The organism is Mesorhizobium sp. P2_C4, from assembly GCF_056404575.1.
In genome coordinates this window covers 1120823-1288588 of sequence record NZ_JBFUDT010000002.1, presented here as the reverse complement: position 1 = coordinate 1288588, position 167766 = coordinate 1120823, and the positions used below count along the sequence as shown (strand labels likewise).

155 protein-coding genes, 3 tRNA genes and 2 pseudogenes (1 of these 160 running past the window's edge) are annotated in these 167766 nt (G+C 63.0%); 72 read left to right on the top strand and 88 right to left on the bottom strand.

What is annotated here, in order from left to right; genetic code table 11:
• A partial coding sequence (locus AC1DX6_RS12520) for an Ig-like domain-containing protein (protein WP_477313607.1) occupies window positions 1-2095 on the bottom strand: 2095 nt, incomplete at its 3' end.
• Between the two features lie 414 nt (window positions 2096-2509).
• Between AC1DX6_RS12520 and AC1DX6_RS12515 the strand changes: the two genes are divergently transcribed.
• Entirely contained in the window at window positions 2510-3454 is a 945-nt protein-coding gene (locus AC1DX6_RS12515) for a transglutaminase-like cysteine peptidase (RefSeq protein WP_477313606.1), read from the top strand.
• A gap of 22 nt (window positions 3455-3476) precedes the next feature.
• On the opposite strand, the gene AC1DX6_RS12510 is transcribed toward AC1DX6_RS12515, so the two are convergent.
• The 6 genes from AC1DX6_RS12510 to rocF form a co-directional block, all read right to left on the bottom strand.
• Window positions 3477-4118 carry a ribbon-helix-helix domain-containing protein gene (locus AC1DX6_RS12510; RefSeq protein ID WP_477313605.1) on the bottom strand — a complete coding sequence of 214 codons (642 nt, stop codon included), beginning with the start codon at window positions 4116-4118 and terminating at the stop codon, window positions 3477-3479.
• Entirely contained in the window at window positions 4108-5397 is a 1290-nt protein-coding gene (locus tag AC1DX6_RS12505; protein WP_477313603.1) for an HlyD family type I secretion periplasmic adaptor subunit, read from the bottom strand. Before AC1DX6_RS12505 ends, AC1DX6_RS12510 begins: the two co-directional genes overlap by 11 nt.
• A gap of 44 nt (window positions 5398-5441) precedes the next feature.
• Window positions 5442-7574, bottom strand: a complete 2133-nt coding sequence (locus AC1DX6_RS12500) for a type I secretion system permease/ATPase (protein ID WP_477313601.1) — start codon at window positions 7572-7574, stop codon at window positions 5442-5444.
• Window positions 7575-7612: 38 nt separating this feature from the next.
• Window positions 7613-9061: a TolC family outer membrane protein gene (locus AC1DX6_RS12495; RefSeq protein WP_477313600.1), complete on the bottom strand. Its 1449-nt coding sequence runs from the start codon at window positions 9059-9061 to the stop codon at window positions 7613-7615.
• Window positions 9062-9831: 770 nt separating this feature from the next.
• On the bottom strand, window positions 9832-10887 hold the full coding sequence (locus AC1DX6_RS12490) for an ornithine cyclodeaminase (protein ID WP_477313598.1): 1056 nt from the start codon (window positions 10885-10887) through the stop codon (window positions 9832-9834).
• 2 nt (window positions 10888-10889) lie between these two features.
• Window positions 10890-11822 carry an arginase gene (rocF, locus tag AC1DX6_RS12485; protein WP_477313596.1) on the bottom strand — a complete coding sequence of 311 codons (933 nt, stop codon included), beginning with the start codon at window positions 11820-11822 and terminating at the stop codon, window positions 10890-10892.
• Window positions 11823-11956: 134 nt separating this feature from the next.
• Between rocF and AC1DX6_RS12480 the strand changes: the two genes are divergently transcribed.
• Together AC1DX6_RS12480 and AC1DX6_RS12475 are read left to right on the top strand one after the other, a co-directional pair.
• A complete protein-coding gene (locus AC1DX6_RS12480; RefSeq protein WP_095771477.1) occupies window positions 11957-12397 on the top strand; it encodes an Lrp/AsnC family transcriptional regulator in 441 nt (146 codons plus the stop codon).
• A gap of 163 nt (window positions 12398-12560) precedes the next feature.
• Window positions 12561-12911 (top strand): hypothetical protein, encoded by a 351-nt coding sequence (locus tag AC1DX6_RS12475; protein ID WP_477313594.1) that lies wholly within the window; start codon window positions 12561-12563, stop codon window positions 12909-12911.
• A gap of 117 nt (window positions 12912-13028) precedes the next feature.
• Here AC1DX6_RS12475 and AC1DX6_RS12470 read toward each other — a convergent pair whose 3' ends face one another.
• On the bottom strand, window positions 13029-13280 hold the full coding sequence (locus AC1DX6_RS12470; RefSeq protein ID WP_477313593.1) for a hypothetical protein: 252 nt from the start codon (window positions 13278-13280) through the stop codon (window positions 13029-13031).
• Window positions 13281-13375: 95 nt separating this feature from the next.
• Between AC1DX6_RS12470 and AC1DX6_RS12465 the strand changes: the two genes are divergently transcribed.
• The 4 genes from AC1DX6_RS12465 (at window position 13376) to AC1DX6_RS12450 (ending at window position 18302) form a co-directional block, all read left to right on the top strand.
• Entirely contained in the window at window positions 13376-13504 is a 129-nt protein-coding gene (locus tag AC1DX6_RS12465) for a hypothetical protein (protein WP_477313591.1), read from the top strand.
• Between the two features lie 228 nt (window positions 13505-13732).
• Entirely contained in the window at window positions 13733-15769 is a 2037-nt protein-coding gene (locus AC1DX6_RS12460; protein ID WP_477313717.1) for a caspase family protein, read from the top strand.
• A 9-nt stretch (window positions 15770-15778) separates the two neighbouring features.
• On the top strand, window positions 15779-17287 hold the full coding sequence (locus AC1DX6_RS12455; RefSeq protein WP_477313589.1) for a radical SAM/SPASM domain-containing protein: 1509 nt from the start codon (window positions 15779-15781) through the stop codon (window positions 17285-17287).
• 655 nt (window positions 17288-17942) lie between these two features.
• Window positions 17943-18302: a hypothetical protein gene (locus AC1DX6_RS12450; RefSeq protein WP_477313587.1), complete on the top strand. Its 360-nt coding sequence runs from the start codon at window positions 17943-17945 to the stop codon at window positions 18300-18302.
• Between the two features lie 125 nt (window positions 18303-18427).
• Here the strand turns inward: AC1DX6_RS12450 and AC1DX6_RS12445 are convergent.
• Window positions 18428-18517, bottom strand: a tRNA-Ser gene (locus tag AC1DX6_RS12445).
• 370 nt (window positions 18518-18887) lie between these two features.
• Between AC1DX6_RS12445 and AC1DX6_RS12440 the strand changes: the two genes are divergently transcribed.
• From AC1DX6_RS12440 to AC1DX6_RS12425, 4 genes are all read left to right on the top strand, one after another.
• Window positions 18888-19583, top strand: coding sequence for a hypothetical protein (locus tag AC1DX6_RS12440; RefSeq protein WP_477313585.1), 696 nt, complete (start codon window positions 18888-18890; stop codon window positions 19581-19583).
• A 97-nt stretch (window positions 19584-19680) separates the two neighbouring features.
• The gene (locus AC1DX6_RS12435; RefSeq protein WP_477313583.1) at window positions 19681-20004 is read left to right on the top strand and encodes a hypothetical protein; all 324 of its coding nucleotides are present in this window, start codon (window positions 19681-19683) and stop codon (window positions 20002-20004) included.
• A gap of 53 nt (window positions 20005-20057) precedes the next feature.
• Window positions 20058-20723 (top strand): peptide-methionine (S)-S-oxide reductase MsrA, encoded by a 666-nt coding sequence (gene msrA, locus AC1DX6_RS12430; protein WP_477313581.1) that lies wholly within the window; start codon window positions 20058-20060, stop codon window positions 20721-20723.
• A 211-nt stretch (window positions 20724-20934) separates the two neighbouring features.
• On the top strand, window positions 20935-21924 hold the full coding sequence (locus AC1DX6_RS12425) for a BMP family lipoprotein (RefSeq protein WP_477313579.1): 990 nt from the start codon (window positions 20935-20937) through the stop codon (window positions 21922-21924).
• Between the two features lie 98 nt (window positions 21925-22022).
• Here AC1DX6_RS12425 and AC1DX6_RS12420 read toward each other — a convergent pair whose 3' ends face one another.
• Window positions 22023-22427 (bottom strand): hypothetical protein, encoded by a 405-nt coding sequence (locus AC1DX6_RS12420; protein ID WP_477313577.1) that lies wholly within the window; start codon window positions 22425-22427, stop codon window positions 22023-22025.
• Between the two features lie 21 nt (window positions 22428-22448).
• A complete protein-coding gene (locus tag AC1DX6_RS12415; protein WP_477313715.1) occupies window positions 22449-22655 on the bottom strand; it encodes a SlyX family protein in 207 nt (68 codons plus the stop codon).
• A gap of 217 nt (window positions 22656-22872) precedes the next feature.
• Between AC1DX6_RS12415 and AC1DX6_RS12410 the strand changes: the two genes are divergently transcribed.
• The 6 genes from AC1DX6_RS12410 to deoA are packed head-to-tail and all read left to right on the top strand — an operon-like array spanning window position 22873 to window position 29080.
• Window positions 22873-24405, top strand: a complete 1533-nt coding sequence (locus AC1DX6_RS12410) for an ABC transporter ATP-binding protein (protein ID WP_477313575.1) — start codon at window positions 22873-22875, stop codon at window positions 24403-24405.
• The gene (locus tag AC1DX6_RS12405) at window positions 24402-25541 is read left to right on the top strand and encodes an ABC transporter permease (protein ID WP_477313573.1); all 1140 of its coding nucleotides are present in this window, start codon (window positions 24402-24404) and stop codon (window positions 25539-25541) included. Before AC1DX6_RS12410 ends, AC1DX6_RS12405 begins: the two co-directional genes overlap by 4 nt.
• A gap of 1 nt (window position 25542) precedes the next feature.
• Window positions 25543-26514: an ABC transporter permease gene (locus AC1DX6_RS12400; RefSeq protein WP_477313571.1), complete on the top strand. Its 972-nt coding sequence runs from the start codon at window positions 25543-25545 to the stop codon at window positions 26512-26514.
• Between the two features lie 5 nt (window positions 26515-26519).
• Complete coding sequence (gene cdd, locus AC1DX6_RS12395) at window positions 26520-26912, top strand: cytidine deaminase (RefSeq protein ID WP_477313569.1); 393 nt, start codon at window positions 26520-26522, stop codon at window positions 26910-26912.
• 30 nt (window positions 26913-26942) lie between these two features.
• Window positions 26943-27761: a purine-nucleoside phosphorylase gene (locus tag AC1DX6_RS12390; protein WP_477313713.1), complete on the top strand. Its 819-nt coding sequence runs from the start codon at window positions 26943-26945 to the stop codon at window positions 27759-27761.
• Entirely contained in the window at window positions 27761-29080 is a 1320-nt protein-coding gene (gene deoA, locus AC1DX6_RS12385; protein ID WP_477313567.1) for a thymidine phosphorylase, read from the top strand. The genes AC1DX6_RS12390 and deoA overlap by 1 nt, the downstream gene beginning before the upstream one ends.
• A gap of 22 nt (window positions 29081-29102) precedes the next feature.
• On the opposite strand, the gene AC1DX6_RS12380 is transcribed toward deoA, so the two are convergent.
• The 3 genes from AC1DX6_RS12380 to AC1DX6_RS12370 all read right to left on the bottom strand — a co-directional run bounded on the left by AC1DX6_RS12380 (window position 29103) and on the right by AC1DX6_RS12370 (window position 31520).
• On the bottom strand, window positions 29103-29660 hold the full coding sequence (locus AC1DX6_RS12380) for a TIGR02281 family clan AA aspartic protease (RefSeq protein WP_477313565.1): 558 nt from the start codon (window positions 29658-29660) through the stop codon (window positions 29103-29105).
• Window positions 29661-29767: 107 nt separating this feature from the next.
• Window positions 29768-30397, bottom strand: a complete 630-nt coding sequence (upp, locus tag AC1DX6_RS12375) for a uracil phosphoribosyltransferase (protein WP_095084682.1) — start codon at window positions 30395-30397, stop codon at window positions 29768-29770.
• A 148-nt stretch (window positions 30398-30545) separates the two neighbouring features.
• Window positions 30546-31520, bottom strand: coding sequence for an adenosine deaminase (locus AC1DX6_RS12370; protein WP_477313563.1), 975 nt, complete (start codon window positions 31518-31520; stop codon window positions 30546-30548).
• 147 nt (window positions 31521-31667) lie between these two features.
• Here AC1DX6_RS12370 and ubiE point away from each other — a divergent pair, with 147 nt between their 5' ends.
• The 3 genes from ubiE to coaBC all read left to right on the top strand — a co-directional run bounded on the left by ubiE (window position 31668) and on the right by coaBC (window position 35623).
• Window positions 31668-32444: a bifunctional demethylmenaquinone methyltransferase/2-methoxy-6-polyprenyl-1,4-benzoquinol methylase UbiE gene (ubiE, locus tag AC1DX6_RS12365; protein WP_477313561.1), complete on the top strand. Its 777-nt coding sequence runs from the start codon at window positions 31668-31670 to the stop codon at window positions 32442-32444.
• Between the two features lie 70 nt (window positions 32445-32514).
• Complete coding sequence (ubiB, locus tag AC1DX6_RS12360) at window positions 32515-34089, top strand: 2-polyprenylphenol 6-hydroxylase (RefSeq protein ID WP_477313559.1); 1575 nt, start codon at window positions 32515-32517, stop codon at window positions 34087-34089.
• Between the two features lie 61 nt (window positions 34090-34150).
• The gene (gene coaBC / locus AC1DX6_RS12355) at window positions 34151-35623 is read left to right on the top strand and encodes a bifunctional phosphopantothenoylcysteine decarboxylase/phosphopantothenate--cysteine ligase CoaBC (RefSeq protein WP_477313557.1); all 1473 of its coding nucleotides are present in this window, start codon (window positions 34151-34153) and stop codon (window positions 35621-35623) included.
• Window positions 35624-35647: 24 nt separating this feature from the next.
• Here the strand turns inward: coaBC and AC1DX6_RS12350 are convergent, their stop codons facing one another.
• Window positions 35648-36973 carry an aspartate aminotransferase family protein gene (locus AC1DX6_RS12350; protein WP_477313553.1) on the bottom strand — a complete coding sequence of 442 codons (1326 nt, stop codon included), beginning with the start codon at window positions 36971-36973 and terminating at the stop codon, window positions 35648-35650.
• 98 nt (window positions 36974-37071) lie between these two features.
• Between AC1DX6_RS12350 and AC1DX6_RS12345 the strand changes: the two genes are divergently transcribed.
• On the top strand, window positions 37072-37923 hold the full coding sequence (locus tag AC1DX6_RS12345) for a LysR family transcriptional regulator (RefSeq protein ID WP_477313551.1): 852 nt from the start codon (window positions 37072-37074) through the stop codon (window positions 37921-37923).
• Window positions 37924-37968: 45 nt separating this feature from the next.
• Here AC1DX6_RS12345 and AC1DX6_RS12340 read toward each other — a convergent pair whose 3' ends face one another.
• The 12 genes from AC1DX6_RS12340 to AC1DX6_RS12285 form a co-directional block, all read right to left on the bottom strand.
• Complete coding sequence (locus AC1DX6_RS12340) at window positions 37969-39405, bottom strand: MFS transporter (RefSeq protein ID WP_477313549.1); 1437 nt, start codon at window positions 39403-39405, stop codon at window positions 37969-37971.
• A 244-nt stretch (window positions 39406-39649) separates the two neighbouring features.
• The gene (locus tag AC1DX6_RS12335; RefSeq protein WP_477313711.1) at window positions 39650-40105 is read right to left on the bottom strand and encodes a DUF992 domain-containing protein; all 456 of its coding nucleotides are present in this window, start codon (window positions 40103-40105) and stop codon (window positions 39650-39652) included.
• Window positions 40106-40169: 64 nt separating this feature from the next.
• A complete protein-coding gene (locus AC1DX6_RS12330) occupies window positions 40170-40313 on the bottom strand; it encodes an LPXTG cell wall anchor domain-containing protein (RefSeq protein WP_477313547.1) in 144 nt (47 codons plus the stop codon).
• Window positions 40314-40346: 33 nt separating this feature from the next.
• The gene (locus AC1DX6_RS12325; RefSeq protein WP_477313545.1) at window positions 40347-41615 is read right to left on the bottom strand and encodes a hypothetical protein; all 1269 of its coding nucleotides are present in this window, start codon (window positions 41613-41615) and stop codon (window positions 40347-40349) included.
• Between the two features lie 9 nt (window positions 41616-41624).
• Entirely contained in the window at window positions 41625-42719 is a 1095-nt protein-coding gene (locus AC1DX6_RS12320) for a hypothetical protein (RefSeq protein WP_477313543.1), read from the bottom strand.
• 12 nt (window positions 42720-42731) lie between these two features.
• The gene (locus AC1DX6_RS12315; protein ID WP_477313541.1) at window positions 42732-43244 is read right to left on the bottom strand and encodes a hypothetical protein; all 513 of its coding nucleotides are present in this window, start codon (window positions 43242-43244) and stop codon (window positions 42732-42734) included.
• A gap of 227 nt (window positions 43245-43471) precedes the next feature.
• A complete protein-coding gene (locus tag AC1DX6_RS12310) occupies window positions 43472-43945 on the bottom strand; it encodes a DUF992 domain-containing protein (protein ID WP_477313539.1) in 474 nt (157 codons plus the stop codon).
• A 321-nt stretch (window positions 43946-44266) separates the two neighbouring features.
• Window positions 44267-45121: a tetratricopeptide repeat protein gene (locus AC1DX6_RS12305; RefSeq protein WP_477313537.1), complete on the bottom strand. Its 855-nt coding sequence runs from the start codon at window positions 45119-45121 to the stop codon at window positions 44267-44269.
• 140 nt (window positions 45122-45261) lie between these two features.
• Complete coding sequence (rpsU, locus tag AC1DX6_RS12300) at window positions 45262-45540, bottom strand: 30S ribosomal protein S21 (RefSeq protein ID WP_023671138.1); 279 nt, start codon at window positions 45538-45540, stop codon at window positions 45262-45264.
• Window positions 45541-45774: 234 nt separating this feature from the next.
• Window positions 45775-46161 carry an SET domain-containing protein gene (locus AC1DX6_RS12295; protein ID WP_477313535.1) on the bottom strand — a complete coding sequence of 129 codons (387 nt, stop codon included), beginning with the start codon at window positions 46159-46161 and terminating at the stop codon, window positions 45775-45777.
• A gap of 124 nt (window positions 46162-46285) precedes the next feature.
• Window positions 46286-47056, bottom strand: coding sequence for an SDR family oxidoreductase (locus AC1DX6_RS12290; RefSeq protein WP_477313533.1), 771 nt, complete (start codon window positions 47054-47056; stop codon window positions 46286-46288).
• 107 nt (window positions 47057-47163) lie between these two features.
• Window positions 47164-47532, bottom strand: coding sequence for a YrdB family protein (locus AC1DX6_RS12285; RefSeq protein WP_477313531.1), 369 nt, complete (start codon window positions 47530-47532; stop codon window positions 47164-47166).
• A 216-nt stretch (window positions 47533-47748) separates the two neighbouring features.
• Between AC1DX6_RS12285 and AC1DX6_RS12280 the strand changes: the two genes are divergently transcribed.
• The 5 genes from AC1DX6_RS12280 (at window position 47749) to AC1DX6_RS12260 (ending at window position 53233) form a co-directional block, all read left to right on the top strand.
• Window positions 47749-49002 (top strand): sarcosine oxidase subunit beta, encoded by a 1254-nt coding sequence (locus AC1DX6_RS12280; RefSeq protein WP_477313529.1) that lies wholly within the window; start codon window positions 47749-47751, stop codon window positions 49000-49002.
• Window positions 49003-49063: 61 nt separating this feature from the next.
• Window positions 49064-49360: a sarcosine oxidase subunit delta gene (locus AC1DX6_RS12275; RefSeq protein WP_477313527.1), complete on the top strand. Its 297-nt coding sequence runs from the start codon at window positions 49064-49066 to the stop codon at window positions 49358-49360.
• Window positions 49357-52350 carry a sarcosine oxidase subunit alpha gene (locus AC1DX6_RS12270; RefSeq protein ID WP_477313525.1) on the top strand — a complete coding sequence of 998 codons (2994 nt, stop codon included), beginning with the start codon at window positions 49357-49359 and terminating at the stop codon, window positions 52348-52350. The genes AC1DX6_RS12275 and AC1DX6_RS12270 overlap by 4 nt, the downstream gene beginning before the upstream one ends.
• A complete protein-coding gene (locus AC1DX6_RS12265; protein ID WP_477313523.1) occupies window positions 52343-52924 on the top strand; it encodes a sarcosine oxidase subunit gamma in 582 nt (193 codons plus the stop codon). Before AC1DX6_RS12270 ends, AC1DX6_RS12265 begins: the two co-directional genes overlap by 8 nt.
• Before the next feature lie 78 nt (window positions 52925-53002).
• Entirely contained in the window at window positions 53003-53233 is a 231-nt protein-coding gene (locus tag AC1DX6_RS12260; protein ID WP_477313521.1) for a hypothetical protein, read from the top strand.
• A 112-nt stretch (window positions 53234-53345) separates the two neighbouring features.
• On the opposite strand, the gene AC1DX6_RS12255 is transcribed toward AC1DX6_RS12260, so the two are convergent.
• The 6 genes from AC1DX6_RS12255 to AC1DX6_RS12230 all read right to left on the bottom strand — a co-directional run bounded on the left by AC1DX6_RS12255 (window position 53346) and on the right by AC1DX6_RS12230 (window position 57672).
• A complete protein-coding gene (locus AC1DX6_RS12255) occupies window positions 53346-53582 on the bottom strand; it encodes a DUF680 domain-containing protein (protein WP_477313519.1) in 237 nt (78 codons plus the stop codon).
• Window positions 53583-53767: 185 nt separating this feature from the next.
• A complete protein-coding gene (locus AC1DX6_RS12250) occupies window positions 53768-54412 on the bottom strand; it encodes a TetR/AcrR family transcriptional regulator (protein ID WP_477313517.1) in 645 nt (214 codons plus the stop codon).
• A gap of 92 nt (window positions 54413-54504) precedes the next feature.
• Window positions 54505-55281 carry an SDR family NAD(P)-dependent oxidoreductase gene (locus AC1DX6_RS12245; protein ID WP_477313515.1) on the bottom strand — a complete coding sequence of 259 codons (777 nt, stop codon included), beginning with the start codon at window positions 55279-55281 and terminating at the stop codon, window positions 54505-54507.
• Entirely contained in the window at window positions 55281-56336 is a 1056-nt protein-coding gene (locus AC1DX6_RS12240; RefSeq protein WP_477313513.1) for a phosphotransferase family protein, read from the bottom strand. Before AC1DX6_RS12240 ends, AC1DX6_RS12245 begins: the two co-directional genes overlap by 1 nt.
• On the bottom strand, window positions 56333-56860 hold the full coding sequence (locus AC1DX6_RS12235; RefSeq protein WP_477313511.1) for a MaoC family dehydratase: 528 nt from the start codon (window positions 56858-56860) through the stop codon (window positions 56333-56335). The genes AC1DX6_RS12240 and AC1DX6_RS12235 overlap by 4 nt, the downstream gene beginning before the upstream one ends.
• Window positions 56857-57672 carry an SDR family oxidoreductase gene (locus tag AC1DX6_RS12230; RefSeq protein ID WP_477313509.1) on the bottom strand — a complete coding sequence of 272 codons (816 nt, stop codon included), beginning with the start codon at window positions 57670-57672 and terminating at the stop codon, window positions 56857-56859. Before AC1DX6_RS12230 ends, AC1DX6_RS12235 begins: the two co-directional genes overlap by 4 nt.
• Window positions 57673-57799: 127 nt before the next feature.
• On the opposite strand from AC1DX6_RS12230, the gene AC1DX6_RS12225 reads away from it, so the two are divergent.
• Both AC1DX6_RS12225 and AC1DX6_RS12220 read left to right on the top strand, forming a co-directional pair.
• Window positions 57800-59041, top strand: coding sequence for an acyl-CoA dehydrogenase family protein (locus tag AC1DX6_RS12225; protein ID WP_477313507.1), 1242 nt, complete (start codon window positions 57800-57802; stop codon window positions 59039-59041).
• Window positions 59042-59097: 56 nt separating this feature from the next.
• Window positions 59098-60135, top strand: a complete 1038-nt coding sequence (locus tag AC1DX6_RS12220; RefSeq protein ID WP_477313505.1) for a zinc-binding dehydrogenase — start codon at window positions 59098-59100, stop codon at window positions 60133-60135.
• Window positions 60136-60151: 16 nt separating this feature from the next.
• On the opposite strand, the gene AC1DX6_RS12215 is transcribed toward AC1DX6_RS12220, so the two are convergent.
• Window positions 60152-60976: a MurR/RpiR family transcriptional regulator gene (locus AC1DX6_RS12215; RefSeq protein ID WP_477313503.1), complete on the bottom strand. Its 825-nt coding sequence runs from the start codon at window positions 60974-60976 to the stop codon at window positions 60152-60154.
• A gap of 146 nt (window positions 60977-61122) precedes the next feature.
• Between AC1DX6_RS12215 and AC1DX6_RS12210 the strand changes: the two genes are divergently transcribed.
• The 10 genes from AC1DX6_RS12210 (at window position 61123) to AC1DX6_RS12165 (ending at window position 73539) form a co-directional block, all read left to right on the top strand.
• Window positions 61123-61941 carry an N-formylglutamate amidohydrolase gene (locus AC1DX6_RS12210; protein WP_477313501.1) on the top strand — a complete coding sequence of 273 codons (819 nt, stop codon included), beginning with the start codon at window positions 61123-61125 and terminating at the stop codon, window positions 61939-61941.
• A 19-nt stretch (window positions 61942-61960) separates the two neighbouring features.
• Window positions 61961-63502 (top strand): amino acid permease, encoded by a 1542-nt coding sequence (locus tag AC1DX6_RS12205; protein WP_477313499.1) that lies wholly within the window; start codon window positions 61961-61963, stop codon window positions 63500-63502.
• A 69-nt stretch (window positions 63503-63571) separates the two neighbouring features.
• Window positions 63572-65128: an amino acid permease gene (locus AC1DX6_RS12200; RefSeq protein WP_477313497.1), complete on the top strand. Its 1557-nt coding sequence runs from the start codon at window positions 63572-63574 to the stop codon at window positions 65126-65128.
• An 85-nt stretch (window positions 65129-65213) separates the two neighbouring features.
• Window positions 65214-66584: a glutamine synthetase family protein gene (locus tag AC1DX6_RS12195; RefSeq protein ID WP_477313495.1), complete on the top strand. Its 1371-nt coding sequence runs from the start codon at window positions 65214-65216 to the stop codon at window positions 66582-66584.
• Window positions 66585-66751: 167 nt separating this feature from the next.
• Entirely contained in the window at window positions 66752-68140 is a 1389-nt protein-coding gene (locus AC1DX6_RS12190; protein WP_477313493.1) for an aldehyde dehydrogenase family protein, read from the top strand.
• 17 nt (window positions 68141-68157) lie between these two features.
• Window positions 68158-69330 (top strand): iron-containing alcohol dehydrogenase, encoded by a 1173-nt coding sequence (locus tag AC1DX6_RS12185; RefSeq protein WP_477313491.1) that lies wholly within the window; start codon window positions 68158-68160, stop codon window positions 69328-69330.
• Window positions 69331-69571: 241 nt separating this feature from the next.
• Entirely contained in the window at window positions 69572-70678 is a 1107-nt protein-coding gene (locus tag AC1DX6_RS12180) for an ABC transporter substrate-binding protein (protein ID WP_477313489.1), read from the top strand.
• A gap of 63 nt (window positions 70679-70741) precedes the next feature.
• Entirely contained in the window at window positions 70742-71656 is a 915-nt protein-coding gene (locus tag AC1DX6_RS12175) for an ABC transporter permease (protein ID WP_477273299.1), read from the top strand.
• A complete protein-coding gene (locus tag AC1DX6_RS12170; RefSeq protein ID WP_477313487.1) occupies window positions 71653-72444 on the top strand; it encodes an ABC transporter permease in 792 nt (263 codons plus the stop codon). Before AC1DX6_RS12175 ends, AC1DX6_RS12170 begins: the two co-directional genes overlap by 4 nt.
• A 30-nt stretch (window positions 72445-72474) precedes the next feature.
• Window positions 72475-73539 carry an ABC transporter ATP-binding protein gene (locus tag AC1DX6_RS12165; protein WP_477313485.1) on the top strand — a complete coding sequence of 355 codons (1065 nt, stop codon included), beginning with the start codon at window positions 72475-72477 and terminating at the stop codon, window positions 73537-73539.
• 29 nt (window positions 73540-73568) lie between these two features.
• Here AC1DX6_RS12165 and AC1DX6_RS12160 read toward each other — a convergent pair whose 3' ends face one another.
• A complete protein-coding gene (locus AC1DX6_RS12160) occupies window positions 73569-74195 on the bottom strand; it encodes a glutathione S-transferase family protein (protein WP_477313481.1) in 627 nt (208 codons plus the stop codon).
• Window positions 74196-74314: 119 nt separating this feature from the next.
• Here AC1DX6_RS12160 and AC1DX6_RS12155 point away from each other — a divergent pair, with 119 nt between their 5' ends.
• The 3 genes from AC1DX6_RS12155 (at window position 74315) to AC1DX6_RS12145 (ending at window position 77720) form a co-directional block, all read left to right on the top strand.
• A complete protein-coding gene (locus tag AC1DX6_RS12155) occupies window positions 74315-75868 on the top strand; it encodes a cation:proton antiporter (protein ID WP_477313479.1) in 1554 nt (517 codons plus the stop codon).
• Window positions 75869-75955: 87 nt separating this feature from the next.
• Window positions 75956-76867 carry an endonuclease/exonuclease/phosphatase family protein gene (locus AC1DX6_RS12150; RefSeq protein WP_477313477.1) on the top strand — a complete coding sequence of 304 codons (912 nt, stop codon included), beginning with the start codon at window positions 75956-75958 and terminating at the stop codon, window positions 76865-76867.
• 7 nt (window positions 76868-76874) lie between these two features.
• Complete coding sequence (locus AC1DX6_RS12145) at window positions 76875-77720, top strand: EamA family transporter (RefSeq protein WP_477313475.1); 846 nt, start codon at window positions 76875-76877, stop codon at window positions 77718-77720.
• Here the strand turns inward: AC1DX6_RS12145 and AC1DX6_RS12140 are convergent.
• The 13 genes from AC1DX6_RS12140 to AC1DX6_RS12080 form a co-directional block, all read right to left on the bottom strand.
• Window positions 77707-78024, bottom strand: a complete 318-nt coding sequence (locus AC1DX6_RS12140; RefSeq protein ID WP_477313473.1) for a Dabb family protein — start codon at window positions 78022-78024, stop codon at window positions 77707-77709. The genes AC1DX6_RS12145 and AC1DX6_RS12140 overlap by 14 nt on opposite strands.
• A gap of 17 nt (window positions 78025-78041) precedes the next feature.
• Window positions 78042-79670, bottom strand: a complete 1629-nt coding sequence (locus AC1DX6_RS12135) for a GMC family oxidoreductase (RefSeq protein WP_477313471.1) — start codon at window positions 79668-79670, stop codon at window positions 78042-78044.
• Between the two features lie 12 nt (window positions 79671-79682).
• Complete coding sequence (locus tag AC1DX6_RS12130; protein ID WP_477313469.1) at window positions 79683-80444, bottom strand: 3-ketoacyl-ACP reductase; 762 nt, start codon at window positions 80442-80444, stop codon at window positions 79683-79685.
• Window positions 80445-80652: 208 nt separating this feature from the next.
• Entirely contained in the window at window positions 80653-82155 is a 1503-nt protein-coding gene (locus AC1DX6_RS12125; protein WP_477313467.1) for a GMC oxidoreductase, read from the bottom strand.
• 5 nt (window positions 82156-82160) lie between these two features.
• Window positions 82161-83276, bottom strand: a complete 1116-nt coding sequence (locus tag AC1DX6_RS12120) for an ABC transporter ATP-binding protein (RefSeq protein ID WP_477313465.1) — start codon at window positions 83274-83276, stop codon at window positions 82161-82163.
• Window positions 83277-83280: 4 nt separating this feature from the next.
• Window positions 83281-84225, bottom strand: coding sequence for a carbohydrate ABC transporter permease (locus tag AC1DX6_RS12115; RefSeq protein WP_477313463.1), 945 nt, complete (start codon window positions 84223-84225; stop codon window positions 83281-83283).
• Window positions 84222-85178, bottom strand: a complete 957-nt coding sequence (locus AC1DX6_RS12110; protein ID WP_477313461.1) for a carbohydrate ABC transporter permease — start codon at window positions 85176-85178, stop codon at window positions 84222-84224. The genes AC1DX6_RS12115 and AC1DX6_RS12110 overlap by 4 nt, the downstream gene beginning before the upstream one ends.
• A 137-nt stretch (window positions 85179-85315) precedes the next feature.
• Entirely contained in the window at window positions 85316-86569 is a 1254-nt protein-coding gene (locus AC1DX6_RS12105) for an ABC transporter substrate-binding protein (protein ID WP_477313459.1), read from the bottom strand.
• A 58-nt stretch (window positions 86570-86627) separates the two neighbouring features.
• The gene (locus AC1DX6_RS12100) at window positions 86628-88139 is read right to left on the bottom strand and encodes an aldehyde dehydrogenase family protein (protein ID WP_477313457.1); all 1512 of its coding nucleotides are present in this window, start codon (window positions 88137-88139) and stop codon (window positions 86628-86630) included.
• Window positions 88140-88154: 15 nt separating this feature from the next.
• Complete coding sequence (locus tag AC1DX6_RS12095; protein WP_477313455.1) at window positions 88155-88931, bottom strand: enoyl-CoA hydratase/isomerase family protein; 777 nt, start codon at window positions 88929-88931, stop codon at window positions 88155-88157.
• Entirely contained in the window at window positions 88924-90525 is a 1602-nt protein-coding gene (locus AC1DX6_RS12090; protein WP_477313453.1) for an acyl CoA:acetate/3-ketoacid CoA transferase, read from the bottom strand. The genes AC1DX6_RS12095 and AC1DX6_RS12090 overlap by 8 nt, the downstream gene beginning before the upstream one ends.
• Window positions 90522-91538: a Gfo/Idh/MocA family protein gene (locus AC1DX6_RS12085; protein WP_477313451.1), complete on the bottom strand. Its 1017-nt coding sequence runs from the start codon at window positions 91536-91538 to the stop codon at window positions 90522-90524. The genes AC1DX6_RS12090 and AC1DX6_RS12085 overlap by 4 nt, the downstream gene beginning before the upstream one ends.
• Entirely contained in the window at window positions 91535-92578 is a 1044-nt protein-coding gene (locus AC1DX6_RS12080; RefSeq protein WP_477313449.1) for a LacI family DNA-binding transcriptional regulator, read from the bottom strand. Before AC1DX6_RS12080 ends, AC1DX6_RS12085 begins: the two co-directional genes overlap by 4 nt.
• Before the next feature lie 240 nt (window positions 92579-92818).
• Between AC1DX6_RS12080 and AC1DX6_RS12075 the strand changes: the two genes are divergently transcribed.
• The 4 genes from AC1DX6_RS12075 to AC1DX6_RS12060 all read left to right on the top strand — a co-directional run bounded on the left by AC1DX6_RS12075 (window position 92819) and on the right by AC1DX6_RS12060 (window position 97553).
• Window positions 92819-93973 carry a dihydrodipicolinate synthase family protein gene (locus AC1DX6_RS12075; RefSeq protein ID WP_477313447.1) on the top strand — a complete coding sequence of 385 codons (1155 nt, stop codon included), beginning with the start codon at window positions 92819-92821 and terminating at the stop codon, window positions 93971-93973.
• Window positions 93974-94072: 99 nt separating this feature from the next.
• Window positions 94073-95143 carry a GDP-mannose 4,6-dehydratase gene (gene gmd, locus AC1DX6_RS12070; protein ID WP_477313445.1) on the top strand — a complete coding sequence of 357 codons (1071 nt, stop codon included), beginning with the start codon at window positions 94073-94075 and terminating at the stop codon, window positions 95141-95143.
• An 18-nt stretch (window positions 95144-95161) separates the two neighbouring features.
• A complete protein-coding gene (gene fcl, locus AC1DX6_RS12065; protein ID WP_477313709.1) occupies window positions 95162-96121 on the top strand; it encodes a GDP-L-fucose synthase in 960 nt (319 codons plus the stop codon).
• Window positions 96066-97553, top strand: a complete 1488-nt coding sequence (locus AC1DX6_RS12060; protein ID WP_477313443.1) for a hypothetical protein — start codon at window positions 96066-96068, stop codon at window positions 97551-97553. Before fcl ends, AC1DX6_RS12060 begins: the two co-directional genes overlap by 56 nt.
• A 4-nt stretch (window positions 97554-97557) precedes the next feature.
• On the opposite strand, the gene AC1DX6_RS12055 is transcribed toward AC1DX6_RS12060, so the two are convergent.
• Window positions 97558-99894 carry an alginate lyase family protein gene (locus tag AC1DX6_RS12055; RefSeq protein ID WP_477313441.1) on the bottom strand — a complete coding sequence of 779 codons (2337 nt, stop codon included), beginning with the start codon at window positions 99892-99894 and terminating at the stop codon, window positions 97558-97560.
• 233 nt (window positions 99895-100127) lie between these two features.
• Between AC1DX6_RS12055 and AC1DX6_RS12050 the strand changes: the two genes are divergently transcribed.
• The gene (locus tag AC1DX6_RS12050) at window positions 100128-100334 is read left to right on the top strand and encodes a hypothetical protein (RefSeq protein ID WP_477313440.1); all 207 of its coding nucleotides are present in this window, start codon (window positions 100128-100130) and stop codon (window positions 100332-100334) included.
• A 195-nt stretch (window positions 100335-100529) separates the two neighbouring features.
• Here the strand turns inward: AC1DX6_RS12050 and AC1DX6_RS12045 are convergent.
• Together AC1DX6_RS12045 and cpdR are read right to left on the bottom strand one after the other, a co-directional pair.
• A tRNA-Val gene (locus AC1DX6_RS12045) sits at window positions 100530-100604 on the bottom strand.
• A 105-nt stretch (window positions 100605-100709) separates the two neighbouring features.
• Entirely contained in the window at window positions 100710-101072 is a 363-nt protein-coding gene (gene cpdR / locus AC1DX6_RS12040; RefSeq protein WP_010911372.1) for a cell cycle two-component system response regulator CpdR, read from the bottom strand.
• Between the two features lie 163 nt (window positions 101073-101235).
• Between cpdR and AC1DX6_RS12035 the strand changes: the two genes are divergently transcribed.
• The 3 genes from AC1DX6_RS12035 (at window position 101236) to hisN (ending at window position 103280) form a co-directional block, all read left to right on the top strand.
• Complete coding sequence (locus AC1DX6_RS12035) at window positions 101236-102177, top strand: N-formylglutamate amidohydrolase (RefSeq protein WP_477313438.1); 942 nt, start codon at window positions 101236-101238, stop codon at window positions 102175-102177.
• 104 nt (window positions 102178-102281) lie between these two features.
• The gene (locus tag AC1DX6_RS12030; RefSeq protein WP_477313436.1) at window positions 102282-102473 is read left to right on the top strand and encodes a hypothetical protein; all 192 of its coding nucleotides are present in this window, start codon (window positions 102282-102284) and stop codon (window positions 102471-102473) included.
• A gap of 33 nt (window positions 102474-102506) precedes the next feature.
• A complete protein-coding gene (gene hisN / locus AC1DX6_RS12025; RefSeq protein ID WP_477313434.1) occupies window positions 102507-103280 on the top strand; it encodes a histidinol-phosphatase in 774 nt (257 codons plus the stop codon).
• A 9-nt stretch (window positions 103281-103289) separates the two neighbouring features.
• Here hisN and AC1DX6_RS12020 read toward each other — a convergent pair whose 3' ends face one another.
• The 3 genes from AC1DX6_RS12020 to AC1DX6_RS12010 all read right to left on the bottom strand — a co-directional run bounded on the left by AC1DX6_RS12020 (window position 103290) and on the right by AC1DX6_RS12010 (window position 104609).
• Complete coding sequence (locus tag AC1DX6_RS12020; protein WP_477313432.1) at window positions 103290-104120, bottom strand: helix-turn-helix transcriptional regulator; 831 nt, start codon at window positions 104118-104120, stop codon at window positions 103290-103292.
• Between the two features lie 102 nt (window positions 104121-104222).
• Window positions 104223-104456, bottom strand: a complete 234-nt coding sequence (locus AC1DX6_RS12015) for a DUF1127 domain-containing protein (protein ID WP_477313430.1) — start codon at window positions 104454-104456, stop codon at window positions 104223-104225.
• A gap of 3 nt (window positions 104457-104459) precedes the next feature.
• Window positions 104460-104609 (bottom strand): hypothetical protein, encoded by a 150-nt coding sequence (locus AC1DX6_RS12010; RefSeq protein WP_477313428.1) that lies wholly within the window; start codon window positions 104607-104609, stop codon window positions 104460-104462.
• Between the two features lie 215 nt (window positions 104610-104824).
• Here AC1DX6_RS12010 and AC1DX6_RS12005 point away from each other — a divergent pair, with 215 nt between their 5' ends.
• Window positions 104825-105337 (top strand): DUF1579 domain-containing protein, encoded by a 513-nt coding sequence (locus AC1DX6_RS12005; RefSeq protein WP_477313426.1) that lies wholly within the window; start codon window positions 104825-104827, stop codon window positions 105335-105337.
• Between the two features lie 21 nt (window positions 105338-105358).
• Here the strand turns inward: AC1DX6_RS12005 and AC1DX6_RS12000 are convergent, their stop codons facing one another.
• On the bottom strand, window positions 105359-106315 hold the full coding sequence (locus AC1DX6_RS12000) for an alpha/beta fold hydrolase (protein ID WP_477313424.1): 957 nt from the start codon (window positions 106313-106315) through the stop codon (window positions 105359-105361).
• Between the two features lie 463 nt (window positions 106316-106778).
• Between AC1DX6_RS12000 and AC1DX6_RS11995 the strand changes: the two genes are divergently transcribed.
• Both AC1DX6_RS11995 and AC1DX6_RS11990 read left to right on the top strand, forming a co-directional pair.
• On the top strand, window positions 106779-107246 hold the full coding sequence (locus tag AC1DX6_RS11995) for an Hsp20 family protein (RefSeq protein ID WP_477313422.1): 468 nt from the start codon (window positions 106779-106781) through the stop codon (window positions 107244-107246).
• A gap of 142 nt (window positions 107247-107388) precedes the next feature.
• Complete coding sequence (locus tag AC1DX6_RS11990; protein ID WP_477313420.1) at window positions 107389-108141, top strand: sulfite exporter TauE/SafE family protein; 753 nt, start codon at window positions 107389-107391, stop codon at window positions 108139-108141.
• Here the strand turns inward: AC1DX6_RS11990 and AC1DX6_RS11985 are convergent.
• Window positions 108138-109046: an MBL fold metallo-hydrolase gene (locus AC1DX6_RS11985; protein ID WP_477313418.1), complete on the bottom strand. Its 909-nt coding sequence runs from the start codon at window positions 109044-109046 to the stop codon at window positions 108138-108140. The two genes, AC1DX6_RS11990 and AC1DX6_RS11985, sit on opposite strands and share 4 nt — an antisense overlap.
• Window positions 109047-109055: 9 nt before the next feature.
• On the bottom strand, window positions 109056-110105 hold the full coding sequence (locus AC1DX6_RS11980; RefSeq protein ID WP_477313416.1) for a threonine aldolase family protein: 1050 nt from the start codon (window positions 110103-110105) through the stop codon (window positions 109056-109058).
• Window positions 110106-110603: 498 nt separating this feature from the next.
• On the opposite strand from AC1DX6_RS11980, the gene gltB reads away from it, so the two are divergent.
• Window positions 110604-115340: a glutamate synthase large subunit gene (gltB, locus tag AC1DX6_RS11975; protein WP_477313414.1), complete on the top strand. Its 4737-nt coding sequence runs from the start codon at window positions 110604-110606 to the stop codon at window positions 115338-115340.
• A 144-nt stretch (window positions 115341-115484) separates the two neighbouring features.
• The gene (locus tag AC1DX6_RS11970; RefSeq protein WP_477313412.1) at window positions 115485-116939 is read left to right on the top strand and encodes a glutamate synthase subunit beta; all 1455 of its coding nucleotides are present in this window, start codon (window positions 115485-115487) and stop codon (window positions 116937-116939) included.
• Here AC1DX6_RS11970 and AC1DX6_RS11965 read toward each other — a convergent pair.
• Window positions 116936-118153 carry an SGNH/GDSL hydrolase family protein gene (locus AC1DX6_RS11965; RefSeq protein WP_477313410.1) on the bottom strand — a complete coding sequence of 406 codons (1218 nt, stop codon included), beginning with the start codon at window positions 118151-118153 and terminating at the stop codon, window positions 116936-116938. The genes AC1DX6_RS11970 and AC1DX6_RS11965 overlap by 4 nt on opposite strands.
• 53 nt (window positions 118154-118206) lie before the next feature.
• Window positions 118207-119430, bottom strand: a complete 1224-nt coding sequence (locus AC1DX6_RS11960) for a lytic murein transglycosylase (RefSeq protein ID WP_477313408.1) — start codon at window positions 119428-119430, stop codon at window positions 118207-118209.
• 209 nt (window positions 119431-119639) lie between these two features.
• Here AC1DX6_RS11960 and galU point away from each other — a divergent pair, with 209 nt between their 5' ends.
• Window positions 119640-120542, top strand: a complete 903-nt coding sequence (gene galU, locus AC1DX6_RS11955) for a UTP--glucose-1-phosphate uridylyltransferase GalU (protein WP_477313406.1) — start codon at window positions 119640-119642, stop codon at window positions 120540-120542.
• Window positions 120543-120600: 58 nt separating this feature from the next.
• On the opposite strand, the gene AC1DX6_RS11950 is transcribed toward galU, so the two are convergent.
• Entirely contained in the window at window positions 120601-122379 is a 1779-nt protein-coding gene (locus AC1DX6_RS11950) for an outer membrane beta-barrel protein (RefSeq protein ID WP_477313404.1), read from the bottom strand.
• A 279-nt stretch (window positions 122380-122658) separates the two neighbouring features.
• Between AC1DX6_RS11950 and AC1DX6_RS11945 the strand changes: the two genes are divergently transcribed.
• The gene (locus tag AC1DX6_RS11945) at window positions 122659-123660 is read left to right on the top strand and encodes a KpsF/GutQ family sugar-phosphate isomerase (protein ID WP_477313402.1); all 1002 of its coding nucleotides are present in this window, start codon (window positions 122659-122661) and stop codon (window positions 123658-123660) included.
• 164 nt (window positions 123661-123824) lie between these two features.
• Here AC1DX6_RS11945 and AC1DX6_RS11940 read toward each other — a convergent pair whose 3' ends face one another.
• From AC1DX6_RS11940 to AC1DX6_RS11880, 13 genes are all read right to left on the bottom strand, one after another.
• Window positions 123825-124289 carry an NfeD family protein gene (locus tag AC1DX6_RS11940; RefSeq protein ID WP_477313400.1) on the bottom strand — a complete coding sequence of 155 codons (465 nt, stop codon included), beginning with the start codon at window positions 124287-124289 and terminating at the stop codon, window positions 123825-123827.
• 20 nt (window positions 124290-124309) lie between these two features.
• On the bottom strand, window positions 124310-125257 hold the full coding sequence (locus AC1DX6_RS11935; RefSeq protein WP_477313398.1) for an SPFH domain-containing protein: 948 nt from the start codon (window positions 125255-125257) through the stop codon (window positions 124310-124312).
• A gap of 138 nt (window positions 125258-125395) precedes the next feature.
• Window positions 125396-126460: a ferrochelatase gene (hemH, locus tag AC1DX6_RS11930; protein ID WP_477313396.1), complete on the bottom strand. Its 1065-nt coding sequence runs from the start codon at window positions 126458-126460 to the stop codon at window positions 125396-125398.
• Window positions 126461-126618: 158 nt separating this feature from the next.
• Window positions 126619-128700 (bottom strand): 5'-nucleotidase C-terminal domain-containing protein, encoded by a 2082-nt coding sequence (locus AC1DX6_RS11925; RefSeq protein WP_477313394.1) that lies wholly within the window; start codon window positions 128698-128700, stop codon window positions 126619-126621.
• A 203-nt stretch (window positions 128701-128903) separates the two neighbouring features.
• Window positions 128904-129281 carry an outer membrane lipoprotein Omp10 gene (omp10, locus tag AC1DX6_RS11920; RefSeq protein ID WP_477313392.1) on the bottom strand — a complete coding sequence of 126 codons (378 nt, stop codon included), beginning with the start codon at window positions 129279-129281 and terminating at the stop codon, window positions 128904-128906.
• Between the two features lie 85 nt (window positions 129282-129366).
• Window positions 129367-130812, bottom strand: a complete 1446-nt coding sequence (locus tag AC1DX6_RS11915; RefSeq protein WP_477313390.1) for a homospermidine synthase — start codon at window positions 130810-130812, stop codon at window positions 129367-129369.
• A 125-nt stretch (window positions 130813-130937) separates the two neighbouring features.
• A complete protein-coding gene (locus AC1DX6_RS11910) occupies window positions 130938-132206 on the bottom strand; it encodes a hypothetical protein (RefSeq protein WP_477313388.1) in 1269 nt (422 codons plus the stop codon).
• Window positions 132190-133143 (bottom strand): heme-dependent oxidative N-demethylase family protein, encoded by a 954-nt coding sequence (locus tag AC1DX6_RS11905; protein ID WP_477313386.1) that lies wholly within the window; start codon window positions 133141-133143, stop codon window positions 132190-132192. Before AC1DX6_RS11905 ends, AC1DX6_RS11910 begins: the two co-directional genes overlap by 17 nt.
• Complete coding sequence (locus AC1DX6_RS11900) at window positions 133140-133427, bottom strand: YciI family protein (protein WP_477313384.1); 288 nt, start codon at window positions 133425-133427, stop codon at window positions 133140-133142. The genes AC1DX6_RS11905 and AC1DX6_RS11900 overlap by 4 nt, the downstream gene beginning before the upstream one ends.
• Before the next feature lie 75 nt (window positions 133428-133502).
• Window positions 133503-134168 (bottom strand): aminotransferase class IV family protein, encoded by a 666-nt coding sequence (locus AC1DX6_RS11895; protein WP_477313382.1) that lies wholly within the window; start codon window positions 134166-134168, stop codon window positions 133503-133505.
• Window positions 134117-135262 (bottom strand): aminodeoxychorismate synthase component I, encoded by a 1146-nt coding sequence (locus AC1DX6_RS11890; protein WP_477313380.1) that lies wholly within the window; start codon window positions 135260-135262, stop codon window positions 134117-134119. The genes AC1DX6_RS11895 and AC1DX6_RS11890 overlap by 52 nt, the downstream gene beginning before the upstream one ends.
• A 175-nt stretch (window positions 135263-135437) precedes the next feature.
• Window positions 135438-136163, bottom strand: a complete 726-nt coding sequence (locus tag AC1DX6_RS11885) for a proton-conducting membrane transporter (RefSeq protein WP_477313378.1) — start codon at window positions 136161-136163, stop codon at window positions 135438-135440.
• A gap of 376 nt (window positions 136164-136539) precedes the next feature.
• Window positions 136540-138378, bottom strand: coding sequence for a M3 family oligoendopeptidase (locus AC1DX6_RS11880; protein WP_477313376.1), 1839 nt, complete (start codon window positions 138376-138378; stop codon window positions 136540-136542).
• Between the two features lie 149 nt (window positions 138379-138527).
• Between AC1DX6_RS11880 and AC1DX6_RS11875 the strand changes: the two genes are divergently transcribed.
• From AC1DX6_RS11875 to AC1DX6_RS11865, 3 genes are all read left to right on the top strand, one after another.
• Entirely contained in the window at window positions 138528-140054 is a 1527-nt protein-coding gene (locus AC1DX6_RS11875) for a sigma-54-dependent transcriptional regulator (protein ID WP_477313374.1), read from the top strand.
• 380 nt (window positions 140055-140434) lie between these two features.
• Window positions 140435-142228, top strand: coding sequence for a peptidoglycan L,D-endopeptidase MepK (gene mepK / locus AC1DX6_RS11870; protein WP_477313372.1), 1794 nt, complete (start codon window positions 140435-140437; stop codon window positions 142226-142228).
• Window positions 142229-142382: 154 nt separating this feature from the next.
• A tRNA-Gln gene (locus AC1DX6_RS11865) sits at window positions 142383-142456 on the top strand.
• 118 nt (window positions 142457-142574) lie between these two features.
• Here the strand turns inward: AC1DX6_RS11865 and AC1DX6_RS11860 are convergent.
• Complete coding sequence (locus tag AC1DX6_RS11860; RefSeq protein ID WP_477313370.1) at window positions 142575-143213, bottom strand: 2-dehydro-3-deoxy-phosphogluconate aldolase; 639 nt, start codon at window positions 143211-143213, stop codon at window positions 142575-142577.
• A 193-nt stretch (window positions 143214-143406) separates the two neighbouring features.
• Here AC1DX6_RS11860 and trhO point away from each other — a divergent pair, with 193 nt between their 5' ends.
• A complete protein-coding gene (gene trhO / locus AC1DX6_RS11855) occupies window positions 143407-144330 on the top strand; it encodes an oxygen-dependent tRNA uridine(34) hydroxylase TrhO (RefSeq protein ID WP_477313368.1) in 924 nt (307 codons plus the stop codon).
• Between the two features lie 23 nt (window positions 144331-144353).
• Here the strand turns inward: trhO and AC1DX6_RS11850 are convergent, their stop codons facing one another.
• Entirely contained in the window at window positions 144354-144716 is a 363-nt protein-coding gene (locus tag AC1DX6_RS11850) for a YybH family protein (RefSeq protein WP_477313366.1), read from the bottom strand.
• Between the two features lie 182 nt (window positions 144717-144898).
• On the opposite strand from AC1DX6_RS11850, the gene AC1DX6_RS11845 reads away from it, so the two are divergent.
• Together AC1DX6_RS11845 and AC1DX6_RS11840 are read left to right on the top strand one after the other, a co-directional pair.
• The gene (locus AC1DX6_RS11845; RefSeq protein WP_477313364.1) at window positions 144899-145636 is read left to right on the top strand and encodes a tellurite resistance TerB family protein; all 738 of its coding nucleotides are present in this window, start codon (window positions 144899-144901) and stop codon (window positions 145634-145636) included.
• A gap of 211 nt (window positions 145637-145847) precedes the next feature.
• A complete protein-coding gene (locus AC1DX6_RS11840) occupies window positions 145848-146603 on the top strand; it encodes an SDR family oxidoreductase (protein ID WP_477313362.1) in 756 nt (251 codons plus the stop codon).
• 15 nt (window positions 146604-146618) lie between these two features.
• Here the strand turns inward: AC1DX6_RS11840 and AC1DX6_RS11835 are convergent, their stop codons facing one another.
• Window positions 146619-147812, bottom strand: a complete 1194-nt coding sequence (locus AC1DX6_RS11835) for a pyridoxal phosphate-dependent aminotransferase (RefSeq protein WP_477313360.1) — start codon at window positions 147810-147812, stop codon at window positions 146619-146621.
• Between the two features lie 83 nt (window positions 147813-147895).
• On the opposite strand from AC1DX6_RS11835, the gene AC1DX6_RS11830 reads away from it, so the two are divergent.
• From AC1DX6_RS11830 to denD, 4 genes are read left to right on the top strand one after another with little or no spacing between them, the layout of a single operon-like run.
• Window positions 147896-148582: a GNAT family N-acetyltransferase gene (locus AC1DX6_RS11830; RefSeq protein ID WP_477313358.1), complete on the top strand. Its 687-nt coding sequence runs from the start codon at window positions 147896-147898 to the stop codon at window positions 148580-148582.
• Between the two features lie 13 nt (window positions 148583-148595).
• Window positions 148596-149576 carry a cation diffusion facilitator family transporter gene (locus AC1DX6_RS11825; RefSeq protein WP_477313356.1) on the top strand — a complete coding sequence of 327 codons (981 nt, stop codon included), beginning with the start codon at window positions 148596-148598 and terminating at the stop codon, window positions 149574-149576.
• Between the two features lie 58 nt (window positions 149577-149634).
• The gene (locus AC1DX6_RS11820) at window positions 149635-149841 is read left to right on the top strand and encodes a hypothetical protein (RefSeq protein ID WP_477248387.1); all 207 of its coding nucleotides are present in this window, start codon (window positions 149635-149637) and stop codon (window positions 149839-149841) included.
• A gap of 2 nt (window positions 149842-149843) precedes the next feature.
• Complete coding sequence (denD, locus tag AC1DX6_RS11815) at window positions 149844-150818, top strand: D-erythronate dehydrogenase (protein ID WP_477313354.1); 975 nt, start codon at window positions 149844-149846, stop codon at window positions 150816-150818.
• On the opposite strand, the gene AC1DX6_RS11810 is transcribed toward denD, so the two are convergent.
• The 4 genes from AC1DX6_RS11810 to AC1DX6_RS11795 all read right to left on the bottom strand — a co-directional run bounded on the left by AC1DX6_RS11810 (window position 150815) and on the right by AC1DX6_RS11795 (window position 154881).
• Complete coding sequence (locus AC1DX6_RS11810) at window positions 150815-152005, bottom strand: nickel/cobalt transporter (RefSeq protein WP_477313352.1); 1191 nt, start codon at window positions 152003-152005, stop codon at window positions 150815-150817. The genes denD and AC1DX6_RS11810 overlap by 4 nt on opposite strands.
• Before the next feature lie 4 nt (window positions 152006-152009).
• On the bottom strand, window positions 152010-152678 hold the full coding sequence (locus tag AC1DX6_RS11805) for a DUF1007 family protein (protein ID WP_477313350.1): 669 nt from the start codon (window positions 152676-152678) through the stop codon (window positions 152010-152012).
• A gap of 100 nt (window positions 152679-152778) precedes the next feature.
• A complete protein-coding gene (locus AC1DX6_RS11800; protein ID WP_477313348.1) occupies window positions 152779-153678 on the bottom strand; it encodes a LysR family transcriptional regulator in 900 nt (299 codons plus the stop codon).
• A gap of 3 nt (window positions 153679-153681) precedes the next feature.
• Window positions 153682-154881, bottom strand: coding sequence for an amidase (locus AC1DX6_RS11795; protein ID WP_477313346.1), 1200 nt, complete (start codon window positions 154879-154881; stop codon window positions 153682-153684).
• Between the two features lie 540 nt (window positions 154882-155421).
• Between AC1DX6_RS11795 and odc2 the strand changes: the two genes are divergently transcribed.
• Window positions 155422-156555, top strand: coding sequence for an ornithine/lysine decarboxylase (gene odc2 / locus AC1DX6_RS11790; RefSeq protein ID WP_477313344.1), 1134 nt, complete (start codon window positions 155422-155424; stop codon window positions 156553-156555).
• Between the two features lie 97 nt (window positions 156556-156652).
• Window positions 156653-157222 carry a GNAT family N-acetyltransferase gene (locus tag AC1DX6_RS11785; RefSeq protein ID WP_477313342.1) on the top strand — a complete coding sequence of 190 codons (570 nt, stop codon included), beginning with the start codon at window positions 156653-156655 and terminating at the stop codon, window positions 157220-157222.
• Window positions 157223-157286: 64 nt separating this feature from the next.
• Here the strand turns inward: AC1DX6_RS11785 and AC1DX6_RS11780 are convergent, their stop codons facing one another.
• The 4 genes from AC1DX6_RS11780 to AC1DX6_RS11765 form a co-directional block, all read right to left on the bottom strand.
• On the bottom strand, window positions 157287-157571 hold the full coding sequence (locus AC1DX6_RS11780) for an SCP2 sterol-binding domain-containing protein (protein ID WP_477313340.1): 285 nt from the start codon (window positions 157569-157571) through the stop codon (window positions 157287-157289).
• A 206-nt stretch (window positions 157572-157777) separates the two neighbouring features.
• On the bottom strand, window positions 157778-158299 hold the full coding sequence (locus AC1DX6_RS11775) for a hypothetical protein (RefSeq protein WP_477313338.1): 522 nt from the start codon (window positions 158297-158299) through the stop codon (window positions 157778-157780).
• A gap of 55 nt (window positions 158300-158354) precedes the next feature.
• On the bottom strand, window positions 158355-158774 hold the full coding sequence (locus tag AC1DX6_RS11770; RefSeq protein ID WP_477313336.1) for a hypothetical protein: 420 nt from the start codon (window positions 158772-158774) through the stop codon (window positions 158355-158357).
• Between the two features lie 12 nt (window positions 158775-158786).
• Window positions 158787-159329 (bottom strand): rod-binding protein, encoded by a 543-nt coding sequence (locus tag AC1DX6_RS11765; RefSeq protein WP_477313707.1) that lies wholly within the window; start codon window positions 159327-159329, stop codon window positions 158787-158789.
• Between the two features lie 213 nt (window positions 159330-159542).
• Here AC1DX6_RS11765 and AC1DX6_RS11760 point away from each other — a divergent pair, with 213 nt between their 5' ends.
• The 3 genes and pseudogenes from AC1DX6_RS11760 (at window position 159543) to AC1DX6_RS11750 (ending at window position 163863) form a co-directional block, all read left to right on the top strand.
• The gene (locus AC1DX6_RS11760) at window positions 159543-159971 is read left to right on the top strand and encodes a DOPA 4,5-dioxygenase family protein (protein WP_477313334.1); all 429 of its coding nucleotides are present in this window, start codon (window positions 159543-159545) and stop codon (window positions 159969-159971) included.
• 642 nt (window positions 159972-160613) lie between these two features.
• Window positions 160614-161017 (top strand): annotated as a pseudogene (locus AC1DX6_RS11755) (DOPA 4,5-dioxygenase family protein).
• 620 nt (window positions 161018-161637) lie between these two features.
• On the top strand, window positions 161638-163863 hold the full coding sequence (locus AC1DX6_RS11750) for an adenylate/guanylate cyclase domain-containing protein (protein ID WP_477313332.1): 2226 nt from the start codon (window positions 161638-161640) through the stop codon (window positions 163861-163863).
• Between the two features lie 333 nt (window positions 163864-164196).
• On the opposite strand, the pseudogene AC1DX6_RS11745 reads toward AC1DX6_RS11750, so the two are convergent.
• A pseudogene (locus AC1DX6_RS11745) lies at window positions 164197-164306 on the bottom strand (MoaD/ThiS family protein); the annotation flags it as partial.
• A gap of 245 nt (window positions 164307-164551) precedes the next feature.
• Here AC1DX6_RS11745 and AC1DX6_RS11740 point away from each other — a divergent pair.
• A complete protein-coding gene (locus AC1DX6_RS11740; protein ID WP_477313330.1) occupies window positions 164552-165142 on the top strand; it encodes a YajG family lipoprotein in 591 nt (196 codons plus the stop codon).
• A 69-nt stretch (window positions 165143-165211) separates the two neighbouring features.
• On the opposite strand, the gene AC1DX6_RS11735 is transcribed toward AC1DX6_RS11740, so the two are convergent.
• The 3 genes in view from AC1DX6_RS11735 to AC1DX6_RS11725 are tightly spaced (at most 14 nt apart) and all read right to left on the bottom strand, a layout consistent with a single transcriptional unit that may run on beyond the window.
• A complete protein-coding gene (locus tag AC1DX6_RS11735) occupies window positions 165212-165457 on the bottom strand; it encodes a MoaD/ThiS family protein (RefSeq protein ID WP_477313328.1) in 246 nt (81 codons plus the stop codon).
• A gap of 14 nt (window positions 165458-165471) precedes the next feature.
• Window positions 165472-167736: a xanthine dehydrogenase family protein molybdopterin-binding subunit gene (locus tag AC1DX6_RS11730; RefSeq protein WP_477313326.1), complete on the bottom strand. Its 2265-nt coding sequence runs from the start codon at window positions 167734-167736 to the stop codon at window positions 165472-165474.
• 1 nt (window position 167737) lies between these two features.
• Window positions 167738-167766 carry the 3' end of a (2Fe-2S)-binding protein gene (locus AC1DX6_RS11725; protein WP_477313324.1) on the bottom strand. 448 nt of this gene lie beyond the right edge of the window, so the window shows 29 of its 477 coding nt (coding positions 449-477); its start codon lies beyond the right edge, outside the window — the gene reads right to left on this strand; the stop codon is at window positions 167738-167740.

Here is a 167766-nt window from a genome sequence, read left to right as displayed (position 1 = left end):
TCAGCGTGGTGTGCGAGGTGTCGCCGTCGCCGTCCTTGATGGTGTAGGTGAAGACGTCGTCATGGCCACCGGCCGAGCCGGCATCGCGGGTATAGGTGTAGGTGCCGTCGGCGGCCAGCGTCAGCTTGCCGTAGAGGCCCTGGATCTGCACGCCGAGCGTGGCTGCATTGTCGACGTCGGCATTGGTGTTGCCGGCGGCGACGCCGACCACGGCAGCGCCGTCGGCGCCCTTGGGGTCGGCAACCCCGTCGGTCGTGTTGCCGTCGAGGGCATCGGTTCCGCCGGTCAGCACATTGCCGGTGGCCGGGCCGAACAGGCCGGCCCCGATGCTGTCGATGTCGGCAACCGCCGTCGGAACGTCGTCGACGATGTTGATGACCAGATTGCCGGCCGGCGCCGGATCGCCGTCGGCGTCGGTCACCACCACCGCGAAGCTGGTGCTTGACGGATCGGTCAGCGTGTTGTCGATGAGCGTATAGGAGTAGCTGATCGTGCCGAGGCCAGTCGCCGGATTGTAGACATAGCTTGCCGTCAGCGTGCCTGTCGTCCCGTCGGCGAACGCGGTCGGGACACCGGTCAGTACATGGCCGCCCAGCGACACTGTCGTCAGGCCGTCCGGCGACGTGAATCCGATCGTACCCGAGGTCGTTTCCGAGGTCGCAGGCTCGTTCGAGCCGGAAGGCTCGCCGGCGCGCGCCGGCAGGCCAGCCTCATAGACCGTCGTGTCGTCGCCGCCCGCTACCGGGATCGATACGGTCGGCGTTCCATCGCCGATCGAAATCGTCAGCGTGGTGTGCGAGGTGTCGCCGTCGCCATCCTTGATGGTGTAGGTGAAGACGTCGTCATGGCCACCGGGCGTGCCGGCATCGCGCACATAGGAGTAGGTGCCGTCGGCAGCGAGCGTCAGCTTGCCGTAGGTGCCCTGGATTTCGACGCCGAGCGTGGCTGCATTGTCGACAGCGGCATTGGTGTTGCCGGCCGCGACGCCGACCACGGTAGCGCCGTCGGCGCCCTTGGTGTCGGCATTGCCGTCCGTGGTGTTCGCGTCGACCGCGTCCGTACCGCCGACAAGCACATTGCCCGTCGCGGGGCCGAACTGGCCCGCGGCGATGCTGTCCGTGTCGGCCACTGCCGTCGGAACGTCGTCGACGATGGCGACGGCAAAGGTGGTGCTGGCCGAATCGCCGTCGACATCCGTAACCGTGATGCTGAAATTGTCCGGAACCGTGTCGTTGGGATTGAACCCGTCCCCCTGAAGGGGATGAGTGACTGATTCAGTCACCGTGTAATTGTATTCGATAGCACCCGTGCTCGGATTGTAGGAGACGATCGTCAGGTAGCCGAAATCGCCCGGAATCTGCTGGCCGACGGCGGTAACGGTGACGCCGTTGATGACGATCGACCCGATACCATCCGGTGCGTCGATGCTGATCGTTCCGACGCCAGAGGTTTCAGCGTTACTCGGCGCATCGCTGCCGGGTGATTGTGACGGGCCGCCGTCGATACCGGTTTCGCTGGCCGCCTGGTCCGGGGTGAGCAAGGACGTGGCCACCACGGAAACCGGCCTGTCGACGACAGACGGAAACAGCTCGCGCCGATCCAGAAGCCCAAATTGCAGAGCCGTCGGGGGCAACAGTGCCGACAGGTCAAACCCGTCGCCTATGCCACCGGGGGGAACCGAGAAATCTGCGCCTGCACTTGGGTTCGAACCACCCGGGCCGGCCGATATCGAACCATCGGCACCGAAGGCGACATCGACATGACTAGCTTCAAGCGCTGCCAGCAAGGCAACGCGAGGAACCTCGACGTCACCGATGATGAAGGTCGGCACGTTGAGCGCGCCATCCTTGATAACGATCACCGAGCCGTCAGCCTGTTCGAGCACGAGGTTGTGGCCGTCGACCTTGATGTTGTCGATCGAGACGTTGGCCGGAAGCTTTACCACGTTGCTGGCGTCGGCCACGTATTCGTGGGGCGCAGCTGCAGCCGGGGCCTTCGCCTCCGCAGGTGCATCCTGCTTGACGGGCGCACCGCTGCCGACGTCAACCGGTACGGGCTCGGCAGGTGCCGGCTGCGCGGCCTGCGCTACCTGCATCCCTGCCTGCGCCGGGGAGCCGCCATGTTCATGGGGAGCAGAGTGCTCATCCCAAGAATTCGAGACGGTGTCCAATTCGTTACTGTTCGTCATAGCAAACCCCTCCAGCATTTCCCGGAAAGAGACAGTGACGGCCCCGGCTTTGCAACTATCCCACAATCACTTTCATATATTCCGATATACGTATCTCATCATTTTTTACGCATGGTAAACCCCGAACGCATAACCAGATATGCATTGACTGAGCCGTGGCCCATTTGATGCCCGGCAGTCGATTTGAGTTGATAGGCATAAGTATAAATTTGAATAAAATTTTATGCAAGATAGATGATCCTGTTTGCGAAAAATTTATCCACCTTCCTTTCCAGTAATTTGAGACAAGGTTGGTAGCGTCCACAGTCAAAGGTGGGCGCTATGAAAAAAGAAAAATCCGCCCCGGGGATAACCGGGCTCAAGCTGCTTCTGCTGGCGATGAGCATCGCAAGCCTGCCGCAGCCATCATCCGCGAGCGCCATCGCAGCTGACGTCGGCCGTACCGATGCACTGCTGGCGGCGGTCGAAACCCCGTCTAGCCTCGGCGGCATTTCGCTAGCTCGACCGCAACCTTGGCAGCCTGTTTCAGCCTACAGGATCGGCATGGTCTTCGGCAGCTATGGTCCTGTTGCTGCTTATGAAAAGCGTGGTCCCTCGATCGCGCAGGACGACGCCGGGATCGACCCGATCCAAACGGCGGCGATCATTCCCGGCGTGTTCGGTTCGGTTGCCCTGTCGATGCGCAATTTCCCGGTTTCAGCGCGCTGGGCGCCCGTCTACAAGGCAATTGTCGAGTGCACCGCGGCCAGCGCATGCGAGCGCAAGAACAGCACCTTTGCCGGGATCGTCGAGGCCGCCCGGGACAAGCGTTTCATCGACAAGCTGTCGTTCGTCAACTCAAGTATAAACCGCGCGATCGCCTACAAGAAGGACAGCGTGGTTTACGGCAAGCTCGACTACTGGGCCAAACCCTCGGAAATCCTCGAGCGGCGGGCAGGGGACTGCGAGGATTTCGCCATCCTCAAGATGGCCGCGCTGCTGCATGCAGGCATCCCGGCGCAGAGCATGTCGCTGGTTGTCTTGCAGGATCGCAAGCGCGGTTTCTTTCATGCCGTGCTGTCGGTCAGCACCGGCAGCGGCGTCTTCATTCTCGACAGCCTGAGCAATGTCGTTTCGCGCGACAGCGAACTGCCGAGCTACGTGCCGCTGTATTCGTTCAGCACCGACCGGGCGTGGATCCATGGCGCAAAGACCGGCTCCGCGCAAATCGCCGATATCAAGGGCGGCCTTTCGACGGTCGCGCCGGGCGAAGGTCTGCAGCAGTAAGTATGCCTTCAGGCTGTCTTCTCTAACCGCCGAAGACGAACGCCATCAGCAGTTCCGGCTCGACCACCGGCGCCCGCACCGCGTTCAGTTGACCTCGGTAGCGGCGATCGCCGGCGCCGATGACGAAACCGGTGGCGACCGGGGTCTCGCCATTGGCATCGAGCCTTGCGAATATGTCGGCGACATTGAGGTCCAGCGCAAGCTTGAGGTCGTGGCGCGCGTCCTCGTTCGGTGCCACCGGCAATTGACGACGTACTAGTTGCTGGAACGGCGCATTGAACGTCAGGATCTTCTTTGACGATGACAGGGCAAAGGCCGGTGAGGGACAGGCGACCAGAATGGCGTTGATGGTCTTGATCGACGCCAGCCTCTGCAGAGTGAGATTCTCGTCGGCCAGTCCACGCATGCAGGCCACGCGGATTGCCGATGTCAGGTTTCCGGTGTTGGCGTGGCTCTCGGCGATCTCTTCGATCAGCATGCCGATCGTGCATTTGCGGTTTTCGGCCATTTGCTTCAGCGAGGTCCAGAACGCCCGCTCCAGACGAATGCCGCGGCGCGTGCCGCCGCGCGCCACAACCCGGAACTCCAGCCCGAAATCCTCTGCCGCCAGCGGTGGCAGCAGCCGGTCGCGATCGGCAGGAGGGGAGATCGCGCTACCGCTCACTCATCGCCTCCTCACGCGCCTTGTTGATCGGCTTCATCAGGTAGGTGAGGATCGTCTTGCGCCCGGTCTTGATGTCGACCGAACAGATCATGCCGGGGATGATCGAATAGGTCTTGCCGTCGCGTGTCAGCGTCGATTTGTCGGTGGCGACGCGAACCTGATAGTAGGGTTCGCCGGTCTTCTGGTCGACCAGGCTGTCGGCGGTGATGTTCGAGACCTTGCCTTCGATGCCGCCGAAGATCGAGAAGTCATAGGCGGTCACCTTGATCAGCGCGTCCTGGCCCGGCCGGATGAAAGCGACGTCTCGCGGTGAAACCCGCGCTTCGACCAGCAGGGTCTCGGAGGTCGGCACGATACCAGCGACGACTGCGCCGGGCTGGACGAAGGCGCCGACCGTGTTGATGTCGAGCGTGTTGACGATACCGTCGACAGGCGAACGGATGTCGGTGCGCGCCACCTTGTCGGTGGCGCCGCGTATGGTCTCATCCACCACCGAGAGGTCGGCGAGCGCTTCTGTCAGATCGCTAAGCGCTTCCTGTTGCAGCTGCAAGCCGAGTTCATCGACCTGAAGCTGGGCTTCCGTGATGGCCGACTTGGCTTTCTTGATGGTTTCTCCGGCGAGTGCCAGCTGGCCATTGAGCTCGGTCTGCTCGCGCTCGACGCGGAGCTGCTCGGTTCGCGCCATCAGGCCTTTCTTGACCATCGCTTCGACCAGCTTCGCCTCCTGGTCGCTGACGGCCAGATTCTTCGTCAGGCGATCGGCATTGGCGTTGGCCTCGTCCAGTTCCTTCTCGCGCTGATCGAGGCGCGACTTGAGAACCGAAAGCTTGACTTCGAAGTTGTCGCGGCGCGCGATGAGCAGCTTCTGCTCGTTGTCGCAGATTTCCGGCGCCACCTTCTGGATCTCGGACGGGCAGGGAAACGCGCCCTCGAGAGCGCCGGTCTGTTCGAACTTGAGCCGTGCAATGCGCGTCTGCAGCGCCCGAGCCTTGGCCTGCTGCTCGCCGAGGCTTGAGGTGTTGAAGGTGTTGTCGAGGCGAATGATGAGGTCGTTCTTCTTGACGATCTGCCCGATCGTCACAGCGATTTCCTGAACAACGCCGGGCTCGCTGGCCTGGATGATCTGGGTCTTCGACGCCGGTATGATCTTGCCGTCGCCGCGCGCGATTTCATCGACCTCGGCAAAGGACGCCCAAGCGACCGAACTCGCAAAAAGCGCTCCGATGATGAATATCGACGCCGACGCGAAAAGCGGCGGGCGGTCTTCCCTGCTAAGCATTCCTACGCCCCAACGTATTGAATGTATTCAATAAGTCTGTTCTGTCAGGCGCTTGTTTTCTGCAGCGCCTGTATCACTTGGTCTTTCGGTCCATCGGCGACGATCTTGCCCTGCTCGATGACAATCAGGCGGTCGGCCAATTCTAGCATGCTGAAGCGGTGCGTCGAAACGATCAGTGTCGTGCTGCGATCGAAGGCCACTTTGAGCTGCTTGATCAGCTGGCGCTCGGAAGCCAGATCCATCGAGCCGGACGGTTCGTCCAGGAAGACGATTTTCGGTTTGGTCAGCAACAGGCGGGCAATTGCCATTGTCTGCCGCTGGCCGCCCGAGAGATTGGTGCCGCGCTCGCCGACATTCATGTCATAGCCGCGCGGATGGCGGGAGACGAAATCGTCGACGCCGGCAGACTTGGCCGCTTCGACGATCTGTTCATCAGTTGCCTCCGGGCACGCCATCAGGAGATTTTCCTTGATGGTGCCGGAAAACAGATCGTTGGCCTGCGCGACGATACCGACCGCCGCACGAACCTCCGATGGGTGGTATTGGCGGATGTCGATCCCGTCCAGCAGCAGCTCGCCGGAGGTCGGCAGAAAGAGCCTGCCGATCAGCCGCCCCATCGTCGTCTTTCCCGAGCCTATGCGACCGATGATGCCGATCCGCTCACCTGGTTTCACCGAGAAGTTCACGCCGGTCAGAACTTCGTTTTCCGAACCCGGATAGACAAAACCGACATTCCTGAACGCCATCGCTCCATTGCGAATGGGGCGGTTGACGAAACCAACCGTGTCCGGCCGATCCTCCGGCTGCGCCATGATCGAATTGACAATTCGCAAGGAGAGCATTGCCTGACGAAGTCTGGACAAGGTGATCGCGATCTGCCCGAGCGGAGCCACCGCCCGGCCCGCCAGCATGACGGTGCCGATGATGGCGCCGGTGGAGACATGGCCTTCCGAAAAGGCATAGGCGCCGGCCACGATCAGGGCGACGGTGACCAGCTGCTGGATGGCCTGCGTTATGTTGCCGGCGGCAGCCGAAAGCTGCTTTATCTTTTCGGACGTGTTGGATGCGTTCTTGGAATGCTCGGCCCACTTTCGCAGAAGGTACGCCTCTGCCCGCAGCGACTTGATCGTCTCCAGCGTGGAGATGGACTCCACCAGCAGGGCCTGGCGTTGCGAAGCTTCGTTCATGGACGCGGCAACGCGTTTGCCGATACGCCGTTGCGTGATCAGCCCGACGATCACGGAGGCGACAAAGGCAAGGGCAGGTATGATGACCAGCCAGCCGCCTATCGCATAGATGACAAGAAGAAAGACGAACACGAATGCCGTGTCGATGAAGACGCTGATGGTGTTCGACGTGAAGAACTCGCGTACGAACTCGTACTGCGTCACCCGATTTGCATATTCGCCGGTTGAGCCGGGGCGTGCCGACAGAGACGAGTTCAGCACTTTCTCAAACAGCATGTAGGAGATGCGAAGATCAGCCTTGCGCCCGGCATAGTCGATAAGCGATGCCCTGGCTGTCTTCAAAAGCAGGTCGAACAGAATGACCGCGCCGATCCCGATCGACAGCACCCAGAGCGTCGAAATCGCCTTGTTGGGCAAGATCCTGTCGTAGACATTCATGGTGAAGATCGGCGAGGCGAGGGCCAACACATTGATGAAGACCGCCGACAGGACGACCTTCGAATAGGTGCGCCAGAACGGCGCCATCGTTCCCGTCAGCCAATGTCGCCGTTCGATCTTGGCCGCCGAACCGACGTTCATCCCCTCGACCGCGTTGGCGTAGGTTATCGAGAAGGAAACGCCGCCGCTTATATAGCTTCCGGCAAGCTCGGATTTGCTGATGGATGTGCGGCCGTCTTCCTGGGGAGCGGTCGTAAATCCACCGTCCGCTGTCTCGGCAAGCAGAGCAACCGGCAATTGGCTGACGCGAAATAGAATGGCGGGGAGGTCTATGCGTCCGCGAAGAAAATCGCGATGGCTGAACTCGGTGATTTCGAGGCCGATGCGCTCGGCAAGATGCCGGATGGCATCGATCTCAATTTGCGTGTCCGACAGCGGCACACCGGCAAACAACACGGTCTCCGCGCTCGGCCTGCCGAGATATCCGGCGACAGCCGAAAAGCAGGCTTTGAAGGCCTCTTTTGGGGACAGGATTTTGGGTTGTGGGTTCACGATCTGCCCGCGGGACTATCGTTCGACCTTGGGCCCTCCTACTTCTTTCTTACCGGCGCGAGGATGTCAAAAGGCAGATCGTTCTTTTGCTCCGACGGCGTGCGTGCATAGGTTTCGGTGTCGGCCGTTTCCGGTGCATTGAACTCTGCCTTGGCGTAGGCGGTGGCCTGTTTGGCCGGATGAAGGCCCATGGTGTTCAGCAACTGTCCGGTTGCCGCCAGCAGCCGGTACTCGGCGAACAGCGATGCGTAGGACGCGGTGTCGGCAAGCGTCGCTGTGTTGAACCTGGTGTTCTGCGCATCGAGCACGTCGAGCAGCGAGCGCTGTCCGACCTTGAACTGCTCGCGATAGGACCCCACCAGCCTTTCGTTGGCGGCAGCCTGAAGCTTCAGTGTCTTGGCCAGGTCGGCCTGCCGGAAGCGTCGATCCCATGAAGTACGGACGGCTTCCTCGATCTCGCGCAGGACTTGGTGCAGGACAAGGCGCTGCTCGCTGGTGCGGCGGATTTGTTCCTGCTCGTTGGCCTTGTCGATGCCGCCGCGATAAAGGTTCCAGCGCAGCACGACCCTTGCCTGAAGGTCGCTCGTGTCGCCCTCACTGCCATCGATGTCGGATCCTGCCCTGGCGACACCTTCGGCGGTGATCGAGGGTCCGAATTTTGCCCGTGCGGCATCCACGAGGGAAGCTGCGGCGTCGATATCGCTGTTGGCCATATGCACGCGCGGATTGTTCTGTCGTGCCAGCCCGATTGCTTCATCGAGCGATCTCGGCAGCGCGGCGGACACATCGCCCGGCCTCGAGGCGCTGGTCAGCGGCTTTCCGACAGTCTTGAAGAACCGGATCTTTGCTGCCTCTAGTTCCTCGGTGGCTTCTTGCAAACGGGCTTTGGCGGCGAACAGCCGCTCCTCAGCCTGCTGACGATCGGCCTCGTTCAGCGCGCCGCCGGCAATGCCTTGCTGGATGTCGCCGAGAATTCCCTGATGGAATCCGAGGTTCTTCTTCGCCTCGGCGACGATCGAGGCCTGCAACATGGCTTCGAGGTAATCCTGGACAACCGAGAGCCCAATGAATTCGGACCGTTCCAGAACCCGGAACGAGGCGCCGTCGACGCGCGAGGCCTGGCGGTTGAGTTCGGCGCGCCTCGCACCGCTGTCGTAGAGGGTCTGCGTAACCGTGAGATCGGTTTCAGCTGGATAGAGCGTGTCGTTCTCGATGGAAAGAGAGCGCCTGTTCGGATTGTCGAGGCGGCGAGCCCCCGCTGACGCTTCCAGGTCGACGCTGGGCAGATAAAGCCCTTTCGCCTGGCGCAACTCGAATTCGATTGCTTCGCGGTTTTCGATTGCCTGGCCAATCTCGGGATTGGACTCCACCGCAACGGCCATGGCCTCTTTAAGAGTGAGCGCATGGGCACTCCCGCAGCTCAATATGGCAACCGTCGTCAGCAGGCCAAGGCGCTTGCATATGGCCGACAGAGCTGTCGTATTCATCTTATTCCACCCCAACGTTTTCCCGCTGCGCCCTTTTTCAGACGCTACAACCCAAGCGTGATTGTCCACAAATTCACGAAAGATGTCAGTACCTATTGATTTTAGAGGCCCCTAAAAAGGTGGATTCAAGCAATAAGGTTGCGGAATGTAGCAAAAATGGCACAGAACCAATACCCGCTGCGGTTTCTGGCAAAAGCCATCAGAATTCGAACAGGGCAAACGAAAACATCCGCGAACAGGGCTACAAGGTGATCCTATAAGCCAGTCTCCCGAAATAGCCTGACTATTTCTGGGTGTATATTGCTTCGCAAGCGCGACCGGCAGCAGCTTGGTGGCGGCTGCTGGTAAGCTTTAACCTGCTTTCCAGGCGCCTGGAAGCTGGAACGGACACTGCGGTTGAGCGCCGCCGACCGGGTACGGTTGTTCAAGCCTTGCGAGGTCGCGCCGCGGACGAAGCGCCATGGGCGGTCCCTTGCGATGCAGGGATTGAACCTGCGACCCCACCCGTCTGAAAGATGTGCATTCGACATTTTGTGGCCTGCACATCGCCCAATCTCCCGTGAACAGGCCGAAAACAGGGGGTGGTCCGCTTTCGACCCAAACAGGGCGCTTATTATTTGGCGCCGAGCGTCGGCAGTAAGCGTGATCCGGACATCACCAACGGCAGCTTCTGGCCTTTGATTGATGGGGAAAGCTTGGTCGAAGGTGCACGTCTGATTGGGCCAAGATTGTAAAAGCTTTTACCGGACGCTGCTTTTGGGCGAGCTTCCTCAAGCAGCCGGTTGCATAGCCGCCCTCAGCAGCATTCCATAGAGGTCGCGAGGTTCATCCGGATCGGCGAGCAGGTCGAGTTCTTCGTAGAGGCCCGTCGCTTGCAACTGGTCGCGCACATAGCGCAGCGCCGAAAAATCCTCGATGGCAAAGCCGACTGAATCGAACAGCGTGATCTGCTTAGCGTCTCGGCGACCCTGGACCTTGGCGGCTATCACTTGCCACAGCTCGGTCACCGGATGGTTGGGATCCAGCTGCTGGATCTCGCCCTCGATGCGTGTCTGCGGCGGGAACTCGACGAAAATGTCTGAGCGCAGCAAGATGTCCTTGTGCAGTTCGGTCTTGCCAGGGCAGTCGCCACCGACGGCGTTGATGTGGACGCCGGAGCCGACCATGTTGTCGGTGAGTATGGTGGCGCACTGCTTGTCGGCGGTAACAGTCGTGATAATCCCGGCGCCTTCAACTGCTTCCTGCCCGGTCCCGCAGATGGTGATGTCGAACCCCATGCCAGCCAGGTTCTTCGCGCATTTCAGCGAGGCTGACCGGTCGATGTCATAAAGCCTGAGCCGATCGATACCAATCAGCGCCTTGAAGGCGATCGCCTGGAATTCCGACTGCGCGCCATTGCCGATGATGGCCATGGTGCGCGCGCCGCGCGGTGCCAGATACTTGGCCGCGACAGCCGATGTGGCGGCGGTGCGCAGCGCCGTCAGGATGGTCATTTCCGTGAGCAGCATCGGGTAGCCGCTGCCGACATCGGCGAGCACGCCGAAAGCCGTCACCGTCTGCAATCCTTGGCGCATATTCTTCGGATGGCCGTTGACGTATTTGAAGCCGTACATCTTGCCGTCGCTGGTCGGCATCAGCTCGATGACGCCATCATGGCTGTGCGAGGCGATGCGTGGCGTCTTGTCGAAAAGCTCCCAGCGTCGGAAGTCTTCCTCGATATAGCCGGCGAGCTCGGTCAGGAAGCGCTCGACGCCGATGGCGATCACCAGCTTCATCATGCGGTCGACGCTGACGAAGGGGACGATGTTCAGCTTTGCCGTGGTCATGATCAAAAACTCCCGGAATGGCTGCGGGTCGGACGGTCCATGATGCGGCGGCCCATCAGGCTCGCCGTGAGGTCGACCATCAGCGTCGCGGTGCGGCCACGCTCGTCCAGAAAGGGGTTCAACTCGACCAGGTCGAGGCTGGAGACGAGGCCGCTGTCGGACAGCATCTCCATCACCAGATGCGCCTCGCGGAACGTCGCACCGCCAGGAACCGTGGTGCCGACTGCCGGTGCGATCGACGGGTCGAGGAAGTCGACGTCGAGACTGACATGCAGCAGCCCGTCTTCATCAGACACGCGCGCCAGGAAGGCGCGCAGCAGCGGCGCGATACCATGCTCGTCGATGGCGCGCATGTCGTGCACGGTCACGCCCGCCTGGCTAAGCGCCCTGCGCTCGGCCGGGTCGACACTGCGCAGGCCCATGGTGCAGATGCGCTTGGGATCGACCGCTGCCGGCAGATCCGGGAAATAGCCGCCAAAGCCCGGCTGGCCGCTGGCGTAAGCGAGCGGAACACCGTGCAGATTGCCGCTGGCGGTGGTGTCGAGCGTGTGAAAGTCGGGATGGGCGTCAAGCCACAGCACGAACAGTGGGCGTCCGGTTTCAGCGGCGCGGCGGGCGAGGCCCGACACGGTCCCGGCCGAGATGGAATGGTCACCGCCGAGAAAGATCGGCATGGCATTTTCGCTCGCCGCGTAGGCGGCCTCGGCAATGGCGGATGTCCACGCCGATACCTCGGGCAGGGCCTTCAGCGCCAGGTTGCCGTGCGAAATGCGCCTCGCCGGCATCGCCTGGACGGCGCCCATATCCTCGACAGCGTGACCGAGGCCGGACAGCACTTCAGCCAGTCCGGCAGTCCTCAGGGCACTCGGCCCCATTTCGCATCCCATTCTGCCGGCGCCGTCCTGCACTGGCGCCCCGACGATTTTGCAACGCATGGTTTTCCCGCGGTTCAAGTCCTGATAGCCGCGAGAAGATCATGGCGGGCCGGCGATATGAACAGGGTGAATTGGCAATCCGAAAAGCATTATCTATCATAACGGCAGCGGAATTGATCAAAATGGTAACTTCGATGGATGCGTTGGACGAACGGCTGGTGACCTTGCTGCGACATGACGCGCGGCGCAGCGTGTCGGATCTCGCCGTCGATCTCGGCGTTTCGCGCGCCACGGTTCGGGCACGTATGGAGCGGCTGGAACGGTCCGGCGACATCATCGGCTACACGGTGGTCCTGCGCGCCGACGCCGTCGATCAGCGCATCCGCGGCATCATGCTCATCGAGATCGAGGGCCATGCCGCCGACCGCGTGGTCCGGGCGCTGGGTGGCTTCCCGGAAGTCTCGACCATTCATACCACCAATGGCCGTTGGGATCTGGTGGTCGAGCTCGGCACTGCCTCGCTGACTGATTTCGATGCTGTACTTCGGCGCATCCGCCTCATACCCGGCATAACGGGCAGCGAAACCAGTCTACTCCTGGCGACGCCACGCACGACGCGAGCACGACTTACCTAGTCTCTTGTGAGCAGAAGGATCACGGTTAAGTCGCCTTGGTGCAGCTGCACAAGCAGAGACATTTTGTCAGCAGTCAATGTGATCTCGTTGCAGGGCACCTCTGCGAACCGCTGCGCTGGTGCTATGGTGCGCCGGAACTCATCAGACGGTAAGGATCTGAGGCATGTCCGGAGTCACCCGCCGCACACTTCTTGTGTTCGCCGCCGTTGCGTCTGTCGTTGAACCAACGTCTGCTGAAGGGGAGGGCACGTCACGCGAATTGCAGGCTCTGATCGCAACCCATGAGGCCGCCTATGCGGCGCTCCATAGAGTTGTCCATCGAGCGGGCAGCAGCCAGCACGATCGCAAGATGGCAGACCGAATCGAAGAGCAAGCCTTGCTGGCCATCTGCTCCTATCCTGCGACCAGCCGAGGCGACCGCCAGGTCAAGGCCGAGTACCTACTGACTGTTGAGGCGCGGGGCGAGCTCGACCTCGAACAGCACATGCAGGCCATCTTGCACTCCATGGGGTAGATGGCGGAGAGCAAATCCGCCACGTCGTCGCCTCGCTGGCGCTTCGCCATATCGACCTTTCGAAACGCACCGTCTTTCAGGATGCGCGCAGCGTGCGCACCAAGAACCGGAAGACCTTCACGTCATGGTTTTTTTTCCGGTCGGCGAAGCATAGAGGCGATCGTCGCCGACTGGATCGGGTTTCTGACAACCGAAAGGCCCTTCGGACCCGACGATCCCGTCTTTCCGGCAACCCGCGTCGCGCTCGACGGCGAGGGCCGGTTTGGTCCGGCGGGACTGGACCACAAATTCTGGAAGAATGCAGACGCGATCCGCCGCATCTTCCGCCAGCGCTTCAAAGCGGCAGGCCTTCCCTACTTCAACCCTCACTCGTTTCGCACGACACTGGCGCGGCTCGGTTCGACGATCTGCCCGACACAGGAGGGTGGGCGGCGTGGTCCACGAATCTCGGGCACGAGGACGCAATGACCACCTTCAGAAGCTATGCGACGGTTCCCAGCCATCGCCAGGCCGAAATCTTCGACGCCAAGGGCGCGCCAGACGCTGAGACGATGCAGCGCGTGCTGGACCATCTGCGCAGGACCGCGGCATGACGGGCGTGGGCACCTTGTTCGCCTTGATGGTCTCACAATCGGTCGTAAGCGCCGCCTTTGTAGCTGAGCAGGAAGTTGGCCACCATGGACGAACGTCACCACGTTCGCCAGCCGGTTCGCGCACATCCATTAGCCTCTGCCCTCTCAATTGCATCACCCAGGATTGCATCACCCAGGCGCCGGGGGCATAGTTGCTTCGTCCGGCGACAGAGGTGCCCTTTGAAAGCCATGATATCCTTTATTTTGGCGGTATCTTCGGTTTTCATGCTGGCGACCGCGACCCCCGCGTTTTGCCAAGGCAGGCGCCAAGCCATTGTCATCGGCAATTCCACCTACCTCAGCGGTGTCCTTAAGAACCCTCTCAACGACGCCAACGCCATTTCGATCGCGGCGCAGGATCTCGGCTTCGAGGTCATCCTGATTAAGGACGCAAAGCTGGAAGAGATGCGCAATGGGTTAAGGCGCGCGATCGAATCCGCAAGCGACGCGGACATCCTCATGCTCTTCTTCGCGGGCCATGGCGTTCAAAGCGGGGGCAAGAATTATCTGCTGCCGGTCGACATAAACATACGAGACGCCGGCGAGTTGCCGAAGCGAGCTATTTCTGTGGCCGATATCGTCGAATGGCTGGTGGAGGCCGACGTCAAGTCGAGCATCATTTTCCTCGATGCCTGCCGCGACAACCCGTTCCCGCAGGCCAACATAGCCGAACCGGGTCTTGCCTTCATCGAAAGCGGCAGCCTTGAACTCGTCGTGAGCTATGCCGCGGCGGCCGGCGCGATCGCCTATGACGGGACGGGACCGAACAGCCCTTACAGCAGTGCCCTGGTCGAGGCATTGCGCATGCCCAACCTAGATGTCTACGCAATGCTTCGACAGGTGCGCGGACGTGTACGGGAGATGACTGATGGCCGGCAAATTCCCTGGGTTTCGGGTTCGATCGAGCGCGAGATAGTACTGAATGTAGCCGGCCCGGTCGAAGTGGCCGACGCTGCGGAGGCGCCGGCGGCACCGGCATTTTCGGGCGAGCTTGACGATACCGCCTGGAGTACCATCCGTGCCAGTACGAACCCTTCCTATTTCGAAAAGTTTGTCAGCGATTTTCCGACGAGCCCACATGTCGAACTGGCGGTGGCAAGGATCGACGCCCTGGCGAAGCAGAACAAGCGATCAATCGCGGTCAGCTACGCCGAGCCCGCGGTGCTTTCGGTGGCGGAAACACCAAATCCCTTGCATGACCCGCTGGCCTTGCTGGTCGACTATTGCGACGTGCTCGCGGCAAGCGAGACGGACCCGCTCCGGCTCGGTCCAGGCGTTCCGCTCTATGCGCTCGACCCGCAAAAGGCGATTCTCGCCTGCACAGACGCTATCGCCAAGTTCCCGGATGAGGCGCGCTTCTACTATCAACTCGCGCGGGCGCTTGCCATGGGAAACCGATGGCCGGAGAGCGCCCGCTATGCCACTGTGGCTGCCGACCGGGGATATGCCGAAGGCTATAGCATACTCGCGTGGATGAATGCGGCGGGCCTCGGAATGCCGAAGAATCCGCATCGTGCGATCGAACTCTGGAGAACCGGCGCGAGGCTCGGCAGCCCGAATGCCCGTGCCAATCTCGGCCGTTCCTACAGGGACGGATTCGGTGTTCCCGCCTCGATGGCCGATGCTTTCTATTGGCTGAGGCTCGCCGCCCTGACTGGCGAACGGGTCGCCGCGGACGACCTCGGCAACATGTATCGGGAAGGCCAAGGGGTCGCGGCGGACGTCACCCAGGCGGCCAGATGGTACTACCTGAGCGCCTCGCTCGGCGGAAGCAACGCGATGACGACGATCGGCAATCTTTATCGGGACGGCGAAGGCGTCGGTCGCGACCTCGAGTCGGCGGAGCTCTGGTACCAGAAGGCCATAGCAGGCGGTAACCGCTTCGCGCCGTTCCAGTTTGCGCGACTGAAACTCAAGCAGAATGACGGCAAACCCTCGCCGGACATCATCAAGTTGCTCGTCCTCGCCGGTGATCGCGGATTTGCCGAGGGCTATCTGCAAGCGGCGAAACTCTACGCGGCGGACAAGGGAGCCAAGGAAGGACGCGAACGCGCCTATTTCTATGCGCTGCTGGCAAGCGGTTCCGGATTTGATGACGCGAGCGCGTTTGCCGAGAAACTGAAACCGTCGCTGGGATCAAACAAGGCGACCAGGATCGAGCGCGCGGCCGCCATCTGGCTTGAACAGAATGGGGACTTCGCGCGCAAATCCGCATACGCGAAGTGAGCGGGAACCTTGCAAACGGGCTACCCGATCATCGACACAATTCAGAACGAACCGGATGCTTCGGACGTTCCGCCTCATTTCCGAGATGCCCTCAAAGCAATCGAAGCATCCCGGATGCATTACATCCGGCTCAACCGAGAAGCGGCGACCGAGCCCGGGTTCGTTGGGCCGGAGGAATTCGCCGAAACGACCTATGCGAAGCTGTTCTCAGACCCGGTCGTGTGGACCAGCAGCGAGCTGACACGGTTTTTCCGCTGGGCCGTCGAGCGGGGTTCACCTTGCAAATTCGCGTTGGTGCTCGCCACGATGAACGCCCTCAGGGAGGGCGAGTTCAAGCGCGCGGCCAAGTATTCCCGCAAGGCGTTCCTGCTTCTCGTCAACGATCTGTTCATTCAAAAGCTCGACCGGCTCGCAAATCCCGAAAGGGACAAGGATCATCCCGACCTTGCTGGCCGGTTTTGCCGGGCGCCTTTCGAATCGATCGAGACCGCCCCCGGCGGGGACGTCCATTTCTGCTGCCCGGCGTGGCTGCCCGTGCCCATCGGCAATCTCAACGCAAGCTCACACGAGGAAGTCTGGAACTCGCCGACCGCGCAGAAGATCCGAGAGTCGATTCACGACGGCTCATATCGCTATTGCAGCCGCGTCCATTGCTCGCTTCTCTCCTCGAATTCCCTGCCGAGGAAGGAACATCTCAAGCTAGGCGATCTGCGCACGATTTCGGACAAGCGACAGACACGATTGGCATCGAGGCCTCGACGGCTGGTGCTCGCGCACGACAGAAGCTGCACGCTTTCCTGCCCTTCATGCCGCACAAAGGTCATCATCGCAAAGAGCGCCGAACAGGACCGCCTCGACCAGATGGCTGACGATGTGCTGTTGCCACTGGCCAGGGACGCTCGGCGCGTCAGGGTGACCTCCAGCGGCGACCCGTTCGGCAGTGGCCATTTCCGCTATGTCTTGAAGCGGCTCGACCGGTGGCGATATCCGGAGTTGGTGCTCGAAATTCAGACCAACGGCGTCCTATTCGACGAGAGTGCGTGGCGCGAACTTGACCTTGCGGGGCGGCTTGGATTGGTCGCCATATCGCTCGATGCCGCCAAGGAAGGGACCTACGCTATTGTCCGCCGCGGTGGATCGTTCAGGCGACTGTATGAAAATCTCGGCTTCCTTGCCGGCCGCCGCAAAGCTGGAGAAATTTCCCATATGCGGCTGGACTTCGTTGTTCAGGCGCTCAATTTCCCGGAAATGCCGGAAATGCTTTCGATCGCTGACTGTTACGGTTTCGACCGCATCAAATTCCAGATGATCCGGAACTGGAATACCTACAGCCCGACCGAGTTCGCCGAACACGACATCGGCTCGCGATACCATCCGCGATACGGCGAATTTCTCGAGATTCTCCGCAATCCCGTTCTCCAATCGGAGCGCATAGAGTTCTGGGGCATGAGTGGACCTCTCTGCGAAGCGAGAAGGACAAATGCCCCCGGTGACGCCGCCCTGCCGTCGCGCCCGTAAGGCAATGTGGGAAGCGCGGCTGGCCGGGCTGTCGGCGGTCGCACTGGCATCGCTCTCGTCACCGCAATCTGGGCGTGTGGCATGGGGTCTGGGCCTACTGTCTCGTCTAAAGTTTCGCAGTCAATATATCCGCTTCTTGCGATTGGCCGGAAGTTGGTCTTATGCATTCTTCGACGGACCCTAATCCCCCATTGATCGGAACCACGCGTCAGGTCAGCGGTTTCATTTGCGCGAGCGTTACGTGCGCCTCCGCCAACGAATTAAACCTTGACGCGGGTCTCGCCGGATAGGCCGGGCAAACACTTCAACAGCAACGGTGGAATGAAAATGTCGAACTCTGTTCGGGCAGCTACCGAAGGCATGCCCTCGATCAACCGCCGCAAGGCTCTCACTCCGGCCTCGCCGCCGCTCTCGCTACCACGGCGGCCTCCGTCTACCCGGCGTCTACCAACCAGACCGCCACCGCCAATCAGGACATGAAGGAGGCGGCGTATTCGCAAGATCGAACCGATCGTTCGCAACATGGCCGAACTGGGCGGGAAGCGAGTTTCAAGATGATCCCGCGGCTGATCGTCAAGCATCAGGCTCGTCGCTGACGCCTAGCGTTTGACCAGCTGAACGATCGTTCCGCGACGAGTCCCAATCGCCGCCCCGCTTGAAAAATCCGTGGCTTTCGCCAGCAAGCGCCGATCAAGCGGCTGCGGCCATCGCCCTGTTCGAAGCGTCGACCCGGTGGAAGGATTTCGCCCTTTTCCACATCGAACAGGCGCGCGCCTTCAAGCGCGAGCTGTCCGAGCAGAAGAACGCGACCACCGGAAAGCCGTTGGCCCATGCGACGAGACATTCGCGGCTGATGGCGCTCAAGGCCGCTGGCTCGGGGCAGGTAGGATACCGGAAGATCGGCTACAGCGACGCCGACTACTTCAACCCGTCGGCCAACGATAGCCGGATCGCCACGGCGTCGCGGGAAAAGGCGGCGCCGAGCATAGAACAAGTCCGCCATATCGAGAACTGATCGAGCAGCTTCTGCGACGCAAGCTCGAAGCAATCGTGGTGACCGGTGGAAAGCATAGCCTTTGTGCGTCCAACTGTACGCAGAATTGTCGTATCGACGAAAAAATCAATAATTTCAACGCGTAGTGGCGGAGAGAGCGGGATTCGAACCCGCGTTACGGTCTCCCGTAAACACACTTTCCAGGCGTGCGCCTTCAACCACTCGGCCACCTCTCCGTCCTTGCATTTCGCGCCGGCCGGTTTCGCCGCGCGGGTTGGGGAGATGCATCACCCCTTGGGAAGTCCGGCCGGAAACTCAGCGCCGTGGGCGCCGTCAACCAGCGAACACCCTTTCCCCGCCCCTGAGCCGTCGAAGCAACAGGTGCGGGGCTCATCTAGTCGATCCAGCGTCGAATGCCAAGCCAAAACGGGCATTCTATTCGCCATGCCGGGATTAGCGTCTTTTGCCATGCCGCGCGCCCGGCGCCTGTCGTGGCGGCGGCCAGCGAATGATGTGCACAGGCAGGGCCGCAAAGCGTGCCGTGCTTGACTTCGTCGCTGGCCGCCTGTCGAGTGATCGCGAGGCTTTGCGGGGCACCGGCCGGACATGACATCGACAAACCAACAGCCAGCCAGGCGGCCAGACAGCGGGCTTTCCTATATCCCGCCGGCATGGCTCGTCTTCATCATGGCCTGGTCGGCCTACAGCCTGATTTCCGCATGGCGGGTGATTGGTGACTATGACCTGCCGGACAGCGTTCTCTATCTCATCTATGGCGGCCTAGCCGCCAGCATCATCACCATCCTGTGGGGACTTTATCTGCTTGGCCTCGCCTTCAACCGTTCGGCGCGGTTCCCTCGCCATTTTACCATCTGGCAGGTCGCCACCATTCTCTGGTTGCTGGCAAGGCAGGCCTATATGCTGGTCGTGCCCGATTTCGCCTTCTCAGGCCGCGGGCTGGCCATCACGGGGGCCGAGATCGCCGTCGGGCTGCTTTGCATCTATCTGTTGCGCCGCGGCGCAGGCGCCGAGACGACCTATGCCAATCCCGAAAGTGAAAGCCCGTCGGTGCTGGTCTCGATCGTCGCGGCCTTGCTAGGCATCATCCTCGGCGCCGCAATCGGCGCCGGCGTCGGTTTTGCCGCCGGCGCGCTGATTGCCGAAACCACCGACATGAGCTGCTTCGAAGGCGCCTGCGGCTACTTTGCCGTGTTCATCGGGCTGGCTGGGCTGGTTGTCGGTGCGATCGCCGGCGGCGTGTTTGCCGTCTGGTGGGTGCACAGGCGAAAGCGGAAGGCGTAGGTTTCAAATTCGCGTGTCACGATTGCGGTCAAAGCACGCAAAGGCTATCTCCGCTACAGACTTTGGTCTAGGGGGAAATCCTCGGGGGAGGGTCTGGATGTTTCGCTTCATCTTTCGTCTCGCGGCAATGATATCGCTTTCGGTCTCTGTCATCATGGCGGTGCTGGATGCGACGCGATCGGTGGCGGCTTCAGCACTGGTGATGACCCCGCTCAACACGAGCTGGCTCGCCGTCTCGCCCGACACGCGCAGCGCCTTCGAGAGTTTCATCCGCGACAAGGTCAATCCGATGCTGTGGGACAGCGCCATCGCCTGGGTGCTCAACCAGCCCGGTTTTGCGGTGTTCGCGGTCGCTGCCTTCATCCTCTATGCGATCGGCTACAAGCGGCAGCGGCGGAGCGGACAGTTCGCTCCGAGCTGATGATCGGCGATGGGCTTCCAGCGTCCCCAAGCCCGGAGAAAGGGAGACTGCGCATGTTTTTTCTCAGCGATATGCTGAACAAGAAGCTCAATCTGCCGAAGCCCTCCGAGGCGCTGCCGGGCCGTATCAAGGCGATCGCCACGGCCTCCAGGCATTTCGTCTCGAAGCGGCCGCTGAAGGGACCCTATCCCGAGGGGCTGGAAACGGCGCTGTTCGGGCTCGGCTGCTACTGGGGCGCGGAGCGCCTGTTCTGGCAGCGCGAAGGGGTCTGGGTCACGGCCGTCGGCTTTGCCGGCGGCGTCACCCCCAATCCGACCTATCAGGAAACCTGCACCGGCCTCACCGGCCATGCCGAAGTGGTGCTCGTCGTCTACGACCCCAGGATCGTCTCCTACGGCGATCTGTTGAAGCTGTTCTGGGAAAGCCACGACCCGACACAAGGCATGCGCCAGGGCAACGATGTCGGCACCACTTATCGCTCGGCGATATATACTTTTGGTGACGCGCAACACCAGGCGGCGATCGCGTCACGCGACGCTTACGAAGCCTCCTTGCGTGGCGCCGGCCGTGGCAAGATCACCACCGAGATCGCGGCAGCGCCCGAATTCTATTTCGCCGAGCAGGACCACCAGCAATATCTGGCGAAGAACCCTTACGGTTATTGCAACCTCAAAGGCACCGGCGTCGCTTGCGCCATGCCGGCCGCCGCCTCCGCTTAAGGCCTTTGGCGAAAGGAATTGGTTGTGGCGCGGCGTCCCGGCGCCACGCTTTTCCAAAAGGTCAAAATTCCGCGTGAATTTTGTTTCGGGCCGTGCCAGATTGGCCCTGAGCGGGAGGGAGTACACTCCTGCCTGACGTCGCATGCCTGCCGGTGAACCGGGCAGGCCGGCGGCGCGTAACGGAAAAAATAACCGACAGGGTGTGGATCACATGAAACGTATCGTTCTCGGCCTTCTGGCCGCAACTGCAATGGTTCTTCCGGCTTTCGCCGCGGACATTCAGCCCGCCATTCTCTACGATCTGGGCGGCAAGTTCGACAAATCCTTCAACGAAGCGTCCTACCACGGCGCCGAGAAGTTCAAGACCGAAACCGGCATTGCCTATGTCGAATTCGAGGTCAGCAACGCCACCCAGCGCGAACAGGCGCTGCGCCGTTTCGCCGAGGACGGCCGCAACCCGATCGTCATGGCGGGCTTTTCCTGGGCTGACGCGCTGGACAAGATCGCCGTCGAGTTTCCCGACACCAAATTCGCCATCATCGACATGGTCGTCGACAAGCCCAATGTCCGCTCCGTCGTCTACAAGGAGCAGGAAGGGTCCTACCTCGTCGGCGTGATGGCGGCGATGGCTTCCAAGTCCAAGAAGGTCGGCTTCATCGGCGGCATGGACATTCCGCTGATCCGCAAATTCGGCTGCGGCTATGTCGGCGGCGCCAAGTCGGCGGGTGCGACCGAAGTCATCCAGAACATGACCGGCGACACGCCGGCCGCCTGGAATGATCCGGCCAAGGGCGGCGAGATCGCCAAGACGCAGATCGACCAGGGCGCCGACGTTGTCTACGCCGCGGCCGGCGGCACCGGCGTCGGTGTGCTGCAGGCAGCCGCCGATTCGGGCAAGCTTGGCATCGGCGTCGATTCCAACCAGAACGGCCTACAGCCCGGCAAGGTGCTGACCTCGATGGTCAAGCGTGTCGACGTTGCCGTCTACAACACCTTCATGGATGCCAAGAACGACAAGTTCACCGGCGGCATCAACGATCTCGGCCTCAAGGAAGGCGGCGTCGACTACGCCATGGACGACAACAACAAGGCACTTGTCGATGACGCCATGAAGGCGGCGGTCGAAAAGGCCAAGGCCGACATCATTGCCGGCACCGTCAAGGTGCACGACTACATGTCGGACAACGCCTGCCCGTATTGATCGGCAGCGATCACCAAATTTCGGACCGCCGGGTGAAAACCCGGCGGTTTTGTTTTGGGCGAGGCTTTGTCGCGTGAGACGTCGGCGCGCAGGGCCGCCTAAAACTTTCCCGCGAGATAACCCAGCGCGAAGGCGGCAATCAGCCCGAGGGCGATGACGGTTCCACGCTGGCCGCCGAGCGCGTGCAGGCCGACGCCGTAGGGTCGCCGGTCGAGGCCCTGGATTACTGCCGGCGGTCTCACATCGCTGCTGTCGAGGTTGGACAGCCGCATCTGCGGCAGTTCGGCGATGCGTTGGGTGATCAGTTGCCAGCGATTGTCGGGCTCCGCGCCCGTTGCTTCATTGCGGTCGAAGACATGCATGCGTTCGGCAATTCGCAACACGGCGTCGCGAAAGGCGGGGTCGATCTCGAGATCGCGCTCGGCGCGTTCGCGGTCCCGGTCGTTCATCAGGCCAAGCACGTAGTCGCCGGCCCGGGCGATGCGATCGCTTTCACTGGCCATCACTTGCTCCCCTCAGGGCTCTCACCAATGCGGCGGCTTGGTCACCGGCACATCGGATGCAGACTGTTCCTCCAGGGCCAGGAAGCGGTCGGCCAAAGCGTCTAACTTGCGCTGCATGCGCTCGATCACCTTCCACTGCTCGGCGATCTGGCCGGACAGTTCGTCGATGGTCTTCTCCTGCTCGGTGGCGCGGATTTCCAGCGTCGTCAGCCGGTCGGCAGGCATGATCATCTTAAGAATCCCCGGTCTTGGCTCACGCAGCTCCAAAATGCTGCGAATTCGGATTTGCCATATTAGCGAATGTGAAGGTCGCGGCCATGTTCGAAATTGACAAGCACGCAGGGATTTGTCGAGAGTGAGCACCGCTTCGGCCGATTGGCAGGGGCGGGGCATCATGCTAGGCGTTTTGACCAAGCGATAAAAAAATAAGAGTGGGACAGGCTGCATGGCGCAAGCCGCAATCGAGCTTATCGGCATCAACAAGAGTTTTGGCGCCGTGCGCGCCAACCGCGACATCAATCTGGAAATCGTCCGTGGCACCATCCACGGTATCGTCGGCGAGAACGGCGCCGGCAAGTCGACGCTGATGTCGATCCTCTACGGCTTCTACCAGGCCGACAGCGGCGAGATCCATGTCGGCGGCAAGCCGGCGTCGATCAAGACGCCCAACGACGCCATCGCGCTCGGCATCGGCATGGTGCACCAGCACTTCATGCTGGTCGACAATTTCTCGGTGCTGGAAAACGTCATTCTCGGCGCCGAAAGCGATGCTCTGCTGAAGAAGAGCATCGCCAAGGCACGCTCCGAACTGGAGCGCCTCGAGCGCGAATACGGGCTGGAAGTCGATCCCGATGCGATCATCGAGGAATTGCCGGTCGGCCTGCAGCAGCGCGTCGAAATCCTCAAGGCGCTCTATCGCGGCGCCGAGATCCTGATCCTCGACGAGCCGACGGGCGTGCTGACGCCTGCCGAAGCCGACCATCTGTTCCGCATCCTCAAGCAGTTGAAGGAGCAGGGCAAAACGGTGGTGCTGATCACCCACAAATTGCGCGAGATCATGGCCATCACCGATACGGTTTCGGTCATGCGCCAGGGCACGATGGTGGCGACGCGCGAGACTGCCAAGACGACGGTCGAGGAACTGGCCGAGCTGATGGTCGGCCGGCGCGTGCTGCTGAGGGTCGAGAAGGGCGAGGCGGAGGCCGGAGGCGTCAAGCTGGCGGTCAAGAACCTGACGGTAAAGGATTCGCGTGGCGTCACCATGGTCGACGACATTTCCTTCGACATCCGCGCCGGCGAGATCGTCGGCATTGCCGGCGTTGCCGGCAATGGCCAATCTGAATTGCTCGAGGCGATTTCCGGCATCAGGCGGGCCGTCTCCGGTTCCGTCATGCTCGACGGCAAGCCGATCGACCTGACCGGGGCCGCCGATCCCGGCGAATTGCGCGACCGCGGGCTCGCCCATGTGCCGGAGGACCGCCATCATGTCGGACTGGTGCTGGCCTTCGAGGAGAACGAGAACTCGATCCTCGGCTACCACGACGACGAACGCTATCTGAAGGGGCCGTTCCTCAACATCGATGCCATCCGCAACGATGCCAAGGACAAGATCGGCAAATACGACATTCGCCCGGCCGACTGCCGGCTCAAGACCGCCAATTTCTCCGGCGGCAACCAGCAGAAGATCGTGCTGGCGCGGGAAATGGAGCAGGATCCCGGCGTGTTGATCGTCGGCCAGCCGACGCGCGGCGTCGATGTCGGCGCCATCGAATTCATCCACAAGCGCCTGATCGCCATGCGCGACCAGGGCAAGGCGGTGCTGGTGGTTTCCGTCGAGCTGGACGAGATCCGTTCGCTCTCCGACCGCATCCTGGTGATGTTTGCCGGCCGCATCGTCGGCGAGCGCGGCGCGGAGGCCACCGAAGGTGAGCTTGGCCTGCTGATGGCCGGTGTCGAGCACCAGGAGGCTGCAGAATGAGCACGCCCTATGCCAAGCTGCCGGCCTGGGCCGATTATGGGCTGATCCCGGTGATCAACTTGTTCGTCGCCTTCGTCGTCGCCGGCTTCGTCGTCATTCTTGTCGGCGAAAATCCGTTCCGCGCCGCCGTCATCCTGGTCGAAGGCGCCTTCGGCAAGGGGACGGGCATCGCCTTTACGCTGTTCTACGCCACCACCTTCATCTTCAGCGGGCTCTCGGTGGCGGTTGCCGCGCATTGCGGCCTGTTCAACATCGGCGGCGAGGGCCAGGGCTATATTGCCGGTCTCGGCATCGGCATCGTCTGCCTTGCCTTCGACAGCGTGCTGCCCTGGTGGCTCACCTTCCCGCTGGCGATCATCGCCTCTGCTGCGATGGGGGCGCTGTGGGCGCTGATCCCGGCCTATCTGCAGGCCAAGCGCGGCTCGCACATCGTCATCACCACCATCATGTTCAACTTCATTGCGGCCAGCGTCATGGTCTATGCCCTGGTCGGTTTCCTGAAGCCGGCCGGCTCGATGGCGCCGCAGACGCGCACCTTCCTCGAGGGCGCGCAACTGCCGAAGCTGAACTGGGTCATCGAACTGTTCGGCGCCAAGATACGTTCGGCGCCGCTCAACATCACCTTCCTTCTGGCGCTGCTGATGGCGTTTGTGGTCTGGCTGCTGATCTGGCGCACCAAGCTCGGCTACGAGATGCGCACCTATGGCCACAGCCCGAAGGCGGCGCGCTATGCCGGTATTTCGGAAACCCGCATCATCATGATCGCCATGATGATCTCGGGTGCGCTGGCCGGCATGATGGCGCTCAACCCGACCATGGGCGACCAGCACAATGTGGCGCTCGATTTCGTCTCCGGCGCCGGTTTCGTCGGCATCGCCGTGGCGCTGATGGGACGCCTGCATCCGGTCGGCATCGTGCTGGCGGCGATCCTGTTCGGCATGCTCTATCAGGGCGGCGCCGAACTCGCTTTCGAGATGCCGGCCATCAGCCGCGACATGATCGTCATCATCCAGGGCTTGGTCATCCTGTTTGCGGGTGCGCTCGAGCACATGTTCCGGCCTTATGTCCAGGCACTGTTCGCCTCGTTCAGCCCGAGATCTGTCGGCATCGAAGCGGTCAAAGGGAAGGGCGCCTGAGATGGATGTCTTCATCGCTATCGTCCAGATACTCGACTCGACCATCCGCCTGTCGGTGCCGCTGCTGCTTGCCTGTCTCGCTGGCCTCTATTCCGAGCGCGCCGGCATCTTCGACATCGGGCTCGAGGGCAAGATGCTGGTCGGCGCCTTTGCCGGTGCCGCCGCCGCCTCGGTCTTCCATTCCGCCTTTCTTGGCCTCGGCATGGCCATCCTGATCTCGGTCGCTTTTGCTATGATCCACGGCTTTGCCTCGATCACCCATCGCGGCAACCAGATCGTCTCCGGCGTGGCAATCAATTTCATTGCCGCGGGGTCAACCATCATGCTCGGCCAGCACTGGTTTCAGCAGGGCGGGCGCACACCGGCGCTGGCGCCGGAAGAGCGGTTCGAGGCGATCACCTTGCCCGGCGCCGATGCCGTCAAGGACGTGCCGGTCCTCGGCCCGATCTATTCGGAACTGCTGTCGGGCCATTCGGTGCTGGTCTATCTCGCCTTCTTCATGGTGCCCTTCACCTGGTGGGTGCTGTTTCGCACCCGCTTTGGCCTGCGCCTGCGCGCCGTCGGCGAAAACCCGGCCGCTGTCGATACGGCCGGCATCTCGGTGGCGTGGCTGCGCTACCGGGCGCTGATCTGCACCGGTATCCTCACCGGCGTTGCCGGCGCCTATCTGTCGATGGCCCAGAATGGCGGCTTCGTGAAGGACATGACCGCCGGCAAGGGCTATATCGCACTTGCCGCCCTGATCTTCGCCAAGTGGAAACCGGTCAACGCCATGTTTGCCTGCCTGTTGTTCGGCTTCCTCGATGCGCTGGCGATCCGCCTGCAAGGCACGCCGCTGCCGGTGATCGGCAAGGTGCCAGTACAGTTGATGCAGGCTCTGCCCTATATCCTCACCGTCATCCTGCTTGCCGGCTTCATCGGCAAGGCCATCCCGCCGCGCGCCGGCGGTGTGCCCTACGTCAAGGAACGCTGAACTTAATGTCGCATGATCTGTTCGAAGCGGCGCAAGCCGCCATGGCCAAGGCCTATGCGCCCTATTCGAAATTCCCGGTCGGCGCTGCGTTGCGCACCGAGGACGGCCGGGTTTTCGTTGGCGCCAATGTCGAGAATGCGTCCTTTCCGGAGGGATGGTGCGCCGAAACCACGGCGCTTGGCCACTATATCATGGGTGGCGGCGGCAAGATCACGGAGATCGCTGTCATCGCCGAGCGCATAGGCAGAGTTTCGCCCTGTGGCGGCTGCCGGCAAAGGCTGGCGGAATTCTGTCAGCCGGAAACGAAACTCTATCTGTGCGACAATGCTGGCGTGGTCGAAACCGTGACCATGGGCGACATGCTGCCCTATGGATTCCGGGGCGACATTTTGAAATGAAGAACTGGTTGAAATGAAGAGATGGCTGAAATGAAGGAAGCGCTGGACCATCTCGTTGAGCGGCTGGACGGACTGGCGCCGACCACGGCGCTGGTGCTGGGCTCGGGCCTTGGCGGGCTTGTCGACCAGGTCGAGGATGCGGTGCGCATCTCCTATGCGGATTTGCCGGGCTTTCCCAGAAGCGGCGTCACCGGCCATGCCGGCGAGGTGGTGGCTGGGCTTTTCGCTGGCACGCCGGTGCTGATGCTGTCGGGCCGCGCCCATTATTACGAGCACGGCAACGCGGCGGCGATGCGGCCGGCGCTGGAAGTGCTGGCGGGCATCGGCATCACCAAGCTGATTCTGACCAATGCGGCCGGTTCGGTCGATCCGGAGATGGGGCCGGGCTCAGTGATGCTGATCACCGACCACATCAATTTCTCGGGCTCCAATCCATTGATCGGCGAGCCGAGCGACCGTCGTTTCGTTGGTCTTACCGAAGCCTATGATGCCGGCATTCGCTCGGCGATCGAGAAAGCGGCGAAGGCGACGGGCACGGCGTTGCACAAGGGCGTCTATATGTGGTTTTCCGGACCGTGCTTCGAGACGCCGGCGGAAATCCGCATGGCGCGCATCATGGGCGCCAATGCGGTCGGCATGTCGACCGTGCCGGAGGTCATTCTCGCCCGCTTCCTCGGCCTGCGTGTCGCCGCCTGCTCGGTGGTCACCAACCTCGCCGCAGGGATGACCGGGGCGGAGCTTTCGCATCAGGAAACCAAGGACATGGCGCCGATCGGCGGCGCGCGGCTGGCGACAATCCTCCGGCGTGTGTTCGAGGATGGGCTGCCGGAGAGCAAGGTCCAGGCCTGATGCTTCCGCAAGAGATTATTCGCCGCAAGCGCGATGGCCAGAAGCTGTCGACGCAGGAGATTGACGGCTTCATCGAGGGCCTGACATCGGGCACCGTCTCGGACGGCCAGGTCGGCGCCTTCGCCATGGCGGTGTTCTTCAACGGAATGAGCCGCGACGAGGCGGTGGCGCTGACGCTGGCGATGCGCGATTCCGGCGATGTGCTCGACTGGTCGGACCTGCCGGGACCGGTCACCGACAAGCATTCGACAGGCGGCGTCGGCGACAATGTCTCGCTGATGCTGGCGCCGATCGTTGCCGCCTGCGGCGCCTATGTGCCGATGATATCAGGCCGGGGCCTCGGCCATACCGGCGGCACGCTGGACAAGATGGACGCCATCCCCGGCTATATCAGCCAGCCGGATATTGCGCGCTTCCGCAAGACGGTGCTCGAGACCGGATGCGCCATCATCGGCCAGACCGCCGATCTGGCGCCGGCTGATCGCAGGCTCTATGCGATCCGCGATATCTCGGGAACGGTCGAATCCGTGCCGCTGATCACCGCCTCCATCCTGTCGAAGAAGCTTGCCGCCGGCCTGCAGTCGCTGGTGCTCGACGTCAAGGTCGGCAATGGCGCCTTCATGGAGAAGTCGCGCGACGCAACGGCGCTGGCGAACAGCCTGGTCGAGGTCGCCAATGGCGCCGGCCTGAAGACCTCGGCGCTGATCACGGGCATGAACGAGCCGCTGGCGTCGGCGGCCGGCAATGCGGTCGAGGTGCGCAATGCGGTCGACTTCCTCACCGGCCGGGTCCGTGACAAGCGGCTGGAGGATGTGACGCTGGCGCTGGCGGCCGAGATGTTGCAGTCGACAGGCCTGGTGACGTCCAACCAGGACGGCATGCGGCGCGCCGCCGAGACGCTTGCCGGCGGTCGCGCCGCCGCCATCTTCGCACGCATGGTGTCCGCCCTTGGCGGTCCCGCCGACTTCGTCGAGAAGCCGGAAAAATATCTGCCGAAGGCGGCAACGGAATTCGCGGTCAAGGCGACCGCCAACGGCTTTGTCACCGGCATCGCCACCCGCGACATCGGGCTAGCGGTCGTCGGCCTCGGTGGCGGGCGCACGCGGCCGGATGACAAGATCGACCATGCCGTAGGCATCACCAGGCTGTTGCCGGTGGGTGCGGAGGTGCGGGTCGGTGAGGCGCTGGCGCTGGTCCATGCCCGCACGGAGGCGGATGCGGAGGCGGCCGCCGCCGCCGTGCTTTCGGCCTATGTGGTCGGAACTTCGAAGCCGGCGGCGGACAAGAGCGTGATCCGGCGGATCCTGCCGCGCGGGTAGGCAGAGGCGGGAAGGTTCTCTCCTACTGGACGAGCAGCAGCGTGCCGTCTTCGACCTGGTATTTTTCCAGCCGCTGCAGAAAGCTCATGCCGATCAGGTTGGTGTGCAGCGCCCGGTCGTCGAGCACGACGGCCTGGATGTCCTCGACCGTGATCTTGCCGATCTGCAGGCGATCGATGCTCACCACGGCTGCCTTGATGGCGCCGTTGGCGGTGTTGACCTGTTGGTTGAAATCCGCCTGGTTCAGTGAAATGCCGATCCTGCGTGCTGTCGACGTGTTGATGGCGACCAGCGTGGCGCCGGTGTCGATCAGGCCGTCGACCTGACGGCCGTTGAGCTTGAACGACGTGGTGAAATGCCCTCGCGCGTCCGCTGCGACCAGCACCTTGCGGCCGAACGGTTGTGGCACTGGCGGCTTGTCAGGGGCCGCGGCCAGCTTCAGTTGCGGATCAGCCGCCGGTTCGGCCTCAGCCGCCGATTTCGGCGTACTGTCGAACATTTGCGGATTCGATTGATAGGCGAACGGGATCAGTACCGATGTCGCGGCAAGCACGCAAAAGATGAGAACTGTGCGCAGCATGGGTCGGCCTTTGTGAGCGCCGACCCTAGTTCCGACATGGTGTTTGCGGCTTTAACGCGCGCCGAAACCGTGCCGTTGCGTAAACGAGCGGTAAACGGCCGTGATGGTTATTTCGTCCCGTACATGCGGTCGCCGGCGTCGCCGAGACCCGGCATGATGTAGCCTTTCTCGTTGAGCTGGCGGTCGATGGAGGCGGTGAAGACCGGAACATCCGGGTGCGCCTTGGTGAAACGTTCGATGCCTTCGGGCGCCGCCAACAGGCAGAGGAAGCGGATGTTGGTGGCGCCGCGTCCCTTCAGCTTGTCGATAGCCGCGATCGCCGAATTGGCGGTGGCCAGCATCGGATCGACGACGATCACCAGCCGGTCGGCGAGGTCGCTCGGCGCCTTGAAGAAATATTCGACCGCTTCCAGCGTCTCGTGGTCGCGGTAGAGGCCGATATGGGCGACGCGCGCCGCCGGCACCAGATCGAGCAGGCCTTCGAGCAGGCCGTTGCCGGCGCGCAGCACCGAGGCGAAGACCAGCTTCTTGCCCTCCAGCGTCGGCGCCTCCATGGTTTCGATCGGCGTTTCGATGGTGGTCGTGGTCAGTTCGAGGTTGCGGGTGACTTCATAGCCGAGCAGCAGTGAAATCTCGCGCAGCAGCCGCCGGAAGCCGGCCGTCGAGGTCTCCTTCTTGCGCATGATGGTCAGCTTGTGCTGGACAAGCGGGTGGTCGACGACGGTGACGCCCTGCATGGTGTTCTCCTAAATGCGTGTCGCCCAAAAGTGTGCGCATAGATCCATTCGGACGCGCTGCGCTTCCGGCTGCTGGAACGACCCTAGCGACAATGCGCCGGCCAAGGAACCGCCTGGCCGGCACCGACCACAGTTTTGTCGGGAGAAATCAGCGCGCGGCGCCGTTGAGCTTGGCCAGCAGCGCCGTCTTGGTCTTCCGATCGACGAAGGCTGCCTCTATTGCCGTGCGGGTGACCGCAGCGAGCGCCTTGTCGTCCATCGCAAAATGCTCGGCGGCGATGGCGTATTCGCGCTTCAGAGACGTCCAGAAATAGGGCGGGTCGTCGGAGTTGAGCGTTACCTTGCAGCCCGCCGCTTTCAACGCCGGAAAGGGGTGGTCGGCGAAGCTGTCGAAAACCTTGAGCGCGATGTTGGAGCCGGGGCAGCATTCGAGCACGACGCCTTCGTCGGCGATGCGCCGGACGAGGTCGGGGTTCTCGATGGCGCGCACGCCGTGGCCGATGCGCGACGGGCGGATGTGGTCGAGTGCCGCCTGGACGCTCTCCCAGCCCATCAGTTCGCCGGCATGGATGGTGATGCCAAGCCCGGCCTCGCGGGCGATCTCGAAGGCCCTGACATAGTCCTCGAAGTCGCCCATGCGCTCGTCGCCGGCAACGCCGAAGCCGGTCACCAACGGATGCCCGCAGCGGGCCGCGAAGCGCGCCGCCTGCTCGATCGATTCGACGCCGACATGACGCACGCCGGTGACGATCATGCGGCCCTCGATGCCGGTCTTGGCCTTGGCGCGGGCCATGCCTTCGCCGAGCGCGTCGGTATAGGCCTTGGGCGACAGGCCGGCTTTTTTGGCGTGATCCGGCGAGGTGAAGACTTCGGAATAGATGGCGCCGTCGCGGGCGAGGCTGGTCAGATAGTGATCGGCCAGCCGGGCATAGTCCTCTTCGGTGCGGAACAGGTCGGCGGAAAAATCATAGGCGGCGAGGAACGAGGTGAAATCGTGCCAGACGAAGGAGCCGTCCTGGATATAGGGCGAGGTGTCCTTGCCGTATTTCTGCGCCTGGCTGATGACGAGTTCGGGGGCAGCCGCCCCTTCGATGTGGCAGTGCAGTTCTGCTTTCAAAGGCATTCAATCATCCCGTCAGGTCAATCCAGATCGTGGCCACATTGGCATGATGCCACGACAGGGAAGCGCGGCCGAACACCGCGCCTTAAACAATAGCGCCCGCACCATCGATCGGCTATGGTCCCGCCGGTTTTATGACGGATCACAATAATGTCAGTCGAGAGAACAACGGCCGCGGGTGGCATGGAAACCTCCTATGGTTTCAAGCGTGTAGGGGCTGACGACAAGCAGTCCCTGGTCAACGACGTTTTCCACAAGGTAGCCAACCGCTACGATCTGATGAACGATCTGATGTCGGCTGGACTGCACCGGCTGTGGAAGGACGCCATGGTGACATGGCTTAATCCGCCGAAACGGCCAGGCTGGAAGGTGCTCGATGTTGCCGGCGGCACCGGCGACGTCGCCTTCCGCATCGTCGAGGCGAGCCACCGCAATGCCCATGCCACCATCCTCGACATCAACGGCTCGATGCTCTCGGTCGGCCGTGTCCGGGCCGAGAAAAAGGGCCTGTCCGACAACACCGATTTTGTCGAGGCCAATGCCGAGGAATTGCCTTTCGCCGACGCCACATTCGACGCCTATACGATCGCCTTCGGTATTCGCAACGTGCCGCGCATCGATGTGGCGCTCAGTGAAGCGTTCCGCGTGCTTAAGGCCGGCGGACGTTTGCTCTGCCTCGAATTTTCCGAGGTCGACATGCCGCTGCTCGACAAGGCCTATGAGGCCTGGTCGTTCAACGCCATTCCCAGGATCGGCAAGGCGGTCACCGGCGACGGCGAGCCCTATTCCTACCTGGTCGAATCGATCCGCAAATTTCCCAACCAGCAGAATTTTGCTGCCATGATCACCCGCGCTGGCTTCGATCGCGTCTCCTTCCGCAACTATTCGGCCGGCATCGCCGCCCTGCATTCGGGCTGGAAGCTTTGAGGCTGGCCCGTATTTTTCACGTTCGATGTGCCCTGCGCCGGTTTAGAAAGCCGGCAGGGCAAGTGCTGCCATGAGCACCGTCGGCGCGGCTTTTCGGCTCGCACGGGCCGGCTGGGTGCTGGTGCGCGAGGGTGTCGTCGCCGCCTTGCCGGGCGACGAGCTGTCCGGCCTGCCGAAATTCGGCTGGCGCATGGCGCGGCTGTTCACCCGCCGCCGTGCACTTGCCTATGAACGCGGCGATCGGCTGGCCAAGGCGGTCGTCCGGCTCGGCCCATCCTACGTCAAGCTCGGGCAGTTCCTGGCGACGCGGCCTGACGTCGTCGGCAACGACATGGCGGTCGATCTCGCCATGCTGCAGGACAAGATGCATACGTTTCCGCAGGCTGAGGCGGTGGCCGCGATCGAAGCCTCGCTCGGGCGCAAGATCGGCGAGCTTTACGTCCGCTTTGGGGATGCTGTCGCTGCCGCCTCGATCGCCCAGGTCCACACAGCTGAAACCGTGCAGAACGGTGTCGCTACCCAGGTGGCGGTAAAAGTCATCCGGCCGGGCGTGCGCCGCCGCTTCTTCCACGATCTCGAAAGCTATTTCCTCGCCGCCCGCCTGCAGGAAAAGTACATCCCGTCGTCGCGCCGCCTGCGGCCGGTCGAGGTGACCGAGACGCTGGCGCAGACCACCAAGATCGAGATGGATTTGCGGCTCGAAGCGGCGGCGCTTTCCGAACTCGGCGAGAACACCAAGGACGATCCTGGCTTTCGCGTGCCGTCCGTCGACTGGGAGCGCACCGGCCGCGACGTGCTGACCATGGAGTGGGTCGACGGCATCAAGATGAACGACGTTGCCGGCCTCGCGGCCTTCGGCCACGATCTGAAAACCATCGCCGGCAACCTGATCCAGTCGTTCCTGCGCCATACGCTGCGCGACGGCTTCTTCCATGCCGACATGCATCCGGGAAACCTGTTCGTCGAGGGCAACGGCACCATCGTTGCCGTCGATCTCGGCATTGCCGGCCGGCTCGGCAAGAAGGAGCGCCGCTTCCTCGCCGAAATCCTCTACGGCTTCATCACCCGCGACTATCTGCGCGTTGCCGAGGTGCATTTCGAGGCCGGCTATGTGCCGCGCCAGCACAATGTCGCGGCCTTCGCGCAGGCGATCCGCGCCATCGGCGAGCCGATCCATGGGCAGCCGGCCGAAACCATCTCGATGGCCAAGCTGCTGACGCTGTTGTTCGAGGTCACCGAGCTATTCGACATGGCGACGCGGCCCGAATTGATCCTGCTGCAGAAGACCATGGTGGTGGTCGAAGGTGTCGCCCGCACGCTCGACCCGGCCTTCAACATGTGGAAGACGGCCGAGCCGGTGGTCGGCGACTGGATTGCCGGCAATCTTGGCCCGCGCGGCATTCTGGTCGACGCGCGCGACGGTGCCAAGGCGATGCTGGCACTGGCCCGCCAGGCGCCGGAACTCGCCGCCCGCACCGAGCGTTTGTCGCGCGAGATCGACTTGATGGCCGAGCACGGCCTGCGCTTCGACGAAGCTACATCGCGCGCCATCGGCAAGGCCGAAGCGCGTTACACCCGCTCCGGCCGGCTGGCGCTGTGGGTGATCGCGCTGACGCTGGTCTATATCGCGTGGAATATCTTGTGATTGCTGACCGGCGATAGCATTGCTATCATTGCATTCGTGACGACCTAAAGAGTGCAATCACATGGCCAGCATCACCATCCGCAACCTCGATGATGACGTGAAGGATCTGCTGCGGCAGCTGGCGGCAGAGAATGGTTGCTCGATGGAAGAGCAGGCGCGGCTGATGATCCGGGCGGCGGTTGAGGGCCGGGCAGGACAGGCCGACCGCATCGACCAGATCGAGAAGACGCTGCGCGCGCTGGCAGGTCGAGACCAACAAGCGACTTCTGCCGTCGCTGTTTCGGGCAAGTCGTCGCCGCGTGGCTCTTTGTCAGGCAAGCGCATCCTGCTCATCATCGGTGGCGGCATTGCCGCCTACAAGGCGCTCGACCTGATCCGCCGGCTGCGCGAGCGCGGTGCTGCGGTGCGCGTGGTGATGACATCAGCGGCGCAGGAATTTGTCACCACGCTGTCGGTCGGCGCGCTTTCGGCCGACCATGTCTTTACCGAACTGTTCGACCGCAATGATGAGCACGATGTCGGCCATATCAGACTGTCTCGCGAGGCCGACCTTCTGGTGGTCGCGCCGGCCACAGCCGACCTGATGGCCAAGCTCGCCAACGGCCATGCCAACGACCTGGCATCGACCGTGCTGCTCGCCACCGACAAGAAGGTCTTGCTGGCGCCGGCGATGAACCCGAAAATGTGGTCGCATCCGGCGACCCGGCGTAATCGCGCGACACTGGCCAAGGACGGCATCGCTTTCGTTGGCCCGGCCAAAGGCGAAATGGCCGAAAGCAACGAGGCCGGCGAAGGCCGTATGGCCGAGCCGCTGGAGATCGTCGCCGCCATCGAAGCGCTGCTCGAAAGCAGGCCGAAGCCGCTGGCCGGCAGAAAGATCATCGTCACCTCGGGGCCGACGCATGAGCCGATCGACCCGGTGCGCTACATCGCCAACCGCTCGTCGGGCAAACAAGGCCATGCGATTGCGGCGGCGCTGGCGAGGCTGGGCGCTGACGTCCAACTTGTCTCCGGTCCGGTCAGCATTGCCGATCCGGCCGGCGTTGCGACGACGCATGTCGAGACTGCGGCCGAGATGAAAGCGGCGGTCGAGCAGTTGCTGCCGGCGGACGCCGCGGTGTTCGTCGCCGCCGTCGCCGACTGGCGCACCGCCAATTCGGCCGGCGAGAAGATCAAGAAGGTGGCGGGCGAAGGGCCGCCGGCGCTGCAGATGGTCGAAAACCCCGATATTCTCGCCAGCGTCGGTCATCACCAGAAGCGCCCCGGACTGGTCGTCGGCTTCGCCGCCGAAACGCAGGACCTGATTGCCAATGCCGAGGCCAAGCTGAAGAAGAAGGGCGCGGATTTCATCGTCGCCAACGATGTCTCGCATGACAGCGGCGTCGGCTCTTCCGGCGTCATGGGCGGCGATCGCAACCGGGTGCGGATCGTGTCGAAGACCGGCGTCGAGGAATGGCCCGAGATGAGCAAGGACGAAGTGGCGGCGCGGCTTGCCGCGCTGATTGCAGAACGGCTGAAGACGATCGTGGTCTGAGCGGCCTCCCGGCCGCCGCCGGGCTCACTCCGCCGCAACACCTGGTGCGCTCGCGGCAAGCGAGGCTTCGATCGACTCCGCAATGATCCGCAGGCCGAGATCCAGCTCCTGTTCGGAGATGGTCAGCGGTGGGGCAATGCGGAAGACTCCGCCCATGCCGGGAAGCTTGACGATGTTCATGCTGAGCCCGCGCCGGAACGCTTCTGCCGCGATTGTCGCGCCGAGCTGGTGGTCAGGGAGTTTGCCCTCCTTGACGATCTCGACGCCGAGCAGAAGGCCGCGACCGCGCACGTCACCGACGCATTCGTAGCGCCGCTTCAACCGCGACAGCCCTTCGAACAAACGCGCACCCATATGCCGGGCCCGGTCGACCAGCTTTTCTTCTTCCACCACGTCGAGCACGGCGAGGCCGACTGCCGCCGGCAGCGGGTCGGAGACATGCGTGGTGTAGAATAGGAACCCTTTTTCGTGTGCGGCGTCTTCGATGTCGGCTGTTGTCATGACTGCCGACAGCGGCAGGCCGGCACCGATGGTCTTGGACAGAGTGAGAATATCAGGTGTCACGCCGTCCCTCTGGAAGGCGAACATATCTCCGGTGCGGCCGATGCCGGTCTGCGCTTCGTCGAGGATGAGCAGCATGCCGCGCTCGCGGCACTTCTGTTTGAGCGCCGCCAAGTAGCCTGGTGGCAGCTCCAATATGCCGCCGCTCGACAGGATCGGCTCGGCGACAAAAGCCGCCAGGCTTCCCGTCGACTGGCTGTCGATCAGATCGAAGGCATCGTCGAGTTCGGTGCGCCAGTCCAGCGAGCCATCGGCGTGCTTGAAGCGCGGCCGGAAGCTGTTGGGAGCGGGGATGGCCAGCGACCCGACCGTGGCCGGGCCATAGCCCTTGCGGCCGGCGCTGTAGGTCGCCGAGGCGGCAGCACCCGTCATGCCGTGCCAGCTCTTCGAGAAGGCAACGATTTCGTGCCTGCCGGTCACCAGCTTTGCCATGCGGATGGCGGCTTCATTGGATTCCGCGCCCGTCGAAAGCAGCATGACCCGGTCGAGGCCCGGCGCCAGGGCTGCGAGCCGTTCGGCAAGTTCGACCACCGGCCTCGACAGCATGCCGCTGAACAGGTGGGCTACCTTTTCGACCTGGCGTGTCACCGTCGAAACGATCCTGGGATGAGAATGGCCGAGCAGTGCGCTCATCTGGCCGGAGGTGAAGTCGAGGATCGGCCTGTCGTCGGCATCGTAGACGAACGAGCCAGCGGCGCGCTCGATGATGGCGGGCTCGAAGCTGCCGCCGTAGCGTATCAAATGCTTCTGCGCCGCCGCCCAGAATTCTCGATCCGCGTTTTTCGACATGCCGCAACTCCATCAAATCGTTGAAGAGGAAAAAATAGCGGATGGCGCGGGTGCAGTAAAATTGATAGTAATCGGATTCCGATATCAATGGAATTGATATGCAGGCCCCGCTCGACCTCAAGCTCCTGGCGACATTCGTGCGGGCGGCGCATTCGGGAACGCTGAGCGCGGTGGCCATACAGGTCGGGCGCACGCAGTCGGCCGTGACCATGCAGGTGCAGCGGCTCGAGGAGGCGCTGGGACAGAGCCTGTTTCATCGCAGCGGCAGCGGCGTGCGGCTCACGGGCAGCGGCGAGCGCTTCCTCGTCTACGCCGAGCGCATTCTCAAAATCCATGACGAAGCGATCTCGGCGCTGTCCGAGAAAGGCCTGCACGGTTCGATCGTTTTCGGCAGCCCCGAGGATTATCTCAGCGCGTTCTTTCCCGCGCTGCTGAAGAGTTTCGGGACGATCTATCCCGATGTCGAGATCAAGGTCGTCTCGGCGCCGACAGTCGAATTGCGGACGCTTCTCAACGCACGTCAGATCGACCTGGCGCTGGTTTCGAATGCGCACGATGCGCAAGGCGTCGTGCGCACGGAACGGCTGGTCTGGGTCGGCAGCAAGCCAGCGCTCGACCTCTATGATTTCGGCGACACCGTGCCGCTGGCAATGGCCGCGTCGAATGCAATCGATCACAAGGCGGCCTGCGAGGCGATGGCCCGGGCTGGGCTGCGCTACAAGATCGCCTATGCGAGCAATAGCCTCGCCGGCTTGATCGCGGTCGCGCGGTCAGGCCTGGCGATCAGCGTGATGACGCAGGAGGCGGTGCCATCCGACCTGCATATTCTGGGCGCGCCGCTGCCTCAGCTGCCGCGTCTTGGCATTCTGATCGCCTTTGCCGAGACCGAGCGATCTCCGGCGGTCGAGGCATTCGCAAATCACATCCGCAGCGTTCTTCCATCGCTTTGAGAAGCAGGCCGGCCGGGAGGCGACTGGCCAATCTCGGCAATGGCTTCAGCCTGTCGCCAATTGCGGCCGGCTTGCCGTCAAAGCCATCCTCAACGCCGCCAGGCAGCCAATGATACCGAGCGGCACGAAGGCCAGGAACAGCCAGCCGGCGACGCTGGCCGCGGCGTCGCGGTTCAACCCGGCGGAGAAGCCGCTGGCATTGGCGATGATGCCGGCCATGGCGGCGCCGACGGCGTAGCCGATGCGCTGCATGGTCGGCACGGCGGCCGAGGCAATCGTCTGCTCGCCCTCGCGGGCGGAGGCGACGATGATGCGCGTCAGGAAGGGCCAGGACACGCCGAAGCCGCCGCCTTGCAGCAGGGCGCAGACGAGGATCAGCAGGATCGATCCAGTAGGAATGGCGTAGGCGAAACCGGCGAGGCCGGCCGCAATCATCAGCGCGCCGATGACGAGGATCTGCCGTTCACGCTCCAGCGGCGCATTGGCGACGGCGATAGACAGGATCGACCAGGCGATCGATTCGGCGGCGATGATGTAACCGGTGGTGAGGATCGGAATACCGTGCAGCGTTGTGAGCAGCAGCGGCCCGTAGATGGAAAATGAGACGGTCGCCACCGAGAAGGCGGCAACCATGGTCATGCCGCTGCCGACCGGCGAGCGCCACGAAAACAGGCCCGACGGGAACAGCCGCGAGCGCGGCTTCATGGCGTCGACGACCACGAACAGCGCCAGGCCGGCGAGGCCGAGGACGAGCAGCAGCGAGGAGCGCACCAAGGCGACGTCGACCCCGGCGGTGGCGATCAAGATGACGGCGATAGCGAGACAGCCAAGTGCGGCATAGGGGAAGGGCGGCGAGGTGCCGGCGGCGGCTTGCGGCTTTGTCGCTTCCGGTGTGTTGAGCACGATGAAACTCGCCAGCGCCATGGCGATGCCGCCCAGCACGAAGACGCCGAAGGCCCAGCGCCAGGACAACAGCTCGACCATAATCGCGCCGAGCATCGGGCCGCTGAAGGCGGCAACGCCCCAGATTGCCGACATGATGCCGAAAAGCTGCGGCCAGATGTTGCGATTGAACAGCCGTTCGACCGAGACGAAGGCCAGCGATACCAGCGCGCCGCCGCCCAGCCCCTCGACCAGGCGGCCGGCGAGAAACACCGGCATGGAGGGGGCGGTGGCGCAGATCAGCGCGCCGGCGGCATAGAGCAGAGCGGCGACCGTGACGTTGGAGCGCAGCGCGACATAGCTGACCATGCGGCCGGCGGCCGCACCTGCGACGATGGCGCCGAGCTCGTAGATGGCCAGCGACCAGCCGACCAGTTGCACGCCGGCGAGGTCGCCGACCATCGCCGGCATGATTGTCGCCACCATCGTCTCGTTGGTGGCGTGCAGCAGGATGCCGAGGCTGATGAAGCAGAAGCGCGCCAGGTCGCCGCTCGTCCACAGCGCGCGCCAGTCGACTTTGTTGCTGGTGCTTTCAGTCATCACTTCCACCCTGCCTTTGCATATCTCGATGCCGGCGCATGGCACCAGAAGCCAGTGGGGCTTTCCGGCGGGGCCATGCGCGCTGTTTCAGCAAGGGCAGGCTTGTAAAACCTCAACCGTGGTTGAGTTCAAGCGACTTTTTTACCGCCAGCGTTCGCGATTGGCCGAAAGCCTCTCAGCTTCGTCATCCACGGGTCTGCGCCGCGTCGCTTCGCTCCTTGCTCCGCCCGTGGATGACGAAGCGTCAGTTCGCCGAACTGCGCAGCTGGAACTGGCTGACGCCGATGGCGATGTTCATGCCGGTCTGCGTCTGCAGGCTCAGCGGCTGCAGCGTGAAGGCCTGCGAGGAGCCGCCGACCAGCAGATTGGCGCCGGCGCCGACCGCCGCCGTCACTTCGGCGCTGGCGCCGACATAGTCACCGGCCAGCGCGCCCGGCGCATAGATGTTTTTCAGCGGCGTCAACACCAGCCACTGCATCACCGTCTGTTTGGTCGTGCCGATGTCGAGACCGTATTTGTTGACGACGCCGAAATAGGCTTCGGGCGCGAAGCTCTTGTCGGCCGGAGTGAAGGTGCAGCTCAGATCCTTGCTCGAGCCGAAGATGAAACCGGTGCCGCCGCCGATGGCGCAATCGAGCGTGCCGAGTTCGATGCCCTGGTCCTGCGCCCGACCAGGACAGGCGAACGCCATTGCGGCCATTATCGCCGCGGCAAATGTTGCAGTTTTCGCCACAGGACCCCCCCTCTCGAGCGCGCTTGCCGACCTAGAGTGGTTTCTTGCGGCGCTTCAAGTAAACCAATGCGGCGACTGCAGCAAAGAACACGACGATGGCCAGGATGTACAGCGCTTCCGTCGAGCCATCGCCACCGTCCGGCGAAACGCCAAACCATCTTTCGATGAAATCCATGCCTGTCTCCTCTCGGCTGAAAAATTGGTGGACTCAATGCAGGTCCGGGGGGCGGTCGGGATCGTGGACCGGTGTGCAGCCATCGAGCACCGGGTGGACAGTCCATTGATGCTCAGGGCGTTTCTGGTTGTCGTCCACCGCTTGCTGTTCCGGGGTCAGAGGGTGGACGCCTGGGTCAACGACACGCGGGATCTCAGCGAGCAGATCGCACCAATGCTCCATATAGGCCTTGAACTGCACCGGGTCCTTGGGCACCGACTGCGGTCCGACCTTTTGGACCACGCGCGTCGCATGCATCTCGTTCCAGCCGTCATGGCCGCCGTCATAGACCCAGCGCCCACGCGCCACCACCCAGTCGTCGGCACCGATGGTCCCGCCGCCGACCAGCGCGTCGGCGGCGTCACCGTCATCGGCTAGGGCCCACGCTGCCGCGGCTGCGAGAAGTGCCAGAGGCGCCAATATGGCTTGCAGGATCTTGCACAGCGCGCCGAAGATGAAGTTCTTCTTGCACCATGATCCGCCGAGGCTGAAGGCATCCAGCGCCTTCAGCACGTCATGCGCCCGCGAGCCTTCGAATTCGCAGTGCAGGACCGGAACTCCGAACTTGGTGGTGTCGTTGCCCCAGCCGTTCTTGACCAGGAAATCGGCATAGGCGTCCTTGTCTTCGCCGGCCCCCCAGCCATAGTCGCGCCCGACGATCTCGGTCCATGCCTTGTAGGCGTTGTACATCGGATTGTAGACGACGGTTCGCTGATACGGCGAGAACTTGAGCTGCGGCACCTGCTCGGCAATGAGGTCGCCTTGCGGCTGTGACGGGTCGGTCGCGGCAAGGAACGGCTTTTTATCGGCGGGGTAGTCGTGACCGTCGGGGTCCAGCATGATCTTGTTTCGCGCCGACCAGCATTCGCTCACGCTGAGCGGCGCGAGCAGGACATTCATGGCGTAGTCATTGTCGATGTCTTCGATCGGGTTCTTGTCCTGTCCGACATCCTCGGTGTCGATGATCTGGCCGACGGCGCAGATCTGATTGCCGCCGTCACCGCATTTGCAGGCGTGGCTTTCGTCGCGGTAGAGGCAGACGAGCTTGCCATTGACCATCCAGTCCACCACCACCCTCAGGGCCGAGACGATGGCTGCCAGGACAATCGGACCGACGACAAGGCCGCCGGTGAACAAGGCCAGGAGGGCTGCGGCGATGGCGCCGCCAAGCAGCGCGTTCAGCACCGCCAGCCCCGTCATTTCGGCCATGGTGGTGAAATTGTTGGCTTCGACGCAAGAGGTGTATTGAGGTCCTTGTTTCATGGCAGCACCTCAATTGTGGACATAAAGCGTGACGCCGCCGACGAGATCGCCGCCGGCAACGCCGTTTATGTTGATGGCCTGCATCGGCACGAAGGCGTCGGTTGCCGTGATTTTCACGGTCACCATTTTCTCCTCGCCGGCGCGCAATTCGAGATGCTCGGCACCGTGGAAGTCGATCAGCCATCCCTCGGGCACCGGATGGGCACCTCGCCGGTGCGGCGCGAGACGGCCTTGCCCGACATCGCGGGAAGGCCTTTGGGTCTCGGCGGGCTTGCAGGCAGGCAGTGCCGGAATGGCATAGGCGTCGGCGGTGAGCGCGATCTTGCGATTGTCGGCCGAAATGTTGCGCAGCGGGAAGGTGAAGGTGGCGTCGGGCGAATTGAGTTTTTTCACGTCGACGTTCTTCTGGCCGAGATTGTTCAGCGGGTTGGCGTCATCGTCCCAGACAATCTCGGCCTGCAGGCAGTAGTGGCCGGCGGATGCCGGCGTCATCCAGCCAATTTTCGCCAAGGCAGGTGAATGCGACGAGCCCTTCACGCCCAGATTGACATGCGTTTCGCCGATGTAGTTGCGCACCGTGCCGATGCCGAAAGACAGGTAGTAGAAGCGGACCAGGAGATTGACGGCAGGCGCCTCGAGCGAGTTGTTCCAGATGCGGGCCTGGACGGTGTAGGCCTTCGCCGGCTTCAACTCGTGTGAGGGCACCGGTGCCGGGGACGGCGACGGATCGGCCGGGTCGAAAAGATCGATATCGGGATTGTCCCAGGTGATGGCGAGGCCGAGCGACATCAGCCAGCCCTGCGAATACAGAAACGGATCGGGTCGCTTGTAGATCGTTCCCGGAAGCTTCACGCCTTTCGACGGCGGGTGGCCTTCGGACCCTTGCCCCTTGGGATCAGCGGTCGCCTTCCAGCAGATCTTGGCGAGGATGCCAAGCAGGATTCGCATGCCGGCGATGGCGCCGAGCACCGCCAGCAGTGTCAGATAGGCCAGGAAAAGCCAGCGGCCCAACAGGAACAGAAGCAGCAGAAGCAGAAAGGCGAGCGCCAGCAACCAGGCAGGACGGTAGCGTATCTGGCAAAGCCATGACCACACGCTCGACATCGGGGCTTCCTCTCATTCTGGCAGAGCTACAGTCCTCATTTCCATGCTTTCGAGATCACGGCCGTATTCACGGCGCATCAACCGGACCAAAACTGTCTTCGCCCGATGCCGCGCCACCACGCGCGAGGCGACCGACACGCTTGTGCCGGTGGCCAGGAAAATCAGGCACGCTGTCAGCAGATGAGCCCAGCCGAAGGGATAGGTGCTGTCCTGCCGCGTCACCAGAACGATGCAAAGATAGACGGATGCCGCGATCAACGCCGCGCGCGAAGCGGCATCGCATCCGCAAACATCGAAGTGTTTCGAAAGTTGGCCGCCGATCAGCCGGCACGTGCGTTCATCGAGGCCGGCCAAGCCGGGCTCGATCACGATGCTTGCCGGTCTGAAGTGCAAATCGAACGTGTGGGTACGGAGCCGGGCCAGATCAGCATATTGGCGGACAACATAGATTTCTCGGCGGTCAACACCGGCGTGTGCGCCGGAACCCCGAGGCCACCAGGCCCGCAGCCGCTCGAAAATCCGCATCCCAGCCTCGCGACAAATCTACTGCTTGCAGCAAGAAATCTTCGACTGGTGGAAATCAAACAGGAGAGGACTAAAAGGCATCACTCCTGTTCACCCTTCCTAACAAGGGCGTGCAACAATACTAGCACTATACCGGGAAGACGGCCAGTCGGGGCCGCGGCCGTTTCGCTGATCGCGAAAACGGACGGCCTGTCTCACAGGCCGTCCGCAACCGATCGAGTACTTGCTTACTTGAACGAGTGGATCAGCTCCAGCGAGGTCACGGCAACCGCCACATTGACGCCGGTCTGCGCCTGCACGCTGAGCGGCTCCAGCACAAAGGCGCCGTCCAGGCCGCCGACGAGAAGGTTGGCGCCGCCGCCGGTCACCACGCTCGCCTCGGCGTTGACGCCGTAATAATGGCCGGCAAGGTCGCCCTGGTCATGGCTGCGCGTGGCAGCCAGAACCGCCCACACCAGCTGGCCCTGATGCGTCTGGCCGAGATCGACGCCGAGCTTGGAGATCATCCCCGTGTATTTCTCGGACGGTCCATGGTGGTAGGGGCGGAAGGTGCAGTCGACGCCCTTGTTCGACGTGACGACGTAACCGACGCCACCGTCGATGGTGCAATCGAGTGTGCCGAGTTGAAGCTTGCCAGCGCCGGCGGGAGCGACGAAAGCGGTGCTGGCGAGTGCCGCGGCACAGATGATTTTCTTGATCATGGTTCAGTCCTTTCGAAAATTGCCTTCAACAACGGTTGAATAGCCCGGAGCGTTCCGCCGAAAACTTGGCGCGATCAAGGCAAGGGTTAACGCTTTGCCCTCGCTGGTTAACATGAGGTGACAGTGTGCTGGTCGGAGCGCTCTAGTGGCGCCACAGACGCCCAAGTGCTGACCAGGCCTTGTCCAGAGGGCCTTGGTCCGGCAGTTCGATCAGCACCGTGCCATGGAAATCCTGGGGATAGCGCCGGTAGAAGTCGATATCGTTGACGACCTGCCGTCCACGAATGGCGCTGGTGACGGCAGGCGTCGCGCCGGCTGGGATCAGCCGGCGGTGGCGCTGGAAGTGCGCGACAGGCCGTCCTTGGCCGGCTGGTAGGTCGGGTCGAGATGGACCGCCTCGCGATAGGCCTTCGACGCCTTGACCTTGTCGCCGCGCCGCTCATAGACCAGCGCCTGGTTGGCCCAGGCCTCGGCGTTCTTGCCGTCGAGCTTGATGGCCATGTTGAAGTCGGCGAAGGCGTTGTCCTCGTCGTTCATGGCGAGGTAGGAGAGGCCGCGGCCGTTGTAGGGTTCGGCAGCGTCCGGCGCCAGCGAGATGGCGGTGGAGAAATCCTCGATGGCGAAGGCATGCTGGCCCTGGCTCTGATAGATCAGGCCGCGGTTGTGGTAGGCGCGCGCATCAGTGGTGTCGAGCTGGATCGCCTTCTGGAAATCGTTGAAGGCGTCCTGGGTCTTGCCTGCCTTGCGATAGAGATTGCCGCGGCCGATATAGGCGGCGTCATAATTCGAATTGATCTGGATCGAGCGGTTGTAGTCGGCAAGCGCCGCTGCCTGATTGCCGAGGAAGCGCTGGATGAGGGCGCGGTTCGAATAAGCCTGGTAGAAATTCGGATTGAGCTGAATGGCGGTGTCGAAGTCGTTCAGCGCCGCCTGATACTGGCCGCCGCGGCCATAGGCCGAGCCGCGCACATTGTAGCCTTCCGGATCCTGTGGGCTGCGCTGGATCACGGCCGACAGCGAGGAAATGTTCTCGCTCGAGCCCTGCGCCTTGTCGATGTTGTTGAATTCGCCGGTCGGGGCCGTCTGGCAGCCAGCAAGCGCCAACCCGGAAATCAGGGCTGCCGTCAGGGCGAAACCGCGCAATGCAGTCCTGCGCTCTACGCTGATTGCGTTCATGTCTGCCCTGTCCTCACTTCAGTCGCGTCGCTCAGTCCGGGTCCCCCCTCCGGGCCGGGTCACACGTCAAAACAAAAAGGTGGCGGCGATTCCGCATCGCGCCACCTTGGATATCCTTCAAAAAGGACGAAAAATTGGCGTCAGAACCGCGGCGGACGCGGAGCGCCACCAGGACCGCCGGCAGCACCAGCCGCCACGGGGCGCGGCGTCATCGGCAGCAGACCTTCGCGCTGGGCACGCTTGCGGGCCAGCTTGCGGGCGCGGCGCACGGCCTCGGCCTTTTCACGGGCGCGCTTCTCGGAAGGCTTCTCGTAATGTCCGCGCATCTTCATTTCGCGGAAAATGCCTTCGCGCTGCATCTTTTTCTTGAGCGCGCGAAGCGCCTGATCAACATTGTTGTCGCGGACGAGTACCTGCACGGGCAATCCTGTCTTTCGGGTTTGATATCAACAGGCAAGCGGCCATAGCCACTAGCCTCCGCAGCGGTTTCCACCACGAATTGTGGCGGCTGATAGCAGAATCAGGCCGCGCTGTCCACAGCCGAAATGCACATCAGCGGCCAAAGCGGCGGTGGTCGCCATGAGATAAACGGTGACTCTTGTTTGAGCACGATCTTTTCCGAAAACCGGTTCCCACTTTTCGGGATCGTGCTTTTAAGCCGTGGCCAGGTGAAGCTCTTCGAAACCCTCGAAGAATTCGCCGTAATCGCAGGTTATTTCCTCGCCCGCCGCGATGTCGCGGGTGGCGGTGGCTCCACCGTACTGCGAAAAATCCGTGTTCGGCCTGTCGGCATGGTTCATGAAGCGCCCATTGTCGACCTCATAGACCATGAAGCCGGGCCGGTCGGGGCTTGGATAGGCGTATCTGTCGAGCAATTCCCTGAGATGCGAGGGTGCCGCCTCATATTTCTCCATCGGGATCAGCCGGTCGAAATCCGGATCGAGCCGCCAGATCGACGCCCCCTTGCTGATCGGGTCGGCGGCGAACACGCCGACGCCTTCGATGGCACTCGCCGCAACATAGGTTCTGATCAGCAGCATGGTTCCCGCCCGTCTTCGAACAGAAGTCTTCGAAGACAGACGGAATCGCCAAATCGCGCCGAAAAAGCAAGGCCGGTTTTGAGACATTGTGGCCTGCGCGCGGGCGCGCCGGCCACAAAATGCATCACGTCCGGTTGATCGAGACGCCGCCATCGGCAAACAGCGCCGTTCCGGTGGTGAAGCTCGACGCGTCCGAAGCCAGATAGAGCGCCGAGCGGGCGATCTCTTCCGGCCGCGCAATGCGCTTCAGCGCATGCAGGCCTTCAACAAAAGCCAGCACCTCGGGACCGGCATCCGGTGCGTTGGTGATGCTTGCCGGCGTGTCGGTGCCGCCCGGCATCAGCGCGTTGACCCGCACGCCCTTGGGGCCGTATTCGGCGGCCAACACCTGCGTCAATCCGATCAGCCCGGCCTTGCTCGCGGCATAGCTGGTCATGCCGGGCATGCCGACCGTATTGCCGACAAAGGTCGAGGTGAAGATCAGCGAGCCGCCGCCGCGTTCGACCATTGCCGGCACCTGATACTTCGCGCCGAGGAATGCGCTGGTCAAATTGGTGTCGAGCGCCTCTTGCCAGCCTTTGAGTGACAATTCCGAGATGGGACCCATGGCGCCGACCGAGCCGACATTGTTGAAGGCGATATCGAGCCCACCGAACCTGCCGACCGCCAGTTCGACGAGGGCTTTTGCATAGGCTTCTTCGGTGACGTCGCCGGCAAGGGCGATCGCCGTGCCGTCGGCGTCCTCGATTTCGGCGACAAGCGCGTCAAGCTCGGCCTGGCGGCGGGCAGCGACGATGATCCTGGCGCCTTCCTCGGCAAAGAGTTTTGCCGTGGCGCGGCCGATGCCGGAACTGGCGCCGGTGATGATGGCGACCTTGTTGGCGAGTGCGAGCATTTTTCTGCATCCTTTTGTTCGCGCCAGCTTCGCCGGCAATTGGATGCTTTGGTCGCAGACAGGGGCGGCGCGAGCCACCCGATACCTGCGAAGGCGGTCAACACGAGCTATTGCCTTAGCAGCCAGCCGAGCCGGTCGAGCGAAAACGCGTAGCTGACGACAATCAGCAAGGCGACGATGATGCCCGTGGTCACGTAGCCGGCCGCATAGAATCCGGCTGCGCCGCCGAACAGGATGACGAGTTCAAGCACCAGCCGCACCGCGCCGGGAACCGGCACCGGTGCGCGCCCCGAGCGGCTTGGATCGTTGAGCACGGCAAAGGTTCCCCAGAGCGCGGCCGCGATAAGTGGCACGGCCAAGGCGAGGAGCCAGCGCCACCACCCACCGGAAAAACTCCAGCCTGCCATGCCGAGGCCGAGCAAAGCGGCAAGCTCCAGCAAGAAGCGCAATGTCAGATTCCACCAGGCGTTACCCAATCGTCCTCCGAATCCCTGAACCGGAGGGATAGTGGCGAAAGGCGGTCCGATCGGCCAGCCCCGGATGCGTCATTTTGGTCGCGGCGCAAAACGGCAAGCGCCGTCGCAAACAGCGCAAGGGTGGCAGCGCTGTTTCGCTAGTGATACACCTCGCGCGCCGGAGCCTGAACGAATGCCCGGCGGCAATCCGCGAGACCTTTGGCGCGAGGCTGGAACGTGAAAAAATATTCGGTATTCGCCATCGCCCGCGAGGCCATGCGCGGCCACAAGGGCTGGGAGGAACAGTGGTCCTCGCCGGAGCCGAAGAAGGAATACGACGTCATCATCGTCGGCGCCGGCGGCCATGGGCTGGCGACGGCCTATTATCTCGCCACGGTGCACGGCATCACCAATGTCGCGGTGCTGGAAAAGGGCTGGCTCGGCGGCGGCAACACTGGCCGCAACACCACCATCATCCGCTCCAACTATCTCTATGACGAGAGCGCCGGCATCTACGATCACGCGCTGAAGCTGTGGGACGGGCTCAGCCAGGAGCTCAACTACAACGTCATGTATTCGCCGCGCGGCGTCATGATGCTGGCCCATAATGTGCACGACATCCAGGTGCTGAAGCGCCATGTCCATGCCAACCGGCTGAACGGCATCGACAATGAATGGTTATCGCCGGAAGCGGCGAAGGAATTTTGCCCGCCGCTCAACATCTCCAAGGACGCCCGCTATCCCGTCGTCGGTGCGGCGCTGCAGCGCCGCGGCGGCACGGCGCGGCACGATGCGGTTGCCTGGGGCTATGCGCGCGGCGCTTCGGCGCGTGGCGTCCACATCATCCAGAACTGCGAAGTCACCGGGGTAAAGCGGGCGCCGAACGGCGCGGTCATGGGCGTCGATACGACGCGCGGCTTCATCGGCGCCAAGAAGGTCGGCGTGGTCGCCGCCGGCCACTCCTCGGTGATCATGAACATGGCCGGCGTGCGCATGCCGCTGGAAAGCTATCCGCTGCAGGCGCTGGTGTCGGAGCCGGTCAAGCCGGTATTCCCATGCGTGGTGATGTCGAACACGGTGCACGCCTATATCTCGCAGTCCGACAAGGGCGAACTGGTGATCGGCGCCGGCACCGACCAGTATGTCTCCTATTCGCAGACCGGCGGCCTGCACATTCTCCAGCATACGCTCGACGCCATCTGCGAGATGTTCCCGATGTTCACGCGCATGAAGATGCTGCGTTCCTGGGGCGGCATCGTCGATGTGACGCCCGACCGTTCGCCGATCCTGGCCAAGACGCCGGTATCAGGCCTCTACGTCAATTGCGGCTGGGGCACGGGCGGCTTCAAGGCGACGCCGGGCTCGGGCCATGTCTTTGCCCACACCATAGCGAAAGACGATCCGCATCCGATCAACGCGCCTTTCACCATCGAGCGCTTCCGCAGCGGCCGCCTCATCGACGAGGCAGCGGCGGCGGCAGTGGCGCACTGAGCACCGCAGACTTTGCAATCAACCGGCCATCGGCCACGGCGAATTGTAGGAACGAAATAGAATGCTTCTCATCCGCTGCCCCTATTGCGAGGAAGAGCGTCCGGAGCTCGAGTTCCGCAACGCCGGCGAGGCGCATATTGCGCGTTCGGCCAACATGGCCGGCGAGAGCGATGACGATTTCGAAAAGTTCTTCTTCATCCGCTCGAATCCCAAAGGCATCATCTATGAGCGCTGGCGGCACATGCATGGCTGCGCGCGGTTCTTCAACGCCGTGCGCGACACCGTCACCGACAAGTTCCTGATGACCTACAAGGCCGGCGAACCGAAACCGTCAAAACTGCCGGGAGTTGCCCAATGAGTGGCGCGTTCCGCATTCCCGGCGCCGGGCGTCTGAAGCAGGCCAAGACCGCCCGCTTCAGCTTCGACGGCCAGTCCTACGCCGGCATCGAAGGCGACACGCTGGCCTCGGCGCTGCTTGCCAATGGCGTGCATCTGGTGGGACGTTCGTTCAAGTACCACCGTCCGCGCGGCTTCCTGTCCGCCGGCGCGGAAGAGCCGAACGCGCTGGTCGAGATCAAGCGCGATGCGGCGCGCAAGGCGCCGAACATCCGCGCCACCGTGCAGGAGCTCTATGAGGGGCTCGACGCGAGCTCGCAGAACCGCTGGCCGTCGCTGGCCTTTGACGTTGGCGCGGTCAACGACATTGCCTCGCCGCTGTTTTCGGCCGGCTTCTACTACAAGACCTTCATGTGGCCGAAGGCGGCCTGGAAGAACCTCTACGAGCCGAAGATCCGGGCTGCGGCCGGTCTTGGCGTCGCCCCCGACAAGCCGGATCCCGACCACTACTCCGCCCGCTTTGCCCATTGCGATGTGCTGGTGGTGGGCGGTGGCGCCGCCGGCATTGCCGCAGCCCTCGCCGCAGCCGAGACCGGCGCGCGCGTCATTCTTGCCGACGAACAGGCGGATTTCGGCGGCAGCTTGCGTTTCGAATCCGGCGCGAAGATAGACGGCCAGGATGGTTATGCCTGGGCGCAAGCCACGGTCGCCAAACTCAGGGCGATGGACAATGTCCGCGTGCTGTCGCGCACGACCGCCTTTGGCTACTACGCGCAGAATTTCGTCGGCCTGGTCGAACGGGTCAGCGACCATCTGCAAAGCCCCGGCCGCGACCTGCCACGCGAGCGGCTTTGGCAGGTTCGCGCCAGGCACGTCGTGCTGGCGACCGGCGCAATCGAGCGGCACATGGTGTTTGCCGACAATGATCGGCCGGGCGTCATGCTGGCGTCCGCCGCACGCACCTATCTCAACCACTACGGCGTCGCGGTCGGCAGGAATGTCGGTGTCTACACCGCCAATGATTCCGCCTATGCTGCTGCGATCGACCTGAAGAAGGCCGGTGTCAACGTGGCGGCCATCGTCGACCTGCGCGACAACCCGACCGGACCGGTCATCGACGCGGCGAGGGCGCTCGGTATCGAGGTCAATTTCGGCCGCGCGGTGATCCGCGCAGGCGGAAAATTGCGCGTGTCGTCGATGACCGTGCAGCCGAAGAATGGCGGCGGCGAGCGTACCATTCCGGTCGACGCGATCCTGATGTCGGCCGGCTGGACGCCGTCGGTGCATCTGTTCTCGCAGTCACGCGGCAAGGTCGCCTTCAACGACGAGACCAAGCGCTTCGTGCCCGGCGCTTATGCGCAGGATTGCGTCTCTGTCGGCGCCTGCAACGGCACGGACGGGCTGTCGGCGACGATCGACGAGGCCTATGCGGCCGGCGCCAAGGCAGCGAAGGATGCTGGCGCCAAGGCGGCAAAAGGCAGCAAGCCGAAGGTCGACGCAAGCGAGAGCTGGTCACGCGGCATGCTGGGCGCCGCCCCCGGCGCCGGGCCTGATACGACGGTGAAGGCCTTCGTCGATTTCCAGAACGACGTCACCGCCAAGGATATCCGCCAGGCGGTGCATGAAGGCATGCGCTCGATCGAGCACGTCAAGCGCTTCACCACCAACGGCATGGCGACCGACCAGGGCAAGACCTCCAACATGCACGGCCTGGCGATTGCCGCCGAGACGCTGGGCAAGCCGATCCCACAGGTTGGCCTGACGACGTTCCGGGCGCCCTACACGCCGGTGACGTTCGGCGCCATCATCGGCCACGCGCGGGGTCCGCTGTTCGATCCGACCCGCAAGACGGCGATCCATTCCTGGGCGGCAGCCCAGGGCGCGGTGTTCGAGGATGTCGGCCAGTGGAAGCGCGCCTGGTATTTCCCGAGGGGTGGCGAGGATATGCATGCCGCCGTCGACCGCGAATGTGTGACCGTGCGCAAGACCGCCGGCCTGTTCGATGCCTCGACGCTGGGCAAGATCGAAGTGGTCGGGCCTGACGCGGCCAAGTTCATGGAACTGCTCTACACCAACCCATGGGAGAAGCTCGAGCCCGGCCGCTGCCGCTATGGCATCATGCTGCGCGAGGACGGTTTCATCTACGACGACGGCGTCGTCGGCCGACTGGCGCCGGATCGCTTCCATGTGACGACGACGACCGGCGGCGCGCCGCGCGTCATGAACCACATGGAGGATTATCTCCAGACCGAATTCCCGCATCTCAATGTCTGGCTGACCTCGATCACCGAACAGTGGGCGGTCATCGCTGTGCAAGGTCCTAAGTCGCGCGATATCATCGCGCCGCTGGTCGAAGGCATCGACATGTCGGACGAGGCGCTGCCGCATATGTCGGTGCGCGAAGGCAAGATTTGCGGCGTGCCGACACGGCTGTTTCGCATGTCGTTCACCGGCGAGCGCGGTTTTGAGGTCAACGTGCCGGCCGACTATGGCCAGGCGGTCTGGGAAGCGCTGTGGGCCGAGGGCCAGAAGCATGGCGCGGCCGCCTACGGCACCGAGTCGATGCACGTGCTGCGCGCCGAAAAGGGCTACATCATCGTCGGCCAGGATACTGACGGCACGGTGACGCCGAATGACGCCGGGCTCGACTGGGCGGTCGGCAAGAAGAAGGCCGATTTCGTCGGCATCCGCGGCATGGCGCGGCCGGACCTGGTGGCCAAGGGCCGCAAGCAGCTTGTCGGCCTGAAGACCAAGGACCCGAAAGTGGTGCTGGAAGAAGGCGCCCAGATCGTCGAGGACCCGAAGCAGGCGATCCCGATGAAGATGATCGGCCACGTCACCTCCAGCTACTGGTCGGAAAATTGCGGCCGCTCGATCGCGCTGGCGCTGGTCGCCGGCGGCCGCGACCGGATGGGCGACACGCTCTATGTGCCGATGCCGAACGGGGTGATCGAAGTGGAGGTCACCGGCATGGTGTTCTTCGACGAGACGGGAGGGCGCCTCAATGGCTAAGGCTGCTGCGAAGACGACATCCACTGCCGCGGCTTCGGTTGAACGCCGTGCCGCGCTCGCCGGTCAGGAGCTTTCCGCCACCGGCGTCAAGCTGGCTATCCTGCCGCCGGCGGAGCGCATTTCGCTGCGCGCCCCGGAGGCTTCGGTTGCAGCACTGTCCAAGGCGCTCGGCGTGACCGTGCCACAGAAGCCGAAGACCTCGGCAACAAAGGCCGGGCGAACGGCTTTGTGGCTCGGTCCTGACGAATGGCTGGTCATCGACGAGGGTGGAAAAGACCTGCTTGCCGATTGCGCCAAGGTTAGCGCTCTGCATTCGGCGGTCGGCATCTCGCATCGAAATATTGCCATATCGGTCACCGGCCCGGCCGCCGCTACGACGGTCAATGCGGGCTGTCCGCAGGATCTGTCGCTCGAGGCTTTTCCGGTGGGGGCGTGCTCGCGTACCATTCTGGGCAAGGTCGAGATCGTGCTGCTGCGCACCGCCACTGATGCCTTCCGGGTCGAATGCTGGCGTTCCTTCTCCGATTATGTCTTTACTTTCCTGTCGGAGGCGGCAGTCGACGCGGCGGCGTAGAGCAATCCTTTTCGGATTGCTCCGGGAACGTCTGCCGTGCCCGATCGTTCTGCGTCAGCCAGTCGAGGGAGAACGCCGATGCCGTCGAAATCCGCGCCGAAGTCACCGGTCAAGAAGACGCCGGCCGTCCGCTCGCTCGAACATGAGCAGCATCACGAGGTGAGTGCGGAAGAGGAACTCGAGGAAGGTCTCGAGGATACGTTTCCGGCCAGCGATCCGGTGTCGATCACCGCAACGTCCATTTCCGGTGCGCCGGCCAGACCCGGCAAGGCCAAGGTCGTGGCGGGAATGAAGAAACCCAAGACATAAGCTCTGACCGGGCTGCAGCGGAAGCGGGCCGAAGCGGTTATGAAAACGGGCGGCCAGGAGATCCTGCCGCCCTTTGTCGTTGTGCCGTTCTTGGTCAGGCTACCGGGTCAGCTCAGAACGAGCTGGGCACGATCCACGGATTGATCTCGATGCCGAGCCGCGGGCCCTTGCTGTCGGCCTTGGCGTCGGATTTTTCGACCGAGCCGGTCGCGCTGCAATCGAGCTTCACATTGGTCTTGGTGTCGACGCAGACAGCTGCGGGCACATGCTTGCTCGGCTGGCTCGTGCCGGCGAAGGCGGCGCCCGAGAACGCCAATACGGCTGCAAGGGTGAGGATTGCCTTTTTCATCGTCAGTCTCCGTTTTCGACCGTTGAAGTTCTTCCGTACATGTACGGTCTTATGTACAGATACGCCTGCCGATCACGAAGTTCAAGCCAAAATCGTACGCGTACGGTAAACTTTTTGTTAACCAAGAAACTCGCCCTCGGTTTGGCTGGGAAGGCTGGCGAGGAAATAGGGAGACGAAAGGCCGTTCAGCAGTTGACCGGCGTCTCGGTCAGCGGCGGCACGTTTTGCGTGCTGAGCGTGGCCAGCGTGAAATCGCACATCCGCTTCACGAAAGCCTGCGGATCGCCAAAGGGGTAAAACGGAAAGGTGATCAGCAGCGAGATCGTACCGTGGCCGACTGCCCACAGCATGGTGGCGATGGCGCGCGGGTCGCCTTGCAACTTGCCGGCGGCGACGCAGGCTTCGACCCTCGAGATCAGCACCTTCATCGCCGGGTTGCCTTCTTCCATGTCCTCGTAGCTCCTGCCTTCCGGCAGCTTGGTCTTTTCGGTCATGAACACGGTGCGGTATTCGTTGGGATTGCCGAGCCCGAAGGCGGCATACTCGGTCATCACCGCTTGCAACGCCTCGATCGGATCGTCGGAGGGATGCTCTTCAATGCGTCGGGCAAGGGTTTCGAACGCATCCTCGGCCAGCGCGAACAGAATGTCCTGCTTGTCGGCGAAATAGGAATAGACCGACATCGGCGCATAGCCGACCCGCTTGGCCAGCTTGCGGATGGTCAGGCCCTCATAGCCTTCTTCCTGAACGAGCTTGTGGGCTGCGGCAACCAGTTCGGAACGCAGTTCGGCTTTTTGTTTCTCGCGGCGTTTCTGGACGCTCAGCGGCAATGTCTGCTGCCTTTGGTTGGTTGGTGCCTATCTAAATTATATACGCTGTACGAAAACGGACAAGAGCACGGGAAGTTCCCAAACGGCATGCATCAGATTGCGCCGACGCCGCCATCCACGGCGAGCGCATGGCCGGTCATGAAGGAATTGGCGGGGTCGGCGGCAAACAGGATGGCGGTGACGATCTCGTCGACTTCGCCGACCCGCTTCATCGGCACGCCGCGCGTCAACTCGGCCAGCGCCTCGGCTTCCGGCGCGCCGGAGAGACGCACGAAGCCGTCGACCATTGCCGTTCTTGTGTGGGCCGGGCAGATGGCGTTGATGCGCACGCCCTTGGTGGCGTATTCGGCGGCCGCCGATTTGGTCAGGCCGACGACGCCATGCTTGGCGGCGGCATAGACCGAGAGTTTCGGGGCGCCGACCAGCCCGGCGACCGAAGCGATGTTGACGATGGCGCCGCCTTTGCCGGTCGCCTTGAACTGCCGTTCCATTTGCGGGATCTGGTGCTTCATGGCGTAGAAAACGCCAAGCAGGTCGATCTCCAGGACGCGGCGCGCTTCATTAGAGGCCACTTGCGGCAGGCGCACGAGGCTCTGAACGATGCCGGCATTGTTGACGGCGACATCCAGTCTGCCGAATTTTTCGACCGCCAGTGCCACCAGAGCTTCCGACACCGCTTCGTCGGCGATATTGCCGGCCAGTATCGCTGTTTCCGTATCGAGCGTGGCAGCGAGGCTTTCCAGCGCCGCGTGGTCGATGTCGGAAAGGACCAGCCGCGCGCCTTCGGCGGCAAAGCCCTTGGCCGCGCCGCAGCCGAGGCCGCCGGCGGCACCGGTGATCAGCACCGTCGCTCCGTCAAAACGGCCCATCACGTCTCCTCGTCGATCAGTTTCACGGCAAGGCCGGCGAGCAGCTTGACCGCTTGCGCATAGGTTTTGGCCTTTTCCGGATTGGAGGCGTTGCCGTCCAGCGCGCGTTTGTAGACGCCCTGGCAGATGGCAGCCAGCCGGAAGAAGGAGAAGGCGAGGAAGAAGGTCCAGTTGCCGATGCCGGCCAGCCCGCGGCGTTGGCAATAGGCAGCGACATAAGCTTCCTCGGAGGGCAGGCCGAGAGCGGCACGGTCGATGCCGCCAAGGCCGCGAAAGCCTGACGCGTGCGGCAGGCGCCATTGCATGCACTGATAGGCGATGTCGGCGAAGGGGTGGCCTGATGTTGACAGTTCCCAGTCGAGCACCGCCAGCACTTTCGGCTCACTGGGGGCGAAGATCATGTTGTCCAGCCGGTAATCGCCATGCACGAGGGATATCCGGCCGTCGTCGGCCGGCATGTGCGTCTCCAGCCAGGCGATCAGCCGATCCATATCGGCCACCGCTCCGGTTTCGGCGGCGCGGTACTGGCTGGTCCAGCGCGTCAGCTGGCGTTCGAAATAACTCCCCGGCCGGCCGAAATCGCCGAGCCCTGCCGCCTCGACATCGACATCGTGCAAGGCGGCAAGCGTCGCATTCATGGCATCGTAGATGGCGGCGCGCTCATCATCGCCTGAGGCTTCCGGCAGCGCCGGGTCCCAGAAGATGCGGCCATCGAGGAAGGCCATCACATAGAACATGCGGCCGATCGGCGAGTCTTCGCGGGACAGATGCAGCACTTCCGGCACCGGCACCGCGGTGCCGGCAAGCGCCTGCATCACCCTGAATTCGCGGTCGACCTGATGCGCGGATTTCAACAACTGGCCCGGCGGCTTGGCGCGCAGCACGTAGCGTCCGCTTGCGGCCGTCAGCAGGTAGGTCGGGTTCGACTGTCCGGATTTGAACTTTTCGATGGAACGAAGCCCGACAAAACCGGGGATTTCCGCCTCGAGATAAGGCGCTAGCGCTGCCTGGTCGAGCGCAAGCGCCGACGGGTCGAGCGCGTTCGGGTCGCTCATGCGGTCTCGGGCTGACGCTCGATCAGCGTCAGCGTCAGCCAGCGCGCCGTCAGTGCCGGCTTCTTCGAACCCTCGATCTCGATGGTCACATCATGCGCCGTCTGCACCCAGCCCGACGGCCGGACCTTGACGTCGGCCAGCACGAAGCGGGTGCGGATGCGCGCGCCGGTCTTCACCGGCGCCAGGAAGCGCAGTGAATCGAAGCCGTGATTGACGCCCATCTTGCCGTTTTCCAGCGGCGGCATGGTCTCGAAGGTCATGGCCGACAACAGCGACAGCGACAGGAAGCCGTGCGCGATGGTGCCGCCGAACGGCGTCTCGCGCATGGCCCGCTCGGGATCGCAATGGATGAACTGGTGGTCGTCGGTGGCGTCGGCGAACTGGTCGATCATGCGTTGTGACACCACCCGCCACGGCGAGACGCCGACTTCCTTGCCTACACTGGCCAGAAGCACATCGAGACTGATCGGTTCCACTGCGATGTCCTCCAATTCAGCCGCCGGCTTTCCGGTCGGTTGTATCATTCCTTGAACAGCGTCAGCCCATGCTGCACCGACTGCCCGCCATCGATCGGCAGGATGGCGCCGGTGACATAGCTGCCAGCACGGCTGCACAAATAGAGGGTTGCGCCGGCAATGTCATCCGGCGCGCCGATGCGGCCGATCGGAACATGGCCGCCGACATGTTTGGCCTGTTCCTCGCTGCCGGTGGCGAAAGCGGTCATCCGGCTCTGGAAAGGGCCGGGGGCGAAGGCGTTGACAGTGATGCGGCGGGCGGCGAACTCGATCGCCAGCGTGCGCGTCAGGTGGTGAACGGCCGCCTTGGAGGCGGTGTAGGAATAGGCGTCGTCGGCCAGCGGCTGGGTGCCCATCACCGAACCGAGATTGATCACCCGGGCCGGATCGGCATCGCTGGCGGCGGCATCGAGCAACGGCAGCAATTCGCGCGTCAGGTGGAAGACCGCCGTGACGTTGACGCCGAACACTTTTGCCCAGGCCGGGTAGGGAAACGTCTCTAGCGGCGCGCCCCATGAAACGCCGGCATTGTTGACCAGGATGTGCAGCCGTTCGGTTCGCGCCTTGACCTCGGCAACGAGGGCAGCGATGCCAGCCTCGCTGGAGACGTCGCCGGCAAAGCCCTCCGCCCGGCCGGCCGCGCCCAGCCCATTCAATGCGTCGGCGACCTTGATGCAATCCTCGCCCTTGCGCGAGGCGATCATCACGGTGGCGCCGGCTTTGACGAGTGCCGTTGCCGCCATGCGGCCGATGCCGGTTGCGGCCCCGGTGACCAGCGCGATCTTGCCGGCGACCGAAAACAGCTCGTCCAGATAGCTCATCGCAGTTCCTCCGCGCCTCTCCCCTCGCGGTCCGGGGCGAAAGGGCTCGCGTTGACAAGGCTACCCGAAGTACGGTCATCCTTGCCACGGGTAAAGTACCCAGATGTGCATGAAGGGTTAGCGACCGATGACGGAGATGAATCTCGGCATGACCGAGCGGCTGAAGCCGATCCACGCGCGCGTCACGGCGATGGTTCGCGACGAGATCATGCCGCTGGGCGAGGAATTCCTGGCCGAAATCGGCAAGGATGGCGACCGCTGGGTCTACACCGCGCGCCAGACCGAAATCCTCGAAGGGCTGAAGAAGACCGCGAAAGAGCGCGGCCTGTGGAATTTCTGGCTGACCGGCTCGGAGCGTGGCTACGGCCTCTCCACTGTCGAATACGCCTACCTCGCCGAAGAGATGGGCAAGGCCCATCTTGGCGCCGAAACCTTCAATTGCTCGGCGCCCGACACCGGCAATATGGAGGTGCTGGAACGCTACGGTTCGGTGGACCACAAGAAGGCGTGGCTGGAGCCGCTACTCGAGGGACAGATCCGCTCGGCCTATCTGATGACCGAGCCGGATGTCGCCTCTTCCGACGCCACCAACATCGTCATGCGCTGCGAACGGCAAGGCGACGACTATGTGCTGAACGGCGAGAAATGGTGGGCGTCGGGCGCCGGCGATCCGCGCTGCGCCATCTACATCGTCATGGTGCGGACCGGTGGTGACGGCGAGCCGCAGCACCGCCGCCATTCGATGATCCTGGTGCCTTCCGAAGCAAAGGGCGTGACCAAGGTTCGGGCGATGCAGGTCTATGGCGACGACGACGCGCCGCACGGGCATATGCATCTCAGGTTCGACAATGTGCGGGTGCCGGCCTCGAACCTGATCCTCGGCGAGGGCAGGGGTTTCGAGATCGCGCAAGGGCGGCTTGGGCCCGGCCGCATCCACCATTGCATGCGCGCCATCGGCCAGGCCGAGATGGCGCTGGAGATGCTGTGCCAGCGCTCGGTGCGCCGCGAGGCGTTCGGGCAGAAGCTGGCGAAGCTGGGGGCCAATTTCGATATCATCGCCGAATGCCGCATGGAGATCGAGATGGCGCGGCTGCTTTGCCTCAAGGCTGCGTGGATGATCGACCAGGGCGATGCGCGGGCCGCCGCGCCTTGGATCAGCCAGATCAAGGTGATTGCGCCGCGCGTCGCGCTCAGGGTTACCGACGAGGCGGTGCAGATGTTCGGCGCGCAGGGCATTAGCCAGGACACGCCGCTGGCACGTTCATGGACGCATCTGCGCACACTGCGACTCGCCGATGGACCCGATGCGGTGCATCGCCGGCAGGTGGCGCGCACCGAGCTGAAGAAGTACACGCAAGAAAAGGTTTGAGCGGCTGCTCAGCTGGCCGCGTTGCGACGTTCTGGCGGTAACCAAGGAGTACCCCGATGGCCATCCCATCCGAGATGAAGGCGTTGCTGCTGACCGGCGACGGTTACACCAGGACGCCGAGCGGCAGCGTGCTGGAGGCGATGGAACCCTATCTCCAGCCCGGCAGCATCGCTGTGCCGGCGCCGGGGCCGACACAGGTGCTGATCAAGGTCAGTCTTGCCTCGATCAATCCGTCCGATGTCATGTTCGTCAAGGGCATGTACGGCCAGCCGCGCGCCAAGGGTCAGCCGGCCGGCTTCGAGGGTGTCGGTACCGTCGTCGCCAGCGGCGACGAGCCTTATCCCAAAAGCCTGATCGGCAAGCGCGTCGCCTTCGCCACCGGCGTCACCAACTGGGGCTCATGGGCCGACTACGCCGTTGCCGAGGCGGCTGCGTGTATCCCGCTGCTCGACACGGTCCGCGACGAGGATGGTGCGGCGATGATCGTCAACCCGCTCACCGCGATCGCCATGTTCGACATCGTTAAACAGGAGGGCGAGAAGGCCTTCATCATGACTGCCGGAGCCAGCCAGCTCTGCAAGCTGATCATCGGTCTGGCGAAAGAGGAAGGGTTCCGGCCGATCGTCACCGTGCGCCGCGACGACCAGATCCCGCTCTTGCAGGAAATCGGCGCCGCCCATGTCCTCAACGAGAAGGCGCCGGATTTCAAGGCGACGCTGCACGAGGTGGTCAAGGCCGAGCAGCCGCGCATCTTCCTTGACGCGGTGACCGGGCCGCTGGCGTCGACCATTTTCGACGTCATGCCGAAGCGCTCGCGCTGGGTCATCTACGGGCGGCTCGATCCCGACACGACAATCATCCGCGAGCCCGGCCAGCTGATTTTCCAGCACAAGCATATCGAGGGCTTCTGGTTGAGCGAATGGATGCGCCAGTTCCGCGACCGCCGCGGACCGGCCATCCTGGAGGCGCAGAAGCGGTTTTCCGACGGCCGCTGGTCGACCGACGTGACGGCGGTGGTGCCGCTGGCCGAGGCGATGGCAAAAGTTCCGGCTGAATTGGCCAAGCCCAACGGCAAGGTGTTCATCAAGCCGTAGACGGTTGGTTGCCTCGTTATCGCAGGCTTTCCAGTTCGCGGATGCGTTTGGCGCCGTCGGCCTCGAGTTGCCGGGTGACGGCGCCGATCAGCGTCTCGGCGACGACGAACAATGCCGCCGAGGAATCCCAGGCCGACGGCACGGCGGTGCGCCCGGCGATGACATGGCGGGCGAAGCGGGCGATCGGCGACAGCCACTGGTCGGTGAACAGCACGATCTGCACGCCGCGCTGGTGCGCCGTCTCGGCGAAGCGCACCAGGCTGTCCTGGTAGCGCCTGATGTCGAAGATCACCAGCACGTCGCGCTTGCCCATGTCGATCAGCCGGTCGCGCCAGATGCTCTCCTGGCCGGCAAGGTGATAGACGTCGGGCTGGATGATGGCGAGGTGGGCGGCCATGTAGCGCGCCAGCGGGTCGGTGAAGCGGCCACCGATCAGGAAGGTCTTGCCGCGCCGCTCGGCAAGCCTGGCCGCGATATCGGCAAGCTGCCTGTCGGAGAGATGCCGGAAGGTCTCGCGCATGTTGTCCAGCGTCGCTTCCAGCATCGGCGATATCGCACCGCTTGGGGAGGCCGGGTTGAGCGTGCGCGATGCCGGCGACTGCAACTGCGCCGCCAGTTCGTCCTGCAGCGACGACTGGAATTCGGGATAGTTCTGGAACCCCAGCCTGGAGACAAAGCGCAGGATGGTCGGCGACGATACGCCTGCGGCGGCCGAGAACTCGGCGACCGTCTTAAGCCCGATCAGCGGATAGTTGGCAATCAGCGTCTGCGCGGCACGGCGCTCGCCGGCCGGCATCGTGCCGATGCGGTCCGAAATCAGTTCGGCAATGCTGGAAATCATGGTTTTCCCCCGCCCTTGGCCCGGTCCGTCATGCTTCCCCGAAAACGCATTTGACAAAGCCTGACAAACTGTATGAAATCATCCACGGGGACGCAATGAGGCAAAATACGTAACATAAGATACAGCGCTCCCCAGGGGACGGCAGTATGGAGAGAGCACGGCCCGCCAGCCTTGCATCGTCTGATACCGTAAGGGTGACGAACCCCGGCGGGTCCAGCCCTTTCGTGCTGACCTGCGACCACGCTTCCAATTTCCTGCCGGCCGAATTCGGCACGCTCGGCCTGAGCGTAGAAGATCTTTCCCGCCACATCGCCTGGGACCCCGGCGCGCTGCCGGTGGCAAGCCGCATGGCTGAGGCGCTCGATGCGACGCTGATCGAAACCCGCATCTCGCGGCTCATCATCGACTGCAATCGTCCGCTCGACGCACCGGACCTGGTGCCGCCGGTCAGCGAGACGACGATCATTCCAGGCAATGCCGGCTTATCGGACAGTGAGCGCGCCGAACGGATCGCTTTGTCATGGCGACCGTTCCATGACACGATCGCCAACATCATCGACGACCGGCTGGCGCGCGGGCAGGAGACGCGGCTGGTGTCGGTGCATTCCTTCACCCCAGTCTACAAAGGCAAGAGCCGGCCCTGGCATATCGGCATCATTCATGATGACGACCGCCGGCTGGCGTCGCCGCTGATAGCAGCACTCCAGCGTCTTGCCGGCGTTACCGTTGGTATCAACGAACCCTATTCGCCGGCCGACCGCGTTTACTTCACCCTGGAGCGCCATGCGCGCTCGCGTGGCCTTGCCTGCGCAATGATCGAAATCCGCAACGACGAAATCTCCGGCGAGACCGGGCAGCGGAAATGGGCGGATCTGCTCACCGGCATTTTTTCTGATCTGGAACCCGAGGAGGCCAAGGGTTCCCGGCGACACGCAATGGGAAAATCAGTTCAATCGGCCAGCTAGAAACACGAGGGGAACGAAAATGGCAGGACCGGATACATCAGACCATGAGAGGTCGGAGGACGTAAAAACCCTCCATAGCATGGGCTATGCCCAGGAATTGGCTCGCCGCATGAGCGGCTTCTCGAACTTCGCGATTTCCTTTTCGATCATTTGCATTCTGGCGGGCGGCATCACGTCCTTCCCGCTGGCGATGGCTACCGGCAGTGGCTTCGAGGCGACCGTCGGCTGGGTCATCGGCGGTGTCTTTGCGCTTGTCGTGGCCGCGTCGCTTGGCCAGATCGGCTCGGCCTACCCAACGGCCGGCGGTCTCTACCACTGGTCGTCAATTCTTGGCGGGCGCGGCTGGGGCTGGGCTACGGCCTGGATCAACCTGCTCGGCCTGGTCTTCGTCGTCGCCTCGGTCAATGTCGGTGTCTATGCACTGTTTAAGGATCTCGTCTGGTCCGGCGTGTTCGGCCATGACGTCTCCGCCTGGGGGTATCAGGAGCAGGTGATCGGCGTTGTGATCATCACCGTCGCGCAGGCGCTGATCAACCATTTCGGCATCAAGCTCACCACCATACTGACGGATTTCTCGGGCTACCTTATTCTGGTCGTCGCCGTCGTGTTGACCGCAATGTTCCTGATCTGGGGCGCAAGCTGGGATTTCTCGCGGCTCACCACCTTCGTCAACAACACCGGTGATCCGGGCGCCGGATACGTTCCCACCGCACGGACGGCACTCGTCGCCTTCCTGATCGGCCTGCTCTACCCGCTCTATACGATCACCGGCTTCGATGCCTCGGCCCACACGTCCGAAGAGACCCACAATGCCCGCGTGGCGGTGCCGCGTGGCATGATCCATTCGGTTCTGTGGTCGCTGGTCTTCGGCTTTGCCATGGCTGTGTCGTTCGTGCTGGCCAGCCCCGATCTGGCAGCCACGGCCAAGGATGGCGCCAGTGCCTGGTTCAATCTCTTCAACAACCTGCCGGCACCATTCTGGCTGAAGAGCATCATTGCCATTGCGATCGTGCTGGCGAACTTCATCTGCGCGCTCGCCGGACTGACGTCGACCTCGCGCATGATCTTTGCCTTTGCGCGTGACGGCGGTCTGCCCGGGTCGTCGGTGTGGAAAACCGTCAGCCCGACATGGCGTACGCCGGTGGCGGCGATCTGGCTCGGCGCGGTGCTCGCGGTCGCAGCGACACTGTATTCGCCGGCTTTTGCCGCACTGGCCGCCGGCTGTGCATTGTTCCTCTACGTGTCCTACGCCATGCCGGTGGCGGCTGGCCTGCTTGCCGAGGGCAAGAGCTGGACCGAATTCGGTCCGTTCCGCCTCGGCATCTGGTCCAAGCCGTTCGCCGTCATCACGGTGCTTGGTGTTCTGGTCCTGATGTATGCGGGCATCCAGCCGCCATTCGACATCCTGATCAACTATGCCATCGGCCTGATCGTTCTGCTCGTGGTCCTCTGGTTCGGCATCGAGTCGCGCCGCTTCAAGGGCCCGCCGATCGGCGCCGACATTGCTCGCCGCGCGGCGGAGATCGCGGCCGCAGAAAAGGCCGTCGGCCAGACGGCGTAACGCAAACACACAATCGCCCGATCGGCTAAGGTCGATCGGGCGTCTAACAAAAATGAGGGGAATTCCGACATGACAACACCGGGTTATTCAGACGTTGATAAGGCGGAGGACGTAAAGGCCCTCCACAGCATGGGCTACGCCCAGGAACTGGAGCGGCGGCTAAGCCGCTTTTCGAATTTCGCCGTTTCCTTCTCGATCATCTGCATCCTGTCCGGCGGTATCAACTCGCTGGCGCAGGCAACGTCGGGCGCCGGCGGCATCGGCATCGGCATCGGCTGGCTGGTCGGCTGCTTCGTCTCGCTGACCTTCGCGGTCGCCATGTCTCAGATCAGCTCGGCCTATCCGACGGCCGGCGGCCTCTATCACTGGGGTTCGATCCTCGGCAATCGCGGCACCGGCTGGGTCACGGCCTGGCTCAACCTGCTCGGACTGATCACCGTGCTGGGCGCCATCAATGTCGGCACCTGGACGTTCTTCATCGGCGCCTTCGGACCGACGCTCGGCATCGAGGGCACGCTGACCAACCAGATGATCTTCCTGGTCATCATCACCGGCGCCCAGGCACTGATCAACCATCTCGGCATCAAGCTAACGGCGAAGCTGACCGACTTTTCGGGCTATCTGATCTTCTTCGGCTCGATCCTGATCGCGGTTGTCTGCCTGTTCTCTGCCGAGACTTGGGACTTCAGCCGGCTCTTCACCTTCCACAACTACTCAGGTGAGGCCGGCGCCAGCGTCTGGCCGTCGGTCTCGAACGCCTGGGTGTTCGCGCTCGGCCTGCTGCTGCCGATCTATACGATTACCGGCTACGATGCTTCGGCGCATACCTCGGAAGAAACCATCAAGGCGGCTTCCTCGGTGCCGCGCGCGATGGTTATGTCGGTGATCTGGTCGGCGGTGTTCGGCTATCTGTTCCTGGCCGCCTTCGTGCTGATGATCCCGAACATGGACGACGCCGCCAAGCAGGGCTGGAACGTGTTCTTCTGGGCCTTCGACCAGCGTGTCGGCACGGGGCTCAAGGAGTTCGTCTATCTCGTGGTGTTCATCGCCCAGCTGCTGTGCGGTCTCGCGACCGTCACCTCGGCTTCGCGCATGATCTTCGCCTTCTCGCGTGACGGCGGCCTGCCAGGCTCGGCGGCGCTCGCCAAGGTCAGCCCGACCTACCGCACGCCGGTGGCGGCGATCTGGACGGCATCGATCCTGTCGGTGCTGTTCGTCTGGGGATCGACGCTGGTTTCGGTTGCCGGCACCTCGGCCTACACCATCGTCGTGTCCTGCACCGTCATCTTCCTGTTCCTGTCGTTCACCGTTCCGATCGTGCTCGGCATGCTGGCCTGGGGCACGCCGAAGTGGGACAAGATGGGGCCGTGGAACCTGGGTCGCGGCATCTTCATGCTGTTCGGCGTTCTCTCGATCATCTCGATGATCCTGATCTTCGTCATCGGCATCCAGCCGCCGAACGACTGGGCGCTGTACATCACCGTCGGCTTCTTCATCCTGACGGCGATCGTGTGGTTTGCTTTCGAACGCAACCGCTTCCAGGGCCCGCCGCTCGGCGACATCATCGCGGCCCGCCAGGCGGCGATCAAGGCAGCCGAACAGGCGGTCGGCGAAACCGGCAACTAACGTCAACCATCACGGCCATGGCCGGCCTCGCGCCGGCCATGGTTTCATTTACCCCTCAATCGACCAGCGCTGGAGTGCCAAAGGAATGGCCGGAAATTTCTCGTTCGATCAGTTGAAGAAAGCGGTCTCCAATGGCGAGATCGACACGGTGCTGGCCTGCATCGTCGACATGCAGGGCAGGCTCGCGGGAAAGCGTTTCCTCGCACAGTATTTCGTCGATTCCGCCCATGACGAGACGCATGGCTGCAACTATCTCTTGGCCGCCGACATCGATATGGAGCCGGTGCCGGGCTACAAGGCGGCAAGCTGGTCGAAGGGCTATGGCGATTTCGTCATGAAGCCGGATCTGGCGACGCTGCGGCGCATTCCGTGGCTGGAGAAGACCGCGCTGGTGATCTGCGACGTGCTCGACCACCACACCCATGACGACCTGCCGCATTCGCCGCGCGCCATGCTGAAGAAGCAGGTCAAGCGGCTCACCGAGCGCGGCTACATCGGCTACTTCGCCTCCGAGCTCGAATTCTATCTGTTCAACGAGACCTATGATTCCGCCCGCAAGAAGCACTGGCAGGGGCTCGACACGGCCTCGCCGTACATCGGCGACTACCAGATCGGCATCACCACCAAGGAAGAAGGCGTCATGCGCCGGCTTCGCAACGAAATGGAAGCGGCCGGCATCCCGATCGAAAACTCCAAGGGCGAGTGGGGCCCGGGCCAGGAAGAGATCAATGTGCGCTATGCCGAGGCGCTCGACATGGCCGACCGCCACGCCATCCTGAAGAACGGCGCCAAGGAGATTGCCGAGTCCGAAGGCAAGTCGATTTCCTTCATGTCGAAATACAATTACGGGCTCGCCGGCAATTCCAGCCATATCCACAATTCGCTGTGGAGCGCCGACGGCAAGACACCTTTGTTCTTCGACAAGAAGGCCGACTGGACGTTGTCGACGCTTGGCCAGCAATGGGCGGCGGGCCAGCTGAAATATGCCAAGGAGTTCACCTGGTTCCTGGCGCCCTACATCAATTCCTACAAACGCTTCCAGGCCGGCACCTTTGCGCCGACCAAGATCATGTGGAGCGAGGACAACCGCACCGCCGGCTTCCGCCTGTGCGGCGAAGGCACCAAGGGCATCCGCATGGAATGCCGCATCGGCGGCGCCGATCTGAACCCGTATCTCGCCTTTGCAGCGCTGATTGCCGCCGGCCTCGCCGGCATCGATGAGAAGCTGGAACTGCAGAAGCCTTTCGTCGGCGATGCCTATCAAGCCTCGCGCCTGCCGGAGATCCCGAAGACGCTTCGGGACGCCACCGAGACGCTGGCCAAGTCGAAGATGCTGAAGCAGGCGCTCGGCGACGACGTGCTCGAACATTACGTCCACACCGCGAAGTGGGAGCAGTTCGAATACGACCGCCGGATTACGGATTGGGAACTGCACAGAGGGTTCGAGCGGTACTAAGCTAGCCCGGAGCGCCCTTGCCCTCTCGCCGTGAACAACCGGGGCGCAGACGCTGGAGCTTCGCTCTTCTCCCCGTCACCATACGGGGAGAAGGTGCAGGCAGGCGGATGAGGGGCAGCGCCAAGCCATACGATATTCGATTGTTACAAAGTGCGAGGACTTAAAGAATGACCGAAACGGTCAAACTCAAATCACCTATTGATGGCTCGATCTATGCCGAACGGGCTGTCGCCACCGACCAGGCCATCAATGCCGCGGTCGAGCGGGCCAAGGCGGCGCAGGAGAAATGGGCGCTGACGCCGATCGTCGAGCGCGGCAAATATATGCTGGCCATGCTGGAAGCGCTGGTCGCCATGACCGACGACATCGTGCCGGAGATCGCCTGGCAGATGGGCCGTCCGGTACGCTATGGCGGCGAGTTCGGCGGCGTCAAGGAGCGCACCAACTATATGGTCGAGATCGCCGAAGCTGCTCTCAAGCCGGTCCTGGCCTCCAATCCGAAGGACGGGTTCCGCCGCTATGTGAAGAAGGTGCCGCTCGGCGTCGTCATGGTGATCGCGCCGTGGAACTATCCGTATCTGACCGCCGTCAACACCATCGTGCCGGCATTGATGGCTGGCAGCGCCGTCATCCTCAAGCATGCGGCGCAGACGCTCTTGGTCGGCGAACGTTTCCAGCAGGCTTTCGACAAGGCCGGCCTGCCCAAGGGGCTGTTCCAGAACATCGTCCTGAACCACAGCCAGACCGAGAAGCTGCTCGGTTCAGGCAAGATCGACCACGTCAATTTCACCGGCTCGGTCGGCGGCGGCCGCGCGATCGAAAAGGCGGCGGCCGGCACGTTCATGAGCCTCGGCCTCGAGCTTGGCGGCAAGGACCCGGCCTATGTCCTGCCCGACGCCAAGATGGACCATGCTGTCGCCAACCTTGTTGACGGCGCCTTCTTCAATTCCGGCCAATGCTGCTGCGGCATCGAGCGCGTCTATGTCCACGAGAAGGTCTATGACGAATTCGTCGAAGGCTTCATTGCCGAGACGAAGAACTATGTCGTCGGCAACCCGCTCGATCAGGCAACCACAATGGGGCCGATGGCGCAGGCACGCTTTGCCGATCTGATCCGTGAGCAGAAGGCCGAGGCGTTGCGCAAGGGTGCCAAGGCGCACATCAACATGAAGGTGGCCAACGACCAGGCAGGCTCGCCCTATCTGGCGCCGGAGGTGCTGACGCAAGTCGACCACCAGATGAGTGTCATGCGCGAGGAAAGTTTTGGCCCGATCGTCGGCATCATGAAGGTGCGCAATGACGAGGAGGCGATCGCGCTGATGAACGACAGCCCCTATGGGCTGACGGCCTCGATCTGGACGCGCGATACCGACCATGCGGCGGCGATCGGCGACCGCGTCGAAACCGGCACCGTGTTCATGAACCGCTGCGACTATCTCGATCCGGCGCTGGTCTGGACCGGCGTCAAGGACACCGGCAAAGGGGCTGCCCTGTCGGCCATCGGCTACGACAACCTGACCCGGCCGAAGTCGTTCCACCTGCGTGAAACCATCTGATTTTCTGAAAGACAAAAATGTCCAAGCTGACCTCGAAATGGAATTTCCCCACCACCGTCCGCTTCGGCGCCGGGCGCATCAAGGAACTGCCCGACGTGCTGGCGGCAACCGGCATCAAGCGGCCGCTGTTCGTCACCGATCCGGGTCTGGCGAAGCTGCCGGTCGTCGCTTCGACGCTGAAAATTCTCGATGATGCCAAGGTGCCCTACGGGGTCTTCTCCGAAGTGAGGCCAAACCCGGTGGAGTCCAACCTCACCGCCGGCATCGCCGTGTTCAAAAAGGGCAAGCATGACGGCGTCATCGCTTTCGGCGGCGGCTCGGCGCTCGATCTCGGCAAGCTGATCGCCTTCCAAGCCGGGCAGACGCGTCCGGTCTGGGACTTCGAGGATGTCGGCGACTGGTGGACGCGCGCCAATTCGGATGCGATCGCGCCGATCATCGCGGTGCCGACCACAGCCGGCACCGGGTCCGAGGTCGGCCGCGCCGGTGTCATCACCAATGAGGCGACCCACACCAAGAAGGTGATTTTCCATCCAAAGCTGCTTCCGGCGATCGTCATTGCCGACCCCGAACTGTCGGTCGGCATGCCGGGTTTCATCACCGCCGGCACCGGCATGGACGCGCTTGCCCATTGCCTCGAAGCCTATTGCGCGCCGGGTTATCATCCGATGGCTGACGGCATTGCCGTGGAAGGTGTGCGGCTGGTCTTCGAAAACCTGCCGAAGGCCTATGCCAACGGCAAGGATCTCGTTGCCCGCGCCCACATGATGAGTGCGGCCGCCATGGGCGCCACCGCCTTCCAGAAGGGGCTGGGCGCCATCCATTCGCTGTCGCATCCGATCGGCGCGCTCTACGACACCCACCATGGCATGACCAATGCCGTGTTCATGCCCTATGTGCTGGCCTTCAACCGGGACTCGATTGAAGAGCGGATCGCCCGGCTCGCCGCCTATTGCGGCATCAAGGGCGGGTTCGACGGCTTCGCCAAGGCGGTCATCAAACTGCGCAAGGAGTTGAAGGTGCCGCATGCGCTGCCCGGCCTGATCAAGGGGCTCGACATGGACAAGAAGCGCAAGGGCTTGATCGCCGATATGGCGGTGGTCGATCCGACCGCCGGCGGCAACCCGGTCAAGCTGACCAAGAAGGCGGCGCTGACGCTGCTGGAAAACGCCATCGCCGGCACCGTCTGAGGCGGATTTGGTGCCGAAAATTGAATTGGAAAACGAGGGGAAAGGAAAGGGGAGAGGGCGAAAGGCAGGCAGAAACTAGTTAGCCGGAAAAATAATCGCGGGGCGATTGCTACGACCGGTTAAAAAGAGTTTACTTTTTCGTACTGCGGGCGCCGGTTTCACAAAGCTTTCATCTGGCTGTCACATGAAAACGATACCGCATCGCAGGCGTCCAACGGCGTCAGTTCAACGGAGAGAACACATGTTCAAATTCACGGGGAAAGTGCTTTCCCTTTCGGCCGCGACCCTTTTTGCGTCGTCGGCGATTTCGTCCGCAGCTTCGCTGGACGATCTCGTCAAGGCCGCGAAGGCGGAAGGCCAACTCACCACCATCGCCCTGCCGCATGACTGGTGCGGCTATGGCGCCGTCATCGACGGCTTTAAGGCAAAGTATCCTGAGATCACCATCAACGAACTCAACCCCGATGCCGGCTCCGGCGATGAGGTCGAGGCGATCAAGGCCAACAAGGACAACAAAGGGCCGCAGGCGCCTGACGTCATCGACGTTGGCCTGTCCTTCGGTCCGACCGCCAAGGCCGACGGCCTGATCCAGCCCTACAAAGTGTCGACCTGGGACTCGATCCCCGACTCGGCCAAGGATGCCGATGGGTTCTGGACCGGCGACTACTACGGCGTGCTGTCCTTCCTGGTAAACAAGGACCTCGTCAAGGAATCGCCGGCTGACTGGGCTGACCTGCTGAAGCCGGAATTCGCCAACACCGTGGCGCTTGCCGGCGACCCGCGCGCCTCGAACCAGGCCATCCAGGCCGTCTACGCCGCTGGCCTTTCCGGCGGCGCTGCTGCCGGCGAACCTGCCGGCACCGCTGGCCTCGACTTCTTCAAGAAGCTCAATGCCGCCGGTAATTTCGTGCCGGTCATCGGCAAGCCGGCGACCCTGGCTCAAGGCCAGACGCCGATCCTGGTGACCTGGGATTACAACGCACTTGCCGGCCGCGACACGCTGAAGGGCAATCCGCCCGTCGACGTCGTCGTGCCGAAGACCGGTGTCGTCGCCGGCGTCTACGTGCAGGCGATCAGCGCTTTCGCACCGCATCCGAACGCTGCCAAGCTCTGGCTGGAGTATCTCTACTCCGACGAAGGCCAGATCGGCTGGCTGAAGGGCTATTGCCACCCGATCCGCTTCAACGATCTTGCCAAGAACGGCAAGCTCCCGGCGGACGTGATGGCCAAGCTGCCGCCGGCCGAGGCTTACACCGCTGCGGTGTTCCCGACGCTCGACGAGCAGGGCAAGGCGAAGGAAGCCGTCACCAAGAACTGGGATGCCGTCGTCGGCGCCAACGTCAAGTAAGGCATCAAGCCAACCGGGCGGCCTCGCGGCCGCCCGGTGTTCATCGGAGACGGTAGCCGGCGCATGACAGATCTCTCGCTTTCCGATCACGCAGTTGCCGGGAAGACCGCACCCCCAAGCGAGGCGCGCGCATTGCGACTGCCGACGCAATGGCTCGGCGTTGCGCCATTCTTCATCTTCGCCATCATGTTCCTGATCTTGCCCACGCTCTATCTGATGCTGGGCGCATTCCAGAACGATGCCGGCGAATTCACGTTGGAAAACATAGCGGCACTGGCGCAGCCGTCGATTGTCGCCGCCTACTGGATCTCGCTCAAGGTCAGCCTTTCCTCGGCGCTGATCGGCGCCTTCGCGGGTCTCGCCATCGCCATCGCCATCGTGCGCGGCGGCCTGCCGGAGTGGATACGCTCGGCAACGCTAACCTTTTCCGGCGTTGCTTCCAATTTCGCCGGCGTACCGCTGGCCTTCGCCTTCCTCGCGACACTCGGACGGCTCGGCCTCGCCACGGTGCTCCTCAACACCGTGTTCGGTCTCAACATCTACGCACACGGCTTCAACATCCTGTCGTTCTGGGGTTTGACGCTGACCTACGTCTATTTCCAGATTCCGCTGATGGTGGTCATCATCACGCCGGCGATCGACGGCTTGAAGAAGGAATGGGGCGAGGCCGCCGCGACGCTCGGCGCCACCCAGGCGCAATACTGGCGCATGGTGGTCATCCCGGTGATCTGGCCGAGCTTCCTCGGCACGGTCATCCTGCTCTTCGCCAATGCATTCGGCGCCATCGCCACCGCTTATGCGCTGACCGGCTCCTCACTCAACATCGTGCCGATCCTGCTCTATGCGCAGATCCGCGGCGACGTGCTGCACAATGCTCATCTCGGCTATGCGATCGCCTTCGGCATGATCGTCATCACCGGGCTGGCCAATGTCTTCTACATCTGGTTCCGGACGCGTTCGGAAAGGTGGCTGAAATGAAGTCCGGCAGATTCTGGGCCTGGGTCGTCTTCGCGCTTGGCGCGGCCTATTTCTTCATCCCGCTGATCGCGACGGTGGAATTCTCGATGCGCATGCGGCGTGGCGCCTATTCCTTCGACGCCTATCAGATCGTGCTTGGTGACCCTCGTTTTCAGGCGACCTTTGGCTACTCGGTGCTCGCCGCCGTCTTCACCATCATTCTCGGTGTGCTGATCGTGGTTCCCGCCGCCTACTGGATCCGGCTGCGCCTGCCGCAACTGCGGCCCATCGTCGAGTTCATCACGCTGCTGCCGCTGGTCATTCCGGCCATCGTTATCGTCTTCGGCTATATCAGGATGTACGGTTCGAATTCGCCGCTGCCATTCCTGGCGACCGACATGGGTACCAATGCCTTGCTCGTCATCGGCTATGCGATGCTGGCACTGCCCTACATGTACCGCGCCGTCGACACCGGCCTTCGCACCATTGATGTCAGGACGCTGACCGAAGCGGCGCAGATCCTTGGCGCCGGTTGGGGCACGATCATTGGTCGAGTGATCCTGCCCAATGTGCTGATCGCGGTGCTGTCGGGCGCCTTCCTCACCTTCGCCATCGTCATTGGCGAATTCACCATGGCCAGCCTGCTCAACCGGCCTGCCTTCGGTCCCTATCTGCAGAACGTCGGCGCCAACCGCGCTTATGAGCCTGCGGCGCTTGCCATCATCGCGTTCGCCATTACCTGGGGCTGCATGTCGCTGATCCAGATCCTGTCCCGCTTTGCGCCGAGATCGGCGAACCGCCCAAACTGATCGACAAAGTACTGATCGAAAGAAAAAGCCATGGCCGAACCATTCCTCTCCATCCAGCATGTGCGAAAATCCTTCGGTGCCACCACCGTGGTCGAAGATTTCAATCTTGATGTCGAGCCGGGCGAATTCGTTTCCTTCCTCGGGCCGTCCGGGTGCGGCAAGACCACCGTTCTGCGCATGGTCGCCGGTTTCGAAGAGCCGTCGGCGGGCAAGATCGTCGTTGCCGGCAAGGACATCACGAGGCTGAAGCCAAACCAGCGCAATGTCGGCATGGTGTTCCAGGCCTATGCGCTGTTTCCCAACCTGACGGTGGCGCAGAACATCGGCTTTGGACTGAAGGTCGCCGGCATGCCCAAGGCGGACATCGACAGACGCGTGGCCGAGATGCTCGACATCATCAAGCTGCCGCAGATGGCCGACCGCTATCCTTACCAACTCTCCGGCGGCCAGCAGCAGCGCATCGCGCTGGCCCGCGCCATCGCGCCGAAACCGAAGCTCCTCCTCCTCGACGAACCGCTGTCGGCTCTCGACGCCAAGGTGCGCGTGTCGCTGCGCGAGGAAATCCGCTCGATCCAGAAGAAGCTCAACATCACCACCATCTTCGTTACCCATGACCAGGAAGAAGCGCTGTCGATCTCCGACCGCATCGCCGTCATGTATGGCGGCAAGGCCGAGCAAGTCGGTACGCCGTTCGAGATTTACAACCGGCCGGCTACCAAGTTCGTCGCCAATTTCGTCGGAACACTCAACGTGCTCGAAGGCACCGTCACCGACGCCGCGTCCGGCAAGGTGCGTGTCAACAGCGAGGAGGTGCTGCTCAAGGGCAAGCTCAACGGTTCCAAATCCGGCGACACGCTGTCGCTGGCTTTGCGGCCTGAAGCGATTTCGCTTGGTCGCCAGCCCGGGCGCGATTCCAGCCTTTCGGGCGAAATCTCCGAGGTGCATTTCCTGGGCTCGGTCATCCGGGTTCGCGTCGGCATCGGTGGCAGCACGGTGTCGCTTGACACCTTCAACAGCCCTGCCGCTCCGCCGCCGGCTGTCGGCGAAAAGGCTGAGATTTCCTTCTCCTCAAGCGACATGCTGGTGCTGCATTAACAAATGTGGGTGTCGAAAGAGCGCGGGCCTTAAGCCGGCGCAATGAAGGGCTGCATCACCGCCTGAAAGACCGGCATTGCCTCCAGTCGCGCGGCATGGCGGCTGAGTGCTGGGAAGTCGGCCAATGAAACCAGGCCGGGATGTGCCTCGCTAAAAAAACGCAGCACGGCGGCAACCGCGATGTCGGCATGGCCGATGCGATCGTCGAACCAGTAGGGTTCAGGCCTCGTGGCGCGGTCGGCTTCCAGGACAGCCAGGGCGTTTTCTATCTGCGCGCGGCAGCGCCCGACCCAGAGGTCTGAGACGTTCTCGTGCAGCCGCTTTTCGTAAAACAGGCTGACGGCCTTGTCGCCCAGTCCGGTCGCCAGGGCCGATACTTTGAGGGCCTGATGACGGGCCGGTTCGCTGACCGGGAACATCCTGCGCTCTGCCGGAACGAGGCCGTCGAGATAGTCGAGCATCAGGTGGCTCTCGATCAGCACCTCGCCATTGTCCAGCACCAGGGTCGGCACCCGCGTCAGCGGATTGTAGGGCCGGATCTTGTCTGCATCGCTGAAACTCGACCACGGGCGATGCTCGAACGGCAGGCCGTACAAGTTCAACGCAATGCCGACACGGCGAACAAAGGGCGAGTCGTATTGGCCGATGAGGATCATGGCCGAGGCTTACAGGCCGGCCGGCGGTATGCATACAGCCAGGCGAGCAGGACCCGCTGGACAATCAACAGCATCCTGTGTTCCTGCTAACGAAGCTGCCTAGCCGCTAAGATGATGTCATGGCCCTTTTCGAACTCACCCTTGTCCTGCTGCTGATCGCCGTCGCGCTGACGGCGCTGTCGCGGCGGCTAGAGATTCCCTACCCTTCGCTGCTGGCTCTCGCAGGCGCCGGTCTCGCCTTCGTGCCTGGCGCGCCGACCATCGAGATCGACCCGGAACTGGCGCTGGCGCTGTTCATCGCGCCGGTGCTTCTGGATGCCGCCTACGACACGTCGTTGCGCGATCTCAACCGCTATCGGCTGCCGCTCGTGGCCCTCGCGCTCGGGGCCGTCATCTTCACCACGGCGATCGTTGCTTTCGTCGGTTGGAAAATGGCCGGGCTGCCGATCGCGGCGGCCATTGCACTGGGCGCCATCGTCGCGCCGCCGGACGCGGTGGCGGCAAGCGCCGTGCTTGGGCAATTCAAGGTGCCGCACCGCATCACCGCCATCCTGCAGGGTGAGAGCCTGCTCAACGATGCCACCGCGCTCCTTATCTATAGGTTGGCGGTTTCGGCAGCGCTCGGCGCGATCATGCTGAGCAACGCCATTCCGACGATCCTGTTGTCAACGATCGGCAGCCTGGTCGCTGGTTATCTGCTTGGCCGCTTCTCATTGCTGACGCTCACCCGTATCGAGGATGCGGCGAGCAGCACGGTAATACAGTTCGCCGGAACGTTCGGCGTCTGGATCCTGGCCGACAGGCTGGGGCTTTCCGCCATCATCACCATCGTCGTCTATGCCATGACCCTAGCGCGCCGGGCGCCGCGCCGCATGTCGGCAAGGAGGCGCGTCAGCACCTATTCGGTGTGGGAGTCGGCGGTCTTCGTGCTCAACGTGCTGGCCTTCGTGCTGATGGGCCTGCAGGCACGGTCGATCGTCGGCCGGCTTGCCGGGGAAGGGCAGGGCGAAGCCTTCGTCTTCGCCGCAACGGTGTTGGCCGTCGTCATCGTGTCTCGCCTCGTCTGGGTGTTGAGCTATGGCGTGATCGCACGATGGTTTGCCCGCTTCGGCAGTGACGACCAAAGGCGAGACGCGCCGTCGTTTCGCGGCGGTGTGCTTGTGGGCTGGTGCGGCATGCGCGGACTGGTGACGCTGGTGGCCGCAATTGCCTTGCCGGCCAACTTCCCGGGCCGCGATCCGATCGTGCTTGCCGCCTTCGCGGTCGTTCTCGGCACGCTGGTGCTGCAAGGCATGACGCTGAAGCCGCTGCTGCGCTGGCTCGCCTTCGATCCGGACACCACAATCGACCGCGAAGTGGCGCAGGCGCGTGTCGCCATCATGCAAGCCGCGCTCAACGTGTTGAGCGGCAAGACCTCGAATGCCGCTGCTGCCGTGCGCGAGCAATATACGGCCCAGCGCACGATCGCCGAAAACCCTGAAAACGCGCAGGCGGCGACGGAATATGACAGGCTGCGCCTCTATGCCATCAACAGCCAGCGCGATGCGCTTGAGGAACTGCGCCGTAACGGGACCATCGGCGACGAAGCCTATCATCGCCTGGAGGAAGAAATCGACTGGACGGAATTGGCGGCCTCGCCGGCAGGGCGGTTCCAGCCGCTGACGACGAATTAGGCTGGCCCAAGCTCCGTTCATCCCGCTGCACATTGCAAGCAAATCGCCGAACGGCTACTGCCATCACGAAATTGAGCCGGATAAGTAATGAAGCTGGTCAGCTACAACATCCAGTACGGGTTCGGCAGCGACGGCCGCTATGACCTTGCGCGCGCGGCACGCGTTGTTGCCGGCGCCGATATCATCGCCCTGCAAGAGGTCGAGCGGCACTGGCAGCGGAGCAATGAGGACGACCAGCCGGAACTCCTTTCCCAACTGCTGTCCGGCTATCACTGGGTCTATGGCCCGGCCTTCGACATGGACGCCAGCGAGCAGCGCGACGGGCGCATCGTCAACCGGCGCCGGCAATTCGGCACCATGGTGCTGTCGAAGCTGCCGATCGTCTGGTCACGGCTGCACACGCTGCCGCTGCGCCGCACGCTGCGTCCGCTCAACACCCGCAATGCAGCACTCGAATGCATGATCCGCACGCCAGCCGGTCCGGTGCGTTTTCTGTCGTTGCATCTCGCCCATATCGCCGCCGAGGAGCGACTGGAGCAGATTGACTATCTGCTCGCCCAACATCGCCGTGCGCCGTCCGACGGCGGCCCATGGAGCGGCGTCGACGACGAGCCGGCGCGCAACTGGAGCAATGGCGAGGCCGAGCCGGAAAACCCGCTGGCGGCGATCTGGATGGGTGATTTCAACATGGAGCCGGACAGCGCCGAGTACAGGCGCATCGTTGGCAGCACGCCCTATCATCGCGGTGCCGCCTATCTCGACGGGTTCGTCGATGCCGCAGCAATCGCCAGCGAGCCGACGGCGGATTTCCACACCCATGTGAAGACGATCGAGGGCAGGCTGGCAAAACGCCGGCTCGACCATTGCTTCGTCGGCGGCATGTTTGCCGGGCGGGTGCGCTCGGTCGGCGCCGACATCGGCGAAATCGCCTCGGACCATTTTCCGCTGCGCGTCGACATCGACCTGGAAACGCCACTCGCCATGCAGGGCGGCAGATGAGCCGCCAATGAGCCTGTTCGTCTTCTTCGCGGTGCTTTCAGCCGCCGCCATGCATGCGATCTGGAACGCGCTGGTCAAGGTGCATCTCGACCGCTTCCTGTCGATCACGCTGATGACACTAGGCATGGGATTTGCCGCGCTTTTCGTGCTGCCTTTTGTCGAGTTCCCGAAGGCCGAGGTCTGGCCATTCATTCTCGCTTCGGTGGTCTTCCACATGGGCTACCGGACCTTCCTGATCGGCGCCTACAAGGCCGGCGATTTCGCCCAGACCTATCCACTGGCGCGCGGAACTGCGCCGCTGCTGGCAGCGTTTGGCGGCATGTTCGTGGTTGCCGAGGTTCCCGGCCCATTCGCCATAGCCGGCATCGTTCTGCTGTCGGCCGGTACGCTGGTGATGTCGTTTCGCGGCGGCGTGCATCTGGAAAAATTCAACCTGCGCGCCGTCGGCTTTGCGCTCGGCACCTCTATCTTCATTGCCAGCTATACGCTGTCCGACGGCAGCGGCGCGCGGCTGGCCGCCACGGCGCAGAGCTATGCCGCCTGGCTGTTCATCTGCGACGCTACATGGGCGCTTGTCTTGTGCGTCGTCTTCCGCGGGCCGCAGTCGCTGCCCGTGCTGGCGCGTGACTGGAAGGCCGGGCTTTTCACCGGCGTGCTCAGCGGTGCGGCCTACTGGATCGTGATGTGGGCGATGACCAAGGCGCCGATCGCCTCAGTGGCGTCATTGCGCGAAACCTCGATCCTGTTCGCCATGATGATCTCGGTGTTCGCGCTTGGCGAGAAGATGACGAGATGGCGCGCTGCCGCCGCGCTCAGCATCGTCGCCGGCGTCGTCGCGCTCAGGCTTGGTTGATCTCGAGGTCGAACACCATCAGCCCGTCGGTGCCACCTTCAAGTGCCGCGACCAACCTTGCGCCGGCGCGCTGATGCGCTTCATGCACCAGATAGGCATCGCGGGAGGCTGCATCGCGAAAGTCGATGGTGAAGCCATGGGTGAAGCCGCGCCCGAAGGGTTCAGGGCTGGCATTGGCGCTGAATTCGACCTTGTCCATGCCGTCGATCGCCCAGCGCAATGCCTCGAGATCGGCGTGGATCGCCGCGCGCTCGGCGGCGTCGACATCGTTGCGAAATCTGGCGAAGACACAGTGCCTGATCATTTTTCTGCCCCCCGGGTTTATGCTGCACGATTGCCGGAAAACACCGCCGGCGGCAACGGCTCGCGCCCTAGGATGAGATCGGCGCCCTTTTCACCGACCATGATCGTCGGCGCATTGGTGTTGGAAGACGGCACGCGCGGCATCACCGAGGCGTCGCAGACGCGCAAGCCTTCGATGCCGCGCAGCCTGAGATCCGGCGTCACCACCGCCATATCGTCAAGGCCCATGCGGCAGGTACCGACCGGATGATGGTCGGTCTTCGAACTGCGGCAGGCATAGTCGAACAGCTCGTCATCGCTCAGCAAGGCAGGGCCTGGCAGCACTTCGCGCAACACGTAGGGTTGAAGAGCCTTCTGCCGCATGATCTCGCGCGCCAGCCTGAGACCCTTGATCGACATGGCGCGGTCATAAGGGTCGGACCAGTAGTTCGGATCGATCAGCGGGTGATCGGCCGGATCCCCGCTCTTCAGCCGCACCGTGCCGCGCGAGCGCGGGCGCAGGAAGGCCGAGTTCAGCGTGACGCCCGGATTTTTCAGCTTCTCGACGCCGGCCTCGATGCCGGAGCCGAGGCCGAGATGGAACTGGATATCGGGCGAGGCGGCGGTCGGGTCGGCGTACCAGAAGCCGCCGGTCTCGAACAGGCTGGAGGCGACCGGCCCCTTCTTGAGGAGCAGATACTGCAGGCCGGCCCAGGCCGTGCGGTGCAGCTTGGCGTAGTTGTCATAGGTGTGGTCGCCGGTGCATTCGGCGATGACGAACAAATCAAGATGGTCCTGCATGTTGGAGCCGACGCCGGGCAGGTCGTGCACCGGTGTGACGCCAACCGATTTCAGATGGTCGGCCGGACCGATGCCCGACTGCATCAACAGCTTCGGCGAGCCGATGGCGCCCGACGATACGATCACCTCGCGCTCGGCGCGCAGGATTTTTGTCTCGCCGCCTGGTCTGTCGGCGATCTCCACGCCGATGGCGCGGCCCCTCTCGACAACGATGCGGGTGACCAGCACGTCGGTCCTGATGGTGAGATTCTGGCGGGCGCGGATTGGCTTCAAATAGGCGACGGAAGCAGACGAGCGGCGTGCGTCTTTCTGGGTTAGCTGGTAGTAGCCGACGCCTTCCTGGGTGGCGCCGTTGAAATCCGGATTGAAGGGAATACCCATCTCTTGGCCGGCGCGGAAATAGGCCTCGCAGATCGGCAACGGTGAAATCGGGTTCGACACGCCGAGCGGGCCCTGGTCGCCATGGAAATCGTTGGCGTAGCGCTGGTTGTTCTCGGCGCGCTTGAAGTAGGGCAGCACGTCGCGGTAGCCCCAGCCGGTGAGGCCTTCTTCCTTCTCCCAGGCGTCGTAGTCGCGGGCATTGCCGCGGGTGTAGATCTGGGCGTTGATGGAGGAGCCGCCGCCGACGACCTTGGCCTGCGTGTACCAGAAGACGCGGTCCTTCATGTGCTTTTGCGGCACGGTCGACCAACCCCAGGAGGCGATGCCCTTGGTCATCTTGGCAAAGCCCGCTGGCATGTGGATGTAGGGATGCCAGTCCTTGCCGCCGGCTTCCAGCAGCAAGACTGAATTCGCGGGATCTTCGCTCAGCCGGTTGGCCAGAACGCAACCGGCCGGGCCGGCGCCAACGATGATATAGTCGGTCATTGTCTCATCCGTTCACAGCCGCGGCACCGAGAGTGCGCCGTCGACATTGATGATCGAGCCGGTGGAAAAGCCGAGCTTGCCGCCGGCGAGCGTCGCCACCATGGCGCCGATATCGGCAGCTTCGCCCCAGCGCCTGGCCGGCACCAGTCCGCTGTCGATCAGCGCGTCGTATTTGGCGGTGACGCCTGCCGTCATGTCAGTGCGGATGATGCCCGGCCTGATTTCGAACACGCCAATGTTTTCGGCGGCGAGCCGCAGCGCCAGAGTCTTCACCCACATGGAGAGCCCGGCCTTGGAGATGCAGTAGTCGGATCGCTCCGGCGAGGCCATTTCGGCGCTGACCGAGGTGATGGTGATGATCGATTTCGGGTGATCGCCAGGTGTGGCCAGCATCGCCTTAGCGACGGCCTGGCTGAGGAACACGGTGCCGCGGAGATTGATGCCGAGCGCGCGGTCGAAATTCTCCGGCGTCAGTTCCAGCAGGTCGCCGCGCACCACGGCGCCGATGCCGGCATTGTTGACCAGGCAGTCGATGCGGCCGAAGGCGGCCATCGTTGCGTCGACCAAAGCGGCATGACCGGCGAGATCGGCGATGTCGCAACGATAGTACGCGAATTTCGCGCCGCGCTTGGTGATGTTAGCGGCGAGTTCATCGCTGGCATGATCGGCCAAATCGGCGACGAGAATGTCGAAGCCCGCATCAGTGAGTGCTTCGGCGCAAGCAAGGCCAATGCCGCGCGCGCCGCCGGTGACTATGGCCGCCGGGCGGGTCATATGGACATATCCCTTCGAATGTCAGCGCCGCCCCTCATCGCCCTGCCGGGCACTTCTCCCCGTATAGTGACGGGGAGACGGACGCTCGCGCCGCTGCTTTCGCCAATTGTACACGTCGCAGAAGGAGTGCCGAGCTTGCGGCCAGCAGTCTTCTCCCCGTTCACGGGGAGAAGGTGCCGGCAGGCGGATGAGGGGCGGCGCAAACCTCTCATGCTGCAAGCTCCTTCTTGCGGATATGGTCCGCCACGCGCAGCGCCTGTGCCGCAATAGACAGCGCCGGGTTCACTGCAGCCGAAGTCGGCAGGAAGCCACCGTCGACGACGAACAGGTTCTGGTGGTCGTAGGCACGGCAGAACGGATCGAGCGGCGAGGTGGCTGGGTCATTGCCCATCTTCACCGTGCCGCACTGGTGCGAGGGCGTGCGCTTGTCGAAGGGGCGCGACAGCACGATCGGGTAACCGCAGGCGCGGAAATTTTGGCGCATCACCTTGGTCAGCCCATCGAGCGACTGCATGTTGGAGCGCCGCCACTGCATGACGATGTCCTTGCCGTCGACCATGATGCGGCTTTCGGGATCGGGCAAATCCTCGCACATCAGATACCAGTCGACGGCGTGGCCGGCCATGAAATCGAGCGCGAACTTTGGCGCGAGCTTGACGTTGGCCCTCAGCATGTTGCCGTCGATCTTGCCGAGCAGCTGGACATTGCCGAGCGGCTTGCCGCCCTTGCCGTCGGACAGGTAGTAGTCGTTCAGCATCAGCGTCTTCTGGTAGACGGCATCGTTGTGGCGGCGCGGATCGATCGCCAGCATGGCGCTCGAATTGTGGTTCATGAAGTTGCGACCGACCTGGTCGGAACGGTTGGCGAGGCCTTTGCCGTCTGATGACGGCGAGCGCAGCAGAATAACGGCGGAGTTGACCGCGCCGGCCGACAGAATGACCAGCTTCGGCGACAGTTTCTTCTGCGCGCCGTTCTGGGTGTAGTGGATGGCGGCGATCGTCTTGCCGTTAGGCGAAGCTTCGAGCCAGTCGACATGGGCGCCGGTTTCGAGCCTAATGTTGGTGTCGGTCAGCGCCGCCGTCAGCGGTCCGGTCTGCGCGTCGATCTTGCCTTGCCCGGTGTTCGGGAAAGCGTCCCAGCCTGTCTTACCGTCCTTCAGCCAGGTGTCGATGTCGACGCCGAGTGGCAGCGACGCCGGATGCAGGCCGAGGCTCTTCAGTTCGGCGCGGGCGCGCGCGATCGGCGCTTCGTCCGGCACCGGCTTGAAGGCATAAGGAAGCGAATGGAACGGCTCGGTCGGGTCTTCGCCGAGCGTGCCGCGCACCCGAAACAGCTGCTCGGCCTTCGAGTACCAGGGTTCGAACTCGTCATAGGAAAACGGCCAGGCCGGCGACACGCCACCGAAGTGCTCCATCACCGAAAAATCTTCCTTGCGGTAGCGGATCAGCACCGCGCCGAAGAATTTCGAATTGCCGCCGACATAGTAGTAGTTGCCGGGGTTGAAGGCTGCACCGCCGGCCTCGTGCCACATCTCCTTGGGCCGGTAGTGGCCGTCGACGAAGATCGAACGGGTGTCGCGCGCATGCGGCGTCACCGGCAGCTTCTCGCCGCGCTCCAGCATCAGGATCGACGCGCCGCTGCCGGCAAAGCCGGAGGCGATCGTGGCGCCGCCAATGCCGGAGCCGATGATGACGATGTCGGGATTTGCCATCGTCGTCAGCGAATGCGGTTCTCGGTCGCCGGATCGAAGAACACTGCCTTGGTCAGGTTGAAGGCGAGCGGCGTGCTGGTGCCCGGCTGGATGTTGGCGTCGGCGCGCAGCCGCGCCACCACGCCCTTGCCGCCGAGATTGGTGACGGCAAAGGTGTCGGAACCCGCCGGTTCCACCACTTCGATATGACAGTCGGCTGTGGCAATGTTCGACGCATTGCGCTCGGCACCTTCCGGATCGGTCAGCGCTTCCGGGCGGACGCCGAAGATGATCTGCTTGCCCTGGAATGCCGACAGGCCCGCCGGCGCATTGGCCATTGGCAGCGAGATCGGCTCGCGCGCCTCGCGCTGCAGCACCACGGACAGCGCGTTGCCGCTGGCGCCGATGGTTGCCGGGATCAGGTTCATCGCCGGCGAACCCATGAAGTCGGCGACGAACAGATTGGTCGGGTTGTTGTAGATTTCGGCCGGGGTGCCGAACTGCTGCACCTCGCCGTCGCGCATGACAGCGATCTTGGTGGCCAGCGTCATCGCCTCGATCTGGTCGTGGGTGACGTAGACGATGGTGGTTCCGGTCGTGGCGTGCAGGCGCTTGATCTCGATGCGCATGTCGACGCGCAGCTTGGCGTCGAGGTTGGAGAGAGGCTCATCGAACAGGAACAGTTTGGGGTCGCGCACCAGCGCCCGGCCCATGGCGACGCGCTGGCGCTGGCCGCCGGAAAGCTGGCTTGGTTTGCGCTGCAGGAGGTGGCCGATCTGCAGCACTTTGGCCACCTTGTCGATCGCCTTCTGGCGCTCGTCCGCCGGCACGCCACGCATCTCCATGCCGAAAGAGATGTTCCCGGCCACTGTCATGTTCGGGTAGAGCGCGTAGCTCTGGAACACCATGGCGATGTCACGCTTGGACGGATGCAGATCGTTGATCTGGCGGCCGTCGACACGGATTTCGCCCGAGGTGATCGTCTCCAGCCCGGCGATGGTGTTGAGCAGCGTGGACTTGCCACAGCCGGAGGGGCCGACCAGCACCAGGAAGCCGCCTTTTTCCAATTCGACGTCGATCCCTTTCAGGATCTCGACCTGGCCGAAGCGCTTCCTCAATCCATCAATTTCCAGAAAAGCCATCAGATTATCCTTTGACCGCGCCCGCCATCAGGCCACGCACGAAGTAGCGGCCGGCGACGACGTAGACGAGAAGGGTGGGCAGTGCGGCGATCATCGCCGCCGCCATGTTGACGTTGTATTCGACGACGCCGGTCGAGGTGTTGACGACGTTGTTGAGCGCCACCGTCATCGGCATCGAGTCGCCGGTGCCGGCATAGGCGGAGGCGAACAGGAAGTCGTTCCAGATGTTGGTGAACTGGTAGATCACGGTGACGACGAAGATCGGCATCGAGTTCGGCAGCATGATGCGACGGAATATCTGGAAGAAGGAAGCGCCGTCGACCTGTGCAGCCTTGATCAATTCGGTCGGGAACGCCTCGTAGTAATTGCGGAAGAACAGCGTGGTGAAGCCGATGCCGTAGACAACGTGGACGAAGACGAGGTTGACGGTCGAATTGCCGAGACCGAAGCTTGTTCCGACCGAGTTCTGCAGCGTCACGCCGAAGCGGCCGACGCTGCCAAGGATCGTCGCCATCGGCAACAGCACCGACTGGAACGGGATGAAGCAGGCGAACAGCATCAGCCCGAACACCAGCGTTGCGCCACGGAAGCGCCATTTGGTCAGCACGTAGCCGTTCAGCGCGCCGAGCATGGTCGAAATCAACACGGCCGGAACCACCATCTTGATGGAGTTCCAGAAATAACCCTTGATGCCGGCGCAGGTGAGGCCGACGCAGGTCTCGCCCCAGGCCTTGAACCATGGATCGAAGGTCGGCGCCTTGGGCAGCGCCAGCATGTTGCCGTTCTGGATCTCGTCCATTGTCTTGAACGAGGTCACCAGCATGACGAACAGCGGCATCAGGTAGAACAGCGCAAACAGCGCCAGCAGCCCGTAGATGACGACACGGTTGAGGATCTTCATGTTGACGCCGCTGGAGGCCTGGCGGGCAGGGGTGGCGACAGCGCTCATCGCGGTTTCTCCCTGAGTTCGGAATAGAGGTAGGGCACGATGATGGCGACGATGGTCATCAACATGATCACCGCGCTTGCCGAGCCGACGGCCATCTCGTTGCGCTTGAAGGTGTACTCATACATGAAGTTCGACGGCAGCCAGGCCGAGCCGCCGGGGCCACCGCTGGTGAGTGCGACGACAAGGTCATACGACTTGATGGCGAGGTGGGCGAGCACGATGAAGGCCGACAGGAAGATCGGCCGCAGCAGCGGAATGACGATGCGGCGATAAAGCTGGAAGGTGGTGGCGCCATCGATCTGCGCCGCCTTCATGATCTCGCCGTCGATGCCGCGCAGGCCGGCCAGGAACATCGCCATGATAAAGCCGGAGGCCTGCCAGACGCCGGCGATGACCACGGTGTAGATGACGAAATCCTTGTTCTTGATCCAGTCGAAATGGAAGCTCGTCCAGCCCCATTGATGCAAGGTCTGCTCAAGGCCGAGGCCGGGATCGAGGAACCATTTCCAGGCGACGCCGGTGACGATGAAGGACAGCGCCATCGGGTAGAGGTAGATCGGGCGCAGCACGCCTTCGCCGCGGATTTTCTGGTCAAGCAGGATGGCCAGGAACAGGCCGAGCGCCAGGCAGATGAAAATGTAGAGAAAGCCGAAAATGCCCATATTGGTGATCGACGTGTACCAGCTCGATGGCGGGTCGGTGTCGAAGGTCCATCCCCACAGCCGCTGATAGGCGCGCGAACCGGTGATGACATAGGACGGGAAGGTCTTGGAATTGGTGAAGGACAGATAGATCGTCCACAGGATGAAGCCGTAGACGAAGACAATGGTGATGGCGAAGCTCGGCGCCAGCACGATCTTCGGCAGGGCGTCCTGCAGCCGCGAGCGCACGGAGGCGCGCGGCCGGGCATGCTCCGGCGTCAGCTTGATCTGGCTTGTTGCTAGCGTGCTCATGAGCTCCTCCCGTTCTGGGCCGTCCGACCGCGTGGCGGGAAGACGTGCTTACGGGTTTCTGGTCGACGCGAGGGCCGGCCAACCGTGAGATGGAACCTTCCCCGCCGGAGCGGGGAAGGTGTTTTCAGGCCTAGCGCTTACTTGGCGTCGTCGATCGCCTTGACCAGTTCGGTCACGGCCTCGTCCGAGGTCTTGATCTGACCATGGACGAACTTCGACACGACGTCCTTGTAGGCATTGGCTACCGCCGGAGGCGCGCCATAGCCTTGAGCGAGCGAGCCGAACAGCGTGCCGCCATCATTGGCAGCCTTCAGGTCGGCGATGCCTTTCTTGCCGCAAGCGTCGAAGTCGGTGTCCGGAACGTCGGTACGGGCCGGAACTGAGCCCTTGACGACGTTGAAGGCCGACTGGAAGCTCTTCGACAGCGTGGCGGTGGCCAACGCGACCTGGGCGGCCTTGCGGTCGTCCGGAACGTTGAACATGCCGAACATGTCGGAGTTGTAGACCACGGAGCCGTCGGTGCCCGGGAAGCGATAGCACAGGAAGTCCGTGCCCGGCGTCTTGTTGGCGGCGTGGAACTCACCCTTGGCCCAGTCACCCATGACCTGCACCAGGGCATCGCCCTTGATGACCATGGCTGTGGCAAGGTTCCAGTCGCGGCCCGAGAAGTTCGGGTCGACATAGGTGACGAGCTTGGCGAGGTTGTCGAACGACTTCTTCATCGTGTCGGATTTGAGCGACGCGTCGTCGAGGTCGTTGAAGGCCTTCTTGTAGAACTCTGGTCCGCCGGTCGACAGCACGACCGAGTCGAACATGGTGGCTTCCTGCCAGTTCTGACCACCGAGAGCGAGCGGGATCACGCCTGCCGCCTTGGCCTTGTCGAGCAGGGCAACGAAGTCGTCGAAGGTCTTCGGCTCGGTGCCGCCGATCTTGTCCATGACCGCCTTGTTGATCCACAGCCAGTTGACCGAGTGGACGTTGACCGGAGCCGCGACCCACTTGCCTTCATAGACCGAGAACTTCTGCAGGGCCGCCGGAACCGACTTGTCCCAGCCTTCCTTCTTCGCCGTCTCGGTCAGGTCGCCCATGACGCCGGCAGCGGCATAATCGAGCACGGTGTAGCCGAGCATCTGCGACGCGGTCGGGTAGTTGCCGGCCGCGACCATCGCCTTCAGCGCGGTCATGGCAGCGTCGCCGCCGCCGCCGGCCACCGGCACGTCCTTCCAGGCAAAGCCTTCCTTGGCCAGATCGCCCTTGAGGACGTTGAGAGCAGCCGCTTCGCCGCCCGACGTCCACCAATGCAGCATCTGCACTTCCTTGACGTCCTCGGCATGGGCCGCGAAAGCCAGGCCCGATGCGAGAGCCGTTCCGATAAGCAGTTTGCGCAACATGTACTTCCTCCCTTGTTGCATGCACATAACCGGCGGATGTCCGCCGGGGTCTCCCAACTCAGCCGACCCACCATCCGGTGCGCTGGCCGCGATGAAACTGGATAGTCTTTTCTTCGGTATAGTCCTCGACGGCGCGTTTGCCGAGTTCGCGTCCGAGACCGGATTGCTTGTAGCCTCCGAAAGGCAGCTCGGGATAACCTTCCATGAACGTATTCACCCACACGGTTCCCGAACGCACACCCCGCGCCACCGACATGCAAGTGTCGATGCTGGCGCTCCACACACCCGCCGACAAACCATAGGGCGTGTTGTTGGCGATGTGCAACGCCTTTTCAATCGATCCAAAAGTCAGCACCGAGAGCACCGGTCCGAACACTTCCTCGCGCGCGATAGCCATGTCTTCGGTGACGCCGCGAATGATGGTCGGATCGAGATACTGGCCGGCGCTGGCGGCGAGCTGCTTGCCGCCGCTGTAGACCTGGCTGCCATCGACTGCAGCCGCGGCGACATAGCCGGCTACCTTTGCCAGATGGTCTGAGGAAATCATCGCGCCGACCTTGGTGCGGTCGTCGAGCGGATCGCCGACAATCACCTTCGCAGTGAGCGCCTTCACCATGCTTAGGAAGTCGTCGGCGATCGCCTCATGCACGATCAGCCGGCTGCCGGCGTTGCAGCATTCGCCGGCGTTGAAAAAGCCGCCGAACACCGCCGCATCGGCAGCCGCCTCGAGGTCGGCATCGGGGAAGACGATCTGGCCGTTCTTGCCGCCGAGTTCCATCGAAACTTTCTTCAGCGACTGCGCCGCGGACGCCATGGTCATCTTGCCAACGCGGGTGGAGCCGGTGAAAGACACCATCTCGACCAGCGGATGGCTGACCATCCGCGCGCCGACATCGGCGCCAAGACCGGCGAGGATGTTGACGACTCCCTTCGGCACGCCGGCCTGCAGCAGGATATCGCCGAGCACGAAAGTCGAGGCCGAGGTCATCTCGCTCGGCTTGACTACTGCGGTGCAGCCGGCGGCCAGCGCGAAAGGCAGTTTTTGGCTGACGATCAGGAACGGGAAATTCCATGGTGTGATGATCGAGACGACGCCGATCGGCTCGCGCAGCACGACGCCGAGCATGGCGTCGCCGAGATTGGCGTAGGTCTCGCCATGCAGCGTGCGGGCAAGTGCTGCCGCATAGCGCCAGATGTCGACGGCGCCGCCGATCTCGCCGCGCGCCTGGGCGATCGGCTTGCCGGATTCCAGTGAATCGAGCCGGGCGATTTCTTCCAGCCGCGCCTCGATCAGGTCGGCTGCCTTAAGCAGGATCGCGGCGCGCTCGGCCGCCTTCATGCGTGGCCATGGACCGGTTTCGAACGCCTTGTGCGCGGCGAGCACCGCCTGCTCGACTTCCGCCTCGCCGGCCTGCGCATAATGCGAAACCGTGAAGCCATGACCGGGGCTCTTGCGCTCCAGCGTGCGGCCGTCACGAGCGTCGACATGCTTGCCGTCGATCAGCAGCCGGTAGGTCTTCGGCGCTGCGGATGCCTCGGCGGGCATGGCGATCTTCAGGGGTACGTTCATCAGGTTTGTTCTTCTCTAGGATCTTGAAAATGCGGGCTTCTGCTTGGCCTTGAAAGCGTCGACGCCAGCCTTGAGATCGCCGGTCAGGGCGATGAAGCCGCTGGCCAATGCTTCGACGGCGGCAGCGCTCTCTTCGCCTTCGGCCACAGCGATCATCAGCTTTGCAGCTTCCGTCGCCAGCGGGCCGCGCTCGGCGATTTTTTCGGCCCAGGCCTTGGCTTCCGCTTGGCCTTTGCCGGTTTCAACCACTCGGTCGACGATGCTCAGCGCAAGGGCCTCCATCGCCAGAAAAACCTCGCCGCCGAGCGCCATGCGGCGCACGGTCTGGGCACCGAAGCGGCGCACGGCGCGCTGCGTGCCGGACCATCCGGGGACGACGCCGATCGATGTCTCGGGGAAACCCAGTTTCACCTGCGCCTCGGCGACACGGAAGTCGCAAGCCACAGCCAGTTCCAGCCCACCGCCCAACGCATGGCCGGACAGAACGGCGATGGTTGGCTGCCTGAGCCGCGCCAGCCGGTCGAAGACGCGGTGGCCATAGCGCACCCATTGCACCTGAAAATCGGCGGCGCTCATCTGCGCCCAGGCCTCGACATCGCCGCCGGCGCAAAAGCCCTTGCCTTCGCCGCAGAGCAGCATGACGCGCACGCCCTCCGCAGCCTCCGCCTCGTCGAGCGCAGCGTCCAGTGCACGCAGCATCGGGATATCGAGGGCGTTGAATTTCTCCGGCCGGCGCAGCGTGACAATGCCGATGGCGCCGTCCTGCTCGAAGGTGACGAGACGCTCAGCCATGCCCGCCTCCAAGTGAAGCGCCGCCATTGAGCGACAGGCCGATCGGTCCGTCCTGATAGAGTGCGGATGGCGTCACCTTGAGGTCCTTGGCGACGCCAAGCGGAATTTCCGCTTGCGCCAGCACATCGCGCTGGAGATCGATGCCCGGTGCGAGTTCAGTCACCACCAGACCTTCGGGCGTCAGCTTCATCACGCAGCGCTCGGTAACGTAGGTGATGTCCTGACCCTGCGCCACCGCGCGCTTGCCGGAGAAGGAGATGTGCTCGACCTCTGCGACCACCTTCTTGACCTTGCCTTCCGCGTCGATGCGAATGCCGCCATCGGCCAGCGACAGTTTGGCCCCGGCGTTGAAGAAGCCCGAGAAAACAATCTTCTTTGCCCGCGCGGTGATATCGACAAAGCCACCGGCGCCGGCGGTGACATGCGGCCGTGCCGAAAGCTTGGAGACGTTGACCGAGCCGTGGCGGTCGATCTGCAGGAAGGACAAAAGCGAGGCGTCGAAACCGCCGGCCTGGAAATAGATGAATTGGTGCGGCGAGGGCATGAAGGCGTCGGCGTTCGATGAGCAACCGAATTTGAAGTCGAGCAGCGGCACGCCGCCGACGGCACCCTGTTCGATCACCCAGGTGACCTTGCCGTGCTGGCCTTCCTCCAAGAGGATGCGCGGCACGTTGGCGGAGATGCCGAAGCCGATGTTGACGGCCATGCCGTCGCGCAATTCCAGGGCGACGCGGCGCGCGATGACCTTCTGGACGTTCATCTCGGCGTTGCGGAAGCTCGACAACGGCCGGAAGATTTCGCCTGATATGGCCGGGTCGTAGGGCGTCAGGGTCGTCTGCAACTGGTCGGGCGCGACGACGATATGGTCGACCAGCACGCCGGGCACGCGCACGTCATGCGGCTTCAGCGTGCCGTTCTCGACGACACGCTTGACCTGCGCGATGACGACGCCGCCATTGTTGCGGGCGGCAAGCGCCTGCTCAAGACCGCCGAGATAGGCGCCCTCATGCTCATAGGTGAGGTTGCCGCGCTCGTCGGCGGTGGTGGCGCGAATGATCGAGACGTGCGGGACGATCGAACGGAAATAGAGCCATTCCTCGCCGTCGAACTGCTGCACCGAAACGATCGGCTCGCTGGCCGCCGCGTTCATGGCGCAACCCTGATGACGCGGGTCGGCAAAAGTATCGAGTCCGACCTTGGTCAGCACGCCCGGCCGCTTGGCCGCGGCCTCGCGGTGCATGTCGAACAATATGCCGGACGGAACATTGTAGGCGGCGACCGAATTGTCGCCGATCATCTTCCAGATCTGCGGCGGTTCGGACGAGGAGGGGCCCGACGGATAGGAGCCGCACAAAGTGCGCTTCAACAGGCCAGGCTTGGCCAGATGATCGATGCCTTTGATGCCGTACATGTCGCCGGCGGCGATCGGGTGCAGCGTGGTTATGTTCTTCGGATGGCCTTCCGCGCCGAAGCGCTCGCCGATGGCGGCGAGCACCGCATCCGGGCAGCCAAGGCCGCTCGACGACGACACGGACACGACCATGCCGTCCTTGATCAGGCTGGCGGCCTGCGCCGCGGAGACGAGCTTGCTCAAGCGGCACTCCCGAGTTTCGGATCGATCGCGACCGCCTTGCCGGATTTGGCCGACTGCAATGCCGCTTCGGCTGATGTCAGCGACCAGACGCCGTCGTCGCCCGTGGCGGACGGCTGGCCTTCGCCGCGGATCGCGGCATGGAACTGGCGCAGCGAACGGGCATAGAGATCTTCGCGATCGAAGCTCAATTCTTCCTCGCCCTTTGCGGTGCGCAGCAGCACCGTGCCGACCGGCTTCTGCGTCATCACATTGCTGGCGATCAACGAGCCCTCGCTGCCATGCACCTCAAAGCCGGTGCCTGCGAATTTGGTGGTGAAGCCTTCGTGCGACTGGGCGATGACCCCAGACTTGAAACGCCAGATGCACATGGCGCCATCTTCCAGCCCGCCGCCGGCCATGCCCGCGGTCTGCGTGAAGGCGGAAATCTCCGAGGGATCGTCGCCAAGCACAAAGCGCAGCGTGTCGGCATCGTGCACGGTGATGTCGAGCACCACGCCGCCACCAGCCTCCGGCCTGGCGATGCGCCAGCCCTGGAGGTTTTCCGGCAGATAGACGGAGTGGAACACGCGCGCCGCGATCGGCTTGCCGATGCGGCCGGCTGCGATGGCGTCGCGCATCGCCCGATGCGAGCCGGCATTGCGCAGATGATGGTTGGTGCCGAGCACGATTCCGGCGGCTTTCGCGGCTGCGAGCATCTTGCGCGCATCAGTGCTGGTCAGGGCCAGCGGCTTTTCGCACAGCACATGTTTTCCCGCCTTGATGGCGGCCAGCGCCTGTTCGAGATGCAACTCGTTGGTGGTCGAGATGTAGACAGCGTCGATGTCCGATTTCAGCAACCCATCGAGTGTCGAGACGCCGAGCGGAATGCCGTTTTCGCTGGCATAGGACGTGGCGCGCTCCGGGCTGGAGCTCATCACCGCCGCGATCTCGCCACCGGCTTGCGCGCGGATGGCGCCGATCATGAACTGTTTGGCGATCGTGCTGGCGCCGATCAGTCCCCATCTGACGGTCATGCCGCGTCTCCCAGTCCGGCGCGGCGATCGGGACCGCAACTGTCCCTGACCACGAGGTTGACGGCGCCGATATGATCCTCGGCGCGCGTGGTGCGCGACTGGATCATCTTCAGCATGACATGGGCGGCGCGCTCGCCGAGGCCTGCCGTGTCCACCGAAACGCTGGTCAGCGCCGGCATATAGTGCTCGGCCTCGACCACGTCATCGAAGCCGACGACAGCGAAATCCGCGCCGGGCTCGAGCCCGCGCTTACGCAGCGCCAGCATGACGCCAAAGGCGACCGCATCGTTGAAGCACAATGCCGCAGTCGGCGGCTCGGCCAGTGCAAGAGCCGTTTCCAGACATGCAATGCCGCCCCTGCGGTTGGTCTCGCCTTCGACGACCAGCGTATCCGCTGCAGCGATGCCAAGCGCCGCGCAGGCCTCGCGAAAACCCCCGCGACGCTCGTGATAGACCACCAGATCAGACGAGCCGCCGAAGAAGGCCAGCCGGCGATGCCCCTTGCCGATCAGATGGGCGGTGGCGAGATAGGCACCGCGATGATTGTCCGGTGCGATCACCGGGATGCGGCTTTCGGGAAGACGACGCATGGCGAAGACGACGGGAAGGCCCGCCGCCTCGATGCGCCGGAACGCGCCCGGCGTCGTGCCGCGCGCCGGCGACACGATCAGTCCGGCGACACCTTGCTCCATCAGCGACTTCAGCACTTCTTCCTGGCGCACGGGATTTTCAGCCGTGTTGGCGATGAACGGCACGATTCCGGCCGACTGGAAGACGCGCTCCATGCCGACCGCCAGTTCGGCGAAAAAAGGGTTGGTGAGATCGTTGATGACCATGCCGATGACGTTGGAATGAGACTTGCGCAGATTGGCGGCGCCGCGGTTGTAGACATAGCCGACATCCTCGATCGCCTTGCGAACCTTGCTTGCGGTTTCAGGCCGGATCAGCCCGCTGCCCTGCAGCACGAGCGATACCGTCGACTTGGACACGCCCGCTTCGCGAGCGATGTCGAGTATCGTCGACTTGGCCCGGCTGGCCATCCAGATGCATCCTCCCGGCATTATGATCGAATTTATTGGAACGTTCTAATACCGGTCGTGAATTTGAGTCAACGGGAAATTTTCCAAATCTGAAAATTTGACCGGAAAGTGCCTGAGCATGGCCGCCATCAAGGGTTTTCGTGCTGCGTTGCAGCATTTGTGGCGCATCGAACCATGAATCATAAAGGGTCTTGATCTATTGGAACGTTCCATTTATAGGCACGACCAAGGGAGAGATCGATGGACATTTCCTTGCCAGGAGAGGGCGGTCGCAGCGACCGCTACCGCCTCGTCGGTCAGCCGGTGCAACCGGCGATCGGCGCGCGGTTTTCACGCATCGCCTATGCTGCCGCCCACGTCGTTGCCGATCCGTTCGCCATGACCGATCCTTGGGCCAAGCCGGCGGTCGACTGGGAACGCACGATGGCGTTTCGCCATCATCTGTGGCGGCTCGGCTTCCGCATCGCCGAAGCGATGGACACGTCGCAGCGCGGCATGGGTTTCGACTGGTCGAATGCGCGGGAGTTGATCCGCCGCTCGATTGCCGAGGCGCGCACCGTCGACGGCGCCGATCTCGCTTCGGGCGCCGGCACCGACCATCTGGCGCCGGGCGCCGCCCGGACGCTCGACGATGTTATTGCTGCCTATGAGGAACAGTTCGGTTTCATCGAAGGCCTCGGCGGCAAGGCAATCATGATGGCCAGCCGCGCGCTGGCGGCCGTTGCCAAGAGCCCGGACGACTATGCACGTGTGTACGATCGAATCCTGAGCCAGGCCTCCGGCAAGGTCATCCTGCACTGGCTGGGCGACATGTTCGATCCGGCCCTGAAAGGCTACTGGGGCAGCCACGATTTCGACGCCGCGCTCGATACGGTCGTCGCCATCATCGAACGCCATACCGACAAGGTGGAGGGGATAAAAATATCGCTGCTCGATGCCGGCAAGGAGATCGCGCTGCGCAATAAGCTGCCTGACGGCGTCATCATGTTCACCGGCGACGACTTCAACTACCCCGAACTGATTGCCGGCGACGGCGAAAGACACTCGCACGCGCTGCTCGGCATTTTCGACGCCATCGCGCCGGTTGCCAATGCCGCGCTGGCGAAGCTCGCCGAGGGCGACCGCGCCGGCTACGACGCGCTGATGGCGCCGACCGTGCCGCTGTCGCGGAAAATCTTCGAGGCGCCGACCGAATATTACAAGGCCGGCATCGTCTTCATGGCGTGGCTGAACGGCCATCAGGACCACTTTACCATGGTCGGCGGCATGCAATCGGCACGCGGCATCCGCCACTATGCCGATTTGTTCCGGCTTGCCGATCAGGCTGGGTTGCTGGCCGATCCGGAGCTTGCGGTCGCCCGAATGAGAAGCTTCTGCACGGTGGCTGGTATCTGATCACGGCAGCTGACCGCTTCTGGTCCAAGGCCACGGATTTGCCTTGTCCGGGCAAATCTGTATTCGCTATGCGCGATCGGAAGCGGACGAAACACAGCGATGACGGACAAAGTGGCTCTCATTACCGGCGTGACCGGTCAGGACGGAGCCTATCTGGCGCAACTGCTGCTGCAGAAAGGCTATGTCGTCCATGGCGTCAAACGCCGTTCATCCTCGTTCAACACCGAGCGCGTCGACGACATCTATGTCGATCCGCATGAGCGCGGCGCCCGTTTCTTCCTGCACTATGGCGACCTCACCGATGCGACCAATCTGATCCGCCTGGTGCAGGAAACGCAGCCGAGCGAGATCTACAATCTCGGCGCCCAAAGCCATGTCCAGGTGAGTTTCGAGACGCCTGAATACACCGGCAATGCCGATGCGTTGGGAACGCTGAGGCTGCTCGAAGCCATCCGCATTCTCGGCCTGGAAAGGTCGGTGCGCTTTTATCAGGCCTCGACATCGGAACTTTACGGCAAAGCGCAGCAAGTCCCGCAGAGCGAGACCACGCCCTTCCATCCGCGTTCGCCCTATGCCGCCGCCAAGCTTTACGCCTACTGGATCACGGTCAACTATCGCGAGGCCTATGGCATGTTTGCCGCCAACGGCATCCTGTTCAACCACGAGAGCCCGACGCGCGGCGAGACCTTCGTCACCCGCAAGATCACGCGGGCTGTCGCTGCAATCCATCGCGGGCTGCAGGAAACCCTCTATCTCGGCAACATCGATGCCCGGCGCGACTGGGGTCATGCGCGTGACTATGTGGAGGGTATGTGGCGTATCCTGCAGCACAGCGAGGCGGACGATTTCGTGCTGGCGACAGGCGAGGCGCATTCGGTGCGCGAATTCGTCGAGCTGGCCTTCGCGGAGACCGGGCGCGCCATTGCCTGGCAAGGCAAGGGTGTTGATGAAGTGGGCGTCGATGCCGGTTCGGGCGCCGCCCTGGTGCGCATCGACCCGCGCTATTTCCGGCCGACCGAGGTCGACCATCTCGTCGGTGATGCCGCCAAGGCCAAGGCCAGGCTGGGCTGGTCGCATACGGTCGGCTTCAAGGATCTGGTGGCGGAAATGGTGCAGGCTGATCTGGCGCGCGCCATTGGCGGCACAGAGCAGAGCGGTCGCTCGGCATAGGATGCGCTGATGGGCGACATGTTTGAACTTCAGGGCAAGCGAGTTTTCGTCGCCGGGCATCGCGGCATGGTCGGCGCGGCGATTGTGCGCCGGCTGGTGTCCGAGGACTGCGAGATCCTGACCGTATCTCGTGACCGGCTCGATCTTCTCGACCAGGCCGGTGTACGGCGCTGGATGGCCGAGCACAGGCCGGATGCCGTGGTGATGGCTGCCGCCAAGGTCGGCGGCATTCTGGCCAATGACCGGTTCCCGGCGGATTTCCTGCATGAAAATCTCGTCCTGCAGACCAATGTCATCGACGGCGCCTTTCGCAGCGAGGTGGGCAAACTGCTGTTTCTAGGCTCGTCCTGCATCTACCCGAAGTTCGCGGTGCAGCCGATCTCGGAAGACGCTTTGCTGACCGGCCCGCTCGAACCCACCAACGAAGCCTATGCGATCGCCAAGATCGCCGGGCTGAAACTGTGCCAGGCGTATCGGCGCCAACATGGCGTCGACTACATATCGGCAATGCCGGCCAGTCTTTTTGGTCCGGGCGACAATTTCGACCTCTCCAGCAGCCATGTCATACCAGCGCTGATGCGCAAGTCGTATGAGGCCAAACGCGCGGGCGGCAAGGCCCTCGAGGTCTGGGGATCGGGCACGCCGATGCGCGAGTTCCTGCATGTCGACGACGCCGCCGACGCGTTGGTCTGGCTGCTGAAGACTTATTCCGCTGACAGCCACGTCAATGTCGGCTCGGGGAAGGATATCACCATTGCCGAGCTCGCCCGCACTGTCGCAACCGTCGTCGGCGCCGATGTCGCGATCACCTTCGATCCGGCGAAGCCGGACGGGACGCCGCGCAAGCTGATGGATGTGTCGCGCCTGTTTGCGACCGGCTGGCGGCCCGGATACTCGCTTCGCAGTGGATTGGAACAGACATATGAGTGGTTTCTCCGCCACGTGGAAAAGGGCGACGTCCGGCGCGAAACCGCGTGATCCCCTTTCGACGCTGATTGCCGCGACCAGGGACGATGGCCTGGGCGGCCGTCTACTGGCGATGGCGAATGCCAAAACGCTGGCCGACACATTCGGCTATCGCTTCGGCTTCACCTGGAACCGAAAGGTCATCGCCGACAAGGCGTTCCACGTCGTCGATACTGCCGACAAGATTTTTTCGTCCGATTTCATCGAAAGGCATTGGCTGGGCGAAAAGGTCAAGGCGTCCAATTTCGGCATTCTCGACGCGGCAGCCCTTGCCGGGCGCAGTCTTGGAGAGGTCGCGAAAGAGAAGAAGCTGCGCGGTTGGATTTGCGATGATTTTCACATCCTAAGCCACTATCGCGGCGATCCGACGCAACTCGTTGGCCAGTCAGCAACACTGCGCAGCTTCGATTATTCAACGGTGGTGAAAGTGGCCATCGACGCCGCCAATGGCAGCCGGTTTGCCGGTCCGACCGCAGCACTTCACCTGCGCAGCGGCGACATCGTGCACGGCAAGCATCGCGCGAGCCTGGTCTTTGCCGGAAAGGTGATCCCGTCGACGCTGGCCAGGGCGATCGTCTCGCAGCTTTCGTCGATGGGCATGGCGACCCTGCTGGTCGGGCAGCACCGCCCGACGCTCGACTATCTCAAGGCCGAAACCGGCGCGGCGCTGACCAGCGATTTCGGCGCCGACGCATTCGAGGACGAGACCTTGAAATCATTCTTCGAGATGGCGCTGATGGCGCGCTGCCGGCAAATCTATTCGGGAAGCAGCATCTTCGCGCAGATAGCGTCGTTGATGGGCGATGTCCCCCTCATGCGCGCGGCTGCCTTGTTCGATGCGCCGCGGGCCGCGAAGATCATCCTCGATGAATTGGAGGATCGCCAGGCGCATTATCATCCGCGCGAAGCCGCCTTCGGCTATCAGGCGGCACTCTTGGCGATGGAAGACAAGATCGCGCCCAAGCAGGCACGTGAGGTCCTGGACAAGGCCTATGCGCTTGATCCGGAAAACGATGCCTATGCCCTGAAGATCGCCTCGGCATATTTTCGCGAGCGCGACTATGCTTCGGGCGAAACTGTCTTGAAATCCGTGATGACCCGGCAGTTTCGGGAACGTCCCAAAATCCCGCTGATGATCATGCGGCTGCTTGGCGACATGCTGTGGCGCAGATATCCGTTTGCGGGGGATTTCGAGTTCTTCCTTGCCGCTGCGGAAGCAGGTTATCCCTATGCTGCGGCATGTTCGGCCTGGATACTCCAGCAAACGACTGCGGACCGCGGGCGGGCGCTGGCGATGGCGGACAGCGCGGTAACCGCCTCCCCTGCGGATCCGATCCTGAGGAAGGTCAAGCGGCGGATCCTGCAGGGCAAGAGGCCGGAGTCCGGCCTGATCGCCAAGGCAAGTTGGCGGCTCGCCTGGCTGCGTGGTCTCGGAGCGACGTGAGAGATCAGGGCCGGCGCAATATCCAGAATGGCGGGATTGCGCAGTCCGGATGGAAGATCAGCTTCGTTGCTTCTGCTTGCACGCCTGCAGGCACGGTTTCGTCGAAATGATGCCGCGCCAGATCGTCCAGCAAAGGCCGGATGCGCTCCTGATCGAATGTCTCGCTGGGTATCGTGGCCAGGGTATCGGCATGTGCTGCCACCCAGCGCAGAGCCTTGACCAGCCCCTGTCCGTCCTTCGCCCGGTACTCCCAAAGATCGTCGCCGACCAAGGACAAGATTCGCGCCAGCGCCGTCCATCCCTGCAAGGCAAACATGGCGTAGTGTCTCGGACGAGTGCGTGACAGTTCCTCGGGCAGGCAGCCATCGGCCGCGATCTGGTCCGCGATCCTTTCGCGGGCAAAGAGTCCCGCTTTTGCAAGCGCCGCGCCGTCACCCAGGAATGCCGCGATGGCCGCCCGCTGCAGGTCGAAGAAAAGACCGTGGTTGTTGAGTCGGTAGAATTCAAATTTCGCGGCCGGCGCGGTGTCCAGCCATTCACAGTATGAACAAAGCCAGGCTCTGAAGGCTTGCCTGTCCCGCTCGTCCAGCGCTCCGCTTCGCTCGATCAACCTGACTGCATCGAGAAAGAAGTAGAGATCCCCGAGTTCAATGATGCCGTATCCCCGGCCTTCATTGTTGTCTCGCCCGCATCGCACCTGCGCGTAGCGCATGTTCGGGTTCATCCTCGTCGCAGGGTCCACGAACCATGCACGGATGAGCCGCGCGGCATGACTGGCGTAGCGTACCTCCCCAAGCACGGTCGCCGCCAAGGCAAGCACGGTGCTGTCGTCGAGAACCCGTTGCAGGCGTGTTCGATCGTAGGCCTCGCCGCCTGCTTCATACAATGCGGTGCCGGGGGCATGTTCGCCGTCGCGCCGGACGAAGGGAAGGCCATCCGGCTTTCGCGGATCCGGCCACCAATATGGGGCCGGCTGGAAATAGTCGTGCGGATCGCCGCTCGGGGCACGGCCACTCTTGTCCATAACGCTGAACGGACCGCGGACGAGCGCTCGCTCGGCGCAGGCACGCAGCTCTTGTTGAACGTGCACGTTTTGCCTTCGCGTGGCGACGAGCATGTCCTCGTCGTAGTAGGCCAGGCATGCGGGATCGAGCCTTTGGGCGTTCGCATTGGCGTCGCAGCGGTCGAGCATGCCGACGATCGCCTCGTCGCGCCTGACCAGTCGAGCGCGGAAACCGGCCCGGCCGATTTCCAGATGCGAACGTCCTGAATCTAGGCGCGCAACCCAGCCCGCATTCTGGAAAAGCCCGGCATCCGCTGCAAGGCGCGGGCGCGGGATGTCCCATACGTCGTCGCGAAACCGATCCCATAGCCCGGGGATGCCGAGCCGCCAAAGCATTTCGATCTTCGGCCGGCGCCCGTAGCCGTATTTTTCGTCGAACAGCTCGGTCGTGTCGCTGCGAAAAATGATTTGCGGCTCTTCGTTCGCCGGCGGCCTGAAAGTCTCGTCGAGCAGAAGCGCGTTGTCGACGATGCGCGCCATCGGCACGACGACGTAGCGAAAATGAGGATTTTCCTCGATCGCCGCCCGGATCTGCTGGAAGGCCGGCAGTGTCAAATAGCAATTGCCGTCCCAGGGCATCAGCCACTTGGCACGCCCGCGGGCAATCTCCAGGGCCGCGTTGCGCGCCCCGTTGTTGTTCATCACATAGAGGTTCTTGCGGTGCCGGACATGCGTTTCGTAGCGCGATGCATTCTCTCCTCCCGCCCGGTTGTCGGCGTTGGAAAACCTGGATTCGTCCGCCGCCAGCCCGTCGGTGTTCCAGGGAATTTGCCGATAGGCATCGAGCTCGAACGGGATCCGATGAAAGCTTTGACCGCGGCTTTTCAACAGACCGATGATGCGCGCTTCCTCGCCGGGGTCCGTTATCCGGTTGACGATCCAGACCTTCTCACAGTCTGGGAAGTCGGATTCATTGTCCAGAATGAACAGGGCGTTGTCGTATGACTGGCCCTTTCGGTGCCGCGGCTCCAGATCATTGCCGATGATTCGGACAAGCATGAAGCTGTTCTTCGTCTCCGAAATCGGCAGAGCCTTGTAGCCGTCGCGCGCGGCTTTGATGCGGCGCCTGACGACATATCCGTATTCGAGCTTGCGCTTTGCCCAGCCCAAGGCGCCGCCGAGGCTCGACAATGGCGATCTGAAATGCTTCTTCGCCCGCTTGAGTTCGAGATATATCTTTTGCCAAGTGGGTCGGCGCGGCGCTGCCGGACTTGAAGTCATGACTTTGCGTCGGGCAGGGCGCATGAACGGCCGCGACCGCAAGCCGTCATGGACCATCCTATTACCGTCATGCGGGCTGCTCCCTCGGACGTTCCGCTCGGTTCCAGCCTTTAACGCCACAAAGCGCGTGCGTCACGGCTGAAATTCGGCCGGCGGCGGCATTGTCGTGCCCGTCTGCCTACGCCCAGGGGAAAGACCCCGCTGACAATTTCTGGGTTCTTTTGAACCAATTCGTTTCGGGACGCGACATAGCGCTGCGTAGAAACGCAATCCCTCAAGGAGAACGTCTCATGTCGATTGTTTCACGAAACGTCTTTCTCGCCGCCGTCGCCGTTTCGGTGCTGGCAGGCTGCAAGACCACCACCCCACCGGAATGCGACAACCTGAAGCCGAAAGTCACCTACAACGGCAAATGCTGCGGCATTGGCGATGGGACCTGCAAGGAAGGCAAGAATAGCCCGCCGCAGAGTCATACACCCAACCCCACACCGCAGTGATCCGATCGCTGCTGGACCGTCCAGGCCTGGCCGGGACGGTCCGCATTCAAAGCAGCAGGTAAACGGGCGCCGGCCAGCGTTGCCCACCAGAGCTGGCACTCGACCCTGAGCCCGAAAAGGCGAGGCCACGATCGACGTCGCCGAGGTCGATCAACCTGCGGCCACATGCGGTGCAGATAAGAAGCTGGTGTTGGATGGTGGGCGTGACAGGGATTGAACCTGTGACCCCTGCAATGTCAATGCAGTGCTCTCCCGCTGAGCTACACGCCCATCCGAAGCCGCGCATACACCATTTTTGATCCAGCGCGTCAATAGCAGGAAAAGGGAAAGAGAGGCTCGCTTTGTCGCGCCGGCAAATGGCCCGCTAAAAACGCTTCAGGCTGCGTGCAGCATCTTCTCGACCTCGTTGACGAGGTCGCGCAGGTGGAACGGCTTCGACAGCACCTTGGCGTCTTTCGGCGCCTTGGAATCCGGATTCAGCGCAACAGCGGCGAAGCCGGTGATGAACATGACCTTGAGGTCGGGGTCGATCTCGGTGGCGCGGCGGGCAAGTTCGATGCCGTCCATCTCAGGCATGACGATGTCGGTCAACAGCAAGGAGAAAGGCTCCTCGCGCAGGCGCTCATAGGCGCTGGCGCCATTGTCGAAATCGCTGACCTGGTAGCCCGCGCGCTCCAGTGCCTTGACGAGGAACCGGCGCATATCGTCGTCGTCTTCAGCCAGAAGAATGCGTGCCATCTTATCCCGTCCGAATCACCCGCCAGACATTGCCGTTGGGCAAGCCTGTTAACCATCCTGTATATGAGGAGGTGACGGTAAAGATCAAGTGAACGAGGAGAAGCCAAATCCGCATTCTACAAAGTGAATTGGGCGCCGAAATGCTGGACATGGGGCGAGCGAGATGGCACTTTCCAATCATGATGCACTGGTGTTTCCGGGTTCGATCAAATTGAAGACGGCAGCCGAGGATTTTTCGGTCGTTCCACCCTTCGAAATCCGATCGGGCGCCGAGCAGCGCGTTCCCTTCCTCTTCAATTCGCCGCACAGCGGCCGCTACTACCCCGACCGCTTCTTGGCCATGGCCCGGCTGGATCGAAACGCCATCCGTCGGTCCGAGGATTGCTATGTCGACGAATTGTTCGGCGGCGCCGTCGCGCTTGGCGCGCCGATGCTGGCGGCGAATTTTCCGCGCGCCTATCTCGACGTCAACCGCGAGCCGTGGGAACTCGATCCGCGCATGTTCGCCGAACCGGTGCCGTCCTTCTGCAACATCCGCTCGGCGCGGGTGGCCGGCGGGCTCGGCACCGTGCCCAAGCTGGTCGGGGAGGGGCTCGACATCTATTCCGGCCGCTTGCCGCTGGCGGAGGCGGTGGCGCGCATCGAAACCGTCTACAAACCCTATCACGAGACGCTGAAGCGGCTGTTGACCAGAACCCATGCACGGTTCGGCTATGCCGTGCTGATCGACTGCCACTCGATGCCCGCCAGCATAAGGGTCGGCGACAACGGGGTGCGGCCTGATTTCATCGTCGGCGACCGGTTCGGCATTTCCGCATCGCCGGCGCTGACCGAGACGGCGATCGGCCTGCTCGTCGGCATGGGCTATACCGTCGCCCACAACAAACCCTATGCCGGAGGTTTTATCACCGAGCATTACGGCCGGCCGGCGCGCCATCTCCACGCGCTGCAGATCGAGGTCAATCGCGGTCTCTACATGAACGAGCGAACATTTCAGAAAACCGCCGGCTTCGATGCGCTTGCCGACGATCTGGCGCGGTTTTCGGCCGACCTGATGGCGATGCCCGATCACAACTTTATCGACCTGCCGCTTGCCGCCGAATAGCACTGCGAGCCCGGCGCGGTCGCGAGCCATGCCGAGTCGTAAAAAAAGACCGCATCGTTTGCACGACACGGTCGAAGTCTAGGGAGGAAACGCCCAAGGAGGGCATGGACAGGAAAACCTGTCCGAGAACAAAACTATTGTGCGCTGCACAAATGTCAAGCGACCTTCAGGCTTTTTTAATTCACTATGATGTGGAAATTGCGTTCGATGGCATTTGCGTGACATTTGCGCAACAGCTATCGCTGCCCAAAAGTTTTGCACGCCCCTTGTTTTGGCGGGAAACCACCGGCAAATGACCTTTCCAGCATGCTGCAACGCGGGAGAATCAGTTGGACATCAGCATCGACTTCATGCGGCGCATCGCTCGTGCCGCCGCCGCCGAGACGTTGCCGCGTTTTCGCGCGCAAGGTGCGGTGGCCAACAAGGAGGCCGGCAGCTTCGACCCGGTGACCGAGGCTGACCGCGAGGCCGAGCGCGTCATCCGGGCGCTGATATCGGCGGAGTATCCCGACCACGGCATTCTTGGCGAGGAGCATGGCAGCGAGAACATCTCCAGGAGGCATGTCTGGGTGATCGATCCGATCGACGGCACGCGCGCTTTCATCTCCGGCCTGCCGGTATGGGGAACCTTGGTCGGGCTGACGGTCGACGGCGATGCAGTCGCCGGCATGATGGCGCAGCCCTTCACCGGCGAGCTGTTCTACGCCAACGCCTCCGGTTCCCACTATGAGGGCCCGGGCGGGCCGCGAAAGCTGGCGACGCGCAAGACGACGGATCTTTCCGCGGCGACGCTGTTCACCACCACGCCGGCGCTGTTCAAGGGCGAGGCGCGCAAGCGCTTTGACGCCTTCGAGAAGCAGGTCCAGCTCGTGCGCTACGGCGCCGATTGCTATGCGTTTTCGATGATCGCTTCCGGCAGCGTCGACATCGTTGCCGATCCCGGGTTGAAGCCCTATGACATCGTGGCGCTGATCCCGATCATCGAGAAGGCTGGCGGCGTCGTCACCACTTTCGAGGGCGGGCCGGCGGAAAAGGGTGGCGACATCCTGGCCGCGGCAACGCCGGAGCTTCATGCTGCGGCGATGGCGGCGCTGCGCGGATAGCGCTGTACGTCAGCGCTGATGGATCGAGCGCTGGAATTCCGCCGGCGTGCGGCTGTAAACCTGGCGGAACGCAGAACTGAAATGGCTGTGGCTGGAGAAGCCAAGGTCCATGCCCAAAGTGGTGAGGTCGTCATAGCGGCCAAGCAGGTCCAGCGCGCGCGCCAGCCTCAGCCGCAGGTAGTAACGGTACAGCGGCATCGCCTCGACCTGCTGGAACACCTGGGTAAGATAGACCGGCGAGACGCCGACCTCGGCGGCTATTTCGGCCAGCGTCCAGCGCCGCGACAGATCCGAGGACAGGACAAGCTTGGCGCGGTCCACCAGCTTCTGTCGCCCCGGACTGGCGCCGGCACCATGCGAGGTGCGCTCGCCCAAAGCGCGGCGCACCAGCGTCAGGGCGAGCGTTTCGGCCTCGAGCGTCTCGGCGACCTTGCGGCTCAGACTGTGGCGGAGCAAAGCCACCAGCGCCTGCGCGCGCGGATCGATGCGCCGCCGCTGGCGGCGAAACGCCAAAGTGCTGCCGCTGCGCATCTGGTCCTTCGGCGCCAGCTCCCGCAACAAGCTTTCCTCGATGACGAGATCCAGGCAGGCGTCGCCGCCCTCGACAGGATGGCTGATCCGATAGGCTTCCGCCTCGTTGAAAAACAACAGCTGATTGGCTTCGGCAACCGCATCGTTGCGATCGAGATGGCGCACGAAGACGCCGCGATAGGGAAACACCAGATGCGTGGCATGGGTGCACTCTTGCGCGCTCTTGTGCCGGCATTCGCCACTACAGACGATGTCCCGGATCACCGCGGTGCCGGTATCCAGCAGAAGCTGAACCGCGAATTGCGACATGCGTTCTTCCGTCGTTGCCGAACGGGACCCGGTATTGCGGTCCCGTTCGGCACTCTACGCGGTCGACCTGCCCATTCCTGTCAGCAGTCTGTCGAAGAGCCGTCAATTCCAGAAACGGCGCATCGATTCGCAATAGGCCGCGCCGCGTGACAGACCTATGTCCTTGAGCTGTTCCTCGGTCATTTCGAGCAAGGCCCGCCGGCTTCTGCGCTTCACCATCTGCCGGTCGATCCAGTTGGCCACCGCAATGATTTGCGCGGACAAGGACTGCCAGATCGTCAGCCGGTTTGAGGGACGAGCCACCGGCTGCGTTGCCGCTGCTTGATTGGAGCGCATCGGTCAGTCCTCACCCGAAACCGATGCGTCGGCTTCGTTCAGCACTTGCGCGCACTCCTCACAGCAAACCTCCACCGTTCTGCCGCCGACCTTCACGCGGATGGGGTTGGCGTCCAGTTTGCAGTCGCAAGCCGCACAGGTTTTCTCGGTCATGGTGTCATCTCCTTGGCGTTCAGTTCGACCTGGAGAGGAGCACTTGCGGATGTCAGCGGCTGTCAAAATCTTTAGCGACTTTGCGCCGTCGCCGCGGGCGTCGCCCGTCGCACCAAGGCGCAGCGGCAAAGCTCCTATGGGATTGCCCAACCCTCCTGACAGGAAGATGTCAGGAGACTTCCGCTATGGAGGTGTCATCAGAGGGAGGACTACACATGCCGACGCAGTCAATAGCCAGCCGCTCCGACAAGGTGCCGGCAGACGGCCGGGCCGATTTCGATTTCTTCTTCGGCAGCTGGGCTGTCAGCCATCGACGGTTGCGCAAGCGGCTTGCCGGCGACACCAACTGGGATGAATTTGGCGGAACATGCGACACGCGGCCGATCCTCGGCGGCCTCGGCAATTTCGACGACAATGTCATCGAATTGCCCGGTGGCAGCTATCGCGCCGCCACGGTCCGCACCTTCGATCCGGCGACGAGGCAATGGTCGATCTGGTGGATCGACGGCCGCAACCCGTTGACCATCGATGTGCCGATGCGCGGCACTTTTGCCGACGGCGTCGGCACGTTTCTGTGCGAGGATGTCTTCGAAGGCCGTCCGATCCAGGTTCGCTTCCTCTGGTCGCGGATCACGGGAGACTCGCCCCGCTGGGAGCAGGCCTTTTCAGCGGACGGCGGCAAGACATGGGAAACCAACTGGATCATGGACTTCGCCCGTCAGGCATGAACGCCGGAGTGCACTTGTCAGTCACGCGTTGTCGTCGGTTCCAGGGATGAAGGCATCGAAGGCGGCGAGCAGCGGCTCGCGGTAGATATCCCGTTCCTGCAGGATTTCATGGCGCGCGCCATCGATCATCAGCAGGGAGCCGAGACGCAAATGTCTGGTGTAGGCTTCCACGGCCCTGGTCGAGACGACCTGGTCGGCGCCGGCGGCGATCACCAGCAAGGGAACCTGGATCCTGGCCATGAAATCCGGGTCGCTGACGATTTCGGTCGCCTCGGCTGCGGCTTTCAGCCAGCGCATCGTCGGGCCGCCAAGCGCGAGTTGCGGATAGGCCTCGTAGATCCCAGTGTTGCGTCGATAGCGCTCCGGGTCCGATGTCACCTTGTTGGTGGCGAACGGTGCTGTTTCCCTCGGTCGCGGACCCCATGCCGCGTAAAGCCGGCCGAGGCCGAGAAAACACAAGACGGAGCAGACGCGGCGCACCGTTTTTATCGATACCGGCAGGTCTGGCACAGTGAAGAAAGGCGCGATCATCACCATGCGCCGCACGCGGTTCACCATCGAGGGCGCGGCGAGCAGTGCGATCACCGCCCCGGTCGAATGGGCCAGGATGTAGTATGGCCCACGGCAATCGGGCAGCACGATCTCCTCGAAGAACTGCTCCAGATCGCCGGTGTAGTCGTAGAAGCTGCGGACATAACCGCGCTGGCGGTCGCGGATCAGCCGGTCGGAAGCGCCCTGACCGCGCCAGTCGAGGGTGGCAATGCCAAAGCCCCGGTCGGCGAGGTTGCGGATGGTCTCGAAATATTTCTCGATGCACTCGTTGCGGCCGGTGAGCAGGACCACGGTGCCTTTCAACGGGCGTGCGACTGCCGGAAAAAGGCCGTAGCGGATCCGCTTGCCGTCGCGGGTGGTGAAAAAGCCGCCGGCAGCGTTTTCCGGTATCGGATTGTCGGGAGTCTGGTGGAAGAGGTCCGTCATTCGGCGCTTCGTCTTTTGGTGTCTCGCCTGACCCAGCGAGGCGTCGCATGGTGATAGACGGCCATGCGTCAAAAGCAAAGGATTTCCGGGAGATGGGAGAGCCGGACCCGGCAACGAGCAAGGCCGGAAGCCGCCTGCGGCGGCTTCCGGCCTCTGTCGATCCGGGAGGAAGGGACGTTACACCCGGCTCGGCCCCGTTGCGGTGCCTTGTCGGGCGCCGCTTGTTCCTAGTCTTGAACGCACTTTAGCGCCGGGTAGCTGAACGCGTGCCGAAGCCGCGGTTCATCTGCCGTTCATCGAGGGGCAAAAACCCATCGGCAGGCAAAATCTTGAAATGCTTTGGCCTTGTCCCCAAATGTTGGATGCGGTCGCCAATGTCGGGGCCGCTGGTCCAGCCGAAACGCCGCTCAAGGGTTTCGCACCGGCCATACGCAAACCATGTTGCTCAACAGGAGAACACCTCATGCGTCACGTTGATTTTTCCCCGCTCTATCGCTCGACCGTCGGTTTCGACCGTCTCTTCACCATGCTCGATTCGCTTGCGCAGCCAGACGGCGCGCAGACCTATCCGCCCTACAACATCGAGCGCACCGGCGAGGATTCCTATCGCATCTCGATGGCGGTCGCCGGCTTCTCGGACGAGGAAATCTCGATCGAAGCCCGTCGCAATGTGCTGACCGTCAAGGGTGAGCGCAAGGATGAGGGCACCGGCGAAGGTTCCGAGCTGCTCTATCGCGGCATTGCCTCGCGGGCCTTCGAGCGCCGTTTCCAGCTTGCCGACCACGTCGAAGTCGTCGGCGCTTCGCTGAAGAACGGCCTGCTCTTCGTCGACCTCAAGCGCAACATTCCCGAGGAGCTGAAGCCGCGCAAGATCGCGATCACGGCGTCTTCGGCCAAGGCCAAGCAGATCGAGGCCAAGAGCGCTGCGTAATGTAGCCTGAGATAAAAGCGTCTCCTCCCGAGACGAAAGCGGCGCCGAAAGGCGCCGCTTTTTTGTTGCGCCGAAATCCCTGTCCCCCAGAAGCATCAGTTCTGGCTCTTTTGCAGCCCGCGCCATCTTCACATGAAGGGCGATGTCTGATTTCTCCTTGGCGCTGACGGCGACCATTGCCACCACCTTCCTGCTTGCCGGCCTCGTCAAGGGCGTGACCGGCATGGGCCTGCCGACGCTGGCGATGGGCCTGCTCGGCACCATCATGCCGCCGGTCGCCGCGGCCTCACTGCTGATCGTGCCGTCCTTCGTCACCAATGTCTGGCAGCTGTTCGCCGGGCCGAGTTTTGCGTCGATCCTACGCCGGCTGTGGCTGATGATGATCGGCATCGTCATCGGCACGATGGCCGGCTCGCGGCTGCTGGCCAGCGACAACGTCAAATGGACGACCGCCGGCCTTGGCGCTGCGCTGATCGTCTATGCCGCTTTTACCTTGCTGGCGCGGCAGCTGACGGTTCCGGCATCGGCCGAGCGCTTGATGTCGCCTGTCGTCGGGTTCATCACCGGCATCGTCACCGGCGGTACAGGGGTGTTCGTGGTGCCAGCCGTTCCCTACATCCAGGCGCTGGGACTGAGCCGGGATGATCTGATCCAGGCGCTCGGGCTTTCCTTCACCGTGTCGACCATCGCGCTTGCGGTTGGCCTTGCCTCGCATGGTGCTTTCCAGGTCGAGCATATCGCGATGTCGTCGCTGGCCGTCGCGCCGGCCCTGCTCGGCATGTGGCTGGGGCAGGTGCTCAGGCAAAAGATCAGCCCGGAAACCTTCCGCCGCTGGTTTTTGGTCTTCCTGATCCTGCTTGGGCTCGAGCTTTTGGTGCGGCCCTTCCTCGCCTAGGATTCGGCCACTTGCTGGTGGCCGGTTGCGATGACCGCCTCGACATTTTGCCGGTGAACCGGCTCGTACAGTGCGAAGTACTCGACCGCACCTTTGGCGAACATGTCGGCGCCGAAGGTTTTCAAATCCTGCCTCGCCAGATCAGGCTCGTGCCGGCAGCGGAGCAGCTTTTGGACATAGTCTTGCGTCGCGGCGATCAGGCCTTTGTCATAGCCGCCTGCTTCTATCGCTGCCAGGGAGCCGTGATTGGGCAGGATGCGGTCTATCGGCCAGCCGGCCATGCGTTCGAGATCGACCAGATGTTGCGCCAGACGATCCGCCTCGCTGACATAGGTGATCGGGTCCTCCAGCGTGTCGCCTGCCAGCAGCAGGCCGGTGCCAGGCATCAACAGCACCGTGCCGTCATGGCTGTGGATCTCGACCTGGCGCAGTTCGACGGCGATCGATCCAACGGTGAGGTCAAGGCTGCGTTCGAAGGTCCTGTTCGGCAGCACGAGAGGTTTGATCGGCGGAACGCCGCCTTCGATCTCGGTCCGGTTGTTCGCCAGCGCCAAGACCGTGAGCTCGTTGGCGATGATCTCGCAATCCTCGAACACCTCATTGCCGGCAATGTGATCGTCATGCCAGTGGCTGAGAACGACCCGGATCGAGCTTACGCCCATGGCTTCGAGCGTCTGCCTGACAAAGCGCGCATGGGGCAGCGAAATATGCGTATCGTAGACAAGCGCCTCCGAGCCATCGACGATCGCATAGGTGCAGATGCCCAGGGCATAGGCGCCGTCGTCGAGCCAGTTCGGCTCGTCCGACCAGGCGCGAGCCCCGTCAATGCGGCCATCGTAGAAGCCCAGCACGTTTGACGCCGGGCGAACCAGCCGCATTGTTGAGCCGAGGGGTGAGATGGTCATCGGAAAAGCTCAGGCGATCATGTTGCCAAGGTGGTCGACTTCTTCGGTGGTCGTCGCAAAGCTGGCGACGAAGCGGTAGATCGCTTCATTGTCGCCGAGGTGGCCGTCGAAGCTTTGCGGCACGCCCCATTCATAGAATTTAGCGCCGGCGCCTTGCATTTTTTCTGCATTGGTGCGGTCGAAAATGGCGAACACTTCATTGGCCTGCGGCAGCCAAGCCAGCCGGCCGGACGGCGCATCCTCGATCGTCGCGGCCAGCCTTGCGGCCATCGCATTGGCGTGGCGCGCCATCCTCAGCCACAGATCGTCGGTGAAATAGGCTTCGAACTGAGCCGAGATGAAGCGCGCCTTGGAGAAGGTCTGCCCGGCGCGCTGGCGAAGCAGGCGCAAATCGTGCCCGATGTCGGGGTTCAGGACCACAACTGCATCGGCCATCCAGCAGCCGTTCTTGGTGCCGCCAAAGGAGATGATGTCGACGCCGCTTTTCCAGGTCATTTCCGCGGGACTGACCTCCGTCGCGGCAATGGCGTTGGCGAAGCGCGCGCCGTCCATTTGCAGCGGCAGCTTGTGACGGCGCGCGACCTCCGAGACAGCTTTGACGTCGTCGACGGTGTAGACCGTGCCGACCTCCGTCGCCTGGGTGATCGTCACCGCCATCGGCTGGCCGGCGGGGGCGAGGTCTTGCGAATAGCGTTTGATGGCCCGGTCGAGAGCCTGCGGATTGATGCGCCCCAATGGCCCCGGAACCGGCGACATGCGCGCTCCACCCGTGTAAAAACCTGCGGCGCCGAATTCATCGACATTCATGTGCGCTTCAGAATGGCAGAAGGCGACTCCGCCGATCCGGTTCAACGATGCCATCGACAGCGCGTTGGCCGCCGTGCCGGTGGCGACGAAGAAGACCGCAACCTCGCGCTCGAAGATTTCGTTGAAGCGCTTGTAGACGGCGCGGTCGAGGTCGCCGTCGCCGTAGGCGGTGGCGATGCCGGCAGCATGGCGGGTCAGGTTGGCCGAGATATCGGGATGGACGCCCGCCCAGTTGTCGGATGCAAAGAACATTAGGAAGGTCCATGTTTGGTTGTGAAGTCTGATGGCGAAAAAAGAGCGCGACCATGGCCGCTTCGGGGTTTGACGCGCAAGGGCCAAAGGCCGAAAAAGCGGTAAAGCCAGTGGCGGATCACGAAGGCGTGCGGAAGACCGAAGTTTTCGTTTCGGTCTCACCCCACGTAATTTTCTGTCGCCAAACGCCCAAGATTTTTGTGAATCGGTCTTGTGCGCTCTCAGGATTTCTGTCATAAAAATTTAGGACAGTAGTGCTGTCTTATTTTGTCGCACAAAACAGGCTGGATTGGCGTATCGTTGGGCCTCTCCGGCCGTTGCCGCGAGCGACAGGTAGACAGACTGGCTCTGGCCTGTACGAATACCAGATACGAACCATGCGGAAAGCCGCATGGTTCAGCCCAAGATTTCGCAAGACGTGCCGCAAGGATCAAGGGGGAGCCAAGCGCTTCCCGAGGCAAACCAGCGCCCGAACGGCTGGGAACGGAGGACAGGACGATGACGGACATGACGCTCTCTGCGACGAACGGCCAGGCCGCGCAGACGAAAGCGGCAACCGTCAAAAATACGTCCCTGACCACTATTGGCCGAACCGCCAACGGCTTTGCCGCGCAAGGTCTTTACCACCCGCGCAACGAGCATGATGCCTGCGGCGTCGGCTTCATCGTCAACATGAAGGGCGTGAAGTCGCACCAGATCGTCAAGGACGGCCTTGCCGTGCTCGAAAACCTGACGCATCGCGGCGCCGTCGGCGCCGATCCGCTGGTCGGTGATGGCGCCGGCGTGCTGGTGCAGCTTCCGGACGGTTTCTTCCGCGAAGAGATGGCAGCCCAGGGCATCGAACTGCCGCCGGCCGGTCAGTACGGCGTCGGACACTGGTTCATGCCGCAGGATGCGGCGCTGCGCGCCCATATCGAAGAAATCATCGCCGAATCGGCGCAGTCCGAAGGGCTGCCGCTGCTCGGCTTCCGCGACGTGCCGGTCGACAATGCGTCGTTGTCGAAGGCGCCTGATATCGTGGCGTCCGAGCCGTTCCACCGGCAGGTCTTCATCGGCCGCACGGCCGACATCACCGACGACGAAGAATACGAGGCGCGGCTCTATTTGCTGCGCAAGGTGATCTCCGGCCGCATTTACGCGGAGAACGACAACAAGGACATCGGTTCCTACTGCGTGTCGCTGTCGGCGCGCACCATCGTTTACAAGGGCATGTTCCTGGCCTACCAGGTCGGCGCTTACTACAAGGATCTCAAGGACCCGCGCTTCGAGACGGCGCTGATCCTCGTCCACCAGCGCTTCTCGACCAACACCTTCCCATCGTGGAAGCTGGCACATCCCTACCGCATGGTCGCCCACAATGGCGAGATCAACACCGTGCGCGGCAACAACAACTGGATGGCGGCGCGACAGGCATCGGTCGATTCCGAACTGTTCGGCAACAACATCTCGAAGCTGTGGCCGATCTCCTATGAGGGCCAGTCCGATACCGCGTGTTTCGACAACGCGCTCGAGTTCCTGTTCCAGGGCGGCTACAGCCTTAGCCACGCCATGATGATGCTGATCCCTGAGGCTTGGGCCGGCAACAAGCTGATGGATCAAGACCGCAAGGCTTTCTACGAATACCATGCCGCACTGATGGAGCCGTGGGATGGGCCGGCGGCGGTCGTGTTTACCGACGGCCGCCAGATCGGCGCCACGCTCGACCGCAACGGACTGCGCCCGGCACGCTACATCGTCACCGACGATGACCGCGTCATCATGGCCTCGGAAGCCGGCGTGCTGCCGGTGCCGGAAGAGAGGATCGTCAAGAAGTGGCGGCTGCAGCCCGGCCGTATGCTGCTGATCGACATCGAGAAGGGTCGTATCATCTCCGACGAGGAGCTCAAGTCGGAGATCGCCACCAAGCATCCCTACAAGACCTGGCTCGCCAACACGCAGCTCATCCTCGAAGATTTGAAGCCGGTCGCGCCGCGCGAATTGCGCCGGGACGTCAGCCTGCTCGATCGCCAGCAGGCGTTCGGCTACAGCCAGGAAGACACCAAGCTTTTGATGTCGCCGATGGCGACCACCGGCCAGGAAGCCGTGGGATCGATGGGCACCGACACGCCGATCTCGGCGATGTCGGACAAGTCGAAGCTGCTCTACACCTATTTCAAGCAGAACTTCGCCCAGGTCACCAACCCGCCGATCGACCCGATCCGCGAGGAGCTGGTGATGAGCCTGGTGTCCTTCATCGGGCCGCGGCCCAACATCTTCGACCTGGTCGGCAATTCGCGCCGCAAGCGGTTGGAAGTGCGCCAGCCGATCCTGACCAATGGCGATCTCGAAAAGATTCGCTCCATCGGCCACACCGAGGACCGCTTCGACACCAAGACGATCGACATCACCTATGGTTCGAACGAAGGCGCTGGCGGCATGCAGGGCGCCATCGACCGGCTGTGCGAGCGCTCGGAAGCGGCGGTGGCCGGCGGCTACAACATCATCATCCTGTCCGACCGCCAGGTCGGGCCGGACCGCATCGCCATTCCGGCACTGCTGGCGACGGCGGCGGTGCACCACCATTTGATCCGCAAGGGCTTGCGCACGTCGGTCGGTCTGGTCGTGGAATCCGGCGAGCCGCGCGAAGTGCATCATTTCTGCTGCCTTGCAGGCTACGGCGCCGAGGCGATCAACCCTTACCTTGCCTTCGACACGCTGCTCGACATGCACAAGCGTGGCGAACTGCCGAAGGAGGTCGACGCCTACGAAGTGGTCTCGCGCTACATCAAGTCGATCGGCAAGGGCATCCTCAAGGTGATGTCCAAGATGGGCATCTCGACCTACCAGTCCTATTGCGGCGCGCAGATCTTCGACGCCATCGGGCTGAAGACCGATTTCGTGGAGAAATACTTCACCGGCACCGCGACACTGATCGAGGGCGTCGGGCTGGACGAGATCGCGGCCGAGACGCTCAGCCGCCACACCGATGGTTTCGGCAACGACCCGGTGCTGCGCAACAGCCTCGAGGTGGGCGGCGAATACGTGTTCCGCATGCGCGGCGAAGCGCATATCTGGTCGCCGGATGCGGTGGCCACCCTGCAGCACGCCGTGCGCCAGGGCTCGTGGGAAACGTTCAAGGACTATTCCGCCCAGATCGACAGCGAGACAGCGCGAGCCCAGACCATTCGCGGCCTGTTCAAGATCAAGCTGGCGCAAGAGAGCGGCCGCAAGAAGGTCGCGATCGACGAGGTTATGCCGGCGGCCGACATCGTCAAGCGGTTCTCGACCGGGGCGATGTCCTTCGGCTCGATCTCACGTGAGGCGCACACCACGCTGGCGCGCGCCATGAACCAGATCGGCGGCAAGTCGAACACCGGCGAGGGCGGCGAAGAGGCCGACCGCTATCTGCCGCTGCCCGGCGGCGGCAAGAACCCCGAGCGCTCGGCGATCAAGCAGGTCGCCTCCGGGCGCTTCGGGGTGACGGCGGAATATCTGGTCAACTCCGACATGATGCAGATCAAGGTGGCGCAAGGCGCCAAGCCCGGCGAGGGTGGTCAGCTGCCCGGCCACAAGGTCGACGCAACCATCGCCAAGGTCAGGCATTCGACGCCGGGCGTCGGCCTGATCTCGCCGCCGCCGCATCACGACATCTATTCGATCGAGGATCTGGCGCAGCTGATCTACGATCTGAAGAACGTCAATCCGGCGGCCGACGTGTCGGTCAAGCTGGTTTCGGAAGTCGGTGTCGGCACGGTGGCGGCCGGCGTGGCCAAGGCGCGCGCCGACCACATCACCATCTCGGGCTATGATGGCGGCACCGGCGCGTCGCCGCTGACCTCGCTCAAGCATGCCGGCAGCCCGTGGGAAATGGGCCTCGCCGAGACGCACCAGACGCTGGTGCTGAACGGTCTGCGGGCGCGCGTGGCGCTGCAGGTCGATGGCGGCCTGCGCACCGGGCGCGACGTCATCATCGGCGCGCTGCTTGGCGCCGACGAGTTCGGCTTCTCGACCGCACCGCTGATCGCGGCCGGCTGCATCATGATGCGCAAGTGCCATCTCAACACCTGCCCGGTCGGCGTCGCGACGCAGGACCCGGTGCTGCGCAAGCGCTTCAAGGGCACGCCCGAGCACGTCATCAACTTCTTCTTCTATGTGGCGGAAGAGGTGCGCGGGTTGCTGGCCGAAATGGGCTACACCCATATCGACCAGATCATCGGCGACACCGACCTTCTGGAAAAGCGCGACCTGATCGTGCACTGGAAGGCGCGCGGGCTTGATTTCTCGAAGATGTTCTTCAAGCCCGATGCGCCGCATGCTTCCGTGCATTGGACCGAACGGCAGAAGCATCCGATCGACGACGTGCTCGACCGCAAGCTGATCGAACTGGCGAAGCCGGCGCTCGAGAGCAAGCAGCCGGTCAAGATCGAGGTCGACATCCGCAATGTCGACCGTTCGACCGGCGCCATGCTGTCGGGCGAAGTGGCCAAGCGCTTCAAGCACAAGGGCCTGCGCGAGGACTCGATCTCGGTGAAGCTGACCGGGACCGCCGGCCAGTCCTTTGGCGCCTTCCTGGCGCGCGGCATTTCGTTCGAGCTCGTCGGTGCGGCAAACGACTATGTCGGCAAGGGCCTGTCTGGCGGGCGCATCGTCATCCGGCCGCCGGAAGAGGCCAAGATCGTCGCGGCCGACTCCATCATCGTCGGCAATACGGTGCTTTATGGCGCAACCGAGGGCGAGGCTTATTTCGCCGGTGTCGCCGGCGAGCGTTTCGCTGTGCGCAACTCGGGCGTCGCCGCTGTCGTCGAAGGCGTCGGCGACCATGGCTGCGAATACATGACCGGCGGCATCGTCGTCGTCATCGGCCAGACCGGCCGCAACTTCGCCGCCGGCATGTCGGGCGGCGTTGCCTATGTGCTGGACGAGGCGGGTGACTTCGCCGAGCGCTGCAACATGGCGATGGTCGAGCTGGAACCTGTTCCAGAGGAAGACGATCTGATGGAAAAGCTGCTCCATCACGGCGGCGACCTCGATCACAAGGGCCGCGTCGACGTCTCCGGCGATATGACCAGCCATGACGAGGAGCGGCTCTACCAGCTGATCTCGAACCATGTGCATTACACGGGTTCGGTCAGGGGGCGCGAAATCCTCGACGACTGGACGACTTTCCGGCCGAAATTCCGGAAAATCATGCCGGTCGAGTACCGCCGTGCGCTGATCGAGATGGAACGCATGCGCATGGGCGTGGCGGCGGAATAGGCTTTGGGAACTGCCGGGAAGCCCAGGCTTCCCGGTCAATACTTTCATCGACAGTTTGACCTCGGGCGCAAGGTTGCCATGGCTGCCTCAAGAGGTTAACGGGTGCGGCGAAAACCGCACCATCTGGACAGCAGGAACTGGACTATGGGCAAGGTAACAGGCTTTCTCGAAATCGACCGGCAGGTGCACAAGTACCAGCCGGCCTCCGACCGCATCCGGCATTTCCGAGAATTCACGCTGCCGATGTCGGACAAGGAGGTCGAGAAACAGGCCGCGCGCTGCATGGATTGCGGCATTCCGTTTTGTCATGGGCCGACAGGCTGTCCGATCCACAACCAGATCCCGGACTGGAACGACCTCGTCTACAATGGCGACTGGGACAATGCGATCCGCAACCTGCATTCGACCAACAATTTCCCCGAATTTACCGGCCGCATCTGCCCCGCACCTTGCGAGGAAGCCTGCACGCTGAACCTCGAGGACATTCCGGTCGCCATCAAGACGGTCGAGCAGGCGATCGCCGACAAGGCCTATGAAACCGGCCATATCAGGCCCTATCCGCCGGAAAAGAAGACCGGAAAACGCGTCGCCATCATCGGCTCGGGACCAGCCGGCATGGCCGCCGCCCAGCAGCTCGGCCGCGCCGGTCATGAGGTCAGTGTCTATGAGCGCGAAAGCCGGCCGGGCGGGCTGATGCGCTATGGCATTCCCGACTTCAAGATCGAGAAGCACTATATCGACCGGCGCATCGAGCAGATGCAGGGCGAGGGCGTGACCTTCCATTGCGGCGTCAATGTCGGCGTCGACAAGAAGGTCAGCGAGCTGCTCGCGGAATATGATGCGGTGCTCTATTGCGGCGGTTCGGAAACGCCGCGCGCTGCCGGCATTCCCGGCGACGATCTCGACGGCGTGCATGATGCGATGCCGTATCTGGTGCAGCAGAACAAGCGCGTCGGCGGCGAGCCGATCCAGTCGGTGGCGTGGCACGCGGCGCCGATCGTTGCCGGCGGTCAGCACGTCGTCGTCGTCGGTGGCGGCGACACCGCCTCCGACTGCGTCGGTACCGCCTTTCGCCAGGGCGCCGTGCGCGTCACCCAGCTCGACATCCGGCCGCAGCCGCCGGAAAAGGAAGACAAGCTCTCGGTCTGGCCCTACTGGGCAACCAAGATGCGCACTTCGTCGTCGCAGGCCGAAGGCGCCGAGCGTGAATTCCAGGTGGCGACGCTCGAATTCATCGGCGAAGAGGGCCAGCTGACGGGCGTCAAATGCTGTGAGGTCGATGACAAGCGCAAGCCGATCGCCGGCACCGAATTCGTCATCCGTGCCGATCTCGCCTTCATCGCCATCGGCTTTGCCGGACCGACCACCGCCGGACTGGTGTCGGAATTGGATGGTCAGATGAAGATCGTCACCGACAGCCGCCGTTCGAAAAATGTCGAGGCCAACGATCGCGACTACAAGACCAGCGTCGACAGGCTCTATGCGGCGGGCGATGTGCGTCGCGGCCAGTCGCTGGTTGTCTGGGCGATCCGCGAGGGCCGCCAGGCGGCGCGCTCGATCGACGAAGCACTGATGGGATCGACTGTTCTACCCCGTTAAGGGTTGATCGCCGTCGTTGTCTCGCCTGCGGCCGCCGTCGCCGGCTGGGTCTTGGGCGGCCAGGAAAAATCGTCGGCGCGGCCCGGCGAGGCAGCGGACGCCTTGCCCTCGATGACCAGTTTTTCGCCGGGCAGGTTCACATCCGCCTTTGTCGGTGGCGCTGCACCGAGAAGTTCCGAACCGCCGTCGAGCGCCGGATCGCTGAGCAGCATCGGCACGGTGCGATCGACAACGATGGGGGCAGCGGCCGGCGACGGCACTTCGACCGGGGCGCCAGCGGGCGCAGATGCCGTCACCGCGCCGCCTGGTGCTGTCAGCCCAAGGATCTTCATCAGCGGCTTTTCGGTATAGAAGGCGAGCTTGCGCTTGCCGGCCTTCGACACGTTGATGCCGTCATCCGAGCGCAGGCGCACCGCCTGGCCGTTAATATCGGGTCCGGTGGTGACGAAGGCGCCGTTCTCGTCGACGAATCCGTCCCAGATGTCGACGAATTCACCGCCACCGCTTTCGGCCGCCGAATGATAGATGTCGTTGAAGGCCAGCATGTCGGACGTCATTTTCGGCACCCGGAAAGCCGGCATGCCAACCCACAGGAAGGGCACCTTGGTCGACGCAATGGCCTTGCCCAGCGCATCGGTCCGGCGCTCATATTCCTTGGTCCAGTTCTCGGATCGCGGCTGTTCGCGCACGTCATTGACGCGCATCTGCTGGCGATCGTTGGACCCCAGCATGACGACGACAGCCGCGGGCTTCTCGATCTCGATCAACGACTTGATCTGTTCGGGCCAGTTGTAGAAATCATCACGCACGAAACCGGACGAGCCGTTGCTGCGAGCGACGATCCTGACGCCGGGATTTTCGGCAAAGGCGGTATCGAGGCCTTCCGCAAGGCCGCTTGCCATGAAATCGCCGACCACCAGAACGACGCGGGCATCCGGTGTTTTCTCGACAATCGGTATTGCCGGTTCGGCCGGTGGGCGAGGTGCCTTCTTTCTTGCCTTGGGCCGCGGCTTCTGGATGTCAAGCGGCGGCTCTACCCGCTCACTTCTGCGCGGGAACAACAGGTCGCGCAGCGACCAGCCCCGGTTTTGCTGTTCCTGCGCGATTGCCGGCGTGTGAAAGGAGCTGGCGGCGGCGACTGCCAGAACCGCAACAGCCAGAATCAGGATCGGCATGCGACGGACGATGACCCGGATACGCGCGACCGAAACCAATCACCCTCTCCATCCCTGGCGCATGACCCCGAAATCGGGGCCGCGCGGCGGCTCTATTTTTGTCGGAGCCATTTGAGCACTTCCATGCTCGGATACCCGTCCTGGGTCAAGCCGACCTTCGCCTGATAGGTCATGATGGCGGTTTTGGTGCCGTCACCGATCTTGCCGTCGAACTTGCCGTCGTAAAGCCCGTGCTGCGAAAGCCGCTTCTGCAGCTCTTGCCTTTCTTCGAAGCTGAGCTTGGTGAAAGGCCGTTTCCAGTCCTGCACGAGACCACTGGAACCGGCGATTTCGTCGGCAAGAAGGCCGACGGCCAGCGCATATTTGTCGGCGTTGTTGTAGGCCTTGATGACCGAGAAATTCTTGATCATCAGGAAGGCCGGTCCATCGCGGCCGTCCGGCACCTTCAATGTCGCCTTGTCGGCGACGTTCTTGAACGGCTTGCCATTGGCCCTGACGACGCCGAGCGCCTGCCATTGCGCCAATGTCTTCGCGCCGGCGGGGAGCTTGCCGGCCGGCAGCGTGACCTCGTAGCCCCAGGTCTTGCCGGCCTGCCAGCCATTCTTCTTCAACAGATTGGCGGCGGTTGCCAGCGCATCGGGGATCGAATTCCAGATGTCGCGCTTGCCATTGCCGTCCATGTCGACGGCATAGTGCTGATAGCTGGTCGGGATGAACTGGGTATGGCCCATGGCGCCGGCCCAGGATCCGCTGAGATGGCTTTCATCGATGTCGCCCGTCTGCAGGATCTTCAATGCGGCGATCAGTTGGGTGCGGGCGAATTTCCCCCGCTTCGGATCGGCATAGGCCAAGGTCGCCAGCGAGCGCACGACATTGCGCATAATGTCGTCGCGCTTGAGGATCTCGCCATAGTTCGATTCCATCGACCAGATGGCGAGCAGGATGTCGCGGTCGACGCCGAACCGTGCTTCGATGCGGTCGAGCCAGGGCTTCCATTTCTTCGCCATCTGCTGGCCAACGGCGACCGACTGGTCATGGACCCGGTTGTCGAAATAATCCCATGCCGGGGCGGTGAATTCAGGCTGCGTGCGTGCCTTTTCCAGCACCACCGGGTCAATATCCCTGATATCCTTGAAGGCCTGGTCGTAGACGGCGCCGGAAACGCCGCCTTGCACGGCGGTTGCCCGGAAGCCGGCGACCCATTGCCGGAAGCCGGCATCGGCAAAAGCCGGCCCGGCCGGCATCAGCAAGGCGAGCGAGAGGCTGGCGGCCGTCATGACGCTGGTGAAGAGTTTTGCGGCATTGCGAACGGACATCTTTTCCTCCTTCTTCATCTCAGGAAGATCATTCATCGCCGAACCCGGTTAGGATTTAGTTTACCATAGGAGCCGTCGGGAACGAAAAGACGCGTCGATGCTTTACGCACAGCAAGTTTCTCACCAGACCTTCCGTAATCCCCGATTCCGGCGTGAAAATGTCTCGGAGCGGGATTGCGGAGCAGGCCCCCAAACGGATAATTGACAGCATGAAGAGAGTTCGCAAGGCAGTTTTCCCGGTCGCCGGCCTCGGCACGCGGTTCCTCCCGGCCACCAAGGCTATCCCCAAGGAAATGCTGACCGTCGTCGACAGACCGGTCATCCAGTATGTTGTCGATGAGGCGCGCGAGGCCGGCATCGAACATTTCATCTTCGTCACCGGCCGCAACAAGGCGGTCATCGAAGACCATTTCGACGTCCAGTTCGAGCTCTACGACACGCTCGCCCAGCGCGGCAAGGATGACCAGCTCGCTCGCCTGCAGCGGCTGCAACCGGCGCCGGGACAGACCAGCTTTACCCGCCAGCAGGTGCCGATGGGGCTTGGCCATGCCGTCTGGTGCGCGCGCGAACTGGTCGGCGACGAGCCTTTCGCGCTGCTGTTGCCCGACATGATCATGCAGTCGGAAAAGAGCTGCATGAAGGAGATGGTCGAGCTCTACCAGGAGACCGGCAACAACATCATCGCCGTGCAGGAATGCGACCCGGCCGAGGCGCACAAATACGGCATCGTCGGCCGCGGCGAGGATACGCATCACGGCTTCCGCATCACCGAGATGGTGGAGAAGCCGAAGACCGGCACCGCACCGTCCAATCTCTACATCAACGGCCGCTACATCCTGCAGCCGGAAATCTTCGGGATTCTCGAAGGCCAGGAAAAGGGCGCCGGCAACGAAATCCAGCTCACCGATGCGATGCTGAAGCTGGAAAAGCAGCAGTCCTTCTACGGCTACCACTATCAGGGCCGCACCTTCGATTGCGGTTCGCCGGAAGGCTTCGTCGAGGCCAATGTCGCCTTCGCGCTGTGGCGCAGCGACATGAACGAGAACATGTCGGGCGTCATCCGCACGCTGCTCGATGAGATAAAACCGTCGGAACGGCGCGGTGCCGCCTAAGGCAGGTAACCTTGGTGTCAGGCTGGCTTTGCCTGACATGTCCGCCTGGCCAGACTTCCTAGCGTTGCAGCTTCAGCCCGAGGTAGATGCTGTTGGCGGTGTAGTTGCGGCCTGGCAGGTTGCTGGTCAGCTTTTCGGTGCGGGCGCGGCTGGTGAGGCCGACATAGCGGTTCAGCCACCATGTCAGCCCGGCCTCGGCGCTTAGCGTCAGGTCATGCCCGTCGGAGCCGGTGTAGTCGCGCCAGTCGAGGCCGAGTGCGGCGTTGCCGGTCAGGTCGGCGCGAATCTGCCGCTCGCCGGTGAGGCGACCGGAATAGAGGATGTCGCCGCTTTCGTTGGCGGCTGTGGTGCCGTCGATGGTGGTCTTCCCGGTGAGGCCGATGATGGTGCCGCGCTCGGGCGACCATTTGAGGTCGGCATTCACCGTTGCCCCCGCGATTGCCGCCAGGCGATCGTCGTCGATCGCTTCGCGGAGCCAGCCGGCGGAGAATTCGCCAGTCAGCTTCTCGCCCATGTCGAGTTCGACGCCGGCGCGCGCGCCGAGGCGGGTGGATGACCGTTCGAATCCGCCCGAATCGACACGCAGATCATAGGCACGGCGTCCGACCTCGACCTCGGCAAAAGGCGTGATGGCAGGCGAGATCTCGTAGCCGGTGCGCAAAGTCGCCGTGTAGAGTGTGGAGTCGCGATCCTTCTGCGACAACACGGTGCCGTTTGTCAGCTCGGCGTCGCCATAGATGTCGTGAGAGACCGCGCCGGTCAGCGCGAAGCGCAGCTTGCCGACGTCCTTCTCGATGCCCAGGCTGCCGTCGATGGTCTGGCGGATCGGCTGCGATTTGACGCCGGCAATGGCATCGGGTGAGGAGGCGGATTCCGGCGCAATTTCGTAGCCGAGCTTGGCGATGGCCCGCAGTTCATTGTCGAGATCGACGTTCAGGGTGCCTTCGAGGCGGCCGCGCCCTTCATTGATCTTCTTGCCCGAAATGGTGTTGCGGAAGTTGCCGTAGCCGTCGATGACCGCCGAGTTCTCGCGCCAGTCGGAGGCGGCGGAAAAACGCAGCGCCGTTTCGGACAGCACCGCCGACGTCCCGCCGCTGCTGGAATCGGCATTCGACGTTGCCGTCACGCCTTGCTCAAGCGTCGGCCGGAGCAGGAAGGTGCCAACCTTGATGCCGGTTGCGGCGTAGGGATCGTCTTCGGGCTTCTTCTTCAGGCCTTCGATGGAGCCGGTGCGCTCGGCGCCGGGATCAAGCTTCTGCCGGTCGGCGCTGTCGATGGTGAGGGCACGGCGGTTGGTTGTGTCCTGGTCCGCATCGTCTGCTGCTGTGTCGGTCGAAGTGGTTGCGATCGTGGTTGGGTCCGTTGCCTTGCCGAGCTTCTTCTTGGCGGTGGCCTTGTCCTTGGTCGTGTCTGCATCGGCGGCGCGCTGCTTTGCGGTCGACGGCCGGCGCGGCTTAACCGGGGGCGGATTGTCGCCAAAACTGTCGTCGGTGGCCGCTGGCGAATCAAAGATGCTGCCGGTCGGCGGTGTCGCGCCGGTGTCGTCCGGCACGGCGCCGGCACTTGCCGGCAGATAGGTCGTAGGGGTTGGCGGGTTGGCCTGGGCGGCGGCATCGGCGGGTGTCGCCGGATTCTGAGATCCGGCTGTGCTCAGTTGCCTCACCTTGCGCTGCTGGTCAAACAAGATCGCCGATTCCGAAACCTCGCCGCGCAGCTCGGTCTCCTGGGCGCAAATCGTTGTTGGCCGCAGCAAAGCGAAAATGCTGGCCGCCAGCAGCAGTGCGCTGATGGCCTTGCCGTTTCGACCTCTTTTGCTTTCAGGCTGGGCCCGCGACATCGTCACCACTGCTTGCGCGGCGCAAGCGCGCCATACTCTTACCGAACCGTAAATGGGGATGGTTAACGGAGGGTTGAGGCGGCGGCCCAATGACCCTCAAAACGGCGATGTCCTAGGGGATTCATGCGGTGCGCTCCAAGCACCTTGTTTTCATGCCTGTCGCTGTCGCAAAACCGCTGCACAACCTTGGGTCAAGCCCGAGACCAGGCTTTTGGGCGACAGGCGTGAGGTGGCATTTCTGTTGGACAGGCGAGCGCCAAAGCGCTAATCGCATCAGCCATGCATGCGGGATCCCCAGAAAAGAAGCGGCTGGACAAGCAAGCTTCAATAGAATCGGCGCTCAGAACGGTGGCAACCGAGCAGGCCGGTGTGGCGGCTCTGGCCGCCGCGCTCGAAAATGGACTGTCCGAACCATTCGCGCGCGCCGTCGATATCGTGTCGCAGGCCAGAGGCCGCGTCATCGTCACCGGCGTCGGCAAGAGCGGCCATATCGGTTCCAAGATCGCGGCGACGCTCGCCTCGACCGGCACGCCGGCTTTCTTTGTCCATCCATCCGAAGCCAATCACGGCGACCTCGGCATGATCGCCAGGGATGACGCCATCATCGCCATGTCATGGTCGGGCGAGAGCAAGGAACTCAACGGCATCATCGCCTATTCCAGGCGCTTCTCGATTCCGTTGGTTGCGATCACCGCCGGCGAGACATCGGCGCTGGCGCGCGAGGCGGACGTGGTGCTGTTGCTGCCGCGCGCGCCCGAAGCCTGCCCGCACGGCCTAGCGCCGACGACATCGACGCTTTTGCAGCTGGTGATGGGCGATGCACTGGCCATCGCCTTGCTCGAAGCGCGGGGTTTCACGCCCGACCATTTCCGTACCTTCCATCCCGGCGGCCAGCTCGGCGCCAATCTGACGCAGATCCGCGACATCATGCATGTCGGCGACAGGCTGCCGCTCGTGCCTTCGGGCACCGGCATGCGCGAGGCGATCCTCGAATTGTCGAGCAAGGGGTTCGGCTGCGTGGCGATCGCGGCTGCGGACGGTGCGCTGATCGGCATCATCACCGACGGCGACATCAGGCGCCATATCGGCAGCAATTTGCTGGAAATGAGTGTCGATCAGGTGATGACAAGGGAGCCGAAGACGGCCGGCCCGGACACGCTGGTGGCAACTGCGCTGCAGACGATCAACAACTCAGCCATCACCAGCCTGATGGTTGTCGAGGGCAGGCGGCCGGTCGGGCTCGTCCACTTGCATGATCTGCTGCGCATCGGCGCCGCCTAAGGTGTATTGATATTCAGGTGAGGCCGGTCTGCAAACGCCGGTCTCCTGCGCTTCCGGTGCTCACGTACAAAAAGTACGCTCCGCTCCGGTTCTCGGTATCAGCCATTTTCGGCGCGGCCCGACCTGAATCTCAACACACCTAGCGCGTAGGCGCGTCTGAAAACTCAGACGGCCTCGACCGTCAGTTCCAGATCTGTATCGGCCGAACTGACTACACGCACCTGCGTGCCGGCCGGCAGATCGGGACCGGAGACGCGCCACAGCGTGTCGCCGAGCTTGATGCGGCCGCGACCGTCCTTGATCGGTTCGGCAAGGGTAGCCATCTTGCCAACCATCTGTGCGCCGCGGCGGTTGAGCAGCGGCTGGTCGGTCGTGTCATTGCGCCCGCCGACCAGCTTCTTGCCGACGAAGGCCGAGACCAGCGACAAAGCGAGGAAGGCGAGAACCTGGATTTCCCAGGTCCAGAAGCCTGCGTCCCAGATGAGCAGGGACACCACGCCGATCAGCAGCGCGGCGATACCGATCCAGAGCATGAAGATGCCTGGCGCGATGACTTCCATCACCAGCAGGACAAAGCCGAGAACCATCCAGTTCCACGGGCCGAGTTCGGAAATGATGCGGTCGAGCATGCGCGTGTGCTCCTATTTCCTCAATTGTCGGTCGGGCGAACCACTGGCGGGCGGGCAGTCCGCGCGGCGCCGGCTGTGCCTTCGCTGCGAAATACTTCCTTGGCGATCTCGCTTATGCCGCCGAGCGTGCCGATCAGCGCCGAGGCTTCCATCGGCATCAGCACGACCTTGCTGTTGGTGGCCGTGCCGATCTTGCCCATCGCTTCGGTGTATTTCAGCGCCACGAAGTAGTTGAGCGCCTGCACGTCGCCCTTGGAGATGGCTTCCGACACCACCTGCGTGGCGCGGGCTTCGGCCTCGGCGGAGCGTTCGCGCGCCTCGGCGTCGCGGAAGGCGGCTTCCTTGCGGCCCTCGGCCTCCAAGATCTGCGATTGCTTGAGACCTTCGGCGGCAAGAATCTGCGCGCGCTTGTTACGCTCGGCGGTCATCTGGCGGCCCATCGATTCGATGAGATTGGCCGGCGGGTTGATGTCCTTGATCTCGACGCGGGTGATCTTGATGCCCCACGGATGCGCCGCCTCGTCGACGACGCGCAACAGGCGCTCGTTGATGGCGTCGCGGTTCGACAGCAACTCGTCGAGGTCCATCGAGCCCATGACCGTACGGATGTTGGTCATCGTCAGGTTGAGGATGGCGTTCTGCAGGCCGGAGACCTGATAGGCCGCCTGTGCCGCGTTGAGAATCTGGTAGAAGGCGATGCCGTCGACACCCACTATGGCGTTGTCGCGGGTGATGATTTCCTGGCTCGGAACGTCGAGTACCTGCTCCATCATGTTCATCTTGGCGCCGATACGGTCGACGAAGGGCGTAATGAAATTGAGACCGGGGCTCAGTGTCTTGGTGTAGCGACCGAAGCGCTCCACCGTATAATTGTAGCCTTGCGGGATTGTCCTGATGCCTTTGATAAGAAGCACCAACACCAGAAAGGCAAGCGCACCAATCGCAATGCCGAAACCACTGAAATCCATTTGGCTCTCCCTCAGACGCCGGCCACGGAGACGTTTCCGTGCCTCCGACTTCACCAAACACTTAAGTGTGTTTCAACAATGTTACAATCAGGTGATCGCGAATTGTCTATGCACAGGTGATTGCGGGATTCGTCGGCATCAGATCCAGCCCGACAGTTCGCGCCGCACCATCGCCTCGATCACCGCCATGCCTTCCGCGCTGTCGTTGAGGCAAGGGATATGGGCGAATTTTTCGCCGCCGGCGTGATGGAAGGTTTCGGCCGCCTCGCGGCCGATTTCGTCCAGTGTCTCGATGCAGTCGACGGAAAAGCCCGGGTTGACGATGGCGATCGACTTCACGCCGTCATGGCCGAGTTTCTCGACCGTCTTGTCGGTATAGGGCTGCAGCCATTCCTGCGCACCGAAGCGCGACTGGAAGGTGGTGATCAGCTTCTTGTCGCTCCAGCCGAGCCTTTCGCGCAAGAGCCGCGTCGTCTTCAGGCAATGGCAGTGATAGGGGTCGCCTTTTTCGAAATAAGGCTTTGGGATGCCGTGATAGGAGGCGATGACCACCTCCGGTTCGAAGTCGAGCGACGCCAGATGCTGTTCGATCGAACGGGCGAGCGCCTCGATATAGACCGGCTCGTCATAGTAGGGCGGCACGCTGCGGATCGCCGGGGCTGCCCGCATCTTCATCAGCGCGCGAAACAGCTGGTCGTTGGCCGTCGCCGTCGTCGTCGCCGAATATTGCGGATAGAGCGGGAAGCAAAGGATGCGGTCGCAGCCTTGCTCGACCAGATTTCTGGCAACGCTCCCGGTCGAAGGGTTGCCATAGCGCATCGCCCAGTCGACGACGACATTGGGCAGGTCGCGCAGCGCCTCGGCCAGCTTCTCGCCCTGTGCGCGGGTGAAGGTGCGCAGCGGCGACTCGTTTTTCTCCCGGTTCCAGATCCTGGCGTAGTTGGCGCCGGACTTCTTCGGCCTTGTGGTCAGAACCAGACCGTAGAGGATCGGATACCAGATCGCCCTGTTGAGTTCGATGACGCGCGGATCCGACAAGAATTCCCTGAGATAGCGCCACATCGGCTTGAAATCGGTGCCGTCGGGCGTGCCGAGATTGACCAGCATGACGCCGATCTTGCCGGTTCTGACCGGCGGATGTCCTGCCGGCAGCGGGCCAAGCGCCTTCGCGGCTTTGGGATCGACAGGCGTGGAAAGCGTCATAAAGATCTCCCGACACCCCGCGAAACCGGCGATGTCGCGGCGAAACTAGCGATGCGGCGCAAGTTTTCAATGCTGCGTCTGGCCGCACCTTACCCTGAAAGCCGAAAACCCGCCCGGTTTCCGGGGCGGGTTTTGCTGGTCGCAGACGCCAAGCGCGGTTACTTCGGCGGAATGGTCAAGGTCGCGCCGACGGGAAGCCGGCGTGGCTCGTAGCCCTTGTTGGCTTCGGAGATCACTTTCCATTTGGTGCCGTCGCCATAGGCCTGCTTGGCCAGGTCCCAATAGGTATCGCCGGCGACGATGACATGGCTGGCTTCGGCAGGAGCAGCCTCGGCCGGTTTTGCTGGCTCGGCGGGCGCAGGTGTCGCCGGCGCCGGGGCAGCCTCGGCTGGCTTGGCCGGTTCGGCAGGCGCCGGTGTCGCCGGTGCGGCTTCCGCCGGGACGGCTGGAGGTGTTGCAGCGATGTCGCCTGAGCCTGCCGGCAGCGCAGGCAACGCCGGCTCGACGGGTGCCGGCGCGGCTTCAGCCGGTTTTGCCGGTTCCGCAGCCGGCGCCGCTTCCGCGGGCTTGGCTGGTTCGGCCGGCTTGGCAGGTTCGGCGGCGGGAGCCGCAGGCGCCGCCGCAACCGTGGCGGCGATCTCGGTGATGCGGCCGTCGAGCTTTGGCGTGTAGGGCTTGTGCGCGCCGAGATAGTCGGCGACCACCTGTTCGAGGCCCGGACCATAGTCATAGGCGTTCTTGGCCTTCTCGGCGAAGACCTTGTAGCCGTCGCCGCCCTGGCGGACATAATTGTTGGTGGCGACCAGATAGTCCTTGTCTGGATTGAGCGGGACCCAGGCGCCGCCCTCCATGACCTCGACGGATTTGACGCGACCGGCATTGGGCGCGACCGACTTGTCGAAGGAGTATTTCAGGCCGGCGACCTGCGGGAAGCGTCCGGCGCCATCCTCCAGCTGGCTGAGACCGTTTTCCAGCCCGGCAACCAGATCCTTGCCGGAAATCTGAAAGGTGGCCAGCGTGTTCTGGAACGGCAGCACTGTCAGCACCTCGCCCATGGTGACGGTGCCCTGGTCGATCGAGGCGCGCAGGCCGCCGCCATTCGAGATGACGATCTCGACGCCCTGGCCCTTGACCCGATCGAGGATCGCGTCGGAGACGAGATTGCCCATCTCGCATTCGCGGGCGCGGCAGTTTTCGCGGCTGCCGTCGATCGCCTTGGTGGTCTCGGCGACCTCCTTGTTCTTCAGCGCCTCGATCGGCGCGCCAAGCTCCTTGATGCGGGCAAGCACGGCGGGATCGGGCGTGATCGACTTGTCGAGAAAGATCGGGTCGCCGCTGGCCGATTTGACGACGCCATTGTCATCGAACACGATCTTGAACTCGCCGAGATATTTCGAATAGGACGCCGCCTGGACGACCGGAACCTTGTAGCCGTCCGGATTGTCGACCATCGTCGGGTAGGGGCCTTCCGCCTTCGGGTCGGTGTTGGACAAAAGCGAATGGCTGTGGCCGCCGACGACAATGTCTATGCCCGGTATCTTGGCGATGACGTCGCGCTCGCGCTTGTAGCCGATATGGGTCACCGCGATGATCTTGTTGACGCCCTGCGCCTTCAGCTTCTCGACCTCTGATGTGATCGACTTGACGTCGTCGGCGATGGTGATGTTGGGGCCGGGCGAGGCGAGCTCCGGCGTGTCGTTGGTGACCGCGCCGATGATGCCGATCTTCTGGCCGCCGACCTCAAGCACGATCGACGGCTTGATCTTGCCTGCCGCGCCAGACTTGTCGTTGGGCACGACATTGGCGCTGACGATCGGGAACTTCGCCTTGTCCAGGTAAGGCACCAGCGCGCTCTCGCCATCGTCGAACTCGTGGTTGCCGAGCGTCACCGCGTCGGGCTTGATCTGGTTGAGGAATTCCTCCTCCGCGGTGCCCTTGTAGGTGATGTAGAACAGCGATCCCTGGAAGCTGTCGCCTGCATTGAGCAGCAGCACGTTCTGGCCTTCCAGCTTCTTGCGCTCCTGGGCGATCGCGGTGACCAGCCGGCCGGCGCCGCCAATGCACTCGCCCTTGGTCTCCTCGTCAGCCGAGCAGGTCGACTCATATTTGTTGTTGCCTTCGATGCGGCTGTGCCAATCGTTGAAGTGCAGGATGTTCAACGTGTAGTCGGCAAAGGATGCTCCGGCCGACAGGCCGAGCGTGGATGCCGACAGAGCGGCAATGGCAGCGAACTTCTTCATCTTCGTCTCCCGGATGGCCTGACCAAGGCGTTTAACGCTGTTGCTTCACTGGAGCATAACAGCCAGCTTTTGGGCCATGTTCACATCGCGGTTCTGGCGATGCAAGAAGAAATCAGGCGAGCGGAACGGGATCGGTTTGCCGACATAAAAAAGGCGGCGGGCATCGTGCCGCCGCCTTTTTGCTAACCCTTGCGGGATCGAGCTCAGCCGCGCCTGGTCAGCACAAAGTTCTGCCCGGCGGCGCTGGTGCAATTTAGCTGATTGATGGAGACCAGCAGGCAGTTGAAGGCTATCGTCTGCTGCCTGATCAACGAGGTGCCGTTGATCTCGACCGAGGTGGGCCCGGTCTTTGAGTAGCTGCCATCGGCAAATTTCTCGCCGGTCTCGGCGGAAACGGTGGAGAACGTTCCGCCATTCAACGTCGACACTGCGTTGCCTTCGGCGTTCAGCCAGGAACCTTCGACCCCCTTAGGGGCAGAGGCGGCCGGTGGCTCGTCGGGGCCGCCGGTCACGCAGGCAGCAAGCATCGTCGCAAGGGCGCCGGCCACGCCCATCGAAAGAACTTTGCGTGCAATGGTCATATGAGAATCCTCTCCTCAGTCCGCATCCCTTCAATCGCCCGATTTCCGGGCGATTGCAAGGCAGTGAGACATGCCTAGAGAACCGCTATCGAACGAGGATGTTGCGGAATTGCCACGGGTCGTTTTTGTCGAGGTCTTCGGGAAATAGGCCAGGGCGGTTATCGAGCGGCGTCCAGTCGGTATAGTAGCCCTTGACCGGTCCGAGATAGGGGCTCTGCACTTCCAGGCAGCGTCTGTAGTCCACCTCGTCGGCCTCGACGATGCCGGCCTGCGGATTTTCCAGCGCCCAGACCATGCCGGCGAGCACTGCCGAGGTGACCTGCATGCCGGTGGCGTTCTGATAGGGCGCCAGCTTGCGGGCGTCGGCCAGCGACAGCTGCGAGCCATACCAGTAGGCGTTCTTGTCGTGGCCGTAGAGCAGCACGCCAAGCTCGTCGACACCGTCGACCAGTTCGTTTTCGTCGAGCACGTGATGGACAGGCTGCGCCTTGCCGGCGGCGCCGAACATCTCGTGCAGCGACAGCACCGCGTCGTTGCAGGGGTGATAGGCATAGTGGCAGGTCGGGCGGTATTGGACCTTGCCTTTTTTGCCGCGCACGGTGAAGAAATCGGCGATCGAAATCGCCTCATTGTGGGTCACCAGCAAGCCGTATTGCGGGCCAGGCGTCGGGCACCATGAGCGCACGCGCGTGTTGGCCCCCGGCTGCTCCAGATAGATCGCCGCCTGCGAGCCCTGCTTGTGCTCCTTGCCGTTCTTCGGCATCCATTTCTCGTGTGTGCCCCAGCCGAGTTCGGCCGGCTGCAGCCCTTCAGAGATGAAGCCTTCGACCGACCATGTGTTCCAGAACACGTTCATCGGCTTAGGCTTCTTGGTGCGCTGGGTGTCGCGCTCGGCAATGTGGATGCCCTTGACGCCGGCCTTCTTCATCAGCTTCGCCCAGCCGTCGCGGTCGTCCTGCGCCGGCTCGGAAAACTCGAGGCCGAGATCGCCGGCGAGGTTCAGCAGCGCCTGCTTGACGAACCACGAGACCATGCCCGGATTGGCGCCGCAGGTGGAGATGGCGGTCGCGCCGCCCGGGTTTTCGCGCTTTTCCTCGATCATCGCTTCGCGCAGCGCGTAGTTGGTGCGGCTGGCATTATCGGCCTTGGCGTCGAAATAGAAGCCGAGCCATGGCTCGACCACCGTGTCGATGTAAAGCACGCCGAGCTTGCGGCAGAGCCGCATCAGATCGACCGAGCCGGTGTCGACCGACAGATTGACGCAAAAGCCCTGGCCACCGCCATTGGTCAGCAATGGGGTCAACAGCTTCTTGTAGTTCTTCTCGGTCACGTGTTCCTGGACGAAGGCGATGCCGCGCTCGTCGAGCAGCTTGCGGTCGGTGTCGAGCGGGTCGATGACCGTCATGCGCGACTTGTCGAACTTGAAATGGCGCTCGATCAGCGGCAGCGTTCCCCGTCCGATCGAGCCGAAGCCGATCATCACGACAGGGCCGGTGATCTCACCGTAAACGGGCCAATTTTCAGTCGCCATCTATCGAACACTCCTCAAAAGAACGCTTCACACCGGCCGCTTGGCCGCGGCGCGACAAACCATAGATCATTGTCACAATAAAGGAAAAAGCGGGAAATGGCCGGCTTTCCCCGGCGTCATCACGCCTATAGGCCGAGCAATTTCGCGAATTCAGGCTTGAAAAAATCGTGGGCCTCGGAGATCGGCAGGGTCAGCACATCGTCGCCGCAGGCCTGGATGGCGTGCGGCAGGCCCTGGAGCCCGAAGACCAGAGACTCCTTGTCGCCCTCGCGCCAGAGGCTGGCCGCCAGATATTCGGGGATCAGATCGTCGATGCCGCATTCGGTTTCGAAATCGATCTGGGTCTGATCGGTCGGCTTCTTGCGCCGTTGCGCGACAAAGGCGACGAGCGACGGGCCAGGCTTGCCGTCGACCGTATCGGAAAACATATCCTGAAGGCCAAGCAGCACGCCGCGGTGCACGTCCATGACATAGGCGTCCGAATAGTTGGTCGGGTGCGCACCGCCGCAAAACAGGCTGCCGGATTCCCGCCAGCTCATCAATTGCGGGGTCAGCGAGCTGACCTGTGACGACGAGTCTTCGAAGCCGCCGAGCGAACCGTCCTCCATACTGTCGATCGGACCGCCCTCGTGAAAGCCGGCATAGCGCAACGCCGCGCAGCTCAATGCGCCGAGGCTGGCGTGCCGGTGCCGATTCTCAAGCAAGGCATTCGCCGCCTCGACCGACGCGCCGCCCGCCAGATCGACGATGCGCGGCGTGGCAAATCTGGTGCGGGGATCGACGACATATTTATAGGAGGCATCCGGCCAGCCGATCTTGTCGCCAGTCTTCGGGTCTTCAGTCTTGGCGGCAAGGGTCGTGGGAGCAAAATCCAGCCGCAAATAGTCGTAGGGTGATGCCTCCATGGTGATCGGCGCATCGTCGCCGGAAAATTTGCTGTCGGTGAAATCATAGAGATCGAACGGGCTCGCAGCCGGCGGTTCGGTCGGCTCACGCTCCGCAATCCGGGTCAGCTTCACCGGCCTGGTCTTTTTCCCGTTCCAGGTGCCCTCCAGTGTCTTGCCCTTGTCGGCGGAGGCAAGGCGCCAGATCGCGGCCACTGGCGCGGCCTGCCCCTCCCCACATTTTTCGGGGCCGCACGCTTCCTCCTCCGCCAATTCGAACCGGCGCCCCTTCACGGGCCTCGCCTGCAGCGGGATGTCGACACCTTTCGAGCGGTAGAAGTAGCGGCCGGCGAGCGGTCCATCCGGCGCCGACGGATCGCTGGTGAATTCGACGACGATGTCGGTCTGTCCGATCTTGCCGGCATAGGTCACCGGCTCGGCCAGCGCTGCCGTCGCCAGGCCGAACAGCACGCAGGCAAGCGCGACCGGCTTGCTAAGATGATGGATCATTGTTCCCCCGAGCCATGATATCAAGGCTTTGCGCCAGTCTGTCACGGTCTGCGGTCAGGCCCTTATAGTCAAGCTGCGCCTGGTCCAGGGCCTGGAGTTGGGCGGCAAAGGATGCTGCCAGCGTGGCCCTGTCGGGATGCCGCGCCAGCACCTTGAGCGGGTCGAGATGGATGCGGATGGTGAACAGGATGTCGCGCGAAACGGGCAGTTTCCGCAGCGTCTGCCGCTCGACGCGGATGAAGGCATGAGCGTTGACGTCGCCATCGGGAAATCGGGTCGGGCGGTTAGTGGCGCGATCGATGCGCTCGACGTTGGACAGCGGATGATAGAGCGCGTCGTCGGCCTGGATCGACCAGTTGTAGCGCTCGACCGCCTGGCCCTGCAGGCCGTCGAACATGCGGTTGATGAGGTCGGCCGAACGCGTGCCCGGCCCGAAACCCGGCACCGGCGCGTGGATCTGCTGCAGCGGCCTGCCGAATTTTTCAGTCAGCGACCATGACGAGGGAAAACACAACGAGCCGGCGGCCAGCCGCCAGCCGCTGTCGTCACGTCGCATCAGGATCAGGTCTTCCTGAACAAGCAAGGAGGCGGCGACAAGCGGGGCGTCGCTGAAGGTGGCAGTGGCGCTGCCGGCCAAATTGCCTGCTGCGCCGACCACTTCGATCCCCGTCGCTGTGCGCCTGTAGGTCCCGGGAAATTTCGCCGTGAGATGCGGGCCGAGCAGTTCGAGCACTTCGCGCTGGGCGTCGCGCGTGCCTGCCTCCTCGACAAAAACCTTGTCAGGAATGTCCGCATAAAGCCGGCGCTTCTCGGCGAGATAGGGCTTGAGATGCTCGTCGACCTCGATCCAACTGTCGGGGTCGAGCGGCTTCAGCCCGATGGTGAAGAGCTTCGACGAGCCGTCATAGGGCGTATGGGTGGGCAGGCGGGCACTCATGCCTCTTTGTAGGCGTCCAATGCGGCGGCAGTCATTTTGGTTGTGAATTCGGTCACATCATAGTCGGCAGCGCCTGCCTTGGCGAAAGGATCGGCGGCCAGCCTGGCGTCGAGTACGTCACGGGGGCCGCGTGCGATGATGACGCCGCCGGTTCGTGGTTTCTTCGGTCCGGAAGCGACAAAGATGCCTTCGGCATAGCAGGCCTTGAGCCACTCGACATGTGCCGGCGCCAGCCGGTCGATCTCGGTCAGCGGCACCTTGTAGTTCAGCGAAACCACGAACATTCTTTTCTCCAGACCTCTGTCAGTCTTCTTTCCAGACCATGATCTTTTCCGAAAACCGGCTTCCACTTTTCGGGATCATGGTCCAAGCCGCGCCGGGATCAGCCCGCGCAGCGAATTGCCGACAAACAGTGCCTTGGCCGACTTCAGATCATCCAAGGTGTAGATGGCTTCCTGGGCGCGGCCTTCATCCAGCAACGCGCCGCGCAATACGCCAGGCAGCAGGCCGCAGTCGAGGCGGGGCGTCGCCAGCACGCCATCGCCGAAATCGGCGAAGACATTGCAGATGGTGCCCTCGCAGATTTCGCCACGCTCATTGGCCAGAAGCACTTCGTCGGCCTGGCTGATGAGGTATTCGGCGCGCGCCCGCTGATAGCTGTGCCGCCGGCTGGTCTTGTGGCGCAGCAGCGTGTCGTTCGAATCCAGCCGCACCCGGGCCAGTTGCAGGCGCCAGACCTTGTTGGCGGCGAGTGGTTCATAGGGCTGGGCAGCGGCCGTCGCCTTGCCGTTGCGCGACAGAACGAGGCGTGTGCGCAGGGCGATGCCTTGTCGGCCGACCGTGCTCATCAGCACCTCGCCGATCTTCTGCGGATCGCAGGCAAAGCCCAGTTCGGCTGCAGAACCATAGAGGCGCGCAAGGTGGCGGTCGAAGCGGAGAAAGCCTGTTCCAGGCTCCCAGCGCATGGTTTCGATCAGTTCGAAGTCGGCGGCGTTCCCGTCGCGAAGCGCGCTTTCAGCAGACACTCCTGGTACTCCTCCTCGGCCGTCGAATCGAAGACGACGCCGCCGCCGACATTGTAGACGGCTTCGCCGTTGGAGAAGAGTGAGATGGTGCGGATCGCCACCGAAAAGCGCATCGTGCCTTCAGGTGCGATCCAGCCGATGGCGCCGCAATAGACGTCGCGCGGCACGCCTTCCAATTCGTGGAGGATTTCCATGGCGCGGATTTTTGGTGCGCCGGTGATCGAGCCGCAGGGAAACAGCGCCGCAAAGATCTGGCGGATGGTGAGGTTCGGCAGAAGCTTTGCCCGCACGCGACTGACCATCTGGTGGACGGTCGGATAGCTCTCGATGCGGAACAGCTCCGGCACCTCCAGCGTGCCGACCTCGCTGATCAGCGAGATGTCGTTGCGCAGCAGGTCAACGATCATCCGGTTCTCGGCCTGGTTCTTCTCGTCATTGCGCAAGAACGCTTTCAGCCGCGCGTCTTCCGCCTTGGTCGCGCCGCGCGGTGCGGTGCCCTTCATCGGATGGGTTTCGATCGTGCCCTCAGTGCCGATCTCGAAGAACAGCTCAGGCGAACGCGACAGAACGATCGGATCGCCGAGCGCGACCAGCGCGCCGTACTTCACCGGCTGGCGTTCGGTCAGCGCGTCGAAGGCGGCGAGTGGATCACCCGACCACTGCGCATGGATCGGAAAGGTCAGATTGCCCTGATAGCAGTCGCCCTTGCGGATGTGATTGTGCAGCCGCACAAAGCGTTCCGCATAGTCCTTCGAAGACCAGTCAGCCCTGGCGTCGAAGATCGGGCCGTTGGTGGCCGACGCGCCGCGATGCGGCAGGGCCTGTTCGACCGGAGCGTCGAAGACACCCAGGCAAACAAGCGGCGCGCGTCGACCCGCGGGCAGCAGCGGGACAAGTTTCGGCTCGAGCAGATAGCCCGCCTCGTAGGAGAAATAGCCGGCCAGCCATTTGCCCGCATCGGTTGCTGCCTGCGCTGCCGCCAGCGCCGGCAGAAAATCCTCAGCCCTGTTTGCGACGATGATGTCGGCCGGACGGTCGAAAACGAGCTGACGGCCGCTTTCATCATTGCGGAAAATTGCAGAGGGCAGGGACATGAGGCTCGGATGCTGCAGAGTCGATGGCGCCAGTGATGGCTCTATATGGGGGGGTGACCGCGCGCAATCGAGGGAACGGCGTCTGAAGACGCAAAGGTGGTTACGGCCAAAAGACAAAGGCGGCGTCCGGGGACGCCGCCTTGTTCAAAACGCAGTCTTGTTACCGGCAGGCCGGTCAGGTGTTGTTGGCGGTTCCTGCCGTCGGGAACTGCTTGGCGAATTCCGTCTCGTCGCCGGCGGCCAGAAGCTTCGCCTGCTCGATCCAGTGCTCACGCGCGATGCGACCGTCGAAGTTCAGAACGTCCTCGATCCGCTTGATGTCGTCGGCGGTCCAGCCGGCGATCTGGGCGTAGGTTGTGACACCAAGGCCCTTGAGCAGTTTCTCGTTGACCGGGCCGATGCCGATGAGGCGGCGCAGATTGTCGACCTTGCCGGCGGCCGGTGCAGCTTTCGGTGCCGCTGGCGCGGCCTTCTTCGGTGCGGCACTTGCCTTTGGCGCGGCTGCCGTCTTGGCTGCGGCTGGTTTCGCGGCCGCAGGCTTGGCAGCTGCCGGCTTTGCCGGCGCGGGCTTGGCCGCCGCAGGTTTGGCCGGGGCGGATTTGGCCGCCGTCGGTGTCGACATCAGGGCCGCCGGCGCCTGGCCAGCTGCCTTTGCCGGGCCGGGTTTGGCGGGTGCCGCTTGTGCTTCGCGCAGCCGGCGCTCGAGATCGGCCCGGGTCTTGCCGCATGCATCCAGCTCACCGGTCAGGCGGTCGGAATCGGCACGCAGCCTGTCGCGCTCGCTGCGGGTGCGGTCGAGGTCGCCGCGCAGGCTGTCAAGCTCGCCGCGTAGACGGCCCCAGATAAACCAGCCAACCAACAAACCTACAAGGAACGCCAGGACAATGTAGAAGAAGGTCATCGTCTCTCTCCAGTCGTGTCCATCCGCCGCCGCCTCAAGTCGTGACCTTGGCAGACAGGATCATCCAATGGTGGTTCGGCGGTTCGCAGAACAGCCGGCTTCTTGTCGACTGTCGGTGATCGGCTTCCCGCCCATAGCCAACGGTCGTCGTCGCATTCGCCGAACCGCCACGACCGGCCGAAATCTTGTCGGCCGGAGCCGCGCGCCCGGCTGAGCTTCAGTCGGGACGCTACCATACAGCCTACGGAAAGCTAACGGAAAATTTCCACGCAGAGTTGTTCAAGAACAAATATTTAGAGCAAGAATAAAGCGGTCTCAGTATGCATTCCGGCTAAACTGTTCTGGCCGCCCCCAGTCGACGCCATGCCAGGGCAGGTCAGTTGTCCAGCGCTTCCAGTTCGTCGATCAGTCCGCCGATCACGCCAAGCCCGATCTGCCAGAAGGCCGGGTCGGTGGCGTCGAGGCCGAAGGGCGCCAGAAGCTCCGAATGGTGCTTGGTGCCGCCGGCGCGCAGCATCTCGAAATACTTGTCCTGAAAACCGCGTTCGGCATTCTGGTAGACGGCATAGAGCGAATTCACCAGGCAATCGCCGAAGGCATAGGCATAGACGTAGAAGGGCGAGTGGATGAAGTGCGGGATGTAGGTCCAGAAGACCTCGTAGCCCTCGCGCAATTTGATCGCCGGCCCCAGGCTTTCGGCCTGCACTTCGAGCCAGAACTGGCCGAGCTTGTCGGAGGTCAGTTCGCCGTTCTTGCGCTCGGCATGCACCTTGCGCTCGAATTCGTAGAAGGCGATCTGGCGCACGACCGTGTTGATCATGTCCTCGACCTTCTGCGCCAGCATGGCCTTGCGCTCGCGCTTGTCGGTGGTCTGGTCGAGCAGCGAGCGGAAGGTCAGCATCTCGCCGAAGACGGACGCCGTCTCGGCCAGCGTCAGCGGCGTCGAGGCCATCAGCGCGCCCTGGCCGCCGGCCAGCACCTGGTGCACGCCGTGGCCGAGTTCGTGGGCCAGCGTCATCACATCGCGCGGTTTGCCCATGTAGTTGAGCAGCACATAGGGATGCGCCGACGGCACCGTCGGATGCGCGAAGGCGCCGGGCGACTTGCCCGGCCTGACCGGCGCGTCGATCCAGTTGCGGTCGAAGAAGGTGCGGGCGATTTCCGCCATGTCGGGCGAAAAGCGCTGGTAGGCGGACAGCACCGTGTTCTTGGCCTCGTCCCAGCCAATCACTGACTGCGGCGTCTCCGGCAACGGCGCGTTGCGGTCCCAGTGGTTCATCACCTCCATGCCGAGCCAGCGCGCCTTCATCGCGTAATAGCGGTGCGACAGGCGCGGATAGGCGTCGCGCACAGCCGACGCCAGCGCATCGACGACGCTGCGCTCGACGCGGTTGGCGAGATGGCGTGAATCGGCGATGTCCTCGAAGCCGCGCCAGCGGTCGGAAATCTCCTTGTCCTTGGCCAGCGTGTTGGTGATCAGCGTGAAGGTGCGCAAATTCTTGCGGAAGGTTGCGGCCAGCGCCTCGGAAGCCCGGCGGCGCACCTCACTGTCGGCGTCCTGCAGGCGGTTCAGCGCCGGCTCGAGCGCCAGTTCCTCGCCGTCGATGTCGAAGCGCAGATCGGTCATCGTCTCATCGAACAGCCGGTTCCAGGCGCCGCGCCCGGTAATCGACTTTTCGTGGAAAAGCTGCTCGACGCGATCCTCGAGCTGGTAGGGCTTGTCCATGCGCAGATCGAGCACCCAGGGCCGGTAGTGGGCGAAGCCCGGGTCGGAGGCAAGCGCGTCCTCGATCGCGGCATCGTCGATCAGGTTCAGTTCGAGCGCGAAAAACAGCAGATGCGCGCTGGCGTCGGTCATCTTCTCCTGGATGTCGCCATAAAGCTTGGCGCGTTGCGGGTCGGCCGTGTTGCCGGCATAGACCAGGCCGGCATAGGAGACGATGCGGCCGATCAGTTCCTCAAGCGCCTCATAGGCGGCAAGCGCCTCGCCCAACTTGCCGGCGCTTCCGCGCCCGGCCTCGGCTGCAAGCGTGCCTTTCCAGCGGTTCTCAAAGGCGGTGGCATCGCTTGCTGCCTTGGCGATATCGCGCTTCAGCTCGGGCGCTTCCATGCCGGGATACAGATCGGCGAGGTTCCATTCCGGCAGGTCGCCAAGCTCCGCCGCGCCCTGACCCGACGCTGCCGCCGCAAGCTGCCGACCTGGAACCATGCGCATCAACAATAACCTTCCGGAATCAAGGGGAAAGGACAAGCCGGTCAAATCCTAAGGAATTCATTCACCGGGTTTTTTGAAACCTTGTTTAGAACCCTGTGCCAAGATGATCCATAGGGCGGATACAATCGGGCGGGTAATTCAAGACAGTCATGACAGGTTCCATACTCATAGTCGATGACGATCCCGTGCAGCGCAGGCTGCTCGAGGCGGCAGTGACGCGGTTCGGCCACACCGCGATCGTTGCCGATGGCGGCGAGGCTGGGCTCGCGGTTCTCGACGGGCCCAACGCAGGCGATGTGTCGGCGATTATCCTCGATCTTGTCATGCCGGGCCTCGACGGCATCGGCGTGCTGAAGGCCATGCGCGAGCGCGGCATCCATATCCCTGTCATTGTGCAGACCGCCCAGGGCGGCATCGAAACCGTCGTTTCGGCGATGCGCCACGGTGCTTTCGATTTTGTCGTCAAACCGGCTTCTCCCGACAGGCTGCAGACGTCGATCGGCAACGCGCTCAAGGTCGAAGCGGTAGAGGACGAGGTCAAGCGCACGTCGCGACGGCGCGGCGGCCACCTGACCTTCAAGGACATGATCACGCACAGCCCGGCGATGGACCGGGTGATCCGTCTCGGCCAGAAGGCGGCGGCGTCCAATATCCCGATCCTGATCGAGGGCGAGTCGGGTGTCGGCAAGGAACTGGTGGCGCGCGCCATCCAGGGCAGCGGCGACCGCCGCTCAAGACCCTTCGTCACCGTCAATTGCGGCGCCATCCCCGACAATCTGGTCGAATCGATCCTGTTCGGTCACGAAAAGGGTTCGTTCACCGGCGCAACCGATAAACACACCGGCAAGTTTGTCGAGGCGCATTCGGGCACGCTGTTTCTCGACGAGATCGGCGACCTGCCACTCGACGTGCAGGTTAAGCTTCTGCGCGCCGTCCAGGATGGCGAGGTCGATCCGGTCGGCGGCCGTTCGACCGTCAGGGTCGACATCAGGTTGATCTCGGCAACGCACCGCAACCTTTTGCAGCAGGTCAAGGACGGCAAGTTCCGCGAGGACCTGTTTTACCGGCTGAATGTCTATCCGATCTTCGTGCCGCCGCTGCGCGACCGTCGCGACGATATTCCTTATCTAGTCTCGCACTTCATGGAGAAGGTTGCCCCCGTCGATTCGCGCCACCGTCTGCTCGGCATTTCGGACGCCGCGCTCGCCATGCTGCAGGCCTATGACTGGCCAGGAAACATCAGGCAGCTGGAAAACGCCGTGTTCAGAGCCTCGGTGCTCGCCGAAGGCGACGTGCTGACCACGGAGGAGTTTCCGCAGATCCGGGCGCAGGTGGACGGCACCGTCAATCTCGATGCGTATGCCGCATTGCCAACGCCCGGCTCGGTCACGGGCAGCCAGCCGCAAGACGATGGCGGCGCCGTTGAAGTCGAGCTCGATCCTCCGGCGAGGCTGCAGCCGCGTTTCGGCACGCTGCGGGCGCTGGACGAGCGCGGCAATGTGCGCGCGCTGGCCGATGTCGAACTCGAAATGATCAAGCTGGCGATCGACCACTATGACGGCCAGATGAGCGAAGTCGCCCGCCGCCTCGGCATTGGCCGCTCGACGCTCTACCGGAAGCTGAAGGAATACGGCATCGACCCGGAAACCGGCCGCGTCGACCGCCTAGCATCCTGACGGCGCAAGGCCGGGAACAGTTCCCCGATCATAACGCGGCCCTGTTTCAGGCGTCAAAGCCGGAATGTGGCAGGCTGGGGCGTCACACGCACGGTGCTGTTCACGCATTAAGGCTAACGGTAACAGATCGTGTTGCGGCAAAAGGCTGAATCCTGATCTAAACCAGCAGTTTACCAAGAAACCTTGTGGAGCATTTTTGACGGGATATCGCCACGGTGTTACCGCATTTCGGCTTCAATAAGCGATGATTAACCATTAGGATCGATATTCGGATGTGAAAACGACGCATCCGTTTGGGCAAATCCGGGGACAAACGGCAGCCTGCAGGGCCTTTTGATTTGAACAGAGTCGAACGACACACAAACGGGCGGCACTATCACATGAGCGTCTGGCCGAGATGGCTGGCAGCGGTGATTTTTGCTATCGGTTTCCTCTCGGCAGCGGCGACCGGCGCCAGCGCGGAAACACGTTCGCTCAAGCTGTATCACCTCCACACGCATGAAAAGGCCGAGATCGTTTACAAGCGCAACGGCCGCTATGTCCCCGAGGGACTCAGGAAGATCAACATCATCCTGCGCGATTGGCGCCGCAACGAGCCGACCAAGATGGATCCGCGCTTGCTGGACCTGGTGTGGGAGGCCTACCGGCAGGCTGGCGCCACCGATTACATCCAGGTCGTCTGCGGCTATCGCTCGCCGGCGACCAACTCGATGTTGCGCAGCCGCAGCCGGGGCGTCGCCAAGGAAAGCCAGCATATGCTGGGCAAGGCGATGGATTTCTACATTCCCGGCGTGCCGCTGAAGAAGCTGCGCAACATCGGCCTGAAAATGCAGGGTGGTGGCGTCGGCTACTATCCGACCTCCGGCTCGCCCTTCGTTCACATGGACGTCGGCAATGTGCGCCACTGGCCCGGCATCAGCCGCCAGGAACTGGTCAGCCTGTTCCCTAACGGAAAGACGCTGCATGTGCCGAGCGACGGCAAGCCGCTGCCCGGCTATGCTCAGGCGCTCGCCTCCTACAAGGCGCGCAAGGGTGCTGGTGCTCCGGCCATCGAACTGGCAAGTGCCGGCGGCAGCACCAAGAAGTCCGGTGGCTTTCTCTCGGCTTTCTTTGGCGGTGGCGACGACGAAGCTGACGACAGCGCCGATGTCGAGACGGCTTCGGCCGCACCCGCGCCCAAGTTGAAGAGCGTCAAGCCGACGGCAACCGCAAAGAACAGCAACCTTCCCGGCATAACGATCGTGGCGCCGCAAGATGCGCAGCGTGCGGAGATCCCGCAGGTTGCCGATGACGCTGCCGATTCGGAGCCGCAGCAGGACACGCCGGCGACGATCATCGCGGCGCTGCCGGCCAAAGAGATTCCGCTGCCTGATTTCGCACCGCGTCCGAAGGCCGATGTCGGCGCGCAGACGCCTGAAAATGTTCCGTTCGGCACTGCCGATGCCACCGCCACCACCGAGCAGACGGTGGCGACGGCGCAAGCGCCGACGAGCGTTCCCTTCGGCATGGCGGATCCCTCCACAGTCGCCGACCCGGCACAGGTCGCGGTCAACAACATTCCGCTGCCGAGCTGGCGTCCCGACCGTTCGCTGCCGGCCGATCTCGCGCCGCAGGACAAGGATGTGCTGCTGGCGCTGGCGGATACGGCCTCGCACAACCAGACCGCTACGGATGCGTTCTCGGTGCTGCCGTCGCAGCGTCCGGATGAGGTCAAGGCTGTTCTCGAGCAGGCCACTGCCACCGACGACTATCAGGTCGCCTCGCTTGAGCCGCGCTCGGCGTTCAACGACCCGTCGGGTGTCGATGCCGCTTCGCCGCGCGACGCGATCGTCGCCCGCCCGGCCGGTTCCGATCCGGCTGCCGCGATCGGCGCCGGTGTGAAGACCACGCGCAAGGAGGCCAGGGCCACCGCCCGCGACCTGAAGCCGGGACCGAAAGCGGTGGTGGTTGCCGCCGCACCGCAGGCGGCGCGCTGGGCGCTGCACAGCGGCGAATATGTCGCCACCGTGTCGGACTCCACGACGGCGCCGCGCTTTGCCTACAATCTGGTGCGTACGGCGCCGAGCGAGGTCTACACGGCCGGCTTCCAGCAGGACAACCAGATGGCCGATGCCAACCGGTTCACCGGCAACGCCATCAAGTTCCTTTCGGTCGCCCGCTTCCAGACCAAGTAACGGTCTGGCCGAATGACACAAAAGCCGCGCTGGGCAACCGCGCGGCTTTTTTTGCTTTTCAAGAAACTCTACAAATAGACGCGCCTGCGGATGGTCTTTTCCACACAGCGCTGGCGTCCATTGCGCTGGGATGCTAACCACCAATCCACCATTCTCCCGCTTCGTCTAATGGTAGGACAGCGCCCTTTGAAGGCGTGAATCGTGGTTCGAGCCCATGAGCGGGAACCAGCGTCATCCAATGATTGTTTTCGCGCCCGCGCGGGCTTGGGCCTGAAGGTCATGCAAGGAAGCAGCGAGCCCGGTCGGTGAAAAGCCGGCCGGGCTTTTTCGTGCCTGGCGAAAGCGCCTACTTCCCGAGTTTGCTCGCGGCCCGCGCTAGTGCCTCGATCTCATCCCACTTGCCGGCCTTGACCAAGTCGTCCGGGGCCACCCAGGAGCCACCGACGCAGATGACGTTGGGCAGGCTCAGATAGTCGGCGGCGTTCTTGGCCGAAATGCCGCCGGTCGGGCAGAATTTCACATCGGCGAGCGGCGAGGCGAAGGCCTTCAGCGAGGCGATGCCGCCCGATTGTTCGGCCGGGAAGAATTTCAGGAAACGCAGTCCAGCTTCCCGCGCCGCCATGACTTCGCCCGGCGTGATGGCGCCGGGCAGCAGCGGAACCTCGCTGTCCTTCGCCGCCGCCAGAAGCTCGCGGGTGATGCCCGGGCTGACGATGAATTTCGAGCCTGCGGCCGCCGCGTCGTCGAATTGCTTTGCATCGAGAATGGTGCCGGCGCCAACGATGGCGCCTTCGACCTCGCCGGCCACCCGCCGGATCGCCTCCAGCGCATCGGCGGTGCGCAGCGTGATCTCGATCGCCGGCAGGCCGCCCCGGGCCAGCGCGCGGGCCAGCGGCACGGCGTCGGCAACATTGGCGATCTTCAGCACCGGGATGACCGGCTGGCCATTGAGGAGCGACAGGAGCTTTTCGGTCTGGGCTGACATTTGTCGTCTCTCCGGCTTCGAACAATTCAACCGATTAGCAGAAGGCCGTTTTTCTGTCCACGAAGGGTAAGCGTGTCGCGATGTCACGCGTGGCCGGCAATGCCGTGAAGAGGGTCGCTGCGCCATCCATGGAAAGACCGGGCGCGCAGGCCTTGCCTTGAATCGGCTTTCGCAAGCGTTTAGTGGCTTGGCGATGACATTGTCCAATCAACCTTTGCGCGTTGCGGCGCTCTACCGGTTTGCGCGGCTCGATGCCTTCGAGGCATTGCGTGCGCCGCTCGCCGCCTTCTGCTGCGGACGCGGCATCAAGGGCACGCTGCTTCTGGCGCATGAGGGCATCAACGGCACGGTTGCCGGCAGCGAGGCGGCAATCGCTGAACTGATCGCTCACCTTGAAACCATCGAAGGTCTCGCCGGTCTCGAAGTCAAATACAGCAGCGCCGAGGCGATGCCGTTCCACCGCATGAAGGTGCGGCTGAAGCGTGAGATCGTCACCATGGGTATCGAGGATATCGATCCGGCAAGAAGTGCGGGCACCTATGTCGCGCCGGCGGACTGGAATGCGCTGATCGCGGACCCGGACACGATCGTCATCGACACCCGCAACGCCTATGAAGTGTCGATCGGCACCTTCAAGGGTGCGGTCGATCCGGCAACGGCGAGCTTTCGCGAGTTCCCGGCCTGGGTCGAAAAACATCGGGACGAATTCGACGGCCGCAAGGTCGCCATGTTCTGCACCGGCGGCATACGCTGCGAGAAGGCGACAGCCTATGTGAAGTCGCTCGGCGTCGAGGACGTATTCCACCTCAAGGGTGGCATCCTCAAATATCTCGAAGAGGTGCCGGCCGAGGAAAGCCTCTGGCAAGGCGAGTGCTTCGTCTTCGACGAGCGGGTTTCGGTGTCGCACGGACTTGCTGAAGGTGACGCCGAACTCTGCCGCGCCTGCCGCCATCCGTTGACACCAGAGGATCGGCTGTCGCCGACCTACGCCGCCGGCGTCTCATGCCCGCATTGCTTCGACGCCCGTTCGGACGAAGATCGCGCCCGCTATGCCGAGCGGCAGCGCCAGGTCGAGCTGGCGCAGGCGCAGGGCAGGGGTCCGCATATCGGCAGCTGACGTTGGCGCGGGCTCGGATTGCGTCACCAGGCGACGGAATAGCGGTCGATCACCCACAGCCACGTGCCATCGCTTTGCCGACGGGCGACCTCGGAGGTCACCGTGCCGTCGGGAAGCCGGGTCGACGTCAGCGCCAGGTCGCCGTTGATCACCGCCGGGCGCTGCTCTCCGCGCTGGAATTTTCGCCCGGTGGCGGCAAACGCGACATACAGCGCGCGGATCGCTTGGCGACCGCGCGTCAAGTCAGCCTCGCCGCTATCGATGACGGCATCGGGTTCGAACAGCGCAACCATGCCGTCAATGTCTCCGGCCCATTGCCGGTCAATCAGCAAGCGCTCGAGATCCTGAGGATCGCGTGCGGGTTCATGGCTTGAGTCATCGGTCATGCAACGCTCCAGGCAATCCGGTTGGGAGCGTGACACTAGCCGAAGCCGAAGCTGGTTTCGACACGTCGATTTCCGCCTCTTCTGGCAAAGAGCGCGGCTGTCATTGTAATGTCCATATGCGGGGCCTACCTCTCTGACGTTCGAAACCTGCCCGTCTGGCTGGGCAAATTCTGGAGGCATTGATGTTCGATCCCAAGAAGCTCCTCGACGATCTGCTCGGCTCGCAAATTCCCGGCACCAGCGGCACCGTCCGCGACAAGGCCGGGCAGGCCGTGCAGATGGCCAAGGACAATCCGCTGGCCGCCGGCGCGCTTGCCGCGGTGCTGCTTGGGACCGGCACGGGACGACAAGTGACAGGCACCGCCATCAAGCTCGGCGGGCTGGCCGCGATCGGCGGCCTCGCCTACAAGGCCTACCAGAACTACAAGGCCGGCAACGCGCCGGCGGAGACGCCGGGCGCCGGCGAGCCGGAACTGCTGCCACCGCCCGCCGATACCGCCTTCCATCCCTCGCAGGCGCCGCAAGGCGAGGATGAATTCACGCTGACGCTGGTGCGGGCGATGATCTCGGCGGCGAAGGCCGACGGCCATGTCGACGACGACGAACGCCAGAAGATTGCCGGCAAGCTCAGCCTCGCTGGCATCGGAACGGAAGCGGAAAAGTTCCTGATGGCGGAACTGGAGAGCCCGCTCGACCTCGATACGCTGGTCGCCGGCGCCAAGACCGACGCGCAGAAGCTCGAGCTCTACACCGCGTCACGCCTCACCATCGATCCCGACACACGCGCCGAACGCGGCTATCTCGACCTGCTGGCCGGCCGCCTTGGCCTGCCGGACGCGCTGGTCGACCATGTCGAGGCGACGGTGTCGGCGGCCAAGGTTCCGGCACCGACCGGAACGGCGCCCAATCCGCGCTGGTAGGCGGCGCGGGCCAAGCCGGAAAATGCGCTAACGTCTCGTTAACCTGCCAAGCGCATGATTCTAGACAGTCGGATCGGCTTTTCCTCCTCCCAAGCCCGGTTCAGATCAGGGCGGTCGCCAATGACCGCCCTTTTTGTTGGCACAGCCTTGGGCCGGCTTGCCATGATCCCCGTCATTTGCGATGGCTCGTCCCCTTCCAGGGAGAACGGCCATGACAGACCAGAGAACCGCCATCGTCACCGGCGCGGGCACCGGCATCGGCAAGAGCGTCGCCACGGCGCTGCTCAAGGCTGGCTGGAACACGGTGTTTTGCGGCCGCCGCCGGCCGGTTCTGGAAGCCGCGATCGCGGAAGCCGGGCCAACGCAGGCCAAAGCCTTGGCGGTGGCCTGCGACATCAGCAAGGCGGAGCAGGTCGACGACCTGTTCGAGACGGTGCTGGCTGCGTTCGGTCGTGTCGACCTGCTCTTCAACAATGCCGGCATGGGCTACAAGTCGACGCCGATCGACGAGATCCCGGTCGAGGTGTGGAACGACATCGTCGGCGTCAATCTCACCGGATCGTTCCTGTGCGCGCGTGCGGCCTTCAGCGCCATGCGCAAGCAAAAGCCGATGGGCGGGCGCATCATCAACAACGGCTCGGTGTCGGCCTATGCGCCACGGCCGGGCTCGGTGCCCTACACCGCGACCAAGCATGCGATCACCGGCCTCACCAAGACGCTGGCGCTGGACGGCAGGCCCTTTGACATCGCCTGCGGCCAGATCGACATCGGCAATGCGCTGACCGACATGGCGCATGCCATGACCGTCGGCGTGCCGCAGGCCAACGGCAGCATCGCCGTCGAAGCGGTGATGGACGTTCAGCGCGTCGCCGACGCCGTCGTCCACATGGCCAGCCTGCCGCTCGACGCCAATGTGCTGTTCATGACGGTGATGGCGACCAAGATGCCGTTCGTCGGGCGGGGGTGAGCGACAGCCTCCGCGTTACTTCGGACCCTTCGCCAGGAACGCCTCGATCCGCTCCAACGCGCGCAAAATGTTTTCCTCGGAATTGGCGTAGGAAAGCCTGATGTAGCCCTCGCCGAGAATGCCGAAATCGGGGCCGCCGATCAGCGCCACGCCGGCATCCTCGAGCAGCGCCGAGGCGAGCTTCTTGGCCTTCCAGCCGGTCTTGGACACGTTGGGGAAGGCGTAGAAGGCGCCTTTCGGCGTGATGCAGGACACGCCGGGCAGGGCGTTCAGCCCCTCGACCACGACCTTCCTGCGATTGTCGAAAGCGCGCATCATCTTGTCGACATCGTCCTGCGGCCCGTCTATTGCCGCGATGCCGGCATATTGGCTCGGCGCGTTGACGCAGGACCAGCAATTCACCGCCAGCTTGCGCACCTTGTCGTAGAGATGCGCGCCCTTGTCGCCGTTCGGCCAGATCGACCAGCCCATGCGCCAGCCGGTCATCGCCCAGGTCTTCGACCAGCCGTTGAGAACGATCAGCCGGTCGCGGATTTCCGGGAAGGTGAGCAGCGAGCAATGCGTCGCGCTGTCATAAGTCATCACGTCATAAATCTCGTCGGAGAGGATGGCGACGTCGGGGTGCGCTTCGAGCCCCTTGACCAGCTTCTCGATCTCGGTGCGCGGCGTCACGCCGCCGGTCGGGTTGGCCGGCGAGTTGAGGATCAGGAGCCTGGTTTTTGGCGTGATCAGCGCCAGCGTTTCCTCGGCCGAAAAGGCAAAACCGTTTGCCTCGCGCATCGGCACGGGAATGGGTGCCGCGCCGGTGAACTCGATCATCGAGCGGTAGATCGGAAAGCCTGGATCGGGATAGAGGATCTCAGTGCCCGGCTCACCGAACATCAGGATCGCGGCGAACATGGTCGGCTTGCCGCCGGGCAGGATCATCACGCTCTCGGGCGAGATCTCTATGCCGGTGGTGGTCAGCGTGCGGCGCACCACCGCTTCGCGCGTCGCCAGCAGGCCGTTGGCCGGCGTGTAGCCGTGGTGGCCGTCGCGCAACGCCCTGATCGCCGCCTCGACAATGTGCTGCGGCGTTTTGAAGTCGGGCTGGCCGATGCCGAGATTGACGATATCGCGGCCCTGATGGGCAAGTGCGGTGGCACGCGCGAGCACCGCAAAAGCATTTTCCTCGCCGAGACGGTCGAAGGCCGAAATCGTGTGGAGCATTTTTCCCGTCCGTGTGGTTCTTACTGTTGGGTCGCGTTTTTGTGAGCGTCGGACCGCAAATGTCAAACGGATTGGAGTCTTGCGTGTCGGAAAATCTGAAGAATTGGCAGCCTCGCCCGCGTCCCGAACGCAAGATCATCGACGGCCGCTATGCAAGGCTTGAGCCGTTGAGCGCCGCAAAGCATGGCGACGGCCTGTACGAGGCGTCGTCGGTGGCCGATGTCGGTGGCCGTTTCGCCTGGCTGCCCGACTATCCGCCGGAGACCCGTGCCGACTTCCAGCCATGGCTGGACAAGGTCGAAGCCAGCGAGGACCCGCTGTTCTTCACCGTCATCGACAAGGCCAGCGGCAAGGTCGCCGGGCGGCAGACGTTGATGCGCATCGATGCCGCCTATGGCGTCATCGAGATCGGCAACATCTATTGGGGGCCGCTGATTTCGCGCAAGCCTGCAGCGACCGAGGCGCAGTTCCTGTTCATGAAATACATTTTCGACGAGCTTGGTTATCGCCGCTACGAATGGAAGTGCAACAACCGCAACGAGCCGTCGAAGCGCGCTGCCGAGCGGTTCGGCTTCAAGTTCGAGGGCATTTTCCGCCAACACCTTGTGGTCAAGGGTGAAAACCGCGATACCGCGTGGTATTCGATCATCGACAAGGAATGGCCTGATCTGCGCAGCGCCTATGAGGCATGGCTCGATCCAGCCAATTTCGATGGCGACGGTGGGCAGAAGCGACGGCTCGAGGATTTCCGCGCCGAGTTCGGTGCGTAGCGGGAGTTGGATGATGGCGCATAGCCACGACCATGGTGCGCAAGGGCATGACCACAGCCATGGCGCCGGTCATGTGCACGGCTCGACCGACAAGAAACGCGTGCTGATCGCAGCGTGCCTGACCGCCGGCTTCATGGTCGCGGAAGCGCTTGGCGGCCTCCTCACCGGGTCTCTGGCATTGCTGGCGGATGCCGGCCACATGCTTGCCGATGCGATCGCGCTCGGCCTTGCCTGGTATGCGTTTCACCTGGCGGGACGACCGGCGACCGTCCGGCTCACCTATGGCTTTGGCCGGGTCAAAACCCTGGTCGCCTACACCAACGGCATTGCCATCTTCGCCATTGCGCTGTGGATCGTCTATGAAGCCTGGGGGCGGCTGCTGACGCCGGCCCCGGTGCTGGGCGGACCGATGCTGGTGGTGGCGATCGCCGGCCTGCTGGTGAACCTCGCCTCCTTCTTCGTGCTGCATGGCGGCGACAAGGACAGCCTCAACATGCGCGGCGCCATCCTGCATGTGTTGGGCGACCTGCTCGGCTCGGCCGCGGCCATCGTCGCTGCGCTGGTCATCCTGGCGACCGGCTGGACGCCGATCGATCCGATCCTGTCGGTGCTGGTCTCGCTGCTGATCCTGTCGACGGCCTGGTCGCTGATGCGCGAAGCCGCCCATGTGCTGCTCGAGGGCGTGCCGACGAGCCTCGATCGCGACCTGATCGCGCGGGATATCCAGGCGAAGGTCAAGGGCGTGCGCGAGGTGCATCACATGCATGTCTGGTCGCTCGACGGTTCAAGCAACATGGCGACATTGCATGCCTGTCTCAACGACGGCGTCGATGCCCATACCGCCGTCAGCGCCATCAAGAAGCGGCTTGCCGCCGAGCATGGCATCAGCCACGCCACTGTCGAACCGGAATTCGGCCACTGCGCCGATGACGAGCATGACCACGACCATGATCATGCGCATGGTACGGCGCCGCATCACGGCCACTATCACTGATGCAAGGAATCCATGACATGGCAACGAGACTGAATTCCCGCCCCAGCGGGCGCGCGTAGTGGACCGCGACACGCGCAATGCGCTGATCGCGGCAGCGTGGATCATGCTGCTGTTCGGCCTCGCCGCCTATTGGCTGCCAACGGTGATGCTGGCGGTCGGCAGCGTCTCCACTGTCCTGGCCGGCATTGTCGCGGCCATCTTCCTGGTGGCGTTCTTCGCCGTGTTCTGGCTGCGCGCCCGCAGCCAACGCAAAAAGGGTCTTTGACAATGCGCATTCTGATCACCGGCGCGGCAGGCATGGTCGGCCGCAAACTCATCGCCCGGCTGGCAAAGGACGGAACGCTCAACGGCCGCAAGATCACCGCGCTCGACCTGCACGATATCGTGCCGCCGCAGGCGCCGGCTATTGAAGGCGTCAGTGTCTCCATTCACACTGGCGATCTCGCAGCACCAGGTGCTACGGCAAGCCTGGTCGCGTCGCGCCCCGATATCGTCTTCCATCTCGCCGGCATTGTCTCGGGCGAGGCGGAAGCCAATTTCGATCTCGGCTACCGCGTCAATCTCGACGGCACGAGGGCGCTGTTCGATGCAATCCGGCTGGCCGGCTTTGCGCCGCGCGTCGTCTTCACCTCGTCGATCGCGGTGTTCGGTGCGCCGTTTCCTGACATCATCCCGGACGAGTTCCATCCGACGCCGCTGACCTCCTATGGTACCCAGAAGCAGATGAGCGAAGCGCTGCTGGCCGACTATTCCAGACGCGGCTTCTTCGACGGCATCGGCATCAGGCTGCCAACCATCTGCGTGCGGCCAGGCAAACCTAACAAGGCGGCTTCCAGCTTCTTCTCCGGCATTATCCGCGAGCCGTTGAGCGGCCAGGAGGCGATCCTGCCGGTGCCGCGTTCGGTGCTGCACACCCATGCCAGCCCGCGCTCGGCGGTGGGTTTCCTGATCCATGCCGCCGGCATCGACGGCAACGCCGTCGGGCCGCGCCGCAATCTGACGATGCCCGGCGTCGCCGTTACCGTCGGCGAGCAGATCGAGGCGCTGGAGCGCATTGCCGGCGCCAAGGCGGTAAAGCTGATCCGCGAAGAGCCCGACGACACGATCTGGGCGATAGTCAAAGGTTGGCCGACGCGCTTCGAGGCGCGGCGCTCAAGGGAGCTTGGCTTCAGCGCCGAGAAGAGCTTCGATGACATCATCCGCGCCCATATCGATGACGAGCTCGGCGGCAAGATAAGTTAGAGAACCGTACCGGTCGCCAGGCTCGCCGACAAAAGCAGCAGTCCGAACAGGAAGACAAAGGCGGCGCCGCCGATCTCGACGATCGAGTGGATGCGGTTGCCCATGCGACCATCGCCGGCGAAATACACCGCCCAATTCTTAGCCGTCACCGCAATCGTCGCCAGAGCTGAGACCGTGATCGCGGTGCCGAGCGACATCGCCAGCACCGACAGTATGCCGCCGAACCACAGGCCGTTGAGCAAGGCAAAGCTCAGCACGATCAGCGCGCCGGAGCAGGGGCGGATACCGACCGCCGCCACCGCCGACCAGGCGGTGCGCCAGTCGAAGCGGTCGCCGGAAAGCAGCGCCGGATCGGGTGCGTGCGAATGCCCACAGGTGTCGCAGACCTCGCCCGCCGCATGGGCGTGGCGATGGTCGTGATGATCGCCATGATCGTGGTCATGCTCGCCGTGATCGTGCGCGTGAGAATGATGATCGTGTGTCGTATGGTCGTGATCGTCATGTGCGTGAAGCGTGTGGGAATGCGCCGAATGCGCATGCGCGGCATGCGCGTGGCTCGCATGTGAGTGACCAGCATGCGAATGGCCGGCATGAGCGGCCGAGAGGCTGTAGGCGGGGCTGGCGCCGAACAGGCGCAGGATCGCGGGGCCGGCCTTGCGCCACAGAAGCCAGGCGCCGAACAGGGTGACGAAAACATAGCTCATGATTTCGAGGAACCATGCCGCGTCGGTCATCGAAACGGTGGTGCCGCGCAGGACGAAATAGGCGAGCAGCATGACCACGATCGCGGTCAGGCCCTGCAAAAGCGCGGAGACGAAGGACAGCATGATGCCGCGCCGCAGCGCCACTTCGTTGGCCACCATGTAGGACGAGATCACCGCCTTGCCGTGACCGGGGCCGGCGGCGTGGAAAATGCCGTAGGCGAAGGACAGGCCGACGAGCAGCCACAGCTTGCTGCCGTCCTGGCGCATCGCCTTCATCGCGGTTGCCAACGCACGGTAGAATTCCTGCTGGCGAAGATTGATCCACATCAGGATGTGAGCGAACGGTCCGGTGGCGGTGGGGGCCATGCCGTCATTGGTGCCGATGCCGAGCGAGCTCTGGGCGTGGGCGGAGCCGAGAAAATGCGTCATCACGACGGTGACGGCCAAAAGGGCGAGTGCCAAACGCAGGGACGGTTTCGTCACCGGATTATCCTTCTGGCTGACAGTTCAGCTCAAGCTTGGTGGCAAAGATCTTGCTCATGTCGGTGCCCGTCGGGTCGTTGAAGAAGGCTTCCGTCAGGGTCTTCTGGTTTTCCTTGATCGCCTCGTCCGGGTCGGGCCGGATGACGGCCTTGGTGCAGTTCGAGGGCAGGCCTTCGACCGTGATGTTGCTATCTTCGGTGAAATCGATCGCCGTGTAGAAGGTCGGATCGTAGACGCCGAAATCGATCTTGCCGGCGAGCTTGATTGGTTCTTTCGGTTCGGATTCGAACAGGATGATCAGTTGGTCGTTGTCGAAATTGGCCATCAGGTGCGGCGGCGGCGTCATCGCCACGTCCTTGCCGTTGACGGTGACGAGCTGGAAATAGTTGAACTCGGCCAGCGAGGCATGGACGGTGTCAGCGACATCCTTCAGCTCCTTGTCGTCAAGCTTCAGGTCGGAGTTCTTGTCGAACTCCATCATCACAGTACTCGAAAACAGATCGTCGAAGCGCCAGAGATGACGCAGCGCTTTCACACTTTGGTGATCCTCACTCAGAATGACGTCGAGACGCGCCTCGGCGAAGACGTGTGGATGCACCTCGGCCGGTCCGACCGTGGCAAATGTCGCCGCCATGGCCGAAGCCAGCATGATTGCTTGCCGTTTGAGGTGCATTCCCGGTCGCGATTCCATCGACTTCAGAGGGTTTCGAGAGTTACCAGAAAGGGGGCGAAATTGGGACCGGTGCCGCGTGTCGCCCAAAAGCCGGATCGGCTCATGCCGCTTCGCGCGTCTTGAACCACTGCACCAGGAAATCGACAAAAACGCGAACCTTCGCCGGCAGATAACGTCGGTGCGGGTAGACGGCGAAAATACCGCTGCCCGACAGGATGCGGTCGTCCATCACTGTCACCAGCCGGCCGCTTGCGATATCGGGCGCGGCGATGAAATCCGGCAATATGGTGAACCCCAGCCCCGACACGGCGGCAGCTCTTGCCGCCATCGGACTGTTGACCTCGATCGGGCCCGACACCGAGACGCTTACCGCATCGCCATTGTCGCCCTTGAACGGCCAGTTGGTCAGCGAGCGGCCGTTGGTGTCGACGATGCAAGGCACGCGAGCAAGATCCTGCGGCCGCAGCGGCATGCCGTGCTTGGCGATAAGCTCCGGCGAAGCGCACAGCCGCACCGAAAACGGCGCCAGGCGCCTAGCGATCAGCGACGAGTTTTCCAGCCGCGAAATGCGCACCGCAAGATCAAAACCCTCCTCGACCAGATCGACGAAGCGGTCGTCGAGATGGATATCCAGCACGATGTCGGGATGCTGCTTGGCGAAGTCGATCAGCGACTGGCCGATCGGCGCGTCGGCAAAAGTGCGCGGTGCCGAAAGCTTGATCCGGCCGCGCACGTCGCCGGAGGATTCGCGCACCGCATCGGCGAGGCTGTCGACCTCGCGCACGATCTCCGAGGCGCGGCGAAAATAGGTGTGGCCGGCTTCGGTCATCGAGAACTGCCTGGTGGTGCGGTTCAAGAGCAGCGCGCCGAGCTCATCCTCCAGCTCGCGCACATATTTGGACAGCAGCGCCTTGGAGCGGCCGATCTTGCGCGCAGCGGCTGAAAAGCCTTCGGCCTCGACGACGTCGATGAAGGCGCGCATGCGGGTCAGTGTGTCCATGGGTCAGGTCTTTCGTGCCGCGTCGAGGATTCTACGGCCGAGCCGTATCAGGGCGACGTCGCTGCCGGAAGGGCCGAGCAGCGAAAGGCCGAAGGGCGCGCCATCGATCTGGCCGAGCGGCAACGTGATCTCAGGAAAGCCGGACAGGCCGGAAAGGCACAACAGATGCTGCGCCCGTTCGCGATACGCCTGCAATTGTTCCGGTGCGCCCTCAGCAAGCGGCGCTGCTCCGGGCACCGTCGGCAGGACGAGGAAGCCATGGCTACCAAGCAGATCGGCGAGTTCGGTGCGGAACGTCAGGCGGCGCGCCGCCTCGGCATGCGCCGTCTTGATGTCGACTGCCCGGCCGAAGCCGAAGCGTTCCTCGACGCCGGGCCCGAGCTGGCGGTTGCCGCCGGCGATCCAGGCGCCATGCTCGCGCCAGGCCTCGAAGGCCTGCAGCCGGCGAAAGCACCAGTAGAGCTCGTCGGGGAAGGACGCGAACGAGTATTCCATCAGCGTCGGTTCGCCGATGACGGTGGCGGCCAAGGCCTTCATCCTGGCATATTCGGCCGCCTCGGCGGGGCCGGCCACGAAAGCGTCCAGCCAGCCAATCGAGAGCGGACGGTTGAGCGGCTGCTGGTGCGGATCGAGGCCGAGCAACAGCTTGCCGACCGTCTCATAGGTCTCGATGTCGTCGGCGAACCAGCCGAACGTGTCGAAGCTTGGCGCCAGCTTCATGGCGCCCTCGAGCGAAATGCGGCCATGCGTGGTGCGCAGTCCGATCAGCCCGCAAAAACTCGCAGGCGCCCTGATCGAGCCGCCTGTGTCGGAGCCGACGGCGATATCGGCAAGTCCGCCGGCGACCGCTGCCGCCGATCCCGACGAGGAGCCGCCGGTGACGCGCTCAGGCGCGGCCGGGTTTACCGGAAACAGAAAATGCGCGTTCTGGCCGATCAGCGAGAAGGCTAGCTCGTCGGTCTGCGTCTTGCCGACGAATCGTGCCCCGGCGTCGAGGATCATCTGCACGGCCGCGGCGGTACTGGAGGCGGCGTGGCCATCGACGAACTTGCTCGGATTGCCGCAGCCGGTACGGTAGCCGGCAACGTCGTAGATGTCCTTGACGGCGAGCCGCAGCCCGGCAAGCGGGCCCAGTTCCGCATTCGCCACCGGCATCTGGCGCAGGTCGAGAAAGGCGTTGAGCGGGCCGTGCGTGCCTGGCATCGTTCGCTATCCGGATACGGTTGCCGCAGCATTGTTCGATGCCGGAAATTTTACAACCTGCGATACGATTTTTATTGATTGTGAAATCTTTCGACCCTATATCGCGCTTGCCCAAAGTCGCACGTGCCTGTGGGTGTCCGCCGATCCTCAAATGGTGAGGGATATCGGTAAGGTAACTGGAGCCAACCCCTCCAGTCGGTTTAGCGGCCAACCGCAAGACCGAGGACACCTTGAAGCAACGACGGTGCGGGCCTTTCTGGTGTTCTGCCGGTCGTCCAAAGACCGGGGTTACTGAAGAGGCACACCTTCATTGCCGGCAGTGCGGACGGGTCTCCCATCCAAGCCAAGGCAGACAAAGCGAACCGAGGCCGGGCAAGGCCAAGGTTCACCGCCGCGAGACGGCGATTCATGGTTCCGGGGTCTCCACCGGCTGGTTCCATGATTTGACGTCCCGCCTTTGTCCACCGCGTGTTCGCGAGGCTGACAGCCCGCGTCCCGCAGCCTTATTGCGCGCCGCAAGGCGTTTATGGAGAGACCCCGATGGCCACCCAGCGCATCCTTGACTTCCTCGCCACCCGACGTCCGTCCGGCCCCTGCCTCGTCGTCGACCTCGATGTCGTGCGCGACAATTTCCGCGCCTTCGAGAAGGCGCTGCCCGATTCCAAGATCTACTATGCGGTGAAAGCAAACCCGGCGCCGGAGATCCTGCGCCTGCTTGCTGCGATGGGCTCGTCCTTCGACACCGCTTCCGTTGCCGAAGTCGAGATGGCGATGGACGCCGGTGCGCCGGCGGACCGCATCTCCTTCGGCAACACCATCAAGAAGGAGCGTGACATTGCACGCGCCTACCAGCTCGGCATTCGCCTGTTTGCGGTCGATTGCGTCGAGGAGGTCGACAAGATCGCCCGCGTCGCTCCAGGCGCCCGCGTGTTCTGCCGCGTCCTGACCGATGGCGAAGGCGCCGAGTGGCCGCTGTCGCGCAAGTTCGGCTGCGTGCCTGACATGGCCGTCGACGTGCTGCGCCACGCCAAGGCGCTCGGCCTCGACGCCCATGGCGTGTCGTTCCACGTCGGCTCGCAGCAGACCGATTTGACGGCGTGGGACCGTGCGCTGGCCGACGCCAAGAAGGTGTTTGCCACGCTCGCCGATGAAGGCATCGTCTTGAAGATGGTCAATATGGGCGGCGGCTTCCCGACGCGTTACCTCAAGGACGTGCCAGTGGCGCAAGCTTACGGCCAGGCGATCTTCTCGGCGCTGCGCAAGCATTTCGGCAACGCCATTCCCGAGACCATCATCGAGCCGGGCCGTGGCATGGTCGGCAATGCTGGCGTCATCAAGTCGGAAGTCGTGCTGATCTCGAAGAAGGCCGCCAACGACAATGTGCGCTGGGTGTTCCTCGACATCGGCAAGTTCGGCGGTCTGGCCGAGACGATGGACGAGGCGATCCGCTACCCGCTCGTTACCCGCCATGACGGTTCTGAGACGGCACCTTGCGTGCTCGCCGGCCCGACCTGCGATTCGGCCGACGTGATGTACGAGAAGACGCCATATCCGCTGCCCTTGTCGCTGACCATCGGCGACGAGGTGCTGATCGAAGGCACCGGCGCCTACACGACCACCTACTCGGCGGTCGCCTTCAACGGCTTCGAGCCTCTCCGATCCTACGTGATCTGACGGCTCGCTAGGAGCCGATCAGATCACCCCAGGTGGGCGCCTGTCGCCCGCTTGGGCTCGCCTGTGGAACAGTCTCCGCTCGTGAAGGATCGCGGATATGGAAATGCCAAACGAAATCGTGGCCGGCTCGCCGGCCTTCATCATCACCGCCGAGGCCGCAGCCGATGTCGCGGCGCGTGAAGCGCTGCTCGATCGCGCCATGGGCCCGATGCGGCGCAAGAAGTCGTCGGAAAAGCTGCGGCGCGGCCGCCGGCCTTCGGAAGGCCTGGCCTTCGTCGCGCGCGATGCGGCGGGCGCGGTTATCGGAACCGTGCTGCTGTGGGATGTGCGGTTGGGCGAGGGCGGTGCGGCAGCGCTACTGCTCGGCCCGCTCGCCGTCGATCCGGCGCTGAAAGACGCCGGCATCGGCTCGGCGCTGATGCGCCATGCGATCGGCGAAGCCACGCGCCTTGGCCACGCCGCGATCCTGCTGGTCGGCGATGCGCCCTATTATGGGCGGTTCGGCTTCTCGGCGGCAAAGACCGGCGCGCTCGCCATGCCCGGCCCCTATGAGCGGCACCGCCTGCTGGCGCTGGAACTGGCGGACGGCGCGCTCGACGGGGTACGCGGCACGCTGAAAGCGGCAGGGCGCAAGCTCAAGGCACAGAGGCTGCCGCTCGCCGCCTGATCGGTCGAAAGCAAACGCCGCCAGTCCTACGCAGGGCGGGCGGCGTTTTGTATAACTGTACGGGTCAGCCGAGCACCTGGCTGAGCGCCATGGCAACCGTCATGTCGCCTTCGACCTTTATCTTGCCGGACATGAACGCCATGGTCGGGTTGAGGTCGCCGGCGATCAACGAATCCAGATCGTCCAGCGAAAGCTTTACGGTGCAGTCGGTCGGCGCATCGGTGTTCGAAACGGTCGCACCGTCGATGACGATGACGCCGTCGCTGCCGGTGTCGAACTTCACCGAATGCTCGAACCCGGCGCTCGCCACGCGCGACCTCATCCTGTCGGCAATCTCCTGAACGCTCATGGCTGTTTCTCCTCGTCTCGTTGCTTTTGCTGCGCATTGGCACTTCGCGATTTATGATCGCTGGCGCATATAGCTTCGGGTTGACGTTTACGTCAACGCGGTTTGTCTGCGTCATTTTTCCGATGAGGAAGGGAGCAAGCCATCAGCCTTGTGAGCCGGATGATTAGCGGAGCCTCTGGCGCGGGGTGAATCCGGCTGGCGGCAGGTCAATGTTCCGCGGCAGGCTTGGGTGTTTCCGCCTCCGCTGGGGCCGGGTCTTTGCGGCGGCGCATGGCGTTGTCACGGATCTCGTCCTTGGTCAGGAAGTTGACCTGGTCGATCAGCACTTCATGCACCAGCTCGGCGCCGACTCTGGTGTTGATGGTGTCGCGGATGGCGGTGCGGAAGGCGTCGAGGTTGATCGTCTCCTTCTTGGTGAAGTCGATCTGCGGGTTGGAATAGAGATAGGAATAGACCTGATCGGTCATCAGCGCTTCGGCCGGTATCGACAGCTTCTTTATCTCGGCGGGCTCGACCGTGTAGACGAGCTTGGTCAGGAAATAGCCGTCGATCCTGGAATCGCGGATCAGCGGCACCGAGATCATGTCGGTCTTGACGTAGTCGAGACCGCCCAGCATCGGCTTGGGTGTCTCGCCGACGCCGGCCTCGCCGGCCGCCTGGAACGAATAGAACACTGCGCCGAGCGTGGCGGCGCAGATCCAGATCGCGGCGGCGATGAATTTGATCACCGGCTCTTCCCAGCTTTGTTCGGGCCTGTTCTGCCCGGGCCGGCCATTTTCGGGATCATGCCTTGGCCCATCCGAATTCGCCTGCCGAATAGGTGCCATCGGCTTCGGCGCGTTGAATGGCGTTCTTCAACAGATTGGCGACCTCGTTGACCGCGTTGAGGTGCGCCAGGATCGCCGCCTCGTTCCTTGCCAGCTTCTGGCGCAGCCGTGTCAGGCCCTCGCGGTGCTGCTCGAGGAATTCGGCTTCGCTGCCGCCCTTCATGGCGCGCGTCAGCTCATAGAGATAGCGGCTCTTGCGGGCGTTCGATGCCTTGAGGTCATAACTGGTGTCGCTGCGGATACCTGCCGTCTCTTCCTCGACCGCTTCCTCGATGCGGCCGATGATGGCGGCGAGATTGCCTGGCCGCGCGAATGGGATCGGCGCTTCGGTCGTGCGCGCCGGCAGGTTGGAAGAGAATTCCGAATAATCGGCCATGATAATCCTGGTCTAGATTTTGAAGTCGGTTTTGATGGTCGTCTCGTCGCCGGTCATCGACCGCGCGACCTTGCGCTGCAATTCCTGGACCAGCGAGGTGGACAGCCGGGTCTGCTGGTCGATCTCGGTCTTCTCAGGTCCGCCTGAGACCGGCCCGACCGGAACGGTGCGCTTGCCGTCCTTGTAGTGGTCGGCCAGCATCGACTTGGCGATGCCGATGCCGCCGCGATCGGCCATGACGTCGGCCATCCTTTCGGCAAGCTGCGACTTCCACATGTCGCCGGCCAGGCCCTTGCCGTAGACGCCTTCGGTGTCCTTGGGCAGCATGTTCTGGATGAAGGTCTGCAGCACCATCGCCTCGAACTTCTTGAACTTCTTGGCCGGGTCGGCGTTCGCGGCGGCCTTGTCAGCCGTGGCGCGCGACAGGATCGAACCGGCATCGACCGAGGCTGCGGTGTCGATCGAAAAAGTCCCGGCCACGCCGCCAGCCCGCTTGGTCAACGCCGCGCGAGCGGCCTCGATGTCAACGGGGTCGACAGCGCGGGCCACATCCATAACGATGTCGCTGGGTGGAGAAATAGCCAAGAAAGTCCGCCTTTTACCGGTTTTCCGTGGCTAGACCATGCCTCAACAAGCTTGTGGCAGGCTTGCGGGGGAGAGGGGTGAGGGAATGCAGGCGGATGGTCGAGCCGTTTCCCGAGTCCAAGTGACAGGCATTTGTCGCGCGTATACGCTGCCTGCACGACAATCATCGAGGGAGCCATAGAGGTGAACGCAGACACTGCCAGCCCAAGCTCCCCAAGGCCCCTCGCGGAGATCGCCAGCTATCACGCCCATATCTACTATGGCGGAGCGGCCGAGCGACAGCACGCCGAATGGCTGCGCCTGCGCATTGGCGAACGTTTTCGCGTACGCCTGGGCAATTGGCGCGACGAACCGGTCGGCCCGCATGAGCAGGCCATGTACCAGGTCTCTTTCGCGACCGAGATTTTCGCTTCGCTGGTTCCCTGGCTGATGCTGAACCATGGCGGCCTAAGCATCCTCATCCACCCCAACACCACCAACCCCAAGCGCGACCATCTGGTTGATCCCCTCTGGATCGGGCGGGCGTTGGGGGTGCATGCGGATGTGCTTGGCGAGGAGGATGAGGCGGAGGAGGCGCTGGAGGTGAATACGGAGCCGACGCTGGGAGCTTAGGGGGGCGTCTATCCGACAGAGGGCAGGTATGGTTGAACAAGATCGCCGGGCTCATATTCGTCGGCTTGGCGCTTAGGCTGGCGACGTCGCATCATTAAGACGCAGCACGCGCAATCGTAGCACGCTGCTGCTTTGGCTGCAGCCTTGCAGCTCTTGGCGGAATCGCCGATCCGCTTCGAGCATTTGCCTTGACGCAATTCAGATCGAAACCGCTGTGCTTTCTGGAATTTCTCTAAAATGATTCTTCGGTCTCAATATACCCCTTTCGGCTTAGTCCATTTGAATTAGATGCTGGCCATCGACTCACGCGCGAGTCAGGCCAATACTTCATGCTCGTAAATTAAGCGAAGCGGGGGCTCGCAAACATGGATTCCGATATCATATCGGGGATAGCTGTTACTTCCATTGTCGTCGGCTTCGCCGGTCAAGCCGTTTTGCTTTGGATCGCATGGCGCGGCCTTGGGTGGACGCCGGCGATAGTTATCGCGAGCAACCGAAGAGGGCGCTTCGCCGATGGCCGGGATTCGCCTGGCTCGTCGCGTCAATGAAGTGGCTGTGCGGCATGCGCACAGCTCCCTTTGCTTCCGTCAACTGCTCGCCCTAGGTGGTCTCATAGACGACGGCAAACCGCTCAGGGTACCTATGCGGCGGCGAAGGCCTCTCTCGAAAATCGCCCGCTATCACGCCCATATCCACTATGGCGCGGGACGGCCGAGCGGCAGCATGCCGAATGGCTGCGCCTCCGCATCGGCGAACGTTTTCGCGTGCGGCTCGGCAACTGGCGCGACGAGCCGGTCGGCCCGCATGAGCAGGCCATGTACCAGGTCTCCTTCGCCACCGAAGTTTTCGCGACGCTGGTTCCCTGGCTGATGCTGAACCATGGGGGCATCCTCATCCACCCCAACACCACCAACCCCAAACGCGACCATCTGGTTGATCCCCTCTGGATCGGGCGGGCGTTGGGGGTGCATGGCGAGGTGCTTGGCGAGGAGGATGAGGCGGAAGAAGCGCTGGAGGTGAATACAGAGCCGACCTTTGAGGCGTAGGGGGCCTCGGCAAAGTGTGCGGTTCGGCCTCATAGTCGCATTCGCCTGAAGTTTAGGTCAGGCAGGTACAACCTGCCGCTTCGCGCCTCATGTCCGCCATTCAGCCCGGTTCAACGGGCCACCAAAAGCGGACATCATCTTCCTCGGCTTGGGCCATTGCCGATGGCCGAGGTCACGACCGACTATCAACTCGCGCACGCTCTAGTTACGCGCTGCTGCTGGACGCCCAAACGCACGCGGTCTGCAGCTCGTGCGAGCATAGAAATCAATGGATCATCAACGCAAAGCAGTCGACGAAAGGTAGAACCTCCTTCAGCGCCTTATGCCTGCTGCCAGAATTCTCTGCCATCATCCGGACTCCGCAAATCGCCGCAGGCTGGCAATGAGACGGTCAAATTCCCACTCCTTCGGCAGTCCGTCTGTCAGTATCCTGTAGAGCAAGGGAGAGAAATCATCGCGGCCGTGCTTGAATCGAACGAGCCGCCGTATAACTTCCGTGTCCAACATTTTCTGACCTAGACGCTCTGCGTACCGCGACCGGCGGGGTCGTTAATGCGCGGTCAGTCGGAGTTCCTTTCCGGCACGACCGATCCTATAATCTGCTTGGGCCAGGTGAAACGATGGACCGCAAGCTCTCCGCCATTCTCGCCGCCGATGTCGTCGGCTACTCGGCCCTGATGGAGCGCGACGAGGCTGGCACGTTTGAACGCCTTCGCGCCGGACGCAAGGAACTGTTCGAGCCCGAAATTGCCCGCCATCACGGGCACATCTTCAAGTTGATGGGCGATGGACTTCTCGCCGAGTTCGGCGGCGTCGTCGATGCTGTCGAGTGTGCCGTGTCGCTGCAGCGCGGCTTGGCGGAACGCAATGCCTCGGTTCCCGAAGCTGAACGGCATCGGGTGCGGATCGGGATCAACCTTGGCGAGGTGATTGTCGAGGGCGAGGACCGATATGGCGATGCGGTCAACATCGCGGCCAGGCTTCAGCAGCTTGCGGAACCAGGCGGCATCTGCGTCTCCGGCAAGGTAGCAAAGGAAGTTGAGAAGAAGCTGGCCTTCGGCTTCGAGTCGATGGGTGACCAGCGCGTCAAGAATATCGCCGAGCCCATCCCGGCATTTAAGGTCAGGCTCGATGGTTTACACGTTCGCGCGCCCATCGCCCCCCGCATCCGTCTTCGATCGCTTGTCGCGACGATGGCGGTTGTCGTTGCTGTCGCTGTCGGCGTGACCAGTGGCTGGTGGTTTTTTGGTCGAATGCCCGTTGCGACAATCACGGCGACCCCTTCCATTGTCGTGCTCCCGTTTGACAATTTGAGCGATGATAAAGAGCAGGGCTATCTCGCCGACGGGATAACTGAGGATCTGACAACCGAACTTGCTGGCGTTCCCGGATTATTCGTCATTTCGAGAAACGCGGCTTTTGCCTATCGCGACAAGGGTCTTCCGCCGGGCCAGATAGCCAGCGAGCTGAAGGTCCATTTTATCCTCGAAGGCAGCGTGCGCAGGGCAGGCAACGACATACGCATCAACGCCCAATTGATCGATGCCGCCTCTGACGGCCATATCTGGGCCGAACGATACGACGGGGCATGGAGTGATATCTTCGCGCTGCAAAACAAGGTCGTCGGAAATATTGCGTCTGCGCTCAAGCTTCGCCTCATAGAGGACCGCAACTCACCCGATGTCCTCGGAGGAACCCGGAATCCGGCAGCCTATGAAGTGTTTCTTCGCGGGCTCGAGCGAGAATATCGCGGGGAGTCCGGCGACTGGTCCGCGGCCATTTCTTTCTATCAGCAGGCGCTCAAACTTGATCCAGAATTCGGCCGGGCTACCGCAAGGTTGGCAACGGTATATTGGAACGCTGCCGGCCAAGTCCCCGTCCAGAAGGAACTCGGCCTTTCCGATGACTCCGTCTGGGGCAAGTTCACGGAGTATCTGGAGGAAGCGAGCAAGCATCCATCGCCAACATATTATCAGCTACGGGCCGATCAGCTGATCTACAAGCATAGATCAGGCGAGGCGACCGCGGCGGCAGAGCGCGCGGTCGCCCTCGATCCGAGCGACCCCGACGGCTACTCGCAGTTGGCTATCGCTTTGACCTTCGACGGAAGGGCGGCAGAAGCGCTTGACACTTTCGACACGCTCATGCGGGTCGAACCCAAGTGGACGCCCTGGCGCCGGTATCTTGTTGGCATTGTCTACTTCGCCATGAATCGGCTCAACGATGCCGCGGCGAATCTCGAGAAACTCGATCCGGAGATCGGCACTTCGACCGCCTATTTCTGGCCGAACTATCAGGGGCGCTGGCTGCTCGTTTCGGTATATGCGCATCTCGGTCGCCTTTCCGACGCAAGCAGGGTTCTTGCAGAACTCAAACCGTACATAGCCCAGACGGACGACCGTGAGCTCACCGGCCTCATGGCCATGGGACCTTTCCCGTTCAGGAACTACGCCGACCTCGGTCGTGTCCTCGAGGGCTTGCACAAGGCCGGCGTGCCGGATCTCCCTTACGGATACGATCAGCTGGGAACGCGTCTGAGCGGGCAAGAGGTAGCAGCACTGCTTTTTGGCAGCGAAAACGAAGGGCGTGACCTCAACTGGGGGGATCAGTCCTCGGGAAAGATACTCAAAGACGGCACATTCTACGCGCATGTGGGCGACTGGCGAGAGACGGGAAGAAGCTGGATCGAAGGCGACGCCTTGTGCTTGGATTTCCCTAGCCAATTCCGGAGGTGTGCGGCCGTCCTGAAAAACCCGGGAGGCACGTTTGAGAAGCGCAATGAGTATCTTTTCGTCCACCCATGGGCGAGGTTTGAATTCTCAATCACGAAAAGACTTGAGGACTAGGTTCTGTTTCGCACAATTGCGCTTCGCACCGACGACGCAACAGGTTTCGCGTGGTACTCGCGTCGCCGAGCGGGCGGCAACGGCTTCGCCCCGATGTTTCGCGGAGGGATCGACTGAACTGATCACAAGATCTGGAAATGGCGCAAGGCGGCCAATTCGACGCTGCAGTCGCGCGTCTGCGTCAGGCAACGGCGACGAGCATCGTAGTGGCCGACTTAGGTTGAAATGGAACGACCGCTTTGGCCAGATCTGCTCCCGGTAGCCGACAGTCAGTTTCCGGCCCATCCTTGGCGTTCGAGGCCTTGACGCTAGGCAATGGCGGCGCCTTCCCCATCACCCCCCAGCCAGTCGCGGCAGCAGGAAAATCTCCGCCCCTCCGGCAGTTCCTTCGACCGCGTATCGCGATAGATCGTGCTGTCGATCGCGACCGCGATGCCGCGATCGATCAGGGCTCGAAGTCGGGCGAGGCGCGCTCGCGTGTAGGCTGCCGACTGAAGGACCCCAAGCGTAAGCATTCGCCGAGGGCCGAAGAATCAAGGCATCAACATTATCGCTGAGGTTCGCTGTTCTGACGTCGGTCGGATCGTAGGCCGCGCTACCCCGACCAGCTTGTCGTAACGTGTGCGGTACTCCCCGAATAACCTGTTGTGTAGTATGGCGAATCGCCTTTGAAAATTTGGAGATTCCATTGCTTCGCCGCAGTCTTATTGCCTTTGTCGCGGTCGCGCTTACCGCTTGCTCCACGTCCTCCATTGATCCGCAGAGCAAGGCCTCCATAGGCCTCGTCTACGTGGAGCCTGTGCAGTTGTCAAAAGCCACTGTCTTTGCGCCAAATCTAAGTGAGGCAAATGAAAGTTCCGGGAAAGTGCCCGCCACGGTGGCAGAGGCTACTTCTCGTCTTCAAGAGGTCGTTGATACGCGCACCAACCTGCGCGAGCTCATCGAGAGTCAGGCGAAGGAAGACCTCATTGCCAGGGGATATCGCCTAACAGACGCGGCATCAGGCGCCTCCGCCAGGCTGAAGATCAACGTGTACCACGCATTGAGCGTACCAATTGGCGAGGGGCGAGGGATTGCAATGACCGTCAGCGCCGAGATGGTTCGTTCATCGGACGGCAAACGGTTAATGTTCGCTGGCGCCAGCCAAATCAAGGATTCGGAAGCGAAGGGAGTTCGCGTGGCACCCTATGCCGATTGGTTCACCAATGATGATTTCGTCGTAGAGCAGTACCGCCTGGTAGCTCGGCTGCTTACTACTCAGGCCCTTGCGGGCCTGTAGGGACTTAGGAACTCGGTGGAGGCGGGCCTGATCGACCGACCATGCGGGCGAGTGCAGTCGCCGATCTGCCTATCCCCCCGCCAGTCTCGGCATCAGAAAAATCTCCGCCCCGGGCGGCAATTTCTTCGACCAGGTGTCGCGGTAGATCGTTCCGTCGATCGCCACGGCAATGCCCTTCTCGATCCAGGGCTCGAGGCCGGGATACTGTTCAGCCAGCTTCCTGAACAGCTCCCTTATATCCTTGGCCTCGACCTCGACCTTGCTCTGGCCGCCGGCGAGCTGGCCGAGTGCGCCCCAGAGCGTGACTTCGACCATCCGTTCGACCTCGCTCAGCCTCCCCGTTCCGCCTCGATCGCCGCCAGGATGCGCGGCGGCGACATCGGGATGTGGGTCATGCGCACGCCGGCTGCATTCGAAACCGCATTGGCGATCGCTGCCAGCGGCGGGACGATCGAGGTCTCGCCAACGCCACGCACGCCATAGGGGTGGTTGGGGTTGGGGATCTCGAGGATCTGCGTGTCGATCATCGGCAGGTCGGAGCAGACCGGGATGCGGTAGTCGAGGAAGCCGGCGTTCTGCAGCCGCCCGTCCTTGCCGTAGATGTACTCCTCGTTGAGCGCCCAGCCGATGCCTTGCGCGGCGCCGCCCTGGTACTGGCCCTCGACATAGGTCGGGTGCACCGCCTTGCCGGCGTCCTGCAGCACCGTGTAGCGGATGACCCTGGTGAAGCCGGTCTCGGGGTCGACCTCGATATCGCAGATATGGGTGGCGAAGGAGACGCCGGCGCCGTCGGCGACGAGCTCGCTGTGGCCGGCGATCGGGCCGCCGGTCTTGCCGGACTCCGCCGCGATCTCCTTCAGCGACAGTTTTCCGAGATTGCCGTGCTTCTCGCCCTTGGCGACGGCATGGCCCTTTTCCCAGATCACGTCGTCAACGGCGATGTCCCACATCTGCGCGGCGCGGTCCCTAAGGATTTTGATGGCGTTGCGGGCGGCTGAGATCGTCGCCATGGAGGAGGAGAAGGTGCCGCGGCTGCCGTCGGTCATGTCGTTATAGCCGAGGCTGGACGTATCGGCGATCACCGCCTTGAGCTGGGCATAGTCGATGCCGAGCTCCTCCGCCGCCACCAGCGACAGCGAGGCGCGTGAGCCGCCGACATCGACGGTGCCGACGGCCAGCGAGACCGAGCCGTCCATGCCGATGTTCAGATCCACGCAGGTCTGGCCGCCGAAGTTGAACCAGAAGCCGCAGGCCATGCCTCGGCCCTGGTTCTTGGCCAGCGGCGCCTTCATGTGCGGATGGTTCTTCGCCGCTTCCAGCGTCGGGCCGATGCCGATCGGGCCATAGACCGGGCCGTAGGACGATCTGGTGCCTTCCTGGGCGGCGTTTTTGATGCGGAACTCGACGGGATCCATGCCGAGCTCCTTGGCCAGTTCGTCGACAGCGCTTTCCACCGCGAACGCCGCCATGGGTGCGGAAGGCGCGCGATAGGCCGCCGTCTTCGGCCGGTTGACCAGCACTTCGTAGCCGACGGTCTTGACGTTATCGAGCTTGTAGCAGGCGAACGCGGTCATGGCGCCGATCTCGGCCCAGGAGCCGGCATAGGGGCCGCAGGAATAGCGCAGCGTCGCTTCGGCGGCGGTGATGGTGCCGTCTTTGCGGGCGCCGATCTTCACGTCGACCGACGTGGCGCTGGTCGGGCCCGAGGCGCGGAACACCTCGTCGCGGGTCATCACCAGCTTGACCGGGCGGCCTGCCTTGCGTGACAGCGCCAGCGCCACCGGCTCGGCCCAGACATGGGTCTTGCCGCCGAAACCGCCGCCGATCTCCGACGAGGTGACGCGCAGCTTCGAGGCTTCCATGCCAAGCAGTTGGGCGCAGTGCTGGCGGTAGACGAAATGCCCTTGCGTGCAGACCCAGAGGTCGGCGGTGCCGTCGGAACTGACGCTCGCCACGCAGGCATGCGGCTCGATATAGCCCTGGTGCGTCTGCTCGGTCTTGAACGAGCGCTCGACGATGAAATCGGCGTGCCCAAAGCCCTGATGGACATCGCCATGGCCAAACTGGCTGCGCTTGGTGACGTTGGACGGCTTGACCGGCTCTTCCTCGAGGCCTTCGGTGAAGATGGCATCGTTGATGAGAGGCGCCGAGTGCTTCATCGCCTCGTCGACATCGGTGACATGCGGCAAAAGCTCGTAGTCGACCTCGATCAGCTTCAGCGCTTGCCTGGCCGTGCGGGCATCGACCGCGGCGACCGCGGCCACCGCATGGCCGTCATAGAGTGCCTTGGTGCGCGCCATGCAGTTGTCGAGGATGTCGTACATGGCGGCATCGCCATCGGTGAGGTCCGGCAGGTCTTTCGCCGTGATCACCGCCTTCACGCCGGGAAGCTTTTCCGCCTTCGAGGTGTCGATCTTCCTGATTTTCGCATGGGCGTGCGGGCTTCTGAGAACACGCCCGACCAACTGTCCCGCCATGTTGAAGTCGGCGCCGTAGCGGGCGCGGCCGGTCACCTTGTCGACGCCGTCGGGGCGGATGGGGCGTGTGCCGACGGATGTGAAATTACGCCCGGAATAACGCGGATCGAAATTCATCTCAGGCTCCCTTCATCACGGTGGCCGCGT

Excerpts from the sequence above, each read along its gene's own strand:
- AC1DX6_RS11875 (WP_477313374.1), top strand. The coding sequence starts at position 138,528 with ATGACAGGTTCCATACTCATAGTCGATGACGATCCCGTGCAGCGCAGG.
- AC1DX6_RS12425 (WP_477313579.1), top strand. The coding sequence starts at position 20,935 with ATGAAACGTATCGTTCTCGGCCTTCTGGCCGCAACTGCAATGGTTCTT.
- AC1DX6_RS12255 (WP_477313519.1), bottom strand. The coding sequence starts at position 53,582 with ATGAAAAAGGCAATCCTCACCCTTGCAGCCGTATTGGCGTTCTCGGGC.
- AC1DX6_RS11945 (WP_477313402.1), top strand. The coding sequence starts at position 122,659 with ATGCATGCGGGATCCCCAGAAAAGAAGCGGCTGGACAAGCAAGCTTCA.
- AC1DX6_RS12230 (WP_477313509.1), bottom strand. The coding sequence starts at position 57,672 with ATGAGCTATCTGGACGAGCTGTTTTCGGTCGCCGGCAAGATCGCGCTG.
- AC1DX6_RS12465 (WP_477313591.1), top strand. The coding sequence starts at position 13,376 with ATGACCACCTTCAGAAGCTATGCGACGGTTCCCAGCCATCGCCAGGCC.
- omp10 (WP_477313392.1), bottom strand. The coding sequence starts at position 129,281 with ATGACCATTGCACGCAAAGTTCTTTCGATGGGCGTGGCCGGCGCCCTT.
- AC1DX6_RS11880 (WP_477313376.1), bottom strand. The coding sequence starts at position 138,378 with ATGCGCATGGTTCCAGGTCGGCAGCTTGCGGCGGCAGCGTCGGGTCAG.
- AC1DX6_RS12015 (WP_477313430.1), bottom strand. The coding sequence starts at position 104,456 with ATGCGCTCCAATCAAGCAGCGGCAACGCAGCCGGTGGCTCGTCCCTCA.
- AC1DX6_RS12400 (WP_477313571.1), top strand. The coding sequence starts at position 25,543 with ATGGATGTCTTCATCGCTATCGTCCAGATACTCGACTCGACCATCCGC.
- AC1DX6_RS12330 (WP_477313547.1), bottom strand. The coding sequence starts at position 40,313 with ATGGATTTCATCGAAAGATGGTTTGGCGTTTCGCCGGACGGTGGCGAT.
- AC1DX6_RS12200 (WP_477313497.1), top strand. The coding sequence starts at position 63,572 with ATGACAACACCGGGTTATTCAGACGTTGATAAGGCGGAGGACGTAAAG.
- AC1DX6_RS12320 (WP_477313543.1), bottom strand. The coding sequence starts at position 42,719 with ATGTCGAGCGTGTGGTCATGGCTTTGCCAGATACGCTACCGTCCTGCC.
- denD (WP_477313354.1), top strand. The coding sequence starts at position 149,844 with ATGCGCATTCTGATCACCGGCGCGGCAGGCATGGTCGGCCGCAAACTC.
- AC1DX6_RS12180 (WP_477313489.1), top strand. The coding sequence starts at position 69,572 with ATGTTCAAATTCACGGGGAAAGTGCTTTCCCTTTCGGCCGCGACCCTT.
- AC1DX6_RS11890 (WP_477313380.1), bottom strand. The coding sequence starts at position 135,262 with ATGTCCCTGCCCTCTGCAATTTTCCGCAATGATGAAAGCGGCCGTCAG.
- AC1DX6_RS12305 (WP_477313537.1), bottom strand. The coding sequence starts at position 45,121 with ATGAACGCAATCAGCGTAGAGCGCAGGACTGCATTGCGCGGTTTCGCC.
- deoA (WP_477313567.1), top strand. The coding sequence starts at position 27,761 with ATGCTTCCGCAAGAGATTATTCGCCGCAAGCGCGATGGCCAGAAGCTG.
- AC1DX6_RS12235 (WP_477313511.1), bottom strand. The coding sequence starts at position 56,860 with ATGATACAACCGACCGGAAAGCCGGCGGCTGAATTGGAGGACATCGCA.
- AC1DX6_RS12495 (WP_477313600.1), bottom strand. The coding sequence starts at position 9,061 with ATGAATACGACAGCTCTGTCGGCCATATGCAAGCGCCTTGGCCTGCTG.
- AC1DX6_RS12325 (WP_477313545.1), bottom strand. The coding sequence starts at position 41,615 with ATGAAACAAGGACCTCAATACACCTCTTGCGTCGAAGCCAACAATTTC.
- AC1DX6_RS11940 (WP_477313400.1), bottom strand. The coding sequence starts at position 124,289 with ATGCTCGACCGCATCATTTCCGAACTCGGCCCGTGGAACTGGATGGTT.
- AC1DX6_RS12115 (WP_477313463.1), bottom strand. The coding sequence starts at position 84,225 with ATGAGCGCTGTCGCCACCCCTGCCCGCCAGGCCTCCAGCGGCGTCAAC.
- AC1DX6_RS12290 (WP_477313533.1), bottom strand. The coding sequence starts at position 47,056 with ATGCTCGCACTCGCCAACAAGGTCGCCATCATCACCGGCGCCAGTTCC.
- AC1DX6_RS12060 (WP_477313443.1), top strand. The coding sequence starts at position 96,066 with ATGAGTGGTTTCTCCGCCACGTGGAAAAGGGCGACGTCCGGCGCGAAA.
- cpdR (WP_010911372.1), bottom strand. The coding sequence starts at position 101,072 with ATGGCACGCATTCTTCTGGCTGAAGACGACGACGATATGCGCCGGTTC.
- AC1DX6_RS11850 (WP_477313366.1), bottom strand. The coding sequence starts at position 144,716 with ATGACCGATGACTCAAGCCATGAACCCGCACGCGATCCTCAGGATCTC.
- fcl (WP_477313709.1), top strand. The coding sequence starts at position 95,162 with ATGTTTGAACTTCAGGGCAAGCGAGTTTTCGTCGCCGGGCATCGCGGC.
- AC1DX6_RS12440 (WP_477313585.1), top strand. The coding sequence starts at position 18,888 with ATGACATCGACAAACCAACAGCCAGCCAGGCGGCCAGACAGCGGGCTT.
- AC1DX6_RS12310 (WP_477313539.1), bottom strand. The coding sequence starts at position 43,945 with ATGATCAAGAAAATCATCTGTGCCGCGGCACTCGCCAGCACCGCTTTC.
- AC1DX6_RS11795 (WP_477313346.1), bottom strand. The coding sequence starts at position 154,881 with ATGCCAGGCACGCACGGCCCGCTCAACGCCTTTCTCGACCTGCGCCAG.
- AC1DX6_RS12075 (WP_477313447.1), top strand. The coding sequence starts at position 92,819 with ATGGACATTTCCTTGCCAGGAGAGGGCGGTCGCAGCGACCGCTACCGC.
- AC1DX6_RS12010 (WP_477313428.1), bottom strand. The coding sequence starts at position 104,609 with ATGACCGAGAAAACCTGTGCGGCTTGCGACTGCAAACTGGACGCCAAC.
- AC1DX6_RS12135 (WP_477313471.1), bottom strand. The coding sequence starts at position 79,670 with ATGACCGACTATATCATCGTTGGCGCCGGCCCGGCCGGTTGCGTTCTG.
- AC1DX6_RS12420 (WP_477313577.1), bottom strand. The coding sequence starts at position 22,427 with ATGGCCAGTGAAAGCGATCGCATCGCCCGGGCCGGCGACTACGTGCTT.
- AC1DX6_RS12240 (WP_477313513.1), bottom strand. The coding sequence starts at position 56,336 with ATGAGCGACCCGAACGCGCTCGACCCGTCGGCGCTTGCGCTCGACCAG.
- odc2 (WP_477313344.1), top strand. The coding sequence starts at position 155,422 with ATGGCCACCCAGCGCATCCTTGACTTCCTCGCCACCCGACGTCCGTCC.
- AC1DX6_RS12005 (WP_477313426.1), top strand. The coding sequence starts at position 104,825 with ATGCCGACGCAGTCAATAGCCAGCCGCTCCGACAAGGTGCCGGCAGAC.
- upp (WP_095084682.1), bottom strand. The coding sequence starts at position 30,397 with ATGCAGGGCGTCACCGTCGTCGACCACCCGCTTGTCCAGCACAAGCTG.
- AC1DX6_RS11925 (WP_477313394.1), bottom strand. The coding sequence starts at position 128,700 with ATGAAGAAGTTCGCTGCCATTGCCGCTCTGTCGGCATCCACGCTCGGC.
- AC1DX6_RS12350 (WP_477313553.1), bottom strand. The coding sequence starts at position 36,973 with ATGTCGAAAAACGCGGATCGAGAATTCTGGGCGGCGGCGCAGAAGCAT.
- AC1DX6_RS12295 (WP_477313535.1), bottom strand. The coding sequence starts at position 46,161 with ATGCTGCTGATCAGAACCTATGTTGCGGCGAGTGCCATCGAAGGCGTC.
- AC1DX6_RS12110 (WP_477313461.1), bottom strand. The coding sequence starts at position 85,178 with ATGAGCACGCTAGCAACAAGCCAGATCAAGCTGACGCCGGAGCATGCC.
- AC1DX6_RS12340 (WP_477313549.1), bottom strand. The coding sequence starts at position 39,405 with ATGACTGAAAGCACCAGCAACAAAGTCGACTGGCGCGCGCTGTGGACG.
- AC1DX6_RS12515 (WP_477313606.1), top strand. The coding sequence starts at position 2,510 with ATGAAAAAAGAAAAATCCGCCCCGGGGATAACCGGGCTCAAGCTGCTT.
- AC1DX6_RS12130 (WP_477313469.1), bottom strand. The coding sequence starts at position 80,444 with ATGACCCGCCCGGCGGCCATAGTCACCGGCGGCGCGCGCGGCATTGGC.
- AC1DX6_RS12480 (WP_095771477.1), top strand. The coding sequence starts at position 11,957 with ATGGATGCGTTGGACGAACGGCTGGTGACCTTGCTGCGACATGACGCG.
- AC1DX6_RS12260 (WP_477313521.1), top strand. The coding sequence starts at position 53,003 with ATGCCGTCGAAATCCGCGCCGAAGTCACCGGTCAAGAAGACGCCGGCC.
- AC1DX6_RS12490 (WP_477313598.1), bottom strand. The coding sequence starts at position 10,887 with ATGACCACGGCAAAGCTGAACATCGTCCCCTTCGTCAGCGTCGACCGC.
- rocF (WP_477313596.1), bottom strand. The coding sequence starts at position 11,822 with ATGCGTTGCAAAATCGTCGGGGCGCCAGTGCAGGACGGCGCCGGCAGA.
- AC1DX6_RS11950 (WP_477313404.1), bottom strand. The coding sequence starts at position 122,379 with ATGTCGCGGGCCCAGCCTGAAAGCAAAAGAGGTCGAAACGGCAAGGCC.
- AC1DX6_RS11785 (WP_477313342.1), top strand. The coding sequence starts at position 156,653 with ATGGAAATGCCAAACGAAATCGTGGCCGGCTCGCCGGCCTTCATCATC.
- AC1DX6_RS12030 (WP_477313436.1), top strand. The coding sequence starts at position 102,282 with ATGGACAGGAAAACCTGTCCGAGAACAAAACTATTGTGCGCTGCACAA.
- coaBC (WP_477313557.1), top strand. The coding sequence starts at position 34,151 with ATGGCCAGCATCACCATCCGCAACCTCGATGATGACGTGAAGGATCTG.
- AC1DX6_RS11980 (WP_477313416.1), bottom strand. The coding sequence starts at position 110,105 with ATGTTCTTTGCATCCGACAACTGGGCGGGCGTCCATCCCGATATCTCG.
- AC1DX6_RS12205 (WP_477313499.1), top strand. The coding sequence starts at position 61,961 with ATGGCAGGACCGGATACATCAGACCATGAGAGGTCGGAGGACGTAAAA.
- AC1DX6_RS11770 (WP_477313336.1), bottom strand. The coding sequence starts at position 158,774 with ATGGCCGATTATTCGGAATTCTCTTCCAACCTGCCGGCGCGCACGACC.
- AC1DX6_RS12155 (WP_477313479.1), top strand. The coding sequence starts at position 74,315 with ATGGCCCTTTTCGAACTCACCCTTGTCCTGCTGCTGATCGCCGTCGCG.
- AC1DX6_RS12195 (WP_477313495.1), top strand. The coding sequence starts at position 65,214 with ATGGCCGGAAATTTCTCGTTCGATCAGTTGAAGAAAGCGGTCTCCAAT.
- AC1DX6_RS12145 (WP_477313475.1), top strand. The coding sequence starts at position 76,875 with ATGAGCCTGTTCGTCTTCTTCGCGGTGCTTTCAGCCGCCGCCATGCAT.
- AC1DX6_RS11765 (WP_477313707.1), bottom strand. The coding sequence starts at position 159,329 with ATGGATGTGGCCCGCGCTGTCGACCCCGTTGACATCGAGGCCGCTCGC.
- AC1DX6_RS12165 (WP_477313485.1), top strand. The coding sequence starts at position 72,475 with ATGGCCGAACCATTCCTCTCCATCCAGCATGTGCGAAAATCCTTCGGT.
- ubiB (WP_477313559.1), top strand. The coding sequence starts at position 32,515 with ATGAGCACCGTCGGCGCGGCTTTTCGGCTCGCACGGGCCGGCTGGGTG.
- AC1DX6_RS12270 (WP_477313525.1), top strand. The coding sequence starts at position 49,357 with ATGAGTGGCGCGTTCCGCATTCCCGGCGCCGGGCGTCTGAAGCAGGCC.
- AC1DX6_RS12460 (WP_477313717.1), top strand. The coding sequence starts at position 13,733 with ATGATATCCTTTATTTTGGCGGTATCTTCGGTTTTCATGCTGGCGACC.
- AC1DX6_RS12505 (WP_477313603.1), bottom strand. The coding sequence starts at position 5,397 with ATGCTTAGCAGGGAAGACCGCCCGCCGCTTTTCGCGTCGGCGTCGATA.
- AC1DX6_RS12410 (WP_477313575.1), top strand. The coding sequence starts at position 22,873 with ATGGCGCAAGCCGCAATCGAGCTTATCGGCATCAACAAGAGTTTTGGC.
- AC1DX6_RS12390 (WP_477313713.1), top strand. The coding sequence starts at position 26,943 with ATGAAGGAAGCGCTGGACCATCTCGTTGAGCGGCTGGACGGACTGGCG.
- AC1DX6_RS12185 (WP_477313491.1), top strand. The coding sequence starts at position 68,158 with ATGTCCAAGCTGACCTCGAAATGGAATTTCCCCACCACCGTCCGCTTC.
- AC1DX6_RS12370 (WP_477313563.1), bottom strand. The coding sequence starts at position 31,520 with ATGCCTTTGAAAGCAGAACTGCACTGCCACATCGAAGGGGCGGCTGCC.
- AC1DX6_RS11885 (WP_477313378.1), bottom strand. The coding sequence starts at position 136,163 with ATGACCTTCTTCTACATTGTCCTGGCGTTCCTTGTAGGTTTGTTGGTT.
- AC1DX6_RS12265 (WP_477313523.1), top strand. The coding sequence starts at position 52,343 with ATGGCTAAGGCTGCTGCGAAGACGACATCCACTGCCGCGGCTTCGGTT.
- AC1DX6_RS11735 (WP_477313328.1), bottom strand. The coding sequence starts at position 165,457 with ATGGTCGAAGTCACGCTCTGGGGCGCACTCGGCCAGCTCGCCGGCGGC.
- AC1DX6_RS12000 (WP_477313424.1), bottom strand. The coding sequence starts at position 106,315 with ATGACGGACCTCTTCCACCAGACTCCCGACAATCCGATACCGGAAAAC.
- galU (WP_477313406.1), top strand. The coding sequence starts at position 119,640 with ATGAAGAGAGTTCGCAAGGCAGTTTTCCCGGTCGCCGGCCTCGGCACG.
- AC1DX6_RS12210 (WP_477313501.1), top strand. The coding sequence starts at position 61,123 with ATGGAGAGAGCACGGCCCGCCAGCCTTGCATCGTCTGATACCGTAAGG.
- AC1DX6_RS12245 (WP_477313515.1), bottom strand. The coding sequence starts at position 55,281 with ATGGGCCGTTTTGACGGAGCGACGGTGCTGATCACCGGTGCCGCCGGC.
- AC1DX6_RS12125 (WP_477313467.1), bottom strand. The coding sequence starts at position 82,155 with ATGGCAAATCCCGACATCGTCATCATCGGCTCCGGCATTGGCGGCGCC.
- hemH (WP_477313396.1), bottom strand. The coding sequence starts at position 126,460 with ATGACGCTTTCCACGCCTGTCGATCCCAAAGCCGCGAAGGCGCTTGGC.
- AC1DX6_RS11990 (WP_477313420.1), top strand. The coding sequence starts at position 107,389 with ATGTCTGATTTCTCCTTGGCGCTGACGGCGACCATTGCCACCACCTTC.
- AC1DX6_RS12475 (WP_477313594.1), top strand. The coding sequence starts at position 12,561 with ATGTCCGGAGTCACCCGCCGCACACTTCTTGTGTTCGCCGCCGTTGCG.
- AC1DX6_RS12080 (WP_477313449.1), bottom strand. The coding sequence starts at position 92,578 with ATGGCCAGCCGGGCCAAGTCGACGATACTCGACATCGCTCGCGAAGCG.
- AC1DX6_RS12215 (WP_477313503.1), bottom strand. The coding sequence starts at position 60,976 with ATGATTTCCAGCATTGCCGAACTGATTTCGGACCGCATCGGCACGATG.
- ubiE (WP_477313561.1), top strand. The coding sequence starts at position 31,668 with ATGTCAGTCGAGAGAACAACGGCCGCGGGTGGCATGGAAACCTCCTAT.
- AC1DX6_RS12120 (WP_477313465.1), bottom strand. The coding sequence starts at position 83,276 with ATGGCTTTTCTGGAAATTGATGGATTGAGGAAGCGCTTCGGCCAGGTC.
- AC1DX6_RS12170 (WP_477313487.1), top strand. The coding sequence starts at position 71,653 with ATGAAGTCCGGCAGATTCTGGGCCTGGGTCGTCTTCGCGCTTGGCGCG.
- AC1DX6_RS11730 (WP_477313326.1), bottom strand. The coding sequence starts at position 167,736 with ATGAATTTCGATCCGCGTTATTCCGGGCGTAATTTCACATCCGTCGGC.
- AC1DX6_RS12225 (WP_477313507.1), top strand. The coding sequence starts at position 57,800 with ATGACGGAGATGAATCTCGGCATGACCGAGCGGCTGAAGCCGATCCAC.
- AC1DX6_RS12035 (WP_477313438.1), top strand. The coding sequence starts at position 101,236 with ATGGCACTTTCCAATCATGATGCACTGGTGTTTCCGGGTTCGATCAAA.
- AC1DX6_RS12150 (WP_477313477.1), top strand. The coding sequence starts at position 75,956 with ATGAAGCTGGTCAGCTACAACATCCAGTACGGGTTCGGCAGCGACGGC.
- AC1DX6_RS11825 (WP_477313356.1), top strand. The coding sequence starts at position 148,596 with ATGGCGCATAGCCACGACCATGGTGCGCAAGGGCATGACCACAGCCAT.
- AC1DX6_RS11780 (WP_477313340.1), bottom strand. The coding sequence starts at position 157,571 with ATGAGCGTTCAGGAGATTGCCGACAGGATGAGGTCGCGCGTGGCGAGC.
- AC1DX6_RS11900 (WP_477313384.1), bottom strand. The coding sequence starts at position 133,427 with ATGTTCGTGGTTTCGCTGAACTACAAGGTGCCGCTGACCGAGATCGAC.
- AC1DX6_RS11985 (WP_477313418.1), bottom strand. The coding sequence starts at position 109,046 with ATGACCATCTCACCCCTCGGCTCAACAATGCGGCTGGTTCGCCCGGCG.
- AC1DX6_RS12100 (WP_477313457.1), bottom strand. The coding sequence starts at position 88,139 with ATGAACGTACCCCTGAAGATCGCCATGCCCGCCGAGGCATCCGCAGCG.
- AC1DX6_RS12315 (WP_477313541.1), bottom strand. The coding sequence starts at position 43,244 with ATGCGGATTTTCGAGCGGCTGCGGGCCTGGTGGCCTCGGGGTTCCGGC.
- AC1DX6_RS12055 (WP_477313441.1), bottom strand. The coding sequence starts at position 99,894 with ATGGTCCATGACGGCTTGCGGTCGCGGCCGTTCATGCGCCCTGCCCGA.
- AC1DX6_RS11800 (WP_477313348.1), bottom strand. The coding sequence starts at position 153,678 with ATGGACACACTGACCCGCATGCGCGCCTTCATCGACGTCGTCGAGGCC.
- gmd (WP_477313445.1), top strand. The coding sequence starts at position 94,073 with ATGACGGACAAAGTGGCTCTCATTACCGGCGTGACCGGTCAGGACGGA.
- AC1DX6_RS11905 (WP_477313386.1), bottom strand. The coding sequence starts at position 133,143 with ATGAGTGCCCGCCTGCCCACCCATACGCCCTATGACGGCTCGTCGAAG.
- AC1DX6_RS12405 (WP_477313573.1), top strand. The coding sequence starts at position 24,402 with ATGAGCACGCCCTATGCCAAGCTGCCGGCCTGGGCCGATTATGGGCTG.
- AC1DX6_RS11960 (WP_477313408.1), bottom strand. The coding sequence starts at position 119,430 with ATGTCCGTTCGCAATGCCGCAAAACTCTTCACCAGCGTCATGACGGCC.
- AC1DX6_RS12140 (WP_477313473.1), bottom strand. The coding sequence starts at position 78,024 with ATGATCAGGCACTGTGTCTTCGCCAGATTTCGCAACGATGTCGACGCC.
- AC1DX6_RS12175 (WP_477273299.1), top strand. The coding sequence starts at position 70,742 with ATGACAGATCTCTCGCTTTCCGATCACGCAGTTGCCGGGAAGACCGCA.
- AC1DX6_RS12220 (WP_477313505.1), top strand. The coding sequence starts at position 59,098 with ATGGCCATCCCATCCGAGATGAAGGCGTTGCTGCTGACCGGCGACGGT.
- AC1DX6_RS11995 (WP_477313422.1), top strand. The coding sequence starts at position 106,779 with ATGCGTCACGTTGATTTTTCCCCGCTCTATCGCTCGACCGTCGGTTTC.
- AC1DX6_RS11805 (WP_477313350.1), bottom strand. The coding sequence starts at position 152,678 with ATGCACCTCAAACGGCAAGCAATCATGCTGGCTTCGGCCATGGCGGCG.
- AC1DX6_RS12435 (WP_477313583.1), top strand. The coding sequence starts at position 19,681 with ATGTTTCGCTTCATCTTTCGTCTCGCGGCAATGATATCGCTTTCGGTC.
- AC1DX6_RS12380 (WP_477313565.1), bottom strand. The coding sequence starts at position 29,660 with ATGCTGCGCACAGTTCTCATCTTTTGCGTGCTTGCCGCGACATCGGTA.
- AC1DX6_RS12275 (WP_477313527.1), top strand. The coding sequence starts at position 49,064 with ATGCTTCTCATCCGCTGCCCCTATTGCGAGGAAGAGCGTCCGGAGCTC.
- AC1DX6_RS12335 (WP_477313711.1), bottom strand. The coding sequence starts at position 40,105 with ATGGCCGCAATGGCGTTCGCCTGTCCTGGTCGGGCGCAGGACCAGGGC.
- AC1DX6_RS11840 (WP_477313362.1), top strand. The coding sequence starts at position 145,848 with ATGACAGACCAGAGAACCGCCATCGTCACCGGCGCGGGCACCGGCATC.
- cdd (WP_477313569.1), top strand. The coding sequence starts at position 26,520 with ATGTCGCATGATCTGTTCGAAGCGGCGCAAGCCGCCATGGCCAAGGCC.
- AC1DX6_RS11915 (WP_477313390.1), bottom strand. The coding sequence starts at position 130,812 with ATGGCGACTGAAAATTGGCCCGTTTACGGTGAGATCACCGGCCCTGTC.
- AC1DX6_RS12050 (WP_477313440.1), top strand. The coding sequence starts at position 100,128 with ATGTCGATTGTTTCACGAAACGTCTTTCTCGCCGCCGTCGCCGTTTCG.
- msrA (WP_477313581.1), top strand. The coding sequence starts at position 20,058 with ATGTTTTTTCTCAGCGATATGCTGAACAAGAAGCTCAATCTGCCGAAG.
- AC1DX6_RS11970 (WP_477313412.1), top strand. The coding sequence starts at position 115,485 with ATGGGCAAGGTAACAGGCTTTCTCGAAATCGACCGGCAGGTGCACAAG.
- mepK (WP_477313372.1), top strand. The coding sequence starts at position 140,435 with ATGAGCGTCTGGCCGAGATGGCTGGCAGCGGTGATTTTTGCTATCGGT.
- AC1DX6_RS11860 (WP_477313370.1), bottom strand. The coding sequence starts at position 143,213 with ATGTCAGCCCAGACCGAAAAGCTCCTGTCGCTCCTCAATGGCCAGCCG.
- AC1DX6_RS11845 (WP_477313364.1), top strand. The coding sequence starts at position 144,899 with ATGTTCGATCCCAAGAAGCTCCTCGACGATCTGCTCGGCTCGCAAATT.
- trhO (WP_477313368.1), top strand. The coding sequence starts at position 143,407 with ATGACATTGTCCAATCAACCTTTGCGCGTTGCGGCGCTCTACCGGTTT.
- AC1DX6_RS12345 (WP_477313551.1), top strand. The coding sequence starts at position 37,072 with ATGCAGGCCCCGCTCGACCTCAAGCTCCTGGCGACATTCGTGCGGGCG.
- gltB (WP_477313414.1), top strand. The coding sequence starts at position 110,604 with ATGACGGACATGACGCTCTCTGCGACGAACGGCCAGGCCGCGCAGACG.
- AC1DX6_RS12160 (WP_477313481.1), bottom strand. The coding sequence starts at position 74,195 with ATGATCCTCATCGGCCAATACGACTCGCCCTTTGTTCGCCGTGTCGGC.
- AC1DX6_RS12085 (WP_477313451.1), bottom strand. The coding sequence starts at position 91,538 with ATGACCGTCAGATGGGGACTGATCGGCGCCAGCACGATCGCCAAACAG.
- AC1DX6_RS11910 (WP_477313388.1), bottom strand. The coding sequence starts at position 132,206 with ATGATCCATCATCTTAGCAAGCCGGTCGCGCTTGCCTGCGTGCTGTTC.
- AC1DX6_RS11935 (WP_477313398.1), bottom strand. The coding sequence starts at position 125,257 with ATGGATTTCAGTGGTTTCGGCATTGCGATTGGTGCGCTTGCCTTTCTG.
- AC1DX6_RS12095 (WP_477313455.1), bottom strand. The coding sequence starts at position 88,931 with ATGGCTGAGCGTCTCGTCACCTTCGAGCAGGACGGCGCCATCGGCATT.
- AC1DX6_RS12105 (WP_477313459.1), bottom strand. The coding sequence starts at position 86,569 with ATGTTGCGCAAACTGCTTATCGGAACGGCTCTCGCATCGGGCCTGGCT.
- AC1DX6_RS11750 (WP_477313332.1), top strand. The coding sequence starts at position 161,638 with ATGGACCGCAAGCTCTCCGCCATTCTCGCCGCCGATGTCGTCGGCTAC.
- AC1DX6_RS11835 (WP_477313360.1), bottom strand. The coding sequence starts at position 147,812 with ATGCTCCACACGATTTCGGCCTTCGACCGTCTCGGCGAGGAAAATGCT.
- AC1DX6_RS12020 (WP_477313432.1), bottom strand. The coding sequence starts at position 104,120 with ATGTCGCAATTCGCGGTTCAGCTTCTGCTGGATACCGGCACCGCGGTG.
- AC1DX6_RS12190 (WP_477313493.1), top strand. The coding sequence starts at position 66,752 with ATGACCGAAACGGTCAAACTCAAATCACCTATTGATGGCTCGATCTAT.